The organism is Thermostichus lividus PCC 6715 (assembly GCF_002754935.1).
Taxonomy (GTDB): Bacteria; Cyanobacteriota; Cyanobacteriia; order Thermosynechococcales; family Thermosynechococcaceae; genus Thermosynechococcus; species Thermosynechococcus lividus.
The window spans coordinates 1371125-1601810 of the sequence record NZ_CP018092.1; the positions used below are offsets into that span (position 1 = coordinate 1371125).

Consider the following 230686-nt stretch of genomic DNA (forward strand, 5'->3'; position numbering starts at 1 on the left):
CCCATTACGGCTGGCAACTTCGTTGATCTTGTCAATCGCGGTGTTTACGATGGCACTGTGTTTCACCGCGTGGTGCGCGAGCCACAGCCGTTTGTGGTGCAAGGGGGAGACCCGCAAAGCACTGATCCGACTGTGTCACCCCAACTGTACGGCACTGGCTCATTTATTGATCCAAAGACAAATCGCCCCCGTTACATTCCCCTTGAAATTTTAGGCAAAGGCAGTAGCACTCCTACCTATAGTCAGGCAGGCAAGGTATCACCGCAACTCAATCACACCCGCGGCGCAGTGGCGATGGCGCGATCGCAATTGCCGGATTCCGCCTCGGCGCAATTTTACATTGCGCTGCAACAACTCGATTTTCTGGATGGCAACTATGCTGTCTTTGGTTATGTTACAGAGGGGATGGATGTGGTGGACAGTATCCAAATGGGCGATCGCATCCAGTCTGCTAAAGTCGTGGCGGGGCTGGAGCATCTACAGCAGCCATAAGCGATCGCCGACGAAAGCGTTGGCGGAGGGTGGGCAACAGCCGCAAGCAAAGGCTATAGGTGAGCAAGCCAGCAACAACCCCCACCCAAACACTGCCAAACATCAGAATAGTAGCCATTTGTCCCCCCTGCTCAAGCACTGATGCCCAAGAGTCCACGCCTGTTAACACTAGGGATGGCTGACCCAACAGCCACCAGCCCACTTGAAAGTTGAACCAAAACAGGGGCACATAGGTAAAGGGATTACTGACCCAAGTTGCAAGTGCTGCGAGGGGCTTGTTCCCCCTCAGGAGAAGTGCCAAGCCAACAGCAATAATCATTTGGCCACCAAACAGAGGCAACATACCAGCAAACACACCGGCTGCCAGCCCCCGTGCCACATGTTCAGTACTCCCATGGGAGCGCATCAGACGTAAATAGTAATAACGAACCGACCGTCGTAAGTTTTGCTGCCAGCGGAAGCGGCGTGGATGCTCAAACAAGGGCAACGGCACCATAAGGTTCTCGGTAGAGCTTGAAATGAACTAACTACCCCGCTGTGTAGGCGGTACGGGTTTACGAAACCCCACTTTCCACCATAGCAGAGAATTTCTTTCTCTTCTTGTGCCCTAGGCGCTTGATTGATCCCGTCTGCTTGCACGCCTCTGAAGTAGCGCCAAGACAGCCAAGACTACGTCCAGTTGCTGATTCGTCGCCACTGTACATTACAATCTCGTCAACAATAACCCTTAAGCCCATTTGCCGTACACTTCTGTGCTATGCTCCTAGGTAAGCGGCTTGCCAGCGCAATAGTGACACGTGTCAACGTCTTTTTCGCCCCCCTTAGTCATGACACCAATTCTCCAGCAGCACAAGGGCTGTGTGGAGACTTTTTGCTGTCTGTTATTGACAGCGTTACCACAAATGTCTTAGGATGCAAGATCCGCGTTTTAGCGATACCCTCTAGAGGATATACATGGCTAGTAACCAGACTTACACGCCACCCGCTTTTACCTTGCCAGACCTTGTCGAGATTCAGCGGGCCAGCTTCCGATGGTTTCTTGAAGAAGGGCTAATTGAAGAACTAGAGAGTTTCTCACCTATTACGGATTATACGGGCAAAATTGAGCTGCACTTCTTAGCCAAAGACTACAAACTGAAGCAGCCCAAGTATGAAGTAGATGAGGCCAAACGTCGGGATGCCACCTATTCAATGCAAATGTACGTCCCGACCCGTTTGATTAACAAAGAAAACGGCAACATTATTGATCAGGATGTCTTCATTGGGGATCTGCCCCTGATGACCGACCGTGGCACATTTATTATCAATGGTGCTGAGCGGGTCATTGTCAACCAAATTGTGCGCAGCCCCGGTGTCTATTACAAGTCTGAAACGGACAAAAATGGGCGCCGCACCTATAATGCCAGCCTTATTCCTAACCGCGGAGCATGGCTAAAATTTGAGACCGATAAAAATGACCTCCTGTGGGTGCGCATTGACAAAACCCGTAAACTATCGGCTCACGTGCTTCTCAAAGCCTTGGGCTTAAGTGACAGCGAAATTAGCGAACGGCTACGTCACCCTGAGTACTACCAAAAAACCGTTGAAAAAGAGGGTAAATTCACCGAAGAAGATGCCCTCATTGAGCTATACAAAAAACTGCGCCCCGGGGAGCCACCCACCGTTTCTGGCGGTCAGCAGTTACTTGAGTCCCGTTTCTTTGACCCCAAGCGCTACGATCTTGGCCGTGTGGGTCGCTATAAGCTCAACCGCAAGCTGCAACTGAATATCCCTGACTCGGTGCGGATTCTCACCCCAGAGGATATTTTGGCGGCCATTGACTATCTCATTAACTTGGAATTTGACCTTGGTAGTATTGACGACATTGACCACTTAGGGAACCGTCGGGTTCGCTCGGTGGGAGAACTGCTCCAGAACCAAGTGCGAGTGGGCTTGAACCGCCTCGAGCGGATTATTCGCGAACGGATGACGGTTTCCGATACCGATTCCTTGACCCCTGCTTCGTTGGTGAATCCCAAGCCCCTAGTGGCGGCAATTAAGGAGTTCTTTGGCTCCAGTCAACTGTCGCAGTTCATGGATCAAACCAATCCCCTAGCAGAGCTAACCCACAAACGGCGCTTGAGTGCCCTAGGTCCAGGTGGGCTGACACGGGAGCGCGCTGGTTTTGCGGTACGGGATATTCACCCCAGCCACTATGGTCGCATCTGCCCGATCGAAACCCCGGAAGGCCCTAACGCCGGTCTAATTGGCTCCTTGGCCACCCATGCCCGGGTCAATGAGTACGGGTTTATTGAAACGCCCTTCTATCCGGTGAAAGAGGGACGAGTCCTCAAAGATCAGCCCCCCATTTACATGACGGCAGACGAAGAGGATGATAAGCGGGTGGCACCCGGAGATGTCTCCACCGACGAAAACGGCTACATCCTTGGGGATGTGGTACCTGTGCGCTATCGCCAAGACTTTACCACCACCACACCCGATCAGGTGGACTATGTGGCAGTCTCGCCAGTGCAAATTATTTCAGTGGCCACTTCCCTGATTCCCTTCCTTGAGCACGATGACGCCAACCGCGCTCTGATGGGGTCTAACATGCAGCGGCAAGCGGTTCCCCTGCTGCGATCGCACCGTCCCTTGGTGGGTACCGGCTTGGAGGCGCAAGCTGCCCGTGACTCGGGGATGGTCATCCTCAGTCAAACGGATGGGGTCGTGACCTATGTGGATGCCAACCAAATCCGCATCAAAACCGACAACGGCGGCGAGCTAACCTACACCTTGCAAAAATACCAACGCTCCAACCAAGACACCTGTTTGAATCAACGCCCCATTGTCTTCATGGGCGATCGCGTCCGTGCAGGTCAAGTCATTGCCGATGGATCAGCCACCGAGGGAGGCGAGCTGGCCTTGGGGCAAAACATTCTTGTGGCCTACATGCCATGGGAAGGCTACAACTACGAAGATGCCATCCTCATCAGCGAGCGGTTGGTGCAGGAGGATGTCTATACCTCCATTCACATTGAAAAATACGAAATCGAGGCGCGGCAAACCAAACTTGGCCCCGAAGAAATTACCCGCGAAGTCCCCAATGTCTCAGAAGATGCCCTGCGGCAACTGGACGAAAACGGCATTATCCGCGTCGGCGCGTTTGTTGAAGCGGGGGATATTCTGGTGGGCAAAGTTACCCCCAAAGGCGAGTCGGATCAACCACCGGAGGAAAAACTGCTGCGAGCCATTTTTGGTGAAAAAGCACGGGATGTCCGGGATAACTCCCTACGGGTACCCAACGGTGAAAAAGGCCGTGTCGTTGATGTGCGCGTCTTTACCCGCGAGCAGGGAGATGAACTGCCCCCGGGCGCCAATATGGTGGTGCGGGTCTATGTGGCTCAAAAACGCAAAATCCAAGTCGGCGATAAGATGGCGGGTCGCCACGGTAACAAAGGGATTATTTCTCGAATTCTACCGGTGCAAGATATGCCCTTTTTACCAGATGGTCGCCCGGTAGATATTGTCCTCAATCCCTTGGGGGTGCCCTCGCGGATGAACGTCGGCCAAGTTTATGAGTGCTTGCTGGGCTGGGCGGGTGAATGTTTAGGGCGGCGCTTTAAGATCACCCCCTTTGACGAAATGCACGGCAAGGAAAAATCTCGCGAAACCGTGCATGCCAAACTGCAAGAAGCCAAAGAAAAAGTAGGTCAAGATTGGGTCTTTAATCCTGCGGATCCGGGCAAAATGGTGGTCTATGATGGCCGCACCGGTGAACCCTTCGATCGCCCCGTCACGGTGGGGATGGCCTACATGCTCAAGCTAGTGCACTTAGTCGATGACAAGATTCATGCCCGCTCAACTGGCCCCTACTCCCTCGTGACCCAGCAACCCCTTGGTGGCAAAGCACAGCAGGGAGGGCAACGCTTTGGCGAAATGGAAGTATGGGCACTGGAAGCCTACGGCGCCGCCTATATTCTGCAAGAACTGCTCACCGTTAAATCTGACGATATGCAGGGGCGCAATGAAGCCCTCAACGCCATCGTCAAAGGTCAATCCATTCCGCGACCGGGCACCCCAGAGTCCTTTAAGGTGCTGATGCGGGAGTTGCAATCCCTGTGTCTGGATATTTCTGTGCGTAAGTCCAGTATTCCCAGCTTTGATGACGATGGCGAGACCAAGCCAGACCCCGAAGTGGATCTGATGGTGGATGTCAGTCCACGGCGTACCCCTGTGCGTCCCACAATCGAATTTGAGTCCTTGCAAGGGGATGACTTTGAAGAAAAAGACAGTGTCACCACTCCCTAGATCAACAGCTACGTGGGGGGAGTTTTTGCCTCTCCCTTTAACCTATTTATTGCCAGAGGATTCGTGAGTTTATGCCCAGAATCGAGCAACGCTTTGACTATGTAAAAGTGTCTCTCGCCTCACCGGAACGCATTATCCAGTGGGGAGAGCGCACCTTGCCCAACGGTCAAGTCGTGGGTGAAGTCACAAAGCCAGAAACCATTAACTACCGCACCCTCAAGCCAGAAATGGACGGTCTCTTTTGTGAGCGCATTTTTGGGCCAGCAAAAGATTGGGAGTGTCACTGCGGTAAATACAAGCGCGTGCGGCATCGCGGCATTGTCTGCGAACGCTGTGGTGTGGAAGTCACGGAATCTCGGGTACGGCGGCACCGCATGGGCTACATTAAGCTGGCCGCCCCTGTGACCCATGTTTGGTATCTCAAGGGAATTCCCAGTTACATGGCCATTCTCCTTGACATTCCGCTGCGGGATGTAGAGCAAATTGTTTATTTCAACTCCTATGTGGTGCTTAACCCCGGCAATCATCCCAACTTGACCTATAAGCAACTGCTCAGCGAAGACCAGTGGCAAGAGATCGAAGAGCAGATCTACAGCGAAGATTCCGAACTTGAAGATATTGAGGTCGGTATTGGTGCTGAGGCCATTCAACGTCTTTTACAGGATTTGGATCTGCCCGCAGAAGCAGAGCAATTGCGGGAAGAAATTCTTAACTGTAAAGGCCAGAAACGCGCCAAGCTCATTAAGCGCCTGCGGGTGATTGACAACTTTATTGCCACAGGAGCTAAGCCGGAGTGGATGGTGCTCACGGTCATTCCAGTGATTCCGCCGGATTTGCGCCCCATGGTGCAGTTAGATGGTGGACGCTTTGCCACCTCTGACCTCAATGATCTCTACCGGCGTGTGATTAACCGTAATAATCGCCTTGCCCGCTTGCAGGAAATTCTGGCACCAGAAATTATTGTCCGGAATGAAAAGCGGATGCTCCAGGAAGCCGTGGATGCACTGATTGACAATGGCCGCCGGGGTCGCACGGTGGTGGGTGCCAATAATCGCCCCCTCAAGTCCCTCTCCGATATTATTGAGGGCAAACAGGGACGCTTTCGTCAAAACCTGCTTGGAAAACGGGTGGACTACTCTGGTCGCTCGGTGATTGTGGTGGGGCCAAATCTGCAAATGCACCAGTGTGGCTTGCCCCGGGAAATGGCCATTGAATTATTCCAGCCCTTCGTGATTCATCGGCTGATTCGCCAGCAGATTGTCAATAACATTAAGGCCGCCAAGCGCATGATCCAGCGCAATGATCCGGTGATTTGGGATGTGCTCGAAGAAGTCATTGATGGGCATCCGGTGCTGCTGAACCGCGCCCCAACACTTCACCGCTTAGGGATTCAAGCCTTTGAGCCGATTCTGGTGGAGGGTCGGGCGATTCAACTGCATCCACTGGTGTGTCCGGCCTTTAACGCTGACTTTGACGGCGACCAGATGGCGGTTCACGTTCCCCTCTCCATTGAAGCCCAAGCGGAAGCACGGATGCTGATGTTGGCGTCTAACAATATCCTCTCGCCAGCAACGGGTAAGCCCATTATTACGCCTAGCCAAGATATGGTGCTCGGCTGCTATTACTTGACGGCGGAAAATCCAAAGCTACCGGACTATGGCGATCGCTACTATGCCAACTTTCAAGACGTTGTCATGGCCTACGAACAAGGCAAGTTACCGCTACACGCCTTTGTCTGGGTTCGCTACGACGGCGCTGTGGATGATGGCGATACCAGTGAGCCAACGGTGACCACCCACAGTGACGGCTCACGATTACTGGAGTATGCCCTGCGGCGGGTCAAGGAAGATGCCAATGGTCAACTCATTTCTCAGTACATCCGCACCACCCCCGGTCGTATTATCTACAACCAAACCATTCAAGAAGCCCTAGCCAGTTAATTTGGGAGACCCCATCACCATGACTGAGACGACCCCTGTTTTCTTTAACCGCATCATTGACAAAAAAGGATTGCGGAATTTAATTTCGTGGTCTTTCAGCCACTTTGGCACTGCCCGCACAGCGGAAATGGCCGACAAGGTCAAGGATTTGGGTTTTCGCTATGCCACCCGCGCAGGTGTCTCCATCAGCGTTGATGACCTCTTGGTGCCGCCGAAAAAACAAGAGTTGCTCCAAGCTGCCGAAAAAGAAATCAAAACCGCTCAGGATCGCTACTCTCGCGGGGAAATTACCGAAGTAGAGCGCTTCCAAAAAGTCATTGACACTTGGAATACCACCAATGAAGAACTCAAAAACGAGGTGGTGCGTCACTTCCGGAATACAGATGTGCTCAATTCCGTCTATATGATGGCCTTTTCGGGAGCACGGGGAAATCTTTCCCAAGTCCGACAGTTGGTGGGGATGCGTGGTCTAATGGCTAACCCTCAAGGGGAAATCATTGACTTGCCGATTAAAACGAACTTTCGAGAAGGGTTGACGGTTACGGAGTACATTATCTCCTCCTACGGTGCCCGTAAGGGGCTGGTGGATACGGCTCTGCGCACGGCAGACTCAGGTTACCTGACGCGGCGACTGGTGGATGTTTCTCAGGATGTCATTATCCGTGAAGAGGACTGCGAGACTGAGCGCGGTATTACCCTGCGCAGTATGACTGTAGGCGACAAGGTGCTGGCTCTTGAAGATCGCTTGCTGGGGCGAGTGGCTCTTAAGGATGTGTGCCATCCAGAAACCGGTGAGGTTCTTGTAGCTAAAAATCAACCCATTTCTGCTGAATTAGCCAAAATTATTGTCAAAGCAGGCATTGAAGAGGTTGCGGTGCGATCGCCCCTGACCTGTGAAGCCACCGGCTCCGTCTGCCGTCTGTGCTACGGTTGGAGCCTCGCCCACGCGCAACTGGTGGATATGGGGGAAGCCGTCGGGATTATTGCCGCTCAGTCGATTGGGGAGCCTGGCACGCAGTTAACGATGCGCACGTTCCACACCGGCGGTGTATTTACTGGCGAAGTGGCGCGGCAAGAGCGGTCTCCCTTTGCCGGAACGGTAGAGTATGGCAAAAAACTCCGTGTGCGTCCCTTCCGCACCCGCCATGGAGAGGATGCCTTCTTAGTGGAAACCTCCGGCAAGTTGAGTGTCAAAGCTGGACAGCGCAGCCAAGAGTTTGACGTTTCGCAAGGGTCAGTTCTCTTAGTCAAAGATGGCGAACAGGTGACAGCGGGGCAATTGCTAGCGGAAGTTGCCCAGACCTCCCGCAGTGTGCGCAAGTCCACCGAAAAAGTCACCAAGGACGTGGCCTCTGACCTCGCAGGTCAAGTGAAGTTTGTCAATCTTGAGGCAGAAGAGAAGCGCGATCGCCAAGGCACCACCACCCGGGTTGCCCCCAAAGGAGGATTAATCTGGGTATTGTCCGGCGAAGTGTATAACCTTCCTCCCGGAGCCGAGCCTGTCGTCAAAAATGGCGACTCTATTCAGGCGGGGGCGGTGCTTGCGGAAACTACTGTTAAAACTGAACACGGTGGGGTTGTCCGCCTGCCAGAGCAGCAGGAAAGTAAAAGTGGCCGTGAAGTTGAAATTATTACCGCCTCGGTGATGCTGGACAAAGCCAAAGTGCTTAAAGAAACGCATCAAGGCCGCGAGCACTACATCATTGAAACGGCTGCGGGTCAACGCTTTTCCCTAAAGGCGGCTCCGGGTACAAAGGTGGCCAATGGCCAAGTTGTCGCGGAACTCATTGACGATCGCTACCATACGCCGACTGGCGGTATTCTCAAGTACGCCGGCATTGAAGTGGCGAAAAAAGGGAAAGCCAAACAAGGCTACGAAGTGCTCAAGGGCGGCACACTCCTGTGGGTGCCCGAGGAAACCCACGAAGTGAACAAGGATATTTCCCTGCTGTTAGTGGAGGACAGCCAGTACGTAGAAGCGGGCACCGAAGTCGTCAAGGACATCTTCTGCCAAAACAGCGGCGTTGTGGAAGTCATCCAAAAAAATGACATTTTACGGGAAATTATCATTAAGCCCGGAGACCTCCACTTGGTGGATGATCCTGAAGCAGCACGACTGAAGCACGGCACCCTTGCCTATCCGGGAACTGAAATTTTGCCGGGGTTGGTTGCCGAGTCCCTCTGTCAAGTGGACTACCTTGAAGATAGCCCTGAAGGACCGGCAGTGCTCCTGCGCCCTGTGCAAGAGTTTAGCGTGCCTGATGAGCCATCGGTGCCTAGCCAAGATTCCAGTGATGCCTCTGGTCAATCTATTCGCCTGCGGGCAGTCCAACGCCTTCCCTATAAGCATGATGAGCGGGTCAAATCCGTCGACGGGGTCGATCTGCTGCGGACACAACTCGTCCTTGAAATTGGCAGCGAAGCACCACAGTTGGCGGCAGATATTGAAATTGTTGCTGACGAGTCCGACAGTGGGGCACAACGGCTACAACTGGTTATTTTGGAATCCTTGGTAATTCGGCGGGATGTCTCTGCTGACCAAACCCAAGGCAGCACCCTCACCTCCCTGCTAGTAAAAGACGGCGATCATATCGAGCCGGGGGCTGTCATTGCCCGTACGGCCATCAACGCCAAGCAGGCGGGGCAGGTACAGGGAATTCTCCGCAGTGGTGAGTCAGTCCGCCGTATTTTAGTCATTACCGAGGACGATCTCCTCCGCATTGATACCAACGGGAACCCCGTCAGCGTGCAGGTTGGCGATCTCTTACGTCCGGGAGATGAAATTGCCAAAGGGGTTGAGTGTCCTGAAACCGCTGCCGTCATGGAGGTTGCCAGCGATCACGTTGTGCTGCGGTTAGCACGCCCCTACCTTGTTTCACCGGGGGCAGTCTTGCAGATCGAAGACGGTGACTTGGTGCAGCGGGGAGATAACCTTGCCCTCTTGGTCTTTGAGCGGGCGAAAACCGGCGATATTATCCAGGGTCTGCCACGGATTGAGGAACTGTTGGAGGCTCGCCATCCCAAGGAAAAATGCATTCTAGCCATCCGCCCAGGCACCTGCCAAGTGACCTACAGCAACGATGACACCGTTGATCTCAAGGTTATCGAAGAAGATGGTGCTATCCAAGAGTACCCGATGCTGCCGGGGCAAAACCCAATTGTCGTGGATGGGCAAAAAGTCAATGTTGGCGATCCGCTCACCGATGGCCCAATTGATCCCCATGACATCCTCTCTATTTACTTTGAATACTACAAACCCGAAGGCCTATTGAAAGCAGCCCAAATTAGCTTGGAAAAAGTTCAAGCCTTCTTAGTCAACGAAGTGCAGTCGGTGTACCTTACCCAAGGGATTGAAATTTCCGACAAACACATCGAAGTGGTGGTGCGGCAAATGACCGCCAAGGTGCGCATCGATGATGCCGGAGATACCATCCTCATTGCTGGGGAAATGATGAGCCTGCGTCAAGCCGAGCAGGCCAATGAACCCATGGCGCTAACCGGCGGTGCCCCTGCCCAATACACCCCTGTTCTATTGGGCATTACCAAAGCCTCGCTGAATACCGATAGCTTCATTTCCGCCGCCAGTTTCCAAGAAACAACGCGGGTACTGACTGAAGCTGCCATTGAGGGTAAATCGGATTGGCTACGGGGTCTCAAGGAAAATGTGATTATTGGTCGTCTTATTCCGGCTGGCACGGGCTTCAATAGCTATGAAGACACTGCCAATGGCGAGGAAGAAGGGTTTGAGGAGAGTGAAGATCGCTCTGGTCGCACCCACATCGTAACCTTTGAGCCTGAACCTGAACCAGTGCCGCGCCCTAGCGCAGACTTGAGCGAAGATGTGTTAATCGACGATGAAACGGCATCTCACGTTGTCCAGCAATTTACTGGCTCCCGTTCCAGTCGTGTGGCATCTAGCTACGACCTCGATGATGAGGATGAGCTGATCGGGGATGACCTCGATGACGATGACTTTGAGGATGATTATGAGGATGACGAAGACGACGATTGATGCTCATTCAGCCAAGCCGCCACGTCCCATCGGAGTAGGAAGCAATTCACGTGCGATCATTGGGGCTGGCAGGGTGGCGCTGATTCCAACGGCGCAAAAAACGCCCAAGCAGTGGCAGCGCTTGTAAACCGCCCTAGCAGTTCTTGCTTGTTCAAGTAATGGAGACTCCTTGCGGTGCAGGGAGTCTCAACATATTAGTAACTTCCCTAGCCGAGAGTTATAAACGAGAGTTCAGGACAAGGACGCGCAGGTAGGCTAGCCCTGCGTTGCTCAAACTGGCAATCAACACCCCCTGATTGCAACCACAAAAGAGTACACTAGGGACGATATTACTAATTTGTAAAACTTTACAATTTGTCACGCTTTCGCCATTGACAGGCGATCTTCAGGAGGTTCTATGGCACGAACAGAATCCACAATGCTGGCCTTGGGTACCCCAGCACCCGACTTTCAACTCCCCGATGTGGTGACCGGACAAACCATTTCCCTGGGTACCTTTGCCGAGAAAAAGGCGCTCTTGGTGATGTTTATCTGCCGCCATTGCCCCTATGTCAAACATGTCGAAAAGGAACTGGCTCGACTGGGACAGGACTACAAAGACAGTGACTTGGGTATTGTGGCGATCAGCGCCAATGATGCAGCCGCTTACCCAGATGATGCCCCCGACTCCCTCAAGGCCATGGCAATGGAATTGGGGTTTACCTTTCCCCTGTGCTACGACGAGAGTCAAGAAACTGCTAAGGCCTATACCGCGGCGTGCACCCCAGACTTCTTCCTCTTCGATGGCGATCGCAAACTGGTTTACCGTGGGCAATTAGACGATAGCCGCCCCCGCAACGATGCACCAGTGACCGGCAAAGACCTGCGGCAGGCAATTGACACTGTTTTAAGCGGTGGCACCCCCAGCGAGGATCAAAAACCAAGTCTGGGCTGTAATATCAAGTGGAAACCGGGGAACGAACCAGCCTACTACGGTTAACAATGGCGTTAGTTGATTGATGCTGGTTTGGGCATGATGAAATAGACAACGGTGGCACTTTTACACCAGCTTGTCAGTCATCACCCTACTGGTATTATCAATGCCAAGGGTTCTGCTGTGTTGACGCGACTAATTTTTGGGTGTGTGTAGTGAAAAAGCAACCTTCTCCCCTTTTGCCAATGCTGCCTGTGGCGGCTGCTCTCAAAACCGTGACCATGGCCATCACGGCGGGGGCAATTGCCCTTGGCACCGTTGGTCTAGCGGCTGTACACGCCCAAGATACGCCCGCGCCACCAGCAGTCACCCCACCACCTGAGCCAACCCCTACCCCAGAAGCAGAGCCTCCCGCCACTACGTCCACACCGGCAGTGCCACCGCCCTCTGTCAGCCAACCTGCCGCTGACGAACCCCAAGTTCTCATTGCTGAAGTGGTGGTGGAAGGGGCAACCCCCGAACTCGAGCAACTGGTCTATCAGGTGATCACCACCCGTCCGGGAGGCACTGCCACTCGCAGTCAACTCCAGCAGGACACCAACGCCATTTTTGCAACCGGTTTCTTTGCGGATGTCAATGCCCAGCCCAGCGACACACCTCTTGGGGTACGCATTACATTTGTGGTGCGCCCCTATCCTATTTTGCGTGCTGTTCAGGTAGCCGGGAACCAAGTCCTCAGCCAAGAGCGCGTCAGTGAAATTTTTGCCCCCCAAGTGGGTCGCAATATTAACCTGAAGCAATTGCAAGAAGGCATTGAGCAAATTAATGCCTTTTACAAAGACAATGGCTACATTTTGGGTCAGGTCGTGGGTACCCCCCAAGTGGATCCCGATGGCGTCGTCACGCTACAGGTGGCCGAAGGGGTGGTCGAAGCAGTAACCTACCGCTTTCTGAATAAAGATGGCGAACCCACACGCCAGCACACCCGAGATTTTGTCATCAGCCGCGAAATGGACACCCAGCCCGGTGTGGTTTTGAACCAAAATGTTGTCCAAGGGGATTTGCGCCGTTTATTTGAACTCGGCTTGTTTGAAGATGTACAGGTTGCTCTCGAGCCTGGTCAAGACCCGCGCAAAGTTAATCTGATCCTCAACTTCAAAGAACGCAACACCGGTAGCATTTCTGCTGGGGCAGGCTATAGTTCAGCAGCAGGGCTGTTTGGTACTGTAGCGTTCCAGCAAAATAACCTCTTTGGCCGCAACTGGAAGTTTGGTGTTGAGGCACAGGGGGGTACCGAAGGGGAATTCCTGTTTGATGTGAATTTTACCGATCCTTGGATTAAAGGGGATCCCTATCGCACCTCCTATACCGTGAGTGCCTTCAACCGCTTAAACGTTCCCTATACCTTTAGTAATGGCCCAATTAATGTCCCTCTGCCCAACGGTGACCTTCCCCGAATTAACCGTTTGGGGTCAGCGATCTTCTTTACACGCCCCTTTACTAAAGATCGGGATTTAGTGCGCACCGCTTGGACTGGCTCGGTGGGGCTACAGTACCAGCGGGTTACCTCGATGGATGGGGGCTTCGTTCGCTTTGACACAGATAAGTTGGGAAATTGCTTAACCTTTCCGGATAATGGGGTTTGCCGCGGCTTTAACGACCTCTTTACAGTGCAAGCAGCCATTTTGCGAGATTTACGCAATGACGTGCTGCGACCCACCAGTGGCCAAGTCATTCGCTTGGGGGTAGATCAGTCGCTGCCGCTGGGGGCAGGCAATATTTTGATGAGCCCTGTCCGTGGTAGCTACAGCTTTTATATTCCTGTGAATTTCTTGAGAATTGAGGGGCCGCAAACCCTCGCATTTAACATCCAAGCAGGGAATATCTTCGGTGATTTACCCCCCTACGAGTCCTTTACGATTGGTGGGGCAAACTCGGTGCGTGGTTGGGAAGAGGGAGCCATTGGATCGGGGCGTGCCTTTGTGCAGGGCACCGTGGAGTATCGCTTTCCCATTTTCAATATTGTGGGTGGTGCCCTATTTTTTGATGGTGCCAGTTTGCTAGGCACCCAGTCCAGTGTGCCCGGTCAACCCGGCATTGTGCGGGGCAAACCCGGTGAAGGCTTAGGCTATGGTGCAGGTCTGCGGGTCAACACTCCCTTGGGGAATGTGCGGGTGGACTTCGGCTGGAACAATGAAGGGGGAAATGCCTTTAGTTTCGGCATTGGTGAACGCTTCTAGGAGGAATGAAGATGCACACTGCACCATTGCCAACTGCGGTTGACTCGTCGTGCCAACACACCTTGGCGGCACCCCAGCACTGGTCAGGGGTTGGCTTGCACTCTGGGTGTGAGGTTAGCGTCACCCTGCAGCCAGCCCCAGCCAACAGCGGTCGCTGCTTTGTACGGGTAGATTTACCTCAGCACCCCAAAATTCCTGCCCGGATTGACCACGTACAATCGACACAATTGGCCACAGAGCTGGTAGGCGCTGGCGCAAGTGTTCGCACGGTGGAGCACTTACTCGCAGCACTGGCGATCGCCGGTGTGGACAACGTCGTCATTGAAGTGTCAGGGGCGGAAGTTCCTGTCCTCGATGGCTCAGCGCAACCATGGCTGGATGGCATACTCGCTGTGGGGCTGGCGGCACAGGAGGCACAGCGTCCCTGTGGTGCGCTCAGAGAACCCATTACCCTTTACGAGGGCGACGCCTTTGTCAGTGCTGTGCCTGCTCCCGCAACCCGGGTAAGCTACGGGATTGACTTTGCCTATGTAGCCATTGGTCGTCAGTGGTGTAGCTTTAGCCCTGCCGAGCTAGCAACAGAGATTGCCCCCGCGCGTACCTTTGGCTTTGCTGAGCAGGTGGAGTATTTGCGTGCCCAAGGCTTGATTCAAGGCGGGAGTTTAGACAATGCCCTTGTGTGCAGTGCAACAGGATGGCTCAATCCACCACTACGGTTTGCCGATGAGCCAGTGCGTCACAAGCTACTAGACTTCTGGGGAGATTTGGCTCTTTTGGGGGTTCCCCCCACTGCCCATTACGTGGCCTACAAAGCCAGCCATCACCTGCATACTCAACTGGCAAGGGCGATCGCCCCCCGTCTGTCCCCAGCTAGCACCCATTCTCGCCTATGATTTGTTTATCCCTCATTGCCAATCCGACTGTCTATGGCCACCTTGACCGAATTGCCTCCCACCTCGCCCGTCCTGAGTGTTACCGACCTGCAACAGTTACTCCCCCACCGTTATCCCTTTCTCCTTGTGGATCGGGTGATTGACTATGTCCCCCAAAAGTATGCCGTGGGGCTGAAGAACGTAACCATCAACGAACCATTTTTTCAGGGGCATTTTCCGGGTCGCCCTATTATGCCGGGGGTGTTAATTGTCGAAGCCCTTGCCCAAGTGGGGGGGGTGGTGCTGATGCAAATGGACTGGGCGAAAGATAAGCTCTCAGTCTTCGCGGGAATTGATAAGGTGCGTTTTCGGCGACCGGTTGTGCCGGGGGATCAGTTAATTCTGCGCGCAGACTTGCTCGTGGTGAAGCAGCAGCGTATCGGCAAAATGCAAGGCCGTGCTGAAGTCAATGGCCAATTGGTATGTGAAGGCGAGATGATGTTCTCCCTTGTGGACTAGTCAGAACAAATGATGCAAACGCTGATCCATCCTACTGCCGTTATTCACCCCAACGCTGAACTGGATCCTACCGTCCAAGTGGGTCCCTATGCGGTTATTGGCGAGCAGGTGCGAGTGGGGGCGCATACGCAAATTGGCGCGCACGTGATTATTGAAGGCCCAACGGATGTAGGGGTGGGAAACCGCATCTTTCCGGGGGCAGTGATTGGCACTATCTCGCAGGATCAAAAATATACTGGCGCAAACAGTGCCCTGCGGATTGGGGATTACAACACGATTCGCGAGTATGTGACCATTAACCGTGCCAATGGCGAGGGGGATGCAACGATCATTGGCAATCATAACTTGCTGTTGGCCTACGTTCATGTCGCCCACGACTGCGTCATTGAAGATCAGGTCGTGATTACCAACGCAGCCTCTATCGCTGGTCACGTCTGCATTGAATCCAAAGCCCGCATTGGTGGCATGGTGGGGATTCATCAGTTTGTCCACATTGGCCGGTTGGCGATGGTGGGAGCAATGGCACGGGTAGATCGGGATGTCCCCCCCTATATGCTTGTGGAGGGTCACCCTGCCCGGGTGCGTGCCCTCAACCAAGTGGGACTGCGGCGGTCTGGGGTGAGTGACAGTGAGATGCGAGATCTCAAAGAGGCGTTTCGTATTCTTTACCGTCGGGATTTACCCTTGACAGAGGCGATCGCCCAGTTAGGGATGCTCCCACCCTCTGAACACTTAGATCATTTGCAGCGGTTTTTAACCTATGCCCGCGAAGAAGGGCGGCGCGGCTTAACCCCCAGTGGGCGCTCCACCCTAGACTAGCTGGATGCTGTTTGCTGATCCCATGCCCGCTGTTGTCCTTATCCATCCGCAAATTCCACCAAATACAGGTAATATTGCCCGCACCTGCGCAGCAACTCAGACCCCCTTGCACCTGATTGAGCCGTTGGGGTTTGAACTGAGCGATCGCTACCTCAAGCGTGCCGGTCTCGACTATTGGCCCTACGTGGAACTCTATTGCCACACGGGTTGGGACACCTTTTTGCAAACACATCAATCCTCCATGGGCGGGCGACTCATCGCCTTTGAACCGGCGGCGGAAACCCTCTACTGGGATTTTCGGTTTGCTCCCACCGATTGGCTGGTGTTTGGCAGCGAACCCGATGGCATTCCTGAAGCCGTCTTGCAGACCTGCGATGCCTATCTCACGATTCCCATGTGGCAATCTGCCGTGCGGAGCTTAAACCTCTCTGCCTCGGTGGCGATCGCCTTGATGGAAGCCTACCGCCAACTCCATCAGCACCACGCAGGGAATTTCCCCCCCAAGTCGCTACACTAATCCTTGAGTCCTCATATCTATAGAAAATACCCCATGACCAACTCTCCTACCCCAGATGCCAAGCCGAGCTACGTCAAATTAGCCATGCGCAATATGGTACGCAAGGGCGGTAAATCTCTGACCCACTTTGCCCTTACGAGCTTGGGGTTACTGGCAGTGCTCGTCAGCTTATCCTATCTCACCCGCTAAGCATGAGCGTAACCGTCTATGTAGAAGTGCATCAGCCCCTGCCGGGGATTGATCTGGCGGCATTGCCTTGGCAGCAGTGGCTACAGATATGGCTACACATGGTGGAACCCGCGAGTGCCCGCAGCTATGAACTAACACTGCGCTTTACATCGGATCAAGCAATTCAACGCCTCAACCACCAGTTTCGCCATCGCGACCAACCCACCGATGTTCTGGCCTTTGCCACAAGGGATGAGGGGGTATCCCTCGCCCCTGGGGAACCTGAGTACCTCGGAGATGTCATTATTTCTGTGGAGACTGCTATCCAACAGGCTCAGGTAGGTCAGCACCCGCCACTTAGCGAAGTGGCATGGTTGGCCTCTCATGGTTTGTTACACCTCTTAGGCTGGGATCACCCAGATGCAACACAGTTAGCAGCCATGCTGGCACAACAAGCGCAGTGCTTGCAGGCAGTGGGTTTAGCGCCTCCACCCTTGATCTTCTCTGGAGATTACGTTCATGATGATCAAACGAAAGGGGGATGAGTGTGCTTAAATAGTTAGCGTTTACATAGCAGGTTTTTAACTTTTTTTTGTTAGGGTGTGTGAACTATGGCCTGTTTCCCTGTTGTCCTAGAGAGCATCCTAGAGTGAGAGGGGTATGGTGAGTACCTCTGTCAGCTTCTGTTCTTGCTGCCATAGGCTGTGGGGTTGGTTTCTTTAGCACCGGTGTGATGGATAAGGGTATGACACAAAAATTACTTGCGGCCTACGCAGAAAAAACGAGTGGAACACTACACCTGCGACAGCGCTCCTATCGGATGGCTACGTCTTTAATGAGTAGTTTCCGCTATGCGTGGGCAGGGGTGCAGTATGCATTCCAAACTCAGCGGAATTTCCGGATTCACACCGCTATTGCCGTGACGGCGATCGCCCTTGGTAGCCTTCTAAGGTTGTCACCGGTGGAACTGGCAGTCATTATCCTCACAATTGCCGTTGTGATGGGCTTAGAACTCATCAATACCGCCCTAGAGGCAGTGGTGGATCTCACGGTTGGCAAGGAGTACCATGACCTCGCCCGTATTGCCAAAGACTGTGCTGCAGGTGCTGTCCTTGTGGGCGCTACCGCCGCACTAGCGGTTGCCGCCGCCTTAATTTTACCGCCCTTGGTCTATCCTGTTTTGAGAACGCTGTTTTAGGGTTGAACTCTCGTTGACATCCTCCCCGACGCAAGCAGCGGGGATTCCCAAGCCTCACGACTTAGGTTTCTGCTTCTTTCCATTGCTGGACTTGCGCAACTGCCCTTTGAGCGTGTGCTCATCAGGTCTTACGTTAGCTCCACAGACTGACACCGTGTGTCCCACGGCCAAAATGGTTATCGCTGCATTCATATCTCGGTCATGGTGGACTCCACAGTTGGGACAATCCCACTCCCGCACAGGCAACGGCAATCGTTTGGTTTTCACGGATGAGCCGCGTCGTTACCCTGTGCAGATGGTCTTGTCTGGCGTTGGCAATCTGTTGGTGGATTCGAGCAAGGTTAAGTCGTGCTTTTTCTCGATTGCGAGACCCCTTTTGCTTGCGACTCAATGCCTTTTGTGCCCGTCGCAGTTGTTTGTCTCGCTGGTCAAGATGCTTGGGATTGGCAACCTTTTCGCCTGTACTCAGGGTGACAAGACTGCTAATCCCTACATCCAAGCCTACAGCGTTGGTGGAAGGTGGCAAGGTCAAATCGCGTGGATCGTCAAACGGCAGGCTGGTGTACCACTGCCCCGCAGGATTCAGGCGAACAGTAACGGTGGATGGCTCAACACCATCTGGCAATTGCCTAGACCATCGGATAGTCAATGGCTCGGAGCACTTTGCCAGAAACACTTTACCGTCCTTCCACTTAAAGGCAGACCCAGTAAATTCTGCACTACCGCCGTTGCGCTTCTTTTTGAAGTTGGGATATTTCGCCCGACCTGCAAAGAAGTTACTGAAAGCGGATTGCAGATGCCTCAATCCTTGCTGCAAAGGAACGCTGCTGACCTCGTTGAGAAATTGCAGGTCATCCTACTGTTTCCACGCCGTCAACAAAGCAGAGCTTTGAACATAATCAATTCGCTGTCTTAACATTGTGTCTTAACATTGTATTGTAAAAAATTGTAAATTCTGTGAGACTAGTACCCCTGTACGGCAACTTCGGAGGCGTCGAGCCTCGCTCAGTTGCCGCTCCTGTCCCTCCCTGCCCTAAAACGGTAGGGTTTCTCGGAAGTAGCGATGAAACAGACACTGATAGCACTGCTGGGGGAGGCAGCAATTACAGCGGTGAGCGACCTAGGCGATCGCCATCCCCACTTACGCGGTTACCTTCCGGAAGCAGCCTTTATTGTCACCCCTCCTACCCCTGAGCAAGGGGCAGCGGTAGTGGCCTGCGCCCATCGTGAGGGCTGGCGGGTGTTAGCCCTCGGAGCCGGCACGAAACTCAATTGGCTAGGGGGACACCCCAAGGTTGATCTTTTTTTGCGGACAACGGCGTGGCAACAGGTCATTGATCATGCTGCTGCCGACATGACGGTTACCACCCAAGTGGGAATTCGCTTTCAGCACCTTCAGCACCAGTTAGCCAGAGCCGGTCAATGGATTGCGGCGGATCCGCTTTACCAAGACACTGCAACCCTTGGCGGGTGTTTGGCCACCCAAGCTAACGGGACGCTGCGCCACCGCTATGGTTCTTGGCGCGATCAATGTCTTGGGGTGCAGTTTATTCGTAGTGATGGTCAACTGGTGAAAGCGGGCGGGCGGGTGGTTAAAAATGTGGCGGGCTATGACCTGATGAAGTTGCTGGTGGGTAGCTATGGCAGCTTGGGGATTCTCACAGAGGTAACCTTACGGGTCTATCCATTGCCAGATGCGGTTCAGCGGTGGCAGTTACACGGGGATCCTGCCGCATTGGCCACTGGGCTAGACGCCCTCTTGGCAAGTTCGCTGACCCCGGTGCGATTTGATCTAGTTTTGGAGCCCAGTGGTCGGCTGTTGCTGGATCTAGAATTCCATACCCTGCGGGAGGTTATAGCCAGCGGCACCTTGGGCGATCGCCTCGCTGACATTGCCACTGCCAGCCAACTGAGCCTACACCTACAAGAACCAGCTGGAATTCTTCTCAACCCAACCCCAGAGCAGGTGATCCTCAAGGTAGGCCTGTGCCCTAGGGATGCCCTCAAGGGGCTGATCTATCTCCACCAAGAGGCCAGCCGCTTGCATTGTGAGTGTCGCGCCACGGTGGCGATCGCCCAAGGGATCGGCTATGCCTATCTCCATGGTGATACCGCAGCCTTAGAGCAACTCATTCGCAGTCTGCGCCAGTGGGTGCAGCGGGGCTATGTCACCCTTTTGGCCGCGCCGCTGTCCTTAAAGCAGCAGCTTGACCCTTGGGACTATCGCGGCAATGCCCTTGAATTGATGCGGACTCTTAAGCAACAATTGGATGCAACGGGTGTCTTTGGTGCTGGCGCTTTTGTTGGTGGTCTCTAAGCAACGTTGTATCGACATCCCCCTGTCCGAAGGGCAAGGGTCTTACGGAGGTTTGCATGACAGCCATTGATCCCGTTGCGGGGTTTGACCGCCATTCTCCGCCCGATCCAACCCTTATTGATGCCTGTGTGCACTGTGGGTTTTGCCTCGCAACCTGCCCCAGCTATCGCATCCTTGGCACGGAAGCCGACTCCCCCCGTGGGCGCATCTATCTCATGGATGCCATTAATAACGGTGAAGCCCCCTTGGCAGCGGTGGCCAACCACTTTGACACCTGCTTGGGGTGCCTCGCCTGTGTAACTACATGCCCGTCGGGGGTGCAGTACGACAAGCTGATTAGTGCCACCCGCGCCCAAGTGCAGCGCAATTACCCCCGGGCGCCTGTGGCTCGCCTCTTCCGGCAGTTTATTTTCCAAACCTTGCCCTATCCAAATCGGCTGCGCCCCCTTTTACTGCCCCTATGGCTTTACCAGCGCCTAGGATTAGCGGCACTGGAGCGGCGAGTGGGGGGACTGACGCGCCTGTTACCAAAGCCGTTGGCGGCGATGTATGCCATGCTACCGCCGCTCTCAGCGGCGAGCTTTCGGGATACTTACCCGACGGTAATTCCTGCCCAAGGGAAACGGCGGGGGCGTGTGGGGGTGATTCTGGGCTGTGTGCAGCGACTCTTTTTACCAGAGGTGAACGATGCGACGATCGCCGTTCTGAGTGCCAATGGCTTTGACGTGGTCGTGCCGCCGCAGCAGGGCTGTTGTGGGGCGCTGCCGCACCACCAAGGGGAAGAAGCGCAAGCCCAAGCCCTTGCCCGACGCATGATTGATTGTTTTGCAGCGGCAGCGGTGGATAACGTCCTCATCAATGCCTCGGGGTGTGGACACACCCTCAAGGAGTATCATCACCTGCTGGCTCAGGATCCCGACTATGGCGATCGCGCCCGGCACTTTGTTGCCAAGGTGGACGATGTCCAAGTCTTTTTAGCAACCAAGGGACTGGTGACCCCCCTCCATCCCCTCAGCGATCGCCCCTTGACCTTGGTGTATCAAGATGCCTGCCACATGATCCACGGCCAAAAAATTCGCCTAGAACCGCGCCAACTCCTGCGGCAGATTCCCCAAGTGCAGTTGCGCGAACCCATTGATGCAGCACTGTGCTGTGGCAGTGCCGGGGTCTATAACATTTTTCAGCCTGAGGTGGCCGCAGAACTGGGGCGGCAAAAGGTGCGCAACCTCCTCAACACCCGTCCCGATGTCATTGTCTCTGCCAATGTGGGCTGTAGTGTGCAACTGAAGCGGCACCTGCAGGATCAGGGGAGCCGGGTTCCCGTCTATCACCCCATGCAGTTACTAGAGAGGTCAATTCGTGGCCAACCGCTGCCCCTAGGAGAGGTCTAGCATCCGTTGAATGGGCTGAAGCGCCGCACGGCGAATATCTTCGGGCAGGTCGATCTGGGGTTGGCGATCGCGCATACATAGATACAGCTTTTCGAGGGTATTTAGCCGCATAAAGGGACACTCATTGCAGTTACAGGTTTGATCGCGAGGCGGAGCAGGGATAAAGGTTTTGTGGGGATGCCGTCGCTGCATTTGGTGCAAAATCCCCGGTTCGGTAACGACGATAAAGGTATCTTGGTCGTGGGTGTCGGTGTACGTCAGGAGCGCCGTGGTCGAGCCAATAAAATCGGCATGACGCAGCACCCCCTCTTCGCACTCCGGATGGGCAATAACCTGTGCCGTTGGGTGCTGGGCTTTTAATTCGAGAATTCGCCGCTCTGAAAACGTTTCATGGACAATACAACTGCCCTCCCACAGCACCATCTGCCGTCCGGTTTGCGCCATCACATAGCGCCCCAAATTGCGATCGGGGGCAAAAATGAGGGGTTGATCCGCTGGCAGTTGCTGGACAATCTTCACCGCATTGGAACTGGTGCAAATAATATCGCTGAGGGCTTTAATCTCGGCTGTGCAGTTAATGTAGGAGATCACCAAATGGTTGGGGTGGCGTGCCTTAAAGGCGGCAAAAGCATCTGGGGGGCAGCTATCGGCCAAGGAGCAGCCAGCAGCCAAATCCGGCAGTAGCACCAGCTTCGTGGGGTTGAGAATTTTGGCCGTTTCCGCCATGAAGTGAACCCCAGCAAAGACAATGACATCCGCCGTCGTCTGCGCCGCTTGCCGCGACAAACCCAAGGAGTCACCAATATAATCAGCGACATCTTGAATGGCCGGATCTTGGTAGTAATGCGCCAAAATAACAGCGTTCAGCTCTTGCTTGAGCGCCTGAATGGCTGCAACTAAATCTGTTGGTAGGGGGGGGCGGGCAAGGGTGGCAAACACAGTCGCTCAACGTCCTCTGAATGAAACGGGTGTTTTCTATTATAGTGATTTTTACCAAAATCTAGCGATCGCCCGCGAGTAATTGCTGCACCAGCGATCGCGCCCCATAGCTCACCCCTGCTGTGCCCTCCCCCGGATGCACCGAGTCGCCCACCAGCCAAAGGTGAGGAATAGGGGTACGGGTCGCCAGACTAAAAGAGCCAAAGGTGCTCAGGCGCTGACTAATGCCACCGACAATGCCATCTAGGCGGGCGGTGTAGCGCGCAAAGGTGCGGGGGGTGGCCGCTTCGCAGTGGATAATGTGCTCTGGCCGCAGATCAAAGAACTGCCCCAACCGCGCCAGTGCCTGTTGGGTATAGGCTGCTTTTGTGCGCCCATAGTCTAAATCGGGCTGTCGCCAAAAATTTGGCTCCGTAAAACTAGAGGCAATGAGGGTGCGATAGCCCTCAGGGGCACGGCCATCCGCCGGCTGACTCACCGAGACAAACAGCGAATTATTTTCACCAATGGGGCCGGTGCCATCGTAGAGAAATTGCAAGTGGGGAGGGCAGTTCTCAGGAATGGCGGCGTCTTTCACCCCTAAGTAGAGCACAAACGCACCAGAGGCAGGGGGCAGGGTTTTCAGGCGGTGCAGATAGCCCCTAGGAATTGCCTTCCCAAGTAGCTGGGGCAAATTTTGGGCCGGGACGTTGGCAATAACATGATCCGCGTCAACCCGAGTGGTGGTTTTGGTTTTTAAGTTCTGTACCTCTACCCCCACAGCACGGCCGTGATCAACCAGAATTTGCGTGACCCAATGGCGGGTGTGAATTTGGCCGCCATCGCGCCGGATAGCTGTGGCCAACCGATCACTGAGGACTTGCATACTGCCGTGCAGATGATAAAGCCCATGGGGTGCCTGAGACAAACACAGAGCTGTAGCCGCATACAGGAGTGCGGTTTCTGAGGCATCGACTTGGGAGTAGAGCTTAAGTTGCAGATCTAAAAACTGCCGCAGGCGGCGATCGCCCCCTAAGCCCCACAGATGCAGCCAATCCGTCACCGTCATCAGGCTCAGCGGCAGTGTCAGCACGGTATCGGGGCGCAGCGCCTGCACCAACTGCCAGAGATCAAAGGGGGTGCGCGGTGGCAAAATGGGCTGGCGCTGTTGAAACCGCCAACTAATGGCAAAGAGCTGTTCTAAGCTTTGCCAAAAGCCTGCACTGCCCGGAAAGTGTTGTTGTCGTTCCTGTTGCCAGCGCTGGCGATCTCGCCAGACCTGAATGGGCGTTGTCTCGTTCGGCAAGTAAACTGCACAGGCTGGATCGCAGGGAGTTGCGGTGGGTAGGGGAACCTCCAGTTCAGAGAAAATTTGCTCGTGGATTCCCCCGGTTCCAAGCCAGCGACTTGGGTGGCACCGACATCAAAGGTAAAGCCACGCCGCCAAAATGTTGACGCACATCCTCCCAGTTGCTGCGCTTGCTCAAAAACGGTTACCCCGTAGCCGTGCCGCGCTAACAAGGCTGCCGCCGTTAAGCCACCGATACCAGCCCCGACAACCACAACTTGACGGGTCATGCCTCATCCTCAAAAACCCTACCTAGTTCCTAGGATGGCACTTTTTTAAGTTTTGTAACAAGTCTTAGTTAGGCAAGATGCGCATTAAGGGTTGGCCGTATTCAATGGGGGCGGCGTTCTGCACCAGAATCTCAACCACTTGGCCGTTGACTTCTGACTCAATCTCGTTCATTAGCTTCATCGCTTCGATAATACAGACCACCTGTCCTTTGGTGACCCTATCGCCCACTTCCACAAAGGGCGGCTCATCGGGGGCCGGAGCGCGGTAAAACGTACCCACCATGGGGGCAGCAATATCCACGGTTTTGCGGTTGGCCGGGGGTGGGGTGGGTTCTGAGTCTGCCGCTAGCACCGGGGGAGCCGGGGGTGAGGCTGCTGTAACCACTGGCGGGCTAGAGCTACTGAGGTGCTCACCCTTGCGCAGTTGCAGTTCCAGTTCACCGCTTTTGAGGTTGAGTTCGGTGACACTGGTTTGATCAAACATCAACAACAGTTCGCGTACTTGGTTGAGATCAAGCTCCACACCCGTTACTCCTATTCGCGGCCAAGGTAAGAATCGGTGCGGGTATCAATGCGAATCCGCTCACCCACTGAGATAAATAACGGCACCATGACTTGGGCGCCGGTCTCGACGATGGCTGGCTTTGTGCCGCCGGTGGCGGTATCCCCTTTGACCCCAGGATCGGTCTGCGTGACTTCTAAGACGACGGAGTTGGGCAACTCAACCTCAAGGACTTGCTCGCCCCATTTGATAATATTCACTTCCATGCCTTCTTTGAGGTACTTGGCGCGATCGCCCATCTGACTCGGCGACAGCCGTGCCTCTTCGTAGCTTTCCATATCCATAAAGACGAAATCTTCGCCATCTTTATAGGTATGTTGCATGGTGCGTTTTTCTAGGGTGGCTTGGGGAACCGTTTCCCCAGCACGAAAGGTGCGCTCAATTACATTCCCCGTCTGCACGTTTTTTAATTTGGTGCGCACAAAGGCCGAGCCTTTACCGGGCTTGACGTGTAAAAACTCAACAACCCGCCAGACGGAACCATCTAGCTCAATACTCACACCCGGGCGAAAATCATTACTGGAAATCATGTCCTACCGTGCAGTTCACCAAGCTACCATTGTACCGTTGTGAGGTTCCGATTCCGGCGATCGCCCCTAGGATTTCCCTAGACTTGGATCCATTAGCACCCCAAGGAATTGTTACGTTTGGCTTACCACCGTGTAGTGATAGAATTACCCTAGATGTAATGTACTTCGGCTAACGACAGGCTAAGGACAGTAACTATGGCAGCAACCCTTGAACTGTGCAATGAAAATGTTGAAAAAGTTCTTGATGAACTGCGCCCTTACCTGATGGCGGACGGCGGCAATGTTGAGCTTGTCGAAATTGAAGGTCCAGTGGTGCGGCTGCGGTTGCAGGGAGCCTGTGGGTCGTGCCCCAGTTCAACGATGACCCTGCGTATGGGGATTGAACGCAAGTTAAAAGAGTCGATTCCCGAAATTGCTGAAGTGCAGCAAGTGCTATAGGGTGCTTGTAAATTGGTAAAAATGCGAGGGGAGCGTTCCTGTGGCGATCGCCATTGCGCTTAAGCCAGACACGATTGATCGCCTTGATCTGACGCCCCTCAGTGCTGCCTTGGAGCCACTGATGGCCGCAGGTACCCTGCTTGAGCACCATCAGTCCCTAAGCTTTACCATTGAGTATCCTCGCCCTGACGAGGACCCCGATTTAGAGTTATCAGAGCTTGCCCCGGTGCGTCTCTGGTTTATTCGTGCCGATGTTTGCTATCCGTGGCTGCCCTACCTGCTCAACTGGTCAGAGGGGGAACTGGTTCGCTATGCCGCTATGCTGATTCCCCACGAGTTTCATCCGCAGCAGGGCATTGTGTTTAACCCCCAAGCCCTTGATATTTTTGTTATGGCCAAGGTCTTTACCCTGTGGCAATGGTTGCAAGCCCACGGCTACGCCGCCCCCGAAAAGGTGAAGGCCATGGCCGCTATCTTTGGCTACGACCTAGATAGCGATCTGTTTGCCCTGCTGTAACCTAGCGAGGCGAGTTGCTGCGGGTCGTAGTTCCTTTGATACACTAAGCAAAAGACTACTCCCTACGTACTATGCCGCGATCGCAACGGAACGATAACTTCATTGACAAAACCTTTACGGTCATGGCCGATCTCATTCTCAAGGTTTTGCCCACCAGCTCCCAAGCCAAAACCGCCTTTGCCTACTATCGCGACGGGATGTCAGCGCAGGCGGATGGTGAGTACGCCGAGGCACTGGAAAATTATGAAGCAGCTCTTGAACTGGAAGAAGACCCCAACGATCGCAGTTATATCCTGTACAACATTGGCCTGATCCACGCCAGTAACGGTGAGCACGAGAAGGCATTGGCCTACTATCACCAAGCCCTTGATCTAAATCCGCGGATGCCCCAAGCCCTCAATAACGTGGCGGTTATCTATCACTATCTCGGGACACTGGCTGAGGAGCAACAGAACTCCGAGGAGGCAGAGCAGTTATTTGATCGGGCAGCGGACTACTGGAAACGGGCGATTCAGCTTGCCCCTAATAACTACATTGAGGCACAGAACTGGCTGAAAACCACCGGGCGATCCAGCATGGATGTGTATTTCTAGGTAGCAACCCATGGGAACTAAAGTGATTACCGCAGAGGATGTGCGCAAGGTGGCTCACTTAGCGCGCTTAGCCATTGAGGAAAGCGAAATTGCCGCCCTGACTGCTCAGCTAGATAGCATTCTTGACTACGTGAACCAGCTTAGTGAACTGGAGGTTAGCACTGTGGCACCCACCACCCGTGCCATTGAAGTGAGTAATGTAACCCGTCCCGACACCTTGAGCACCGACGCAAACCGCGAAGACCTGCTGGCGATCGCCCCTGATCGCGAAGATGACTTTTTCCGTGTGCCCAAAATTATTTAACCCTGTTTGTGCGCCGTCAACCCCTGCAACTGGATCTGTTTCCCTTTCTGTCGATTTTGGCCTGTACGATTGGCACCCTGATCCTACTGGTGGTGGTCATTAGCGTCAGCAGCCTCACTCGCGAGCGCACTACCGTCCAAATTTTGGCGCGGGAAACAGCCCAAAATGATGGTCGCGCCCCCCGCTATTTAGAATGCCGCCGCGATGGGGTCGTCATCCATCCCCAACGGCAACTGGTTCTCCAATCGCAGTTAGCCAGCAACACGTCATTGCTGGCGATTTACCTTGCCAACCTGCGCAACCGGGGCGATCGCGAATACGTGATCATTGCCGTGCGTCCCGATGGCTTCCCCTGCTTTGAGCAGGTACGCGAACAGGTTGAGCGTGCTGGTCTGGCCATTGGCTACGAACCCTTTAATGCTGAGTGGGAGTTGTGCGTCCCCGCCCCGGGGCGCTCTAACTGCCCTTAGTTACGTTGGTGCATTGCCTCTTTGACCTTGGTCTCCCCCTGAGGATTGTTTTGTTCTCGGTAGAGTTTTAGTGCCGTTTGGTAGGCACTACGCGCCTCTGAGCGACGACCTTGCACTGCCAAGGCGCGTCCGAGCTTATAGAACCCTTCAGGGTTGGTGGGGCTAATGCGGGTAATTTGGCGGTAGGTGGCAGCCGCCTCCAGAGGGTTATTTTGCTGCATCAGCAGATCTCCTAACTGGATATAGGTGAGAAGGCGCTCTGGATTCAGGGAAATCATCCGGCGATAGGCTTGTACAGCGCGCTGGGGTTCATTCGCCGCTGCGGCTAGCTCAGCAATTTGCTCTAGTAGGTCTAGATCTCGCTGACCCATTGCCATCGCTTGGTCAATGGCCTGCCAACCGCTGGCTGGGTCTCCAGCCGCCAACAGTGCCATCCCCAAATTCAGTTGCACCGAGGCATTATTGGGGGCTAAACGTGCAGCTTGCCGGAGCGTGGTAAGAGCCTCCGCCACGTTGCGCTGCTGGAGCAAGAGCACGCCTAATCCCTTATGGGCAGACCAACTGCGTGGCTCTAAGCTAATCACAGAGCGGTAGGCCTGGATCGCCCCTTGGGGATCGCCAAGGCGCGCCAAAATCACCGCCAGCCCTTCGTAGGCTTGAGCATTGCGATTATTGAGGCGAATGGCTTGGCGATAGGCAGCCGCAGCCCCATGGTTTTCCCCCATCATCCCTAGGCTGTAGCCCAAGGCATAGTAAAAGTCTGGGTTTTGGCGATCGAGTTCAATGGCTTGCTGGTAAGCACGGGCAGCCTCCGCAAATTGCCCCCGCTGGGCATAAATAAACCCAAGGGCAGAATGAACACGAGGATTGCGACTATCGCTTTGCAGGAGTTGCTGATAGACCGCAAGGGCTTGATCGTAGCTGCCCGCCTCCACCAAACGACGACCTTCCTGCATGAGCACGGCCAATTGACTATTAGCAACCGCAGGGGTGGCAACCCCTAAGGTCACAGCGATCGCCCCTAGGGCGCACATCTGTCGTAATTTCATCGTGAGTGAGTTCTCCTCGCAACAATTAACCGACGCTTAATGGTTGTTTACGCATCCCTTAAGAGATGCTGCAAATTTCCCCGGTGGCGATCGCCACAGCGTGAGAATTTATATAAACAAGAAACTAAGGGTCTATTCTGGACAATTTTGACCCGAATGGCAAATCAAAAGGCAGGTGTCCGATGGCAAGACAATGCAACATTGCCCTGATAGGCAGCTACAACAGCGGTAAGACGACCCTTCTCGACAGTATTTTACGCCTCACCCAAACCATCAATGGCAAGGCCAGCAGCCTCCTCGATAGCAGCCCTGAAGCCCGCGATCGCCACATGGGCACAGAAATCAACGTGGCCTATGCCCACTGGGGGGAGCTAGAGGTGACTTTGCTAGACTGCCCCGGCTCAGTAGAGTTGCTCCAAGAAACCCTCAATGCCCTTATCGGAGTTGATATGGCCATTGTGGTGTGCGAACCCCTCAGCGATCGCGCCTTTACCCTCACCCCCCTATTTAAATGTCTTGACGACTGGCAGATCCCTCATATTCTCTTTGTGAATAAGATGGAGCGCTCTCACGATTCCTTTATGGACATTCTGGCTGCCTATCGTCAGGTCTCCACGCGGCCACTGGTGCCCCACCAATACCCCATCTGGAACGGTGATGATTTGCTAGGCTACATCGACCTTGTCAGTGAAGACGCCTACCACTACCACGCGGGTGCTGCCGCCGATCTAGTGCCCTTCCCCAATGCCCTGCGAACTGTGGAGCAAGCAGCGCGGGCTGAACTCCTTGAAGCCCTAGCCAACTACGATGATCACCTACTAGAAGAGCTACTGGAGGACATTGCCCCACCCACGAGCGAAATTATGGCAGATTTGCGCTGGGAGCTAGGAGCCGACCTCATTGTCCCCGTCTTCTTTGGCAGCGCCCAAACAGATTACGGCGTGCGCCCCCTCCTAGCCGCCCTAGAGCGGGAAGCACCCGCCGCGCAGGAGACGGCGGCTCGTCGTCAGCTCGCTGGGGATGCCCCCTTGGCACAGGTCTTGAAAACCTTTTATTTACCCCAAGGGGGCGGCAAGCTCTCCTTGGTACGCGTGTGGCAGGGCACCCTCACCGATGGCATGAGCCTTAACGGTGTGCGTATTGGCGGGATGTATCGCGCCCTTGGGCACCAACTACAATCCCAAAATCAAGCCACCGCTGGCGACATTGTCCTCTTGGCACGCCTAGAGGGAATTGCCACCGGTGACACCCTTAGTCTGGATGGTCAAGCAGCGGCTCTCCCGCGCGCCGAACAGCTTAAGCCGGTCTATGCCCTAGCCATTACCCCCACCAAACGCAGTGATGAAGTCAAGCTAACCACGGCGCTGCAAAAGCTCCTAGAAGAAGATCCGGCTCTACGCTGGGAACACCACGGCGACACCCACGAAATTATCCTTTGGGGACAAGGGGAAATTCACCTGCACATCGCCCTCGATCGCCTGCGGCGGAAGTACAACCTGCCCATGCAAACCCATCTGCCGCGTGTGCCCTACAAAGAAACCATCCGGCGTAGCACCCACAACAGCCATGGGCGCTATAAGCATCAAACCGGCGGCCATGGTCAATTTGGGGATGTCTATCTAGACATTGCCCCCCTCAGTCGCGGCAGCGGTTTCCAGTTTGCTGAAACCATTGTGGGGGGTGTGGTGCCCAAGCAATATATTCCGGGGGTTGAGCAGGGAGTGCGGGAATTTCTCAACCATGGCCCGCTGGGCTTTCCGATGGTGGATTTGGCGGTGACCCTCACCAATGGCTCCTATCATTCTGTGGATAGCTCCGAGCAAGCGTTCCGCCAAGCAGCCCGCCTCGCCATGCAAGCGGGGATTCCTCAGTGCGAACCGCAACTGCTAGAGCCAATTATGAGGGTGCACGTGTGGGTGCCCAAAGCCTTTACTGCTAAAGTCATGCAAGCCCTCACGGGTCGCCGGGGGCAAGTGCTGGGTTACGACCAAAAGGCAGACTGGCCGGGGTGGGAGCAAATTGAGGCTTACCTGCCACAGTCAGAAATGCATGACTTCGTTGTGGAGCTGCGCTCAATCACCATGGGGGCTGGGGGTTTTCACTGGGAGTTTGACCATTTGCAAGAAGTACCCGAAAAACTAGCGGCAGCCATTCTTGCCGCCCACAGTAGCTAGAGGATCCGCCAGTGACATCCTCCCAACGCTGCTGATCCACGGGTACAGCGCAGGCTTCCTTCGCCCCGCCAAAGGCGTATGGATATTCCTGCCCCACGCCACTGCATGCGCCAAAGCAACGTGGCGAGGGAAGGGTCGCCAACCATCCCTTTGAGAATACCAGCGGCGCTTGAAGCCATAAAAACCGCAGTAGCAGGCAGAGAACAGATACGGAAAACCGCCCCTCCAGCGAGAGACGGTTAGAGATAGAGATTTAGTAATCTTCTAGGCTCTTGAGCAATTAGCTGTTGATGCTCGGGGCAATCATGGCCACAGGGGCAGATTCAGCACTGGCTAAGTCAAGCGGGAAGTTATGCGCATTGCGCTCGTGCATCACTTCCATCCCCAAGTTGGCACGGTTGATGATGTCGGCCCAAGTGTTGATCACATTCCCTTTGGAATCAATCACCGAGTGGTTGAAGTTGAAACCGTTCAGGTTGAAGGCCATGGTGCTGATCCCCAAAGCGGCGAACCAAATCCCCACCACTGGCCAAGCGGCTAAGAAGAAGTGCAGCGCCCGACTGTTGTTGAAGCTGGCGTATTGGAAGATCAAACGACCAAAGTAACCGTGGGCAGCCACGATGTTGTAGGTCTCTTCTTCTTGGCCAAATTTGTAACCGTAGTTTTGCGACTCGGTTTCGGTGGTTTCACGAATCAAGCTGGAGGTCACCAAGGACCCGTGCATGGCGGAGAACAGAGCGCCACCAAAGACACCGGCCACACCCAACTGGTGGAAGGGGTGCATCAGGATGTTGTGCTCCGCTTGGAACACAATCATGAAGTTGAAGGTACCGGAAATACCGAGGGGCATACCATCGGAAAAGCTACCTTGACCAATGGGGTAGATCAAGAACACGGCAAAGGCCGACGCCAAGGGAGCAGAGTAGGCAACGCAAATCCAAGGACGCATCCCCAGACGGTAGCTGAGTTCCCATTGCCGACCCATGTAGCAGGAGGCACCCAGCAAGAAGTGGAAGATGATCAACTGGTAAGGACCACCGTTGTAAAGCCACTCATCGAGAGAGGCGGCTTCCCAGATGGGGTAGAAGTGCAAGCCAATGGCGTTGCTGGAGGGCACCACAGCACCCGTGATGATGTTGTTGCCGTAGATAAGCGACCCGGACACAGGTTCACGGATGCCATCGATGTCCACCGGAGGAGCAGCAATGAAGGCAATCACAAAGCAAATGGTTGCGGCTAGCAGCGTTGGGATCATGATCACCCCAAACCAGCCCACATAGAGCCGGTTATCGGTGCTGGTGACCCAATTACAAAACCGCTCCCACAGATTTGCGCCTTCGCGGCGCTGGAGAGTCGTAGTCATAGTCGTAATGAATCTAATGTATATAGATGACAAAACCCTTAACAATTGAAATAAAATGCAAGGGCTTAAGCATTAATCTATAGTTTTTGACTAGGAAGAGGGAGTGATCTAAATTCTTGTTTTCAAAACTAAATGATTGGTAAACTGTATTTATTTTTCTTTACTAATTTATTTGAGGGCGATCGCCCCAGCTTCGAAATTACGACAATAGTGAGGTTGTACATTACATATTGCATGGTGAACTCAGGACAATCCCCTATTCCAAGCATTGGTGTCATTGGTGGTGGCCAGTTGGCATGGATGTTGGGGTTAGCGGCCAAGGAGATGGGGATCAGCCTTTGGGTGCAAACCCCCGACCCTAAGGATCCAGCCGTAGCGGTTGCGGCGGGGGTAATTTACGGTGCGGTCAGTGATGTGATGGCCACCCAGCGGTTGGCTGCCCACACAGAGGTCATCACTTTTGAAAACGAATTTGTCGATCTGGGCGCGCTACACGCCCTTGCAACGCAAGGAGTCTGTTTTTATCCGACCTTGTCTTCCTTGGCACCCCTGCTAGATAAGTATCAGCAACGACGCTTTCTGCAAGAGTTGGGGATTCCGATCCCGGCCTTCACCTACTTAGAAGAGTGGCCAACCGTGCTACCCTGCGTGATTAAGGCCTGCCGCCATGGGTACGATGGTCAGGGCACGTTTTTAATCCGCACGGAGGCGGCGTGGCAAGAGTTTCGGCAGCGATGGCTAGAGATCCCAGCGCAGCACTTTCTTGCAGAGGCGTTTGTTCCCTATACCCATGAGCTGGCGATTATGGCGGCGCGATCGCCCCGGGGGGAGATTGCCCTCTATCCAGTGGTAGAAACCCAGCAGGTCAACGCAATTTGTCGGCGCGTGATTGCCCCAGCCGCGGTTACGCCAGCCATTGTCCAGCAGGTGGAGCGCATGGCAACGGAGATTTTGAATGCCCTAGAGGCAGTCGGGATCTTTGGCATAGAGTTCTTTTTAAGCGCCACCGGGCAGGTGCTCGTGAATGAAATTGCCCCCCGCACCCATAATTCGGGTCACTATACGATTGATGCCTGTGCCACCAGCCAGTTTGCCCAACATCTGCGGGCAGTGAGTGGGCAGCCCCTTGGCAGCACGGCGATGCATACTCCGGCAGCAGTCATGGTGAATTTGCTGGGGTTAGCAGCGGCGGAGGTAGATTACACTGCTAAATGTATGGCTCTAGCGGCTCTTCCCCACGCACATTTGCACTGGTACAGCAAGAAAGAGGCCTACGCGGGGCGTAAGCTGGGGCACCTGACTGTGTTGCTCGATACCCCTGAGGCAGCAGCAGCCATGATTCAGCAAGTCGAAGCAATCTGGTATGGTGCTAGTGTGTCTGCCTCGCTGTGCTAATGCGTCCCTCGCGTCTGCCCTTCCCGCAACCGCTAGATAAAGCTGCCCTAGGAGTCATGTTGGTGGCGGCGCTATTCACGCTGCTTCTGCTTTGGGGGGGAGATCGCACCCATGCCCAAGTGCGCTACTTTACTTGGCAAAACCGCGATATTGGTGCTGACGATCGTGCCTTTATCTTGGCGTTTAATCGTCTCATGGATTGGTCGTCGGTGACGCAACACTTAAGGATTGAACCGCCCCTCGCAGGTAAAGCTAGTTGGTCAGGGCGGCGCTTTGCCTACACGCTGACCCAGCCTATTCCCTACGGCCAAACCTTTCAGCTCTCCCTTGATGAAGCGGTTTCAGTTCCCCAAGGTAAACCCATGCAAGCCTTTCAGGGCCAGTTCCGCAGTCGCGATCGCGTCCTTGTATATCTTGGCTCAGGGGTGGAGGAAGGACGACTCATTCTCTATAACCTGACCCTGCAACAAAAAACCTTTTTGAGCCCCCCTAATTTACGGGTGTTTGATTTTCAGCCCTATCCCGCTGGCGATCGCATTCTCTTTAGTGCTAGTGAGCGGGGCGAACAAATGAGCTTTGACCCCCAACTTTATACGGTTACCACGGGTCTGCATTTCAATGCCCCAGACCGTCCGCGCCGTCAACCGCGCCCTATTGGCGAGCTCTCCTTAATTCTCGACAATAGCGACTACCAAAATCTACGCTTTCAGTTGGCAAACGACGGCAGCAAAATTATTGTGCAGCGGGTTAATCGTCTGCAACCAATGGAGAGTTCCCTGTGGCTGCTGGATCGCAACTTTCAGCCCCGCCGTCTAAACCAAGCGGCGGCGGGAGATTTCCGCATTGCCCCTGATAACCAGCATCTTATTATTGCCCAAGGTCAGGGGTTGGCGATCGTGCCGTTGGTGCCTGAGAGTAAGGAAACCGCCTTTGACTTTCTCCCGCAGTACGGCATGGTTCTCGATTTTAGCCGCGATGGTCGCAAGGTTGCGGTGGTGAAGTTTAATCCGAATTTCTCGCGATCGCTATACGTGGTGAACATTTTTGGTACCCATGAAGAGTTGTTGACCGTGAATGGCTCCATCCTTGCAGCGCAGTTTGACCCTAGAGCAGAGCACCTTTATGTGATTCTGACGCGGATTGAAGGGGACGAAACATACCGTGAGGTACCCTATTTAGGACTCTTTGACCTGAAAACTAAGCAGTTATACAAGCTCAAGGACTTTGCTCCACAGCAGGACTTATACCTGAGCTTGTCTCCCGATGGGCGCACCTTGGCCGTGGACTATGCCGAGGGTCACTCAACTCCCGATACCATTGACAATAGCGATCTGTATGGGGATACTGCCCCCCTAGAGGGTTCCCCCGATCTCCTAGGGGAGCTACCCACCCCTGACACTGGCGAGGCACCCCCACGCTCTGAGCAACCCCAGCCCCAACAGCACCAAATTTGGCTTTTCCCCCTAGAATTAAATCAGGATAAGATTACAGTTGGGATGCCAGAACCGTTGGCACCCGGTCTGCAAGCACGGTGGTTACCCTAATGGCAGCGGCAACTGGTCGAGTTGTTCTGAATCACTCTACCCATATTGAGGGGCTGATTCCCGTCCTAGAAAAGTTGGCCAAGGTAGCGGGCATTACCACCCTCACTCCGGGGGTGATTGCCCCGGTCAAAGGCAAGTCTCCCCACCTGCACCTGCGAGTGTCAGTGCCCATTAAGGGAGGCTTCAAGGTCATTGCACGCCGTGGCAAAACGGTGCAAGAGGTCTTTGTTGTTACCCACCTGAGCGAGGCGGAACTAAAAGGCGCGATCGCCACTGTTTTAACGACATGTAGCAAGAAGTCCCCGATGCTACAGCAGGCGAATCGTGGGATGAATTGCGACCAATAACAACAACCAACGAACAGAGATTAGCCCTAGCCAAAAGCTTTGGCTGCTGTCGCTGGTACTGGAATTATTCGCTCAACTTGTGCCAAGAAACCTACCAATCAACTGGGAAAGGGTTATCACGCTCAGCTATTCAGGGAGTACTCCCTAGCCTAAAGAAGCAGCACCCTTGGCTGAAGGAAGCTTACTCGCAGTGCTTGCAAGTTGTGGCTCTAAATTTATCCACGGCTTACAAGAACTTTTTTGAGGGAAGAGCGAAGCTACCAAGATTCAAATCCAAAAAAGGTCGTCAATCGATGACCTACCCTCAAAACGTCAAAGTAGAAGGGGATGACGTTAAACTCCCTGGAAACGTTGGGACGTTGTACTGCTGTCAACATCGAGAGTTTGAGGGAAAAATCAAATCGGCTACGGTTTCGCTCAATCCAGATGGGAAGTACTATGTGTCCCTCCTCGTTGAGGATGGCCGAGAGCAACCTCCTCCTAGTCCTGAGGGGAAAGCAATAGGCATAGATTTAGGGCTGACTCACTTCGCAATTACGAGTGACGGCTCAAAGTTTGATCATCCTCGACACTTAGCCAAACATGCTCGTAACCTAAAGCGCAAATAGAAGAAGCTTTCTCGCAAAAAGCAGGGAAGCAACAATCGCGATAAAGCTCGACAGCGAGTCGCTCGCGTTCACAGTAAAATAGCTCGCTGTCGTGAAGATTTTCTACACAAGCTATCCCGCAAGATAGTCAACGACAACCAAGTGATTGCTGTAGAGAATCTTTATGTGAAGGGGATGGTGCGAAATCCCAACCTCGCTAAAGCGATTAGTGACGGTGGTTGGGGGATGTTTTGCACCATGCTCAAGTACAATGAAGCCTTGCGGATATTGGAGTTAGGAACTCGCTCTACTGCCTTTGGGAGGGAACGTAAGTCATCTGGTAAAACGTCGGTTTTGTTAGATGCTGTCCCCGTTGAACAAGGAAGCCGCTTATCTAGCCCGTAGCGATGAGGAGCGGTAGTTCACCTTAACTCACGGTAAGCTTGGAGAGCCGCTTGTTTAGTGTCTTCGGGCACTAGGGGAAAAGTGCTGAGAATATGGACAAATTCGGTTTCGGTGAGACCATACAAATGGGCAATGATGCCATCCAGTTCCGCCCGCAATTTTGCCCGTTCAGCTTCGTCGGTAACGCCACGCCCCTCGTTAGCCCTCACCCTACATTCCTCTCCCAAAGAGGGAGAGAGTGGATGGTCTTGTCCCCCTTCTCCAGCTCCAGAACGGGAGAGGGGAGCAAGAGTACTGTCCGGTTCCCCTTCTCCCCCCTTGAGAGAAGGGGTTAGGGGATGAGGGAAAACCGCCGCCCACAAATCCTCAAACTCCGGCGTAGTGCAAATCAGCTTCGCCGCCCGCTCCACAATTTCAGCAAACCATTTATCCCCTTCTTGAAGCCGAGGAACAGGCATTGAGTAAACATAAAACATATTGCAATGAGCTGTTACTTTCTGACGAATCATAAAGTCAAATAAAAAACTATTTAAGATAGAAGCTGCTACCAATAATTCCGGCTCTATCGTCCGAGTTATGCTTAATCAATAGCTAAATGCCAGCAAATTAAGCAGGGGTCAAATCAGTGGGAAAGTTAGGGTCAAAGAGTTGTTCGGGTGTATAGGGACAACTTTGGGGTAAATCCTCATAGTCTAAAGGGGTTTCACCCACAACTAAATCCTTACCAGATTCATAAGCATCGGCAATTATCTCTGTCAGATAGGGTTTGAGGCTAGGGTTTTGACCGATTAGTTTTTGTGCTGCTCGCCGTTGCTCGCGAATTGTGGCTCGCCAACTTTTACTACGCTGTTCCGGTTGGTAGTGCCACTTCAACAGGTGCCCAATTAAAATTCCTAAGCGACTTTCCAGTTCTCGACGTTCCTGCTTTCCCAATGACTCAATTTCCTCCACCAAATTTGGGATGTCCAGATGCTTGAAATCGCCTTCCTTAAGCAACTTTGACTGCTCCAGTGTCCAGGCATAGAAATCCGTTTCGTAGAGATTGGATGGCATATATTCAAGTCCTAACTCAGATCATTGAATTCAAATCAGCGGGAAAATTTGGATCGAACAGTTGCTCGCATGTATAAGGACAAGTCTTCGGCAAATCCTCATAATCCAAGGGAGTCTCTAGCCGTACTAGATCGACTCCAGCTTTATATCCCTTAGCGATCGCCTCTAACAAATAGGGCTTGAGGCTAGGGTTTTCGTCCAACAGATCTTCGATTTCACGACGTTGGATTTGAATGGTCACGCGCCAGCTTTTGCTGCGCTTGTCGGGCTGATAATCCCACTTCAAAAGATGCCCAATTAAAACACCGAGTCGGTTTCTCAGTTCCTGACGCTGTTGCTTCCCCAATGACTCAATTTCCTCCACCAAATTTGGGATGTCCAGATGCTTAAAATCGCCTTCCTTAAGCAACTTTGACTGCTCCAGTGTCCAGGCGTAAAAATCAGTTTCATAGAGATTGGATGGCATACTAATTCTCCTCAGTGGATTGCAGCCAAAAGTCATTATTCAATAATTGCTCGATGGCGCGATCGTAACTCCATGCATCCGGAAAAGAGACTTGAGGATATTCCTTCCGTACATTTTTAAGCGCAATTTGCCAAGCCTTATCAAAACTGAGTTCCCATCGATTGCTTAAGCTCGGTGCGGTATCTAATAAAACTTCTAGTTCCGAACGCTGAGTCCGAATTGTTCGCTCCCATCCATTGTAGTCACCGGGCAAGTTCACATATAACCGTTTTAATAAATGTTCTAGTAAAACAATTAAACGACTAATCAATTCCTTTTTCTGAGAGATCCCCAATGCCTCTACCTCTTCGATCAAATGCTCAATATCCAGATGGTCAAAGTCCCGTGCTTTCAGCTTGGCAACCGTATCTTCTGACCACAACAAAATATCTTGGTCATAGAGGGAGCTTAGATTTGGGGTTTGAGACATTAGAGAATCTCCTTAACGATCTATGGCGGTTGTCTATTCGGTTAGGACAAATTTTGGCTTCTACACTGCGGCAGTTCTCCCTCACATCGGGTAGGGCTGGAAGCCCCGTACTTCAGTGCGGGGAGGAAAGCTCCTTTAGCAACTTCAGTTGTTTTAGGTTATAATTGTACTGCGGACACCAGAAACGGTTGTTCAAGGCACTGGTAACGGTCGATTGGGGGTGTTGTAAACCACCCCAGGGGCTCGCGGTTGGCTTGCTAACTGCAGGGCTACTAAAAGCTCCCTGCTTTAGCTGGGAGTAGTTTACAACTATCATTCATTGTCAATAGCGGCTGTCGCATGCTAAGGCTGCACAATTACCCGTGTACCCACTTCAATTTTCTCGAATAGGGCACGAATATCACTGTTACGCATCCGCACGCAACCATGGGACACTGCTTGGCCAATAGCAGACTCGTTGGGAGTTCCGTGGAACCCCGCATAGTTGTTATTCCCCATCGGGGCAAACACAATGAGGCGATCGCCCAAGGGATTGCGTGGCCCCGGCGGAATCACTGACCCAGTAAAGGGGCTTTCCCAGCGGGGGTTGACCACTTTATGGAGGACTTTAAATTGACCTTGGGGCGTTTCCCAGCCCGGCTTACCCACCGCAACTGGGTAGCTAACCAGCACCTGATCACCCTCGTACAAGAAAACACGGCGCTCCCGTAACCGCAGGACAATCTTACGCTCTAAGGCGGGTAAAAAATTAGCAGCATCCCCCAGAGGAGGTAATGCCATTGTGGGGGGAGCAATCGTCAATGGTAAATACGGCTCTGTGTCAGGGGCACGACTCAGGGTTGCCTCAGCAGGGACAGCACCAGCACTGCTGTAGCCAGTAGCGATCGCCCCGATAGCGCCTATCAACAAACCCCAAAAATGTGTTTTTCCCCACCGTGACATGATGACGACTCCTAGCTTAATCTTTTTTGTCAATATGGGGTTACTTATGAGCTTGACTACCACTGAAGCTATGCTCTTGTACCCCACATTGTGCATTTGCTAAATAGCAAAAAGCGGCGTTGCCGAATGGAAGTATGATGTTCGGGTGTGAGTCTTTTGCCACCCTCACCCTAGCCCTTTCCCAAAGGAGAGGGAACAAGACTCTTAGCGCCCTTCTCCTTGGGGAGAAGGGTTGGGGATGAGGGCAGCCACACTCAGCAACACCCAAAAAGCTACCGTTGGTTACACGCCTAGTACAGAATCCGAGCAGGTGGCATAGCAGGCGGTGGAGCAGCAGCAGGGATGCGAGCTGGAGGTGGAGCGGTGACCTAGGGGACTTGAATCGGGGTCACGGCTACGTAGGGAGGGGCAGGAACAATAGCAGCACAAATGATTTTGGCCGTTGGGACGCTGGCCTTAGGCTTGAGAATCACGGCAATATCCATCCCCTCAACAATTTCAGCCCGGAAAGGGCGCTGGCGATGTTTGCGATCAAACACCACCACAATTTCTTCTCCCCACGGCTGGCGTAGAGTGACATTATCGCCATCAATATTGGTAACAATTCCCCGCACAGCCTTGACCTCACGGGCTTCGGCGGGAGCTAACATCACAGTTGCACAAGTTGCTGTTGCAGCAAGGGCAACCACAGCGGCACGACGCATATTAAACACAGCTTTACTCCTGTTTAATCAATCCAAACCACGGTATTTAGGCGTGTTGAACAATTTCTTGACGCCCCACAAAAAAGCAATCCCAGTCATTCAAACCAAGTGTCCTTAGAACGAACTCAGGATTCTAGAACTTGAATACTGAAAATTGCATGAACGAAAAGTGAATAATTACCCGCATTGTACGAACGAGTTCCCGAGAGCGTCAAGGTTTATCGATGAATCTTGATACTTCCTTAAGGACATCAACATTGACCTATTGCTGTCCTAGGACAGTCGTCCATGCCATCAATGGGCGGTGCTACCGCTCAGCAGACTGGTTGCTGGCGTAGCTGACAACGTGCCTAGGGGTGTTTGACTTCTCCCCTCCTTGAAAGAGAGGGGATTCCCAAAGGATGCTACGCAACGGGCTGAAGCCGCGTTGCTTCGCTTTTCCCTTGAGCTGTCACCCACAACTTAATGCGGGTGGGGGCAGTCAAAGACCCCCTACTCACCTCAAGCATTTCTGCTATTGGGACTACGTTTATGTTTCGGTTCGTGGTTTCGCACTTTTCAACACTAGCCAGTTCGATACGCTCAACATCCTGCCATTGCTTGCAGTGGTTTAGGCTTGCCGCCAAAGCGGTAGTGACTTACTTGCCGGGATCTCTCCGTACTAGGATGTTTCTTCGCGTAGTTGATACGCCTACTTTCCACGTCTCTAGTTTAACACATAGAGAGGGCTAAAGCCCCCTGAGTTGGCTGTATCCCCTCGCTAAAGCGGAGGGGTTTTAGCCCGCCCACATCACTACTATAACGATAGGCTGCCCAACCTCAAGCACTCAATAGACAGGTGTTTGCTGGTTACGGCATACGTGACCTGCTAAAGGTGTCGTTAAGCGGCTAAGACTTTTAGGCAGGCACGGGCGATCGCCCAATCTTCCTGGGTCTGTAGGACAAGCACTCGAACCCTAGAGGTAGCGCTGGCAATGTCGCGATCGCCATGGTGTTGTTCATTCGCCACAGGGTTGAGGTGCACCCCTAGCCACCCCAGACCGTGGCACACATCAGCCCGCACCGATGGCGCGTTTTCACCAATTCCCGCTGTAAACACCAGTGCATCCACCCCTCCCAAAGGCGGGATTAAGCTAGCAATGCCCCGCTGTAGCGAATAGATAAAGCAATCGTAGGCAAGCTGTGCTGCTGCTACTCCCTGATCGATGGCTGCCAAAATTTGACGTAAATCATTACTAATGCCGGAAACCCCCAACAGTCCCGACTGCCGATTGACCAGTTGATCTAACTGATCCACGCTGTAGCCACGGCGCAGCAAATACAGCAAAATCCCCGGATCAATATCACCACAGCGAGTGCCCATCATCACCCCCGCAGCAGGAGTAAAGCCCATGGTCGTCTCAACACACTGGCCTCCTTTAACCGCTGCCAACGAGCAGCCATTGCCCAAGTGACAGGTAATTAACCGTAATGCTGTCGGGGGCAGCTCTAGCAGTGGAGCGGCACGTTCACTGACGTACTGATGGCTAATGCCATGGAAGCCATAGCGTTGAATACCTGCTGCGCTCAATTCTTGGGGGATAGGATAGGTTCGCGCCACCCTTGGCAGGTGAGCATGGAACGCTGTATCGAACACGGCCACTTGCGGAATCTGTGGGCAGAGTTGCTCCATCACCTCGATGCCTGCCAGATTTGCGGGATTGTGCAAAGGAGCATACTCACTAAATTCAGCGATCGCCGCTTTAACAGCAGCATCAACCTGTACAGGAGCCTGATAGCGCAAACCGCCATGTACCACTCGATGCCCAATCATGCAAATATCATCTAGGGTCTGCACAACAGCGGTCTGTCCCTCGGTGAGAGTCGCTAGGAGAGCCTTTATCCAAGCAGGCAACCCAGTGATCGCCCCTTGAGGATGGGTGAGGATGCTCTGGTACTGTTGGTGCGAAGTCTTGACCTTGAGCTTTGCTGTTGTTGGGTCTTCTCCCCAATCCAACAGAGCGTGCCAACAGGGCGGGGGCACAGTGTCTGGCTCAGCCTCCAGTTGATACAAGCAAACCTTCAGGCTACTGGAGCCAGCATTTAGTACCAGTATCGTCGTTGGAAAACGTGTCACCGGAGGTGCCTTAATTACTGCTGCGTTTGAATTTGCTGGTTATCGAGGGCATCCAACAGCTCAGCTAAGGCAATGATATCCTCACCATCGTATTCCCGCTTCCAGAGCAGTTGGGAAATTTGGTTTTCAATAGCTGAGGTCAACACCTGCGTTTCCAGCACACGGCGGACTAACCGTTGAATCATCATAGGCTTCGAACTCTTAGGGCACGTGCTCAGTTGCCTTCTAGGTTAGCCTACCGGATTGGCAGACAACGACTTGTAGCCACTTTGTGAAGTGTCACAATTTCCTATAGTTTAGGGAGTGGGATCATAAAGTCTGGTGACCCTAGCATAGGGGATCATCGTATTTAAAGTAAATCGTGTTTCGATAAATTAAGGAAAGTTGAAATTCTAAAATATACCGGATATACTAAAGGGCGACTTTTGTAAACCCGGCAACAGTCCTTATAGCAAAAAGGAGGTAGGGCAACTTGGCCAGAAGACGGAAGCGGAAGAGTCGGCGTCGTCTTGAAGGGCGCAGGATCCTTGAGTGCGTACCTCAATATAGCATTGAGAGTGGCGAAGATAAACCAGTGACCGCGGCTCGGAAATTCATTCAGGCTAAGGGGATCGCGCCACCTGCCTTACTCCTTGTCAAGCGTAATGAGCATACAACCGATCGCTATTTCTGGGCAGAAAAAGGGTTGTTTGGTGCGCAGTACGTTGAAGAGAATCATTTTTTATTTCCCAGCTTGCGGGAATTAGCTGAAGAAAAAATGGCAGCCACAGCACGCTAGCGGCTGTAGTTTTTAACAAAAGATTATTTCTGAGAACAACGAGCTAGGGCACCTCTCTGGCTCGTTCTTTTTTAAGGGATTCCCAACCACGTTCAGCAGGCAATGTTCAACGTAGTTTTTTTAAGTCGGGGGATCGGCCAACGTGTTCATAGCATCAGCGGTGGCAGGCGATCGGAACCCCCAAGCTCCCTAGGTACTGACGCCGCTAGGTATTAATTTCTTTTTAACCTTTTTGATTCCTAGGGCAACCATCGTTAACTTTCGTTGCAATTCATAGGATTCTGTAGCGTGGATCGCATGGATAAATGGAGTCTAAAGGCTATGATGAACTCAAATTGCTTCTGAGTTCGGGTTATGACACTGTACATTGGCAACCTCTCCTATGACGCGACCGAGGAAAATCTGCGCGAAGTGTTTGAAAAGTATGGCGAAATTCGCCGGATTGTGTTGCCGGTGGATCGTGAAACAGGCAAACGTCGTGGTTTTGCCTTCGTAGAGCTAGTGGATGAAAGTCAGGAAACGGCAGCAATTGATGATCTCGATGGCGCAACATGGCTAGGACGCGTGCTCAAAGTGAATAAGGCGAAGCCAAAGCAGTAAGACGCCATCCAAATCTCTCATCCCAAGGGCATACTGGTAGAGAAGTGCTGTTGAGTTTCGCTTGTTTTGCTATGCCCCGACGTTCTCCCCCGCCGCGATCGCCCTCCCGTGCTCGCCCTCAGCCCAGTCGAGTATCGGAAACGGAGTCCAAATTTAACTCCCGTACCCTCGCGGTCTTGGGAGGAGTGTTTATTATTGGTGTTGGTGTTGGTGTCACCTTTAGTAAAACCACCACCCTCAACCCCGATAATGTAGCCTCTACCCAGTTTATTGATCAGGCAGCACCTAACCCCGATATTTGCGTTCAGTTTGGCGCGAGTGCCATTGCCGTTGACACCCGTATTTTTGTTACCTTTAACCCCTTCTCTGTGTTTGTGTCCCAGCCTCTGATGCAGCCGGGCTGCGTGATCCGAGCCAACAACGTTGCACTGCTGGAGCAACGCAAACTCATTACGGGCGAGCAGTTACGCACCTGTCGGCAGCGACTCAATACCTTTGGCTATGTCGGTAACCTCGAAGGTAACCCCGACATTAGCTGTGTCTATCAAAGTAATACCGATAAGAATCTCTTCTTGAAATTATCGGGGCTCAGTAGTGGCTCAGCAGACACCAATAATTTTTAGAGGAGAGGTATGCGGAAACGGCCTCGCTGGCGGCTTAATCAGGGGACTCAACGCTTTGGCTCTGCTTTTATGTTGGCGGGGAAAGTTACCTTCCATCTGCTGAAAGGTCGCATTTCCTTTCGTAATTGCATGAATCAAATGGCGTTGGTGGGGCCAGAATCGGTGGGGGTTGCCCTCATTACCGCAGCCTTTGTGGGGATGGTGTTCACCATTCAGGTGGCGCGGGAGTTTATTACCTTTGGCGCTACCTCAGCGGTTGGTGGGGTGCTGGCGATCGCCCTCACCCGCGAACTGGGGCCTGTATTAACAGCGGTTGTGTTGGCGGGTCGGGTAGGGTCTGCCTTTGCTGCCGAAATTGGCACCATGAAGGTGACGGAACAAATCGATGCCCTCCATATGCTGGGCACTGATCCGGTGGACTACCTCGTGGTTCCGCGTTTTATTGCCTGCCTGCTGATGTTGCCGATTTTGAATATTCTTTCCTTGGTAACTGGCTTGTGGGGCGGGATGATCATTGCCGATTATCTCTACGGCATTCCCCGCACCATTTACATCGAGTCTATTCAAAACTTTCTACAATCGTGGGATATTTGGAGTTCTATTATTAAATCCGGAATTTTTGGCGCTGTTGTGGCCATCATTGGCTGTAACTGGGGGCTGACCACCACAGGGGGGGCAAAAGGGGTGGGACAATCCACCACCGCAGCAGTGGTGATGTCGTTGCTCGCAATCTTTATTCTGAATTTCTTTCTCTCGTGGGCGCTATTTGGCGGGGAGAGTAATTTGATTCCGACGTTCTAGGATGACGCAAGACTTACGGACGGGTCAGGGCTGGCGTGTTGGCTGGCGCAGCGCGTCTGATGCATTCCCCGCGCTGGTGGGGAGTGACGACTGGGCAATTGAACTTACCGCCGCCGAATTCCAAGCCTTTACTGCACTACTGGCCCAACTGACGCAGCAGTTACAGGGGATGAGCAGTGAACTGATGCCCGACGAGGCGATCGCCCTCACCGCTAGCAATGACCAGATCTATCTAGAGCTTGACGGCTACCCCCATGCCTACGGCTTACACCTGATTGTGCTTCAGGGGCGGCGGGCTGAAGGGAAATGGCCTGCGCCGGTATCAGCGGATTTCCTGCTGGCGTGCGCTGAGTTGGCTGCGACCCTCAAGTGCCCCAACGCTGAAAGCTAGAATAAAATCAATTGTTTTAGTTGCTGTCGCCCCTATGACCTCTGCCAAGCCTCCCAAGGTGACACCTGCCCTTGCTGCGTTGGTGAACACCACAAAGCAACTGCAACAGCAGGAGCAACTGGTGGGACTATTGCCCCCCCTCATTAGCTATAGCACTGACGCTCTGGGGATGGCCTTTGTCTGGTTGGCGATCTACAACGAACGTGGCAAACAATTGATTGGACAGGGGGGCATCACCCCTGTGGGCGAGGTAGGGCTGCTCAAGCAAAAAATACCGCTAGTCCCGGGTAGCCTTTTAGACCAAGTCCTCATGCAACGTAAGCCCATTAGCTTACCCAGCCTCAAAGAGGAACCCCGCCTTGGCGAGTGGCGCGATGCGGCAGTGCGGCTGGGGATTCAAGGTGCTGTGATTTATCCGATTGTGCGGCATCGCCACCCCCTTGGGGTACTGATGCTAGGCTCAACTACGTGGGGCGAAACGCTACGGGGAGATGACCTTGCCCACATGACCCTCTTGATGAGCGTCCTTGGGGCTGAAGTTGAACGGCTAACGGCCACCAAGCCCAGCAGTGACCCCCCTCAGGCCAGCGTACCCGTAGTGGGTCACGATGACCCCATCCACCATTTACTACAGGAGGCCAGCCGTGCCAACACCCTTGGCCAGCGTATTGAAGCACTGCTGTTGGCCTTGCATCAGTTCTGCCAACCCCAGCGCACGAGTTTGTTTTGGCGTGACTTAGAGCAGCCCCTCTACCGTCGCCGCAGTTACACCCTCGGTAAGCCTATGGGGCGCGAGAGCCAGCGTCAACCCTTGGCGATTACCCAGCAAGAATTGGGGGGATGTTATGCTGCCTTGGCGGGGGGGCAAACCGTAAGTGTCAGTGACATGCAAAGCGTGGTCAGCAGTACGGCTCCGCTGCGCCTGATGCAGATGCTGAACTGCCGTGCCTTAGTGGCTACTCCATTCTCATGGGCACCGAGGTGATGGGATTCCTGACCCTTGAGAAAGCGGAACCCTATCCATGGAATGACAACGAAAGGAGACTATTGCGAGTCGCAGCAGATCTATTGGCCTTGGCCGCCCCCGTAGAGCGTGCCGAGCAGATGCTGGGGCAAACGCAGCAAGCGCAAAGCCTACTGAGCGATCTCACCCAAGCAATCTGTGATGAACAGGACTGGAAACGAGTGCTACAACAGGCGGGGGAGAGGCTGGCAGCAGAATTTGCAGCCCAGTGGGTATTTTTACTCAGCTACAATTCCCTCAGTCAAACCTTTGATGTGCTGCTTCAGCATCCGGCACCGCGAGGGCGCGATCGCCATCCACCCTTGCCACCCCTGCAAAAAATGGATTGGCAATTACTGGAAACCGCAACCACCGCGATCGCCCTCGAGGACTATACCCACGAACTGCGATTGTTCTCGTGGAAAGATGCCCTCAGCAAACTGAATATCAAATCCTTGATGGTGGCCACCACCACTCCGGGGCATTCCCTAGAAGCCGTGCTCTTGGTGGGTCGCAGCGAGCCAACCCTATGGGGGCGATCGCAACAAACCCTTTTGCAAGACGTTGCCCGTGCCCTTGGCCTCCTCAGTCATCAATGGCAACTGCAAACAACCAACAGCCAGCAAGAGCAGGTGCGCTCGGCAATGTTGGCAGGACTAGCGGCACTACAGCGCACCCAAAATCTGGAGCGTGCAGAATTAGCGGGTCTGCAACACATCATGAACCTAATGCAGGTGCCCCTAGTGGCCTTGGTTACGTGGCCTCCGGGTCAGACAACTGGCTGGATTGTTGCGCCACCTCCGGGTCACCCGAAGTTTGCCATCCGGAATGAGGCGGAAGTTGCCATCTACGAAGACCCCCTCATCCACAGCGCCCTCATGGCCTCCCAAGCCGATCTGAGTACCAATCCCCACGCGTGGTTAATTCAAACCACCGCAGCAGCACTTGACCCCCGTACCCGCGAATGGCTTTGTGGGCCAGATATTGGCCAAGTGTTGGCGATCGCCCTGCGAACAGATCCTGAGTACGAGCCTTCAGGAGTATTAATCATTGCCGATCGCCCCCAGCGTCTCTGGTCAACCCTACACCTAGAGTCATTGATTACCCTAGTAAACCACATGGCTTGGGCACACCGCAGCATTTGCTTAGTGCAGGTGCTCACCCAGGGTTGGCAAACCCTAGAAAACCTAAACTGGTACAAACATCGGCGAGTCGAGCACGCCTACGGCCAACTGGCCAGTACCTGCAACCAATTTAACCAGTGGTTGCAACAGCACCCCGAGCAGGCAGATCCGCAGCTGCGCCGCCTCGGGAGTTTACTCCAGAGTCAACTGGAATCCCTGCATCCCCTACTGACGAAGGAAATATGGCAACTTGAAAAGTCCGTTGACAGTGCTGGTTTGGCAGTCATTCTCAAGCGCACCCTCGACCGCATTGAACACTGGAAACAAAAGAAAGACCTCTGGATTCAGGTGCACAACCAACCTGTGCTCACCCTCAACGGCGATATTAGCAAGCTAGAGCTAATCCTTTACGAGTTACTTTTATTTGCCTGCCAGCGATCGCCCTCCCAAGGACGGGTGGATCTCTGGTGTCAGCAACTCGAAGGAATAGGGCAGGGAGGCAAAGCCCTTGCATGGCTCGAGCTGTCGATTACCGATAATGGCGACATCGACCCACGCTTGCTCATTGATCTGCACCACCTCGATCATTTAGATTGGCTGGCACCGTCCAGCTTAGATCACCCCCCCGGTCGCCACCTCAAAGTCTGCTTTGCCCTCTGCCAGCGACTTGGCTATACCCTCGATATGTACAAACTAGAGGATGGCCGTGTCCTCAGCCGCTTAGTGATTCCCCTCAACAATGGCGATAGTGGCACCTTCGAACTGCAACAATTGTCCCAACCGCGCTCCCCCCAATGACCCCGAGCACCATTGCCTTACTGGGGCTACCCAATACCGGTAAATCCACCTTCTTTAACCGCATTGCTGCGGCTCGTACTCGGGTGGGCAACTGGCCGGGCATCACCGTAGATATGGCTCAGGCCACCGTGACCCTCAACGGCGAAAGCGTCACCCTCGTGGATTTACCCGGCATCTACGATCTGGCGGGAACCGCTGCCGATGAAACCATTGTGCGGCAGTTTCTTTCCCAGGTGCCGGTGCGGTTAATTCTGGTGATTCTCAATGCCAGCCAAATTCAGCATCAGTTACGGTTGGTGCTGCAAGTCAAAGCGTGGGGAATTCCAACGGTCGTTTTGTTGAATATGGTGGATGAAGCGCGACGATTGAGAATTGAGATAAACACCCAAGCGTTGGGCGATCGCCTCGGTGTACCCGTGGTTGCCCTGAGTGCCAAGTATGGCGGTGGCTATCTAGAGGCCTACCACACCCTCAGCCATGCCCTGCAGCACGCCCCCATCCCCTCACAGCCTCTGCAAGAGCCTGTGCTACCCGATATTCCCCCTGAGGCAGTCGCACCGTTCCTCAAAGGAGTTGTCACCTGGCCCAGTTTGCCCCAACAAACCCTGACGCAGCGGCTGGATCGCTGGCTGTTGCACCCCCTGTGGGGGCTGCCCCTGTTTTTCGTGGGACTGTACCTTGTCTTTCAAGGGGTGTGGAGTCTTGGGCTAGGGGTACAGGGTTGGCTCAGCGATGGTTTTGAGCAGTTACAAGCCACCGTGCTCAGCCCCCTCGTAGCGCCGTGGCCACCCTTGTGGCAGAGCATGGTGGTCGAGGGGCTGTATGGGGGCATCACCACCGTTGCGTCCTTTGTGCCTTTAGTAACAATTTTTTTTATTGCCATGGCCATCATTGAGGACAGTGGCTACCTAGCGCGAGCCGCGTACTTAATGGATGGTCTCATGGCGCGATTAGGACTAGATGGCCGCAGTTTTGTGCTCAGCCTCATGGGGTTTTGGCTGCAACGTCCCCGCCTTGATGGCCACGCGCGTCATCCGCTCACCGGGGCTGCGGCTGCTGACGATGCTGGTGATTCCCTTCTCCCTGTGCTCGGCACGGCTACAGGTGTTTGTCTTTCTCATTGCCTGTTTATTTCCCCCCCACTGGGGAGCGGTGGTGCTCCTGTCTCTGTACGGTTGGAGTGTTGTGGTTGCCCTGCTCACTGCCCTGTGCGCCCAAGGGTATTTTCCCAATACAGATCCATTTCTTTTGGAGTTGCCCCCCTATCGTTGGCCAACCTTGGCACAGGTGGGGTGGCGGGCATGGGGGGAGGTGCAGCATTTCTTGGCGCGCGCCAGTGGATTTATTATGGCGGGGGTACTGGTGGTGTGGGCACTCACCCATTTGCCCCTCAGTGCTGCTCCTGCCAGTGCCGAAACTTGGGCAGGTCAATTGGGTCTGGCTCTACAACCGCTGTTAGCTCCCGTGGGTATTACGCCACCGTTGACCATTGCCTTGATCGTGGGGTTCGTGGCCAAGGAGATTGTCATTGGTGCGTTGGCCGTCATTTACCAGTTACCTGGCAGTGAGCTACAGCAGGCGATCGCCCGAGATCTCACGCCCCTACAGGCCTATAGTTTTATGGTGTTTACGTTGCTTTATACCCCCTGCTTAAGTACGCTGGCGACCCTGTGGAGCGAGTCGAAGCAGTGGCGATTTACCGTGTTTGCGACCGTCTATGCCCTTGGCATCGCGTGGCTGGTCAGCGGTAGTGTGTATCAACTGGGACATTGGTGGGGGTGGGGATAGTGACCACTCTGTGGGGCGTTGGCGTAGGCCCTGGCGATCCGGAGTTAATTACCCTCAAAGGCTGGCGGCGGCTGCAAGCAGCACCGGTGGTGGCCTTTCCGGCAGGGGTGCAAGGGCGTATGGGGGTGGCAGAGCAGATTATTGCCCCCCATCTGAAGCCACAGCAGGTACGGCTCCCCCTTGAGTTTCCCTACGTCTTGGACGAGAACCAGTTGCAGCAAGCATGGCACATTGCGGCTGAGTGTGTCTATGACTACCTGCAGCAAGGACTGGATGTGGTGTTTGTCTCGGAAGGGGATGTGAGCTTCTATAGTACCTTCACCTACCTTGGCAGCGCTGTCCAGCAGCTTGACCCCACGGTACCCCTAGGAATTATTCCGGGAATTTGCTCGCCCTTAGCGGCAGCGGCGGTCTTGGGGCTGCCCTTGACGTGCGGCGGCGATCGCCTCGCTATTTTACCTGCTATGTACCATGCAGATGAACTCACCCAAGCATGGGGATGGGCCGATGTTCTTGTCTTAATGAAAGTACGGGCGGTCTATCCCCAAGTGTGGCAGTGGTTGCAGACCCATAATCTGCTGGCGCAAGCGGCGGTGGTGATCTGGGCAACAACCCCCCAGCAACAGGTGTATTACCCTCTGACTCGCTGGCCTGCCTTAGAGCTACCCTACTTTTCACTGTTGCTGGTGTGGAAATATGCCTCCCCATTTCGGTCTGACAAAAAAATGGGGCATTTCACAATATAGAATAGATATGAGTTAGAGAAGAAACGAATGCAGTGTCCCAAATGTCAATCGACCCACATCCGTAAGAATGGACAGAACAGACAAGGGAAACAGAATCATATTTGCGTCACCCGTGGACGGCAATTCATTAAAAATTATGACAGACCAAACAGAACTGCCTGAGCGCTCAGCAATGCCGTTTCGTCTTTGGGGGCGGCTCAAGTCTATCTTACAGAAATTGAATTAATTATATTAAATTATACTAACTTATAAGGTCGTGCTGGGCGGTGACCACGATTCCTCGGTAATTATGGTAGCACTGGGGCGCAACTGGGCTGACTCCATGCTGCCATGGACTTGTAATGCTTGGATAAGGTTAGCCATTTCTAGGGCATTGAGGGCATACTCCCACCCTTTGTTGCTTTTAATGCCTGCTCGCTCTAGCGCCTGCTGCATCGTATCGGTCGTGAGGATGCCATAGACAATGGGAACGCCGGTTTGCATCGCAGCCGTGGCAATCCCTTTGGTAACTTCGGCGGCCACATAGTCAAAGTGCGGGGTTTGACCACGAATGACCGCACCGAGGCAGATTACAGCCGCATAACGACGGCTCGCCGCCATTTGGGCAGCCACAAGGGGAATTTCAAAGCTGCCGGGTACCCAAGCATAGTCCACTTGAACTCCCTTGGGGTTTGGGTCAACCCCATGGCGACGTAAGCAATCTTGGCAGCCTTCCAGCAGCTTAGTGGTAATCAAGTCATTAAACCGGGAAATGACTATGGCAAACCGTGGTGAGCCAAGAACTTGATAGGTGCCTTCAAAAACAGCCATAGGGGAGGTTGCAGCCGATAAAGCATTAGGGCAGTTGCCCCTTCTCAGTATAACGTGCCCTTGGGCACTCCTAGGTTGCAATCCTCAACTGAGGGAGGCGGTTTACAGCCGAAGGGTGAGTGTTGTTCCCCCTCTGGTAAGACGAACTCTTGGCTAGCGGTTTTGCCTTTGGCGGTTACTGTTAAGCGATAGCGCCCGAGGTATCCTCGCCCTTGCCAGTGTCCTGCTTGGTTGGTTTTACCGCTGAGCGTTGTCCACCAGTCCTGAAAGAGGAGTTGGCGGTAGGTACGGGCGGCGCTTTTGGGCGAAAAATCACGGCGGTAGAGTGCGGCTTGGGGTCGCCAGTGGTTGCCTTCCCAAAACCCCCAGAGCAGAATTTCTTTGACGGCGGGGTGGGCAAAGGCAATACGATAGATCTGCCGTAGGGTCTGCGCCTGCTGCTCCTCGTCCGCAAGGCTAACGCTAACTTCAGTAATTTTTAGGGGTAAGTTAAATTGCGCTAAGGTATCGAGGGCACGCTGCATTTTAGCCGCATCGAGCGGGTATTCTAAATGGGCTTGAATGCCAATGCCACCAATGGGTACCCCTTGGTTAAGTAGTGTACGAATCTGCTGAACATAATCGTCGAGGCGATCGCCTTCGATAATGCCGTAGTCGTTCACGTAGAGCACGGCTTTGGGGTTGCCTTCGTGGCACCACTCAAACATCTCCTTAACGATGCCATCTCCTAAGCGGCTGCGGAAAAAATTACCGTGAAGCATTTCGTTATTAACATCAAACTCATTGATGCGCCCACGGTAGTGACGACAAACAGCGATGGCATGGGTCTTGACTGCGGAGCGCAATTGCTCGGGAGTTAGGGTTTTGAGCCATGCTGGATTGAACTGTTCTACTTCCCAAAAGAGGGTGTGCCCCCGCATGGGCCAACCTTGCGCCTCACTCCAAGCTAGGATGCGATCCGCCATCGTAAAGTCTAGCTTGCCCTGCTCTGGCTCAAGGTCATACCACTTCAGGGCATTTTCATGAACAGCGGCATTAAAATTCTGACGGGCGGTATCTCGGTACCAGTTGGCTGCTGCCGGTGGCGATGGTGCAAACATCGCTGTATCTAAGGCAACACCAAAGGCAAAGGTGTGGGTTTGCTGACTCAGCATGATACTGGCATTGGCAATCCCCCGTCCTTGAGCATCTTCCACAACCACGGTGAGGGGAGCTTGCCGCAGTTGTTCGATGCGTGCTGTTAGAGCATCGGTGGCAGAAGTGGCTGATTGCCGGGCACAGGCCAGCACCAATCCAGCACTCAAGCACAGCAACAGCAGATAGCGCAGGAGCTTTAACATTGCTGCTCGAAAAAAACGTTTCCCTTCAACGGTAGCAATTTCTATATAACAACAGCTATGAGCAGCAGGACGGGTGATCCTGTATAGACAACTCCTTCAATGGTTCCGCTTTTTTCAGGGGAGGCATCGCCCTGTAGCAACGATCGCCATAGCCTAGCAGGGAACCTGAAGGAGTTGATCTTAACAGCCGCTTACCGGGGGACTTACGATGTGGCTAAGGCAGCCGTAGCATCCTGGCGTTGGAAGACAAGTCGCTCGTTATCCCCCACCTCAACGATCACTGTATCCCCATCATAGAAATCGCCACGGAGAATGCCTTTGGCTATAGGGGTTTCCAGTTGTTTTTGCACTGCCCGCTTCAGCGGACGGGCACCATAGACGGGATCGTAGCCTACCTCGACTAGGAAGTCGATAGCTTTGTCCGAAAGGGCGAGGGTAATGTGGCGATCGCTCAGGCGATCTTGCAGCCGCTGCACTTGCAGTTTCACAATCTGCCGCAACTGCTCTTTGCGCAGGCTATGGAAGATAATAAACTCATCCACGCGGTTGAGAAATTCTGGGCGGAAGTGGTTGCGCATGGCCTCCATAACGCGGTTGTACATTTCACTGTAGCGGCTGTCATCCCCGGCCACATCCAGAATGTATTGCGAGCCGATATTGCTGGTCATGATAATGATCGTGTTTTTGAAATCGACGGTGCGCCCTTGGGCATCGGTGACCCGCCCATCATCAAGAATTTGCAGGAAAACATTAAACACATCGGGATGGGCTTTTTCAATTTCATCAAAGAGAACAACAGCGTAGGGACGACGGCGAATGGCCTCGGTCAGTTGCCCGCCTTCGTCATAGCCAACATAGCCCGGCGGGGCACCAATGAGGCGAGATACGGCGTGTTTTTCCATGTACTCGGACATGTCAATGCGTACCATGGCCTCTTCGGTGTCAAACATGAAGGCCGCCAGCGTCTTAGCGAGTTCGGTTTTACCCACACCCGTTGGGCCGAGGAAAATAAAGCTAGCAATGGGACGGTTGGGGTCGGCTAAACCCGCCCGGGAGCGCTGAATGGCTTCAGCCACAGCGGTAACGGCCTCGTCTTGGCCAATGACTCGCTTGTGGAGTTCGTCTTCTAGGTGCAGCAGTTTTTGCGCTTCTGATTCCACCAGCTTGCTGATGGGAATGCCGGTCCACTTGGAGATGATTTCAGCAATGTCTGCCTCGGTGACTTCATCCCGCAGCAGCGATCGCCCACCGACTTGGGTCTGCTGTAGCTTGGCTTCGGTATCGGCCAGTTGTTTTTGCAGATCCGTGAGTTTGCCGTACTTCAGCTCTGCAGCGCGGTTGAGGTCATAGTTGCGCTCGGCCTGCTGAATCTCAATGTTGACTTTTTCAATATCTTCCTTAATGGCTTGCAGTCGATCAATGACTTCTTTTTCCGCTTGCCACTGGGCATTGAGGCGACTTTGCTCTTCCTTGAGATCGGCGAGTTCTTTCTCCAGTTTTTCGAGGCGATCGCGAGAAGCGGCAGAGGTTTCTTTTTGCAGCGAGAGCCGCTCCATTTCTAGCTGCAAAATTTTGCGGTCAATTTCATCCAGCTCCTCAGGTTTAGAGGTAATCTCCATTTTCAGCTTGGCGGCTGCCTCATCCACAAGGTCGATGGCTTTGTCCGGCAAGAAGCGATCGCTAATGTAGCGGGTTGACAGTGTGGCCGCAGCCACCAGAGCCGTATCGGAAATTTTCACCCCATGGTGAATTTCGTAGCGCTCTTTCAGACCCCGCAAAATCGAGATCGTATCTTCAACGCTGGGCTGATCCACATAGACCTGTTGAAAGCGCCGCTCTAAGGCTGCATCTTTCTCGATATATTTGCGGTATTCATCAAGGGTGGTGGCACCAATACAGCGCAGTTCCCCCCGCGCCAGCATGGGCTTGAGCAGGTTGCCCGCATCCATCGCCCCTTGGGTTGCCCCTGCCCCCACAACGGTATGGATTTCATCAATAAAAAGAATAATCTGGCCGTTGGACTCGGTTACCTCTTTGAGCACTGCTTTGAGGCGCTCTTCAAACTCACCGCGGTACTTGGCACCGGCAATCAGCGCCCCCATATCCAAGGCAATGAGTTGGCGATCGCGCAGGGAATCGGGAACATCCCCCGCCACAATACGCTGAGCCAAGCCCTCGGCAATGGCAGTTTTACCCACCCCCGGCTCGCCAATTAAAACCGGATTATTTTTAGTCCGCCGCGAGAGAATTTGAATCACCCGCCGAATTTCATCATCACGCCCAATCACCGGATCCAGCTTGCCTTGGCGGGCAAGGAGCGTCAGATCACGGCCATACTTTTCAAGGGAGGCGTATTTTCCTTCTGGGTTTTGATCCGTCACTTTTTGAGTACCGCGAATTTGCTGAATGGTTTCTCGTAGCCCTCGTTCTGTGAGGCCAACATCCTGGTAGAGCTTTTTGCCGAAGCGATCGTCGTGAGTAAACCCCAAGACTAAATGCTCAATCGAGATAAAGTCATCCCCAAATTGTTTACGCACCTCGTCAGCGCGATCTAGGAGCTTATCCAGACTTTGCCCCAAATAGACGCCACTGGGATTCGCAATCTTGGGCTGACGATTGATAAACTCATCGGTGAGATCCCGCAGCCGCTGTACAGAGCAACCAGCTTTCTGAAAAATTTGCGTTGCCAAGCCATCCTGCTCCAGCAACGATTTCATCAAGTGTTCACTTTCAAGATTTTGCTGTTGAGCCTGTTTGGCTAAATCTGGTGTGCGGGCGATCGCCGCCCATGCCTTCTCGGTAAATAGATTTGGATTGGATGGTTGCATGGCTAGACCCCCTGACCCGTGCTGGTCTGGTAATGTTTTTAACTATTTGTATTGTAGATGTGACCAAGCTACAGACAGTTTCGGACTTCCCTACTGCCAAGGTAGGATTAACGCCCACCTTCAAGGGTAGTTTATAGAAAATGGAGGGCACGGGAACCAGATAAACCCCCTTGCTTCAGGTCGGGGATACAGAATGGTTCCCGCGCCGCTGCAAAGTGGCAGAGTTGATCAACCCTGGCACTCCTCGATATAGCGCTTAACGGTTTGAGCCGACACATTGCCACAGGTTCCCCAATAAAACGACCTGGCCCAAAGCGGATCTTTTTGGTAGAGCTGCTTCAGCCAGGGAAACTCCATCCTAAGATGCCGTGAACTGTAGCCTTTCAGGATGTTCACGACTTGAGACGCTGACATTCTAGGCGGGAATGATGCAAAAACGTGAACGTGGTCTATCAGGGTGCGGTCAATCTCGATGGCCTCAATCTCAATGTCATTGTTCGCCGCCGCCTCTCGGATATACCGCTTCGTGGCCTCAATGATAGCCTCATCTCGAAAGATTTTGCGCCGCTTAAAGGGTATCCAGACAAAGTGGTGCCCTGATTGATACTTGGCGTGGCGCGTTGACTTGACCTGTATACCATCTTGCCTCATAGCGGTTAAACCGTTGCCCTGCATATTGCCGGTAACTGCACACCTATAGTATAGTTTTTAGGACGGACGCACTACAGTCATGCTGATTAACAAAGCCTACAAATTTCGCATCTACCCGAATCAGGAACAGGAGCAATGCTTTGCTCACCACTTTGGCTGTGTGCGGTTTGTCTACAACCGGATGTTGGCGCTGTTCAAGGAAACGCGCCAGTTCAATAAGAAAGGGTTCGTCAAGTACCAGGTCACGGCACCCCGCTACTTTCGCAAGGCGGAGGCACGGATTTCGCGGTTACAACAGGTTTTGGCGGCTAAGCAAAAAGGGAGTAACAACTGGCGGAAGGTAAAGAAAAAGCTGGCCATCGCCTATGAGCGGGTGGCCTTTAAGCGGGCTGACCTAGCCCACAAAATCAGTTACCAACTCACCCAGGAAAACCAACTGGTGGGGCTGGAAACGCTGAATATTCAAGGCATGTTGAGGAATCACTGCCTGGCCAAGTCTGTTTCGGATGCTGCTATCCGAGTGCTGCACGTCTACACCACCTATAAGGGCAAGTGGTACGGAGCTGCCGTTCAATTCATTGAGCGCTGGTTCCCGTCCACCAAGCTTTGCTGGGATTGCGGGTCACTGAACGACAATTTGACGCTCAGTGACCGAGAGTGGACGTGCCCATCGTGTGGAAGGCAGCATGTTCGCGACGTGACCGCTGCATGGAATATCCTGCAAGAGGCGGTTCGTCTTTTACCGGGGAACCCGGAATTAAGCCCCTAACCGGGGTAGAAGCCTCGCCCTTCTAGGGCGGGGTTCAGTTCACCACCTCAAGCCTTAGAGGCATCACGCAGCTGCTGCTGGAACCGGGCAAGACTCTCAGAACTGAAACCGCAGAGCATTGAGCGTCCCGACTAGACTAAAAGCAGGAAATTTGATTTAGGCGTTAGCTACCACTTGCGGCTGTAATGATCTATGCCCAATCCAAAACTATTGACGGTCGTGGCGCTGGGAAGCCTTGGTGTGGGAACCGCTGTTTTGGTGGATCTCCTGCTTGCACTCTATGAGAACCGCTTACCCTCGTTATCTATTTCTGATGGTTTGAGTGCTGTCGCTGTTTGGCTGATCGGACTCAATATTCTTTTAGTCGTGTGGTGGCCACCACTGCTGCAGCCGAATCGACTACAACTGGTGCAGCGGTCAACGGGGCTGGTGTTACTAGTGATAACACTACTGGCTAGCCTACATGTCGTGTCACTCTGGCCGCAGCCTTGGCTGGTGGAACTCCGGATGCTCCAAGTCAATACACCTATCTTGCGCCCTTTGGCCTTGTTGGGGTTGGGTCTGAGTGTGTGGGGGCTGGGGGGAACGCCGCAATGGCAAATTATCTTAAGCCAAGGGGGGGCGATCGCTGGCGGCAGCCTACTGCTGCTGGAACTGTTGGACGTCACCTATCGCTTGCCTCAAGAGGTCGGTACCTTAGGCTCCCTGATTAGTGGGAGTTTGCTGTGGCTCCTCAGTGTTCACTTGCTCCAGTTACGCCCCCATCGCGGCTTAATGCGCTACCTGATGTCACCAACGGCGGGTGGCATCCTCCTGCGCCAATTTTTACCATGGGTCATTGTGGGGCCTATTGTCATTGGTTGGACGGTGGAGTACCTCCACCATGATTCGCAGCTTATTAATGGCACCGTTGCGCAAGACATCCAAGTTCTGAGTACGATCCTGTTTTTCATTAGCTTGTTGGCAGTGGGTGCCCACCGCCTCAACCAGCTAGAGCAAGAACGGCAGTCCTTTTACCGTGCCTATACAGAAATTGAGCAGATCTTCCGCAGCAGTATTTTTCTGTCTCCCTTTCCCATGGCGCTGGTGGCTGAGGATGGGCAACTGTGGTTAGTGAACCGCGCCTGGCAAGAGGAAACTGGCTATAGGCCGAGTGAGATTACGACATGGCAGCAGTGGCTGAGTGTCACGTTCCCACAGCCAGAGGTGCATCGCTGGGCTGACGCAGAATTTCGTCGCCCTTTTGTCACGGCAGAGCGGGTGGAGCATGGGGATGTTCAGGTTCACACCAACTGGCGAGAGGTGCGGATATGGAATATGGTGTCTATTCCGCTGAAGCTCAGCACCAGCAATCAACTATTGGCACTGATCACAGCGGTCGATGTCACCGAGAATCGCCAAATGACCCAAGAGCTAGAAACTCATAAATCGGAACTGGAAGCCCAAGTAGCTGCCCGTACGCTTGATTTGGTGGCGGTGAATGCCGAACTGCAAGCCTCTGAAGAAAAGCTTAATCAATTGCTAGACCGAGCCGATGCCTTTGTGAGTCAGATTTCTATTGCGGCGGATGGCTCATGGCACTATGAGTATCTCTCTCAAGGGCACCTGCGCATTTTGGGCTATAGTCCCCACGAGTTTCAGCAAAATAAAGACCTGTGGCGATCGCGCATTCCTGACGATGACTGGGAAGCGTATCACCGTCCTTTTCATGAAACACTGCTTGCCCATGGTAGCGCCCATACGGAGTACCGCTTCCGTCACCGCGAGGGGCACATTATCTGGATCTCGCTGAACGCTAGTAGTGATCCCCAAGCAGATGGCAGCCATTTGATCACCTACGTTGGCGTTGACATTAGCCAGCGCAAAAAAGCCATTCTAGCCTTGGCGGAAAGTGAGGCCCGCTTTCGGCAGATGGCAGATTCCTCAACCTTAATGATTTGGCTCTCGGATGAATTGGGCAACATCACCTTTGCCAATCAGACAATTCTTAGTTTTTTGCAGGTATCCTTTGAGAGCGTAGAGGGTTGGCAATGGCTTGAGTTTGTGCATCCCGATGACCAACAGCGGGTTGAAGTCGCTATCCGGGACGCAATGCAACAGCAGCACAGCTATGAAATAGAGTATCGGGTGCACTCTCCTAAGGAGGGGTATCGCTGGATTTTGGAGCAGGCTAAGCCTCGCTATGACGATGATGGCAACTTTATTGGCTATGTTGGCTCGGCGATTGACATTACAACTCTAAAGCTGGGAGAAGCTAAGCTCCGCAGTGCGGCATGGCAAGATAGCTTGACGGGACTACCCAACCGAACCTTTCTCACGGATAAAATTGAGGGTTTGTTGGAGGCCTATCATCGGGGAGCCATCCCACCGTTTGCGGTCATGTTTCTTGATCTCGATCGCTTTAAGGTGGTGAACGACAGTTTAGGCCACGCAGCGGGGGATGAACTACTGCTAGAAATTGCCCATCGCTTACGCTCGGTGTTACGCCAGCAGGATACCCTAGGGCGACTGGGGGGCGATGAATTTATTGCTATTATTGAAAACATTGAAGGCGTAGACGAGCTTTACGAGTGTGGCGATCGCCTGCGGTTTCGGGTCAGCGAGCCTTACCTCCTCAAGCATACGGAGGTGAGTGTCGGGGTCAGTATTGGCATTGCCATTGTTACTCCCAGCTACCATAGTGCTGGTGAACTCTTGCGGGATGCGGATATTGCCATGTATGCCGCCAAGAGTCGGGGACGTAACTGTATGCAATTATTTCAACCCGATCGCCACCAGATGGCCCATACCCTACTTCAACGGGAACAGGAATTTCGGCGGGCACTGCAACAGAATCAACTGGAGGTGTTTTATCAGCCGATTGTCGAGCTAGCCACTCAAAAACTACTCGGGTTTGAGGTACTGCTGCGTTGGCGCCACCCAGAAGCGGGGTGGATCACACCCGCAGAGTTTTTACCCCTAGCAACGGCCTTGGGCTTGGCTCAGAAGGTAGATGAATGGGTATTACTAAAAGCAGTAGCAACATTACATCAATGGCACAAAGAACTGGGGGCGGCTGCAACAAGCCTAACCTTGAGTATCAACATCTCCGATGCTTTTTTTGCCTCTGGTCAGATGGCAGACCGCCTCAAGCAGCTACTGCAGACCTACGGTATCTGTGGCCACCAAATTATCCTTGAAATTACTGAGCAAGTCATTATGGAGAATGCTGACTTTGCGCGACGGCAACTCGAAGACCTCAGCGCCATTCAGGTTCGCTGTAGCATTGATGATTTTGGGACTGGTTATTCTTCCCTGAGTCGCCTCAGCCAGCTCCCGCTCTATGCCCTCAAAATTGATCAATCCTTTGTGCGGGCAATGAGTGCTGGCTCACAACATCTGGAGATTATTCGTGCCATCCTCAGTTTGGCTCAGGCCATTGACATTGAAGTCATTGCCGAAGGTATTGAGCACCACGAGCAACAAGAGCAGCTATTGCAGTTGGGCTGCCGCCGTGGGCAAGGATTTCTCTTTAGCCCGCCGGTCACTGCTCAAATGGCTCAGAGCTTCATAAGCCGTAAATACTGCGCACCTGAGGTGTCGGTAAATACCACTGACGCTCGACCGGCCATGTATTGGGATCAAAGCGGCTCTGTTGGCCACGACGATACGCCGCGGTAAGACGTTGCTCCAACGCTGTTGCCGAGAGCAGGTTAAGCTGACGAATGCGCCGACAGGCTTGCCGCTTGAGCAAGGCATTGAGGGGCGTAAAGCCAATCCCCAAAAGAAAGGCTTGCAACTCGGCTTCACCCACTAAGTCGGTGTCATAGCCCGTTAAGACATGGCTGGCATCGTGGAGTTGCTTGCGGCGGGAGCCAGTGGTGAAGGGGGTCAGTCCTTCGTGCTGGTAAAAGGTGGCAAGGTCATGGCCAAAGGTATGCTCGGGCAACGACTGCAAGAAATCGAGGTGAATTATTTGGGCTTCGCTCATACCGAACCACGTGCCCAAGGTATCAATCACCCCTAGGAAGGCGTCAAATCGCTGTTGGTTAATGGCTGGTTCAGCAGTTATCATCAAGGAGTCATCACGTTTAGGCATAGTCGTTCCCGCCAGATTGACACTCATGGAAAAACAGTGGAATGCATCTGAAGACATGGCAGAGGGGCTACCAAGACAGAACACTATCAATCGTGGCTGAGGAAGATGACAGCGACTTGACAACGGTATGAAACTGCTGCAACAACAACTCGAACCAATTCCCTGCGCTGCTATTCGCTGGTTTCGGTGGGGGCGATCGCCAACAGTTCCTTAAGGGGTTTTTCGCTATCGGAGAGCGGATTTTTTAGAGGTTCCAACTCATTGCCTAGGGTAAACGTGGCAAACTGGGTGAGAATTTCGCGGCAGAAGACCTCCGCTGCTCGCGATCGATAACGGTTTGGGTTGGTAATGAGGGATAGCGTGCGCTTCACCACCACATTCTCGATTTTGACCCGCTGTAAACTACCCAGTTGTAGTTCCTTCTCAATGGCGGAAACAGACACAAACGCAGCCCCCAAACCAGATTGGACAGCGTTTTTTATCGCTTCAATCGAGTTCAGCTCCATTTCCACCTTGAGGCGGCGCGGATCAATGTTGGCTCGTTGCAGCACTTGGTCAATGACCTTGCGAATGGTGGATTGGGCATCTAGGGTAATAAAACTTAGTTTGTAGAGATCCTCCTTGGAGAGCATGTCGATTCCCGACAGCGGATGCTCTACGGGCAATACTAAGGCAAGTTCATCTTCGGCGTAGGGGGTAACGGTAATTTGCTCGCTCAGTTCCGAGGGCACTTCCCCACCAATAATCGCCAGATCAATCTGGCCGTTGACAAGGCTCCAACAGGTGCGGCGGGTGGAGTGAACATGGAGTTGCACGGCCACCTCTGGATATTTGCTGCGAAATAAACCAATCATCCGGGGCATAAGGTAGGTGCCGGTGGTTTGGCTGGCCCCAATAATCAGGGTGCCCCCTTGGAGCTGTTGCAGGTCTTCAATGGCACGGCAGGCTTCCTGACATAGCGAAAGAATCTGATCGCCGTAGGAGAGCAAAAGCTGTCCTGCTTCGGTGAGTTGGGCGCGCCGCCCGCCCCGATCAAACAGCGGTACGTTCAGTTGGCGCTCAAGGTTCTGAACCTGTAAGCTAACGGCAGGCTGCGAGACGTAAAGACTATCTGCGGCTCGCTTAAAGCTCCCTTCGAGGGCGATCGCCTTGAGAATCCGTAATTGATCAAGGGAAAATGGCAGATCCGACATGGGCGTTAAGCCATAACGAGGCTGATAAGAGGCGTTCTTCTGAACTTATCAGGAATCCTAACCAATTGGTACGGGTCAAGACGCTTGCAGGCTAGCCCTTCGGCACCTCAACCCCGCAATATGCCTCCCAGAATTGATTCTACAGGGTTGGATATTTCTCAAATGATAGTTACATTTTGCAACATATACTTTGCAACATATTGCCACAGGGGTAGCAGGGGCGAGTTAGGCAGCACCAATCCCCCGCGCAAGATCCGCAGGCGCAAACACCCCCAGTTCAGTAATAATGCCGGTAATGAGGTGGGCTGGGGTGACATCAAAGGCGGGGTTATAGAAATCAACGCCAGCGGGCGCAATACGAGTAAACCCCACTTGGTAAATTTCTTGGGGATGGCGCTCTTCAATCGGGATCTCTGCACCAGTATGAATCTTGGTATCAATCGTGGAGAGAGGGGCAGCCACAAAAAAGGGAATGTCATGGGCTTGGGCCGCCAGCGCCACGCTGTAGGTACCAATTTTATTGGCGGTATCACCGTTCAGAGCGATGCGATCGGCACCGACCACAACGGCATCAATCATGCCGCGTTGCATACAGTGGGCAGCCATCGTATCTGCTAAGAGGGTCACCGGAATCCCTTCTTGCACACATTCCCATGCTGTGAGCTTAGCACCTTGGAGGCGCGGGCGGGTTTCATCGGCATAGACCCGCTCTAGACGGTTGGCACGCCAAGCAGATCGCACAACACCGAGAGCCGTACCATAGCCTGCTGTGGCCAACGCTCCTGCATTGCAATGGGTCAGCAGCCGCAGTTTTTCAGGGGTGCTGGGTAGGGCAGCCAACCCATGCTGACCAATGGCTTGACAGGTGGCCACATCCTCGCTGGCAATGGCTTGGGCGGTTGCCAATAAATGGTCTTTTAGCGCCTCGATGGTGGCAGTTTCAGCCTGAGCTGCACTCAGCATGCGATCAATTGCCCAAAACAGATTCACCGCAGTAGGACGGGTTTGCCGGAGGTCAGTAGCCACTGCTTCCAAATGTGCCAAAAAGCTAGCGCGATCGCTACCGCTATACTCCTGCGCTCCCAATACCATGCCGAAGGCAGCAGCCACTCCAATGGCCGGGGCACCGCGAACAATCATGGTGCGAATAGCCGTCGCCATCTCGGCAGACGTCCTGATCTCTTTCAATTCATAGGCGGCGGGTAAGCGGGTCTGATCAATTAAATGGACGCGATCGCCGTGCCAAATGACCGGAAAAATAGCCCCCATACTCTCAGAACCCGCCACGACTGTCTCCTTACCTCTGCCTGTACTTGCAGCACCTAAACAACTTGTTATCATAGCCCAGCCCATCCACAAAATCGCCTCAAAAGGTAGGTGTGCCCCTCCCGGCGATTGACAATTTTGAGCCGGTGGCTGCCATCAAGAGTCCACAGGTCACACAAACAAGCCCAGCTCCTAGGCAAAGTCTAGGTCTTTTGCTAGAACGTTCTTCTTAGGGATTGCCTAGCTATTGTTCCTGAATGCCAAAGGCCAATACCCAGCCCTCTAGGTCATTTTGGGTGCGTACTTTGACCCACTCGCCATCGCCACTGCGCTCAAGGATGGTAACAACTTCTTCAAAGTCGATGCTTCCTAGGGCTTCGGCCTCGCGATCAGGGCGATCGCGCACCCGTAATCCTTCAGCATAGGTTACTCGTCCGTGTTTGACTGGTGCTGGGGAGGTGCTGGCGGGAGAGGTCGCGGTCTGAGCAGTGGGTAGCGGTTGCTCTACTTCGACGTTGGGGCGTGGGGGTGCCCACAGTAAGCCAAAAATTAATGGTGTAATAATGACTGCCACAGTAGTGGCAATGAGTCCTAGCCCCAGCAGGGTACCCAACAACCATTGCAGTAAGCGCAGGAGTTTCATGGGTTAACGGCTATTGGGGGAAGGCAGCAGGCGAGACGCAAACCGTGCCCGACCCGAGGCGGCCCACTCTTGCAGTTGGTGAACCTGTTCGCGAGCGGTGCGCGCCAAGGGAATGATTTCACTGGCAGCGTGGAGTAAATCTTCGGTGGTGAAGTCGCGATCTTGACTAAAGGCAAGATGCATGGCTTCAATAATACACTGCTCAATTTCAGCACCAGAAAAGTCAATGGTTTCGTAGGCGAGCCGATCCAAATCATAATGCCCGAGGCGATCGCCCCGTACCCGGCTGAGGTGCACTTCAAAAATTGCCCGCCGCTCATCGACGCTGGGTAAGCCCACAAAAAAGATTTCATCAAAGCGGCCTTTGCGCAATAGCTCTGGCGGCAATACTTGGATATTATTGGCAGTGGCAACGACAAAGACGGCGGAGGTTTTCTCTGCAAGCCATGTAATAATTGTGCCAAAGACACGGCTACTGGCTCCGCCATCACCGCGGCTATCAATGCCTGCAAAGGCTTTGTCCAGTTCATCAATCCACAGCACGCAGGGGGCAAGCGCCTCAGTAATTTGGATCATGTCACGGGTGCGGGCTTCGGATTCGCCAACAATGCCGCCAAATAACCGCCCTACATCTAGCCGCAGTAAAGGCAAGTGCCATTGGTGGGCGATCGCCTTCGCGGTTAGGGATTTACCGGTTCCCTGAATCCCTGCTAAGAGCACGCCCCGCGGATAGGGCAAGCCATAGCGACGGGCACGCTCTGAAAAGGCACCTCCCCGGCGCAGCAACCATTCTTTGAGGTTGTCGAGGCCACCAATATCCGCAATGGTTTCCTGAGCGGGATAAAAGTCAAGAATTTGGGTTTGCCGCAGGATTTGACGCTTTTCTTCAAGGACTAAATCGACATGGCTAGCGTCAAGGGTACCATTAAGGGCGATCGCCCGGCCAATGACCCGGCGAATGCGATCAAGGCTTAGCCCCTGACAGGCGCGAATCAACTGATCCAGCACTGCTTCTGAGGGAGTTGTCCCTAAACTTTGGCATAGCTTCAGTAATTCGGCATGAATGTCATCGCGACGGGGCAGCGGAAACTCCACCACCGTAACCACATCGCGGAGTTCAGGGGGTAACTGTACCGTTGGTGCTAGCAAAATCAGGTTCTTGGGTTGGGACTTTAACAGCCGTGCTAAATTCCGCAGCTTCCGGGAAATTGCAATATCGTCAAGAAACCGATGAAAATCCCGCAGCAAAATAATCGCCGCGGCAGGGGCAGGCAATTTTTCAATGAACTCTAACGCTTGCAGAGGATTACGCTTAGCGGTACCAGTATCGTTGGCGGTTCCCTGATACCCGTCTACAAAGTCCCAGATGTAGAGAGGACGCTGGTTAAACCGCTGGCTAATGCTGTGCAGTACCGCCTCCAGACGCTCTTCTTCTGTTGTGGGGATATACAACAGCGGGTAGCGGGCACGCAGTAGCAGTTCCAGATCGGAATGGGCACTCACGATGGTGGGTCAGAACGCTCTAAGGCAGATTGCAGTTGCGCTAAGGCCGCCCAGCGATGATCCGTGATCGCCTCTCCCGTTGCGGGTGGCATAATCCCACCACACTGAGGATCACAGTACTGTGGGTGGGGCAGGGCTAAGCATAACTGCTGATACAACCAATCTACTAAATCGATACGCCCTGTGGCGGGCAGGCTTTCCACAAGGTCATCCACAACATTTGCATCAGGCACAGCCGCAGTGTCCGCCAGCCAGATCAATTCCGTTGTCGTGCACACGAGCCGATGATTGTAGTACTGTAAACAGCGATCGCAACAAAGAGTGATAATTGTTACCACATTCGCGGACACCTCCAGATAGGTCTGGCGATGACTCACGCTGACAACGCCCTGCACTGGGGTTAAGGTGGCGAACTCTGGCCATTGCGCACTGACCTGCCATTCGTAGGTATGATCTGGCAGCCTGAGAAGATCAGGGATAAAGAGCCAGTGATGCTCGGCCACGCTAGGTTCCTTGGGTCATCCGATAAAGCTCTTGCAGGAAGCTAAAACACTGCTGGGGGTTCATGGAGGCAGGCTGAAAAGTAACTGCAGGGGAGTATTTTAGGCGCAGCAACCGGATGGTGTCGCTGTCCATATCTCCCAATTGCACCAGCCGCATTGACCAATTAATAAAGGTGCGCTCATCAATTTCCTTAAATTCAATGATTTCGGCACTGTGGTGGCGGGGGTCTTTGAGAATGCGAGCGTAGGTTTCGCTAATTTTGCGGCGATCGCCCTCAAGAGTCTGCAAAAACATCCCATTGCCAAAGCAGAGCATCCCCGTAATCCCATCGCGGACATTGTTCACTTCTGACTTAGCCATGATGTCTCGCAAATCGGGGTAGGCTAGGCCATCAGTCGCCGAACTGAGGTAGAGGAGGCGGTGAAGTCTCATCAACAATCCGTTGCAAATCCAACACAATTCCACTATGCCATGAAAGGGATCATCCTCAGACCCTCTGAAAGACCCCTCCCTATAAGGCAGCTACTGTGTATGCACATCTTGGACATGAGCTAGAATCCAGCCTTGAATACCCTGCCACTAGTACGAGTGCGGCACAACACAAAAGAAAACACAACACAAAGGAAAATAATTTGCGCCTTATATCCCCATCGCTAAAGCTAGGGACTTTACGGCGTTCTTCGGTCACGTCCGATGCACTAGCAGGAGTTACTGAGAACCCCGCCCTCTATGCGCCAACATGAATACCGGGGGTAGGTCACCTGTTGAGTACCGTACCAGTTGTTTGAGCGCTACTGTGGCTGACAGTTGCTCGGTCAAACCACGGCTCTCCCTGTTTGAGGCAAGGGAGTGTCAGAATAAACAAGGTAAACTTCCCCGCCCTAGAAGGGCGAGGCTTTCTGTAGCCCTCCGGCTATCTCGCAAGCTAGCCAGGAGCCTCCAGGCAGCGTTACGGACTGCCCCAAAAGCGCAATATTGATTGCTCCATTTAGGTCTGCATCACCAATCCATCCGCAATGCCCACACTTGAACTTTTTTTCAGTCCTCAGCCCAATATGCAAGCAACAATGGCAGGTTTGACTGGTATAGGCAGGTGGTACAGCAACCACCTCAACTCCTTCCTTGATACCCTTGTATTCCAGGAATTGTCGCAACTGATAGAACGCCCAACTGTTAGACCGTCTCCGCTCGGTCGTGTTTCTCGGTTGCTGGTTGATTCTATCTCGAATGCCTGTCAAATCCTCGATAGCAACAATGGCATGGAGTTGTTTTGCTTCACGAATGATGGATGCACTGATGGAATGATTGAGCCATCGCTGAAAACGTCTCTCCCTCCCCGACAGCCGTTGCAGGACTTGTCGGCATCTACGCCGACTCGACCGTGTGCCCTTCGAGGCTTTTTGCTGGAGCGATGCTCTCACTTTGGCGAAATGATCTCGGACTTGATTCAACTGCTTAGCATCCCAACCTTGATCGGTACTAGTTTTAGCGATTTCACGCCGACCGAAATCAACGCCAATCCCCTTGTCCGACTGAATGGGTTCAGGAGCTTCGTCGCTCAGTTGAATGTGGATGTAGTATCTTCCATCTCTGTGCTTGCACAGTTGAGCCGAAGTGGGTTTACACCCCTTCAGCTGGCCGCGCTGGTAGTGTCCTATTTCCAGTTTGATGTGTTCTCTACATCCCAGCAGGGTCAGGCTGACTGTCCAATCCTTCTCCCGAAAAGAGAAGATTCGGGCATCGTAGTCTGCCGAAGTTGGACGAAACGCTTTGACAGGTTTGCCCTTCACTTTGGCTGTTTTTCGATTCGCCCCAACCCTGGCGCAAACCCTGACTGCCTGATTAGCACTCAACCCAAACTGTTCTCGCAGGTCGTTATAGACCAACGACTGAATCGTTGTTTTGCTGGTTGTTTTGGGTTTGACTCGCTCATTGGCATAGTTGCAAGCAGCAGCAAACGCCTGAAGCACTGCCTCAATCTTGGCATTTTGTTCGGGTGTGGTTGCAAGTTTGCAAACTAGTGTCAGAGTTTGTTTCATCCTTTTATATTCTCACCTGTGACTATGAAAAACAAGCGTACTAAACCTGGCAATTTCGGGGGTATTGAACCCCTCTCAATTGCCGCTCCTGTCCCTCCCCGACCTGAAGGTGCGGGGCTTCTCGGAGGTTTTCTGCGATCGCCCCTAGTGATGTCCTTCGGTTTGGCCACACTCCTCAGTGGTGGCCTGACGCTGTGGCTGCTCCGTACTTTACTGCCCTCAACCGCAGCTTTGCCTGAACCACTCGCCGCCCCCCAGCGTCCATTGCCTCGCCCCCTTCTTGATGGTCGCAGTCCTCTACTTGGGACACCAAACATACCCAATAAAGCGCCGACAACAGCCCCTCCAGCAACCCCACACGCGAAAACCATTGTACCGGCGGTTCCACCGGTTGCCCTCCAGCCCGTGCCCCCCAGCCAAGACCCAGCACCGCAAGTGCGCGTGGCGATCGCCCGGGATCACGCCCACCTAACCGTTGGCACTGCCGTTGCCACCCCTGTTACGAACGATCAACAGCAGGTGATGACGCAATTGATCCCCTCCCAAGGGGCAACAGTGACCGCTCGCGAGGGGATTTTATTCTGGAATGGTCAACCCCTTGCTGCCTCGCTGTGGATTCGCCCCAGTAATCAACTCACCTTTGTGGGTAGTAAATGGTATCGCGGGGTTGTTCGCCTCATTGCCCAAGGCAATACCGTCACCGCAGTGAATCAGGTGGATCTAGAGCAATACCTTGTCAGTGTTGTGGGGTCGGAAGTGTATCCTGACTGGCCGATGGCAACCCTGAAAGCGCAGGCGATCGCTGCTCGTTCCTACGCCTTGGCACAGATGTTTCAGCCCGCCAGTCGCTTTTTTGACCTCGGCAACGATGAGCGCTGGCAAGTCTATCGCGGTATTGAAACAGAGTGGACAACAGGGCACGCCGCCGTTCAAGCTACCCGGGGGATTGTCCTTACCAAGAGTGGTCGGGTGATGGTGTCGATGTATGCTGCAACCGATGACATTGTGCGGGAGGTCTTTGGCGGACGGGGCATGAGCCAAACCGGCGCCTACGAACTGGGCAAACGCGGCTATAACCACCTGCAAATTTTGGGCACTTACTATCCGGGGGCGGGTCTATCGCAAATTCAAACCCAGTGAACGTGATATTAAGGCACTCAGTAACCCTTGCACACTATGGTCTTGAGCCTCGCAGTCCACTCGCCCGAGCAACTGGCGGCAGGTCTCAGAGGTTTGCGGACCAATGCTGGCAATCTGTACCGATGCAAGAAGCGTTGCCGCCTGAGCGCCAACCAATTGACAAAAGTGCTTAACGGTCTTGGAACTGGTAAAGGTTACCGTAGTTACCCGTCCCTCTTGCAACGCAGCTAGGATGGTGGGGTCAGCCTGCTGAGGGCAGCGCGATTCGTAGGCGGGCACTTCACTCACCGTCGCACCAGCGGCAGTAAATGCATCGGCTAAAAGGGGACGGCCACCGCTTTCAACCCGTGGAAACAGGAGACGCAGCCCAGCCACAGGCACTGGGAACTCAGCCACCAGCGCATCGGCCACAAATTCACTGGGGATAAAATCTGCCACAAGACCGTAGGTTTGCAGCGTCTGAGCCGTTTTTTCACCGACAACTGCAATCTTGAGGGTGGCTAAGGCACGGCTATCGTTGCCCTGCTGTTGCAGCCGCTGCATAAAAAAGTTCACGGCATTGTGGGACGTGAGAATCAGCCAGTCAAACTGGGGCAGTTGACTTAAGGCTGTATCGAGAGGCTGCCAAGAGCTAGGGGGAACAATTTCTAGGGTGGGCAATTCCAGAACCGTTGCCCCTGCAGCCCTTAACTGTTGGCTAAAGGGACTGGCTTGGCCAGCAGCACGGGTCACAAGAACGGTTTGACCAGATAAGGGGAAATCGGGCATGGGCGATGTTAAGGCGGGCAGTGCTAGATCTAGCCTAGCGAAAGGGTACCGCTTTTGCGCAACGGCACCGATCACCACAACGGCGGGAGCCATATCGGGGTGGTCGGCTATGTTTAGGTACTCCTCAAGGGTGCCAAACCACTCTTGCTGCTGGGGTTGTCCCGCCCATTGCACAATAGCTAGGCCATCGTGGGGCGATCGCCCCACAGCAATCAGTTGCTCTAGGATATAGCGCAGCGAGCGAGTGGCCATCAGGAGGATTAGGGTTTCGATTTGCACAAGGCTCGACCACGGCAGGGTTTCAGGGGCATGGCCCGACACAATGGCCACAGATTGGCTCACGTCCTTGGCTGTCACACACAAGCCTGCCAGTAAAGGGGCAGCGAGGGCGGAGGTCACCCCCGGCACCACTTCTATTGCCAGCCCCGCACTTAAGACGGCCTCTACCTCCTGCTGGAGGCGGCCAAACAGTCCGGGGTCACCACTTTTGAGCCGTACTATGCGACGATAGCGGTGGCCGTAGTCACACAGAAGCTGGTTGATCGCTGCTTGGGGTAGGGCTGCCCCACCCGCGCGTTTGCCGACAGGAACCCTGAGGCAATGGGCAGGAGCTAAATCTAGCAAGGAGGGGTGGATCAGCGCATCGTAGAGGATGACCTCCGCTTCTTTCAGACAAGCGATCGCCCGTAGCGTCAGATCAGCCACCGTTCCTAACCCAGCACCCACAAAAAAAATAGTCACTGAATTCTATCCTTGGGAAATATAGTGTTTGGCTAGGTGGGTCTATCGGACTTGGTATGCTAATGTAACATGCTATACGAAATCTGAGATATGCAGCTACTTCTAACTGATCTACTCAACCTACCTGGAATTGAGGTTGAAGATTATACCGATGTTGCGGGAGAATTGATTCTTATAGTGGAAGCAAAGACAACCGAGGCGATTTGCCCACGTTGCCAACAAAAAAGTTGTCATTTACACCAGAATCATTGGTATCTAGTGCGAGATTTAAGCATCAGTGGACGAACCGTATTTCTTAAGATCAATCGTCGCCAGTTTAAGTGTCGAACTTGTGGTAAGCCATTCAGTGAAACGCTCGATTTCATCGGCAATCGTCGCAAGCAAACGGATCGATTTGCTCAGTCAATCGTGCAACAGGTTTTGCACAGCAACATTCATAATGTTGCAATTTCAAATGGTCTCACTGATGAAGAAGTATGGTCAATGGTACAGTATGTCAGTAAAAAAAACTCCACGTCGATGTGAGTTCAGTAAAACGATTAGGTATAGATGAGATTTCCTTAGGTAAAGGATAAGGAGATTACATAGTTGTTTTGGTCGATTTAGAGCGGCGAATTCCCCTTGCCTTTGCGCCTTCTCGCAAGCAGGAAGATGTGAGGCAAGTGCTTGAGGCATGGGGAGCAGCAGTACTCAATCAAATTATTGAGGTGAGCATTGACCTGTCTGGAAACTATAAAAGTTTGGTTCATAAACTCCTACCGAATGCTACGGTGGTTGCCGACCGATTTCATGTTATAAACATTGTGAATCAGGAATTGGATAAGGCTCGACAAAGTATTTGTAAAGCGAATGAGCAGACGGTAAATGAAGTCCAGAAAGCCCAGATTGCAGCCGCGCTCAAACAAAGTAAATATGCGTTACTGAAGCCGGAGGAAAATCTAACTCAGAAGCAAAAAGCAAAACTGGAAGAAATTCGAGAAGTAGTGCCAAGTCTGGCTCGAATGCATCAGGAGAAGGAATCGTTTAGAGCCATCTTTGAGCCAGCAAAAGATTGGAAAGATGGAACCTTTCAATTGCTCGATTGGTTAGCTCAAGCTCAGGATTCTTTTCAAGAGAGTGTAAGAACAATTTGTCGGTGGTTTGGTGAAGTCACCGCCTATTTTGATAATCACACAAATAGTGGTGTTGTCGAAGGTATTAACAATAAATTGAAGCTGATCAAGCGGTCAGGTTATGGGTTCAGGAACTTTGACAATTTTCAGTTACGTTGCTTAATTTGCTGGCATTTAGCTATTGATTAAGCATAACTCGGACGATAGAGCCAGAGTGATTTGAAGCTTTTGAACGCCTCATTCACAGATTTCAACACTTGCTGTGCAGCCTGAGAATGTAACAGCTTCCCGTTTTCACTCTCCTTCAGTTTTGCGTAGAGGTTGACATACTTCAGAACCTTGAACGGTTTCCGTCCTTGTTCAAAGAAGTATTGCCGAGACTCATACACGCCTTGGTTGTAGAGATTGTTGGCAAGACGCGCTAACTCAGTAAGCAACTGAGCAAGCTGCTTGTCAGGTTGAAAAACATCTTTTTGGACGGCTAAAAACATCATTAGGTTAAGATGGTATGCAGTTATTATAGATGCCGATTTACGTGAATAGCAACCGTATGAGAGAAGATGGCATACAGCTAAAATCGACTCGTCATTGCAAGTATCAGTCAGGACATCACTTTGTCTGGATTCCGTTCAAGCGCCGCAAAATATTTACCAAGGAAGCAATCATTGAAGCAACCAAAAGGTATGTGACTGAAGCGATTGAAAACAAAAACAACGATATGGGACTAATCGCCATTGAGGTAGACCGAACCTTGATGGATCATGTTCATGTGTTTGTGTCGTTTCCTCCTAGAATGTTAGCTTCTCAGGCGGTGACCATCATGAAAGGGTACAGTTCAAGACGGCTCAGAATGGAATTTCCACATCTCAAAAACCTGCATGAAAAATCCCAACTCTGGGCACACAGTTATTATTGGGGTACTACCGGGAACGTTTCAGCCCAGACAGTGAAACGGTATATCGAAGAATGTCAAGGCTGACTCTCCCTACTGCCGTAGGCGCGGGAACCGTTCTGTATCCCCGTCGGGAACGAGCGAGGTTTTATCCGGTTCCCGAACCCTCCGGTTTCTATAACCCACCAACAGCATGGGCACACACGCCTCATACTAGACGGATCTGCTGTCACGCTCAGTGCAGTTGTTTTCCGTCCCCAGTCATATCCAAGCTCAACCCCTATCGACACAGGTGAATACTGCCTTGGTGCGGATGCTACAGAGCTTGTCTGTGGGCTTTCGAGTTTGCCCACTGCCGCAAACTTCACCGCTAAGATAAGGGTGGCATCGCCCCTCTAGGAGTGTGGCAGTGGAGCAATTGATTGGGCTAGTTCTGAAAGATCGCTACGAGTTGGTTCGAGAGCTAGGGCGCAATCCAGGACGACGCACCTACTTAGCCTTAGATCGGCACCGGTACGAGCAAGTCATTCTCAAATTATTACTGTTTGGCCTAGATATGACGTGGGATGACTTCAAGCTGTTTGAGCGGGAGGCAGCGGTTTTACAAACCCTTGACCATCCGGGCATTCCACGATACCTAGATTTTTTCGACGTGGAGACCCCAGTCCTACGGGGCTTTGCACTGGTGCAAACCTATATCGAAGCCCAGTCCCTTGCTGCATGGCTGGCAGCGGGGCGGGTTTTTAGTGAAGCGGATCTCGAAACCTTGGCCGATCGCCTGCTGGATATTTTGGTGTATCTGCACACCCGTCAACCGCCGGTGATTCACCGGGATATTAAGCCAACCAATATTCTCTTGGGCGATCGCTCGGGCCACGAGTTGGGAAACGTTTACCTCATTGATTTTGGTGCTGTTCAGACAGCGATCTCTGGGGCGACCCGCACCGTTGTTGGCACCTACGGCTACATGCCACCGGAACAATTTGGCGGTAAAACTGTTCCAGCAACGGATCTTTACGCGTTGGGGATGACCCTCATTTATCTGGCCAGTGGTATCCCCCCGATCAACTCCCCCAACACAATCTGCACCTTGAGTTTCAACGGGTTGTTGCCCTGAGTCCTCCCTTGATTCGGTGGCTAGAGCAACTGGTAGAACCCTCCCTTGAGCATCGATTCAGCTCGGCTACGGCAGCACGTTCTGCCCTACAGCGACTGAGCGAGGTGAGCATCCCCGCCACCCTACGAGAGCCGCCCTACGGCAGCCGCTTACGGGTGCAGGAGACCGCCCAAGGTGTGGTTGTTCAGGTGCCACCCATAGGGTTTAACATCAGTCTGTTATTTCTCATCCCCTTTGCCGTGGCATGGAATGGGTTTTTAGTGGTGTGGTACACCTTGGCGCTCTCTGCTGGTAACTGGTTCATGGCCATTTTTGCCACGGGGCACTTGGCGGTAGGGCTGGGACTCATTGGCACTATTTTCTATATCCTGTTTGGCTCCCAAGTGCTCGCCATTACCCCAACAGAGGTGCGATTTCACCAGCATATTTTAGGGCTGCGCTGGCAGCGGTCTAAAGTCCTTCCCGTAGCTGCCATCGAACAGGTGGAAGTGCAGCCCAAGGGGTTCTATCGCAACCGCGATGGCGAGCGGGAACAAGTGACTGCCAAGATGATCATTCGAGCCGGAACGCAAACCATCGAACTAGAGGAAGCCCAGTCTCACTTAACACCGCAAGACCTAGAGTGGCTGGGCTATGGCATTGGCCGTTATTTAGCCTGCCGTGTCATTAAAACTCCTTAGCCTCTGAGCTGCTAAGACACCTGCAAAGCAACCGCCGCATGTTTAGCAAGGGTGTTCGCCGGCAACCCACTTTGGAGATGTTGCCACGGTAAAACCTTATCCTGCGGCCAATCAGCCCAGATATAGTCATCCAGCTCAGGAAGCTGCCCCTGCAACTCCTTAAAGCTGCGTCGATAGCTGCCCAAAGACGTGCCATAATGGCGAACGCGCTCTAGCAACGGTGCCAAGCGGCGATCGCCCCGGGAGAGCAAGGCTTGAATGAGGGAATCATTATAGGACTCTGGACGAAACTCCACCCCTAGCTTCCCCAGTTCTTTTTTGAGAAACTTAAGACGTTTCTCCGCCAAGGGTTGTACCCCGTACCACTGGAACGGTGTTTGCGCTTTGGGAACAAAGGTACTACAGCCAAGGGTGAAGCGTAAGCGCGGCGCTGTTTTCTTGAGGGTTTGAAATAAAGCCACCGTGGCCTCAACATCGGCAGTGGTTTCTGTGGGTAACCCCACCATGCCGTAGAATTTGAGCGCCCTGAGTCCTCCCGCTTGAGCGTGGGTGGCAGCTGCGAGGATTTCCTCAGTCTCGAGTTTCTTGTTAATCACGTGCCGCAGACGGGCAGACCCCGTTTCAATCGCAATGGTCAGGGAATGGGTACCCCGCTGGCTCAGCAGTTGCGCCAATGCTTCTGTTACCGTATTTGTGCGTACCGATGCAATACTCAGACGCACCTGTGCAAATTGGGGCTGGCTTAGGTAGTCCATCAAGGCAACAAATTCTGGATGTTGGGTCACAGAGGCACCCAGCAGGCCAATGCGATCGGTCACTGCCAAGCCGCGCTCAATCGCCGGAATCAGCGTCTCGATACTGGGGGTGCGAAAGGGTAAGGTGAGATAGCTTGCCAAGCAAAAGCGACACAGTTCTGGGCAACTGCGCACCACCTCCACCATGTAAATGCTCTCCCACGCTGCAAGAGGGGTCACCACAGTCGAAGCGGCTAAGGTGTGTCCCCGATGGACTTGTTTTTGCACCACTCTCGGCACAGAGGGCTGGGTGGGTTCAATCCCGTTGATGTCACCACTGGGGCTGGTATAGGTAACGGTGTAAAGGCTGGGAACATAGAGGCCGGGAACCTGAGCAAGACGGTGTAACTGCGTCTGGCGAGGTGCGCTTCGTTCGTGGGCAACGGTGGTCAAAAACGGCTCTAACAGGGGTTCGGCATCCCCTAGGAGAATCACATCAAAAAAGTCGGCAAAGGGTTCAGGATTTGCCGTTAGCACTGGCCCGCCGCCAAAGATAAGGGGATGCCCCTCGTGGCGATCGCGCTGCCAAATAGGAATGTTTAACTGCTCTAGAAGCGCCAACAGATTTGCATAATCCAGTTCCCACGAGAGAGAAAACCCCACCAACTCTGGATGCCGGGGGAGGGGTTCGTGCACATCGGTAAATAGGCGGCTGACGGCAACATCTCGGCGGCGGGCTAAGGTGGCCCACACCAGCTGATAGCCCAAGCTAGTAATGCCAACACTGTAGGTGTTGGGAAAGCCATAAATCACCTGTAATGCATCACTGTTGGGGTGTGCTGGCTCAAAAAGGTACGTTTCCGCAGTGAAGGGATGGTTCACAGGCGCTAGGCAGACCCCCGCTTACGCGAGGCCGTTTTTGTTGTTTTTGTTGTTTTAGGTGCACTTTTAGTTTTTCGGGTTTTCCCGGCTGCGCCAGTTGCACTCCCCCTTTGCCGCGAGGTCTTTTGCGGTGCCTTAGCGGCAAGCAGTGGCAGGGCTTGCTCAAGGGTTATGGTCTCAACACTCACACCATCGGGCAACGCGGCATTGACTTTACCGTGGTTGACGTAAGGGCCGTAGGGACCATCAAAAATTTGCACGGGCTCATCGGTTTCAGGGTGGTTGCCTAACACCGCAAGAACTTGCTTTTTGGCGCGGCCACGGGTTGACTTTGGCATCGCCAGTAGTTCCAGCGCCCGCTCAAGGGTAATGGTATAGACGCTATCTTCGGCTTTGAGGGAGCGGTACTCTTTCTCGCCATCGGGGTCTAGCACAATGTAAGGGCCAAATCGCCCCTGATTCGCTTGAATAAGCTTGCCGGAGTCTGGATGTACCCCAAGGGTGCGCGGTAATGATAAAAGGGTCACTGCCAAATCGAGGGTCACTTCATCGGGGCTAACCCCTTTAGGCAATGAGGCGCGCTTGGGCTTGGGGTTCTCGGCGGTAGCTTCCCCCAGTTGTACGTAGGGGCCAAATCGCCCTGTGAGCAAAAAGATGGGTTCGCCTGTCTCTGGGTGTACCCCCAGCTTATCGGGGCCTTCGAGCTTTTGGCGGATCAGTTGCTCGATTTGTTCACGATTCAGACTTCCGGGGGTTGCATCTTGGGGAAGGGAGGCTTTGATGGGTTCGCTACCATTGCCATTTTGGTAAACAATAAACGGTCCAAACCGACCCACCACCACCTCAGCGTTCAGTTCCGGCAGGGCGATCGCTCGGGCTTCTGTCGCTTCAATGGTGCGCTCGCGCTCTTTGACCTGCTGCTCTAGACCCTGCTCCCCCAAATAGAACGATTCTAGGTAGGGCAGCCACTCTACCTCGCCGGTAGAAATATCGTCAAGGGTTTGCTCCATCCGGGCAGTAAAGTTTATATCCACTAAGTCGGGGAAGTATTTTTCAAGGAGGCTGGTAACCGCAAAAGCCGTAAAGGTTGGCTCAAGTGCATTGCCCCGACGCAGGGCATACTCTCGGTCTTGGATGGTGCTAATGATGGTCGCATAGGTGCTGGGGCGGCCAATTCCTGCTTGTTCTAGAGCTTTGACTAAGCTGGCCTCGGTGTAGCGTGGCGGAGGCTGCGTTTCGTGCCCCACACTTTCGAGGGTTTGACAGCGCAGAATCTCTCCCACCTGCATCAGCGGCAGAACCACTTCTTGGCTTTCGAGGGCAGCATCGGGGTCATCGGAGCCTTCGACGTAGGCACGGAAAAAGCCCGCAAAATCAATCCGTTTGCCGTGGGCCCGGAAGAGGGCATCGCCAGCAGTAATGGACACCGTTAAGAGAGTGAGGCGGGCATCGGCCATTTGGGTGGCAACGGTGCGCTTCCAAATCAGTTCGTAGAGGTCTAGTTCGCGATCCCGCAGGTTTGTTTCTTGGGGGGTGCGGAACTGGCTGCCAGCAGGGCGAATGGCTTCGTGGGCTTCTTGGGCACCCTTGGTTTTGGTGGTGTACTGCCTGGGCTGGGGGGAAAGAAAGGCTTTACCGTACATGGTTTCAACACAACTGCGGGCAGCGGCGATCGCCTGCTCCGACAGATGCACCGAGTCGGTACGCATATAGGTGATATAGCCCTCCTCGTAAAGCTTTTGGGCAATCCGCATTGTCTCGCGCGCTGAAAGGTGCAGCTTGCGGTTGGCCTCCTGTTGCAGCGTAGAGGTGGTAAAAGGGGGAGCAGGTTTGCGGACTTGTTGGCGCTCTTCCTGTTCGCTAACCGTCCAGGTTTCCGTCAAGAGGCGATCGCGCAGGGCATTAGCCGCAGCCTCATCCAGCAGCAGGACAGCGTTGGGATGACGCAGTTGCCCAGTGGCCGGATCAAAATCATTGCCCGCAGCCACCCGCTGCCCACCCACACTCACAAGCCGCGCTGGAAATAGGGTTCCCCGCTGATCAAGAACCGCCTTGAGATCCCAAAACTGACCTTTACGAAAGGCTAGGCGCTCCCGCTCCCGCTGCACGAGTAGGCGCACCGCCACAGACTGTACCCGCCCCGCCGACAGATGGGGGGCAATTTTGCGCCACAGCAGGGGGGATAGGGTGTACCCCACTAGGCGATCTAGAATTCGCCGCGTTTCTTGGGCGCGCACGAGTTGCTGGTTCACCTCGCGGCAATTGCGGAGGGCAGCTTGAATCGCCTCATCGGTAATCTCGTGAAAGACCATGCGCCGTACGGGCACCTTAGGGTTGAGAAGTTGCAGTAGGTGCCAACTAATACTTTCCCCTTCGCGGTCTTCATCAGTTGCTAGGAGTAACTCATCGGCGTTCTCAAGGGCTGTTTTTAGTTCCTTAACAACTTTTTGCTTATCCTTAGGGACAATGTACAGTGGCTCAAAGCCTGCGGCCACATTCACGCCCAAGGTCGCCCACTCTTCCCCCTTAAATTCTGCGGGTACATCGGCAGCACTGCGGGGAAGATCCCGAACGTGTCCCATGGAGGCTTCAACGCGATAGTCCGCGGGCAAGAACTTGCGAATAGTACGGGCTTTGGTGGGCGATTCAACAATAACAAGGGTGGACATGGCAAACGCTGCGGAATAGGCTCTCAAGCACACTCAAGTATAGGACAGGGCATTATATTTGAGTGATGTTATCTCACCCTATCATGGGGAGCAAAGGGGCAAGACCTTGATCCATAACTTAGCGTACCCTAGCTGTCTATTGTTGTCTTTTGTTGTCTGTACGGCTGGAATTAAGGCACTAGAAATGGCAGGCAACCTAGCAGGACTACCTAACCACGGGGTTGGAGTTGCCGATGGGGAGTTAGCCCCAGGTCAGTTGGCTGGCATCTAACATGGAACATAGAGGTTGTCCTAAGGATAATGCCATGGCCACAACACGACAATTTAGCAGCTTCAATGATCTGATCTCCCATACCTCCCAGCCACTCCTCATTGATTTTTATGCAGACTGGTGTGGCCCCTGCCGGATGATGGTGCCAATTCTTGATCAGGTGAAGCAGCATCTTAAAACAGCGGTTGAGATCGTTAAGATAGATTCTGAACGTTACCCACAACTAGCAAGCCAGTACCGGATTCAGTCCTTACCTACGCTCCTACTCTTTTACCATGGTCAGGAAGTGCAGCGGTGGGAAGGGGTTCAGCCACCTGAAGTATTGATTGATGCCATTCGGCGACTGTAGGCTGCTTGAGAGCATCAGCCTGCGTGAGGGGGCTACCATGTGGCGTGCTCTCGCAGCCGCTCTATGAGTTTAGGTCCAATCCCCGGAACGGCGTCCACCTCTGCCCAAGATGTAAAGGGTTTTTTCTGCCGTGCCTTCAGGATCTCTGCCGCCAGTTTGGGGCCAATCCCCGGTAGGGTTTGTAGCTCAGCCGCGGTGGCGGTATTCAAATTTATCTTGGGGGTACTGCTGCCAGTGGTTCTCGATGGGGAGCGCGTTTCAATGACCCCGCCGCACTTGGCCAGTTGTTGGGCGATGCGATCGCGCACTTGGGGGGCAATCCTAAACGGCTGTTGGCGTAGAGCCGCTCAAACTCTCGCTCGTAGTGAGCCGCAACGGTCGGGTGCTCAATCACCAGCAGGAATTCATCATTGCCGCGATTGGCCGCCTCAGACCAGTTATGGGAGCCAACAATGACGGTCTGACGATCAATCAGTCCATACTTGTGGTGCAGCTTATCCCCTTGGGGAAGGGTTGGGGTTCCCACGGTCGTAAGGGGAGTCTGCCAAGGTCGATTCCCCGCTTCGTAGTAGCATTGGCTGCGCCCCGCTTGAGCCGTGTTCGCCATGGCCACCCCCAGCATATCTAGCGCCTCACTAAAATCGCGGTAGATAAAATCCTCATCGATCAGGGCACGGATGGTGACTCCCCGCTGGTGTTGTGCCTCAAGCACGTCGGACAACTCTTGATCCGAAAAGACAAATAAAGCCAGATCAATGGCGTGCCGTGCTCTGGCCAGCCATCGGCCAACCAGACCATTGGTGGACTCTGCCCACGGGCGCGATCGCGAGGTCGGAGAAAAGCGCACCGCCACAATCGCATCCCCCACCTGTACCTGTCGCGTTGGCCGGAGGGGCTTTTGCACGCCGAAGCGGCTATCCAGCTTGCCCCCTGGCCCATCCCCCCACATGATGTTAAATTCTTCGGTAAATAGTTGCGCCACCGCTGGACTGTCAATGACCAGTAGCGAGTTGGCATTGCCACGGGTTTCCGGTCGGCCTAGATCGCCGTGAATATCGCTGAGGGTAAAGTTTGCCGTTGTGGCCACCACCCGCTGATGATCAATCACCATAAACTTGTGGTGCATGAGCATACTGCCCTTTGAGCCATCGGCAGTATCATCGAGCCACGGCACGTGAGCCTGATCAAAAATCGTCAAAACATCGCGTTCCGCTAGCTCTTGGGGGCTAAGATGGCGATCGCCATTGGTATCCACTAAGGCGTGCCAGTCATCATAGCGCTGCCGCATTCGCGGATCCAGCCGATTCACCATCGCTGGGCTATAGGTTGCCCACGGCTCGGTATAGGTGTTTTCCATAATCACTCGCACCGGCACTCCCGCTTGCTGTTTAGCTGCCAGTGCCTTGGCTAAATGAGGTAGCCGAAACTCTTGGATAGCTACATCAATACGGGTACGCGCTGCCTTAACCGCTTCGATAAGAATGGCCTCGAGATCTTCGCCGTCGCGGGTGTAGGGGCGATAGGGTTCCCGATAGCGATGGGCTTGGGAGTGATTCATATGCACCGCAATCTGGGGGTGTTGCGGCAGCGGCTCTAGGGACGTGGTTACCAACGGACTGGAGCGCAACTGGCTCAGCACCACGAGGGCAAGGAGCACCCCTATACAAAACAGCGCCAGATAACGCCAGTAGCGGCGCAGAGCATTCCCCAAGAGCATCAACCCCATTACCCATTATTCCTGCCGTGGCTAAACCCGCATTTTACCTAGCTTCTCACTTGCTGATAAGATAGCAGGCAATAGTTCGCTATCGATAAAGGCAACCATATGGCACAGGGACAAGGATTTGGCTTTGGTCTGGGCAAAATGAAAGAGTTGGCCGCGGCCATCCAAAAAGCACAGCAGGTTCAAGAAGGCGCCAAAAAACTCCAAGAAGACCTTGAACAAATGGATATTGAGGGTCAAGCTGCGGGGGGAGCAGTCAAGGTGATTATGAGCGGCACCCAAGAGCCGCGTCGGGTGGAAATCAACCCCGAACTGCTCAGCGAAGGGGCAGAGGTTCTCTCTGATCTGGTGACTGCGGCGATGAAAGATGCCTACCAGAAGTCCACCGCCACCATGCGAGAACGGATGGAAGAATTGACTGGTGGCTTGAATGTGTCTGGTTTAGGTTGAGTTAGCCCGTTCCTGCCCGCCATCTCACTGTGGAGGCTATCGTGCTGCGTATTCTGATTGTGGAAGACGACCCCATGATGCAGTTGGGGCTAGAGCAGTCTCTAGCAGGGCAGTTTACGGTGGTGGGCTTTGCTGAGGATGGCTATCGCGGTGTGGGCTTGGCACGAGAGCTGCGACCGGATGTTGTGGTCATGGATATTGGCCTACCTGGCTTAGATGGGATTGCGGCAACGCAGCGCATTAAGCAAGAGTTACCAGAGATTCATGTGGTGATGCTCACGTCCCATCAGTCCGCCCTTGAAGCAGTTGCTGCCCTTTCTAGTGGCGCTGATGCCTATTGTATTAAGGGGGTTACAGTGGAGCGATTAGTGACGGCGATCGCCGCTGCCTGCGAGGGAGCCACCTACCTAGATCCGCAAATTGCCCGCCACGTGATTCAGCACTTGCGACCAGTTCATCCCCAACTTGAGCATTCCCTCTCTCCGCGGGAGTTGGATGTATTGCGGTTAATGGTGGAGGGCTATAGCAACCCAGAAATTGCGGGCAAGCTGTTCCTCAGCCCCAATACGATTAAAACCCATGTCCGGGGTATCTTAAATAAACTGGCTGTGGACGATCGCGTTCAAGCGGCGGTTGTTGCACTTCGTAACGGCTTGGTATAACTACCCACACGCTTATCGGAGCAGTTGCTACCGTAAAGGAGACCTGTTTATCCGTGCGTTGAGCGTGTGTCCCATGACATCTCAGAGCGATGCAGCAACAATTTTAGCCCCCGATGAAGAGTGGCCAGTTTTACAAATTACAACGCCAGCGTCAGTCCAAGAGATTCGCCTAAGTCAACCGCGAATGCGAGCGGGGCGATCGCCCCACAATGAAATTGTCATTTCCTATCCCACCATTTCGCGGCACCATTTTGAAATCAGTAAAACTGATACAGGCTACACCATTCAGGATTTAGGAAGTAAATTAGGGTTGCTTTTTGGCGATCGCCCCGTCAACCATAAACATCTCGAGGATGGCGACACATTTTTTATTGGCGCTAACGTCAAATTAGTGTTTCGCCAATCCCCCGTTAAGATTCTGCAAAAAACGATTCACTTCCAAGGGAAAACGGTTCTGCGCATTGGCCGGAGTGAGGATAACGATATTCAAATCGACCACCCCCAAATTTCGCGGCACCATGCCAAAATTGAGCGCCAAGGCACCGCCATTGTCCTTAGCGATCTGGGGTCATCTAATGGAGTCTTTTGTAACGGTAAGCGGCTCACCAAACCCCAATCCCTACGGGTTGGCGATAAAGTGCGCATTGGTCCCTACCTATTGCAAATCAACATTGACGAAACCATTACCGTTGACAACGAAGCGGGTAGCATTCGCCTCGATGCCTTTGGCCTTGAAAAAGTTGTTAAAGGTAACAAGAAACTGCTGCACGATATTTCCCTATCGATTTTGCCCCGCGAGTTTGTGGTCATTGCTGGGGTCAGTGGTTGTGGTAAGTCCACCCTTCTCAAAGCCCTGACAGGCTTTACCCCCGCCTCCAGTGGTACGGTTCTCATTAACGGCAACGACCTTTACCGCCATTTTGATGCCTACCGGTCTGAGTTTGCCTACGTCCCCCAAGAAGATATTGTCCACAAAGAATTAACCGTGGCAGAAGCCTTGAACTTTGCCGCTCAGTTGCGGATGCCTGCCGATGTAACTCCCCGTGAGCGTGAGCAGCGGGTTGTAGAGGTCATGGCCATTTTGGGCTTGAGCGATCGCCGCGATGTCCCTATCAAAAACTTGAGTGGCGGTCAGCTAAAGCGGGTCTCTATTGGTGTGGAATTGCTGACCAAACCCAGCTTATTCTTTCTAGATGAGGCCACCTCCGGTTTGGATCCGGGCACCGAAGCAGAGGTCATGTGCTTACTGCGGGGTCTAGCCAATGATGGCTGCACCGTTGTTCTCATTGACACCCTGCACTAAGGGAGGTACCCCGTGGCCGCCTTAACCCTGTTGGGGCAGACCCAACTTCAGGACTACGTTACCGCCGTGGCGTGGGGCGATCGCTATCTTTTGGCAACCTCTGCCGCAGGGGATGTGTATCAGATTGATCCGCTGTTAGGGGAACAGGTGATCCTGCAACCAGCAACCGAGCAAAGCCTTGATGTGCTTGCGGTCGCAGGCGATCGCTGGGCGGCGGCTGGCCAGCAAGGACGGCTAATCATCGGCTCTTGGCACGAAGGAGACGATCGCCGTCACCTTCTGAATTATGGTTCAGTGTGGATCGATCAGCTCGCATGGCACCCGCACCACCCATGGGTGGCCTTTAGCTTGGGGCACTACGTCCAAGTATGGGATGCGGCTGCCGCAGAGGTGATCACAACCCTCGACTTTGGCGAGTCCTCCGTTTTAGCACTTGCTTGGCAACCCACGGGAGAGACCTTGGCTGTGGCAGGCTACCGCGGGATTCAGGTGTGGGCGGTGGCAGATTGGGATGCCGATCCCCTCGCCCTTGGGTTTATGTCCGCCGCTGTGGGTCTCGCATGGTCGCCCCAAGGCGACTACCTAGCCGCCAGCAACATGGATCACATCGGGTATGGCTGGAAGCCCCGTACTTCAGTGCGGGGAGGAAAGCTCCTTTAGCAACTTTAGTTGCCTTAGGTTATAATTGTACTGCGGACACCAGAAACGGTTGTTTAAGGCACTGGTAACGGTCGATTGGGGGTGTTGTAAACCACCCCAGAGGCTCGTGGTTGGCTTGCTAACTGCAGGGCTACTAAAAGCTCCCTGCTTTAGCTGGGAGTAGTTTACGAGCTCCCAAGAGGGGATCATCCTCTGGCAGTTCAGCCCAGAACAGGACAGTTGGCAACCCAATGTCTTGGAATTACATCGTGGCACCGTGCGAGCGCTGAGCCTACATCCCAATGGCCAAGGCTTTGCCTCCAGCGGGGATGAAGGGTGGCTCTGTCTTTGGCAGCAGTTGCAACCCCGCCAACTCCTAGATGCTGGGGATGTGAGTGCGCTGGCATGGCATCCCTTAGGGCACTATCTTGCCGCTGGTGGCTGCCAAGGGGAGGTCTGGGTGTGGAGCGCTCAAGCGGGGTAATGCCTGTGGTAGGATGTTGCTGCTCAGGTATGGGGCAACGTGGATGCAGTTGATCGATCGCTATGGCCGCCTTTTTGGCAAACTCAGTCTGCTAGACATTGGTGCCGGAGTTGTGCTGCTGTGCGTACTTGTGGGCTTGTTTGTGTTGCCGGGGCGATCGGGCACCTCCCTTGCCCAAATCACCACCGCCAAGCCCATAGAAGTCGATATCCTTGTGTTGGGCTTAAGTACACCAACGCCCCAAGACTTAATTCCCAACGGCAGTACGGCAAACTTTATTATCCGCAACCAGCCCTACGGCCAAATTACAGTCAAAAATGTCCAAGTGCTACCCCGCACCGTCACCGTCTCGCAGCCCGACGGCTCGGTAAAAGCCCTACCCGACCCGCGCCCCGAAATGGCCTTTAGCAGCAATCTTCTAGTCACCCTCGAAGGCAAAGGTCAAGTGACTAACAGTGGCCCTGTCCTTGGGAACAGTGCCATCAAAGTAGGTACCCCTGTCGAACTAGAGGGCAAAGAGTATAACTTTCGCGCATCCGTCATTGCCGTGAGGACATTTTAGGAACCATTGCCACACAGTCAATTTCCACCTTCACCCCCTTGGGCAGACGTGAAACCTCAACACACGCCCGTGCGGGAGCTGTGTCGGGGTCAACATATTCACCATAGACGCTATTCATGGCAGCAAAATCATTTAAGTCCGCTAAATATACTGTTGTTTTCACCACCTGCGACCAGTCACTCCCCGCTGCCCTGAGCACCGCACTCAGGTTCTGCATCACCTGACGGGTTTGGGCAACAACATCTTCGCCACCAACCACCTCCCCCGTCTGCGGATCAAGGGCAATTTGCCCCGCCAAAAAGACCCACTCCCCCACCTGTACCGCTTGACTGTAAGGCCCAACGGGGGCTGGGGCATCCGGTGTATAAATAATTACTTTCGTCATAAAACTTAAAATAGTTTACAAAGCGGGGCGATCGCCCTAAAAGCTGATGATATAGGGCATTGTCAAACCCATACCAGCAACAAATCAATGGGTATCATAGCGCAAAGATATGCATTTATACCCCCATAAACATGTCAAGAATTCAAGCATCTTAAATAATGTTAATTATCGGCAAAGCCTGTACTACCCTTCTATAATGCTGAATTGAGCATTCGCCTCCAGAACGGGCTTTATCGTTCCATTCGGTGTCATTAGAGTAAAGATTCTTCATAATCTTTATCCTAACGACCAGTCTATTAAATGAAGCGAATGCCCTCGTTCCTTCCTTGCCTAAGAGAGAGGAGAGACTCGATGACCATCAGTCCACCGGAGCGAGAGCCAAAAGTCAGAGTCGTGGTTGACAATGACCCGGTACCTACGTCCTTTGAGAAATGGGCAAAACCTGGGCATTTTGATCGCACTTTGGCCAGAGGTCCCCAAACCACCACATGGATTTGGAACCTTCACGCTCTTGCCCACGATTTCGATACACACACTAGCGACCTCGAAGATATTTCCCGCAAAATCTTCAGTGCACACTTCGGCCATCTGGCAGTGGTGTTCATCTGGCTGAGTGGGATGTACTTCCACGGTGCAAAATTCTCTAACTATGAGGCTTGGCTGGCCGATCCTACCGGCATCAAGCCCAGTGCTCAAGTTGTCTGGCCCATTGTCGGTCAAGGCATCCTCAACGGTGATGTCGGCGGTGGTTTCCACGGCATCCAAATCACCTCGGGGCTATTCCAACTCTGGCGAGCCTCTGGGATCACCAATGAGTTCCAGCTTTACTGCACCGCGATCGGTGGCTTGGTCATGGCTGGCTTAATGCTCTTTGCAGGCTGGTTCCACTATCACAAGCGCGCTCCCAAGCTGGAATGGTTCCAAAACGTGGAGTCCATGCTCAACCATCACTTGGCTGGTTTACTCGGCCTCGGTTCCTTGGGATGGGCGGGTCACCAAATTCACGTTTCGCTCCCCATCAATCAGCTCTTGGATGCGGGTGTGGCGGCGAAGGATATTCCGCTGCCCCATGAGTTCATTCTCAACCCCAGCTTGATGGCAGAGCTTTACCCCAACATCAATTGGGGGGTGTTCAGCGGTGTGATTCCGTTCTTCACGTTTAACTGGGCCGCTTACTCAGATTTCTTGACCTTCAAAGGTGGTTTAAACCCCGTTACCGGTGGCCTTTGGCTGTCGGATACGGCACACCACCACGTGGCGATCGCCGTCCTCTTTATCATTGCCGGTCACATGTACCGCACCAACTGGGGAATTGGCCATAGCCTCAAAGAAATTCTTGAAGCTCACAAAGGCCCCTTCACTGGGACTGGGCACAAAGGTCTCTACGAAGTGCTGACCACGTCTTGGCATGCCCAACTGGCGATCAACTTGGCCATGATGGGGTCGCTTAGCATCATCGTGGCGCAGCACATGTACGCGATGCCGCCCTATCCCTACCTTGCCACCGACTATCCAACCCAGCTATCGCTATTCACCCACCATATGTGGATTGGCGGCTTCCTGATTGTTGGCGGTGCCGCTCATGGGGCAATTTTCTTTGTGCGGGACTACGACCCAGCCGTCAACCAAAACAACGTGTTGGATCGCGTTCTGCGGCATCGGGATGCCATTATTTCTCACCTGAACTGGGTCTGTATTTTCTTGGGCTTCCACAGCTTCGGACTGTACGTCCACAACGACACCATGCGAGCCTTTGGTCGTCCCCAAGATATGTTCTCTGACACTGGCATTCAATTGCAGCCGGTCTTTGCCCAGTGGGTGCAGCACCTGCATACCCTTGCGCCGGGCGGTACTGCTCCCAACGCCGCAGCCACTGCTAGCGTGGCGTTTGGGGGTGATGTTGTGGCAGTGGGTGGCAAAGTCGCCATGATGCCGATCGCCCTTGGCACCGCTGACTTCTTGGTGCACCACATCCATGCCTTCACCATTCACGTGACGGTATTGATTCTGCTCAAGGGTGTGCTGTTTGCCCGTAGCTCTCGCTTAATTCCCGATAAAGCCAATTTGGGCTTCCGGTTCCCCTGCGACGGCCCCGGTCGGGGTGGCACGTGCCAAGTCTCCGGTTGGGATCACGTCTTTCTTGGCTTGTTCTGGATGTACAACTGCATTTCCGTGGTTATTTTCCACTTTAGTTGGAAGATGCAATCGGATGTGTGGGGGACGGTTGCCCCCGATGGCACCGTGTCTCATATTACGGGCGGTAACTTTGCCCAAAGTGCCATCACCATTAACGGCTGGCTACGGGACTTTCTGTGGGCACAAGCCTCCCAGGTGATTGGCTCCTATGGTTCAGCCCTATCCGCTTACGGCTTGCTCTTCTTGGGTGCTCACTTTGTTTGGGCCTTCAGTCTGATGTTCCTGTTCAGTGGCCGTGGCTACTGGCAAGAGCTGATTGAGTCCATTGTTTGGGCACACAACAAGCTAAAAGTTGCGCCAGCAATTCAACCCCGTGCCCTGAGTATTATTCAAGGTCGGGCGGTCGGTGTGGCGCATTACCTCCTAGGGGGGATTGCCACCACATGGGCATTCTTCCTAGCTCGAATTATTTCTGTAGGATAGGGGCGAGGAGGATACTACCGACTATGGCAACTAAATTTCCTAAGTTTAGCCAAGACCTCGCACAGGATCCGACCACACGCCGGATTTGGTATGCCATCGCTACGGCACATGACTTTGAAAGCCATGATGGTATGACCGAGGAAAATCTTTACCAAAAGATTTTTGCCTCCCACTTTGGGCATCTGGCCATTATCTTCCTGTGGGTGTCTGGTAGCCTATTCCACGTTGCGTGGCAAGGCAACTTTGAGCAGTGGATTCAAGATCCCCTGAACACCCGTCCCATCGCCCATGCGATCTGGGATCCCCAATTTGGCAAAGCAGCGGTTGATGCGTTTACCCAAGCGGGTGCGTCCAGCCCTGTGGATATTGCCTACTCCGGTGTGTATCACTGGTGGTACACCATCGGTATGCGCACCAACGGCGACCTCTACCAAGGCGCTATCTTCCTACTGGTGTTGGCCTCCTTGGCACTGTTTGCTGGTTGGCTGCACCTGCAACCCAAGTTCCGTCCTAGCCTCTCTTGGTTCAAAAATGCTGAATCGCGCTTGAACCACCACTTGGCGGGGCTGTTTGGGGTAAGCTCCTTGGCGTGGGCTGGCCACCTGATTCACGTTGCTATTCCCGAATCCCGGGGGCAGCATGTCGGCTGGGATAACTTCCTGAGCACCATGCCTCACCCAGCGGGGTTGGCACCCTTCTTTACCGGTAACTGGGGGGTATATGCCCAGAATCCCGATACCGCGAGCCATGTCTTTGGCACCTCGCAAGGAGCAGGTAGCGCAATTCTGACCTTCTTGGGTGGCTTCCATCCCCAAACCGAGTCTTTGTGGCTCACCGATATGGCGCATCACCATTTGGCGATCGCCGTCCTCTTCATTGTTGCCGGTCACATGTATCGAACCCAGTTCGGTATTGGCCACAGCATCAAAGAAATGATGGATGCCAAAGACTTCTTTGGAACGAAGGTAGAGGGGCCGTTTAACATGCCCCACCAAGGCATCTACGAAACCTACAACAACTCATTGCACTTCCAACTGGGGTGGCACTTGGCTTGTTTAGGGGTTATCACCTCCTTGGTGGCACAGCACATGTATTCTTTGCCGCCCTATGCCTTTATTGCCCAAGATCACACCACCATGGCGGCTCTTTATACCCATCACCAGTACATTGCTGGCTTCTTGATGGTGGGTGCCTTTGCCCATGGTGCCATCTTCCTCGTACGGGATTATGATCCGGTACAAAATAAAGGCAACGTGTTGGATCGGGTGTTGCAGCACAAAGAGGCGATTATTTCCCACCTTAGCTGGGTCTCCCTCTTCTTGGGTTTCCACACCTTAGGCCTGTACGTTCACAATGATGTCGTGGTGGCCTTTGGCACCCCTGAAAAGCAAATTCTTATTGAGCCAGTCTTTGCCCAGTTTATCCAAGCGGCGCACGGTAAATTGCTCTACGGTTTTGACACGCTGCTGTCGAATCCCGATAGTATTGCTGCAACTGCTTGGCCCAACTACGGTAACGTCTGGCTGCCCGGCTGGTTAGATGCCATCAACAGTGGCAACAACTCGCTCTTCTTAACCATTGGCCCCGGTGACTTCTTGGTTCACCACGCCATTGCCTTGGGGCTGCACACCACCACCCTGATTTTGGTGAAAGGTGCGCTGGATGCCCGTGGCTCCAAACTGATGCCCGATAAAAAAGACTTCGGCTATGCCTTCCCCTGCGATGGCCCTGGCCGGGGCGGTACCTGCGATATTTCTGCGTGGGATGCCTTCTATCTGGCGATGTTCTGGATGCTGAACACCATTGGCTGGGTCACCTTCTACTGGCACTGGAAACACCTTGGTGTCTGGGAAGGCAACGTGGCACAGTTCAATGAAAACTCGACCTACCTTATGGGTTGGCTGCGGGATTACCTCTGGTTGAACTCGTCTCAACTCATCAACGGTTACAATCCCTTTGGCACCAATAACCTCTCCGTGTGGGCATGGATGTTCCTGTTTGGTCACCTCGTGTGGGCCACTGGCTTCATGTTCCTGATTAGCTGGCGCGGTTACTGGCAAGAGTTGATTGAAACCTTGGTGTGGGCGCACGAGCGGACACCATTAGCGAACTTAGTGCGTTGGAAAGATAAGCCAGTGGCGCTTTCTATCGTGCAAGCTCGTTTGGTTGGCTTAGCTCACTTTAGCGTCGGGTATGTCTTGACCTACGCCGCCTTCCTGATTGCTTCAACCGCCTCGAAGTACGGTTGATCTAGCTAGGTTAGGTTAACGTCTACAAAATCCCCTGCTGCTCTGGTGGGGGATTTTTTATAGAAATTTCTTAAGATGCACTTAAATCTGGACAAATTGATTACCAAAAACAGAAACGGTGTAACGATACAAATCTAGGCTGCGGGATATTGGCAACAATCCAGAAGATGATCTGACGGAGCCGGAGAAAATTGCCGCCGCGATCGCCACCCATTTAGCCAATACCTTGCAAGAAATGGAGACACTGATAGAGGAGTTCGCCCCCAATGGAGGTCCGTCATGATTGCCAACCCTCAAGCTAGCGGTTTAACACCTGATGAATATCTGGCATGGGAAAGGGAGCAACCCATCAAACACGAATACATGGATGGGGAAGTCTATGCGATGACGGGTGGGACATTGACCCACAATGACATTACCCTGAATCTTTATAGCCAATTACGACCACACCTACGGAAACGGGGCTGTCGCATTAATGTAGCAGATGTGAAGGTACAGGTTAGCCAAAGAGGACCATATTTTTATCCCGATGTGGTGGTGAGTTGTGATGAGCGCGATCGCCGAGCCACAGAAGCTATCCAATATCCTAAGCTCATTGTTGAAGTTCTCTCGCCCAGCACGGCTGGTTTTGACCGGGGGGATAAGTTTAGGTTTTACCGCCGCATCTCTACTCTACAGGAATATGTGTTGATTGATGCCGAGAAAGTGGGGATAGACTGCTATCGCAAAACCAGTGGGGGCAAGTGGGAACTGACGGCCTATCCAGATGATGTAGCGGATGAGGAAAACCCCATTTTAGAACTGGTGAGTTTGGATTTTCAGTGTCCCTTGGCGTTGGTCTATGAAGAGGTGGAATTACCTGAGCCGTCTCACAGATGGCATGAGTAATCAGAAAAGGATCAAATGCAATGAAAACTAGAGACAAAGTATTAAAGATATTAAGAGATCGTAAATCGCTACTACTACAGAACTATCAAATTTGTGAGGCTCTCCCATTAGTACGGTGATAACTTTTACTAATTAGAGAAGCAAGCTAACAACCTTTACCGAAAATTGTTGAAATTTACAAAGCCGTACGCTTGTCGTTGAGTGCATCCCAGTTATGCAATGAGTTTGACATCCTCCCCCTCCTGAGCGCAGCGAAGGGAGGGGATTTCATCGTCGCCGATGAAGGTTTCTGCTTCAACGAGGTGACGTGCTCAACCTCTGTCTCCAGAAGATGAGTAGCGGCCTCCTCTCCACCGGCGTAAGAGCCTGTGTGCCCCACAGTACGTCAACCTAGCTCCACAATGTTGATAGCTACGTTGGGGTCTCTGTCCAGCACAGTTCCGCACTGGCACAAATGCGTACGAGTGCTGAGGGATGTCTTGACCAAATGGCCGCAACACGAGGATGTCTGGGAGGTGTACTGAGGTGGGACAGCGACAGTTACCACCCCAAATACGGTCCCGAAATAGTCCAGCCACTGGCGGAATTGATACCACGCTGCATCAACAATCGACTTGGCTACCTGATGGGTCTTCACCACGTTTCTGATTTGCACGTCCTCATACGCCACGACAAAGCGCTCCGCGCCGCCAAAGGCGAACGTTACATCGGGTAGGGCTGGAAGCCCCGTACTTCAGTGCGGGGAGGAAAGCTCCTTTAGCAACTTCAGTTGTTTTAGGTTATAATTGTACTGCGGACACCAGAAACGGTTGTTCAAGGCACTGGTAACGGTCGATTGGGGGTGTTGTAAACCACCCCAGAGGCTCGCGGTTGGCTTGCTAACTGCAGGGCTACTAAAAGCTCCCTGCTTTAGCTGGGAGTAGTTTACAGCTCAGTCCTTACGCTGGCGTTGGACTGTTAGGTGTTTTCTTCCCAGTTTAAGCCTTGCTTTGGCGCGATTTTTTGACCCCTCTTGTTTGCGAGATAGACGGCGTTGTTCCCGTTTTGCCCTTCACTTTTTGTTTGCAGTTGTTATAGAAGCGAGAAATCGCTGACCACGCTCGTTCTGCCATCGTTGGTCGTGCCAGCGAGTTGAGTTTTTTCGCCCAAGGATACTCTTTGGCTAAAACTCGGCAGTATTTGTTGAGGTCAGCCGTGCGTTTGCCTTGCCCGTCCATCCAGTAGCGAAGCGCTTTGTTGCGAACAAAAAGACCCGTCCGCAGCGCTTGATCGAGCCGCTGATCCTAGTCTTGAGTTCCTTGCAACTTGGCTTCATAGACGAGAATTTTATCTACCAAATCTGAGATAATTGTACCAAAAGTTGATTCTTGACTCCCCTCGACTCGCGCGGGGAGTCCATGTATCCCCACCCTTCACTATCGTTCATGACGGGGTTTTATCGCGCTCCCGAACCCCCACATGCTGATAAGTTCTGTTGGTGTTAGCTAGAATAAGCCCTAGGGCGTTGTTGATGAGCAGCTATGGCCTTCTTTGGATTCAAAAAATTAACCCTTCCCAGTCCGCAGACTGCCTTGCCTGGGCGCAGTGAGCCAATGCCTATTCCCAAGGCGCATCTAGTCAACGGTCATCCCTTGGCTCCTCCCTATCCCGCAGGCTTAGAACTAGCGTTGTTTGGCATGGGGTGCTTTTGGGGGGCAGAGCGCAAATTCTGGCAAGTGCCCGGTGTGTATGTTACTGCGGTGGGCTATGCTGGTGGTTATACGCCAAACCCCACCTACGAAGAGGTGTGCACTGGGATGACTGGCCACAATGAAGTGGTGCGTGTTGTCTATGACCCGCAACAGGTTAGCTACGAAGCGTTACTAAAGGTGTTTTGGGAGAACCACGACCCCACCCAAGGCATGCGCCAAGGCAATGATGTGGGTACGCAGTATCGCTCTGGGATTTATTACTATTCCCCGGAGCAAAAGGCTCTTGCTGAAGCCAGCCGAGATCGCTACCAAGCTGCTCTGAAAGAAGCGGGTTATGGCCAGATTACGACGGAAATTTTACCCGCCCCTGACTTCTATTTTGCTGAAGCGTATCATCAACAGTATCTCCACCGTCATGTCAATGGCTATTGTGGCTTAGGAGGTACCAACGTGCGCTATGAGCCCAGCACCGGGGCTAGCTCCGTCTGCTAGTCAATCACTTCACTTGCCTTAGGGATGCTAAGAGGGTTTGAGCGGTTTGGCTGGTTGCCACGATTTGGCGATCGCGCCGAAATAGAACTGCTCCCACCTGCAATGATCGCGCTACCGAGGTAGAGCAGTGGGTACGCAGGTAGGCAAGGGTGCGCTCCTCAATGCGGTTAGCAATCTGGCTTAAAATGGGTGCTAACTGGTCTGGAGCTTTGGCTGCAAGTAATTGGCACGCCGCTTCTATGGTTGGCGATCGCCAAATTTGCTGGAGTAAGCTGTCTGTAATGCCCGCAAGGGCACAAAATGCTGTGAAGACTTCTTGGCGAGCATCCGCTAAGTGATGATGGGTGTGAAAAATACCCGCCGCTAACTTGATCAGTTTGCCATGGTAGCCTAAGAGCAACAACTGCTGAATATTGTGCTCTGCCGCCGCCACTAACATCGGGCCCAACCAATTGGCAGTCTTGACGCACAATTGCCGGGGAATGTGAAGGGTTTGCGCCACCTGCAGGCCATTTTCGCCAATGCAAAATACAAGGGTTGAGGATTGGGCTGCTTTTGTCGCCAGTTCGGCGAGGTACTGCTCAAGTTGCTCTGGGGCTGTCAAGGGCTGGGCGATCGCCCCGGTACCCAGCAGCGATAAGCCCTCAACAATCCCAAAGGCTGCATTGGAGGTTCGCTGTGCCAATTGCGCCCCCTCCGGCAAAATAATTCTGACCCGAATGGCGCGATCGCTGGGGCAGTAGAATTCTAGATTTGTGGTTAACAGCAACTTGGCGTAACGGTAGATTGCTGCTTCTCCTGTGGCTTGGTGGCGGCCAATGCCGACCCCCCCCTCAAGGTGAATCCGTGGCTGAGTCGTGGCATCTGCCCAAGTCACCCATGCCCAAACAGGAGTCTGCCGCGTAATATCTAGGGGATCACTGGGTTCGCTGTAGGTAATGGCAAGAGCCTGTTGAGGGTCTAGGCAAGCTCCTTGGGCAATGGTAAACGTTTCGCAGCGATTGGGGTTCAGCAAGGCTAAGGTGACTGCTGACGGGCAAGTACCCTCGGTTAAACACCGCAGAGCAGCAACAGCGGCCGCTGCTGCAAACACAGGTAAGGTATAGCCCACAGCGGTTGCCAAATAGCCCTACGACGTCAACTGTGCCAAACTTGTCTGGACGGCTTCAACCACCGCTTGGGCACTATCGGTTTGCATTTGCTCTAGTATCTGTTTGGCGTCGGCGGTGCCAATCTGGCCGAGGGCGATCGCCAACCGATGCCGCACCTGCCAGTCAGGATAATCCACAAAGGGGCGCAGTACGTCCAAGATGTCTGGTTGCCTAAGTTCGCCAAGGGAACCAATCGCCGCCAACATCACCAGTTCTTGCGAGCTATTCAAGGCTTCTTTGAGCAAGGTAACCGCGGCTGGATTAGCCAAGGCCCCTAGGGCAGCAACAATACTAAACTGTAACAGCCAGTCATCCGTACTGTGGTAAGCCGTTTCTAAGTCCTCGAGGGCAAAGGGAAGTTGCAGCGCCGCCATAGCGTCTGCGGCAGCAGCCCGCACATCCGTTTCACTGTCATGGAGCAGGCGATCGCGCAGCAACTCTTGAGTTTGGGTAGGGTTGACGTGACCTAGAGTGGCTAACTGACTCACCGCTGCGTAGCGAATCCGGGCGTTAGCATCTTGGATGAGGGGTTGGACCAAGGGAAAGGCAACCTCCGGCTCTAGGGAGCGCAACTGGTTCAGTCCCTGTAGGCGATCGCCCACATCTGCTGATGCTAAGAGTTGCTGAATCGTGGTTGTGTCCACCCCAATTACCTCAACCTATTCCCTTGATCCTACTGCGGTTAGTGACCCGCGCCAAGAGAGCCACTCGGCACCATTCGCCTGTTTGAGGTTTAGGCAAAGAACGATGCGCATCCAACTTGACCCCGACATCAACGTTGAAGACCTGATGAGGGGTAGGTTTTATCAATTTGAATGGCGGTGATGCTAGGGTTTGTGGACAGGTAAGTGAGCACATCCTCAGCGCTCATCAGTCGCTTGAGCGTGACTTGACCAATGGTGGATTCTGGATTAGGGTGGCTGGGTTTGACCTCAACCATCACCACAATTTCTTCCACTTGGTACAGCCACAACTTTTCAGACCCTTCGAGAATATACAGACAGGTGTGGGTAATCACGGGTGAGCGCCGCCATGCCTGCACATCCCATAGCCCTTGGGGTTCCCAAACACGACCAATTTGCCAGCCATCGGTGAGGAAAAAATACTTCATGCCATGGGTTGTGCTGACTCAGTCCCTTGGGCGTTACGGGTTGCCGCTGGTGGCTCTTCGGGTTCCATCGAGTTAAAGCAGGCCGCAGCAATTAGTAAAAAAGGAGTGCCCGGCACAAGGGGCAGGATAAACCCTACCACGCCAATCATGCTAAACAAGACGCCTAAAATCATCCGAGCGGTATTACGAATACGTTTAGTCACAGGCCAACCTTTGAAAACAGTGCAGGAGTTATGTCGTTCACCCCTCTATATTGCCGCAACTTAAGCACAACTGTGACGATGCTGATGCCACTGCCACGCATGAGCGATGATCTCTTCGATGTCGGCATACTGGGGCTGCCACCCGAGAATACGCCGGGCGCGATCGGCATTGGCCACAAGACGAGCCGGATCCCCAGCGCGGCGATCGCTGTGCTGGACTGGAATATGACAGCCAGTAACTCGTGCTGCCGTGTCAATCACTTGCCGCACCGAAAACCCCTGACCATTCCCAAGATTCAATACGTTTGACTCCCCCCCTGCCAGCAAATACTTCAACCCCAACACATGGGCATAGGCAAGATCGCTGACGTGGATATAGTCGCGGATGCAGGTACCATCGGGGGTAGGATAATCAGTGCCATAAATGTTAATGTGGGGGCGCCGTCCCAGAGCAGTCTGTAGCACCAAGGGAATGAGATGGGTTTCGGGATGGTGATCTTCGCCAAGGCGGCCGTGGGGATCTGCACCCGCTGCATTAAAGTAGCGGAAAATCACATATTTAAGGCCATAGGCACGCTCCATATCCGCCAAGATCTGCTCCACCATCCACTTCGAGCGACCGTAGGGGTTAATGGGGGCACAAGGATCGGTTTCCTCAAGGGGGAGGCGCTGCGGCAACCCATAGACCGCAGCGGTGGAGGAAAAGACGATGGAGGGAACTTGAGCCGCCACCATCGCCTGCAACAGGGTCAGTGTACCGTTCACATTATTTTTGTAGAAGCGATCGGGAAAGCGTACCGACTCCCCCACTTCGATATAGGCAGCAAAGTGCAGGACTGCGGCAATCGAACGGCTGTGAAATACCTGATCTAACAGGGGGCGATCGCCAATATCCCCCACAATGAGTTGAGCGTTTAGAACTGTTTCCACCAGATCCCGATGGCCGCGCTCTAAATTATCTAGAATCAGAACTTCAAAGCCGGCCTGTTGCAGGGCGAGAACAGCATGAGCGCCGATGAAACCGGCGCCACCGGTCACGAGAACTAAGGGTTGTGCCATAGAGGGTCTGTTAGACTAGGAAAGCAGTGACGTATCTTGCCATGACCAGCGACTTGCAAACTGAAATTGCTTACGAAGTCAGGCGGCGGCGTAATTTTGCAATCATATCTCACCCTGATGCGGGGAAAACCACCCTCACCGAAAAACTGCTCCTCTACGGTGGCGCAATCCACGAAGCGGGAGCGGTCAAAGCCCGGCGAGCACAGCGTCAAGCCACCTCCGACTGGATGGCGATGGAGCAGCAGCGGGGGATTTCCATCACCTCAACGGTGCTCCAATTTGACTACCAAGGCTATCAAATTAACCTACTGGATACCCCGGGTCACCAGGATTTTAGTGAAGATACCTATCGCACCTTGGCGGCTGCCGATAACGCAGTGATGCTGGTGGATGCGGCCAAGGGACTCGAACCCCAAACTCGCAAGCTCTTTGAAGTATGCCAGTTGCGCGGCCTGCCCATTTTTACGTTTATTAACAAGCTGGATCGCCCAGGGCGTGAACCGCTGGAACTCATCGACGAAATTGAGCAGGAATTGGGGTTAATTCCCTATCCAGTGAATTGGCCACTGGGAATGGGCGATCGCTTTCGCGGTGTCTATGACCGCCTCAAACGCAACATTCACTTTTTCGAGCGCAGCAGCCATGGCTCTCGGGCAGCAATCGAGACCATTCTTGCTTTGGGAGAGTCTGCCATTGATGCCTACATTGAATCCTATCGCCTAGAGTACAACCACCTCAAAGACGAGCTAGAACTACTCGATGGCGTAGGAGCCGAACTGGACTTAGGGTTAGTCCATCAGGGGAAAATGACCCCCGTGTTTTTTGGCAGTGCGATGACGAACTTTGGGGTGCGCCTCTTTCTGGAGCACTTTTTGACCTATGCGCTCCCCCTGCGGCCTACCGCAGCGATCGCGGCCTCATTGACCCCAACCATGAACAGTTCAGTGGCTTTGTCTTTAAGCTCCAAGCCAACATGGATCCCAAACATCGCGATCGCGTTGCCTTTGTGCGCGTGTGCAGCGGCAAATTTGAGAAAGACATGACTGTCTGCCATGCCCGTACTGGTAAAACTATTCGCCTCTCTCGCCCCCAAAAACTCTTTGCCCAAGGCCGTGAGTCATTGGAAACCGCCTATGCTGGCGACGTGATTGGCCTGAATAATCCGGGGATGTTTGCCATTGGCGACACCCTCTACACGGGCACCAAGTTGGAATACGAGGGGATTCCCTGTTTTTCACCGGAACTGTTTGCCTACCTGCGCAATCCCAATCCCTCTAAATTCAAATCCTTTCAAAAAGGGGTCAGTGAATTACGGGAGGAAGGTGCAGTGCAGATTATGTACTCCACGGATGAATCTAAGCGGGATCCCATTCTAGCTGCCGTCGGCCAACTCCAGTTTGAGGTAGTACAGTTTCGGCTTCTGAACGAGTACGGTGTTGAAACCCGCCTTGACCCTCTGCCCTACACCGTCGCGCGTTGGGTACTTGACGGTTGGAACGCTCTAGAGGCCGCAGGACGCATCTTTAATGCGGTGACAGTTAAGGACAGTTGGGGTCGCCCAGTGCTACTGTTCAAAAACGAGTGGAACCTACAGCAGGCGATCGCCGATCATCCAAAGCTGCGCCTAAGCGCGATCGCCCCCCTAGCCAGTGCGGTTTCCGTCTAGCCTACTTATGAGTAGCGTCTATACCCGTCCCCTAGCACGGTTGATCGAACAGTTGCAGCGCCTACCGGGCATTGGCCCTAAAACAGCCCAACGCTTGGCACTCTACCTTGTTAAACGACCGGAAGCAGACATCCAAGCCCTCGCCCAAGCTCTCTTGGAGGCCAAACAGCAGGTGGGACTGTGTTCTGTGTGCTTTCATCTGTCTGCAGAACCCGTGTGCGATATTTGTGCTTCCCCCCAGCGTGATGATCAAACCATCTGTGTGGTGGCCGACTCGCGAGATGTCATCGCCATTGAAAAAACCCGCGAATATCATGGGAAATACCACGTTTTAGGGGGATTGATTTCCCCCATGGAGGGCATCACCCCCCAACAGTTGCACCTGCAACCTCTCATTCAGCGCGCCAGCCAAGCCAACGTCAAAGAAGTCATCTTGGCGATTAACCCCAGCATTGAGGGTGAAACGACGACCCTCTATATTGCCCAGCTGCTGCGACCCTTTGTCACCGTCACCCGTATTGCCTTTGGCCTACCAGTGGGGGGCGACCTCGACTACGCCGATGAAATGACGCTGGCTCGTGCCCTCGCCGGTCGGCGCGAAATTGAATGGCACTAGCAAACCTTAGTGCGCTCCCTGTAATCGTCGCAATGCAGCCACAATTTGGTGTACCGCCCGCTTGAGCTGTTCCACTTCGGCATGGAGTCTCTGATTTTCAGCCTCTAGGGCAGCCAAACGAGCCTCATCACCATCCCGCGGCGGAGTTGCTTGCAGTTGTGCCACCGCCGCTTGGAGTTGCGCAACGGTGTCTGCATCCCCCACAGGCTTGGCTTTGAACTCCTCGAAGGCCGTTTCTAGCGCTGCGAGTTTTGCGTAGATAGGGGATAGATCGACACTCCCGCTGGCTACCGTCTCAGAAGCCGGAGCAGCAGCTTTGACCGGCCTAGCTTTGCGTGCCTTGCGAAACGCTTCTTGAATGGCAGCTTCTAATTCTTCACGCTCAAACGGCTTTTCAATGAACTCAAACCACTCAAAGGGTTCCTGTAACTTTTCCGTAACCTCCTCTTTACGACCCGACATAATCACAAGGGGAATGGCTCCCAGCAGACCCGTCTTCGCCAGTTCTTGATAGACTTCCCAGCCGCTGACTCTTGGCAGCAGAAAGTCCAGCATAATGAGGGTCGGGTCAGACTGTTCAATGAGTTGCAAACCCTCACGGCCATCCTTCGCTTCCAAAATTTCGTAGTCGCCCTCCGGTAACATGTCGCGGACGCGCAACCGAATAACTTTACTGTCGTCAATGACAAGGACTTTTTTGCTGGTCACGGAAACACTCCATCCTTAGACGAGACGTTGTGAATAGAGGGCAGCAAGGTGGAATGTTTGCCCACCATGATGTGATTCCAACCTTAGCATAGCCTTGGGACAACCTGAGACAGTGTTAACTGTCATACTAATATGGGCATAGCACTTATTTTATCTGTTTTTATTTTTAGCCGTAACAACGACCTATGCGCCATCTCTCTGCAATCAGTTGCTTGCAACTATCTTTGCGTATCCTATCAAACGAAAACACCGCTAAGGATGCTTAACAACAATTAACGATAGTGCCTCGTCGTGTCATAGAAGCAGTCGTTGTCAGTTTTCTAGAAGTTTTCAGGCATGGGGGCGGGTTGTACCCTAAAGGTTTGACTTGTATTGCCGCGTTGCACCTCAAGGGTAATGGTTTGACCCGCTTGAGTTTGCTCAACAATGGTTTGAACTTGCTGGGGGGTGGGCTGATTCACATCGTTGATTTTGGCGATCCAATCCCCTGCCTGCAGTCCTGCTTGGGCGGCGGGAGAGTTAGCCATCACATCCGTAATCAGCGTGCCTTGGGTTGTCTCAAGGTTCCAGTCTGGGCGTTCTTGGCGAATGCGCAGGGCTAGTTCAGGGCTGAGGCGCACCATGCGAATTCCAAGGTAAAGATGCTGGGCGCGCCCTGTGGTGATTAACTGCTCGGCAATTCGATAGGCGGTGTTGATGGGGATGGCAAACCCCAGCCCTTGGGCTTGGGAGATCACGGCAGTGTTGACACCAATGACTTGGCCAGCGGCATTGAGCAGTGGCCCACCGGAGTTGCCCGGATTAATAGCGGCATCGGTTTGAATGAAACTAACGCGCTTGTCGGCAGCGCCAATTTCGTTACTGCCGCGACCAGTGGCACTGATAATCCCTGCGGTAACCGTATTACTCAGACCTAAGGGATTGCCGATGGCGATCGCCCACTCCCCCGGGACTAGATTATCGGAGTTACCTAGGGGAACCGTGGGTAAATTCTCTGCCGGAATTTCCACCACCGCCACATCCGTGAGGCGATCGGTGCCGAGCACCTTGCCATCAAATTCACGGCCATCGGGCAAGGTGACGCGCACAATACTGGCATTTTCAACGACATGGGCATTGGTCATGACCTTGCCACTGGCATCGAAGATAAAGCCAGAGCCTTGCCCTTGGCGCACAGGAGCGTCCGGTTCAGGCATTGGGTTAAAAAAACTATCTTGTTTATTACTCGGGAGTTCTAAGGTGTCGATACTCACCACAGCCGCTCCTGCATCGCTCACGACCTTGGCAATGAAGTTTTGGGTGCTGTTATTCCCCTCGCCCACACTGACGAAGGGGCTGGAGCCATGACCTGTGGAGCCAAGAGGCTCTGGCACCGCCTGCCGCAGCGGGCAACCTGTCAAATTCAGCAGGGCGATCGCCCCTAAACCTAACCAAAAGAAACGTTGCATCGTCAAAACTAGAGTAGGATTATCTCCACTCTAATTCTCTCCTTAGACACCTGCTAGAGATGGGAGGACGTTGGCAGTCACTCCGCTGCTGTGTGCACCATCACCGCAGCGGCTGGGGATACTGCTTACTTTAGATTCCTTGCCAGAGCCGCGGGCGAGATTGGCCTTGCAGTTGGCTATGGGCTTGCCGCAGGAGCCTAGGAATCTCTAGCCTACTGGGACAGCGCGGCAGGCACTCCCCACAATCAGTGCAGCGATCCGCTGGTTGCCCCGGAAACCAATGCCCCGCCCGCCCAAACATGCCATAGCGATACTTGCCAAACTCCTCCATGTTGTAAGCTAGGGTCAAATTCCGCAGCCGCAGGACTTCGGGAATATGGATGTCTTCTGGACAGGGTAAGCATTCATAGCACTGGCGACAGTACTCAGCCCCGAGAGCCTGCTCCATGGCGCTTGCCAGGCGATCGGCCACTGCCTGTTCTTCCGGACTCAGGGGTTCCACCTGATCGGCCACTGCCAAGGGAAACGCCAGCTCGTCTGCGGTAGCAGCTCCCACACTAAGGGTCGTAATACCCGGCTGACTCAAGAGCCAGCGATAGTTCCAATGCAGGGGATGGAGGGGGGCACAGAGGTCTTGTAAGTCGCGTGGGGGCCGATAGAGTTGCCCCCCCTTATCGGCAGGGGAAATAATGAACACGCCCATATCCAAGGCAGCAGCCCGTGCCACCGCTGGCGCATTCCGTTGCTGGAAGTAGGTGTAGTGTAAATTCACAAAGTCAAACAGCCCTGTTTCGATCGCAGCTAACAGGACAGGCAGGGAACCATGACTGGAAAACCCCAATGCACCGATGATGCCTTGTTGTTGATACTGCTGCAGGGTGGCCATCCCCGCAGTGTTGAGCCATGCCAAGTGCTCCGGCGTATTTAAGCCATGAAGGGCAACGCAGTCAAGCCGATCGACCCCCAAGCGCTGCCGGGATTGCTCGATTTGCTGTTGCACATGACGTGCATCCCCAGCGGGCAAAATTTTTGTGGTTAGCCAAAGGTTGGGATACCCCAAGGCTCGCAGGGCACGGCCAATATAGGCTTCACTGGCACCATAAGCAGCGGCAGTTTCGATATGATTAATGCCGTGGGCGATCGCCCGCTCCAGCACCGCTTGCAGGGTTGTCGCATCTGCTAAGCAGCGCATGGTTCCTAGGGAAAACACTGAGAGATTTAGGCCAGTGCGACCAAAGCGACGGTAGCGCATGGAGAGCTAGCTTGCAGAGGAATCCTCAATACCCCGTCCCTGTTGGCTAAAGTCTTGGGGACGAATGGAATCAAGAAACTGCCGAAACGCTATCCGCTCTTGTTCATCGGCATCGCGATCCACAGGAATTGAGGCATCAGCCACCACCGCTTCCATCACCCAGATGGGGCTATCACAGCGCAGCGCAAGGGCGATCGCATCACTAGGCCGAGCATCAATTTCTTTGCACAGGTCGCCTTGGCGTATCGTTAAAACTGCATAGTAGGTGTTATCTTGCAGCGAGTGGATCACAATGCGCTCAAGGGTCATCTCCCAAGCAGCCAAGATGTTGGCCATTAGATCATGGGTCATGGGGCGAGCAGCACGCTGGTGTTCTAAGGCCATTAGAATCGCTCGCGCCTCATTATCACCAATCCAAATGGGCAAGGCACGCCGCCCAGAACCGTCTTTTAACAGCACGATTGGAGTGCGACGGTTAGTGGCATCAAGGGCAATCCCAGCAACAGTCATTTCAATCATAGCCACCTCAACGGGCGCAATGGCGATCAATCCCTTTTCTATTATTAACCATACCTGCAACGGCATTACGAAAGCCTGCTGCGGCTGCCTTAGATGGCACAGGTCACCTCATCGCGGCAGAGGGTCGGATCCACGTAGGGTAGCATCGGCTTGTCACCCACGTAGATGCCGAGTCCTTGAGCTGTGCGAATTAAAAAGCTATCGGGATCCACATGGCGCGGACATTTGGCCACAACATCGCTAATGGGAACGGTCACAACTTGCCCCCCCTGCCAAGCCACCATGCGGCCAAAGGTTCCTTGAGCGGCCAAATCGACGGCTGTATTACCCATGCCAGCAGCCAAGAGGCGATCCATGGCCATAGGGGCACCGCCGCGCTGAATATGCCCCAACACAGAGACTCGCAACTCGATGGGAATAGGGCTTTGCTTCACTACTTGATCAGCAATGTACTGCCCAATACTGTGGTGTGGCGGATAGGGCTGGGAGGGATCATGGCCAATTTCGTGGGCACCTTCAGCCACCACAATCAAGGCAAATTTGCGTCCCCAGCGTTCGCGTAGTTTTTGCAGATGCTGGCAAATCCCTTCAATGGAGTAGGGAATCTCTGGGATCAGGATGACATCTGCTCCCCCCGCAATGCCGGAGTAAAGTGCCAAGTGGCCGGCAGTGCGACCCATAACTTCGACTACAAAGACCCGATCGTGGCTGGCAGCGGTTGACGTAATGCGACTCAGCGCATCCACAACAATATTTACGGCGGTATCAAAGCCAATGGCGCGATCGGTGAGGGCAACATCATTATCAATGGTTTTAGGAATGGCCAGAAAATTCCAGTTCCCCTGTTGTGCTAATTGTTGCAAAATTTTGAGACTACCATCACCACAGATCGCAATCAGGGCATCTAGTCCTAGTTCGTGATAACCCGCAATAACGTCATCGGCTTGAGCAAGGGTGTCCCCCTTGTTGATTGCCCCTAAAATTGTGCCTCCCATATTCAGCAGAACATCCATCCCTCCTAGACCTTCAGCATTTAAGGGGATGGCTTTGCGCTCTAGCAATCCTTGGGTGGCGTGTAAAATGCCTAGCACTTCCCAGCCGTAACTCAGGGTGGCATGCGCTACAATTGCCCGAATGGCCGTGTTCAACCCCGGACAGTCACCTCCACTGGTGAAAACGCCAAGTCGCTTGCGGCTAGTGCTCATGGGTGTTGGTTCTCCTTGGTGATAGCCTGCGTTAGGGACGTAACGTGTACCGCTAACATCCTAACGAAGAGACTGCTGACTTGACTGTTAAGGCAGCATTACATTTTGATGCGGGCAATCCTCAACTGCTTATCCAGCCCAGATGTGTTAGGCACTCGGGCGGTAGGTGGGTTTACGCAAACCCAAGATTAAAAAGATGAAGGCGATCGCCATGATCAACCCGCTTTGGAATGCCGGAGCTTGCCCTCCCCACCGATCAAACACCCACCCAGCCCACGCAGGGCCGGCAATCCCCGCAATACTTTGCAATGACTGACTAGCACCAATAATTTTGCCTTGATCTTCGTCCCGCACGTGGTTAGAAATCACACCCCGCAACGAGGGCAGCATAATACCCACGCCAAAGGCTAAGCCCACAACACACAGATAAATCGATGTTGCACTCCAAGCTCCTGTGGCCGGAATGGCGGCAATCCCCAGTAGGGCAGTGCCAATGAGTGCCATGCCCGCCACACTCAAGCGGTTTTCACCAAACCGGGGAATCAGGGAGCGAATTAAGCCCGCTTGCACCACTGTACTCACTACGCCAATAATGACAAAAACAATCCCCGCCTCCGCAGGCCCCCAATTAAACTGGCGCTTCAAAAAGAGCACAAAAATGCTGGTAAAGCCAGCAAAGGCAAAGTTAAAGATAAAAAAGGAGGCCATCAATGACTGGAGCGATCGCGTCTTAAATAGCTCCAACCACTGCTGTTGTACACCGAAATTCTTTAAACTAAAGGGCGATCGCTGCGCTGCGGGCAACGATTCCGGCAAAATGAAATAGGCCATGACCACATTGATCAAGGCAAGGCTCCCCGCAAAGAGGATGGGCAGCTTGAGGTTCACCGCCGCCAAACTACCACCAATCGCCGGCCCAAAAATAAAACCAATGCCAAAGGCTGCTCCCGTCAGACCAAAATTCTTGGCACGATCCGCTGGCGCAGACGTATCGGCAATATAGGCCTGTGCGGTTGACACCACCCCACCGGTAATCCCATCAATAATCCGTGAGACAAAGAGCAGCCATGGCGTTGTGGCTGCTGCAAATAAAAAGTAGGACACCGCCGTTCCGGCAATACACACGAGCAACACGGGTCTGCGTCCCCAATGGTCGGACAGTGCTCCCAACAGTGGCGCAGCAATAAACTGAGCACCGGCAAACGACGAAAACAATAGAGTTAGGGTCAAGGCATCAAAATGAAACTGCTCAACCAAAAAGGGCAAAATCGGAAAAATTAAACTCTCACCTAAGCGGTCAATGACAATTGTGAGCAGGACAACAAATAATGGTGAGCGTAGGTAGCGGATCCCCATGTAGTACACATTCCTCAACAAACTTAAGAATAGCTGACCGCCAGTTGGTTAAGGACAATATAAAAACTGGGGGTTCGACTAGCTTACCGTCTCTGCCTCTTACTGCAAAGGCACGCCGTCTCACCAGACAAGCGCCGTGATTCTTCCTCGGGCAAATTAGTTTTGGTGAGAGTTCCCCCATCCTTAGGCAGTACAGTAGTTCATGGGGTTAGCGTGAGGTTCGAGGGGGTGTCTAGGGATGCTGGCACCGATGGCTCCTGCCACCAACCGAGGCCGTAGCATTTTTTCAGCAGTCGTCGATAGGCAATCACGGTGCCATCGGAGGCTTGGAGTAGATCGGTGCTGTTGTTCAAAAAGGGGCACACTTGTTCATAGACGGGGTGGGTTGGGGGTCAAGGGTAGAAACCAGAGCCATCGGTGACATGAACTTGCCAGTTATCGAACAACGATCCACTAGAAACTACTCTAATGAGGCAAGTTAACAAAACTATGTCATAGAGATGACGGAACTGCAACAAGTTGCCCGATCAACATCCTAGGTACCACAGTGTACCGTCTTCACCCACTTGAGGCGTTTTGCCCGCACCGCCATTCGCACTGTTGTACTACTAACCACCGGCAGCCAATGGAACATGTAGAGAGTGCCCCAGAGACTCGTCCACAAAATTGTCCACCGAGCTAGCGGCTGCGGCTGAGCCTTGGGAATAGCTCGCGCCATACCAATAAACGAAATCAAGATGCTCAAGGTGGTTAGGGGAAGTAGCACCGGCAGGCGATGCTGAACCGCAGACATCAGGGCATCAGGAACCGTCGCCGTAGGAATAGCGTACTTAATCAGAAACCAACAGAACACATCCCAGCTTTTTTGCCACCCCAAGCGATTACTGAGCAAGGGCTGCCAGTAGTCAAGGTAGCTTTGGTAGCCCCCTTCCCCCCAGCGATTCCGCTGATGCCAAAGCGCTACTAGGGAGGTCACCCCCTCTTCCTGTACTGCTGGCATCATCAGCACCTGAATCTCCCACCCATGAAGATGCAGCTTTAAGCTCAGATCAAGATCATCGGTGATGGTTTCTTCATTCCAGCCACCGCAGCGCTCAAGGGCTTGCCGCCGCACAAATTGACCGTTCCCCCGCAGTTCTCCCATCCCACCGCAGGCCACTCGCTGTTGTTGGTAGTAGGCATCAAGCATCATTTCTGCTGCCTGCCCTTGGGTGATTAAGTTAATCTCAGCATTACTGATGGCTTTGCGAACTTGAACCGCACCCACCCGCGGCGAGTAAAATTCGCTCACCACGCGCTGCAATAGGTCTGGTGTAACAGTGGCATCGGCATCAAACACACCAATAATTTCTCCGCGGGTGAGGGGCAACACCTGATTTAAGGCACCGGATTTCCCCCCGCCTGCACCGGGGAGCCGCCGCAGCACTTTGAGTTGGGGATAGGTTTGCTGGAGGCTGGCCAAAATATCGGGGGTGCGATCGCTACTGTTATCGTCAATGACCCAGACTTCATAGCGGGGGTAATCTAACTGACAGAGGTTTTCCACCAAGCGACCAATCACCGCTTCTTCATTTTTGGCCGCCACCATGAGGGAGACCAGAGGAGTCAGCCGAGAGCTAGGCGGTACTAAATCACTCTCCGATGCTGTTCCTTGTGGTAGAGGCTGCACCTCGGCTCGCCAGTAGCGCAGTGCTTGCCAACTCATTAAGAGAGTGAGGCCATAAATTAGATAGACCGCCCCTAGAACAAGATGTAGCGCAATGGTTACCCCCCAAATTAAGGAAAGAGCAACAAACGCCTTGCGTCGTCGCCCTTCAGAACGGGGTTGCAGCGGCGGACTGTCAGCGGAATCAACCCACTCCGACAGGAGTTCGTCGAGTGGATCGGCTTCGCTGTAAAAACTGTTTTCGGGCCAGGAATTCTCCGGCATAGGTCACCTGATTAAGAAACCAGTACTTATCTATCCCCTTAAAGAAACTGGGAATGAGATAACACCACACCGTGCACCCCTCACACACCGCAAGTCGTCCTTGCGAACGCCGATATTGGTCAACTATCTCAGACTCTTTATAGAGGTCGTACAGGCGACCATTAATGGGTACTCCCGTCTGCGCAAAGTGATAGCACGGTAACAGCAGCTCATCATTAGGAGAAATGGCAATCACCGCATCCACCGCTTTACAGCGCGGAGTTTGTGTGCTATTGCCACCCGCCCGAATGAGTGCGAGTGCTGCCTTATTGTAACCAACATTGTTATACTTCTTCGCATTTTGTTCAATACTGTCGGCAACTTCTGGGGTCGGGTTCTTTTTGTCGTTGTAGTTTTCGTGCGCCGTAAAGGCTGGATTCAGCCAGACTCGAACCCCCAGTTGTTGCGCCAGTTCTGCCACCTCGCCAATCCGCTCATAGTTCTGGGCGGTAACGGTGTGGTTAAGCACTGGGTATTCCCCCAGCTCAAGGGCTATCTTCACGGACTCCACCAGCGTATCGAAGATTTTGACCCCCCGGGATTGATCATGGGTGGCGGCATCCGGACCATCAAGAGAAAAGTTCAGAAAATCCACTAATCCTTGGATTTCCTTAGCTCGCCGTGGATACAGAATCGTGTTTGTGGTCATACTGGTGACAAAGCCCAGCCGCTTCGCTTCACGATAAATCTCTGGGGCATCGGCGCGCAGCAGCGGTTCGCCCCCCGTAAAGTCCACGTACTTGACCCCCAACCGCTTGAGGTCTCGCAAGTTCGTTTGAATCGCACTAAATTCGGCCTCTTTCCCTGGCTCAAGTGCCCAAATGTCACAAAAATGACAGCGGGCATTACAACGGTAGGTGAGGTAATAGTTGGCAACTAATGGACTCATTGAACCTTTTCCTTCTGGTACAAACCCAAGCTCCAATAGCGGAAGCTAAGGCAAACAATTGAAACGTATCTAGGCAAAATACAAACATTTAGGTAAGTTGCTCAACAGTGTAAACCAGATTGTTAACCATGGTGCTCCTTAGCTGCTGCGAGCTTTAGCTTGACTTATTAAATATAAAATTTTTTTATATAATTAAGGGATTGATATTTGCTGAGATTATCTTTACCGTAAAAGTGTGGTGAGTATTCAGCGGTAACTACAGCAATGAATCAAGAGATGACCCAATCCCTTCCAATAATGGCTACCCTGCGGCAATGGCTCTTGACCTTACCGGTGGACACCCCGGCGATCGCCCACCGTATTTGTCGATGGATTCCTGCCCAGTGCCCCTTTGCCCGCCGCATTTCTTTATGGGGACGTCCCGTGATCACCATTCCGCCCTTGTGTAAACTCAATCCTTTTTACGAAGAGATTATTCTGTTGCGGTTTCGCGCCCTAACGTACCTCAGTGACGTTTGTGGTGAGGACATTAGCCAGTATGTCTAGGGGCAGCGGTTGGGGAGCTGGTACTTGCTATAGGATGTAGAATATATAGCTTTGTATCATGGTGCCCGTCACATGCTGAAAGCCCTATTTGGCGATCCCAATCAGCGCAAGGTTAAAAAATATCAACCCTACGTGGTCGAGATCAACCTGCTGGAGGAGCAGATTCAGGCTCTAAGCGATAGTGAGTTACAGGCCAAAACCGGTGAATTCAAGCAACGGTTGGAGAACGGCGAAGCCCTTGATGACCTCTTGCCCGAAGCCTTTGCGGTGGTGCGCGAAGCGTCACGGCGGGTCTTGGGAATGCGGCACTTTGATGTGCAGCTCATCGGCGGCATGATTCTGCACGATGGTCAAATTGCCGAAATGAAAACGGGCGAAGGAAAAACCCTTGTGGCCACCCTGCCCGCCTACCTCAATGCCTTAACTGGCAAAGGGGTGCACATTGTTACGGTGAACGATTACTTGGCGCGGCGCGATGCAGAGTGGATGGGGCAAGTACATCGATTTTTAGGGTTAAGCGTTGGGCTAATTCAGCAGCAGATGGCTCCCCAAGAGCGCCAAAAAAGCTATGCGTGCGACATTACCTATGCCACCAACAGTGAAATTGGCTTTGACTACCTGCGGGATAATATGGCCACCTCCATGGCTGAGGTGGTGCAGCGGCCGTTTAACTACTGCGTGATTGACGAAGTGGACTCGGTGCTCATTGACGAAGCCCGCACCCCGCTGATTATTTCTGGGCAAGTGGAGCGGCCTACCGAAAAATACCTGAAGGCGGCAGCCATTGCCCGTAGCCTCAAAAATGAGGAGCACTACGAGGTGGATGAAAAGGCACGCAACGTCTTAATGACGGATGAAGGCTTTATCGAGGCAGAAAAGTTGCTGGGGGTAGAGGATCTCTACGATCCGCAGGATCCGTGGGCGCACTACATCTTTAATGCCATTAAGGCCAAGGAACTTTTCCACAAGGATGTGCACTACATTGTCCGCAATGGTGAGGTTGTCATTGTGGATGAGTTTACGGGGCGAGTGATGGTGGGTCGCCGCTGGAGTGATGGCCTTCACCAAGCCATTGAGGCAAAAGAGGGGCTGGATATTCAAAACGAGTCGCAGACCCTTGCAACCATCACCTATCAAAACCTATTTTTGCTCTATCCCAAGTTGGCGGGGATGACCGGAACAGCCAAGACCGAGGAAGCAGAGTTTGAAAAAATCTACAAGCTAGAGGTGACTGTAGTACCCACCAATCGCCCCAGCCGGCGGCGGGATCTGTCTGATGTGGTCTATAAAACAGAGCGGGGGAAATGGCTTGCAGTGGCCAGCGAGTGTGCGGAAATTCATGCCCAAGGGCGACCGGTTCTGGTGGGAACCACCAGCGTTGAAAAGTCTGAGATTTTGTCCCAGTTGTTGCGGGAACTGGAAATTCCCCATAACCTTCTGAATGCCAAGCCAGAGAATGTGGAGCGGGAGTCGGAAATTATTGCTCAGGCTGGGCGCAAGGGGGCGGTGACCATCTCGACCAATATGGCCGGTCGGGGTACAGACATTATCCTTGGCGGTAACGCTGATTATATGGCACGGCTGAAGGTGCGGGAATATTTTATGCCCCGAATTGTCATGCCTCCCAGTGATGATCCAATGATGCTGTTGGGGTTGATGCAAAGCCGCCAAGGGGGGCAGGGCTTTGGTCAAGCTGCACCTAAGAACTGGAAGGTTTCAACGAGCTTGTTTCCCTGCGAGATCAGCAAGGATGCTGAAAAGTTGCTGCGCCATGCGGTGGAGGTTGCAGTTAAAACCTACGGTGAGCGCAGTATTCCTGAACTGCAAGCCGAGGATATGCTGGCGATCGCCTCGGAAAAAGCCCCTACCGATGATCCCGTCATTCAAGCGCTGCGGGCTGCGTTTAATCGCATTCGGGAAGAGTACGAAGTCGTCACTAAAAAAGAACACGAGGAGGTGGTGGAGCTAGGCGGTCTGCACGTTATTGGCACGGAGCGGCATGAGTCACGCCGAATTGATAACCAATTGCGGGGGCGTGCCGGTCGCCAAGGGGATCCAGGCTCAACCCGCTTTTTCCTGAGCTTAGAAGATAATCTGCTGCGTATTTTTGGGGGCGATCGCGTCGCAGCGATTATGAATGCCCTGCGGGTTGATGAAGATATGCCCATTGAATCAGGGTTGCTGACCCGTAGCCTCGAAAATGCCCAGCGCAAGGTTGAAACCTACTACTACGACATCCGCAAGCAGGTGTTTGAGTACGACGAAGTGATGAACAACCAGCGGCGGGCAATCTATGCAGAGCGGCGGCGGGTGCTCGAGGGGGAAGACCTGAAGGATCGGGTGCTTGAGTACGCCGAAAAAACGATGGATGATATTATCGCCGCCTACGTCAACCCAGATCTACCCTCTGAGGAATGGGATTTAGAGGGGCTGGTGAGTAAGGTACAGGAATTTGTTTATTTACTGGCAGATTTGCGCCCGGAACACATTGCCCACCTCAGCGTGCCGGAAATGCAAGCCTTTTTGCACGAGCAAGTGCGCACCGCCTATGAACAAAAAGAAGCAGAGATTGATCGTCTCCAAGCAGGATTAATGCGGCAGGCAGAGCGGTTCTTTATTTTGCAGCAAATTGATATGCTCTGGCGTGAGCACCTACAGCAGATGGATGCCCTGCGCGAATCCGTGGGGTTGCGGGGCTATGGCCAAGAGGATCCCCTCGTCGAGTATAAGCGCGAAGGCTACGAGCTATTCCTCGACATGATGGTTATGATCCGCCGCAATGTGGTTTACTCCCTGTTCCAGTTTCAGCCTCAGGTGGCACCACCACCGGAAGTTTCCTCCTCGGAGTCGGTGTAGGGGAGTAGCCGGTGACCCTGCGCGTCCGGCTCCCTGACTCGCCCTGAGCTTGATCTGGCGATTCCGTGGGAGGCAGCAGCGGGGTGGCGACCTAGCTGGGCGGATGGTGACGAGTTGAGAGCTAGGATAAAATAAAAAAAATAAATCTTAAAAACTTCACTCCTAACGCGCTAAGAGACTAGCTTGAACGATTCATTTACTTTTGACTCAATTGATGCTGCCCTTGAAGCATTGCGTCGCGGTGAAGTGATTGTCGTGGTAGATGATGAGCACCGTGAGAATGAGGGGGACTTAATTGGAGCAGCGGCGCGGGTGACCCCTGCCATGATTAACTTTATGGCCGTCAATGCTCGCGGGTTAATTTGTTTGGCGATGGAGGGCGATCGCCTCGATCAGCTAGACTTGCCCCTGATGGTGACCACTAATACCGACAGCAACCAAACGGCCTTTACAGTCAGTGTGGATGCCGGTTCCCGCTGGGGGGTCACCACGGGGATTTCCGCAGAGGATCGGGCACGCACCATCCAAGCGTTGATTGATCCGAGCACCCAACCGCAAGACTTGCGCCGACCTGGGCATATATTCCCCTTGCGATCGCGCCCTGGAGGGGTGCTAAAGCGCGCCGGCCACACCGAAGCGGCAGTGGATTTAACTCGCTTGGCGGGACTGTATCCCGCTGGCATCATTTGTGAAATCCAGAATCCGGATGGCTCCATGTCGCGGCTGCCGGAGTTGATGGCCTATGCCCGCACCCATCACCTCAAAATTATTAGCATTGCGGATCTCATTAGCTATCGCCTACAGCACGAGCGGTTTATCCGCCGCGAAGCCGTCGCTGCTTTACCCACTGAGTTTGGAGAGTTTCAAATTTATGGCTATCGCAACTCCCTCGACCACTCTGAGCATGTGGCCATTGTCAAAGGGGATCCGGCCAGCTTTAGCCACCACCCCGTTCTTGTGCGGGTACATTCAGAATGTCTGACAGGAGATGCCTTGGGGTCGTTGCGCTGCGACTGCCGTATGCAATTGCAGGCTGCCCTGAAAATGATTAATGCCGCGGGGGAAGGTGTGGTTGTGTATCTGCGCCAAGAAGGGCGGGGAATTGGTTTAGTGAATAAACTCCGCGCCTACTCGCTTCAAGATATGGGGATGGATACCGTTGAGGCCAATGAGCATTTAGGGTTTCCGGCAGATCTGCGCAACTACGGCGTTGGTGCCCAAATGCTCAATGATTTAGGGGTGCGTCAAATTCGCCTCATTACGAACAACCCGCGCAAAATTGCTGGCCTCAAGGGCTATGGCCTAGAAGTGGTGGATCGCGTGCCGCTCCTGATTGAGGCCACCCCCTACAACACTAGCTACTTAACGACCAAAGCTGAGAAACTCGGGCACTTGCTGCTGCAAACCTATCTGTTAACGGTGGCCTTTCGTTGGCAAGAGGTCAATCTGAGCATGGGCGATCGCTACGAACGCTTAGAAAAACTGCGCCATCTGGCAGCGGGGATGGACTTATTGGTACGGGAAGACGCCCGACCTGTTGCCCAAGCTATTTTTAGCCACCCCGACTTAATTGTCCATTTTGGCTTTGATCAACCGGATCTCGCCGATCGCCACTGGATGCAGCAGCCGGAGCATCCCTACGTGCTTGCGGTGCAGCAGTTGTTAGAGACCTTTTGCCAGTGGCCGAACCTAGCAAGTTTTGAGTTCTTGGTAGCCACCGGCAGCGATCCTATGCTGAACCTCCCGATGCACCTTGATCGCCAGCCCTACCACCAACAACTGCCCGCCCAGTGGCAACCCCATCTGATCTATACCTATGCCTGCTCAAAGACGCTCGACGTGAACTAGGTTAACAACAAGGCAAATAGGCCGCACAGCGCAATCCCATCAAAGACGCCGGCACCGCCGATGCTGAGCACCCCAGGGGTCATGCGCTCAATTTCTGGCAGATGTAGCAAGTCCGCGCCAATCAACGTTCCTAATACCCCGCCAGCAAAGGCGATCGGTGCTGCTCCATAGCCCCCTGTCAGCAGCACAGATGCAAGTGCGGCGGTGAGGGGGGCAACCAGTGCATTCATCTGAATCCCAATCCCAGGAACGACTTGGGCTGAATAATAGCTCACGAAGGTGACAATTGCTGTCACCACTATGATCAGCAAGGGGTTGGAGCGCGTCAATTCGTAGAGGGCAAGCAGCGTTGGAATCAGCCCGCCGCCCACATTCAAGGCCACAATTGTCTTTTGCTCAACCTTCCGTAGGGGAATGCCCCAAAATCGAGCGACCCAAAGCTCTGTGAAATCCGGCACGATCGCGACCCGCGAGACTCGCTCGTAGAGGGGAATGTTAATCGTGCTGCCCAAAATCACCGCAGCAAATAACAGCAGGGCAACGCCTGGCGAAAAGCCCAGTTTGGCCACCGCCACTTCAACCACATCGATGGCGATCGCCAGCCAAATAAAGGGAAAGAGCAGCAAAAAAAGTATAAAGAGCAGTAAGGTGACAGGCAGGTAAATCATGGTGGGGTGAGTCAAACGACCGATTACTTAGTAGAGGGCACAACAATGGGACTGAATCTTTTAATCTTAACGGATGACGGGTTTGCAGAAAGATCGATCCCGCAGTCCGTAGCGTCAAGCAGCAATTCGGGCACGATCTCCATCGGTGAAATATAGGATACTGGTAGGGTATCGGCCTATGGCTCCTGCAACCCCCATCCCGATGCTGAGAGTACCTTCCTTAGACAATCTACTGAGTGGTAACGGTTTGGAGGCGAGCACTGCCCTCACGCTCTTAGCGTCTGCCATGCCTGTTGCCGAGACTGTCTCCCCGTCCGCCACAGATCTGCCCCCGCTGTTAAGAGACATTCAAGCCAGTGCAAATCAATGCCGACAACAGCAGGTCGGCGAAATTGTCACCTACGTGATTAACCGGAATATTAATTTCACCAATATCTGCGAGCAACACTGTGCTTTTTGTGCCTTTCGTCGGGAGGCGATCGCTCCGGATGCCTACTGGTTGACGACGGAGGCGATCCTCCGGAAAACTGCTGAGGCCGTCGCCCAAGGTGCCACAGAACTTTGTATGCAGGGGGGGCTGAATCCCGCTGCCAAGGTGCGGGGGTCGAGCCTGCGGTACTATCAGCAGCTTGTCCGCGAGATTAAAACAGCCTTTCCGCAGGTGCACCTGCACGCATTTTCCCCCCAAGAAATTCAGTTTATTGCCCGCGAAGATGGCCACTCCTACGCTGAGGTGATTGCGACCCTCCATGAAACGGGGGTGGACTCAATGCCAGGCACCGCCGCAGAAGTGCTGGTGGATGCTGTCCGCGCTAAAATTTGCCCTGAGAAACTTGATACGGCAACTTGGATAGAGATTGTTGGTACAGCCCACCGGCTAGGGGTGTGGACAACCAGTACCATGCTCTGCGGCCATATTGAAACACCCCAAGATCAAATCGCCCATTTGCAGCACCTAAAAGAGCTACAGCGCACCGCCTTAGACAAGGGCTACCCTGGCCGCATCAGCGAATTTATTCTACTGCCCTACGTTGGGGAACACGCCCCCAGAGCCATGCGACAATGGGTGGGGCACCCACAACCACGGTTATGGCCAACGTTGGTACTGACCGCCGTGGCACGCTTATTTCTGGGGCAGTGGATTCCTAACCATCAACCCAGTTGGGTCAAGTTAGGCTTAGCAGGAGCAACCATGGCGCTACATTGGGGCTGTAATGACTTGGGGGGCACCCTCATGGAGGAGCACATTACCTCCGTCGCGGGGGCGCGGGGCGGCACAGCTCTGGGGGTGGCCGATCTTGAAGCTGCGATTCGCTCTGTTGGGCGCACTCCCTGTCAGCGGACTACTCTTTACCATCACCTTGGCGAGGTTCACTATGACAACGCAGTCTAAACCGTCAGTACCGCGGCTTCAACGGCATCGCTCTTGGGTATGGGGGGGGGTGGCGGTTGTTGTCGTTGGTGCGGGGGTGGCAGCGGCGATATTTCTTTGGCAACAGTTGAGTCGTCGTCCTGTCGCAGCGGGAATGGCGATCGCCCCTCAAAATGCCTTGTTTACTCTATCGCTCCCCACCGATCCTAGCCCATGGCAAGCCGTTGCTCAAAGCAACCTGCTCCAGCGTCAGCCTTGGTTAGCACCAGACTATGGGCCGGTATCTCCTAGGGGTGTTGAGTTGGCAGGGGCTGACTATCTTAAAGAGGTGCGTCCCTTCATTGGCAAGCAGGCCACCTTAGTGATGTTGCCGATGACCCCAGAGACGGTGCAAGAGTTGCCTGAACCGCCGTTTGTGTGGATTGTGCCCACCCTTAACCTGCCGATGGGGGAGCAACTGCTGCAACGCTTTATGGGATCGCCCCTCACTGAGGTGAACGGCATCAAGATCTTTAGCGCGAAAGGAGTTTTACCGACGGCTGAACAGGGGGCGATCGCCCTCGTCAACCATGCTGATCAGTCTTATATTGTCTGGAGTCGGCACCAGAGCGCCCTTAAAGAGGTCATTACCACCGCTCAGGCAAATAACGGTATTGCCACCAAATCCGATTATCAGCACGCCATCAAGGACTTACCCCCCCGCCGTCCCCTCGTGGAACTCTACGTCAATTTACCTGCCTTTGTTGCCAGCCAGTCTGCGGCTCCCGATGGCGCACTACCGAACCCCCCCCGAGACATTGAAGGGCTAGTGGCTGCTGTCGATATGACTCCGCAGGACATTGACCTGCAAGCCGTGACGTGGATCCCCCAAGACCGACAGCGCCTTATCCAAGAAGGGCAAAGTCGGGAGCTGAGTCGTCTGGTGCCCGATACAACATTAGCGTTTTACGGTGCTGGCTCCTTTCAAGCCCTCTGGCAAAATACGCCCCAGGGTGTGCAAAAGGCGATTAGCGACACTGTTGAGGACTTGACAGGCCTAGACTGGCAGAGCACCTTTGTGCCTTGGATGACCGGTGAATTTGCCGCTGCATTTGTGCCAGTGCCCTCGCTGCGCAATGCTCCCAGCCTCCTATTTTTGAGCCAAACCAACGATCGCCCCCGTGCGGAAGCAGCATTTCAAGAACTGGATCAGCAAATTCGCGATCGGCTGAAGTGGCGGATCCAGCAAACCAGCCCAGCGCCGCAGCCCATGACCACGTGGAGTATTCCCCCTGGCTTACCGGTTGCCCAGCACGGCTGGCTCAGCAATAACACCCTGTTTTTAGGTCTAGGGCCGTCCCTCTTGGCGGATATTACCCCCCGGCCACCTCGCCCCCTTGCCGATAGCCCACTGTACCGTGCCGTTATTCCCCATCCGCGCGGGGCGCAGTTGTATATTAACCTTAGCGATCTGAGTCTGTTTGAAAATAGCCTGCTGCTGCCGCAATTGGCACCAGATGTGGCGCGATCGCTGCAACCCTTTGCCGCCTTGGGTGTGACCACCCAAGTTCGGAATCCGCAACAAACGCTTTACACTGTCCGAATTCGCTTAAAAGACTCATAGGTGACGTAGGATGTTGTGATCTATGGAGGGGGACAGCAGTACGCACTGTGGATGCTGACGTTTTACTCAAACGCTATAACCTTGGCGATCGCGACTTTAGCGGCACTCATTTGCGCCGCGCCAACCTCAGTCGCTGCATTCTCACAGGGATTGACCTGTCTCGCGCCGATCTCACCGATGCCGCACTGCAGGGAGCGAACCTGCAAGGGGCAGATCTGCAAGGCGCCATTCTCAGCGACGTGAACCTGAGCCAAGCGGATTTGCGCGGCGCCGACCTCCGAGGGGTGATTCTTGTGAGTGCGGATCTACGCTGGGTATCGCTACGGAAAGCTAACTTAACGGGGGCTGATTTGAGTCGTGCCAACTTGGCCAATGCCGATCTCAGTGAAGCCAACCTCACCGGTGCCCAACTCAGTGAAGCCATCTTGCGGGATGCAAACCTGACCTTAGCGGATTTGACCCTAGCGGAACTGGAGCGCGCCAACCTGAGTCGTGCCAACTTGACCGAGGCTTACCTGCGCGGTGCTGACTTAGCAGATGCCATCCTGCGGGAAAGCCAACTGGTACAAGCCAACCTGCGGGGTGCCAACCTAGGAGCCACCAATTTGCAGCAAGCCAACCTTGAGCGAGCCGTGCTGATTGGGGCAAACCTGCGCCGCGCTCGCTTAGAAGAAGCCAATTTGCGGGAGGTGTCGTTTAAGGAAGCCAATTTACGCCATGCCTGCCTTGACAAAGCCAAGTTGGTGGGGGCTGACCTGCGGGGGGTAAGCTTGGCACGGGCACTCTTGCGCGGGGCGGATCTAAATTCGGCGATTTTAATCGGTGCTAACCTCATGGGGGCAAACCTCAGCGGTGCTGATCTACGGGGGGCAAACCTCATTGAAGCGATTTTGACCGGTGCCAGTCTCAGCGGTGTGGATCTCAGTGTGGTGGATATGACCCAAGCGATTCTTCCCGATGGTGAACTATCGGCTTAGTAGATACGTTCTAGAGATGGAGTCCACGGTGTTTCTGGGGTAGTGACGATCGAGACTAAGCTGCCAATGCCTTCAACCTCAACCCGGACGCGATCGCCCACCTTAAGCGAGCCAATTCCCTCCGGCGTACCAGTTAAGATCACATCGCCAGGCAGCAGCGTCATCACATAGCTAATAAAGCTCACCAGCTTGGCGGGGGAAAAAACCATTTGATCAATGGTGGCCGACTGCATTGGTTGTGGTGCATCGTTCACAAAGGTTTGCAAGCGGGCATCGCTAGCCACATGGCGAACAATCCACGGACCAAGGGGACAAAAGGTATCAAATCCTTTTGAACGAGTCCACTGCTGCTCTCGCTGTTGAATATCTCGAGCGGTGACATCATTGGCCACAGTATAGCCCCAGATATGGCTGAGCGCCTCGGTTGGGGTGCAGGCGCGGGTGCGTTCCCCTATCACTACCGCCAGCTCCCCTTCATAGTCTAGTTGGCTAATCTGGGGAGGATACCAGATGGGAGCACCAGGGGCTTGCACAGTGGTGGGGGGCTTGAGAAAAATAAGCGGCTCTGTTGGCACTGTGCTTCCCATTTCCGCCGCATGCTTGGGGTAGTTGCGGCCAACGGCAACAATTTTTGATGGCGAACAGGGTGCTAATAGTTGATAAGCGTCGGGGCGCAGCACTTGGGGGGTGGGTTGCCCGTGCAGCCACGGTGCAGCATCCCAAACGATGACCTCACGGTTCAATTGCAGTGTGCCATAGCACACTTGCCCCGCCGTGGTTTGTACTCGCACAAAGCGATCGACCATGCCCCCCGACCTCCTGTAAAGGATTGCAAACTACGGTGTTAGAATTATAGGAGTGATGTGGGCGGGCTAAAACCCCTCCGCTTTAGCGAGGGGATACAGCCAACTCAGGGGGCTTTAGCCCTCTCTATGTGTTAAACTAGAGACGTGGAAAGTAGGCGTATCAACTACGCGAAGAAACATCCTAGTACGGAGAAATCCCGGCAAGTAAGTCACTACCGCTTTGGCGGCAAGCCTAAACCACTGCAAGCAATGGCAGGATGTTGAGCGTATCGAATTGGCTAGTGTTGAAAAGCGCGAAACCACGAACCGAAACATAAACGTAGTCCCAATAGCAGAAATGCTTGAGGTGAGTAGGGGGTCTTTGACTGCCCCCACCCGCATTAAGTTGTGGGTGACAGCTCAAGGGAAAAGCGAAGCAACGCGGCTTCAGCCCGTTGCGTAGCATCCTTTGGGAATCCCCTCTCTTTCAAGGAGGGGAGAAGTCAAAAAGCCTTACTTTTTGATGCAAATTCAAAAGGTCTTCAGTCCATAAGGAGCTTGCGTGTGATTAATCGTACTTACGAAACCCTCTACATTATTCGCCCGGATGTTGGTGAGGAGCAACTGGAGCAAATTATTAGCCAATTTCGCACGTTGTTAGAGGAACAGGGTGCCACCAAACTAAAACTGCAAAATCGTGGCAAGCGCCGTTTTGCCTATCCTATTAAGAAACTACGGGAAGGGTACTATGTGCTCATGACCTATACAGCACCCGGCACGGCGATCGCTCCGATGGAAAAAGCCATGCGTCTGAATGAGGCAATTCTGCGGTTTATGACCATTACCACCGAGGCAGAGAGTGACCAGGATGAGGTTGAAAGTGATAATCCAGTCCTAGCACGGGCTTAAGCTGCTGCCGTCGTTACAGGAAGAGGCATCATGGCACAACCCTCAGGGTCATGGATTTGCGATGGCACCCCTAAAAATGGTCAGAGCTACCCAAATGCCAGTGGTGCCCACCCCCCCTACGAAAATTTTGGGCCAGACTGTGTTATCTGTGGCCTGCCCCGCGAGGCAATGGCCGCAGCAAATCCTAAGGCAACAGGGAGAACCTTTCCGGTTGCGTTAGTGGCGCTGTTAATTGCTGCTGCTGGGTTAGTGGGGGGGATTGGCTATTTAGGCTATCGCTTGCTATTGGGGGATAGAAACCCCACAGGACAGCCCACTGTTAATGCCAATGCAGACAGCCGCCAATTGATCAGCCAAACCAGTACTCGCAACAGTGCCTATATCAGTCAAGGGGAAAAAATCCTGATCAATGAGCCGAATCCTCAGCGAGCCGCCCTCAAGCAGGAGGCTGCCCTTGCCTTTGATCAGGGGAACTGGGCCGCGGCGATCGCCAAGTACCAGGCTCTAGTCGATGCCGATCCCAATGACCCGGAAGCTCGCATTTACCTCAATAATGCCCGGGCACGCCAAACAGGACAGCCCATGACCATGGCTGCCGTTGTCCCTATTGGCAGCAGCCCAGACACGGCCAAGGAAATTTTACGCGGTGTGGCTCAGCACCAAACAAACTTTAACGCTAGCGCGCCCAATCGTGCCCTTGAAGTGGCCATTGTCAATGAAAACAGCCCCAACGGTGTGACCAGTTTGGCCGAGGATTTAATTAACAGTTCTGTGCAGGGGGTACTAGGTCATGGTGCCGATGCCAACAGTCGTGCGGCATTGCAACGGTACGAACAAGCAGGCATGGCGGCACTGTCGCCCTTGACAACCAGTGTAACCACTGGCGCAGGCACAACAGTCAAGGTGCAAACCCTCTCCCTGAGCCAGAAGGGGCAGCAACTGCTCGAAACATACCTTGACAATGCGGCCAATACCCTTGCTAAGATGGCGGCCAAAACTGTGCCCAACCCCAAAGTTGCCCTCATTTACAACAGCGATAGCCCCTACAGCAACGACCTCAAAACCAAGCTAGCTGTTACCCTCCCTAGCTTCGGTGCCTCAGTCGTTCAGGAGATCAATGCAGCAGCAGCGGGCTTTAATGCAAGCCAAGCGATGACGACTGCGCGGCAAGCGGGTGCTAACACAACCATTTTGGCCATGAGTCGTGCCCGGGTCAATGATGCCGTTGCCTTGGCGATCGCCAACCAAACCCAACCCCCCCCTATTCAACTCTTTGGCAGTGATCAGCTCTATACGCCCGATCTCCTCATTAAAGGAGATAGTGCCATCAACGGCATGATTTTGGCAGTTCCCTGGAGCACTAGCCCCAACGATCCCTTTGCCCAACAGGCGGCTCAAGCATGGCGGGGGCAAATTAGCTGGCGAACCACAACCGCCTACGATGCCACCCAAGCCTTAGCCCGAGCGATGGCTCAGGGGGGCGATCGCGCCGCCACCCAGCAATTACTGCGTCAAGGGGTTCAAATTCAAGGGCAAACCGCCAGCAATAGCTTTGATCAAGTACCACTGGTACAGGCAGTACCGGGAACAGGCGGCCCGCGTGGGTCAAACTACCAGTTCAATTCGTTGACAGGAATCTGATACTGCCTGTGGAAAACCATGATCTAGCCTCTTTGTCGCAATTCCTGTCGGCTCTACCCGCGAACCTGAGCCTCGTGCTATATTAAGCCTAGTCTGGCTGCGGCGTTGGTGACTGCCAATATTGTTTTGTGATCTACAATTACAAAACATATGGGAATCATCACCGTGGGTGGCAGTAAACTGACCCTAGAGTTAGAAACTTTTAAGCCTGCGGTTAAAATTCCCCCCTAGTTTCTACTAGGTCATAAACTGAGGTAAAACGGCGCTGCGGTTAGGCGTTTTCTCTGAACCAAATGACTAATCGCCCGCAAAAATGTAATCGTAAAGCTCCTCCGGTTGCGGTTCGGGGCTATTTTCCGCAAATTCCACCGCTTCATCAACGCTAGCTTGTACCTTTTTCTCGATATTTTGTAGGTCTTCCGTAGTCGCTAGAGCTTGCTCTACCAAGTACGCCCCCAACTTTTTAATTGGGTCACGCTTTAGCCAAAATTCCTTTTCTTCCTTAGAGCGCAACTCGTCCGGATCAGCCAGCGAGTGCCCTCGGAATCGATAGGTCAGGGCTTCAATGAGGGTTGGGCCTTCCCCAGCACGGGCACGGGCGATCGCCGCCTCAGCAACCGTGCGAACTGCCAGCACATCCATGCCATCCACTTCTTCGCCGACCATGCCAAATGCTTTGGCTTTCTGGTAAATCTCAGTTTCCGAGCTAGCGCGATCGTGCGCCATCCCAATGGCCCACTTATTATTTTCAACCACAAAGAGGATAGGCAATTTCCAGAGGGCAGCCATATTCAAACATTCAAAAAACTGGCCATTATTGCTTGCCCCATCACCAAAGAAGCACGCCGTCACTTGATCGGCATTGGTATCCCCCATAACGTGACGGCGGTACATCGACTGAAATGCTGCCCCCGTCGCTACAGGAATGCCTTCAGCAACAAAGGCAAAGCCCCCTAAAAAGTTATGCTCCGCCGAAAACAGGTGCATAGAACCACCCCGTCCTTTACTGCATCCTGTTGCTTTGCCAAATAATTCTGCCATAACCTGCCGCGCGGGCACTCCTGCACTCAACGCATGCACATGATCGCGGTAGGTGCTACACACATAGTCATCTGGGCGCATGGCCTTAATCACACCGGTGGACACCGCCTCTTGGCCGTTATAGAGATGAACAAACCCAAACATCCGCCCACGGTAGTACATTTCCGCACACTTATCCTCAAAGGTACGCCCCAAAACCATATCCTCATAAAGGGCTAACCCCTGTTCGCGAGTAATAGTGGTTTGGGGAACGGATAACGAGGGGAGACTACGCTCTTGAACCATAGAAGACAACCACAAGATCAGAGGTGGACGATAAGGATAAGGTTATGTCCGTAGTATTGACATCACATTATCGTAACAAACTATGGGGCAGCAAATCCGTTAAAGTCTAGATGGCAATATGCTGTCCTAGCCTTGACTTCTCCCCTCTTTGAAAGAGAGGGGATTCCCAAAGGATGCTACGCAACGGGCTGAAGCCACATTGCTTCGCTTTTCCCTTGAGCTGTCACCCACAACTTAATGCGGGTGGGAGCAGTCAAAGACCCCCTACTCACCTCAAGCATTCCTGCTATTGGGACTACGTTTATGTTTCGGTTTGTGGTTTCGCGCTTTTCAACACTAGCCAATTCGATACGCTCAACATCCTGCCATTGCTTGCAGTGGTTTAGGCTTGCCGCCAAAGCGGTAGTGACTTACTTGCCGGGATCTCTCCGTACTAGGATGTTTCTTCGCGTAGTTGATACGCCTACTTTCCACGTCTCTAGTTTAACGCATAGAGAGGGCTAAAGCCCCCTGAGTTGGCTGTATCCCCTCGCTAAAGCGGAGGGGTTTTAGCCCGCCCACATCACTACTATAAAAAGACCCGCATCGATAATTCGCTATGATCAAGCCTGAGCCATTCCTCACAAGATCCCATGGAACGCCTCCCCGGTAACGCCCCCTCTCATCGCAGTACAACGCAACCACTGCACCGCCTTGGCCAAGAACTGCAGCGGTTTGGTTGGATTGGCTTTTGGACTCAGGTGGTCTTGGGGTTTGTCTCACTGCTAATTGTGATTATTGTCATCTTTAGCCGCAGTTTCAACCTCAATCGATCCCAAGGCAGTCCCACCTTAGGCTTGGTACTGGCCATTATTGGCTTAGTCTTTTTGGGGGTGAGTATTTACTGCTGCTATCGCTATCCGCAACTGGGGCGCCGCTTAGATCGCCCAGAAAACCGACCCACCAAGGAGCACGTTATTCGCAGCTTAAATATTGGGTTGTGGGTGAATGTGGCGGGGATGATCTTTACGGTGGCAGCGGCTGAATGGAATGTGGGGATGTTGCTGCTGAAGGTTTTGTCGATTCCCCAAGGGGCTGCGGTCTATGCAACGAATGTGCTCATTGAACCCTTGGAAATTTTCATTATTCAGGCCAAGGTGAATACCATTGCGGCGCAACTGACGGGTATTATTGTGGCTCTGTGGCTCTTACGTTGTGTGCGCCGTCCTCTCTAAACCTGTTTTCTCTAAATGCCTGTGTTTGAGTCCCCTACTGCTGTTGCTGCAAAAATTATTGTTGCTCTGGATGTGCCCACCCTCTCCGAGGCGATCGCCACCCTGAAGGCGCTACCGCAGGTGCAATTCTGGAAAGTTGGGCTGGAGCTCTTTTGTGCTACTGGCCCAGCCATTCTTGAGGTGCTCAAAGCCGAGGAAAAACGTATTTTCTTAGATCTCAAACTCCACGACATTCCCAATACCGTTGCTGCGGCAGCCCGGGCGATCGCCCCCTTTGGGGTTGACTTCCTAACTATTCACACCGCTACGGGGCTGGCGGGGTTACAGGCGGCTCAGGCGGCGCTGGCGCATACCCCCACCCAACTCCTTGGGGTTACCCTCCTCACCAGCATTGATGCAGTTACCTTGCGAACCCAATTGCAGTGTGACCTAGAGGTGCCCACCTACGTCAAGCGTATGGCCAGCCTTGCCTACGAAGCAGGCCTAGGGGGAATTGTCTGCTCTGCCCAGGAAGCTGCTCAGATCAAAACCCTGTGGGGGGAATCCTTTTTACGGGTGTGTCCGGGGATTCGGCCAACGGGAACGGCAACCGCTGATCAGGCGCGATCGCTAACGCCAGAGGCAGCCTTTGCTGCTGGCGCCTCCTACTTGGTGATAGGTCGCCCGATTCTCACGGCTCCAGATCCTGCCCAAGCCTTTGCGGACATTTGCCAGCGTTGCCTGACCGAAAAACGAGACGCAAACCCCTAGCTTTAGCTATGGAGATAAATCGATAGTGGCTTTAGCCACGAGCCGCCTCACGTTTGTAGTGCTCGCAAAAATCGTCTCAACCGACTAACAAAACCTTCACCGGAGCGGCCACGTTGAGCAGCTAGGGCACGTTCAATGGCCTCGCCACTAGGACGTTGGTCAAATTCAGCTAGGCAGGTGGAGCCTAGGGGGCTGTACTGCCAAATCTGCCATGGTTGGGGGTAACACCGCCACAGAATTATTTCTTCTGCTAGGGGGCGCAGATAGTAGCAAAGTTCCAGTGTATTCAAAAACCGCTCTCGCAGTTGTCGTCCCGCATAGCCAATCCCCACGACTGCCACATCCTGTAACTTTGGATTCAGCAAAATAAAGGGGCGATCGCCCGCAGTTAAACACATTTGCTCGATCGTGGTCACTTCCACCGGGGTAGGCGCAACAATGATCACGGCGCGATCGCTCGCCGCAACAGGCGTTATCAACTCATTGACCCCCCGAACACTATAGCTAGGATTCCCCCATTCACGACGTGCTAAGGCAGCCGCCCCAGCATCCGCAAAAAAAACCTTGAGATCCGCGCCTAACTCGCTAAAGAGAGGTAGGTAATCGTGCGCAAGAGCCATTGGGCTGAGATCTGGTAACACCACCTCAATTTGAAGACGCGTCTTACCGTCTGCCAAGGCATGGGTGGTGGCTTGCTGTGCTTGGGCGATCGCTGTGGCCAAACTATCGGGTGGGGTCCAGTTCATGGATACTAAGCCGCTACTTCGCTCACAACAGCCTGATAGAGTTGCTGGAGTTCATCTACAAGGGGTTGTGCCGCCGCTAAGGTCGTCTGTTGCTCCAGTTGAGCGGCAATGTTTTGGATGGCGGTCACACCAACATTTCCGCTTGATCCTTTGAGGTGGTGGGCATCCCGCTTTATTTGATCTAAATTGCCGCTAGCCACTGCGGCCGCTAGGGAGGCTAGGCGGAGTTGGGCATCTTCAACAAAAGCTTGTAAGAGTTCTTGCTCAAAGTTGCGATCGCCCCCTGATAGTGCTGCTAAATAGTCCCAATCAATGAGTGATGCCATCCATCCACATTCCAAACAGGGTCATTCGTGATTATTTTAACCCTTTGGCGCGATGGGGACACAGCGCTCTAAGTGTGCGCCCAACCCACGGAGCTTAGCCTCGAGTTGCCAGTAGCCGCGATCTAGATGCTGCAACCCATAGACTTGGGATTCGCCGTGAGCCGCCAAACCAGCAATCACTAAAGCTGCTGTGGCGCGTAAATCTGTACCCGTTACTGGTGCCCCCGACAGAAAGGGAACGCCCCGCACTGCTGCATGGTTACCCTTGACACGAATATCGGCACCCATCCGGTTTAGCTCAGCAACATGGCCAAAACGATTTTCAAACACCGTTTCGCTGACTAAACTGTTCCCTTCACTGATGGCCAGCAAACTCATAAAAAGAGCCTGCATATCCGTTGGGAATCCGGGGTAAGGTAGGGTTTCAATATCTGTAGCCCGATAGCGATGAGCCGGTGAGAAGTGAACCCGAGTGGGATCGGGAAACGTAATCACGCCCCCCATGTCTTCAAGTTTGGCCACTACTGCGGTCAGGTGAGCAGGAATAACCGGTGCCAAGGTAATGGCAGAGTGTGTCACTGCCGCCGCAAGCAAGAAGGTACCCGCTTCAATGCGATCGGGAATGATTTGATACTCGGTACCATGGAGGCGATCGACACCAACAATAGTAATTGAATTTGTGCCAGCGCCATAAATTTTTGCACCCATGGCATTGCAGAAGTTAGCTAGATCAACTACTTCCGGCTCTTGGGCTGCATTCTCAATGGTGGTTTCCCCGTCTGCAAGGGTGGCAGCCATCATTAATGTCTCGGTGGCACCCACACTCGGATAGTCAAGATAAATCCGTGCTCCCTTGAGTTTGCTTGCACTGGCGGTGACCACACCATGATCAATGGTGACCTCTGCACCCAACGCTTGCAAACCGCGCACGTGCAACTCCACAGGACGCGCCCCAATAGCGCAGCCACCGGGCAGAGGCACTCGTGCAATTCCTAGTCGTGCCACCAACGCACCAATAGCAAAAAAGCTAGCACGGAGCTGGCTCACAAGGCGATAGGGGGGATCGTTCGTATTCAGGTCTGTGGCATCAATGGCAATTGTTTCTGCCCCTAGCCGTTGTACCTTAACCCCGAGGGCTTGTAAAATTTCCTCAAGGCGGCGAATATCTGCCAAGTCGGGGACAGCGTGCAAAATGGTTGTATCCGCAGCCAGTAAAGCCCCCGCCATCAGTACCAAGGCAGAGTTTTTGGCACCACTAATTTTTACCTCGCCCGATAGCCGATACCCTCCTTGAATCTTTAGGTACGCTTGATCTGTTGTCTGATCTGTTGTCGGCAGTGTTGCGGTCGAGGTTCGCATAATTCACTCTCACAGCCAAAAGAATTCCCAAGGATTATAGCGTATAGGTGCGGATTTTATTCACAAGTGGGTGCATGTTTATCCAAGGCACCCCTATTATCCTAAAAACTACTACTATACTTGCAGGCGACTTGTAGGCGCGGCGCTGCCCGCTTAGGTGTTGCTGACTGTGGCTATGAATTCCCTCATCCCCAACCCTTCTTCTTGGGGAGAAGGGAGCTAAGAGTCTTGTTCCCTCTCCTTTGGGAGAGGGCTAGGGTGAGGGCGGCAAAAGACTCAAACCCGAAAAGCAACGCCCCCGCTTGATAGCTAACTAAGGTGTGACCGCGATTGCGGCAACTTGCACAAAATGCTTCGATCACGCCTGAGGGTGAGATGCTCCATAATAGAGAAAAACTTAAGGAACAGGAGGAATAGATTGGTTCAATGTGCAGACGTTCCTAATTCCTAAAAGTGATTAAAAGTGATCAAGGTCACAGTCAATCGGTGGTTCAGATCACTAGCGGTACTAGTCTCAGCCCCTATTATGCTTAGGTAAGTCAATAAGTATGCCGCCCGTGTTCCTGCACTGTCTTGGTACTGCTGCTTAGGAGCGCGTCACCATCATGAATACGTCGGTTAAAGCAAACGACTATCAACTAATCTACGATCATCTGTTGGCGTGTGTACAACAGGAACAGCCGCAGCAGGTGATTGAGCGGTTTCGTGCACTTTTTATCATGGGTTACACCTACCCCGATCGCCACGTTCAGGAGGCAATGGATCGCATTGTCACGAGCAGTAATGCCTCCCAGAATTTTCGCCCTTTTGTCAATCGTTGCTGCCACATCTTAATTAACCGCTGGCAATCGCGACCCTTGTTACAAGGTGCCGTGCCCGATTTTCTGGCGATTCTCGAAACCCAAGTCTCGATGCCTGCGGGCGGCCTCAGCCGTGCCCCCATTGTGCGCAAACTGCGTCTGCTGCTCAAAGACTACTTAAACAGCGAAGCCTTTCAGAAACTCCAACGAATGGTTCAGTTTCTGCGCGAAGATGCTCAGGATACTTCCCAAATTCTCAAAAATAGCGATCGCCCCCTTTCAACACTGATTCGTCGCTATCCCTACCTATATAATCACTGCTTGATTGGGGATGAAACCACACCGGAAGAACTAAAGTACATCGAGCACTATCAACGCCAAGCAGTACAGCAATTTGAGGTTAATCTCAGTCAGTACCTTACTAGCGAGTTTCGGCGTGCCCAAGGTCATGTCAATACGCCAACAGTTAAGAACCCAACCCTACTTACCCCTGAAGAGGTGAAAGCCTCTGTACAGCACTTTGTTGGCAAAATTGATCAGCGGCATACCTATCGCGACTTAGCCAATCACTTTGAGCACCGGCTACAGCGGTTAAAATCGACCCGTGATTTTCGGGATGCATTTTTTCACTACTTGACGGATACTATCCCTGATGTCGGGCGCGGTCGCTTTCGCCAAAAATTTCACCAATATCTCGATACGTTACCAGCGTTTCAGCAGCCACAGCCCGTTAATGAGTTCACGATTGTGCGTACCTGTAGCCAAACATTGAACTATTTGGTGGTGGATAGTGCCCAAAACCCAAATCATTTGGTCTTTATTGACCTGTTGAATAATATTGGTACCGCGGCCACTATTGGCTTACTGCTGAAAGTGGTTCTTGTGAGCAAAAAGGTCAAGCCTTACCTCGAGAAACGCTTTGCCATTTTATTTAATCACTACCAATCCTTTAGCCGTGGCAAGGTGCGCTGGCTTGTAAATTGTCTTGAGCACTTTAATATTGCCAATGTAACCCACTTTGGTAAGCAGGATTTTTCCTTTTTTGGTCGCTACTAGGACACGCGCCATCCCCCCGGCCGGTGGTAGCAAGCGTTAGTCTAGGTCTTCTGCCAAGACGCTGGCGATCGCCCGTTGAGACTGCTGTTGAAATTGGCTGACATCCACCCGTTGCAGCAAGCAAATGGCTAGAACCATGCCCACCATTGGCAAGCAAAATACAAGGCTATAGGCCAAAATGGGGACCCCAAATAGCTGCCGCCCGATATCCAGAGCCGCACCACCCAGCACTGTTGCCGATCCCCGCGCAATCGCTTGAGCGAGCCCCCATGCACCAATAAAGGTTCCTGCTGTTTCCGCAACCGTTAAATCCAACATCAAGCTTAGAGCGCCTGTGGTGGTAATTCCTGCGGTAATGCCAAAGAGAAATAACTCCAGCTTAAAGAGCCATGCCTGCTGGGTTACCCCCGCCACAATCAAGAGTAAAAACATCACAGCCACCCCTAAGCAGCCGTATTTCGTAGTTGCAATTTTGCCCAAACGAGGCACAATCAAAAAGCCGGTCAAACTGAGACCAACGAGGGTTCCCACCCCCCAATAGGCATTGAGGCGCGTTGTTTCGGCAATGGTCATGCCAAACACTTCACCCCCAAACGGTTCCAAAACAGGCTCTTGGATAAATAAACTCAAGGTCATCAGAACCAAGAATATAAAAAAGAGCCACGTTTGCGAGTTGGCAGTCAGAATTTTAAGGGCGCGCCCCAAGGTAATATGTTCAGTGCGTTGTGGGTGGGTTGTGCGCACAGCATAGCGGGAGTACTTGGCTTCTACCCCCCACGTGCCGGCGATCGCCAAGAGTAACACCACCCCCAGCACCGTCAAAAAAAGCTGATTCACACTGCTGCGCAACAGTGCGATCGGGGTGTCGATCTCCAACTGCTGCAAGAGCACACCACTGAGGATGGCACCCACAACAATCCCCACCGTTAACATCGACCAGACAATCCCCACCAGCTTGCCTCGGTTGTCTTCCTCAGAGACATCCACAAGCAGTGCTGCAAACGGTGTAGAGCTACTGCTGACGCAAATGCCGTAGGCGGCAAACAGCACTCCCAAGAGTGCAATCCATGCCTGCGTGACCCCATTCCAGCCCGACCGGCTAAGGCTTTCCCCCACCTGCCAAATGACCTGCACAATGGTGTAGGCCACCAAGGTAAAGGCAACAGCACCGCCCCAAATATACCCTGTGCGATGCTGCCCGCCAATGGGGTGGGCATCCGAGAGTTGACCAAACCATACCCGCACCGGAGACACAAATTGATGCATCGCGATCGTAAGCGTCACCAAGGTCGCTGGCACGGCCAGCTCTTTAATCATGATGCGGTTGAGCACCCCCAAAACCAAGATAGACATCATCCCCAGTCCCAGCTGAAATAAACCGAGGCGGAACATCACCCAAAGGGGCAAGGGGGGTGGCGCAGTCGTTACAGAACGGGCAACCATGGCTCACTCAACTCACATGAATAGATGATTATAAATGGATTAGGGTTTTATTCTAGATTGCCACCAAGAAAGAAATGGTCAATGATACAATGAGCGCAAGGATTGTCAGAAAAAGAGAGCGTTTGAGGGATTCAGTATAAGCAGACATTGATGGAGCTACCTTTTATCAACCAGCACAAACTCAACTCTTAAGGCTTAGCCAGTCTTTCAACGACCTTGTCGTTTCTCATTTTACAATGTCTGCTAGTGCTGTGACCGAGGCTTTATGATTGGGGGGATTGTGCAACCCCGCGTGCACTGAGTTCGCTGATACGGTGCAACACACCATTGATAAATCGATGACTGCCTTCGTCGCTGTAGCGTTTGGCCATTTCAACGGCTTCGTTAATCGCAACTTGTTTGGCCACACCTAAGTAGGCCATTTCAGTCATGGCAATTTCAATAATGTAACGGTCTAACTGTGTCAGCCGATCCACGTGCCAATCGACCATGGCTGCGCCTAGGTGTTGTTCAATTTCTGCTTGGTGGCGATGGAGGTGCTGCAAAATGCCTATGGCGTAGGCTTGCACCTCTTCTTGGTGGGCAAAGTAGAGAATTTCCGGTAAATCTAAGGCGGCACCTACACGATTAATACAGCGTTCTGCCTGTTGTAAGGCCTCTTGCAGCAGGGACTGTGCCTTTTCAAGGTGGGGAAGTTGTAATTCACTGTGGTGTAACAGCCGTTGACTGTCACTTAGCTCACTCCCCGCCTGCTCTAAGGTATCGCGCACATCGCTGGCGAGGGTACGCACGGCCATTAAAATCAAGCTACGGCAGTCAGTATCGCTAAGTTGCTTGGGTTGGCGCAGGAGCTGCGCTGCACTGAGCAAGGCTAATTCACGGGCAACACGGCGAGCAGTTATCATTAGTTGTTCCTCAGCATTGATGTTGGCTTAATTGACGGTAGCTCTGCGCTCGAGTACTTAGCGATGCGGGTCGAGCTGTTCATGATAGGGGCAATGATGCAGGGGTCAAGGACTGCGGCAGGGGTGTCTCCGGCGTAACAATGCCGCCGGAGATGATCAGCTTAAAGGCATCTTCAATGGAAATGTTTAAGTCCTGCACCTCGCGCTCACTGGCAATGACGTACCAGCCTGTTGTGGGGTTGGGGGAGGAGGGCACAAATAGACTGAGCATTGGCTCTGAAAAGGGTGTTTCTAAGGATTCATTAATGGTACCAGTGACAAAGGCTACTGCCCATAGACCCCTACGGGGATACTCGACCAGGACAACGCGACGAAAGCGATTGCGTGAATCCCGCAGAATGGTTTCTAGCAGTTGTTGCAAAACCTTTTGACATACTCCCCATGCCTAAAGGCAGGGGATTCTTGTTCTTGGTTCTGCGACAGCACTTATCGCATCAGGTTGCCCTGCTACGACAGCGGTGCTTATCTCCCCAAGCGTTCCCCCTTGCGGGGCAGTTCCCTTTTGCCCAAAGGTACTGTTAAACCAACCAAAAAAACTTAGGTTGTTTTCTAGCCGTTAGGCTATTGGGTTTTTAGAGAGGTTGATTACCCTTACCTCTGGTTTTAGTTTAAACTAAAATCACTCTAAAAGACGAGTTTTTAGGCCTAAAATTTTCGATAACACAACATGCGCCTTATATCCCCATGCCTGAAGGCAGGGGCTTTACAGCGTTTTCGGTAAGGGGTGCCATGTTTTGAAGGGGTTGATGTGCTTGGGAATCCGTGTGAGTAGCTAACACCCAACTGGATACTGAAATTGACAACCAGATTGTAGTTGCTAGGGGAATAACCACTAGCAGGCCAGCAATTAAGTCATTTTTAATCGCTTGTTTGAGTCGATGGAGCACAACAAACTCAGAACGGGGAGTGTACTTATAGCTTAACGGTTGTGGGGACGGCTGATTAGGGAGGCGGGCGGTGAAAGGCTAAACTACTATACAGCATGAAAGCAGCATCCCAAGGGCTATCTTCACGGCGAAAGAGGTTGAGATGGGGGGAATTTTACTGAGCAACTCGCTAAATTCGAGAGCTGTTTCAGCAAAGCTACTAAAGTCGTTCCAGACGGGGCGATCGCCACAGTTATGCTGCCATAGACTAGACAACTGCCGCCATTTTGCCCAAGATGTATGGTGATCCAGTTCGATTTCTGGTGCTGTCGCAATATCAAGGGTTCCTAGATCAAGCCCCTGATTAAACTGATAGCCGCCGCGATAAAAGCGCAGAATCTGGTTTTTTTCGGTTAAGTGTAGGTCACAGCACTGGGCGTGATCTTGGATTTGCTGTTTGCGGCTGACTTTGCCTTGGCGATCGCGATCAAACACCAGCTCAAAAATTGGCAGTAGCCCCTCCACCCGCTGCGTGACCTCTGCCCACTGAAAGGTCAGTGTAAAGGGCTGGGGATGCAGGGCACTGGTACACACCACCTGAGGCTGGGGGGAAAGTGCTTGAAAATAGCGAACTTCAAGGACAGGGGTCTGGGTTAATGCCGCCATGGGGACACAAAACAACGGCAAGCCCACGGCCTGTAGCTCTTGCCGATATACCATCAGCTCTGCAAAATTACCGCAGCGGATCAACCGCCATCCGCGGGTGGGAATTAACAAGCGGGCGGCATAGGGATCAATTTTTAGAATGCTTGCCAGATGACGCGCTAGGGGAGCCTTCGCCTCTGGATTGGCAACGCCTTCCAGTACCAGTACCCCCTGTTCTTCAACGCCGACTACTGCATGGGCTTGGGCGATCGCCTGCTGTCGCTGCTGCTGCCGCACCTGCTCAATCGTCTGCAACCCTTGCCGTGCGGCTTGGGTGAGCTTAGGGCCACAATTCAGTCGCAGCAGGTTCCGAAACGTTGTTTCTGCTTCGGCGAGGCGATCGGTCTTGAGGTACAACCGTCCTTGACAGAGCAACACCCGCGGATCCTCCGCAGGAAGTTGCCCTAGGAGCTGCTCTGCCTGCTGATAGTTACCCCGATCCAGTGCTGCCAATATCTCAGTAATCATGCATAGACTACCCCGCTGCTCTGGGTCTATTTTAGGCATCTATTTTAGCACTCATCTCCAAGCCCTCAATTGTTTATGAAAATAGCTCTCCCGTTAGTATGGTGATAACTATTACTAACTTAGAGAAGCAAACTAATAACCTTTCTCGAAAATTGTTGAAGTTTACAAAGCTATGCGCTTGTCGTTTAATCAACTTAATACGATTATTGATTCCCGCCGTTAATCCGCTCGTAGTGCGGTTTCTAAAGTAGTTTATAATTCCATCTAAAGGGTTCCCAATCATTATGATTGCTGGATTACAAACGGCTCCTGTCTGATATAGCCATTCTTGAATTCGATGCTTCCCTTCCTCAATTATCAACAACTTCTCATCAATTCCACACAATTCTTGTTTCCATCGGTACGCTTTTTCTAATCGCTTTGAGCGTTGCAAAAGCTGCTCTAATTTGACCGTTTCTTCTAGCATTAAATCTGGATCATTCCTCAATAAAATAAACTTGCTGCCTCGATCTAATACACCCGCTTGCTTGCGAATTTTATTTAATTCTTCATTAGATGTGCAGCGACAGTAATGCCGTCAATAATTGGTCAATGTGCTGCGGTGTGTGATCGGCACGCAGGGTAATCCGCAGCCGACTGTAGGGCACGGTGGGCGGACGGACAGCAGCCACCCAACAGCCCTGAGCCTGTAACTGCTGTCCCCATGCTTGGACGGTGGCCACATCAGGGGCAGGGAGGCAAAAAATGGGGGTCGGCACGGAACGAGGCAGTACCTGCACTCCCCCCTTAGCCAGTCCTATGGCCAACTGCTGAATGCGATCGTGTAGAGCTTGGCGGTGTTGGGGTTCAGATTGCACCATCTGAATCGCAGCTAAGGCAGCGGCGGTATCAGCGGGGGAGAGGCCAGTACTATAAACCCACGTACTGGCGCGGTGGCGGAGGTAGGTAATGAGGGACTGATCGCCTGCGATATACCCCCCTAAGCTCCCCAGCGCTTTACTGAGGGTTCCCATCTGAATCACCCCAGTGTTGGACTGGCCTAGGGCTTCTAGGGTGCCTGCCCCCGTTGCCCCTAATACGCCTGTGCCGTGGGCATCATCCACCAACACCATGGCAGTAAATTCTGCCCCAAGCTGACGGATGTCTGGCAGTGGGGCAACATCCCCATCCATACTGAACACTCCGTCGCTGAGAATCAGGCAACGGCGGTACTGGTGACGGTATTTTTTTAAGTAATGCCGCAACTGTTCTACATCATTGTGGCGGTACTCGTAGTAGGTTGCCCGGCTTAGGCGTGCTCCTTTTTTAAGACAAGCGTGATTATAGCTATCTGCAAGAATGAGATCCCGTGGATCCACTAGAGCGGCAATGGTACCGATATTGGCGGCGGTGCCGGAGCTAAAGACAAGGGCGGCTTCGGTGCCTTTCCAATGGGCGATCGCGCTTTCAAGCTCTGCGTGCAAAGGGCGCTCACCACTGAGTAAGCGGGAGCCTGTTGCACCAGTGCCCCACTCCTGAATAGCTTGAATGGCAGCAGCTTTGACGGCTGGATGAGTGGCTAAGCCGAGGTAATCATTACTGCAAAAGTTAATTAGTGGCTGCCCCCCATCTTCGAGGGTCACAAGGGCAGCCGGTGCACTACTGGCTCTTGGCTGCCGCCACCAGTGGGCTCGCTGAAGTGCACCTAAGGCGGGTTCTAACCATGCAAAAGCTTGAGACATTGTGGCTAGGAAATCAGAATCGGTTCACAGCTGGGGTCTGCTTGTAAGGTGGGGTGGTGGGCAATGAGGTAGGCGATCGCCCTCAGCATTAATGTAGGTGACGGCAAAATTCATGTGGTGAAAATTCACCAAGGTATCGAGGCGATCGTCAAAGGCTGCCATGTGTGATTGCAAGTGACGGTAGGCAACATCGTTGGCGCACAGGGAATAGTAGCTGTTAAAAAAGTGACAATACCACTGGCTAGCAATAGCTGGAGAGATGTCAAATAATGCTTTGACGCTATATCGTGGTGAATTGCGAGCAGAGTAAAGCGTTAGCAGCTTCACGAAATTATTTTTTTGCTGCTCGAGCAGGGCAAGGTAGGGATCCGTTGTTTTGAAGTGGGAGATGGCCACAAGATTGGAAATTAACCCTGCTGCTGCCAAAAATGGCTCCACATAGCGATCGCCAATAATGTAATCCTCTTGGCTAAAGAGATAAAGAAAGTGTTTCACTGCAGGGCTACTAAAAGCTCCCTGCTTTAGCTGGGAGTAGTTTACAAAGGCATCAATGGCATACTGCTGCTGCGGATCTAGGCTTAGATAGGTTGTCTGCCTAAAAAAATCCAGCAACTGCAAAAACTCCTCTGAGAGGGCATCCCACTGCTGCTGGCGATACAGATCGAGCAACCCGTTTGGCTGGAGTATCCAAGACGAGGCGGCCGGGGATGGCGGTGCAGTTGTCATGAAATCTTGCTCGTGCTCCACTCAATCCCCAATCCTAGCAAACCCTCTAGACCAACACATGGGAGGAACGGGACTGTGCTGGACGTTGGTGGGGTTTCACCCCATTGTGCCTGTGGCGACCGTTCACGGGTTCGAGGTGCAGACGATAGCCCACATTGCGTACCGTTTGAATGAGACGCGGTTGCTGGGGATCAAGCTCTATTTTTTTGCGTAAAGATAGAATATGCGTATCGACAGTGCGTGGGTTATCAATACTTTCGGGCCATGCCCTGCGCAGGAGTTCTTGACGACTGAGGGGTGTGCCTCCCATTTGCGTGAGCACATAGAGCAAACTAAACTCTTGGGGTGTTAGATCGACCGGCATATTCCGGACAACAACTCGTCGTTGCACCAAATCCACTTGCAACTCACCTAGATTCAGAACGCTAGGTAAAAACGGACGGCTACGGCGCGTGAGGACTTCGACCCGGGCTAAAAACTCCTGCATCCCAAACGGCTTGGCAAGATAGTCATCGGCACCTGAGCGCAAGGCGGCCACAACATCTGTTTCATCGCCGTGAGCCGAAAGTACTAAGATAATGGCCTGCTGCTGATAGTGAAGCCAGCGGCACAGATCAAGGCCATTCCCTTCATTTAAGTCGAGGTCTAGGACAACAAGATCGGGATGGCGCTGTTGAAAGACCTCTTGCCCCTGCTGACACCCACTGGCCAAGTGAACGGTATGGCCAACCTGCTGTAAATGCCAGCCTAGGAGAGATCGGAGGTGGGGGTTGCTCTCAATAATTTCGATATGCACAAACATAAGCCATTGCCCCACATTAGGAGAGGAGTAAACAGTAACAAGCAACAGGTAACTTTCTTGTGAATGTTTACCGCCCATGAGACGAACTGTTCATCAGCGGTGTCCCAATCCCATCATAAAGAGAGGGTTAAGTGTCCTCTCCCAAGGGTATTTCACTGGAATTGGATGCTAATTTAGCAAATTTATCCCTAACTGTTTCGTAACCCCAGCAACAGATTTAAGGCTTTTCAGCGAGATCTTAAGGTTCCATCTGTACCGCAGGGTCAAGAGCATCGCCAAACCATACCACTGCATAGCCTCTGTAAATGCCAATGCCAATCGCTTGCCATGTCATGGATTGGCATATCCCTTAATTGAGGAGAACACTGCGATGGGCAGAGCTACGCTGCCATGAGTTAAACGCAGCAGCAGTAGTGGCACGATAGGGGTGAGCTTGGCCAACAGCGTTTTCGTAGGCGTTAGTGGGGTAGGGCGTACCAAGACGTTGCGGAGCCGTCCACATGCAGGGATAGGTACTGGGTGTTGAGTCTTGGGTGAAACAGATTGACCGGCGGGTTCAGATATCAGGAGCCAGTTGGCATCCACGCCATGCACCCTAAGTGCTAGCCCAATGCAGGTATGGTGCTTTGTTTTGGAGTTGGCATCCTTGGGATACTTTACGCTGTGTTTAACATATTGCCCGTAGCTAAGGCTAGGAGATTCCCCTAAGGTTGTCCTTTAGGATTACTGGTTCAGTGGCCGCACTTACAAACTCAACTTGCTTTGCATTAGCAGAGGTGCTTGTCTCTCTAGTCGTTTACTCTTTATTGGAGATGTTTCCGTATGTCCTACGATACACCCTAGATTTTACAACATTTCAGCACCTTATATCCCCATGTCTCAAGGCAGGGGCTTTAGGGCGCTTTGTCGGTGAAAACGTTATTAGATGCGTCATGCTTTGCTGTAGAGGCACAGCATTAACCTCATTGGGACCCTAGAGGTCATCTTCTTTTTTCAGCCAGTAAGGAAGTTAGGGTGTAAACATGGTCAAGCCGCTCTTGTTGTTAATACCAAGCATCATGTTAGGCTCGTTCTCGTTGCTACCTCAAGAGCACGGGAGATTCTCGCTCGTCAGATAAAGGAGGATGCCACGACCCGCCGCTGGGATCGATACTACTCCCTGCTTTTTGTTCACGGAACTGTGCTATAACCCCGGTCGTTTAAGCTAACTATTAAAAATTAACCTGCGCTGTCTTGTTGGCTACTACGGAACATGGTATAGAGATAGGATTACTATGACTTCATTGAGGAAACGGCTGGCCTAGGTTAAGGCCATATATCTTTTAGGCAGAAAATATGCCAAACATTTCTGAAATAGTATCACAACCTAAAAGGTGATAAAATGTCGTTACTCTACGTAAGAACTTGAATTTTTAAAGCAGTTATGGTTATCTAAATAATAGGCTCACTATTATTGAGTTGGCTGTCATCTGATCGACAATCAACTATCTAAGTCGTCAATGAGGGACAGCATTTAACGGTTGATAAGGTAGGTTAAAATGGGACGAAAACGAGTAGAACCTCTCACGGGTGCTGCTTTACTAGACAAAGTCAAAGAACTCGAACATCTTTCTAAGGCAGAAAAGGCAAAAGCCTGTGGCTACTACACGGTTACTCAAAGTGGTGCTGAGCGGATCAGCAAGATGAAATTTACTAATGCCTTGCTCGAAGCGTTGGGGATGAATCTTGACAGTAAGAGCGGGCGGAGTGGTAGTCGGGGTGGCCGTAGTGCCAGCTATCGGATTACGGTACAAGCCAATGGCAACTTGCTGATTGGTTCTGCCTATACGAAGCAAATGAATCTGAAACCTGGGGATGAGTTTGAAATTAGCCTTGGGCGTAAGCATATTCATCTCAAGCAGGTCAGCAGTAATGGTCAGCCCACAGATCCCGACTAGATCCCGAAGCCACCACCACCGGGGGTAGCCACTCGCAGGCGATCGCCCGGCTGCACTTGAATAGTCACTGTTCCTGGCAACGTTTGAGGAGGCTGGTTGAGGGGCAGTAACTGATTTTGCCCCGTTGCCCCGGCTTCCCCACCAGCTAAGCCGAAGGGTGGAATGCGGCGTGACTGGCTCAGAAGGCTAACGGTCATGGCTTCGCGAAACTCGAGAACTCGCACTGCGCCATCGCCCCCCCGGTGCCTCCCCTTCCCACCACTCCCCGAGCGACGACGAAATTCCCAAATGATGACTGGATAGCGGCTTTCAAGAACTTCAACATCCGTCAGCCGTGAGTTGGTCATGTGGGTTTGCACGGTGCTAGCCCCCTCAAAGGTGGCTCCTGCCCCTGCACCACCACAGAGGGTTTCGTAGTATTGATAGCGGTCATTGCCAAAACTCAGGTTGTTCATGGTGCCCTGAGAGGCTGCCATGACCCCCAGTGCGCCATAGAGAAGGTTGGCAAGGGCTTGGGAGGTTTCGACGTTCCCAGCTACAACCGCAGCAGGGTAGGTGGGGTTAAGCAGGCACCCGGTTGGAATACGCAGGGTAATGGGTCGTAAACACCCTTCATTAAGGGGAATATCCTCTTGGACAAGGGTACGAAAGACGTAGAGCGCCACCGCCTTAGTGATGGCGAGGGGGGCGTTAAAGTTGTCGCTGCGTTGGGGTGAGGTGCCGCTGAAGTCGAGAAGCGCAGTTCCTTGCTCAGGGTCAATGGTGATCTGTACCTGAAGGCAACTACCGTTGTCCATGTCTGTCCGAAACGTTCCGCTGGCCAGCGATCGCAAACACTGGCGCACGCACTCAGCAGCATTGTCTTGGGTGAATTGCATATAAGCAACCACCACCTCCCGGCCATAGCGATCGCAGAGGCTGCGTAGCTCCTGCATGCCGCGCTGATTGGCGGCAACTTGTGCTTGTAAATCTGCTAGGTTTTGCTGGAGATGTCGGACAGGGTAGGGTGTTGCCGTTAAACATTGGCTGATGGCCAGCGTCTGAAACACCCCTTGATCTACAAGGAGGACGTTATCCAGCAGTGCCCCTTCTTCAGCAATCGTCGTGCTGTTGGCGGGCATTGACCCCGGACTAATACCACCAATATCCGCATGGTGCCCCCGCGAGGCCACAAAGAATGCGGGGCGTGTTTCCCTAGGCAAAAAGACAGGGGTGATTACGGTAATATCAGGGAGGTGAGTGCCGCCGCGGTAGGGATTGTTCGTGGCAAACACCTGACCTGGGCGCAGGGTATCGCCCTTCTCTGCCAGCAGTGCCTTGACACTTTCCCCCATGGAGCCAAGGTGAACAGGGATGTGGGGAGCATTGGCCACGAGGTTGCCCTGATGGTCAAAAAGGGCACAGGAAAAGTCTAAGCGTTCTTTGATGTTGACCGAGACACTGGTGTGTTGCAGGGTGACCCCCATCTGCTCGGCAATGGCGCGAAAAAGCTGCTGAAAGATGGCTAGCTGTACCGGATCGGCAACGGTTGGCCGCTGCCGTGGTTGGGGTACTGTTGGGGCGGCCATAGGAGATAACCAGAGGCCGCCTTGGGGGTCAACTTTAGCCTGCCACCCTGCCTCTACTACATTTGTGCCTGTCCCATCCAGAATGAGGGCTACCCCTTGGATGACTGTATTGCTAGGGAGTGCCTGCCGCTGGTACACTGGCGCCAGATGCCACTGCCCCTGACTATAGACACGCACGGTGGCCAAGGGCTGTGAGCTGACGTAGGGTCGGGAGTCCGTTACCGCTGGGGGTGGCTGACACGCTACGGCTTCAACGGCAATTTGGCCTATCCGAAGCGATCGCCCCGCTAACACAAAGCCATAGCGATCCTGATGTGCCTGAGTAAAGGCTGCCGTCATGGTGGTGACATCGTCCCACGGAATCCACAGGGTCGAGTCCGTGCCCTCATACCCTAGCCCCGCGCGAACATGGGTTTGCACACTTTGTGCACTCACCCCTTGAGTCACTAAATCCCCTAGTGCCTGTTGCCGGAGTTGTTCAATCGTTGCTGCAAGGTGGGACACCGTCTCTGGGGTTAAAGGGCGTTCAATGGTTTGCTCTTTGAGTACCCGTAGCTCTGCTTGGCCAATGCCGTAAGCGGAAAGCACCCCCGCATACGGGTGGATATAGACTTGTGGCATCCCCAAAACCTCGGCAATGAGGCAGGCATGTTGGCCGCCAGCACCACCAAAACAGCAGAGGGTGTATTCCCGTACATCGTGCCCCTGCTCTAAGGAAATTTTTTTGATTGCCTGCGCCATGGTATGAACGGCAACCGCAATAAAGCCAGTGGCCACTGCTTCCGGTGGTACCTGCTCTCCCGTGGCCTTGGCGATCGTGGTGGCAAGCTCGCCAAATTTGTGGATCACCGTCTTGTGATCAAGGGGTTGTTGACCATCCACGCCAAACACTGACGGAAAATAGTCAGGTTGAATCTTCCCTAGCAAAACATTGGCATCGGTGATGGTTAGTGGTCCACCGCGGCGATAGGCAGCAGGCCCGGGGTTTGCCCCCGCAGAGGCTGGCCCCACTTGGTAGCGTCCCCCGTGAAAGCGCAGAATCGACCCTCCCCCTGCTGCGACAGTATGCACCGCTAACAGGGGCGATCGCACCCGTACACCAGCGATACTGGCTTCTTCCCAGCGTTCATACTCTGGCCAAGGGGTCGTCTGGCTGTGGCGGTAGTGACATACATCGGTAGATGTCCCCCCCATATCCAGACCAATCAACCGCTCAATACCGGCGGCCAAGGCGGTTTGCACCACACCCACCATCCCGCCCGCAGGCCCTGAGAGTAAGCTATCTTTACCGCGAAAAAAGGAGGCCGCCACCACGCCGCCATTGGACTGCATACAGTAGAGGGGAATCTCCCCTAATTCAGCCTGAACCCCTGCAAGGTAGCGGTGGAGTACAGGGGACAAATAGGCATCGACAACGGTGGTATCCCCACGGCTGACCAGTTTGATTAAGCCACTGACTTCGTGGGACACCGATACCTGAGTGAAACCAATGGCGCGAGCCAGCTCAGCAATTTGCATCTCATGGCGGGGGTAGCGATAGCCATGCACCAAGACAATGGCACAACTGCGGATGCCTTTGGCATAGCAAGATCGCAATTGCGGCTCCAATGCGGCCACATCAAGGGGGACTAATACCTCGCCGCTGGCACTCAGGCGCTCTCTGACTTCAATGACCTCAGCATAGAGTGGCTCAGGCTGTTGAATCGCAAGGGCAAAGAGATCCGGACGCTGTTGGTAGCCAATAGCTAAGGCATCGCCAAACCCTTCGGTAATTACAAGTACTGTTGGCTCTCCGGTGCGCTCCAGCAGGGCATTGGTGGCAACCGTGGTGCCCAGTTTAACGATCTCAACCGTCTCTGCCGGTATGGGGTCACTGGCCTGTAGCCCCATCAAAGAGCGAATGCCGGCCACCGCTGCATCCCGGTAGTGCTCTGGATTGTCTGATAGGAGCTTATGAACCAGAATTTGGCCGTTGGGGTGCCGCGCTACAATATCGGTAAATGTGCCCCCGCGATCAATCCAGAATTGCCATTTCATTCCTACTTCGCCTGAACCCAGCGCTCTTTCAGTATCCTACGGTGAGGGCTAGCTGTTTTGTCTTCTGCCCTTAGAATCCCCAAAGGCTCAAGGCTATTGGTGGGCATTGACAATTCAAGATAAGTTGAAATAACGTAGGAATGACCTGCTGGAGCAGCCACAATGGGTATTGGCATCGGCATTAACGGCTTTGGACGTATTGGCCGCTTAGTGTTGCGAGCCGCATGGGCTTGGCCTGAACTGGAGTTCCGCCACATTAATGAGATTCAGGGGGGCACAACGGCAGCCGCACATTTGCTGGAATTTGATTCGGTTCATGGTCGTTGGCCACAGGCGATTCATCCCACGGAGGGGGCGATCGCCATTGCGGATCAATCGATCACCTTTTCTGAGGCGAAGCATCCAGAGGATGTTCCTTGGGGCGATTACGGTGTAGAGATTGTGCTGGAGTGTTCTGGTAAGTTTCGCACCCCCAAGCAGTTAGCCCCCTATTTTGCCGCAGGGGTGAAAAAAGTCATTGTGGCCGCGCCCGTTAAAGAGGAAGCGCTCAACATTGTCATGGGGGTCAACGATCATCTTTATGATCCGCATACCCATCATTTACTCACGGCGGCCTCCTGCACCACCAACTGTCTCGCGCCTGTGGTCAAGGTCATTCACGAAGCCTTGGGGATTCGTCACGGCTTAATTACCACAATTCATAATGTCACGAATACGCAAACCGTTGTCGATGCCCCCCACAAAGACTTACGTCGCGCTCGCTCTAGCCTGATGTCCTTGGTGCCCACCACCACTGGCTCCGCCACCGCCATTGGCCTGATTTATCCTGAGTTGCAAGGGAAGCTGAACGGTTTGGCGGTACGGGTTCCCTTGTTGAACGCCTCCCTAACCGACTGTGTGTTTGAAGTCAGCCGTGCCACGACGGTTGCTGAGGTGAACACATTCCTAAAGACGGCAGCAGCCGGTGACCTGAAGGGTATCCTCGGCTACGAAGAGCGCCCCCTTGTATCTATTGACTACTGCAACGATCCCCGCTCCAGTATTATTGATGCCCCCTCAACCCTTGTCGTCGATGACACACAGGTGAAAATTCTGGCGTGGTACGACAATGAGTGGGGCTACAGTAACCGCATGGCTGAACTCGCTCGCTTAGTGGCGACAACCCTTCCCTAAGGATCAGGAGAACTGGCATGGCCGCTTCCACCAGTGTGCGCAATTACATGATTGTTACCCTTGCCTACTGGGGGTTCACGATCACCGATGGCGCACTACGGATGCTTGTGTTGCTCTACTTTAACCAGATTGGCTACACCCCACTGGAAATTGCCTTTCTGTTTTTGTTTTATGAAATCTTCGGCATTGTCACGAATTTTTTGGGGGGCTGGATTGGCTCTCGCTTAGGCTTAAATGTAACCCTGTACGCGGGGATTGGCCTACAGGTGGTGGCGCTGGTCTTGCTGACCCCCCTGACCCAAGCCTGGCCGCTATGGTTTGCTATTCCTTACGTTATGGCGGCTCAAGCTCTTTCAGGGGTTGCCAAGGATTTAACAAAGATGAGTTCCAAGAGCGCGATTCGCTTGGTGGTGCCCCAAGAGGCGGAGTCGCGGCTGTTTAAGTGGGTTGCGGTTTTAACGGGATCCAAAAATGCCCTTAAAGGGGTGGGCTTTTTTGTGGGTAGTGTGCTGTTGACAGTGGTGGGCTTTGCCCCTGCCCTGTGGATTATGGCGATCGCCTTGATGTTCATTCTCCTAAGCGGGTTGCTGCTACCGCGGGGGATGGGACAAATCAAAAAGAAAATCAAATTTCGGCAACTGTTTTCTAAAAGTAGAGCCATCAATATTTTGTCGGCGGCACGCTTTTTTCTGTTTGGGGCGCGGGATGTCTGGTTTGTGGTGGGTTTGCCCGTGTTCCTGCAAAGTGAACTGGGGTGGTCTTTTTATCAGGTGGGGGGGTTTTTGGCGCTGTGGGTCATTGGTTATGGTGCCGTTCAGTCTTCGGCACCCATCTTACTGCGCTACCTGAATCGGGGGCGATCGCCCCAAGCCTCAACCATTCAATTTTGGACGTTTGCCCTAACACTTGTCCCTGGAGTCATTGCCCTTGGACTTCTGAGTGGCTGGGATCCGAACGCCGTCATTATTGGTGGGCTATTGCTGTTTGGCCTTATTTTTGCCATAAACTCCGCCGTACACTCCTATCTGGTGTTGGCTTACACCGACGATGAAAAAGTTGCGTTGAACGTGGGCTTTTACTATATGGCCAACTCAGGGGGGCGGCTAGCGGGCACAGTCCTCTCCGGTTGGGTGTATCAAGTATGGGGGTTAGTGGGGTGCCTATGGGTGTCGATGGTGTTTGTCCTTTGTGCAGGGCTAATTTCCCTGAAGCTAGAGGATCCCAAGGGGCAGCCACCGCCTTTATCCTTTGCCGTAGGAGACGGGGAGTAAGGTAGGATGGGAAGCCAAAGAGGCTGAACAAGGAGGCACCGATGGGTGAGGCAAAACGGCGTAAGGACACCCTAGGAGAAAATTACGGTAAGGAAAAAAGTCGTTGGTTCCAGAAAGAGCAACTGGTGCTGCTACAAACGTGGCTGACTCGCGGCACATGGGTGGGGATTGGCCTGTTGGTGGTTATTTGGTTAACCGTTCGCTTCATTGGTCCGAGTTTTGGCTGGTGGCAGTTAGCGGCAAACTAGGGAACCGATGTTAGATTTACTGGCCATAATTGCTTGGTACGCCGGGGGCGTGGGGGTTGAGCACATCCGTCCTGTGCTGTTTCCGACGGAAGTGGCACTGCAACAGTATAGCGATCGCTACTTGCAAGGAATTGCTCAGCAGGGCTTTCCGATAACGGATCAGGGAGTCTGGGTGCAAACCGCTCATCAGTTGCTTATTGATCACCAAGGCGATCGCCCCTTACCGGCGGCCTCCATTACCAAAGTTGCCACCAGCTTAGCAGTGCTAGCAAATCATCCCGCTGACTATCAATTTGTAACCCGTATTGGCACCACAGGCACCCTGAGCAATGGCACCCTCAATGGCGATCTAGTGGTTATCGGGGGCAATGATCCTCTATTTGTCTGGGAAGAGGCGATGGCGATCGCTCAAGGGTTGAATCGCCTAGGCATTCGCAGAATCAACGGAAATCTGGTGATCGTGCCCCCCTTCAGCATGAACTTTTACCCAGAGCCAAGCACTGCGGCTGATCTGTTCAAGATTGCCCTTGATCACCAGCGTTGGCCTGCTGACGCCCAAGCCGCTTACAGGGCGCATCTACACGGTCAACCTCGCCCCCAGTTAGCGATTGCTGGCACAACCCGCATTCAAGCTAGTCCGCCCGCCAACGTGACCCTTCGTCTTGAGCACCGCTCCCTGCCGCTGCTAGAAATTGTGCGCCAGATGAATATTTACAGCAATAATGACATTGCGGACACTCTTGCTAAACTTGCCGGAGGGGCAGCCACCGTTGCCCAGATTGCTGCTGCCAAGGCTCAGGTGCCGCCCCAAGAAATTCAACTCATCAATGGCTCTGGCTTAGGGGTAGAAAATCGTATCTCGCCCCGCGCCGCCTGCGGAATGCTTTTTAGCTTGCAACAGGAACTGGCCGCCAAAAACTACAGCCTTGCCGATATTTTACCCATGGCGGGACGGGATGGCGGCACCCTAGAGAATCGCCAACTCCCTGCAGCAACGCTGATTAAGACAGGGTCTCTATGGAACGTTAGCGCCCTTGCTGGCGTGTTACCCACCGCGAAGTACGGCACGGTTTGTTTTGCCCTCTTCAATGGCGGTGGTAATTTGTGGGGGTTCCGCCACGGTCAAGATCGCTACGTTCAACACCTTAGCCAAACCCTGCAACCTAGCCAAGAACGAGGCGCAGAGTTTCAAGGCCATGCCGCACCCCCTCGGTTTGGGGATCCACAGCGAATACAGGTGATCGCTGCGCCATAGCTAGGCAACCGTCCTAGAGACTGCTAAAATAAACTCATAACGAGTTTGATTAAGCCAATGCAAATTTTAGACTTGCCCCTGAATGCCATTCGTCGTCCGCTGATCCGCCAGACGGATCCTGCCAAAGTGGAAGCTCTGATGGCCTCCATTGCCGAGATTGGCCAGCAGGAGCCAATTGATGTTTTGGAAGTGGAAGGGCAGTACTATGGGTTTTCTGGTTGCCACCGCTATGAAGCCTGCCAACGCTTGGGGTTAGCCACCATTCGGGCGCGGGTACGGCGTGCGCCTCGCTCCGTCTTACAATTACACCTTGCCTGAGCGGCGATCGCCCCATCGAGTCTTAGAACAGCTCTCCAAAAGGTGGTTAGCCTTGACTTCTCCCCTCTTTGAAAGAGAGGGGATTCCCAAAGGATGCTACGCAACGGGCTGAAGCCGCGTTGCTTCGCTTTTCCCTTGAGCTGTCACCCACAACTTAATGCGGGTGGGGGCAGTCAAAGACCCCCTACTCACCTCAAGCATTTCTGCTATTGGGACTACGTTTATGTTTCGGTTCGTGGTTTCGCGCTTTTCAACACTAGCCAATTCGATACGCTCAACATCCTGCCATTGCTTGCAGTGGTTTAGGCTTGCCGCCAAAGCGGTAGTGACTTACTTGCCGGGATTTCTCCGTACTAGGATGTTTCTTCGCGTAGTTGATACGCCTACTTTCCACGTCTCTAGTTTAACACATAGAGAGGGCTAAAGCCCCCTGAGTTGGCTGTATCCCCTCGCTAAAGCGGAGGGGTTTTAGCCCGCCCACATCACTCCTATAAGAGATCACCAGCGATGATGAAAGCGGAATTCGAGAATGCCTTGAAAGAGTTTGCGAATACTCTCACAGGGCACGTGAGCACAGAGGATGGGCAGTGGTCAGTCAAGGGATTTATCGACGCCTTTAGGAACGTTTATACAATCTCGTCCGACACCAAAATTGTTTCCAAAATCCTCGAGATCCACCTTTTCCCGAGAATTATTGCTTTTGCTGATGAGCATGACTTTGCCATCGTTCTCGCTGAGCAGCAGAATTACTACCCGGATATATCATTTGTCTCAAAGCATGATGAAGCCGTTCGCTTTGCCGTTGACTTCAAGACTACCTACCGTATTCCCGGCAAACCTTGGCTCTGTAATGGATTCACTCTTGGTTCACATGGTGAATACTTTCAGAACCGAACAAGCACGAAGAACATTCAATTCCCTTATGGAAGCTATTCCGGCCATTTTTGCTTGGGCATTATCTATGATCGCGCTGATGGAGCCATTATTGACGAAACACAGCCAATATCGATAGCATCCAGCCCATTGAGGACATCCTTTCAGGCAACGGCATGTTCGCTAAGCTCGGTGAGGAGTGGTTTGACGATTACTGGATGAATTTTGGAAAGATTATCGTCAAAGGCCCAGATGGGAAAACCAAGAGGATCACGTCGCTTGTTGATTTTGTGAAATATCGTGGCGGCGATCCATCACTTATCGTCCCAAGGAACAATCAACCATGAGCATTCATCGAGTGCTAGTGCCCCCGATAAAGTGTCAAGGAATCAAGACTAAACTCGTTCCTTGGATAAAGGCCATCATCCCTGCCGATTTTGACGGTCGCTGGATTGAACCATTCATGGGATCAGGCGTCGTGGTCTTTAATGTGCGGCCTAGGAAGGCGTTGCTTGCGGACTCAAATCCGCACCTCATTAACTTTTACCAAGCAGTCGCCAAGGGCGAGATCACCGCCTATTTTGATAATCACACAAATAGTGGTGTTGTTGAAGGTATTAACAATAAATTGAAGCTGATCAAGCGGTCAGGTTATGGGTTCAGGAACTTTGACAATTTTCAGTTACGTTGCTTAATTTGCTGGCATTTAGCTATTGATTAAGCATAACTCGGACGATAGAGCCACCTGGCCATGAAACCTCAATACCCATCCGCAACTAGCCTGAGTATAACCCCAGATTAACGCCACAGCGAAGCCTGACCCTTTGGCTTGAGGGGTTTGTGCTGAATGCATCGATTGTTAACAATTTCAGCGCTAAATCTGGAGCATCAACGTTTTATAGCGATTTGGCAATTTTGAACTACCCGTCATACCCCAAACCCAAAAGGGTACTTGCCATTGTGGTCGTGGATTCAAGCACCTACTGCAACATGTTGCAGATCCCTTACCCTGAGTGTAGGATCAAACCCAAAAACTAAGCTGTTAGCGTGACCAACAGCAGGATGACATCTCGATGGCCAATTGCCCTCAAATTGTTGGAATTGTCAAAGGTCCGGGGGAGTCCGGCAACGAATACGTGTTTATTACGGCAGATGCTCGTCCGGTGCGCATCGGTGAATTCGTTTTTTACAGTATTGACGATGGCAATGCAGCCGTGCCTGTGGTGCGGCAAGTCCTAGGCAAAATTAGTACCTGTTGCCTCATTGAGCATTTACCGGATCGGATGTTTGCTGACTACGAGCTTGACCCTGGGGCGATCGCCGCCTTAATTGGCTTTACCTGCGAACCCGCCGAACTCTACGAAATCACCGTAGAAGTGATGGGCTACTTTGACCCAATTTTGGGCTTTAGTAACCTGCGCCGCCTCCCTCCCCCGGGGGCAAAGGTCTATCGTGCTGAGGATGAATGGCTCCAGCAGGTGCTCAACAAAAAACCCATGCATGCCCCTGGATCGGCTCATATCGGCTCGCTGCTGCTGCGGGATGAAGGCGCGGTGCCCATCAGCTTGGATGTTAAGGAACTGGTGAGCACTCACATGGCTATTTTGGCAGGCACAGGGTCTGGTAAATCCTACACCGCAGGCGTACTCCTTGAAGAGTTACTCCTGCCGAAAAATCGGGCGGCAGTGCTCATTTTTGACCCCCACGGTGAATACCATACCCTCAGCGCTATTCAGGGGCACTCAGCATTTCGGGGGAGGATGGCTACCAGCCCAAGGTAGAAATTATTACCCCAGAAAACATTAAAATTCGTGTCTCCTCCCTCGAGTTTTACGATATTTTGACCCTGCTGCCCCAGATGAGCGATCGCCAGCAAGCTATCCTTAGACGCGCCTACGATGAGGTGCGCAGACGCTTTACTAATGATCGGTGGGGTATCGCTGACTTAATTGAGGCAGTCTATAGCGTAGATCGCAGCGTTGATGAGGACGGGAACACCCAGCAAGGCTCCTCCGCGCCAGCACTGGCATGGAAACTAGAGAAAATGGAGCGCTCTGACTATTTCCATGCCTACGAACACCTGCCACCGCAACGCCTTTTTGTGCCGGGGCAAATTACGGTTCTGCAGATGAATGAAATTCCCCTCGAAGAGCAACAGGTGATTGCCACTGCTATTCTGCGGCAAACCAACCATGCCCGCATCAATACCCACAAAGGGCGCTCGTCCAAAGGCGATGAGCAATACCTGCCGTACCCTGTATTCATCCTGATCGAAGAAGCCCATCGCTTTGCTCCTGCCCATGAGCCTTCGCAGTGCAAACAGGTACTGCGCACTATCCTGAGTGAAGGCCGTAAGTTTGGGGTTGGGGTTGGGCTCATTACCCAGCGTCCGGGCAAGTTGGATAGCGATGTTCTCTCGCAGTGCATGAGCCAATTTATTTTGCGAATTATTAACCCCGTGGATCAAGAGAGCCTGAAGCATGGCGTTGAAGCCGCAGGCAGAGACCTCCTCAAGGAGTTACCCGCCCTCAGCAAAGGACAAGTGATTATTTCCGGTGCCTGCGTCAATACACCCGTGCTGTGTCGGGTGCGTCAGCGCCTCACCTGCCATGGGGGCGACACGCTTGATGCTCCAGCCCTGTGGCAGGCGTACTTTGAACCAAAAAAACAACTGGAACGCCAGTTAGAGGTTGCTCCACCAGTACCGCGCCCGAAGGCGAAAACAGTTGGCCGGCGATCAATTGAATAGGAATTGAGAATGTCCCCTGTCGTCAATTCCAAAAAAATAAGCTAGATTAGTGGTAAGTGTAATCATGGGGCTGAAACGGCTTCGACGTTCTAGTGAAAGTTAGGCTGTGATACAGGTCGAGAGTGGACTATCTCTCGTTAATCCAGAGTCCAAACCAAAAAGTAACTGCGAACAACATCGTTCCTTTCGCTCGTAAAGCTGCTGCGGTAGCCTAAGACCTCTAAAACGGTTCGAGCACTCGTTGTCTGACTCCGTTAAGGACAGCGGGTTAACCCCAACGGATGCGCTAAGCAGTTCTCTCTGGTGGCCTGTTTAGCAAAGACTCTACCAGAGCATCCTACTGTTCGGGATAAGGAACAGTTCCTGCCTGAGGGTCAGAAAGGCTAAGCCTGTGAATGAGCAGTCGGTGAGTAGCTAGGGCGGACACGGGTTCGACTCCCGTCAGCTCCATCAATATGTTTTAGCGGGTATCATCACTGATAAGTACCGTGTTGAGAAAAAAGTTACCCGTTTATGCTGGGTGATGTGAAACCACGCAGACTGAAGCCTAGTGATAAAGTCTTGAGCTTGCCTGTTGGCATGGGTCTGTTTAGCTTAAAAAATATCGAAATCCAGATGGGCTTGGTGATATATCCCCTAACCTGCACCAAAATCTGACAAGGAGACTGGTGATGTCACAGCTACTCCGAAACAGCTAGGGTGCAAAGCTGAGGGAGATAACCATGAGTGAGCCGATACCAGCATCAGAAGCCAAGCAAATCATGGATATTCTTAAAGAATTGCAAGGCGATATGAAAAGGGTTCAGTCTGAACTCCAAGCATTGACCTTAGAAGTTAGGGTGAACCAGTCCAAGAGTAATGAGCAATTTAATACGGTAAGGGCTGAAATCAAGGTAATTAATGATAAGGTTGATGGCTTACGCTCTGAACTGCGGGATGACATCAATGAGCTTCGTACTCAGCAACGTGCTACAGATGCAAGGCTATGGGCGTTTATTGTCGGACTCGTAACTCTAGTCGGTAGCGGCGTGATTAAGGTTCTCTGGTTTGACCGTGCTTAAATACTAGGCTGGCTTTTAAGGTCCATACCAGTTCCGGGGCTGGTAAATAAGATGCCATTGACAGGAATTTACCCCCAGTGATACCTCAAATATATTCGTCAAGCGCCGTACCACCACTGGCGATCGCGTCCTTCTAGGTGGATCCAGTACAGGGTGATCATCATGACGGTGTTTGTTTCTCGATGGTAAACGGCGTAGCTAGGGTGGCGCTTTGTTGCCCCATCCACCACTAATCGACGGCCAATCCGCCGCCAACTCGGTTCTTTGCTGCGCCACGCAATGCGGCAGCAGGGCCAAGGTAGCTGCTCGCGATCAAACAGGCGACAACACGGACCAATGACCTCATAGCTAAAGGAGTAGCCCGGACTGTAAAAATGATAGCCCGTTGGCCATGGTGGCAGGGGTGTTGTTGGCGCAGCAGTAATTGTGTTTAGCATAGAGGCTTTCTCTCCCCAATGTTGCTGAGTGTGGCTATGAATTCCCTCATCCCCAACCCTTCTTCCTAAGGAGAAGCGATTATCTTAAAAGTCAAGCAAATGATGATGCTGGAACAGCCGATTGACTCCCATCTGAGTTGGACGGCTGCCAGTCCGTACCATGGTTGAGCATGGCATTGAGAATTGTTAATAGCTTATGCATACAAGCCACTAACGCTACTTTGGTAGCCTTGCCCTTCGCTAATAAGCGGTGATAGAAGACGCGAATCACTGAATTATGGCGCACCGCCACCCAAGCTGCCATGTACAACAGTTGACGCACAGCAGCACGACCACCAAAGATAGCGCGTTTGCCTTGCTTCTGCCCACTATCTCGGTTGAATGGGGCAACGCCCACCAGCGTACTGATTTTTCGAGTGGACAACTGTCCCAGGTCTGGCAACAGGGCTAACAAGGTAGCGGCGACGACCTTGCCCACCCCTGGAACCGTCATCAGCCGCGTCTGTTTTGCCTGCCAGGGCTGACATGGATGGATTTGGGTGTCGATCTGCTCGTCTAGTTGCTGAATGCGGTCTTTGCGCCATGCAATGTGAGCTGCTATATCTGCTTGGGCTGTTCCGCGTAAGCCTGACAAGCGGTTTTGTTCAGCAGTCAGGAGGTCTACCAGTTGCCGCCTGCGGGTCACCAAGTCCTGAAGTTCTGCGTCCGCTTCGCTGGCCAATGAGCGAATCGGTGGTTTCATCGCTTCGCCAAACCAGGCTAAAATCGCGGCATCGACCGGATCGGTTTTAGCCAGTTGATTGGCAGCTTTGGCAACGTTTCGCGCTTGCCGAGCATTAATCACGACCACGGGATAGGCTAGCGTGGACAGCACCAACGCCACTGACCGCTCATAGCCGCCAGTGGATTCTAGAATCACCCGAGCGACCGCCTCAGGCGGACACAGGTGAGTCAGAAGTTCGCGAATCCCACTCGCGGTGTTGCTCACGCGAAAACTCTGCTTCTGGGGACGTAGATGTACATCTAGCCACCGCTTACACACATCAATGCCAATCCATTGTTCTTGATCCTGCATATCACTTTTGCGCCTGTCTGGGGGTAAATCAGGTGTTTACTCAACCTTGCGTCATGCGGGTTCTACTGTCCCAACCGATGATTCGAGTTTGACCTGTTGCATCAGAGAGATGACCCTAGCTTCTCCATGATGTCTCGCATCTAAGGGGTGACGGTCTATCTCTCTAGTTTTAAGATACAAGGGAGCTAAGAGTCTTGTTTCCTCTCCTTTGGGAAAGGGCTAGGGTGAAGGCGACAAAAGAGTCAAACCCGAAAGTCATACTTCTATTCAGCAACGCCCTAGTGTTCTCCATGCATTCCCTGTTTTGGGTAAGATAGATTTGGCGTGCTGCCCTAGGGCATCGCGCTACCGCTGTTTGTTATCTGCAGCGCAAATGGGCAAACAAATCAATGCATCATTAGGGTAAACGAACTGTGGCCGAACCCCATCATCAACGTAAAAAGACTACTGGGATGACCTACAGTTGGCCGCTGGCAGGAACCTATCAAGCCCTGAGTTCAGCGTCGGTCGATTTAATTTGGCGCAAAATCGTCAATTTAGCTGATGTCTCATGGCACCCGCTGATTTTACGTACCAATGTGCCCTACGGGTTCGTGCCTAAACCCGGCTTTATCTTTCAGGCGGTGACGCGCTGGATTCCATGGCCAATTCAGATTTTTGTGGAGCGGGTGTCGCCGGGGAAGCTTTTGAGTATTCGCATTTTAGTGCTGCCGGGGGTGGAAGAGCGGGTGACCTATCGCATTGAGTCAACCCTCTGTGGGAGTCATATTTCGTGCTCGGTGATGTTGCGGGGGTGGCTAGCGCCGCTCCTGTGGTCTCTTATTCGTGACTATGCGGCCGGCGTGGCGGCGCAGTTGGCGATCGCCGCTGAAAAAGATCCGCCAAAGGCATCGCCGCCGCCCATTGATCCGTGTCTAGGGTTCTAGGACTCACAAGCGATGCTGACGGATAACGATCGCGTACAGGTTTTAAGCGAAGCCCTACCCTACCTACAGTCTTTTGCGGGGCGCACCTTCGTGGTGAAGTATGGCGGAGCGGCGATGAAAGAGGGACACCTCAAGGATTCGGTGATTCGCGATATTGTCTTTTTGTCCTATGTGGGCATTCGTCCTGTGGTGGTGCATGGGGGTGGGCCTGAAATCAATACTTGGTTAGCAAAGCTAAATATTGAACCGCAATTCAAAAATGGTTTGCGGGTCACCGATGCGGCCACGATGGATGTGGTGGAAATGGTATTGGTGGGGCGAGTCAATAAAGAAATTGTAACGTTGATTAACACAGCGGGTGGTCAAGCCGTGGGATTGTGCGGCAAAGATGGTAACTTGATCCGTGCCCGCGCCCAAGGGGAGGACAGTATTGGCTTTGTGGGTGAAGTGCAGGGGGTGGATATCCGTGTTGTCTCCACTCTCGTGGAAAAGGGCTATATTCCCGTCATTTCCAGTGTGGCGGCGGACGAAACAGGGCAGGCCTACAATATTAATGCCGACACGGTAGCCGGCGAAATTGCGGCTGCTTTAGGGGCTGAAAAGTTAATTTTGCTGACGGACACCGCTGGAATCTTACGCGATTACCATGACCCCAGTACCCTGATTTATCGGATGGATATTGCTGAGGCGCGGCAACTCATCAAAGAGGGAGTTGTGTCTGGTGGGATGATTCCCAAGGTGACCTGTTGTGTGCGATCGCTAGCGCAGGGGGTAAAAGCAGCCCATATCATTGATGGCCGCGTTCCCCACGCCCTACTGCTGGAAATTTTTACGGACTCGGGAATTGGCTCGATGCTGGTTGGCTCCAGTTCCGCCTACGATCGCGCCTTTGGCGGCTAAGGTGGCGCTGTAGGATGGGCGGCCACACGAGCGTTTTGAGCAACAGCCCCAAGGTCTTCAATTCAGAGGGAGCCTGTGGCCACTGCCAGCGATTTGGCTCACAGAACAAGAACCGGATTAACTGCCGGTAGGTGTCGAGGCTGAGGGGGGCAAACTGGATCGTGATCAGCGTCGTTGGGGGTGTGCTGGCGCTAGGTTGCGGGGTAATGTCAACAATCGTGCCCGCAAGATTGATACCCACTTCGAGGAGGCGAAGGGTGACCTCAACGTTCACCGCCGAACTGGGGAGAGCTTGATGGAGCTGAACAACCGCCCCCCCCTTCCGAGAGGTGGGTGGTGGTACCCCAGACTGCTGCCGACTGATCCCAAGCTAGGTGCAATTCAACGGTTTGCTGCACCCTTAGCCAGTCGTACGGATCGGGACGGGGGCGCTCAATCAGGCTGTAAATGGCCAGAGCCAAGATAACTAAATTGTAAAGATTCCAGACCCATGCCAAGATCAGCCCCCGCGCTTGCAGATGGTGCCAGTTGAGCACAGCCGCCACCAGTGATGCGCCAAATAAGACCAGTAATGGCCACCCCAAGCTCCACTGAAAACGGTAGCGATCGCCACGGGTTCCCTTGGGGGTGACCCAAAATCCACGTCCAAAGGGGCGAATTAACGTTTGAACCACCGTGAGGGTGAGGGGAATACACTGCACGACCGCATATACATCTGAGATCAGCGCAGAACGACTCCGGCCATTGAGCCAGGCAAAGGTACTTAGAAGTAGCCAGTAGTAGGGCAAGAAATAGTACACCCACTCCCGCAGGGTGGTTTCCAAGGGCACAATGCCCAAAAACGCCGAGGCAAGGGGTAACACTAGTAGCAACAGTCGTAGCGGACTGTGGAACCACTGGCTCATTCCCTCAAGGTGAGCCAAGCGCTGTAAAAGGGTGAGATTTTTGGCACGAAGAGGGCCTGCGGCTATAAAAAATCCTTGTAGAGTACCCCGCGCCCAACGCAACCGCTGCCCAATGTGGCCGCCCATGTCGTCAGCACACAGACCGGCACTGAGGCTCTCGTTGAGATACACCACCCGATAGTGGGCTGCCGCCAGTTGAATGCCAGTGTAGTAATCTTCACTGAGGGAGTCGGTGACAAAGCCCCCCACCGCCTCAAGGGCAGACCGCCGCACCACAAAGGAACTGCCGTAGCACAGGGCGGTTTCAATGCTATCGCGCAACACCTGGTAATGGCGAGAAAAGATTTCCACTTCTTGGGGCAGTTGGGTTTCAAGCCCCAGATTACGGGCTACTGGATCGGGGTTGTAGAAGCTTTGGTAGGTCTGCACCAAGCCAATATCGGCGGTTTGAAATAGGCCAACGGTACGGGTGAGAAAATTGCGCGTTGGCACAAAATCGGCGTCAAACACAGCAATCAGCTCGCTGTGGGTGTGGCCAAGGGCATGGTTCAAATTGCCCGCCTTGGCATGGTGATTATCTGGGCGAGCAAGGTAGTGGCATCCCAGCTCTGCTGCCAAGTCCTGCAAGGCAGGGCGGCGGGTGTCATCCAAGACATAGATGCGCTTGTAGGGATAGTCCAGCGCCTGACACCCCACAATGGTGCGGCGCAGAATCGTGAGTGGCTCGTTATAGGTGGGGATGAGAATATCGACCCACGGTTGATAGCGCCCGGCTTTAACGGCCATCGCCGCTGCATCTGCCTGGGGCCGGCGATCGTTAACCTTCAGTAGCAGGTACAGTTGCAGGGCGTAGCCACTCATGATGAAACCTTCAATCCCTAGTAGGAGAAGACTGACAGCTGCTTCTGTTGGGGTTCGTAAATTTAGGGTGACGAGCGATCGCCACAGCAGGTAACGCAGCATCAGTGCCAATAGACTAGACACAATGACGAGACGCCCCCATTGCTGCCGTACTGTACAACAGCGCAGGACAACCCCACTCAACCCCACCATTAGCACTAATGGCCAAAATAGCCATGGCTTCTCAAGATGCTCAATCCCTAACAAGGGAACAGTGCGCACCGTCAGTAAGCCATCACAGAGTGCCTTCAAGGCGCGATCGCCCCAAGCGCGGTGTTGCCAGAACAGATAAGCGAGTGCTGGCACAAGCAGAATCAGCCCTAAGATGCGGGGAACCCGTCGCAGTTGCGTGGCAGACCACTGTGTCAAGGCTGTCAGCATGGGGAGGTATCCTAACGTCTTGCTAGGCGTGCGCCAAATGTAAAAAAATGTAAACCCAAGGATTTGACGCGCCATGGTTACCGCTGGTTCCATAGCAGATCTGCTATGGAAAAATACTCCACGTAAGAGCAATCCTATGGCTGCAAGAATATGCCACGATCAATGGTAATTGCCATTTCTTGAGTGCCCAGAGCCTATGACGACGTCCAGCGGTGATACTGAACCGGCTGCCCTTTCAACCCTAACAGTCGATCGCCCCCCCTTCATCTTTCACAATCAATTTCAAGGGTGGATGGAGGTTTACGCACCCGTACAGCAGTATGAGCAGTATCTCAATAACCATCAGGAATGGTTTTACCGCTGCGCTCAACCTATGCAGGCGACCCCCGTTGGCCAGCATGGTTATATTCTTACCATTGGGCGTTATGGCTCCCATGGTTACGAAGTAGAGCCGAAAATTGGCTTGCATCTGCTCCCCCAAGATCAGGGTGTATATCGGATTGAAACGATTCCAGTGCCCGATCAGCCCTTTTTGAACTACAACGTGAAGTTTGCAGCGGCGATGGATCTGGTACCGCTCAAAGCTCAGCCAGAAACCGATCCTGAGCTGCTTGATCGCAATATTTATGACTACACGCGGGTGAATTGGCAGCTTGACCTGCGGGTGGAAATGTATTTTCCGAGGTTTATCTATCGCTTGCCCCATGGCCTAGTTCAGGGGACAGGAAATCGTGTTCTTGCCCAAATTGTGCGCCAAGTCTCCTACCGCCTGACGGCTAAAGTGCAAGATGACTTTCACGCCACCATTGGCTTAGAGTTGGGAAAACGCTGGCGACGACAACGCTTTCATACCGAGCGGGTTAGAACCCTATCCCCAGTTGTTGGCAATCATGGCGAATCTGATGCACCTGCGTCGTGAGTTCGCTGGGGGTTAGCCCTTGGCTTAGTTGACTGCCCATACCAATGGCGATCGCCCCTGCCCTCAGGAGGGGGATCACCTCTGACCAAGGAATGCCCCCACAGGGAATCAGGGGAATGTCTGGAAATGGCTGCCGCAGCATCCGCACATAGGCTGCTCCCCCCAAGGCCATCACCGGAAACACCTTCACCGCATCTGCCCCTGCTTGCCATGCCTGCACAATTTCTGTCGGCGTTAGGGCACCCAAAATCAGCGGGACGTGAGCGGCTTGGGCGTGGGGAATGAAATCAACAGCGGTGTGGGGGCTAACCAAGAACTGTGCGCCAGCAACAAGGGCAGCGTCTAGCATCGCTGTGGTGCGTAACGTCGCAGCACCGATTGTGCAGTGGGGGTACTGCTGCTGCAGATGGCGAATAATTGCCGCCGCGTCAGGCGTGCTCCAGGTTACCTCTAAACAGGTGAGGCCAGCACTGACATAACGATCCGCTTGGGCGATCGCCACCATGGGGTCTGCTGAGCGAACCACAGCAATCAGAGGTAAAGGCCGCAGAAACCGCAGCCGTTGTTGCCACCCTGCCTTCACGTAGGTGCCCTAGGTAGTCATGCGGTGACTGCGTTTGCGCAGATAGCTAGCCTGCTGCCGCAGTTGTTGAAAATATTCTGTCTCAGTAATTTCTGCTACCTGTTGCCGCCGTTTTTCGTGGTCAATTTCAACCTTTAACTCTTCAATCTGTTGTTGCATCGCCTGTTCGCGATACTTACGCTCGGTGATGTCCTGCACTAAGCCCTCATAATAAGCAATGCTCCCGTCAGCATTGAGGACAGCTCGCATATCCACCTCTACCCAAATGATCTGGCGATCGCGCCGATAGGCTTTGAACTCAAAATGCCCCGTGGTATTACCGCTGTCAAAGTGGTTCGTAATTTCATCCCGGGTGGACTCCTCCACATACACTTGATCGCGAATACTGCTGATTGATGCCACCATCTGCTCAGGGGAGTCAAAGCCAAAAATACTGGCCATCGCTGCATTCACACGGATAAAGCGACTGTCAGCACTCGCCTGAAAGATGCCTTCAAGGGCATTTTCAAAAATACTGCGATAATTTTCCTCCGCAATCCGCAGCGCCTCCTCCGCCCGGATGCGATCGGTAATATCAATCCCCACAGAAACGGTGTGGGTACCCTTCATATATTTTTGTAAGGCCACTAGGTAGAAAATGATCGTGCCATTTCGCCTAACAGAAATGACCCGCGAAGCAAAGAGGTCAGGAGAGTTGACAAATTCATGCATAAACTCTGCCAGTTCACCATCTTCGCGCAAAAAGCCAAGGGGGCGGCCAATAAATGCTTCTGGTGGTAAATTTAGGGTTTCAGCTAACTTGCGATTGACCCCTTTATAAATCCCTTCAGCGTTAATCCAAGAAATCGTCCCCGGAACAGCATTTAAGACCGCCTCAAACTGTTCATTGGCCTCAATGAGTTCATCGCGAATTTGCTCAAGAGAACGATTTTTCTGCTCTAGCTCCTGAAACGACCGCCGCAGTTGCACAAGCATCGCATTAAAGGATTCCGCCAGATCGCCAACCTCGTCAAAGGATTCCACGCGTACCTGTGCATCCAAGTTACCTTCTCGGACACGCCGGGTTGAATTGGCCAGAGCTTGGATGGGTTTCACAATCGCATTTGCACTCACGTATGCCCAGCCCGTTGCCACCGCAAGGGTAATCAGGGTAATTACAAAGGCTGCTAGTCGCTTTTGGGTAATCATGGCGGAAATCCACGCCTGCGACTTACCCACAAAGGCCATCCCAATGGGGGAGGATGGGGCAGCCCAAGGGTTTTGCGAAAGTCGTACAGCGGCTGGTACAGAGTCGCGTAGGGGGAGCCAATGATATTCGTTTTGCCTTGAAATATACGATCTTGATCCAGCACAGTGCTCGCAACTTGCCGCGAGACTCGAGTGCCAATGGCACGGGTTTGACCGTCAAGATACGGGACATTAGTTGCAATTCGTAAATCTTGGGCGAAGATGGTTGCCACCGTCTCAACCGTAGACCACTGTTGGGTGCGATCCACTAAATCCGGCATCTTGTTCAGTAGCACACCGGTCAAAATCATCCCTTGAAATTGATTACCCTCATAGAGGGGTTTGGCGGCAAAGGCAAAAAGCCCAATATTGCCATCTTCAATGGGGTAAGTACCCGCTGGGGCAGGTTGCTCCTGTACCGGTAGGTTAGTGATGGGCTGGGGACGCAGGGTTATTTTCCCTTGGCGCTCTAACCCCAGTAACTTCAATTCAGCGCCATTGAGCAGCACTAAACCACTGATCATCTCTTGGCGATCGCGCCCCACCCGGAAGGGAGCCAAGGCTGCAATACTCGTTGTTTGGCTGGGTGCCAACCGGTATGGGGAGGTAATTTGTTCCTGCAAGTTTAGGAGTTGAGCCTTACTGGCCGCTAGCAGCATGGTACGTTGCGCAAGAACAGTCCCTGTTGCATCCACGATCATCATAATGTTCATGGGTTGCTCAGAGACATCCACCCGTTCCAGCACTAGAGCCAGTCGCTCAGGCTGCATCATTTCTCGTACCCTGAGATTGCCGTTCTCAGCGCGCAGAGCGTTAGCAATCAGGAGGGCTTGAATGCGGGCTTCGTAGCTGAGGTTATTAATCTCCCAGTCCAAATCATCAAGGCTAGAACGCAACTGCTCTTGGAGCTGCCGCTCAAAGTTCAAGGTGCTCAACTGAATTAAAGACTCGGTGACGATCGCCGCCGGAAAAATAGCAGCAGCGGCCAAGGCAACCGTTAGCTTCCAGCGTAGGCCAAGGCGTTGCCACGAAACCGAGAGTTGAGAGAAAAAGGGTGACGAAAATTGTTTCATTGTAGAGATCATTGTAGAGACGCGCCCATTGCAGCAAGCGGTAACAATGGCAGGCGATCAGTCAAAAGAACCGGGAGTTTCCGTTTGCAGTGTCTAACCTGTTGCCATCATACACTTGGAATTTGGACAAAACCGCTGCGCATCATACGGGCACCATCACTCAACGGTCATGGCTGATGCCCTCGAGAGGGTCAGTCAAGGTTATGGCGGTGTAGTTGACAGGACTGTGTTGAGTAAACACAATTCACAAATACGGTGCGGGGTGTCCCGCCGATTTCGCTAATTATCGGCGCTGAAGGCTGCGTCCACCCGTAGCTCATCTAAGTTCCACAGGGCACCGCCAAGTGCCGTTGGGTTTGCACCAATGACGTGGTTGCGAAAGGCAGTGAGCGACAGTGGGTTAATCAGGTAAATAAAGGGCAAGTATTCCTGGGCGAGTCGCTGGGCTTCGGCATAGATTGGCTTGCGCCGCTCTTCGTCCAGTTCCTGTGCCCCTTGGATATAAAGATCACTAATACGCTGCTCCCAATCAGCAATGACTCGGCCAGTCAACGGTGGCTGGTTGGGGCTGGGTTGTTGGTTAAAACTATGCAAGAGGCCGTCCACTCGCCAAATATTAGCACTGCCATTTGGCTCACTGCCACCACCGGTAAATCCCAAGAGATGGCACTCCCACTCAAGGGAATTGGAGAGGCGATCCACGAGGGTGCCAAAGGCTAGAAATTGCAAGTCCACCTGCATGCCAATGGCTCCTAAGTCCTGCTGAATTTGGGTAGCAAGGGCTTCGCGGATTTTATTGCCAGCGTTGGTGATCAGTGAAAAGCGGACACGGTTCCCCTTGGCATCAAAGAGTTGGCCTTGGGCGTTGTAACGAAAGCCTGCGGCCTGGAGCAGTTCCTTGGCTTTTTCTGGTTGATAGGTATAGGTGGGTAACCCCGCCTCTGGCGAAAAGTAAAAGGGGCTTTGGGTGGCAATGGTGGAGTGCTGCGGTTCCCCTAACCCCTGATAGATGGTGTTGATCATGCGCTGGCGATCTAGGGCGTAGGCCACTGCTTGGCGAAAGCGTACCTCGTTAAACCAGTCGGACTTCACTGGATCCACAAGGGGTTTGCCATTGCGTTTCCCTCGGTTCAGGTTAAAGGCGATATATACAGTGCCTGTGCTAGGCCCACTGTTATAGATGCGGAATTGTCCGGGTGTTTCCTCGCGCTTCAGCAGCGAAAACATATCGGCAGTGACAGCAAATACATCTAACCCACCAGAGCGAAATTGCAGCATGGCGGTGTCGGTGGATTCAACAATCTGCCAGATGTACCGTTCAATGCGGGGCAACGGCGATCGCCAGTAGTAGGGGTTGCGGCGAAAGATCAGCCGTTGATTGTTAATGTAGCGATCCATAACAAACGGGCCGTTACCCACAATCTCGCGAGGATCGGTGTCGGTGCCCCAAAGGGAGAGAAATTTGAGGCGACCATTGCGATCGCGCTCCTGCACTGCTGATCGCAATTTGTGCGCCGGTAAAATTGGTAAGCCCGTATTGCGCAAGAGGGGGGCAAAGGGTTCGGGCAGCTTGAACGTGACTTGGCGATCGCCTTGGGCAGTTACCGTGGGCAGCAACCCCTGTGGGCCAATGCGGAGAATATCACGGCTACTCGTGGGAATCTCAGGATTAAAGTACACCTCGTTGTAGGTGAAGACCACATCCTCACTGGTCAGGGGTTCCCCGTCAGACCATTTCAGATTAGGGCGCAGTTGAAAGATAATTTCAAGGGTTTCTGGCTTGACCTGCCAAGATTCTGCCAAGGCTGGCTCTAGTTCCCCCGTGAGGCCATTTTCTTGCACTAGACCGCTGTAGAGGTACCCAAATACGTTAGGGGACTCTTGGCTGAGGGCGTAGTTAAAGGTTTTGGGGTCGGCAGTAACAGCACTCACCAGTTGATTGGCGCGAGGGGCAACAGAGACACGACAACTGCCCACAATAAGGGTGCAACACCACACTAGCAGCACAAGCAGCCACCAGGGCCGTCGCCCCATTAACCGCCCCCCACAATGGTGACAATCTCGAGGCGATCGCCGCTATTGACCTGAGTTGCCTGCCAAAACTGGCGATGCAAAATCTCGCCATTATATTCAATAGCCACCAAGCGAGGATGGATCCCTAAAACCTGACAAAGCTCCAGAATCGAGAGCGATCGCTCAAGGCTGTGAGGGTTTCCATTCACATAAATCACAATCGGTTGCTGTATCGTCACCATCGGGTTAAGGTGCGTCACGCAATTGATTGAAGCAAAAAATTCTAAAGGAATTGCTCAAGAGTCGCTTCAATTTTTGTTTTGGGAACTGCGCCAACTAAAATATCAACTTTTTGGCCACCTTTAAAAATCATAAGGGTAGGGATGCTACGAATACCGTAGTCAGTGGCTACCTTGGAGTTTTCATCGGTATTGACCTTAACCACCTTGACCTTGCCCGCATACTGGTTGGCGATTTCATCAACCACAGGGGCAACCATCCGGCACGGTCCACACCACGGCGCCCAAAAGTCAACAAGGACAGGAAGTTCACTGTCTAAAACTTCTTCTTTGAAGGTGGCATCAGTGACGGACAATGCACTGGACATAGGTCAAACCCTTATAATGAATCAGCGGCTATAAATTATACAGTAGCCTTTTGTAGGCACGTTAGATCGAGCAGAGTACTAGACTTCGGCGTTTAAGTCATCATCATCATCCTCAGAGCTATTGACCACCCGCCTGAAGCTGGTGAATAACTAAGGTGATCACGACTTTATTAGGCAATTTTAGCATATAACTGCAAGAATCCTCCGCTTCAAATCGTTGATTGAGGCGTGAGATGAATTGCGGTATTGACTTCTCCCCTCCTTGAAAGAGAGGGGATTCCCAAAGGATGCTACGCAACGGGCTGAAGCCGCGTTGCTTCGCTTTTCCCTTGAGCTGTCACCCATAACTTAATGCGGGTGGGGGCAGTCAAAGACCCCCTACTCACCTCAAGCATTTCTGCTATTGGGACTACGTTTACGTTTCGGTTCGTGGTTTCGCGCTTTTCAACACTAGCCAATTCGATACGCTCAACATCCTGCCATTGCTTGCAGTGGTTTAGGCTTGCCGCCAAAGCGGTAGTGACTTACTTGCCGGGATTTCTCCGTACTAGGATGTTTCTTCGCGTAGTTGATACGCCTACTTTCCACATCTCTAGTTTAACACATAGAGAGGGCTAAAGCCCCCTGAGTTGGCTGTATCCCCTCGCTAAAGCGGAGGGGTTTTAGCCCGCCCACATCACTCCTATAAACGGTGCTATACAAGATGATCCCTGTTAAGAGGGTTAAGAGGCGCTCCTGTTGGTCACGAAAAATTTTGGGGATGTCAGCCAGAATAGCTGACTATTTGCTACAGGATCTGTCTGCGGTACCTTGAGGCCAATAATGCCCGCCTTTTTGAGTTGCAAATGTCCCAAGGCTTTCCCCCACAGAAGAAACTCAGCCCAGTGACTGAGATTCGGTTCATGACCGACAAGGATTAATGTTCCATCGTGATCGTGTCGCCAATGCGCTAACCAAGTTAGCCACGTATTAAAACTACCGACAGGGGTCAACAGATCTGAGATCATCAGCTCAGTGGCCACCCCCGCCTCAAGTAAAATTTCAGCGGTTTGGCGTGCTCGCAGCAGGGGTGAACTGAGGATGAGTTCTCCTTCTACGCCAACTTCGAGTAAGCGTTGAGCCACGTGGAGCGTTTTCCGTTCCCCTTTAGCAGTGAGGGGGCGATCGCCATCGGTGCCTGTAAAAACATCACGCTCTACCGCAATGCCGTGGCGAACCAGCAAAAGAGTTAGCTCTGACATATAGCCTATTGATAGTATTGTTGAGGGTCTCCTAGCACGAAGTTACTCTGTACCATGGAGAACGTTATTTTTGGGATTCACTAAGTGGAGCAGTTTCTGCTTGATTTGGGTGTCATAAACATTCCACTTGAGCTTAGCGTATTCAGCATTCTCATTGAGACCCGATAAGAACCCTACCGGAATTTCAAACCCTCCCGCTTGGGAACGTCCCCCCCCAAAGAAACGCCCTTGGCGATCTTTACCAAAGGCTTCCTTGATAAACTCATCCGGATCAAGGGTAATTTTCGTGGTTCGCAAGGATCCAATAATCAGTTCAACCTCTTCATCTTCATCGTGAACGAGGCCATACACGACGGCAGTATGGACATTCTCTTCCGTAACGAGGAAATCTGCTGCTTGGGGAATCGCATCGCGGTCTTCGTAGCGAATATATCCCACCCCAGAAATAGAAAAGTTATTGTGAATGGAGCGATTTTTCAGAGAACGCTCAATCACGTCCATCACTTGCTTCGAGCGATGGGATTGCAGGATGGTATTGAGGAGCTGATAGTCGATGTAGCGGCTCAAAAAGGCCGCCGCTAGGAAATCTTCCTCTTTTGCTTGCTTCAGGCAGTCTGTATCGGATCGCAACCCATGCATCAGGGCAGTGGCGCACTTGACGTGAATAGGGTTACTGCTGTCTAGGGGGAGGAGTCCCGATTGGAGGTACTGGGTCAGAATTGTGGCGGTTGCACGGGTGGTGGGGCGAATATCGGTAAATTCGGCTTGAATCGTTTCTTGGAGGTTGTGGTGATCAATGATCGCGATCGCCGGTAGCCCGGCCTCTTGCACAATGGGTAATAACTGGCTGGTGGTTCCTTGGTTATCGACCAAAACGTAGCCCTGATAGCAGGAGCAGTCTCGCTGATCTTTATTTTTTGCCCCCTGAACATTCCAACGCACCAAGGGCATACCAGTCAGGCGCACAAGGGTAATATTTTCTTGGTGACTGAGGGCACCGGCGTAGGCAATGTCACACTGAATGTCAAATTTCTCGGCGATAAGCTTATAGGTCCAAGCGGAGGAGAGTGCATCTGGATCCGGAAAATCTTGCAAAATCACAAGCTGGCGGTTGCCACGATGACGCTCCAACATCTGTCTAAGCGCCTCAGCCCGAGGATCGCTTAAGCGAGGATCTGGCTTCACCAGTTCTGACGGAGCAGCCTCAGTTTTGACAAGTGCGTTACCATTCACTTCAGGGTGATGGCTGCCGGTCTCAACAGTGACGGGATCCGTCAGTTCAAGTGGATGGGGAGATTGCATAGTTGCTTCAGCGTTTTTTTGCAGGTGATAATCCAGAGAGGAACACGGAACGTAAAATAGCTGTCTTAGTGTCGGCAGCGATTCTACTTCGATCTTGGCAGATATTCTACCGTTTGACATCCCCCTTGAGACAGTCTATCCAAGCACAGTGCCACTTGCTCCGGTGGCGGCGCTTAATGGTACCCTTTGCTCTGACCTTATTCCTAGGAGTGCCAGCTTTGGCCACAGCCCAACAGGTCTGGCAGGGTGCTGCTGTTGTGCAACCAGAAGCAGCGTTGAGAGAGTGGCAGCACAGCCACATTCTCTACCTTGGCGAAACCCACGATAGCTCTGCGGATCATGATGCTCAGTTAGCGATCTTGCAAGCAGTACACCGCTGTGGCCGCCCGTTGGCGATCGCCCTTGAAATGATTCAGCGTCCCTATCAAGCAGCCCTAGATGCCTATATTGCTGGTGAAATAACCGAAATGGAATTGCTTGCTCAAACGGAGTACGCGCAGCGCTGGGGGTTTCCATGGTCACTGTACGCGCCTATGTTTCGCTTTGCTAAGGAGCACCGCATTCCCCTGATTGCCCTCAACACCCCTACGGAAATTACCCGCCAAGTGGCACGCTCAGGGTTGCAGAGTTTAGAGCATGGCAATTTGCACTATATTCCCCCCTTGAAGAGATTGATCTAAGCAACACGCGCTACCGCGATCGCCTTGCCAAGATTTTTCGCACAGCCCACGAAGGTCGCAGCCACAGCGTGAATATAGAGTTTTTTTATCAAGCACAGGTGTTATGGGATGAAACCATGGCCGCAGCCATTGCCGACTATCATCAGCAGCACCCTGAGCGCTTAATCGTTGTGCTGGCTGGACGGGGGCACCTCTACTACGGTGATGGCATTCCCCAGCGGGTGCAACGGCGGCTGTCGTCTCAACCCCTGCACCAAGCAATTATCCTATTGAACCCTACCACCGCCGAAACAGCAGACCCCACGATCGCCGATTGGTTTTGGCAGCATCCCCCCTAGGGGCCAGCAAAAATAGCGTCTTCAACATCAGAGCGGGCAAGGGAGTACTTAAACGATCGCTGAATGGTCGTCCCTTCGAGGCGATCGTGGTACACCACTTGCAGTTCTTCAATATCCAAACAAATTTGTGCCGACCATTGCGGATAATCAATATCCCAGCAATGAATATCGGTGTCATTCTGCACACATCCCTTTTGCCGTAGCCACTCTTCAAGCTGAGGCAACGCATGATTGTATAAAGGCGTATTTGCACTGGGAAGAGTCGTCATGTTACGCTGCTACGTTGTTAACAATCTGTAAAATCCACTCTTGCCCCTGCTGCGAGAACCCAACTATCACCGCAAGGAGCAAGCAGCCAACAAACGTCACCCCCAAAATGAATAGGGCAAACAGCTCTCCGGCGGAGAGGGGGCGATCGTCTTGGGGGCGCGCTGCCCTATAGAGCGGTGGACTGAGCTGACTAGGTGAGCTAGGAACACCACCGCTACGGCTAGACCGTAACTGTAATTGCAGGTCATACCACTGCCGCTGCTCAGCATTGGTGAGCACCGCATAGGCTTCATTCAAACGGTGGAATTCTTCCCGAGCGATCGCCACCGGCAGTGTGGTGGTATCCGGGTGGTAGAGCTTGCTCTTTTCCCGATAGGCACGACGAATATCCGCCAGCGACGCACTTGGCGGCACATCCAACACCTCGTAGTGAGATTGCCCAAGATGCCCCATGAGTCGCAGACTATTTGACCAAATCAAAGATTTTGAACATGGGTAGATACATCGCTACCAGAATTGAGCCTACCATACCCCCTAACACCGCAATCATCAAGGGTTCCATCACACTAGTTAAGGATTTTACCGCCTGCTCGACCTCATCCTCGTAAAAGTCAGCCACCTTCATGAGCATCTTATCCAGTTCACCGGTTTCTTCGCCCACATTGATCATCTGGGTGGCTAACACCGGAAAGACCCGCTCCTGTTGCAGAGCAATACTCAGCATCCCCCCCGTTTGTACTTCCTTGGCTGCCCGATCAATCGCATTGGAAATCACTTGATTGCCAGCCGTGGCACTAACAATCTCAAGGGAGCGCAAAATGGGAACCCCCGACCGCGAGAGCGACCCAAACGTCCGACAAAACCGAGCCACTGCCGTTTTTTCCACCAAGTCCCCAAACAGAGGCAGCTTCAGCAGCAAGGCATCTATGGTTAAACGCCCATTAGGCGTTTTGTAATAAAACCGAATACCAAAGACAATTGCTACCACTGTCACAATTAAGAGCGCCATGTATTGGGGCGTGCGCAGAAATTCACTCAACGCCACCATGGCAGCCGTAAAGGGCGGCAGTTCCCCTCCCAACTGGGTAAAAATTCCCTGAAAGACTGGAATCAAAAAGATGACCATCCCCAAGAAAATGCCTATCGCTAGCACGCCCACCACCACTGGATAGGTCAAGGCAGACTTAATTTGGTTATTCAGCCGAGCTTGATCCTCAAGGAGCTTAGAGAGACGATTCAACACTTCGTCGAGCACCCCCCCTGTTTCCCCCGCTTGGATCATCGCCACAAACAAACTATCAAAGGCAGCGGGATGAGGTCGCATCGCATCCGCAAGGGTACTCCCCTGTTGAATATCGTTATTGACCGCCATCAAAATCTTCTTCATTTTCGGGTTGGTTGCCTGATCCGCCAGCACACCAATCCCCCGCACTAAGGCTACCCCTGCATTCACCAAAGCTGCAAACTGGCGGGCGAAAATAGCGCGGTCTTTCACCGTAATCTTAGACAGAAAGCTCAGGTCTAGATCGGACTTAAGGGAGAGTTTTTTGGCCTCCTTTACTTCGAGAACCTGAACCCCCTGTAGCTGCAAGGCCATGCGAGCTTCGCGCGGCGTTGTTGCTTCTTCCCGTACGGTTTTATATTTACCTTGGGCATCCCGTACCCGAACTTCATAGGTTGCCATAACCCAGTTCCCTATTGACCCTACGTGTACTTACCAACTAACGAACAGCAGCAGCAGGAGTGCCAGTGCCAATGAGACGTTGCAACTCATCCTGCCGTGACGACTTCGACATTGCCGCTTCATAACTAATGATCCCAGCACGGTAATAGTCGGCTAAGACCTTCTCTAGGGTTTGCATTCCTAGCTTACCCCCCGTTTGAATGGCGGAATAAATTTGTGAGGTTTTACCTTCACGAATAAGGTTAGAAATGGCTGGAGTGACCACCATAATCTCCTGCGCCATAATGCGGCCAAATTCACCGGGCTTGGGATTCTTTTTCGGCACCAAGGTCTGACTAAAGACCGCCACTAAGGAGTTCGAGAGCTGCACCCGAATTTGTTGCTGTTGCTCTGGTGGGAACACATCCACCATCCGGTCAACGGTTTGCGAGGCCGAACTGGTGTGCAAGGTACCAAAAACTAAGTGACCAGTTTCTGCGGCTGAAATGGCAAGCTGAATTGTTTCCAAGTCCCGCATCTCACCCACCAGAATAATATCGGGGTCTTCCCGGAGAGCCGCCCGCAACGCATTGGAGAAGCTCTTGGTGTCTTCGCCCACTTGACGCTGGTGGATCAGGCTCTTGATCGGCTCATAGACAAATTCAATGGGGTCTTCAATCGTGAGAATATGCTCAGCACGGGTTTTATTGATCAGGTCAATCATGGCCGCTAGGGTGGTGGTTTTCCCTGAGCCTGTAGGACCGGTCACCAAAATTAGTCCCCGGGGTCGCTCACTCATTTCGCGGACAATGTTGGGTAGGCCGAGCTGCTCAAAGGTAGGAATTTTAGAGCTCAGGGCGCGCAAGCAGGCGGCGTAGGTACCGCGATCTTTATAGACATTGACCCGGAAACGGGCTAAGCCGCGCACACCATAGGAGCAGTCCAACTCCCAGTTCTGTTCTAGGTTTTTGCGCTGGGTGTTATTGAGCATACTGAAGATCAGCCGTTGGCACTGCTCCGGTGTGAGGGGTTCATAGTCCGTGGGGGTTAACTTACCACTGATGCGAATGTAAGGGGGCAGCCCTGCCGAAATGTGCAAGTCTGAGCCACCATTGGCGACCACTTGCTCCATTAAGTCTTCAATCATTAAATCCATAACACCATTCCTCGTTTTAGGTCACTGGGGTAAGAATAGGGTTGCAATTTCAGGGGCAACTAATCGATAAAGCGGGGCGTCAGGCAATAGGGGCATTCTAACCATTCGGGCTGAGCCTCGGCACCACAGGTACGGCAAGTTAATGAACTTTTACGTTTTGCTTTGAGTTCTGATTCGAGACCGGTATCTGTAAAGGTTACCCGCTCCACTTCTTCAAGGGTGGTTACCCCCTCTTTGACAAGGTTTAGGCTATAGGCCAAGAGGGTTTTCATCCCCTCTTCGACAGCCACTTCTTTAATGCGCTCGGTAGGGGCACCTTCGGTAATTAGGGTCTGTAGGCGTTCGGTAACCCGCATAATTTCATAGACCCCGCAGCGGCCTTTGTAACCAACTCCACCACACTTGCTGCAGACTGGCTGGCCACTGGCTTTGGCGGCTTGGAGTTGCTCGGGAGTGAGTTTATTGGCTTTATAGAGTGTCAGATTCACTCCTTTGGAGGCCGATAGACCAAACCGCGCTAGCTCTTCGGGAGTAGGGGTGTAGGGAATACGGCATTCTGAGCACACCCGCCGCATCAGCCGCTGGGCGACCACGCCAATCAAGGACGCTGAAACCATAAAAGGCTCTACACCCATTTCCGAGAGGCGCGCCACTGCACTGGCTGCATCATTGGTGTGCAGCGTTGTCAAGACTAAGTGACCAGTCAAGGCTGCTTCAATGGCGGTTTTAGCGGTTTCTTTGTCGCGGGTTTCCCCCACCAGAATGACATCCGGATCCTGACGGAGGAAGGCACGCAGAATGGAGGCAAAGTCCATCCCTTTTTCACGGATGACCTGTACCTGCGTTAGGCCGGGCAGGGAGTATTCAATGGGGTCTTCAGCGGTGCTGATGTTTACCCCCGGACTATTACACTCCGCTAGGGCAGAGTAGAGGGTGGTGGTTTTCCCAGACCCTGTGGGCCCCGTCACCAAGATCAAGCCGAAGGGTCGCTTCGTCATTTCGCGGACAATTGCTAGGCTTTCAGGATCGGTAATGAGTTTGTCAAGCCCCAATTGGGTGGCTGAGTTATCCAGAATCCGCAGGACGACCTTTTCACCCCAGCGGCTGGGCAGGGTGTTGACCCGAAAGTCCACGCGGCGACCTTGGAACATTTTGCGGATGCGGCCATCTTGGGGGGCACGACGCTCGGCAATGTCGAGATCCGCCAAAATCTTGAAGCGCGAGACGACCGCAGGCACAATTTTTTTAGGAAGAGGGTCAAAGGCCTGATGGAGAACGCCATCTTTACGGAAGCGCACCCGCAGGTACTCTTCTTGGGGTTCGATGTGAATATCGGAAATCCCGTCGTTGAGGGCTTTAGCCAGAATTTTATTGACAAGGGCAATGATTGGCGCATCCTCAGCACCCCGTAGGGCATCGGCAAGGTCAACTTCTTGACCCTCTTGAACGTCATCTAAGCCGCCAATGGCCTCAATGTCTTCTTCGATGTTAATATCACCTAGGGCGGCTGGAGCATGTTTGCTGGCAGCAGTTTCTGCTACTTGCTTGTTGAGAATTGGATCAATGAGTCGCTGGTAGTCTTCAAGGGTAATCACCATCCGCTTCAAGGTAAAGTTATGGCCGCGGAGAATACGACTGATGTTATCGATGGCTTGTAGGTTGTCGGGATCGACCATTGCCACGAGTACATAGGGGGGATCGGCGTTGGGGTACTTGGCAATGGGAATAGCTTGATAGGTTCGGCAGGTATCTACCGGCAAAATTGTATTCACTAACTCTTCAATTTGCTCAGTGGGAAAGCGGTTGAGTTCCGGATCAAGACAGTCAACGCCGTAGATGACCTTGAGTTCAAAGAGTTGTTGTTTGTGGTACTGACGCAACACATCGGGTGGCATGGTGGTGCCAGTAATCTCTTGCAAGGCAACCACAAGGGATTTGCCCGTTTTGCGGGCGGTATTCATGGCTTCGCGTACTTGCTCAAGGCTGGCATAGCCAGAGGCAACAAGGGAACGCTCAGTAGGGTTACCGGCTTTCCGCAGGGCGATCGCCTTGCGGGCAGAAGAAGATGATGTGTTGACCATAGGTTTTGTCTGGGGGCTGGATGGCTTGCCTACTATAGTAGCAATAACTTTCACAAGGATTGTATGCGTATTTTCACGGTTCTTCATAACCGCAGTTCGCGTATGGTTGCATCGGATTTGAGTCTTTTGCCGCCCTCACCCTAGCCCTCTCCCAGAGGAGAGGGAACAAGACTCTTAGCTCCCTTCTCCCCAAGGAGAAGGGTTGGGGATGAGGGTCTCCCTAGGGAGAAAGGTTGAGGATGAGGGGAATTCATGGCCACATTCAGCAACACCTTAGCTCGGACGTTCACTTAGCGCGGCACGTTCTGATAGTTTTCATTGACGTCACTCTGGAGTCAAGGTTCTGACACTCCCACAAACTGTCTAGCGCACTTACGGCACTTACAGGTCTGCTTCCCATTGTGGATGTTGCGGTTCTTGACGATATGAGTGGAGTGACAGCGAGGGCGGGTCGGCGGAGTCGTTGCTAGGATGTAATTGAGGTAACGTCGTCTTCCCTATCCTTACATCTTTAGGACTACCCTCTAATCAAACCAACCGATTTCTGCATCCCCTAGCCGCGCAGCCTCGGGATTGGGGGTGGGGATTTCGTTCACAAGGGGCTTAAAGCCAACATCTTCAAACCGGTAGGGGTGCGGTGCCGTTAGCTCGCGAATAACCTGTTTGGCTTCCTCAAACTCTGCCTGTAGCTCCCGATGGGTGGCCTGTAGCTGCTCGAGTTCCGCCTGTAATTGGGCATAGCGATCGCGCCAGTCGTGTACCTCTTGCCGTAACTGGTCACGTTCTGCCCCGTAGCTTGCCGCTTCGGCTTGAGCCGCGTTTAATGCCTCCGCCATCGTCGCCAATTGAGCGGTCAACTCTGCCTTGGTGGGCTGGCTACTGCGCTTGGGGCGAGGGCGGGGTTGCTTGGCTGCTTCTGCCCGCAGCAAATCGCTGAGGTTGTGGTGTTCCAAGGAGTCTATCTCCAATCTCGCTGTAGTTCTTCGGCAACGCGGCGGTAGTCTGCTTGCGCTTCCTTAGCTTGCTTTCCCTTCCACTGGGTAATGGGAACCCCATCAAGAGCTGCCCGCTCGTGGGCTTTGTAGGCGCGAATAAAGGAGTGGCAGGCCGCAACCCCCAACTGCAACAGCGTATTTTGAGCTTCAAGTGCCTCGGCCACACAGCGGGGATCGACCCGGGTGAGGAGGACGCGGTGGGGCACGTTGGCGGGCTGAACCACTTGTTTCACCGTTTCAATGAGGGCAGCTAAATCAATGGGGGCAGGGGGGGTCGGCAGCACGACATAGTCGGCGATCGGCACCACCGCCGCCAAGGCACTAGAGGCTAAAGCAGGGGGAGTATCCACCACAATTAACTCGTAGCCTGACAGCTTGCGCACATTACTGAGGAGCTTGGGGTTAACTTCTTGTGCCAGATCAAACCCCATTCCTTGACCATGGCGCTGAAACCACCAAGTTGCCGAGGCTTGGGGGTCGGTATCGACTAGTAGCACCTTGTACTGCTCGGCGTAGGTGGCGGCCAAATTAATGGCCGTGGTGGTTTTGCCTACGCCACCTTTGCCATTGAGAACTGCTAATAGGCGTGGTTCCGTCAAGGCTCCCCCCTAAAACTGACGCAGAAAGCGCAGATCGCTGGTGTAAAAGCGGCGAATATCATCAATTTGGTGTAACACCATCGCAAACCGCTCGACACCAAAACCTGCCGCAAAGCCGGTGTAAATTTCCGGATCGTAGCCGACATTTTTGAGCACGGCTGGATCTACCATGCCACAGCCCATGACTTCCAGCCAACGTCCTTGCCACTGCACATCCACCTCTGCTGAGGGTTCGGTGAAGGGGAAATAGCTAGCGCGAAAGCGAATCGGCACATCGCCAAAGAGCTCCGCCAAAAAGGTACTGACAGTGCCCTTAAGGTCAGTAAACGTGAGTCCCTCGTCAATGGCTAAAATTTCAATTTGATGGAAGACGGCGGCATGGGTGGCATCTTCGGTATCGCGGCGGTAGCAACGGCCGGGGGCAACAATGCGAATGGGCGGATCGTTCAGCTCCATGTGGCGAATTTGCACCGAAGAGGTATGGGTTCGCAGGAGATTGCCATCCGGTAAGTAGAATGTGTCTTGCATATCCCGTGCGGGGTGATCGGCAGGGGTGTTCAGCGCCTCAAAATTGTAGTAGTCGCTCTCCATTTCAGGCCCATCGTCCACGGTGTAGCCCAAGCCCACGAAAATATCAATAATGCGGTCTATGGTGCTGTTGAGGGGATGAATGTGCCCTTGGGGGCGAAAGACCGCTGGCATTGTCACATCAAGGCTTTCTGCAGCAAGCTGGGCAGCAATGTTAGCAGTGTGGAGGGTGTGGCGGCGCTCCTCAAGGGTGTGCAGCAGTTTTTCTTTGAGGGTGTTCGCTAAGCTGCCAATGTGGGGGCGATCGCTAGCGGGAAGTTTCCCCATTAAGGCTAGAATTTGGGACAGTTCTCCTTTTTTGCCTAGGTAAGCAACCCGTAGTTGCTCAAGGCTGTCGAGGTCGGCAGCGTGGGCGATCGCCTCTAATGCCTTGGTTTCAAGGTCAGTGAGCTGGGCGGTCAACACAGTACGGTCGAGAGTGGGGGTGGTCATGGTAAACACCAGCCAATACAGTGTCAAGAAAGAATAAAGATCAACGGTTGCGCTTAGGGCAAAGAAATTGAGTGATTTTTTGATGAGCCTTGATTATAACTCTACTCCAGTCGTCATCGGTTACTGTAGTCTTTCATGACCCCCAATCCTCTCCTTCAGTTCTACCATTGGCTCTACAGAGCACCCCAGTCCTTTTTAGCGTTAGCGCGCTTCAATGGCACGCGAGAGCAATACACGGCTCTGTTAGCTGGTCTCCTTTGGTTTTGGGCGCAATTTCTCTACCTCCATTACTGGGCACAGCAGCCCTGGCCATGGCTGGAAAGCCTCGTTGAAGCAGCCGCAGTGGTTGTCATTGGTGGCGTTCCGGTACTGTGGTGGGCCACTCCCAAAGGCGATCGCTGGCGATCCTTGACCGCTATGGCGAGTCGCTGGCAGTGGCAGTTCGTCTTAGGTTTGAGCCTCTACGTGGCGGTGGCTTACCATTTACCCCATGCGTCACTATTTCCGTGGCGACGCGTGCTAAGCCATCTCATTGTGGCTGATCCTTGGTGGTTGAATTTTATTTTCTTTCTCGTGGGTTCTGTTGCGGCACTGCGGGTGCCTTTTTTACTGCGCGATCGCACCCTTTCTGGTCTTGAGCGCTGGGGATGGGTGAGTACTGCCGCCGTGTATTTGCTATTGAGCCATAGTTCGCTGATTTCACCGGCTTTTGCCACGTACCGAACCGAAGGGTTCATCATCACACCGCTCTATTTACTGCTGTGCGCGTGGTGCGATTGGCAACACGGGCGATCGCCGACCTCACCCCGCCCTGTGGGACTACAGGGTAAGGATGCCCTCCTAGCGGCAGTATGCATCTTTACTCTCTACTGGTTTTCTACACCTCACTTTCGCTTTGGTTCATTTATTGCCCTGCAACTCTTTATTCTGGCTGTTATTTTTGGCAGCGGCTTAGGGCGGCAGCACTTTGGCTATAGCTTTGAACCTCGCTGGGGAGACGCTCGCTTGCTAGGGATCATGGTTATTGTTGCCTTGGCCACCCTAGTGCCCCTCGGTAGCCTGTTAGGTTTTCTTCCCCTTGAAGAATTTAACCTTGCGCCCCCCTTCTCTAAGTTGCTCGTGTATATTGTTCTTTTTTCAATGCGCGTTGGCATTTTTGAGGAAGTCCTGTTTCGCAGTGGCTTAATGATTCTAATCCGCGATACCCTACAGCAGCGGGGGGGCGATCGCCACGACCCGTTTTGGATCGCTTGGGGAGCGATTCTCATCTGTGCCCTTCTGTTCGGAGTGGCGCACATGGGTAATACCCCCGGCAGTGGCGTTGAGTTGCCGGTGGTGGCCTATCGCCTGATCTACATTGCCTTGGCAACCCTTGCCTCCTTGTTTTACTGTCTTATGTTTGCCTGTACTCAGCGCCTGTGGGGTGGAGTCGTCCTCCACGGCTTAGTGGATGCCCTTGCAGTGGTCTCCTTCGGTGCCACCCTGACCGCACCGTTCTAACGCACCACAATCACTGGCATTCCGGGGCGAACTTTTTCAAACAGTTCTTCAATATCGCGGTTGTGCATGCGCACACAGCCATGGGAAATTGCCTGCCCAATAGAGTCAGGATTAGGGGTGCCGTGCAACCCGATCCAATTTTTGCCATCGCTCCAAAAACCAATCCAGCGCCGCCCCAAGGGATTACGAGGATGGCCACCAGGAATCACTGAGCCATTGAAGGGGTTTTTCCATGCCGGATCCCGAATCATCTCCTGAATTTGAAACTGCCCCAGCGGCGTTTCCCAGCCCGGTCGGCCAACCGCCACTGGGTAGGTACGCAGGCGAGTTTGCCCCTGATATAGCACCATTTGTCGCCGCGATAAGCTAATCTCTAGGCGCAGGGGGGCAACTATTGGGTCTGTTATCAAGGGGGTTGGGTTGGCCACAAGCGGCCTAAGGTACCCGCACAGTAGGCTCACCACCGTGGCAGTAACGAATACCAACCGCTGTTTTTGCCAAGGGTATCGTTGCTCCATAGCACACTGTTCCCAACCTATCCTGAAACACTGTACTGTTTTTAGGAAACTAAAATATGCAATTTGCGTCTAAGGAGGCAAACCCTACAACCCTAGTTGACTGACCAAATCCTGTCCCCTCATCCCTCAACAAAACCTCCGAGAATCCCCGCGCTTCGACAAGCCGCGGAGGGATAGGAGCGGCGGCTGAGGGGTACACCTTCGGTGGGCTTTGCCTACGACACCCCGAAAAGCCGCCAATAGCGTATAATTACAGCAGTGAACCTCACCATCAGTTATCGACTCATCCAGCAGGCTAAAGCTACAAATCAGGCCATCGCGATTGACGATCTCACCGGCATCAGAGAACGCACTAACAAATTGCCCCGTTCCAAGACTGAACGGCGATGCAGTAATAGCGAGGCCTTCTATCAGCTTCGCCAATTCCTTATAGTAGTGATGTGGGCGGGCTAAAACCCCTCCGCTTTAGCGAGGGGATACAGCCAACTCAGGGGGCTTTAGCCCTCTCTATGCGTTAAACTAGAGACGTGGAAAGTAGGCGTATCAACTACGCGAAGAAACATCCTAGTACGGAGAGATCCCGGCAAGTAAGTCACTACCGCTTTGGCGGCAAGCCTAAACCACTGCAAGCAATGGCAGGATGTTGAGCGTATCGAATTGGCTAGTGTTGAAAAGCGCGAAACCACAAACCGAAACATAAACGTAGTCCCAATAGCAGGAATGCTTGAGGTGAGTAGGGGGTCTTTGACTGCTCCCACCCGCATTAAGTTGTGGGTGACAGCTCAAGGGAAAAGCGAAGCAATGTGGCTTCAGCCCGTTGCGTAGCATCCTTTGGGAATCCCCTCTCTTTCAAAGAGGGGAGAAGTCAAAATTCCTTATCATTGCAGGATGTTGTCTTGAGGGCTGCTGAAAGCCCCGTCCTCTATCGGGCGGGGTCGTTTACGGTTCAGTTCTGTTTTGAGAACGGAGGTATCTTCTTTCTGGGGTATCGTCGAGGAGCCACTGGGCAAAGGCCGTGGGATATTGTCAAGGTATTTGCAGAGGTTATCTCGCATTCCCCCAGTGTATCGGGAGCATACCCCGCTGCCATCTGAAAAAGAGAGCCGTCAGATCCATTGCTACCAGTTGGTTGCCAAGGAAAGTTGTGACGGCGATCGCTCCAAATCAACACTAAACAACACTAAAACCAAGCTTTTTTGCCCACCATATAGGTGTTATAGAATTCCTCATCACTTTTGGTAAGGTAAATGATCCCCTCGATCAAACCAATAATTCCCATCACCGGGGCCACAAGGCCACAGGTTAAAATGCTTACCAGCAGCATGATCAGCCCTTCAGTAGAGTAACCAAGAACAAATTTATGAATGCCTAGAGCACCGAGTAAAATGCCGCAAATTCCCGCTGCAATCTTTTTGCCCGACACATCTGAGTTAGAAGTCATAGCTGTTTCCTAAAATTTGTAATTTGTGATCTCTGGTATCCCCGTCTCTATCCTTGAGGGTTTACTCAGTGCTGTCAAGGGGAGGGCGGACAGTACAAAAAGAGGGCGCGATCGCCCCCATTTTTACCATGCAAATAGATCGACAATGTAACAGCGGCTAAGCAGCGGCCAGCAAATTCGTTAAGGGTTCCCAGCGGACGACGCGATCGCCCCCCACCTCAATCACCACTTTGAACTTAGGCAAGGTCTGCGTCAACTGCGCCAAATAGGCGAATTCTTGCTTAGAGAGCTTCTTGCCATCAATCAACCACAGCACCAAGCCCTTAGAATTGGGAGGCAAATGCTCAAGGTGATAGGTCACCAATGGTGGCTGGAAGTACACGCGAATAGCTTCCTTGCCGGTATGGGCGGGGCGAATGCCATGCTCTTGCATCAGGTAGGCGCTGAGATCTCCTAGCCCTGGCGCACTCAAATGTAGCGTTGTATAACCCTTTGATCGCAGACGACGTTGATAGCGCCCCTCAAACCCACCCTCCGGCGGCGCGAAGAGGGCTAAGGCACCTGCTGTTTCAAGGTCATTGACAAATTGATAGCCAGCCAGCAAACCCATAGTTTTTTACTCAAGTCTTGCACCTTCTTGAAGCACTTTAGCACGCCTGCTCGTCTGCAAGATGGCCTTCAAGCTATTGCGAAAGCTAATAGAACCTATGAGAGGTGTGGTGTATCTAGATAAATCTGGCACTCCCCTTTGATAAGCTAGGGAAATGCAGTTGAGGCACAACTGCCGTCAACAAGTGTGCTGGGAGAATCATCCTTGAGCTTTGACTACGATTTGGTCATTTTAGGTGCGGGTGTGGGCGGTCATGGTGCTGCCCTTCATGCCGTCAGCGTTGGCTTAAAAACTGCCATTGTGGAAGCCTCAGACATGGGGGGCACCTGTGTCAATCGCGGCTGTATTCCCTCAAAAGCATTGCTGGCTGCCGCTGGACGGGTGCGAGAACTGCGCCAAGCTAGTCATTGGCAAGCGCTAGGCATTCAATTAGGGGCAGTTAACGTGGATCGCGCCGGTGTTGCCGCCCATGCCGATCAACTGGTGCAAAAAATCCGTGGCGACCTCACCAACAGCCTGAAGCGGCTAGGGGTAGATATCCTCATAGGCCGTGGCAAAGTTGCTGGCTCGCAAAAGGTCAGTATTCACACCCCAAACGGGGAAAAGACGGTTACCGCAAAAGACATTATCATTGCCACCGGATCAGTGCCGTGGGTACCGCCTGGCATTGAGGTGGATGGCAAAACCGTCTATACCAGTGATGAGGCCATTAAGCTCGATTGGTTACCGCAGTGGGTAGCCATTATTGGCAGCGGTTATATTGGCCTAGAATTTGCTGATATTTACACGGCACTGGGCTGCGAAGTCACGATGATCGAAGCCCTCGATCAGTTGATGCCCACGTTTGATCCTGATATCGCCAAGCAGGCGCAGCGGGTTTTGATTGCCCCCCGCGATATTGAAACCTACAGCGGGAAGCTCGCCAAGCGAGTGATTCCGGGCACGCCGGTGGTTATTGAGTTAGCCGATACCCAAACTAAAGAGGTGGTTGAGGTTCTGGAAGTCGATGCCTGTTTAGTTGCCACAGGCCGTATTCCTGCGACCGAGGATCTGGGTCTGGACTCTGTGGGGGTGAGCTTAGATCGCCGTGGCTTTATCCCCGTCGATGACTACCTTGCCGTGACCCGTGAGGGTGAACCCGTGCCTCACCTTTGGGCCATTGGTGATGCTACGGGTAAAATGATGCTTGCCCATGCGGCTTCGGCTCAAGGCATTGCTGTGGTGGAGAGCATTGTTGGCCGTCCCTACTCTGTGGATTATCGCAGTATTCCCGCTGCGGCCTTTACCCATCCGGAGATGAGCTTTGTTGGCCTCACCGAACCCCAAGCCCGTGACCTTGGGGAAAAAGAAGGGTTTGAGGTGAAGGTGGTTCGCACTTACTTTAAGGGGAACTCTAAGGCATTAGCGGAAGGGGAGACCGATGGCTTAGCGAAGGTGATCTTCCGGGCGGATACGGGCGAGCTGTTGGGGGCGCATATTTTTGGTCTTCACGCCTCAGATCTCATTCAGGAAGCGGCTAATGCTATTCGCGATCGCCAAAGCGTGAGCCATCTTGCCTTTAATGTGCACACTCACCCCACCCTGTCTGAGGTACTGGATGAAGCCTTTAAGCGTGCCCACGAAATGATGTCCCATCCCTGAGCTTTGCTACCATAAAAGCGGTACCCTAACATGATCCGTAACCGGAGGAGTGGGTGATGACTCAAGCAACACAGCCTGCCAAAGGAATTTTGATGACGGATGCTGCGCTACAGCACGTTTTAGAACTGCGGCAAAAACACGGTCAAGACCTGTGTCTGCGGGTCGGTGTCAAGGGGGGCGGGTGCTCAGGGATGTCCTACACGATGGATTTTGAAGACCCTGCCAATATTCGTCCTGATGATCACGTATTTGACTACGATGGCTTTAAGGTGGTCTCGGATCCCAAGAGTATGCTCTACATCTACGGCTTAGTCCTAGACTATAGCAATGCCCTCATTGGTGGTGGCTTTAAGTTTACAAACCCGAATGCAACCCAGACCTGTGGCTGTGGCACATCCTTTTCTGCCTAAGGAGTAACTCCCTTGACCACTGAAACGTCGCAACCCCTGAGTGAAGTTGAGCGTCAATTTGAAGCAGCGATCGCCCGCTATAAAGACGGTGCCCCTGCGTCGGAGCTAATTCCCACGTTTAAGGAGATTTGCCAGCGTGCCCAAAAAAGCAGTGCGGCATGGACATGCTTGTCGTGGCTGTACCTCTTAGATGACAACCCCCCATCGGCCTACAAAGCAGCTCAAAAAGCGGTCAAACTCAACCCTGAAGATCCACAAGCCCGTATTAATCTGGCGATCGCCATGCTAGAGATGGGGAAAAAAGGGGTGCGCCCCCACATTGAACTGGCTCAAACCATTGTGGCAGCAGTTGCCGAGCTACGCCAAGAAGTCCTAGAGAATTTTGCCGATGGCCACCAACGCAAGCCAGAATGGCCAACCCTTAAGCGGGTTCAGCAGTGGGTGCTCGGAGGCTAGGGTATGGGTCGCCTGCGGGAGATTGTGAATTGGCTATTGGTGGCTGATACCTTCTTTGTGCTGGCTAGCTTTGGTTGGTTTGTCTTAGCATTGCTAGGGCGATCGCTAGAGATTCCCTTGGGCTTTGACCTATGGTTGCGCCTGTGGAACCCCCTTTTTATGCCTGCCATTGGCCTATTGATGGCTGCTGCCTTGATCAATGGTGGCATTAGTTACGTCCAGAACCGCTGGCACCTACGCTCGGTGGGGACTGATCTGCGCCCTCGCGATTGAGCGCGGTAAAGGTCAATTGATCGTTGGCAACATCGACTAAAATTGTGTCTCCCGATGTAAAGGTTTCCTCCAATAGCTTGATGGCGAGGGGATTTTCAATTTCCCGCTGAATTGCCCGTTTGAGGGGTCGGGCACCATAGACCGGATCAAACCCAGCCGCCACCAAGTACTCCAGCGCGGCAGCAGTTAACTCTAGGTGGATTTTTTGATCTGCCAATAAACGCTCCACCCGTCGCAGTTGAATTTGGGCGATCTGCATGAGTTCCTGTCGCCCTAAGCCATGGAACAAAATCAGATCATCAATGCGGTTGAGAAATTCTGGGCGGAAGTACTTTTGCACGCTTTGCAGCACCCGTTGCCGCATGTGTTCGTAGCGGCTTTCATCGCTAGCCAAATCTAAAATATGCTCACTACCTAGGTTGCTGGTCATAATAATTACCGTGTTGCGAAAATCCACGGTGCGACCTTGGGAATCCGTGATACGGCCATCATCGAGGACTTGCAACAGGATGTTAAAGACTTCCGGGTGCGCTTTTTCCACTTCGTCAAAGAGAACAACCGCATAGGGTCGGCGGCGAATTGCTTCGGTGAGTTGGCCGCCGCTATCAAACCCCACGTAGCCGGGGGGGGCACCAATCATCCGCGAGACGGCGTGCTTTTCCATGTACTCCGACATGTCAATGCGCACTAGGGCACTCTCATCATCAAAAAGCGCATCCGCAAGGGTACGTGCTAGTTCCGTTTTACCCACCCCCGTTGGCCCTAGGAATAAAAACGACCCAATAGGACGGGCGGGGTCTTTCATCCCGGCGCGGGCGCGGCGAATGGCTGCAGCAACAGCCGCAACGGCCTCTTGTTGACCAATAACCCGCTGATGCAATACCGCTTCCAGTTGCAGGAGTTTTTGCCGCTCTGAGGCTAAGAGCTTCTGTAGCGGAATCCCCGTCCACTTGGCAACAATTTCGGCAATATCGGCATCGGTGACCTGATCTCGCAAGAAGGTGGTGCCTGCCGCTTGCAATTCTAGAAGTTGAGTCTCAGTGGCTTCGAGTTCCCGTTGTAGGGTTTCTAGGCGACCGTATTTCAGTTGAGCTGCCTTATTCAGGTTGTAGTCACGCTCCGCTTGATCAATTTGCAGCTTGACGTGATCTTCTTCCTCTTTCAGACTGTTGATGCGCTCCAAGAGTGTTTTCTCAGCTTGCCAACGCTCCTGCATGGCTTTTTGGCGGGATTGCAGTTCAGCAATTTCCGCTTCAATGCGCTGGCGGCGATCGCGAGTGGCCTGTAGGGGAGCCTTACTGAGGCTGAGATTTTCTTCCTGCTGCAGGGAGAGCTTCTCCATTTCCAGTTGCATCAGGCGGCGCTCAATACTTTCCAACTCAGCAGGCTTGGAGGTGATTTCCATCTTGAGCTTGGCCGCTGCTTCATCCACCAAGTCAATGGCCTTATCCGGCAAAAAGCGATCGCTAATGTAGCGATCCGAGAGCACGGCCGCAGCAACAAGGGCAGAATCAGTGATCTTAACGTTATGGTGAATTTCGTAGCGATCTTTGAGACCCCGCAGAATGGAAATGGTGTCTTCCACGGAAGGCTGACCGATATACACCTGTTGAAACCGCCGCTCTAGAGCCGCATCCTTCTCAATGTGTTTACGGTACTCATCGAGGGTACTAGCACCAATACAACGCAGTTCACCGCGCGCCAGCATTGGCTTGAGTAAATTACTGGCATCCATCGAGGAGTTTTGATTGGCACCTGCGCCCACGACGGTGTGCAGCTCATCGATAAACAGGACGACGTGGCCGTCGGAGTGAGTGACTTCGTGCAAGACAGCCTTGAGGCGATCTTCAAAATCTCCGCGAAACTTAGCACCCGCCACTAAACTCCCCAGATCAAGGGAAATCAGGCGGCGATTTTTGAGGGATTCTGGCACATCCCCGTTGATAATGCGCTGGGCGAGTCCTTCCGCAATGGCGGTTTTTACCCACTCCTGGCTCCCCAATGAGGACAGGGTTATTTTTTGTACGACGGGAGAGAACTTGAATGACGCGGCGAATTTCTTCATCCCGGCCAATCACCGGGTCAAGCTTGCCTTGGCGGGCTGCTTCTGTGAGGTCGCGACCGTATTTTTCAAGGGCGGCATACTTGCTCTCGGGGTTTTGGTCGGCTACTTTTTGGGCACCGCGAATGGCTTTGACACTGGCGGCTAACTGGTCGCGATCGCAGTTGAGAGCACGGAATAGCCGTTGACCAATGCGGCGATCGCCCACAAAGGCCAGCAAAATATGCTCAATGGAAATAAACTGATCCTCCTGTTCTTGGCGGAGGCGATTTGCCTCATCCAGCAGGGTATCTAAACTACGACCACAGTAGAGTTCTCCGCCTGCTGGGATGCGCGGCTGCTGCTTCGCAAAATCTATCAACCGCTTCAGCACCCAGTCGGTGTCAATATCTGCCCGCTCCAGAATCAGTTGACCCAGCCCTTCCTCTTGGAGAATGACAATGAGTAAGTGCTCTGTTTCAAGGTATTGGCTGCGGTACTCCCGCGCCACATCCTGCGATTTGACGATCGCCTCCCATGCTTTGTCAGTAAACTTCGTTGGGTCAGTGGGTTGCATAGAGATGTTTGCCGATCCTTGGGAAAGAGGTTGAGCAGCAGAATAAAGAATTATTACGCTTCCTAGGATACCTGTTCTACGGCAATGGTGGCGGCATCCTTGGCACGGATGGCAACCTCAGTGAGGGTGCCCACCCGCACAGCGAAGGTATCACTAAAGGGCGCACGTCGCAGTAGCGTCACGGGTTGGTTCACAGCAATGCCAAGGGCAGCTAAGCGGCGCTGCCAAGCAGCATCCCCTTCAATAGCCGTAATGCGACCGGTGCTGCCCAGTGGGAGTTGGTGTAGGTACATAAGGCTCCTGCGGATGATCCTCTCAGGGTACTAGCGGCGCGATCGCCGGTAAATCACTTATAATAAGAAATTGCTTTGCGGCGGCATAGCCAAGTGGTAAGGCAGAGGTCTGCAAAACCTTTATCCCCCAGTTCGAATCTGGGTGCCGCCTTAAACAGATAGAAAAGTAATCCTACACCTAAGTCAAGATTGGTTTACGACTGTGCCATAACGTAATAGGGGAGAGGACTAGGATGAGGGCGGCAAAAGACTCAAACCCGAACATCATACGTCTATTCAGCAACGCCGCATTATGGTATTGAAGGCAGACAGGCGGATCTTGCCTTGGGGAGTGCGAGGCAAGGTCGTGCACGATAGCCATCGCTTGGGGCATTTGTAGGCACTACACCGCTGGCGTAACCATTCCTCTAATTGCTCAGGGGTTACCTCCCCAACAGGGACATAGGCTGCCACAACCTGCTCGCCCCACGTTGGATGCGGCTCACCGTAGATGTAAATATCCTTGACCCAGCCACTGCTCAGAAGTAGGGACTCTAATTCTTCAGGGTAAATGTTTTCGCCGCCACTAATAATTTTGCGGCTGGCGCGTCCCCAAATGTAGAGGCGATCGCCGTGCCACTCGCCGCGATCGTCGGTGCGGAACACAGGCGAGCCAAAGGGATTGGGGTAGTAACCGCGAGCCAAAGAGGTGGCTTGCACGTCTATGGTGCCATCGGTGCTAATGGTTAGGTGGGCGTGGGGTAAGCTGGAGCCACAGGAGCGATCGCCCCGCAGGAAGTCACCCGCCTTTTGCGCGCAGACCATCCCCGCCGTTTCCGTCATCCCATAGCTTAAACACAGCGGTAACCGATGGCGCTCAGCAGTGTCTAACAGAGAGTTCCACGTTGCTCCGCCGCCAATAAAAATGCCGGCTAAGCTCTGAAGCCAGGGGATTGGGGCGTCACACACTTGGTGCAACTGTCGGGGCACAAGGGATAGCCAAAGGTCTGAGTTCGGCGGCATTGGAGCGTGTTGAAGGTCTCGTAGATGGCGGGCAACGTATAGCTGCCCTCCGGTCCACAGCGATCGCAACACGGGCATGAGGCCACTGACATGGTACAGCGGCAAAATACTCAGGCAGTGGAGGGTTGACACCTGTAAATGCTGCTGCACCCCCTGCACAGCACTGTAGAGCGTCCCAAGGGTATGCATTGCCCAGCGTAATCGGCCTTGGCTGCCGCCGGTGGGAATTAAAATCATCGGTGCCCTGAAGTCTTGTGGTGTTCCCTGCGCCTCTAAAGGAGGAACCGCTCCCCATGCCTGATAGCCCCTAGGAACAACGGTGGCCACCTGCTGCCACTCGTGTGCTTGCCACAGCGGATTGGCCAAGAGGAGGGGGGTGTCTGTACTCAGCGCTGCCAAAATGCCGCTGATAAAGTCCAGTGGCTCTGTTTCCGCCAACACCAAAAGCGATGGACGCGAGGCCAGTAACAGCGCTTGGCGATGCTCGAGGGGAAGTGCTACGGCGTGCCATGCGCCTGAATGCCCGTACCACAGCCAATCCGACGGCGGCGACGCGAGGGGGATGGGGTCAAGCGTAAGGGTTTGTAACACACTTTGCCTAATTTAACAGAACTAAATCGTTAAAATCAAAGGATAGGGAGTGACTATTAGGAGAGTGCAGACTGACTATTCCACAGATACAACAGGTGGCCGCGATCGCTGACCCTAGCCTCAAGCTAGCATGGACTGCTGCCTACGCCGCAGACGATCGCAAGGCGGTGGACATTTGTCTTCTTGATGTAACTGGGGTGTCGTACCTCACTGACTATTTTGTCATTGTTACGGGACTGTCTAAAACGCAGGTGCGAGCCATTTACCAAGCGGTGGAGGAGGCTGCTCAAACCCACTGCCAACGACAACCGCAGCATACGGAAGGCCAAGACAACTGTTCATGGGTGCTGATGGACTACGGGGATGTGATTGTCCATATCCAACTCCCGAAGGAACGCCAATACTATAACTTAGAAGCGTTTTGGGGACATGCCCGGCGCATCCCCTTTGAGCCGCTGGTCACCACCTAGGGACACATGCCATGACGCAACTGCCATGGTGGAAGTGGTTTCTTTTGGCACTACCACTGGTGGCGATCGCCTTGCTGGTTCTCATTGCCGCCTCGATCCAAATTCATGCGTGGGGACTAAGTTGGCTGTGGGCGGTGGTGGTGGTGGTTCTCATTCTCTGGCGGTGGGGGGTAGCCCATTGGCTGGTGGAAACCCAAGCAACGCCAGCGCTACCAGAATTGCTCAACGGTGGCGATCGCACCGCCCAAGATCAACAGGCGCTGCAAATTCTACAGGATATTTTGGCCAAGAGTCGTGACGATGTTCCCCCGTGGGAAAATTGGCTCCTGTTTTGGCAGCGGGCACACACCCTTGTCAATGGCATTGCTCATGTGTATTACCCCAATAGTCAACGCCCATTGCTGCACATCTATGTGCCCCAAGCCTATCGCCTCCTGCGGGATACGGTGGAGGATGTGGATCGCTGGCTGCAAACCCTCGACCCCATTTTGTCACGGGTGACGGTGGGGCAAGCGGTACGCGCCTACGAACTCTCTCGCCAATGGGCACCCGCTGCCCGCTGGGGGGTCACCGCATGGCAACTCTCCCAGTGGCTGCTGAACCCCAGCGTTGCCCTGACCAACACCCTCACTCAAGGGCAACAGCAAAAAGCCAACCAAGCCCTAATTGCCAATTTAGGCTTAACCCTGCGCGAACAAACCCTCAAAGCCCTCGGCTTACGGGCGATCGCCCTGTACAGTGGCGCGGTTCCCTCCCTTGACCTCCCATCTCCCAGTCTTCAGACTGGCACTCTCCAAGATATCCTCGAAGAAACCCTGCCCCTCACCCGGGCTGAGACCGATCCGGTGAATGTGTTTTTGGTGGGGCGCACAGGAGCCGGCAAAAGTAGCCTCATTAATAGCTTGTTTGCGGCTCCCACTGCCGATGTTTCCCCCCTGCCCAATACCGCAGAGATTCGCCAGTATCGTTGGCAAGCGGATTTGATGTTGTGGGACACCCCCGGCTACGAAGACATTCAGGGTGCGGATATTCAAGCTCGTCTGCGGCAACTCCTGCCACGGATGGATGTGGTGCTCCTGCTCACGCCGGCACTGGATCCTGCCCTTGCCCCAGATTTAGTGGCCTTAGACATTATTCGTCAGCAGGTTGCGGATCTGCCGATTGTGGTGGTGGTCACTCAAGTTGATCGGTTGCGCCCTTTGCGGGAGTGGGATCCGCCCTACGATTGGCAGCGGGGTAGCCGTGCAAAAGAAGTAAGTATCCGTGAGGCTGTGGCCTATCGTCAGCAGCAATTTGCCCCCTATACCCCCCATCTCTTCCCTATCGTTAATGTCACGGATGAGCGCAGGGCATGGGGGCTACCCGAGTTGAGCGATACCGTACTCCGTCTGGTCAACCCAGCAAAACAGATCCGTATGGCACGGTGGCTCAAGGATCGCCAGACCCGCCTCCATGCAGCGTCGCGATTGATCGACACCTACTGTAGCCGTATCACCACCAGCCAAGGGGTGGCAGACTTACTCAAACGACCTGTCCTGCAGTTTCTATCGACAATGCTGACGGGGTCGCCCGCTGCGGCGTGGCTGTTGGCGGAAAAGCTGCCCCTTGAGCAGTTGCCGGTGATTCTGTGCAAGCTGCAGCTGGCCTACGAGCTTTATACCCTGCTGCAAACGCCGGGCGATCGCCTCGAAGTGACTCCCCGCTCCTTTGACCTGAGAGAGATTGCCCCCCTTGTGCTGCATACCCGTGCGCCCCTTGAGCAGGATACGTGGGCAACAGGGCACACCCTCGTTGAATACTGGAGCCAAGCCCAACCCTCGCAGTCTCTAATGGCTCGTTACAATGATTACTGGCAGCGATTTCGTGCCTAACGCCTGGGAAGCCCCTGCAACATTAATCCCAGAAAATAGGTAAAGATGGGAGAAGTCAGTCTCGTTCTTTGCCATGGAATCATCCTCTGTGAGTCCTGCTCCCCCTTGGCACCACCTCAGTGCCGATGCTGTGATCGCTCAGTTAGGGAGCGATCGCCACCAAGGACTAAGCCATGAGGCCATTCAACAGCGACAGGCGCAGTACGGTCGTAATGAACTCATTGAAAGTGGCCGGCGACCTAAGTGGCAGATTTTGCTGGATCAGTTTCGCAATATTATGCTGATCATGCTCCTTGTGGTGGCGGTCATTTCTGGGGTGTTAGATATTGTTGAAGCCCTCGAAGAGCAGACAATCCCGTTTCCTAAAGATGCGATCGCCATTTTAGTGGTCGTTATCCTCAACGGCATTCTTGGGTATGTTCAGGAAGCCCGCGCCGAGGACGCCTTAGCCGCCCTCAAAAGTATGGCTGCCCCCAAAGTGCGGGTGCTCCGCGAAGGAAAAATTACTGAAATTGACTCGCCAGAACTGGTGGTGGGGGATATTTTCTTTCTGGAAGCAGGGGTGAAGGTGGCTGCCGATGGCCGCCTGATCGAGGCTGTTAACCTACAAATTCGCGAAGCGGCTCTCACCGGTGAGGCAGAAGCCGCCAGTAAAAATGCTGACAAACTCTTACCAGAGGATACAGAACTGGGCGATCGCGACAACTTGGTGTTTGCGGGTACTGAAGTCAACCAAGGGCGCGGGGTCGCTGTGGTTACCGCCATTGGCATGAACACTGAACTGGGTAAAATTGCCGCTGCCTTAGACGCCGTTGAGCAGGAACCCACCCCCCTACAAAAACGGATGACAGAACTGGGGAATCGGCTGGTGTGGATCGCCCTTGTTCTTGTGGCTGTCGTGGTTGTGGGGGGCACTCTTTACGATAGAGCCTTGTTCGGGCACCTTGTTGAAGTCTCCCTGAGTATGGCCGTCGCAGTGATTCCCGAAGGCTTGCCTGCGGTGATTACCGTCACCCTTGCCCTAGGCACCCAGCGAATGGTGAAACGCCATGCCCTCATCCGCCGCTTGCCAACCGTGGAAACCCTTGGGAGCGTCACCACGATCTGCTCCGATAAAACCGGCACCCTGACCCAAAATAAAATGGTGGTGCAGGCGATCGCCACCCCATCCTACCGCGCTAAGGTCAGCGGCCATGGCTATGATCCCACAGGCGAATTTTACGATATAAGCGCCACGAGTGCCGATGCGCTGTACGAACGCCAACTGCTGCTGCTGGCCGGTGCCTTGTGTAACGATGCGCTGCTGAAGCAGCACGCTGCCGAGTGGGTTATTTTAGGAGACCCCACTGAAGGGGCGCTGTTGCCCCTTGCCCTCAAAGGAGGGCTAGACCCCAGTGCTCTGCGGCACAATGCTGAGCGCGTGGTTGAATTTCCCTTTGATGCCGATCGCAAGCGCATGAGCGTCGTGTATCGCACCAGTTCTATCCCCCACTTGCCAACCGATGCCCCCTATTGGATGGCCACAAAAGGTTCTCCCGAGCTAACCCTAGAGCGATGCCAATGGCAACAGGTTGGAACGGCGGTGACACCGCTGACCCCCGAGAACCGCCAACACGTTCTTGCAGCAAACAACGACTTAGCGGCGCAAGGGCTACGGGTGTTAGGACTGGCCTACCGCTACTGGGCAGAGCCACCGGCGGCTGATGCCGTTGAGTCCAGCGAACAAGATCTGGTCTGGTTGGGTTTAGTGGGCATCTTGGATCCACCGCGCCCGGAAGTCCTAGAGGCCGTGGCCACCTGCCGCACCGCAGGCATTCGCCCGATCATGATTACCGGCGATCATCAACTCACTGCCAAAGCCATTGCCAGTCAAATTGGCATCTGTAACTGGGGCGATCGCGCCCTCACCGGTCGGGACATTGAAAAATTCACCCCCGCAGAGCTGGATGCTGCCACCCTAGAGGTCAACGTCTATGCGCGGGTCTCCCCCGAACACAAGCTGCGGATTGTTAAATCCCTACAGCACCACGGTGATATTGTGGCCATGACCGGCGACGGGGTCAACGATGCCCCTGCCCTCAAGCAAGCGGATATTGGGGTTGCCATGGGCATTACAGGCACCGATGTGACCAAGGAAGCCAGCGATATGGTGCTCTTGGACGATAACTTTGCCACCATCGTTGCGGCCACAGAAGAAGGTCGAATTATTTACAGCAACATTCGCCGCTTCATTAAGTACATCCTTGGCTCGAATATTGGCGAGGTTATTACCATTGCCTCCTCACCCCTGTTGGGCTTAGGGGGAGTGCCCTTAACTCCTTTGCAAATTCTCTGGATGAACCTTGTAACCGATGGCTTGCCTGCCCTTGCCTTGGCGGTTGAACCCGGAGATCCCGATGTGATGAAACGCCCCCCTATCCCCCCAATGAAAGTATTTTTGGCCGCGGCTTGGGATCCTACATGGTGCGGGTTGGGCTGATTTTAGCCATCGTCAGTATTACCCTCATGGTCTGGGCCTACGGCTATACCGCCACCCATCCAGTAGAGGGGCTGGAACCCGACCGCTGGGCCACCATGGTCTTTACGACCCTCTGCCTTGCCCAGATGGGTCATGCCCTTGCCGTGCGCTCCACAAGCCGCCTCACCCTAGAAATAAGCCCAAGGTCTAACCCCTACATTTGGGCATCAGTCATCTTGACCACCTGTTTACAACTTTTACTGATCTATGTGCCAGCCCTGCGACGGTTTTTTGGCACTCACCTACTGTCCGCCACCGAGTTAGCGGTTTGTATTGGCTTTAGCTCCCTTGTATTTGTGTGGGTCGAGCTAGAAAAACTACTGCTACGCTTCCTGAGGAAGCGCGCCCCCCTTGAGTTGTAATGCTTTAATCGCCTGTGAACCCACACTAGGTGTTGAGCACCTCTAGAATCTGGTGGCTGAGGTGGCGTAATTGCTGTTGTAGCTCTAGCAAGGGCAAGTTATTGCCACTGAAGATGCCGCCGCCAATGCTGCTAAAGCGCCACTGCTCACTCATATAACTAAAGCCAACGATGTCTAGCCCAATGGCGCGGCGCTGGGGCATCTCGGAATCGCTATAGAGGCGAATCTGCAGCAGCAGACTACGGGCTTGCCAGCGGCGGCTCCACCCAGGCAGATGGAAGCCAATGTCAATGGAGTCCGGATCCATGAGATCGCGGGTGTGGGGATCATCTGCCCATGGCTGTAAGTCTGCACGCAAATCGCCATTGCACTGCTTAAACAGGTGGACGATCGCCCCCAGTTTACTGGCCATTTGCAGGGTAACGGCTTGCTCCGCTGCATTCACCTTTGTGTTCTCCACAACACCTTTGCTTCCCAAGGTTAGCGAGGAGATACGGCTTGATCAACTGCTGGGGGGGTGGCAGGAGCGGTTGCGGGCGTTAGGGGACGGTCTAGGCGCGGTTGCCCCACCGAGTAGGTAAGGGCATAGCTTTGCACTAACAACCAGAACCAAAGGGAGGGGGCAAGGGGTTCTAACCATGGCTGAGCGTGCCGGACAAGGGGCGGCAACCAAGGGGCAAACAGCGCATGGTACACCGCATCGAGGGTGAAATTCAGGTAAATGAACAGCCAGCGCAGCAAGTCCGCGGTGCCCGCCATTTGCCAAATCCACCACAGTAGCCCCGGATTCTGCCAAGCAGCGCGCAGTGCCATCCGGTTAAAGGGCAGCCAGCCGGCGCGATCTTTAATAAAGCGATCCACCAGTTCAGGAGATTCTTGGCCGAGAATGCCAAAAAAGGTGTTGAGCATTGCATTCACGCGCTCCGGCGGCAGGGGGCGATCGCTGGGCACCATCATCCCCCGCGAAAATAGCCATGTAACCGCGGTATTACTTTGATAGGCGCGAATTTGGTTGAGGAATGGCTGTTGCACTAGATCATGGCGCAGGGCGGTATCCAGTAAGTCCGTGAGGCGCGGCAAGTTGCGCACTAGGGAGCCAAAGCCCGTAAAGACTAGAGGCGACTGCAACGAGGCGGCATCGCCAATGGCCAGCACCCGATCAACGGCAACGGCGCGATCGCCGCGATGGTGACTAAAATGGCCCGGAATGTAGCCAAAGGTGGGCTTGACCCAGGTGAGTTCCTCAAGGTTACAGCGACGATACTCTGGCAAAATGCTAAAAAAGTCTTCGTAAAGCTCTAGCAGCGACCCCGGAAACTGCGGCTCAATACGGTGGTAGTGAAACAGGTAAATGGTGCGCTCCTCCCCTGCCCCGGGAAACAACTCCCAGATTAACTGCCGCCCCCGCGAACTATCGCCATGGCTGTGGAGCACATCCCCGTAGCGGCCATCCCACACCTCTGGGGAGATCCCCTTCACAATCGCGCCAACGGTGGGGCACACACTGTCAAAGGCACGGCCACCATTCAACTGCCGGGCAATGGGGGAGGCCGTGCCCATCGCATCAATCAGGACGCGGGCGATCGCCTGCTGCGGCGTCCCCGTGTGGCGCTGCTGTGCCTGTACCACCACGCTATTGGGGTGCACCGTTGCCCCCACAAAGTCGGTGTAGTCCCAAATTTCGCCCCCTGCTTGGCAGAGTTTTTGGCCGCACAACCGCAAAAATTTCGCCGAGTCAAGGGCAATATTCAATACCGTAGGCGTATGGAGAACAGGGGCGCGGCAATGGGCAGGGCTGGTGGCATCAAAAAATTTGTTGAATCCATCTAAATATTCGCAGGCAATCACGCTTTCAAATTCAGCGGCGGTAAACAAGCCCAAATCAATCAGGTTCTGAAACTCCGCTCGCGAAATATTCCACTCCCGATTCATCCGGCCAAAGGGGAGCCGCTCAATCAGCAACACCCGATAGCCCAGACGGGCCATCACCGCTGCATGAACAACCCCCAGGGCACCCCCCACGTACACCAAGTCGTAGGTGGGCGCTTCAGAGGGACTAGTCACTCGTTGCAGCACTGGCACCGGCGGGGTGGGACGCTGCACCCCGTCGCGCCAACGTTGCTCCCACCAGTAAACCCGCTCCAAGTCGGCTTCCCCGTGGGGCATCTGTTGAAAGTACTTAACCGTCAGCGGATAGCGATCGCCCAAGGCGGCAAAAATTGAGGTGCCCTGCGGCCATGGGGGCGGTACGACCGGCTGCAACGGAAATGCAGATCGGATTGCGGTGCTCAACTGTTTGACACAGGCGGCCTCTTGCGGCCATGGCTGCGTGCCCCATCGCACGACCTTGAGGTAGGTTGTCCGCTGCAAATTCCAGAAAAACACCGCCAGTTGCGTCCCATGGGGGGGCAGTTGCCAACATCCACCGCTCGGCTTCGGGGCGATCGCCCCCACCATAGGCTGAAACGTCTGCTGTAACCATGTAATGACTGCCTTGGTATCTGGTGTTGGAATCTCAGCGTAGAACAGTTCTTGCATTTTGTTTCAAATGTGCGGTAAGGGGCTTGACAGAGCCAAAATTTAACGTAAACTGCACTGTACTCACTTAATAGTTTAAGAGAGTTTACAGTTTCTCAGAATTGCCCTGTTGCCCTATGTATTATCCCATCCCACGGAGTTTCGAAGAAATGGCCGCCCTCAGCCACTACCCCGTTAGTGAAGAGCTGGTCGCTGCAGCGATCGCCGGTATGATTACCATCTGCCGTGCCCAAGGCCACACCCTTGCCGATGTGCAGGCATGGGTTCTAGATGACGATGACCTACTGGATGCCAAAACTCGCCAATGGTTGAGTGATGTGGTAGAGGCGGCATGGTCGAGTGTGGGTTAAGGGGTGGCAGACTCTAGGGCGCCGCCAAATGGGTAGGGATGCTAAGCCATACAAACATACAAAACATACAATACGTACAATAAGGCGTGAGCCTAGTGTTGATCTCTACCCTAGCCTATGCAACTCTCCCCCCAAGAAAAAGATAAGCTCCTGATTTTTACAGCGGCTCTTGTGGCAGAGCGGCGCAAAGAACGCGGCCTCAAACTCAACTATCCCGAAGCGGTAGCCTACATTTCAGCCGCAATCCTAGAAGGAGCACGGGAAGGGCGCACAGTCGCCGACCTCATGAACTACGGTACCACCCTGCTGAGGCGCGATGAGGTCATGGCAGGGGTGCCAGAAATGCTCTCAGAAGTGCAAGTAGAAGCAACATTCCCCGATGGGACGAAACTGGTGACGGTTCACACCCCCATTCGCTAGCTCCCTTGAGCCTCCAGATAGGCCGCAGCCCCGATGGCCTGCAGGCGGGTATTTTTAGCCGTCACGGTATTCCGCAGCTGCTCGCGATAGGCGATCACTTGGGCTAATAGCTCGGCATTATGACTTGCCAGCAGTTGCACCGCGAGTAGCCCGGCATTCTGGGCATTCCCGATCGCCACGGTGGCCACTGGGATGCCAGCGGGCATTTGCACAATCGAGTAGAGCGAATCAACGCCCTGTAAATGACGACTGGGCACCGGCACGCCAATGACGGGCAAGGGGGTCAACGCCGCAATCATCCCCGGCAAGTGAGCCGCGCCACCCGCCCCCGCAATAATGACCTTAATTCCCCGTTGGTGGGCACCTTGGGCAAACTCCACCATCGCCAATGGGGTACGGTGAGCTGAAAGAATGGCCACATCGTAGGGAATGGCAAACTGCTCACAAATGGCGATCGCACCGTGCATCGTCGGCAGGTCAGAATCACTGCCCATCACAATGGCAACAACAGCGTGGGACATGAAGATACCGTGAAGTTAAGCTGCAAATTCGACACAGTTTGTCATACTACACCGCTAAAGTTAGGATTGGTTCCCGGAAATTTGTATATTTATTGCAAAGGCTTTAATCTTCAGGGCAGTTTTCCTAAAATTCGAGTACCTTGCTGTCCCAGCTTACTCTGGAACGGCACCCCCAACCACAAAGATTCGCTTACTGCCTACCCAAGCCGCGAGGATAGCCCCCATGCCTAACGAGTTGCAAAAGTACCGTTTCGTCTGCACCCTCACCTTTGGGGATATTTACGGTCAGGTGATTGTTTGGCTCATTGTGATTTTTATTGGTCTAGCGGCCTCCGTCACCCTCTACAATAATCCAGTTCAAGCCTTTTTAGTTGGTGGCTTAATCCTAGTGCTAACCCTCCCCTTTTTACTGTTTGCGTTTGTCACCACCTTACTTAACCATATTGAAATGCGCCCAGTGGCGGTCGGCGAAAAGAAAAAGCGTAAGGATGCTGCAGTTGCCTCCTCTGCAGGAGTGGCCCCTGCCAACTAGGCGATCGCCCCCATGCCACCCCCTGAGCCATCCCTATGCTGTATTGGTTAACGTTTTTAGAGACCTTACCTAGGCCAACCCTGCCAGATCCCCCCCGTCCTAGGGTTGAGACCCCTACCGCTACTGCACTGGTGGCCGAGGCACCCCCCCTCATCGTTGGCAATCTGGGTGGGGTAGGTAGCCTGCTGGTTTTTCCGGGGTTGATTGCGGGTATTGTCATCCTTCTGTTGATGAGCATTTGGGCCTATACCCGCGTTTACGTTATTACCCCTAACAACGAAGCCTTTGTGCGCACAGGCGGTATTTTTGTTAAAAAGAAAACCGTCATTCTCAATGGTGGCTGTATTGTCTTGCCGGGGTTTCACGAGCTAACCCGGGTGCCGCTGCGGGAAATTTCCATTGATGTCGAGCGCACTGGCAAGTTAGCCGTACGCACCCAAGACTACCTGCGGGCGGATATGCGAGTGACCTTTTACGTCTGTATTAACGCCACCGAAGAGGATGTGCTAACGGCAGCGGCGCGCCTCTCCCAAAATAATCGGATTACCCCCGAAGATATTAAGAACGCCCTAGAAAAACGGGCCGATGATGCGATTCGGGCAGCAGCAAAGCATAAGTCTCTGGCGGAAATTGATTCGGATAAATTAGGTTTTGCCCAGGAAGTCCTAAATTTGGTGCAACAGGATCTACAAAAAGTTGGCCTAACCCTGAACAACATTGCTATCTCGGAAGTGCAAGAGAGCGACACCTACGACGAAAATAATTTCTTTGATGCCCAAGGTGTTCGCCTGCGCACGGAAACCATTCAACGCTCGATTCAACAAAAGCGGGAGGTCGAGCTTTCGACGCGGGTGGCCATTGAGCAAAAAGAACTGGATGCGCAAAAACGCTCCCTACAAATTCAGGAAGAGCAAGAAGCGGCACTGTTGAGTCAGCGGTTGAAAATAGAAGCCCTCAAAGCCCAGCGAGAGCGGGAAATTGAAGAAGCGAAAGCCGCAGAGGCCGCCGCAACCCAGCGAGCAAAGTTGCTACAAGCACAATTGGTTGAGGAAGAAGAAATTCGCAAAAAGCTAGCGATTCGGCAGAAGGAAATTGAAGCCAGTATCGAGCTTGAGGAAAAAAATAAGCTCCTTAAGGTAACGCAAGCGCAGCAATTGCAAGAAGCAGAAATTGCCGAGATCAATCGGCAGCAACAGGTGGAGGCTAATCGTCTCCAAGCCCAAGTGATGGTGGCCGAGTCTGAACGCTTGGCACGGCTGGCGCAGGAAGATGTGGCGATCGCCGTGGCCACCAAGAAAAAAGAAAGCCTTATGGCCGAAGCGGAGCGGGCGCGGGCAGAATCTGCGGTCACAACGGCCATCGAAGTGGAAAAAGCTGATCGCGAGAAGCATTTGGCCATTATTGCCGCAGAGCGCGAAGCGGCTGAAAAGCGCGTCCTTGATCAGAACGTGGTGGAAATTGATGTGTTCCGCCGTCGTCGCCAAGCCGAAATTGCTCAGCAGGCAGCAGAACTGGAAGCTGAAGCGATTCGCACCCTTGCCGCAGCTAACCGCGATAAAGCCATGGCCGAAGCTGCGGGGCTCGAAGCATTGCTTGCCGCCAAAAATGTCATTAGCACTGCCAACCTAACGGCGCAGGTCATTACTAGCCTGTGGCCGGAGTTAGCAAGCCAGTTACCAGAGGTGCTCAAAGCCCTTTCCCCTCAGCCTGGGGTCATTGGGGATGCTAAGATCTACGCCTTCCCAGGGGCAAACGGTGCGGGTGCGCCAGAGATTAATAAACTGTTACTCTCCACCAGTGGGCTGGCCTTGATCAATGCTCTCTTTGAAGAGGGTAAGCTGGGGGTTTTACTGGCGCAAATTAAACGTCTATTGCAGGATGAAGCATAGTTAGAGCCATGCGGCCAGAGCAGTCAGCACCCCTAACCCCAGCAAAGCAAGCCAAATAAAGGCATTGGGTAAGGGGGTTGCCGGGGGTGGTGGCTCTTGGGGCTTTGGGGATGCCGCGGCGGTCGGTTTAGGGATGCCAGCGTAGGGGGACTCATAGGGGCGATCGCCCACCTGGGAAAGATCGGGAATTTGACTGTACCACTCAGGGCGGCGCTTGAGCTGGGGTGCCTGCAAAATAGCGAGCAATCGCCGACCTTCCTGCCGAGTGTAGCGATCGGGATGGCGCTGTAGCTGCCGACATAGGGCTAAGGCCGCAGCCTGATCTCCTAGGGCACTGTAGGCCATCACGAGCCAAAGATGGATTTCGCCAGTGCAAACAACATTGCCCTCCGCAAGGGTTGCCGCCTGCTCCAAGAGGGTCACCGCTTTAGAATACTCCCCTTTTTCCAATGCTTGCTGCCCCCGCTGCAATAGGGCTGACACTTGATGCTCCATCAAAACAAAAAGTAGCGCTGGGCAAGGGGTAACACGGTGGCGGGTTCACAGGTGAGCAGTTCACCATCGGCGCGCACCTCGTAGGTTTCTGGATCTACCTCAATGTGGGGCAGATAATCGTTTAGTTTCAGGTCAGCTTTCCGGAGCTGGCGAATATGGCGCACCGGCAGTACTGGCTTTTGCATAGAGAGTTGTGTGGGGATATTGTTGGCAATACCCGCCTGAGACATAAAGGTCACTGAAGTGGCCGTACAACAGCCGCCGTAGGCAGCAAACATGGGCTGCATATGCACGGGCTGGGGGGTAGGAATACTGGCGTTGGCATCCCCCATTTGGGCGTAGGCAATCAGCCCTCCCTTAAGCACCAGTTCTGGTTTGACTCCGAAAAAGGCCGGTCGCCACAGGCACAGATCGGCAATCTTACCCACCTCCACCGACCCCACGTACTCCGCAATGCCGTGGGTGATGGCGGGGTTAATCGTATATTTGGCAACGTAGCGGCGAGCACGAAAGTTATCGTGGCTGGCAGCAGCATGGCTGGGGTCGCTGAGGTGCCCTCGCTGTACCTTCATTTTGTGGGCAGTTTGCCACGTGCGGATAATGCTTTCCCCGACCCGTCCCATGGCTTGGGAGTCGGAGGAGATAATACTAAAGGCACCCATATCGTGCAAAATATCTTCGGCGGCAATGGTTTCGCGGCGAATCCGAGACTCTGCAAAGGCTACATCTTCGGGAATGCTCGGGTCAAGGTGGTGGCACACCATTAACATATCGAGGTGTTCATCTAAGGTGTTGATGGTGTAGGGTCGGGTGGGGTTCGTGGAGGAGGGCAGCACATTAGCCTGACCGCAAACCTTGATAATGTCGGGCGCATGCCCTCCCCCAGCACCTTCGGTGTGGTAGGCATGGATGGTGCGGTTTTTGAAGGCGGCGATGGTATCTTCCACAAACCCTGACTCGTTGAGGGTGTCGGTGTGGATGGCAACTTGGATGTCGTAGGCTTCAGCCACACTCAGGCACGTATCAATGGCTGCTGGGGTGGTGCCCCAGTCTTCATGGAGTTTGAGGCCAATGGCTCCTGCTTCCACTTGCTCGTTCAGTCCTTGGGGCTGGCTGCTATTGCCTTTGCCCAAAAAGCCGAGATTGACCGGGAAGGCATCGGCAGCCTGTAGCATCCGATAGAGGTTCCACGGCCCAGGCGTGCAGGTGGTGGCGTTGGTGCCGGTGGCAGGGCCTGTACCGCCGCCAATCATGGTGGTGATACCACATGCGATCGCCGTAACAATTTGCTGGGGACAAATAAAGTGAATGTGGGCATCAATACCGCCAGCGGTGAGGATCATGCCTTCGCCAGCGATCGCCTCGGTGCCAGGTCCAATGATAATATCCACCCCTTCTTGGGTATAGGGATTGCCCGCTTTGCCAATCTTGGCAATTTTGCCGTCCTTAATGCCGACATCGGCCTTGACCACCCCCCACCAATCGAGAATCACCGCATTGGTAATGACCACATCCACAGCACCCTCGGCATTAGGGATAGGGGACTGCCCCATGCCATCGCGGATCACCTTGCCACCGCCAAACTTCACCTCATCGCCATAACAGGTATAATCCTGCTCGACTTCAATGAAGAGTTCGGTATCCGCTAAGCGCAGGCGATCGCCCACGGTAGGACCATAGGTTTCCGCATAGGCTTGGCGATCCATCCGATAGCTCACGGGTGTTACTCCACAGTAAAGGCATCTTCTAAATACTGGTGTACTCGATAGCATCCCCCCACCGGAGAGGGCTGGTACAGCACCAATGCTACATCAAAGCGACAAGGACTGTCGTGCCATTGGGGATGGGCCTGCAGAAACTCCTGAGCGGTGCCAATGAGTTTTTGTTGCTTGCGGTGGGCGATCGCCTCGAGACCGTCAGCATCCCAATTCTGGGGGCGGCGGGTTTTTACCTCCACAAAGGCCAGCACCCCACCGGGACTGTAAGCCACAATATCTAGCTCGCCCCGACGACAGCCCCAATTGCGGGCTACGATCTGCCACTGTTGCGCCCGCAACCACCTCACCACCGCTTCCTCGCCCCCATTGCCAATCCGACGCATAAACCTCTCTCCCCTTGCTTGCTCCTAGGAATCAGGCTACAATCAGATAACTCATAGTCGTTTCGAGTTTACTTTAGTCATGACATCGCCACGGATTGAAAACGTTGTAATTATTGGTTCTGGGCCGGCGGGCTATACTGCGGCCATCTATGCTGCCCGTGCCAACCTCAAGCCTTTTATGTTTGAAGGCTATCAGGTGGGAGGGCTACCTGGCGGCCAACTGATGACCACCACCGAGGTGGAGAACTTCCCCGGCTTTCCCGAGGGGATTCAAGGACCAGAGTTAATGGCGCGGATGAAAGCGCAAGCCCAGCGCTGGGGCACAGAACTTGTCACTGAAGATGTGATCCAAGTTGATTTTAACCAACGTCCCTTCCTCATTAGCTCCGCCGAGCGGCAGGTCTATGCCCATGCGGTCATCATTTGTACAGGGGCAACGGCCAAGCGGCTGCACCTGCCCGGCGAAGAGCAGTACTGGACGAAGGGGGTGTCTGCCTGTGCCATTTGCGACGGTGCCACGCCCATTTTCAAGGAGGCTGAGTTGGCAGTGATTGGCGGTGGCGACAGTGCTGCGGAAGAAGCGGTTTACCTGACCAAGTATGGCTCCCATGTCCATTTGCTGGTTCGCAGTGACAAAATGCGCGCCAGTAAGGCGATGCAAGACCGGGTGCTGGCCAATCCCAAAATTACCGTTCACTGGCATACCGAAGCCCAAGAAATTCTGGGGGATGGCCACCTGATGACGGGGCTACGGATTCTCAACAAGGCCACGGGAGAAGAGTCTCAACTGGCGGTGCGGGGGCTATTCTATGCCATTGGCCACACCCCCAATACCCAATTATTTAAGGAGTTTCTGGAACTGGATAGTGTTGGCTATATCCTGACCCACCATGGCACCCAGACCAATGTTGCTGGGGTATTTGCCGCTGGGGATGTTCAGGATCATGAGTATCGTCAGGCGATTACGGCGGCGGGAACGGGGTGTATGGCGGCGCTGGAGGCCGAGCGGTGGCTTTCGGCACAGGGGTTGATTCAGGAGTTTCACCAGACGGTTGAGGAGGCCACGGTAACCGCACCCCCCACGCCATCCGCCTCAGCCACCGTAGAGTTTGATCCGACGGCCACAAAGCACCGCGGCAGCTATGCCCTGCGCAAGCTCTTCCACGAGAGCGATCGCCTGCTGCTGGTGAAGTACGTCTCCCCCACCTGTGGCCCGTGCCATACCCTCAAACCCATTCTGGATCGTTTGGTGGATGAATTTGAGGGAAATGTCCAACTCGTTGAAATTGACATCACTGAGGACAGCGCCATTGCCGAGCAAGCGGGGGTCACCAGCACCCCCACCATTCAGCTGTTCAAAAATAAGGAACTGCTGGAGGTGATCGTTGGCATGAAGCCCAAAAGCCAATACCGCGAGACGCTGCAACGGTATCTGAGTGCCTGATGAGCAGCCTTGAGATACTGCTGATTGCCCTAGCGGGGATAGGGGCAGGGTTCATCAATGCCATTGCCGGTGGGGGCACCCTCATTAGCTTTCCGATCCTGATGGCGGCGGGGGTGCCGCCGATGGCAGCCAACATCACCAGCACGGTGGCATTGGTGCCGGGCTACTTGGGGGCAACGCTTGCCCAGCGGCAGGATCTGCAAGGTCAAGGGGCACGGCTGGGGTTCCTGGTTCCCGCTAGTGTGCTGGGGGGGATCAGTGGGGGTGTTTTACTCCTGAGCACCAGTGAGCGGCTGTTTGGTTTTTTGGTTCCCTACCTCATTCTGTTGGCGGCACTCCTGTTGGCACTGCAAGACCCAGTGCGGCGCTGGCTCTTGCAACGGAGACCGCACGGGGGCGGCGGCAGGCTGGCGTGGGCGATCGCCCCGGTATTTCTGGCAGCGCTCTACGGCGGCTACTTTGGCGCAGGGCTGAGTGTGATTCTCCTAGCCACGCTGGGGATGGTACTGGAGGATACCTTGACCCGGCTCAATGGCCTCAAACAACTCCTCGCCTTTGCGGTCAATGGGGCAGCCGCTGCATTTTTCCTCTTCTCGGGACAGGTGCTGTGGCCAGTGGTGCTAGGGATGGCGATCGCCGCTGTCACTGGGGGGCTACTGGGCGGTAAGGTAGCTCGCTTTGTTGAGCCTAGGGTGCTGCGCCTGATCGTGATTGCCGTAAGCGTCATCGTCGCTATCCTCTACCTTGTGGCCTAGGGAGACCTCCCGCCCTTAAGACTGACGCCGCTGGAGATCCCGCTCAAGAGCCTGCTGTAAACTACGGGTTTGATCGAGGACGGTTTCAATCCCCTCACTGTGGGTTTGGCGGACAAAGGTAATTTTCAGTTCCTCTAGCCATGTTACCAGTAACTCCTGAATGGCTTTACCCACCTGTTCGCGCTGCATTTCTTGGATGAGGGTTTGACCAAATTTCTGCGCCAGTTGACTGACCAGCAGGGTGCCTTCGCGCGGAAGGCTGGCTTGGCTGTGGGCACTGCGCTCTATTAACCCTAGCAGGCGATCGGTAAGCTGTTTGGCAATGTCGTGCCGCCACTGAGCCGGTAGTTGCTGGAGGGCAGGAATTTCCGTCAGGCGGCGATAGGGCGGAGCTTGGCGAAACACTTGATCGACGCTGTAAGCCACCAGTGCCTCGATGTCTGGCCGCAGTTCCGGGATCACTCGGTACAGCACCACCTGAACCATCAGGGCAGCCACCTCCCCCAGTTCATCCACATCATTGCTGGCCGCCAGATCCCGGGCATGGGGGAGCCAACGGCCAAATTGTCCCCGCTGGATGGCTTTTTGAAGCTGAGTGAGCACCTGCAGAACCACCACTTCAGAAACGTCCGTGGCGATCGCCGCCACCACCCCCTGAGACGCTTGCTCTTCGAGGCTATCTAGACAGATCACGTCCGCTTGGTCAAGGCGAATAACAACTGGGATAATCCGCAGCCATCCCCATGTCGGCGCTAACCACCAAAAGGGGAAAAAGAGCAGGACATCGTACCAGCGCCACAGCATGGCATCCCGCCAATGGTACGCCCGATACTGGCGACTCAACCAAAAGGTACGCGCCAAAAACTCCACAAAAAACAGCAGGTTAAAGGGAATATCAATGGCATCAAAGTGGTTGATAAAATTGCCATCCTCACCGTAGGCGCGCCAATAATTGCTGGCCATCAGGGGCACAATGTGCTGCTCAAACCATCCTAGATTCTGCTGCCAGTCGTTGGCGTTGATGTAGGCCGGACTCCAAAAGCGTGAAAACGCCTGTCGAGACGAGGCCTCACGATTCCCAAATACCTTAAGCCGCATCAGGTTCTTAATGCGCTCAAGGGTGCCCGTTTTGTTGGCAAGGGCAAAGGGATCGGTGTCCACTATAACTTCGCTGTGCCGCCGCAACTGTGCCAGTAAGGCTGCGGTGGCTGGGGCATCTACCCCCTGGGTTTCAATGGTTTGCCGCAGTTGGGCAACCATGGCGATATACTGCTCGGTTTCGCGGTGGGGTTCAATGCCTTTAATGGGATCGTACAGTGGGGCGATCGCAAAGGGCTGAGGAACGTAAATGATGCGCTGAATCAGCGGAATGCGAACTTTCCCCAATAGCCAAAAGTCCCGTAGCGGAATATAGGTGAGGTCAAAGAGCACTAAGAGCAAGTTCACGCTGGCGATCGCCACCATGATGCGTTCGTACGTCCGGTTGAGAGGCTTATCAAACATCAGCACAACTCCATCACACCGCAGCTATTCCAGTCTCTCCTATCGCGCTGATCTTGGGCTGGCGTTACTGCCCAAAAAAATGAGGAGCGCATGGAAGTACGACCATCTGTGGCAAGATGGGGGCGATGTAGAGTTTGATCACCAATGCACATCCTCATTCCTGCGGCTGGAATGGGCAAGCGGATGGGAGCTGCCCAGAACAAATTACGCTTGAGCGTGCTAGGGCAACCGCTGCTGGCATGGACCCTACAGGCGGTTGCCGCTGTACCGGCCATTGAATGGATTGGCATCATTGGCCAGCCCGAGGATTTCCCGGTTTGGCAGACCCTCATTACCGATTTAGCCATTCCCCAACCTATCCTGCTGATCGAAGGGGGTGATACACGCCAAGCATCTGTATATAACGGCTTGCGCGCCCTGCCTACCCATGCCAGCCACGTCCTGATCCATGATGGTGCCCGCTGCTTGGCTACACCCGCCTTAATTGAGCGGTGCGTTCAGGCACTGGAGACCTATGACGGATTTGTGGCAGCGATACCTGTAAAAGACACGATTAAAATCGTGGATGCGGCTGGTGTCGTGAGCCAAACACCGGATCGCAGTACGCTGTGGGCAGCACAAACGCCGCAAGGGTTTCGGGTCGATTACCTCCTCAACGGTCATGCCACGGCGGTAGAGCAGGGCTGGGAGGTGACCGATGATGCCGCCTTATTTGAGCGACTCGGGCACCCCGTCCACATTGTCATGGGTGAAGACACCAACCTTAAAATTACAACTCCCAGCGATCTCCCCCTTGCAGAGCGCATCCTACAGCATCGCTGGGAGCATGGCTTGGGTTCCCCTTATGCCAAGGTTTCAGGGCAGTAGCCCAAGCCCTGAATAAACTGTTTGCGAAACGCCTCAATGTCATCGTAGTTGGGAGTCCCGTGGGAGACCACAGCCACTTGGTAGCGGCGCATCACATCTACCATGGGTTGTCCTGTCTCGAGTGCCCATAGTGCCATTTTCAACGAAATCCCCGGCGTGTAGGGAAACCCCAACTCGTTTAAGAAGGCGCGAAAGTTTCCTGCTTGCTCATCAGATAGGGGTGTGTGCATTTTAACCCGCACCACCCAGCCATCCACCTGATGAATTACTGTGACAAACTGAACCGGCAACTTAGCATATTCGTGTAAGAATTGCACAACCCGCAGGGTAAGGCTGGCGTTGCTCAGGTGGTAGATGAAATCCATAGTGTGACCCTCTTACCCTTACACTTTCATTGTCGGTGACCCACCTGCCGCCGCCTAGGGGAATTCTCCGCGATCGCGTGGGGGAAACTCCCCAATCTCCCATGAGGGCTGTTCACGCTTGTGACAGTCGTTTTTGCGCCGCCCCCGCAAACAGTTGGTGGGCGCTCTTGAGAATGGCAGGAATGGCTTGGCGATGGGGACTCTTGGCTAAACAGGCGCTGAGGTCTAACTGATCAACGTGAGCTGCATTAGCTCCCGGAAACCAGTGACCGCCGTTCCCGAGTAGGTTATAGCGCATACGGGCATAGTCCACCAAGTCGTAGGCTTGGGCTAAGTTCCACAGCCAAAGAATCGTAGGAATATTCACCTCGCCGGGCGTGTGGTGATAGGGGGGCAGCCCGTGGTGCCATGTATGGTACCAATCAGCGCCAAGGCGTTCAATGGCAGCCTGCTCTAGCCGCGCTACAATCGGCGGCAGCAGCATCTCGGCTTGGTTCAGTAGGCTTAAGACCTCGAGATGGGCCTCAAAGTCACTGGGGCGAGCTGCCCCCACACTGAGGGTATGCACCTGAGGATGCGAAAGACAAAAGAGATCATTAAAGACCATTGGACTCAACGGAGCGCATAGCTGGGAAAGGCGAGGGGGTGGGTTGTACAGCATTCCCCCTTTGTCCGCAGGGCTAATGATAAAGACCCCCATATCCCGGGCGTGAGCGTCTAGAATGGCAGGCCAATTTTGTTGGTTGATGTAGTACCAGTGCAAGTTCACGTAGTCAAACACATCACTGGCGATCGCTTGGCGAATCACCTCAAGACTGCCGTGGGTAGAAAACCCCACAAAGCGGATACGGCCTTGGGCTTGGAACTGGCGCACCACCTCCAAGCATCCCCCCGGTCGCAGTACCTGTTCAAGGTGTTCCGGTAAGTTAATGCCGTGGATGCCCAGCAAATCAATGTAATCCAGCCCCAGATTCTGCAATGAGGTTTCTAAATTCTCACGAAAGTCTCTGGCATTGGCTCGCGGCCCAACCTTGGTTTGCACAATTAGTTTTTCTCGGGGCAAGCGCGGCAAAATTTTGCCCAACTGCACTTCCGAGGTACCATAGCCACGAGCCGTTTCGATATGGTTAATGCCGAGGTCTAAAGCTCGCTGGATAGTCGCTTCTAAATTCCGCTGATTCTCTGCCGGAATGGTGCTAGGGGGCACGTCCTGCCATGAAAATTGATAGCGCATCCCCCCACAGGAGAACACTGGCATGGCTAAATTAGTGCGACCAAAACGACGATAGAGCATTGGACTCCCCCTTCAGAAATTCAGGCGGCAACAAGTTCAGCAAAGACGAGTGTGGCCTCCTGTGCGAGCGCCGAGTGGCATCGGTCGCGGTGGTACAAACGGAGAGCCGTGGCCATTGAGTGCCTGCTGGCTCAAAGGGAACTGTCTCGCTTTTTCTTGGTGACCTGTCGCCATAGGGTTGGCACAAAGAAAATAAGAAAGGCCACCTGAGCGGTAAAGGTCCAGCCGTAGTACCGCAGTACAGGATGGAGATCAAGCTGCCCCATCACCCCCAGACTGGCCATTGTCCAAAACAGAATAAGCGCCGGCACCAGCAGGCGACGATTGCGAGAGGTAGCCATCGGGGGTTACTGCGGTAAGGTGTCAGTTTGCAGGTTTTGCATCCGGGCTTTGGCTTTGGCGGCACTTTTTTTCAGCGCCTGTAGGCGTAGCTCATAGCGTTTGCGTTGGCGACGGTTGGGGCTTTGCTCAATGAGTAGTTTGAGGGCACTGCCCAAACTTTTGTAGGCATTGGGCAGCTCGTAGCCGAACCGCGTGGCGAGGGCGATCGCCCGTTCATCTGCTGCGATCGCCTCCTTAAGAACTTTTTCACCGTTATTACGTTGATACAGTCGCCAGCCAGAAAAGCCACACAGTCCCAGTGCCAGCAACAGGAGTAAACCATCCTGTACCCAGAGTTCACCCACGGCGCCACCCAAGCCAATGGCTAAGGCCGCCATTTCCCAACCGTCGCGAGGAATAGTGTCATTTTGAATCCGCGCCACCTCATGCCAAAAGAGTAAATTACGTTGATCCTTTGCCAGTTGATCCCACCGCGCTAGGTCGATCTGAATTTCCACCTCATCCTTGCCAATTTCTTCGCAGGTAATCAGAGGCGGGTTCACGCCACTGGCCGGCTCAATCATTACCCAGCTTTGCAGTTCAGGCGGTAGCAGTGCCTTGAGGCGGCGCAATTCTGCTAAGTCAGAGCGAGCCACTGAGGAAGCAGCAGAGGTCATAGCACAGTCCTAAGATATAACGTTATTTTACAGCTTGAGAGTATCTATGAAGCTCACACCACCCGCTGACGCGAGGTAGTGGTGTCGGTGCTAACCTGAGAATTGAGAGTCCACAGATCACTAGCCGAGAAATCAGGAAGGAATTTCGTGCTTTCCTAAACTCCTACTACTGGAAGCCTTTCTTCTGGAAAAGGGGTTATGGATTTGTTTCCGCTGGTGGGGCATCTCTGGAAATCCTGAAAGAGTACATTGAGAACCAGGGCTACAAGGACTAGATCTATTGGCAATTCCGCTTTGCTCCATTGCCGCAACCTAACCCCACCCTGCTAAAGCGAGGATGGGGAGTGCGGTCTAACTTTGTTCAACCACTCAAAAAACCGAGTTATTGCCATTTGGAATTGGTATGTTCTAAGAATATGGCGCTAACCTCCGATCTGATACATGGCATGGTGAACTTCAGCAGCCCGAATCGCCGGTTTCATGCCAAGAACTTGTTGATAGGCCTCTTGTCGTGCCTGAGCATCCAGCCCTCGCAGAGCGACCCCCGCTTCTTTGAATAAACATGCCCGCAGAACCCCATCCGCCGAGAGTCGCCAGCGTGAACAGTGATGACAAAAAGGCTGCGACTCTGAGGCAATGAACCCAATCTGGGCACCACAGGCGGTGACAAAGTTAAAGGACGTGGCATCTTGGGGACGGGGCACAGGTTGCAGATCGTAGTGACCTTGGAGTTGGCGAATCATCGCTGCCGCACTGATAAATTGACTATGGGGTAGATGACAGGCATAACCAATGCGCATTAGCTCCAAAAACCGTACCTCAATCCCTAGGGATTTTGCGTATTCCACCATCGAAACTAGCTCGTGATCGTTGACCCCCTGCATCACCACCATGTTGAGCTTGACCTGAAACCCTTCGTTCACCGCACGGGCGATCGCCCCTTTCACCACCTCCAACTGTTGTCCATGGGTAATGGTTGCAAAGGTGTGCGAATCAAGGCTATCTAAACTGATGTTCAGCCGCCGTACTCCATACTCTGCCAACACACCTAAATAACTAGATAAACGCAGGCCATTGGTGGTCAAGCTCAAGTCTGGCACCCCCACCGCTGCTAACGCCGCGAGAATTTCAGGAAATTCTGAACGCAGCAGTGGCTCTCCCCCCGTCAGCCGCACCGCCTCCACCCCTAGGGCAACCAGTTCTGCCACAATGGTCGCGTATTCCGCCACCGTCAGGTAATGCTGTGGCGGCATAAAGGTTGCGTCTGTTGGCATACAGTACGTACAGCGCAAATTGCAGCGATCGGTAATCGAGAGACGGAGCTTGCGAATGCGCCGCTGGTGAGTATCTACAAGGTGTTGGCTTGGGGGACTGGCAACCATAACCATCCTGCGTGACATCCTCCCGACACTACCCCTACGGGTACAGGGCGGGACGTATTGCTTCCCGAACCCCTCATTAGTTAAACCCAAGGGCAGGTTCCATTCACCTACTCTTGAGAGCAACGGGACTGACGGGGCTCGAACCCGCAACTTCCGCCGTGACAGGGCGGTGCTCTAACCGATTGAACTACAGTCCCAATTTTTGAGCGATCTTTAACCTAGCAAAACCCTACAGCGCTGTCAATACACCATTGCGGTGAACCCCTAGCACAACCGCAATGAGATAGAGGGAGCCACACACAACCGCATGGGGAGGAGATGCCGCTAACGCCTCTAGTATGCTGCCAAAACACCGACACTCTGCCACCTCAGGACAGCATTGGCGTGCCAGCGCAGCTAAGGTATCGAGGTCGGCGCTCTGGTGCGCAGGCACAGGCACCAGCCAGAGGCGATCGCCCCGTCGCAGAAGTTGCTGGAGAATCCCGGCGTGATCTTTGTTGGCCAGCATCCCCACCACCCAAGTCACTGTCGGCCACCCCAGTTGATCCACGTACTGCCGCAGATAGGCGGCTGCTGGCGCGTTGTGGGCACCGTCAATCAAAAGGCCTTGCCCCTGCCAAGATAACCATTGCAGTCGCCCTGGCCAGCGGGTTTGCCCCATCCCCATTTCAATAGCCTCAGGCGCAATGGACCAACCCTGCTGTTGGAGTTCTTGCACCGTGGCGATCGCCAACGCTGAATTCACCAGTTGCATCTCCCCAGCAAGGGGCAATGGATAGTCAATCCCCCGCCAGGTTGCCCACCCGGGGCGCGCCGACCACTGAGCCGGCTCAGGCCACACCGCAGGGCACTGTAGCTGCTCGAGGCGAGTTTGGATAACCGCTTGCGCTTCTGGTGGCACTGGTCCAATGATTGCGGGTCGGTGGGATTTGAGAATCCCCGCCTTTTCACCGGCGATCGCCCCGAGGGTATTGCCGAGGCGCTGCCAATGATCCCAGCCAATGGAGGTAATCACACTCACCAAGGGGGGTGGGCAGACGTTGGTGGCATCGAGCCGTCCCCCCAGCCCCACTTCGATAACCGCAATGTCCACCCGCTGCTCAGCAAAATACAGCCATGCTGCAGCAGTGACCAATTCAAACTGGCTGGGCTGGTAGGTCAGTTGGGGTAGCACCCCCTCGATCCGGCGAATCAGCGCTAAGAAATCGTCCACGGCAATTGCCGTACCATCAACGCAAATGCGCTCACACCAACTCAACAGGTGCGGCGAGGTGTAGCGACCAGTGCGATAGCCCGCCGCCCGCAGGACACTGTCAAGGTAGGCGCAGACTGAGCCTTTACCATTGGTGCCTGCCACATGGATCAAAGGAACCCGCTCCTGCGGTGCTCCGAGGGCACTTAAGAGTTCTTGGATAGGCTCTAGCCCCAAACGCACCCCAAAACGACTGTAGGGTGCGAGGGCTGATGTAATGGCATCTGTTGACGTTAAAGGCACAGAATGAGAGCATCCCCCAAACGAATGTTAGCGGGGTTCGCGGCGACCGTTCCGCCATGTTGCTACCAAGCGGGAGCCGTCGGGCAGTGTAAACACCCCTTGCCCATCGAACAGGCCATTGCGAAAATTCCCCGTATAGCTGGTGCCATCCCCAAAGGATAGCGTCCCCATTCCATGGTACTGACCCGCTTCAAATTTGCCTTCGTAGCGGGTACCATCGGCAAAAGTTAAAACGCCATTGCCATGAAACTGGCCATTTTGGAAGTTGCCTTCGTACCGTTGACCATTGGCCAGCTCTAAAATCCCTTTGCCATTGAAGACCCCATCCACAAACCCGCCTTCGTAGCGACCCCCATCCGCATAGGTCAGCACTCCTTGGCCATGGTAACGACCATTGCGAAACTCCCCCTCGTAGCGGTTGCCGTTAGCCATCGAGAGAATCCCTTGACCGTTAAAACGACCATTCAGGAGTTCTCCTTGGTAAGTGCTGCCATCGGGAAGGGTCATTGTCACATCCCCCGTAACCCGCTGACCTTCATAAACAGCAATTTGCGCCATCGCTGGGAGCAAAGGAAGCGTTAACACCCCCAACCCCAGCAGGGCAAGAACAAGGCTGTTGGGGGCGATCGCCCGAGGGCGGACGAGGGCAAGGCTAGGGCAACGCAAATTAGTCAGCACTGGATACTCCGAACACTTGCGGGCAATTGCAACTTTCTTAACTGGCACATGCAGCAACCTATGCAGAATTTGGGCAGTGATTCCGGTATTTTGTAATTGCTGATACATTTGGCCGCGCTCCCCTTCAGGGATGATCAAGCAAGGAATTGCCTATATTGCTAGTTTGCGGCTCAACCCTTGGTATCCCTTAAGAGTTGAGGCTGGTGGGGGTATCTGTAAATTGTCTTCGCGTGACTGGAAAACTAAACCTATGAAGCTGCGCTCTGTGTCCCGTCGTTGGTTGCGTTTGAACCATCCCTTGAGTTGTTTGCTGTACCTACCCCTGCGCCGTACCCTGCTGGTGTTTGCTGGGATGATTGGGGTGCTCTCGGCAACGGCTGCCCTTGGCCAAGATACTGCCGCCTCGAGCGATATTCCCGAAGCCGTGGCGGTGGTGCTCAATACGCTCTGGGTTCTTTTTGCAGGGGTGTTGGTATTCTTCATGAACGCGGGCTTCGGTATGCTGGAGACCGGCTTTTGTCGAGCTAAGAACGCAGTCAACCTCCTCTCAAAAAATCTCATCGTCTTTGCCCTCTCCAGCATTTCCTTTTGGTCCATTGGGTTTGCCCTCATGTTTGGGGATGGCAACGCCTTCATGGGTTTGAGTGGTTTCTTTTTGCTAGGCTCCGATAACAGCCCCGCCACGGAAAACTACAGCGGAGTTTACGACGCTCTGAGTTGGGCAGCAGTCCCCTTGTACGCCAAGTTCTTTTTCCAACTGGTGTTTGCCGGTACAGCCGCCACCATCGTCTCAGGGGCAGTTGCTGAGCGCATTAAGTTCTATGCTTTTTTTGTCTTTAGCTTGTTGTTGGTGGGGATCTCCTACCCAATTACCGGTCACTGGATTTGGGGTGGGGGTTGGTTGCAGAAGATGGGAATGTGGGACTTTGCGGGTTCAACGGTGGTTCACTCCGTCGGTGGTTGGGCGGCCTTGATGGGGGCAGCACTGCTTGGGCCGCGCTTAGGCCGCTATATGGAAGACGGCTCAGTGGCGGCGATCCCTGGCCATAATTTTGCCATTGCTACCCTTGGTTGCTTAATTTTGTGGTTAGGGTGGTTTGGCTTTAACCCGGGCTCGACCATGACCGCAGATCCACTGGCGATCGCCCACATTACGGTCGCAACCAATATGGCCGCCGCCTTTGGTGGGGTTACGGCAACGGTAGTCTCCACCTTGTACTTTGGTAAGCCGGATCTCTCAATGATCATTAACGGCATTCTGGCAGGCTTAGTCGCCATTACTGCCCCCTGTGCCTTTGTTACCCTTGAGAGTGCCATTCTCATCGGGATCATCGCGGGTATCATCATTGTGTTTTCAGTGGTTATTGTGGATCGTCTCAAAATCGATGATCCGGTCGGTGCCATTTCCGTCCATTTGGTCAATGGTATTTGGGGCACCTTGGCGGTGGGTCTATTTGCCGATGGCCCAGGGAAGCTCTACGAAGACGGTCCCCTTAAGGGGTTACTGTGGAGCGGGGATGTGACCCAACTGTGGCATCAGTTAGTGGGAGTGCTAGCAGTAGGGGGCTTTACAGTACTCTTTAGTACGGCAGCTTGGCTATTACTGAAGGTAACGATGGGGATTCGCGTGTCTCCAGAGGAAGAAATCGAGGGGTTGGATATTGGCGAGCACGGGATGGAAGCCTACGCCGGGTTCCTATTCCGCGAAGAGGTCAAGGGCTTTGTGGATCTGCTGAAACGGATGTCTGGGAGTGGCCGCTAGGTTCCGCACTGTTGGGTTATCACTGCTGTTGGGGCTAGGCGCCGTGCTGCTGCTGAGTCCCTTAATCGTTGTGGTGTGTACCTCCGGCTGGCCTGCGGGTGCACTTCCTAGCCAACTGCTGCCGCCTCAGGGGTGGACATGGCAGAGCTACCAAAGCGCTTGGGCGCAGGGGCATTTTATCCGTGCCTTTGCTAACTCTACCCTAGTGGCATTGGCGGTAACGGCCTGCCAGCTATTTACGTCCGCGTTGGCGGGCTACGCCTTAGCGCGCTTACAGTTTCGCGGCCAGCAGTTGATTCTGGTGCTGATGCTGGCAACGCTGGTTATTCCCTTTCAACTGCTGGTGATCCCAATCTTTTTGATCTTGAAGGCAGGCCATCTGATTAATACCTACGGCGCGTTAATTCTACCAACGGCTGCCAATGGCTTCGGGGTCTTTCTGATGCGGCAATTCTTCTTGACCTTGCCCGTGGCACTTGAGGAAGCAGCGTTCTTGGATGGCGCTAGCCGCTGGCAGGTGCTGTGGCATATTTTGCTGCCCCTGAGTCGGCCTGCCCTCGTCACGCTATTTATCTTTACTTTCATTGGCGAGTGGAATGACCTGTTTAAGCCCTTGGTGTTTACGACGAAACCGGAACTGGTGACGGTGCAGCTTGCCTTGGCGAACTTTCAGGAACAGTTTACAAATGACTGGCCGCTGATGATGGCCGCAGCCGTGATTGCTACGGTGCCGGTGATTGTGTTGTTTGCCCTTGGCCAGCGACAGTTGATTCGCGGCATTGCCACGACTGGCCTGAAGTCCTAGGGTGCCGTTCGGAAAACCGTACTGCAACCCGAGTTGCGATCGCCAACACCCTCTCGCTACATTAGCACTCGGAGGTAGAGAGTGCTAACACCAACGTCTCGACTCCTTGACTGCTGCGCGATCGGACAGAGCCGTGCAGCATGACGTTTACCCTTACTCTTACGATTGGGAGATCAGTACGCTATGGCAGCCGTATCTCTAAGTGTTTCAACTGTAAAGCCTTTGGGCGATCGCATTTTTGTCAAAGTCAGCGAAAGTGAAGAACGCACGGCTGGGGGCATCTTGCTGCCCGACAACGCCCGCGAAAAACCCCAAGTGGGTGAAGTCACCGCCGTTGGCCCTGGCAAACTAAACGACGACGGCAAACGCCAGCCAATGGATGTGAAAGTGGGCGACAAAGTGCTGTACTCCAAGTATGCCGGTACCGAAGTCAAGCTAGCCGGTGAAGACTACGTTCTGCTTTCGGAAAAAGACATTCTGGCAGTGGTTGCCTAATCACTTGCCTTGCAACATCTCATTACTGTTGAACAACTGAGGTAGGAAACACCTATGGCAAAACGTATCATCTACAACGAAAATGCTCGTCGCGCCCTTGAAAAAGGCATGGACATCTTGGCTGAGTCCGTGGCTGTCACCCTTGGCCCCAAAGGTCGTAACGTCGTCTTGGAAAAGAAATTTGGTGCCCCGCAAATTATTAACGACGGCGTCACCATTGCCAAAGAAATTGAACTAGAAGACCACATTGAAAATACGGGTGTTGCCCTGATTCGCCAAGCTGCCTCTAAAACCAACGATGCCGCTGGCGATGGTACTACCACCGCTACCGTGCTAGCTCACGCCATGGTCAAAGAAGGGCTACGCAACGTTGCAGCCGGAGCGAACCCCATCTCCCTAAAACGCGGCATTGACAAAGCTACCCAATTCTTAGTGGATAAAATTGCTGCCCACGCTCGCTCCGTCGAAGACTCAAAAGCCATTGCCCAAGTGGCAGCCATCTCTGCCGGTAACGATGAAGAAGTGGGTCGGATGATTGCCGATGCCATGGACAAAGTAGGTAAGGAAGGGGTAATTTCCCTTGAAGAAGGCAAATCCATGACCACGGAATTGGAGGTCACCGAAGGGATGCGCTTTGACAAAGGCTACATCTCTCCCTACTTTGCCACTGATACCGAGCGGATGGAAGCCGTTCTCGATGAGCCGTTTGTTCTCATCACCGATAAAAAAATCACTCTGGTTCAAGACCTCGTGCCCATCCTAGAGCAAGTGGCGCGTGCTGGCAAACCCTTAGTGATTATTGCTGAGGACATTGAGAAAGAAGCGCTGGCCACCCTAGTGGTGAACCGCCTGCGTGGGGTGCTCAATGTGGCTGCCGTTAAAGCTCCTGGCTTTGGCGATCGCCGTAAAGCCATGCTGGAAGACATTGCGGTGCTCACTGCCGGTCAGGTGATTACCGAAGATGCGGGTCTGAAACTCGACAACACCAAATTGGATATGTTGGGTAAAGCTCGCCGCATCACCATTACTAAGGACACCACCACGATTGTGGCCGAAGGTAACGAAAAAGCCGTGAAAGCCCGTTGTGAGCAAATCCGTCGGCAAATTGAGGAAACCGATTCCAGCTACGACAAAGAGAAGCTGCAAGAGCGGTTAGCCAAGCTGGCGGGTGGCGTAGCCGTGATTAAAGTGGGTGCCGCCACCGAAACTGAAATGAAAGATCGCAAGCTGCGTCTCGAAGATGCCATCAACGCGACCAAAGCAGCCGTTGAAGAAGGCATTGTCCCCGGCGGTGGCACAACCCTTGCCCACCTAGCACCCGAACTGAGCAACTGGGCTGCGGAACACTTAACCGGTGAGGAGCTCATTGGAGCTAACATCGTTGAGCGTGCCCTCAGTGCTCCGCTGCGCCGCATCGCTGAAAATGCTGGTCAAAATGGAGCCATCATTTTTGAGCGGGTCAAAGAAAAAGACTTTAATGTAGGTTACGATGCAGCCAAAGACGAGTACGTCGATATGTTTGCAGCTGGCATTGTTGACCCTGCTAAAGTCACCCGTTCGGCGCTGCAAAACGCAGCCTCTATTGCTGGCATGGTGCTGACCACCGAGTGCATTATCGTCGATAAACCCGAGCCAAAAGATAATGCTCCCGCAGGGGCAGGCGCTGGCATGGGGGGTGACTTCGACTACTAGTTTCTTAACGAACTAGCATCACCCATGATTCATTGCCAGTGGCAACGTAACCTGTTCCAAAGTTAGACAACTCACAACGGAATCAGGAATTAGGTAAAGCGGGGAGTGACTCTCCGCTTTTTTATTGGGCTAAAAGGGAGCATTGACACTCCCACCGACTAACGTCGGGGGATTCTTACGTAGTCCACAAACGAACTCGTAAAGGCGTGAGCAAACCGCCCCTACACAGTTCCTTGAGGCAAAGCCCCAAAGTTCTGCTTACTTTTCTGAGTAGGTTAGCTGAGGCATTAGCGTCCGCATTGACCAGCCATCCTTTGGCTGTTTGGTACAAGCCCCGTTTCACTCGTTTCCCAGATGCCTGCCACCCGTCGGGTTTTTCACCATAATTAGGTAGCTCATCCCCATCCGAGAAACTAGCTTGGGAACTATACGCTTCATCAACCTCAATAAACTCAATACCGTAATGTTGACATAGTTCTGCTATACGCTGCTTCAACCGACCTGTGGGAATAGACACAAAGTTTTGGTTGTTGACTCTGCCTAGATTAGATTCCTGTTTCTGCCCCTTATTCCAGCCAAAGATAACTTTGCCGATAGAGTGGTCTAGGCAGTAGTTGATTACCAAACGGGCGGCTTTGTTGATAGCATCTCGCATCCTGCGATTTCTTTTCTCAGTGATAGAATCTAATTGCCGAGACCAAAACCCTTGCGGTTTACCAGTTTTGAGCCTAGCCACTTGCTTGTTGTACCGCTGATTGAAAGATTTGACCTTGCGCCCATCAATGATAAAGCTATGTCCTAGATTGGTGACACAAGTAAGCCAGTTATTGACTCCATGATCAATTGCTAGAGCCTTTGCTGGGTCAAGGGGTTTGGGTTCAGGAGGCTTGACATATACCCACTCCAAGTAAAATGCTCCATTACGAGATAGGATGCGCAATTCTTTAATGTCCTCCCACTGCAAATTGGTGGGAAATTGCACCCACAACGTATCTATTCCAAACCACGCCTTGACTTGGAGTCCAAGAGGTACTCTAACCTGCCCCTCGTGAATTTTTAGCCACTTTTTAGGATAGGCTACAGTAAACAATCCAGCCTTACGGTAAGCTGGCAGTCTTGGTTTTGCTCCTAGTCGGAGATTTGCCTTAAAACTACTTAGTGCCTCTGCTACTGATTTACAGGTCTGTTGCGCAGAAGAAACATACATTGCCATAAAGTGCTTGTTTTTGGTTCTTGTCATCTCTGCACAAAGGTTAGCGTAACTTACAAGTCGTTTCGTCTTGAAATAGACCTGTCTTGCATAGTACAGAGCGCAGTTATACACCTTGTTAGACTGCTGACATAGGTACTCTAGAATAGGCATTAGCCCTTTGTCGTTGATGAAAACCTGTTGACATCCATATTCCATATTTGTTGATAGGTGGTATGATAACTACAGTCATAGCATAGCGACAATGAGAAAGGAAAGCCAAAAATATAATCATTACAATCATGGGGTGGGGTTAGCGATTGTCCATCTAGTCTTTTGTCCTAAGAGAAGGAAAAAGTTCTGGTGGGAGAAATAAGGGATAGACTGTTTGAGCTATGGCAGGCGTTATCCAGCGAAAAAGGTTGGCATATTAGGGCGCTTGAGATAGCCCCAGACCATGTTCACCTCTTTCTTGAAATCAAGCCTACTGACCCGATTCACTTAGTAGTAAAAGCATTTAAGGGTAGGGCATCCAGATACTTGCGACAGGAATTTCCTAGCCTGCGAAAACTTCCTAGCCTTTGGAGTAGGAGTTATTTCTTCTGCACTGCGGGAAATGCTAGCGCTGAGGTAATCCAGAACTATATCAATGATCCACATCATTGGTGAGCAACTAAAGTTGCTAGGTAGCTTTTCCTCCCCGTACTAAAGTACGGGGCTACCAAGCTATCCCTCTGTGTCGATTCCCTTTGTGCATACTCCACTCAAAATTCTGCTACCGCTGAAGCCTAGGCCACTAGCTCCGTCGGATTTCATTGCTGAGACGAGTTCGATCCAGTTTCTTCGTGGGGTAAAAAAGGTAGGCTCTCCCACCATGTTTGATAATTTTTGGTCATTTCGTGCCACCAATCTGGGGGTTGGTTCAGGGCGTGTTGAAGGCGATCGCGTTCCTGTTCAAGGCGATGCAGGTTTTGCTCTAGTTGTTGATAGGTCGCTTCTAAGGTTGTCAACTGTTGGCTAAGGGCTTGGTGTTGCTGTTGCCAGTGGTCGCGATCGCGCAATAGGTTTTGGTTGTCGGTGCTTATTTGTTGCAGTTGTTGCCGCAGTTGAGCGCACTCAGCTTGGCATTGACTAAGTTCCCTTTGATAGCGATCGCGCTCTTTCTCAATGCGGGAGGGGTGTTGCGCCCACCGCAGGAGGGTGAATAGCAGTATTGCGGTTATCCCTATGCCGTAAAGGGTCAGGGCGAAGGAACCTTGATCAGAGAGCGTCGCCAGTAGCATAGGTGTGCCTTTAGCTGAGAGACATGGGAACCGCAGGCGCGATCGCGTCGGCCAGATACTGCCGCAGTACCATAACCAACCAATCGATGTCCTCGGCAGTGGTCTGGTGCCCCAACGTAATGCGGATCCCCGCTTTGGCTGTGTCCGGATCATACCCCATGGCCAATAGGGTGCTGCTGGGCTGGGTTTGACCGCTGTGACACGCCGAGCCAGCACTAACGGCTATCCCCGCCAGATTCAGTTGGCGGACAAAGGTTTTGCCATTGAGGGGCTGACCGTGGCGATCGCGCAGGATCACACTTACATGATGGGGCAAACGCTGCCACGGATGACCAGTGAGTTCTACTTGGGGATGCATCTGCAATTGTTGCCAGAGGCGATCGCGCAGTTGAATCAGCCGTGGGTGCTCTGTCTCTAATTCCGCAGCAGCACGTTCCGCCGCAACCCCAAATCCCACCAATGTCGGCACCGCCGGTGTGCCCGAGCGCAGCCCCAGTTCTTGGCCGCCACCGCGCAACAGAGGCTCTAGCGCTAGCCCCGAGCGCACATAGAGGGCACCGGCTCCTTGGGGGCCATAGATCTTATGGCTAGACAACGATAGTAAATCGACCCCTAAGCGCCGCACATCGAGGGGACATCGCCCAGCCACTTGCACCGCATCGGTGTGAAAGCGTACCCCCGCCTCCTGACAAATAGCCGCCAACTCAGCAATGGGTTGCAGCGTCCCCACTTCACTTTGGCCATAGATCACTGAAACAAGTACGGTATTATCCCGTAGAGCTTGGCGCAGTTGAGCCGGTTCCACCTGCCCCCAACGATTGACCCCAAGATAGGTCACCTGCCACCCTTGGGCAGCGAGGGCAGCGGCTGGCTTAGCGATAGCCGAATGCTCAACGGCAGAAATAATCAGATGTTGTGGCGTGGAGTACTGCTGGGTGATCCCCGCCAAGGCCAAATTATCGGCTTCCGTGCCCCCCGAGGTAAAAATAATTTCGTCAGCATGGGCGTTGATTAAGGCTGCCACTTGCATCCGTGCCTGCTCTAGGGCGATCGCCGCCCGTTGACCCCACGCGTGAATACTAGCGGGGTTTCCCCACTGCTGCTCATAGGCCGCCAGCATTGCCGCTAAGACCTCGGCACGACAGGGCGTGGTGGCACCATAGTCAAAATAAAGTTGCATCGGTGGGCACGAATCACGGCAGATCGGGGCTGCTCGTTTGGAGTTCCCACAATGACATCCTCGGTATGCTGAGGCAGTGGCTGGCAAGTCCCCTACGCTAATTCTACCGGATCAGTTTCGGGGTCACGGGGGCTGCCAAAGCGTTCAATTTGCGAGAGCACCCGAATCTGACCGGTAATAATCCCCATGGTCAGTTCCTGCATCGCCTCGTACTCAGGCGTTCCTACAGCGGTCTGCCACAGCAATTGGTTGATTTGTCGCTCTTGGCTGGGAGTGACAATGCGCGTAGCTTTGATGCGTTGGATAATGTTGACAAGGGTCATAAGCAACTGCACTGAATTCAACTGCGCTGGCTCTACTATGGCACTGGCTGACCAAATGTAACTGTGATGGCAGCCACACGCAGGAGTGATTCCCGTCACACAGACCGTGCCATTTGGAGAGGGGAAACCGCTAAAAACCGCTAAAATAGTAAGGCTTTAGCGACTGGCCATTAGATTATCACTTGGGGTTTATGCGAACGCACTACTGCGGCAATGTCCGCGTCAGCGATGTTGAGTCCACCGTTACGCTCTACGGCTGGGTCGATCGGCGTCGGGATCACGGCGGGGTGATTTTTATCGACTTGCGCGATCGCTCCGGCATTGTCCAGATTGTCAGCGATCCTCAGCGTACCCCTGAGTCGTATCAACAGGCCGATCGCCTACGCAGTGAGTACGTCATTAAGGTGGTGGGTCGCGTCAGTCAACGGCCTGCCGATTCGTTGAACCCTAAACTGGCAACGGGCGACATCGAAGTGTATGCCGATCACATCGAACTCCTCAATCCGGTGCGGCAACAATTGCCCTTTAGCATCTCCGCCGCTGAACAGGAGCAGGTGCGCGAAGAGGTGCGGCTGCGCTATCGCTACCTCGATTTGCGACGGGAGCGTATGGCCCACAACCTACAGTTACGCCATCGCGTGGTGCAGGCAATGCGCCGTTTCCTTGAAGACGAGGCAGGCTTTATTGAAGTTGAAACCCCCATCCTGACCCGCTCAACCCCAGAGGGTGCCCGCGATTATTTAGTGCCCAGCCGTGTCAACCCCGGGGAATGGTTTGCCCTACCCCAATCGCCACAGTTATTTAAGCAATTGCTGATGGTGGCAGGGTGCGATCGCTACTACCAGATTGCCCGCTGCTTCCGGGATGAAGATCTCAGAGCCGATCGCCAGCCAGAATTTACCCAACTGGACATGGAAATGAGCTTCATGGGGCAAGATGAGATCCTCGCCCTTAACGAAGCCTTAGTGTGCCACATCTTCAAGACCGTCAAAGGCATTGAGCTGCCCCGGCCGTTTCCCCGCCTCAGCTACCATGAAGCCATGGATCGCTATGGCACCGACAAACCGGACACCCGCTACGGCTTGGAACTTGTCGATGTCTCAGATTTACTCAAAGACTGTGGCTTCAAGGTCTTTAGTGGGGCGATCGCCCAAGGGGGGATTGTCAAAATTCTGCCCATTCCCAACGGCAACGATCGCATCTCCAACGTGCGGATTAAACCCGGCGGCGATCTGTTCCAAGAGGCAACCGCCGCAGGAGCTAAGGGCTTAGCCTATATCCGTGTGCGCGACAACGGCGACATCGATACCATTGGTGCCATTAAAGACAATCTTTCGCCAGAGCAAAAGGCTGAATTACTGAAGCGCACCGGCGCACAGCCAGGCCACCTGTTGTTATTTGGGGCAGGGGAAGTAGCCACGGTCAACAAAACCTTAGATCGCTTGCGGCAGACCATTGCCCGCGAGTTTGCCCTGATTGACCCAGCGGCCATCAACCTCCTTTGGATTGTGGACTTCCCAATGTTTGAGTGGAACGCCGAGGAAAAGCGCCTCGAAGCACTGCACCATCCCTTCACCGCGCCCCATCCCCACGATTTAGACAACCTGAAAACCGCCCGTGCCCAGGCCTACGATCTGATCTACAACGGCTACGAAGTAGGGGGAGGAAGCCTGCGCATTCACCAGCCCGAACTACAACGCCAAGTATTTGAAACCATTGGCTTGGATGAGACTGCGGCACAGGAAAAATTTGGCTTCTTACTAGAAGCGTTTGAGTTTGGCACGCCTCCCCACGGCGGCATTGCCTACGGCCTCGATCGCTTGGTGATGCTCTTGGCAGGGGAAGACTCTATTCGCGACACGATCGCCTTCCCCAAAACCCAGCAGGCTCGCTGTCTGCTCACGGGGGCACCCAGTGGTGTGGAGCCACAACAACTCAAGGAACTGCATGTCGTGCCTGCGAAGCCACCGCGGCGTAACCCCTAAGCTCGCAGATCCGTTTGCCGATTCCATACCCCTTCCGGCAACCATTCGCCACGCACCTGTTGTACCATGGCCACCGACATAATGTAGCCCCACGCTGTGGTCAAGGGGGTTCGATCCAGATCATAAACAGGGATACGCTGCCGCTGGTACGCGCTACGATCCGGTGGCAACTGAGGGTAATATCCTTCAAAGTTATCCAAGCGCTCTAATAGGGTGTCGGGTGGGTTCCTAAAGATGAGGAGTTCACCATGTACCCATCCTTCCTCTAGGGTCATAGCGGGGTAGCCCATGGGTAAATGGTAAAGACGACCTTGAGCTAAGGCAGGCTGGTGGGAGTGTAACCATGGTTGGCAGAGTTTCGTATGGGGATCATAGCCGGTCTTGAGGGTGCCATAGACAAAGAGGTAGAGAATGTCCGGTGGTGTCATCTTGTGCCCCTAGAAAACTCGTCTGACATACCGCGCTCCGGCAAAGACACCTCGGCTAGATCGCAGATACCAGTTGCGAAACGCAGATCGTTTGAGTAACGGTTGAGTGCACTCACTACCCCCCTTGAGAACGTAATGCTCCCCATCAAAATAGGGTGTGGAATAGCCTCGGTAGGGATAGCTTTGAAATCCGGCATAGGGTGCAAAGGGGGTTTGAACCCACTCCCAAACCAAGCCAGTGTAGGGTAAACCGTGTTGGCAGGCAATTTCCCATTCCTGTTCGCTGGGTAAACGCTTCCCTTGCGAGTAACCGTAAGCTTCAGCTTCGTAAAAACTCAAGCCCCACACCGGAGCGTGCAAATGATCATCGGGAATGGGGTAGAAGGGGGCTGTGATGCCATGGCTTTCGCGCCACTGCCACCCCGCTGCTGACCACCATTCTGGCCGCTGGTAGCCGCCATTCTCAACAAAGTTGCGGTATTGCCCCCACGTCACGGGTGCCGCATCTATGACAAAGGGGGACTCAGCACCAGATGAGAGGGCTGTTCATTATCTAAGGCCAGCAGATCATCTCGGCCAAGACGATACTCGCCTGCAGGTACAGCAAAGGGTGTCGTGACATCACCGATAGGCGGTGGATACCTGTTCAGCCGCCCCTGCATAGCCAAGACCATTTGCAGGGTTTCCGTGTGCTGGGCTTCGTGCTGCAATATCCACCACCACAGACGAGCCTCTTCCTGCCATTGGGACTCCGATAGCCGCCACAGGCGATCGCCCACCTCTTGGCGAATGTCTGCCAGATAGCTGAGTAACTCTGCCCGATCCGGTAGTTGCTGCCGCTCTGCTTTCGGACGACCATCCGCCGCAAACCAGTAGCGATGGCGATCGCTCACAGCGGGATGCGTGGGCTGATCCAAAAGCCACAGGGCTTCAGTAAAGCCAATATGCCCTAGATGCCAGCCCACCGGACTGTACAGGGGGTGAGGTTGGGTTCGCAGGGCTGAGTCTGGTAGATCCGCGATGAGCGCTAGGGTCTGTTGCCGCTGGTGTTGCCAAGCCTGCCAAAAGATCTCTCGCTGGTGCACGGCTAGGACTGTGCTAGAAGCAGAAATGTTGAATCCAGACATAAAACTTTACGTTTCAAGGTACATGACTCATACCCGTGTCTCCAGCCGCAAATCGCAACTCCAAGGCACGATTGAGCAACGATGACTCAGTTCCAGTTGTAAATACCGCTGTCTTCATCCGCCCTCAGACTGTAGGGTCGCTTCCACTTGGTATTGCTCCCACAGCGATTGGTACAGTCCGGAGACAGCCACTAACTCACTATGGGTGCCCTGCTGCACAATCCGCCCCCGATCCATGACAAGAATGCGATCGCAGGTGGCGGCAGCCGCCAGTTGGTGGGAGATAAACAGTACGGTTTGGCGGCGATCGTGCAATGCCCGCAGAATTTGACTGGCGGTTTGGTTATCGACACTGGCAAGGGCATCATCCAGCACTAAAATTGGGGCATTGACGAGTAGGGCACGGGCAAGGGCAGTGCGTTGTCGCTGTCCTCCAGAGAGGGTAATCCCCCGCTCCCCCACAAGGGTCTCGTACTGTTTGGGGAAGTTCAAGATTTCGTGGTGAATTTGTGCTTGGCTGGCGGCAGCAATTACTTTCAGTTCACTGGCCTCTGGTTCCCCATAGCGAATGTTGTTCTTGATGGTGGTGCTAAATAAAAAGCTTTCCTGAGGAACGTAGGCGATCGCCCCGCGCAGATCCGCTAGGCGTAGTCGGGTAATATCAATACCATCCAGGAAAATTTGGTTAGGGGCAATGTCCAACAAACGGGGTAAGGCACTGGCCAAGGTCGATTTGCCACAGCCAATGGGGCCAACAATGGCTACCATCTCGCCGGGCTGCACCTCAAAGGTCAGCCGATCTAAAACAGGGGTGCGGCGATTGGGATAGGTGTAGCTAAACTCCTGAAAGCGCAGATGCCCCTTCACCTGGGGCAATGACAGAGCATCGGGAGCATCCTTAATCCGTGGCTCTACACTCAAGATGGCCTCCACCCGATCGATGCTGACTTCTCCTCGCTGGTAGGTGGTAATCGTAAAGCCCAGCAGTGCCGTCGGAAAAATGAGGCGCTCTATATACAGCAGTAACGCTACAAAATCCCCGACCTGAATGGTGTTGTCGGCAATCATACGGCTGCCAAACCACAGCAAAATCAGCAGGCTAAAGCTGACCATGCCCCCTAACAGCGGAAATAAAATATTACGGGTTTTGGCGAGGACTAGGTTATTGGCTAGCAGTTCTGCGTTTAGGCGATCAAATTGGCGTTGTTCATTGGCTTCTTGGCCATAAATTTTAATTAGGGCAATGCCGCTCATGTCCTCTTGGATCAGATCACTGAGATCCGACAGGCTTTGCTGTACCTCCAGTTGCTCTGAGCGCAGGCGATCGCTAAAGGTTTGGACAATGAACAATACCGCCGGATAGACGGCGATCGCCCCTAAACTCAACCCCGGATGAATCGCCAGCATCATGGGTAGGGTGAAACCATAGGCAAAGAGAGTATTGACCGCACTCAGGAGGGCAAACCCCACTAAGCGGCGGATATTATCCACATCACTAGTGGCGCGGTTAATGAGGTCTCCAGCGGTATTTTCAGCAAAATAACTCGGCTCTAGCCGCAGTAGGTGCTCAAAGATGCGCTGCTTGAGGTCAAACTCAACCAAGCGACCCGCCCCAAAGATCCACAGCCGCGAAGCCATGCGAATCAACCACATCAACGAGGCCAAGCCAATCAATAGCAGGGCATAGAACACCACCCGCTGAAATTGAAATTGAGCCTGCAGCTCATCAATTGCTGTGCCAATCAGCAGCGGCAGGTACGTACCAAGCAGGTTCACCACCAATAGGGCAACCACCCCCGCCCAGATTTTAGTTTGATGGGGGCGCAGGTAATGCAGGAGACGGCGGAAGCGACTGGAACGGCCAGACTTAGGGGCAGCAATCATCACACGTGGCTCAGTGCCCTAGGGGGCGTCGATAAAGGCATTGAGGTCTTCAATCAACCGGCTGAGTTCCGCCTCCGTTGTCAGGCGAATAGACTCATCCCGCACCGTTAAAAGCACCTTGGCGGCGTAGGGATTGGGCCAAATATTGGGGTTACAAAACACTTCCAAAAACACCTCGCCAACGTGTTGGTATTCCATAACGGCTTGGGGGCTGATTTGACTACCGCTGGCCTTGGCGGTGGCGATCGCCCGCATGCCTTCCATGAGATCGTCAATTGCTGTCCGTAGGGACTGAGCCGCATCGCGGGAAAAACAGAATGCAACCGACCCCTCTACCAGATTAATGCGAATGCGATCGCTCATAGGTGTTGCCTTTTCACAGGGAGTTGACAGCAAAAGCACCAAGTAAAATTGACGCGCCCTAATATTGGGGGGACACTCCTCCAGCGGTGACTGCAAGGAAGACAGGGCAAGCGCTGTAGGTATCACCTCGCGGTTGGACATCCCTGCAATCTGGCCAGTCGTTCGTGCACATAGCTATTCTGCCATAGGTTGAACCTGAGGTTTTGGGAACAGCAGTGGCCTACTGCCTGTGGCGCATCGGGTGTAAACAAAGAGTAAAAAAAAGCTAAAGCTTTCCTGCAGATAGGGTGTTTGGCTTGTCAAAGCGGAATTGGTCTTGCTACAAGGTAGCTAGTCAAGCCTAGGGTACATCCAGAATGCTAGAGAGCTTAAATACAGTTGTGTTATCCCGCTGGCAGTTTGCCCTGACGGCAATTTTTCATATGCTCTGGCCAGTCCTCACCACGGGTATGGGCATTTACCTAGTAGTGATAGAAGGACTCTGGCTGAAAACGAAGAACCTCACCTACTACCACCATGCCCGCTTTTGGTCAAAGCTCTACATCCTGAACTTTGGCATTGGCGTGGCCTCTGGGTTGCCGATGGCGTTCCAGTTTGGCCTGAACTGGGCACCTTTTTCCCTAGCCGTGGGGGATTTTTTTGGGACGGTTCTCGGCTTTGAAGGCACGATGGCCTTTATGCTCGAAGCCAGTTTCTTAGGCATTATGGTCTTTGGCTGGCAGCGGGTTCCGCCCCTGATGCACTGGGTGGCCACCATTTGCGTTGCCTTTGGTGCCAACCTCTCAACGTTTTGGATTCTCTCGGCCAATTCTTGGCTGCAAACGCCTGCTGGGGGTGTTTTTGTCGATGGTAAGTTCCAGGTGCAAGACTATTTCCAAGCGATCGCCAACCCTTTCATGGTCAATAGCTTTTTGCACATGTTCTTTGCCACCCTAGAAACCTCCTTATTTGTGATTGGCGGCATTAGTGCTTGGTACCTACTGCAAAATCGCCTGCCTAACTTCTTTACCAAATCCTTGAAGGTGGTTCTGGTGATGGCCTTGATTGTTGCGCCGCTGCAAATTTTTGTGGGTCACCTGAGTGCCGAGCAAGTCTATCGCTATCAACCCGCTAAGCTGGCCGCCATGGAAGCCCAATGGGAGACCATTCCCGCCGGAACGTCCGCCAGTTGGAGTTTAATTGCCATCCCTGATGAAGCAACCCAAACCAATAAGGTGGACGTAAAAATTCCTGGCCTGCTCGGTTATTTACTGGAGCTAAAACCCACTCTGGATAGCCCTGTGCTGGGGTTGAAGGAGTGGGCACCGAGCGATCGCCCCCACCTGATTGGTCTGATCTACTATTCCTTCCGCACCATGATAGCCATTGGCCTGTATCTTGCTGCCTTAGTGAGCGTGACGGTATTTATTTGGTGGCGCACTGGCCTTGCTGGCGATCGCCTTGGCAACTACAAATGGCTGTGGTGGGGCTGGATTTTTGCCGGACCGCTGGGCTACATTGCGGTAGAAGCGGGTTGGATTGTGCGTTGCGTCGGACGGCAGCCGTGGATTGTCTATGGCCAAATGCGCACCGCAGAGGCTGCCTCGGCCTTACCGCCTCAAGTCGTCCTGTTTTCCCTCAGCGGCCTTGTTGCACTTTACACCATCTTTTTCTTTGCCGCCCTCTTTTTTGGTAGCCGCATCATCCAGAAAGGCCCCAACGTGGCCTTGCCCGTTCCCGGCCTACGTAATGCCGAAGAACTCGAAATTCGTATCAAAATGGCAGAGCATCAGCCCGATAGTCGCCCTCTAGAAACCCAGCAGTAACGGCAAACTCCTATGGACACCAATCCTCTAGCCCCCCTCCAGCATTTCCTGCCCCAGGTGTGGTTTTGCATTCTGGGTTTATTTCTGTTCCTCTACATTCTCCTCGATGGCTTTGATTTGGGCATTGGCATTCTGTCGCTGACCGCTAGCAGCGAGCAACGGCGGAATATCCTCATGACCAGCCTCGGCAATGTCTGGGATGCAAACGAAACATGGCTCGTGCTGATGGGGGGCTCCCTCTTTGGTGCCTTTCCCTTGGCCTACGCCACCATCCTCAATGCCCTTTACCTGCCCGCCGTCATCATGGTCGTAGGACTGATTTTGCGAGCCGTTTCCTTTGAATTTCGCGAAAACGCCAACAACAAGCGGGTATGGAACCTGACCTTTGGCGTTGGCAGTTTCTTGGCCGCCTTGGGGCAAGGGTTTGCCGTAGGCACTGTATTTGAAGGCATTAACGTCGATGCCGCGGGGAATTTTGCGGGCAGCATGTGGGACTGGCTGACATGGCACTCGGTTTTAGTGGCGCTGACCCTCATTCAAGGCTATGTTCTCATTGGCTCCACCTACTTAATCTACAAAACCAGCGGCGAGTTGCAGAACACCCACTATAAAACCGCCACCATTGCCACATGGACAACCTTGATCGGTGCCATTTTGATTACGATTACGGCTCCGATTTTCCATGTACAGGTGCGCGAACAACTGTTTCAGCCACCGCTGTTCTACGTTTTTGCTGCGATTCCCCTGTTGGGAGTGTTCCTCATTGCCATGCTACTGCGGAGCCTGAAGCGTCGCGAGGAATCTATGCCACTGGTCTGGACATTTCTGATTTTTCTTATGTCCTTTATTGGGCTGGGGTTTGTGATTTTTCCCAACATCATTCCCCCCAGTGTCACGATCTATGAGGCCTCGGCAGCCCCTAGCTCCCAAGTTTTTATGCTGATCTTTGTGGCCTTTTTAATTCCGATTATGCTGGCCTACAACCTCTATAACTATTTGGTATTCCGTGGCAAGGTGGTTGCCTAGAGACCCACCAACTGTTATGGCTACCTCCACTAGCGTTGATCTCGATGCCCTCAAGAGAGATTGCACCCTGTGCTGCTGTTGTGAATCCGTTGAGCAAAGCTGTTTGGTATAATCAGGGTGCCGTTTTCCATCAAAGAGGATGTCAACTATGGCAACAAAGTCTGCAAAGCCCACCTACACGTTTCGCACATTTTGGGCAGTGCTCCTGCTGGCGATTAACTTCTTGGTTGCCGCATACTACTTTGGCATCCTTAAGTAATCGGTAGTCATTGTTCGTTACCTAAGCGGCTAGGGGGGGGTTGCTCGAGGGCGATCGCCCCTAGTTGGCCGCGGCGATAGTCCTGTAGCAGTTGCCGGGCAGCGCGCTCAAGGTTACCGTGATAGCGCTGCTGTGCAAGATCGTAAAGATAACTCTCCCCAGAGCGATCGCCCACCGCCAGATCGTAGCGATCCTTGAGCCGGTGCTCCTGTTTCAGGTCTTTGAGCAACGCCACCAGCTCCGGCGCAATGCGGCACGGATCGTAAGCTGCTTCGCCAATATCGTCACAGATGGCCAGTTTAATAGCCGCCTGCTGATCCTGCAAGTTAGCAGGCAATATCCCCGGCGCATCAAGCAACTCCAAAATGGGAGAAATACGAATCCAGCGCAGTTGTCGCGTCACTCCGGGTCGCGCCGCACTTTCAGCAACGCGCTGCTGAAGGAGTCGATTAATCAGTGCCGACTTCCCAACATTGGGAAATCCCAACACCACAGCGCGTACCGCTCGTGCTTGCATCCCTCGCTGCTGCCGTCGTTGGTTAATAGTAGTTCCTGCTTTGAGGGCAGCATTTTGGAGCATGCGAATCCCTTGCCCCCGCTGCGCATTGGTAAAAAAAGGCACCTCGTCTTGACGACTGAACCACTGACTCCACCGTTGGCGATCGCCCTCCTGAATCATATCGACCCGATTTAGAACCAATAACCGCTGCTTCCCCCTTGCCCACTGGGCCATTTGAGGATGATGGCTGGCAAGGGGAATGCGGGCATCGCGCACCTCCAAAATGAGATCCACCTGCTTGAGCTGCTCTCGCAACGCCCGCTCCGCCTTGGCAATGTGGCCAGGATACCACTGAATTAACGAACCCATAGAAATTGCACTCCCTTTCTTGACATAACAATAGAGCGATCGCCCATAAGTACTAGTTTTGATTGACTATTGGCAATACTTCGATACAATTAAATAGATATAGGGCTATGCAAGTAAGCATTTGATTAGAAACCTATAAACAACTCTAAAGATTGATAACTCAAACCTATAGAATAATTAAGAATCTTCAAAGCAAAAGTTATTGCATTGGGTATCAACTAAGCTGATGCTTAAGCATAAGACCTACGACGACACAACAGACTTGCGGATGTTTGCACCATCTCGCTGAGTTTCGTATTGCTAAATTTTGCCCCAGCAGTGGGGTCAATCGTAGCGTTGCACACATATTCCATTGCAAAGGTTGCCAAGTGTAGAGGCTGCTCTCAACGGCACATTAACTGTTAAAAAGGAAAAACGTCTATGGCCTATACGCAATCAAAATCCCAGAAAACTGGGTATCAGGCTGGGGTAAAAGATTACCGCCTCACCTACTACACACCGGACTACACCCCCAAAGATACCGACATTCTAGCGGCATTTCGGGTCACCCCTCAGCCGGGTGTGCCCTTTGAAGAAGCGGCTGCTGCGGTGGCTGCGGAATCCTCCACCGGCA

Annotated in this window: 209 protein-coding genes, 2 tRNA genes, 2 other RNA genes and 19 pseudogenes (2 of these 232 cut by a window edge); 113 read left to right on the forward strand and 119 right to left on the reverse strand. The window is 53.4% G+C overall.

All coding sequences use genetic code 11. From position 1 onward, the window contains the following. A protein-coding gene (locus BRW62_RS06950; RefSeq protein ID WP_099798845.1) for a peptidylprolyl isomerase crosses the window boundary here: on the forward strand, window positions 1-492 show its 3' portion. Its footprint begins 228 nt before the window's first position; 492 of the gene's 720 nt are visible here — the last part of the coding sequence; its start codon lies beyond the left edge, outside the window; the stop codon is at window positions 490-492. Here BRW62_RS06950 and BRW62_RS06955 read toward each other — a convergent pair. Continuing rightward, window positions 452-988, reverse strand: coding sequence for a DUF2062 domain-containing protein (locus tag BRW62_RS06955; protein WP_099798846.1), 537 nt, complete (start codon window positions 986-988; stop codon window positions 452-454). The genes BRW62_RS06950 and BRW62_RS06955 overlap by 41 nt on opposite strands. 458 nt (window positions 989-1446) lie before the next feature. On the opposite strand from BRW62_RS06955, the gene rpoB reads away from it, so the two are divergent. The 12 genes from rpoB to BRW62_RS07020 all read left to right on the forward strand — a co-directional run bounded on the left by rpoB (window position 1447) and on the right by BRW62_RS07020 (window position 17977). After that, window positions 1447-4779 carry a DNA-directed RNA polymerase subunit beta gene (gene rpoB / locus BRW62_RS06965; RefSeq protein ID WP_099798848.1) on the forward strand — a complete coding sequence of 1111 codons (3333 nt, stop codon included), beginning with the start codon at window positions 1447-1449 and terminating at the stop codon, window positions 4777-4779. 71 nt (window positions 4780-4850) lie between these two features. Continuing rightward, the gene (locus tag BRW62_RS14625) at window positions 4851-6719 is read left to right on the forward strand and encodes a DNA-directed RNA polymerase subunit gamma (protein WP_099798849.1); all 1869 of its coding nucleotides are present in this window, start codon (window positions 4851-4853) and stop codon (window positions 6717-6719) included. A gap of 19 nt (window positions 6720-6738) precedes the next feature. Then, entirely contained in the window at window positions 6739-10731 is a 3993-nt protein-coding gene (locus BRW62_RS06975) for a DNA-directed RNA polymerase subunit beta'' (protein ID WP_099798850.1), read from the forward strand. Between the two features lie 397 nt (window positions 10732-11128). Continuing rightward, window positions 11129-11710 carry a thioredoxin family protein gene (locus BRW62_RS06980; protein ID WP_099798851.1) on the forward strand — a complete coding sequence of 194 codons (582 nt, stop codon included), beginning with the start codon at window positions 11129-11131 and terminating at the stop codon, window positions 11708-11710. A gap of 149 nt (window positions 11711-11859) precedes the next feature. Continuing rightward, window positions 11860-13884, forward strand: a complete 2025-nt coding sequence (locus BRW62_RS06985; protein WP_227517290.1) for a BamA/TamA family outer membrane protein — start codon at window positions 11860-11862, stop codon at window positions 13882-13884. Window positions 13885-13895: 11 nt separating this feature from the next. Next, entirely contained in the window at window positions 13896-14777 is an 882-nt protein-coding gene (gene lpxC, locus BRW62_RS06990; protein WP_099798852.1) for a UDP-3-O-acyl-N-acetylglucosamine deacetylase, read from the forward strand. 33 nt (window positions 14778-14810) lie between these two features. Then, on the forward strand, window positions 14811-15275 hold the full coding sequence (gene fabZ / locus BRW62_RS06995; RefSeq protein WP_099798853.1) for a 3-hydroxyacyl-ACP dehydratase FabZ: 465 nt from the start codon (window positions 14811-14813) through the stop codon (window positions 15273-15275). Between the two features lie 12 nt (window positions 15276-15287). Further along, window positions 15288-16094 (forward strand): acyl-ACP--UDP-N-acetylglucosamine O-acyltransferase, encoded by an 807-nt coding sequence (gene lpxA / locus BRW62_RS07000; RefSeq protein WP_198406237.1) that lies wholly within the window; start codon window positions 15288-15290, stop codon window positions 16092-16094. A gap of 22 nt (window positions 16095-16116) precedes the next feature. After that, window positions 16117-16611, forward strand: a complete 495-nt coding sequence (locus tag BRW62_RS07005) for a tRNA (cytidine(34)-2'-O)-methyltransferase (protein WP_099799872.1) — start codon at window positions 16117-16119, stop codon at window positions 16609-16611. A 33-nt stretch (window positions 16612-16644) separates the two neighbouring features. Further along, the gene (locus BRW62_RS07010; protein WP_099798855.1) at window positions 16645-16800 is read left to right on the forward strand and encodes a DUF3285 domain-containing protein; all 156 of its coding nucleotides are present in this window, start codon (window positions 16645-16647) and stop codon (window positions 16798-16800) included. 2 nt (window positions 16801-16802) lie between these two features. Beyond that, window positions 16803-17324 (forward strand): rRNA maturation RNase YbeY, encoded by a 522-nt coding sequence (gene ybeY / locus BRW62_RS07015; RefSeq protein ID WP_099798856.1) that lies wholly within the window; start codon window positions 16803-16805, stop codon window positions 17322-17324. Window positions 17325-17524: 200 nt separating this feature from the next. Next, the gene (locus BRW62_RS07020; protein ID WP_099799873.1) at window positions 17525-17977 is read left to right on the forward strand and encodes a diacylglycerol kinase family protein; all 453 of its coding nucleotides are present in this window, start codon (window positions 17525-17527) and stop codon (window positions 17975-17977) included. Between the two features lie 54 nt (window positions 17978-18031). Here BRW62_RS07020 and BRW62_RS07025 read toward each other — a convergent pair. Continuing rightward, window positions 18032-18890 (reverse strand): annotated as a pseudogene (locus BRW62_RS07025) (RNA-guided endonuclease InsQ/TnpB family protein); the annotation flags it as partial. 150 nt (window positions 18891-19040) lie between these two features. Between BRW62_RS07025 and BRW62_RS07030 the strand changes: the two are divergent. Both BRW62_RS07030 and BRW62_RS07035 read left to right on the forward strand, forming a co-directional pair. Further along, window positions 19041-20294, forward strand: a complete 1254-nt coding sequence (locus BRW62_RS07030; protein WP_099798857.1) for an FAD-binding oxidoreductase — start codon at window positions 19041-19043, stop codon at window positions 20292-20294. A gap of 56 nt (window positions 20295-20350) precedes the next feature. Next, entirely contained in the window at window positions 20351-21685 is a 1335-nt protein-coding gene (locus tag BRW62_RS07035) for a (Fe-S)-binding protein (RefSeq protein ID WP_099798858.1), read from the forward strand. Here the strand turns inward: BRW62_RS07035 and nadA are convergent. The 4 genes and pseudogenes from nadA to efp form a co-directional block, all read right to left on the reverse strand. Further along, window positions 21671-22624 carry a quinolinate synthase NadA gene (gene nadA / locus BRW62_RS07040; protein ID WP_099798859.1) on the reverse strand — a complete coding sequence of 318 codons (954 nt, stop codon included), beginning with the start codon at window positions 22622-22624 and terminating at the stop codon, window positions 21671-21673. The two genes, BRW62_RS07035 and nadA, sit on opposite strands and share 15 nt — an antisense overlap. 61 nt (window positions 22625-22685) lie before the next feature. Then, window positions 22686-24181, reverse strand: a pseudogene (crtD, locus tag BRW62_RS07045) (C-3',4' desaturase CrtD). A 64-nt stretch (window positions 24182-24245) separates the two neighbouring features. Continuing rightward, the gene (gene accB, locus BRW62_RS07050; RefSeq protein WP_099798860.1) at window positions 24246-24704 is read right to left on the reverse strand and encodes an acetyl-CoA carboxylase biotin carboxyl carrier protein; all 459 of its coding nucleotides are present in this window, start codon (window positions 24702-24704) and stop codon (window positions 24246-24248) included. An 11-nt stretch (window positions 24705-24715) separates the two neighbouring features. Further along, complete coding sequence (gene efp / locus BRW62_RS07055) at window positions 24716-25273, reverse strand: elongation factor P (RefSeq protein WP_099798861.1); 558 nt, start codon at window positions 25271-25273, stop codon at window positions 24716-24718. Between the two features lie 195 nt (window positions 25274-25468). On the opposite strand from efp, the gene BRW62_RS07060 reads away from it, so the two are divergent. From BRW62_RS07060 to BRW62_RS07080, 5 genes are all read left to right on the forward strand, one after another. Continuing rightward, the gene (locus BRW62_RS07060) at window positions 25469-25711 is read left to right on the forward strand and encodes a NifU family protein (RefSeq protein WP_099798862.1); all 243 of its coding nucleotides are present in this window, start codon (window positions 25469-25471) and stop codon (window positions 25709-25711) included. Between the two features lie 40 nt (window positions 25712-25751). Then, entirely contained in the window at window positions 25752-26228 is a 477-nt protein-coding gene (locus BRW62_RS07065; RefSeq protein WP_099798863.1) for a CRR6 family NdhI maturation factor, read from the forward strand. A gap of 71 nt (window positions 26229-26299) precedes the next feature. After that, on the forward strand, window positions 26300-26821 hold the full coding sequence (locus BRW62_RS07070; protein WP_099798864.1) for a photosystem I assembly protein Ycf3: 522 nt from the start codon (window positions 26300-26302) through the stop codon (window positions 26819-26821). Between the two features lie 10 nt (window positions 26822-26831). Continuing rightward, the gene (gene gatC / locus BRW62_RS07075) at window positions 26832-27125 is read left to right on the forward strand and encodes an Asp-tRNA(Asn)/Glu-tRNA(Gln) amidotransferase subunit GatC (protein WP_099798865.1); all 294 of its coding nucleotides are present in this window, start codon (window positions 26832-26834) and stop codon (window positions 27123-27125) included. 8 nt (window positions 27126-27133) lie between these two features. Next, entirely contained in the window at window positions 27134-27595 is a 462-nt protein-coding gene (locus BRW62_RS07080) for a hypothetical protein (protein ID WP_099798866.1), read from the forward strand. On the opposite strand, the gene BRW62_RS07085 is transcribed toward BRW62_RS07080, so the two are convergent. Beyond that, window positions 27592-28644, reverse strand: a complete 1053-nt coding sequence (locus tag BRW62_RS07085; protein WP_099798867.1) for a tetratricopeptide repeat protein — start codon at window positions 28642-28644, stop codon at window positions 27592-27594. The two genes, BRW62_RS07080 and BRW62_RS07085, sit on opposite strands and share 4 nt — an antisense overlap. A gap of 182 nt (window positions 28645-28826) precedes the next feature. Here BRW62_RS07085 and BRW62_RS07090 point away from each other — a divergent pair, with 182 nt between their 5' ends. After that, on the forward strand, window positions 28827-30818 hold the full coding sequence (locus BRW62_RS07090; protein WP_099798868.1) for an elongation factor G: 1992 nt from the start codon (window positions 28827-28829) through the stop codon (window positions 30816-30818). 280 nt (window positions 30819-31098) lie between these two features. On the opposite strand, the gene psbA is transcribed toward BRW62_RS07090, so the two are convergent. Next, window positions 31099-32181 carry a photosystem II q(b) protein gene (psbA, locus tag BRW62_RS07095; protein WP_099798869.1) on the reverse strand — a complete coding sequence of 361 codons (1083 nt, stop codon included), beginning with the start codon at window positions 32179-32181 and terminating at the stop codon, window positions 31099-31101. A gap of 234 nt (window positions 32182-32415) precedes the next feature. On the opposite strand from psbA, the gene BRW62_RS07100 reads away from it, so the two are divergent. From BRW62_RS07100 to BRW62_RS15185, 4 genes and pseudogenes are all read left to right on the forward strand, one after another. Then, window positions 32416-33576 (forward strand): 5-(carboxyamino)imidazole ribonucleotide synthase, encoded by a 1161-nt coding sequence (locus tag BRW62_RS07100; RefSeq protein ID WP_099799874.1) that lies wholly within the window; start codon window positions 32416-32418, stop codon window positions 33574-33576. Beyond that, window positions 33576-35120 (forward strand): hypothetical protein, encoded by a 1545-nt coding sequence (locus BRW62_RS07105; RefSeq protein WP_099798870.1) that lies wholly within the window; start codon window positions 33576-33578, stop codon window positions 35118-35120. The genes BRW62_RS07100 and BRW62_RS07105 overlap by 1 nt, the downstream gene beginning before the upstream one ends. Then, window positions 35120-35467, forward strand: a complete 348-nt coding sequence (locus tag BRW62_RS07110; protein WP_227517294.1) for a DUF2103 domain-containing protein — start codon at window positions 35120-35122, stop codon at window positions 35465-35467. Before BRW62_RS07105 ends, BRW62_RS07110 begins: the two co-directional genes overlap by 1 nt. After that, window positions 35455-36459: pseudogene (locus BRW62_RS15185) on the forward strand (RNA-guided endonuclease InsQ/TnpB family protein). Before BRW62_RS07110 ends, BRW62_RS15185 begins: the two are co-directional and overlap by 13 nt. A gap of 17 nt (window positions 36460-36476) precedes the next feature. Here the strand turns inward: BRW62_RS15185 and BRW62_RS07120 are convergent. The 8 genes from BRW62_RS07120 to BRW62_RS07155 form a co-directional block, all read right to left on the reverse strand. Continuing rightward, a complete protein-coding gene (locus tag BRW62_RS07120; RefSeq protein ID WP_198405919.1) occupies window positions 36477-36917 on the reverse strand; it encodes a hypothetical protein in 441 nt (146 codons plus the stop codon). A gap of 148 nt (window positions 36918-37065) precedes the next feature. Continuing rightward, on the reverse strand, window positions 37066-37512 hold the full coding sequence (locus BRW62_RS07125; RefSeq protein WP_099798871.1) for a DUF29 domain-containing protein: 447 nt from the start codon (window positions 37510-37512) through the stop codon (window positions 37066-37068). Window positions 37513-37528: 16 nt separating this feature from the next. After that, window positions 37529-37978 (reverse strand): DUF29 domain-containing protein, encoded by a 450-nt coding sequence (locus tag BRW62_RS07130; RefSeq protein ID WP_099798872.1) that lies wholly within the window; start codon window positions 37976-37978, stop codon window positions 37529-37531. Window position 37979: 1 nt separating this feature from the next. Further along, the gene (locus BRW62_RS07135; protein WP_099798873.1) at window positions 37980-38447 is read right to left on the reverse strand and encodes a DUF29 domain-containing protein; all 468 of its coding nucleotides are present in this window, start codon (window positions 38445-38447) and stop codon (window positions 37980-37982) included. Window positions 38448-38789: 342 nt separating this feature from the next. Then, on the reverse strand, window positions 38790-39389 hold the full coding sequence (locus tag BRW62_RS07140) for a L,D-transpeptidase (RefSeq protein ID WP_099798874.1): 600 nt from the start codon (window positions 39387-39389) through the stop codon (window positions 38790-38792). A gap of 368 nt (window positions 39390-39757) precedes the next feature. Then, entirely contained in the window at window positions 39758-40102 is a 345-nt protein-coding gene (locus BRW62_RS07145) for a hypothetical protein (RefSeq protein WP_157768334.1), read from the reverse strand. 871 nt (window positions 40103-40973) lie between these two features. Next, a complete protein-coding gene (locus BRW62_RS07150) occupies window positions 40974-42209 on the reverse strand; it encodes an acetate/propionate family kinase (RefSeq protein WP_099798876.1) in 1236 nt (411 codons plus the stop codon). A gap of 14 nt (window positions 42210-42223) precedes the next feature. After that, a complete protein-coding gene (locus BRW62_RS07155) occupies window positions 42224-42397 on the reverse strand; it encodes a hypothetical protein (protein ID WP_099798877.1) in 174 nt (57 codons plus the stop codon). Window positions 42398-42681: 284 nt separating this feature from the next. On the opposite strand from BRW62_RS07155, the gene BRW62_RS07160 reads away from it, so the two are divergent. From BRW62_RS07160 to BRW62_RS13355, 11 genes and pseudogenes are all read left to right on the forward strand, one after another. Further along, window positions 42682-42987, forward strand: coding sequence for a DUF3155 domain-containing protein (locus BRW62_RS07160; protein ID WP_099798878.1), 306 nt, complete (start codon window positions 42682-42684; stop codon window positions 42985-42987). 354 nt (window positions 42988-43341) lie between these two features. Beyond that, entirely contained in the window at window positions 43342-43587 is a 246-nt protein-coding gene (locus tag BRW62_RS07165) for an RNA recognition motif domain-containing protein (RefSeq protein WP_099798879.1), read from the forward strand. Between the two features lie 71 nt (window positions 43588-43658). Continuing rightward, window positions 43659-44210, forward strand: coding sequence for a DUF3172 domain-containing protein (locus BRW62_RS07170; RefSeq protein ID WP_099798880.1), 552 nt, complete (start codon window positions 43659-43661; stop codon window positions 44208-44210). A gap of 9 nt (window positions 44211-44219) precedes the next feature. Continuing rightward, window positions 44220-45011 carry an MlaE family lipid ABC transporter permease subunit gene (locus BRW62_RS07175; protein ID WP_099798881.1) on the forward strand — a complete coding sequence of 264 codons (792 nt, stop codon included), beginning with the start codon at window positions 44220-44222 and terminating at the stop codon, window positions 45009-45011. A 1-nt stretch (window position 45012) separates the two neighbouring features. Further along, window positions 45013-45402: a DUF1818 family protein gene (locus BRW62_RS07180; RefSeq protein ID WP_099798882.1), complete on the forward strand. Its 390-nt coding sequence runs from the start codon at window positions 45013-45015 to the stop codon at window positions 45400-45402. Window positions 45403-45436: 34 nt separating this feature from the next. Continuing rightward, entirely contained in the window at window positions 45437-46387 is a 951-nt protein-coding gene (locus BRW62_RS13350) for a GAF domain-containing protein (RefSeq protein WP_198405920.1), read from the forward strand. Further along, on the forward strand, window positions 46372-48327 hold the full coding sequence (locus tag BRW62_RS07185) for a GAF domain-containing protein (protein WP_198405921.1): 1956 nt from the start codon (window positions 46372-46374) through the stop codon (window positions 48325-48327). Before BRW62_RS13350 ends, BRW62_RS07185 begins: the two co-directional genes overlap by 16 nt. Continuing rightward, window positions 48324-49265: pseudogene (locus tag BRW62_RS15490) on the forward strand (FeoB small GTPase domain-containing protein); the annotation flags it as partial. The gene BRW62_RS07185 and the pseudogene BRW62_RS15490, both read left to right, overlap by 4 nt. A gap of 124 nt (window positions 49266-49389) precedes the next feature. Further along, entirely contained in the window at window positions 49390-50115 is a 726-nt protein-coding gene (locus tag BRW62_RS15495; protein WP_227517660.1) for a nucleoside recognition domain-containing protein, read from the forward strand. After that, on the forward strand, window positions 50115-50861 hold the full coding sequence (locus BRW62_RS07195) for a precorrin-2 C(20)-methyltransferase (protein WP_198405922.1): 747 nt from the start codon (window positions 50115-50117) through the stop codon (window positions 50859-50861). Before BRW62_RS15495 ends, BRW62_RS07195 begins: the two co-directional genes overlap by 1 nt. Before the next feature lie 27 nt (window positions 50862-50888). After that, window positions 50889-51005 (forward strand): annotated as a pseudogene (locus tag BRW62_RS13355) (IS1/IS1595 family N-terminal zinc-binding domain-containing protein); the annotation flags it as partial. A 102-nt stretch (window positions 51006-51107) separates the two neighbouring features. On the opposite strand, the gene ribH reads toward BRW62_RS13355, so the two are convergent. The 4 genes from ribH to tnpA (BRW62_RS07220) all read right to left on the reverse strand — a co-directional run bounded on the left by ribH (window position 51108) and on the right by tnpA (BRW62_RS07220) (window position 56490). Then, the gene (gene ribH / locus BRW62_RS07205; RefSeq protein WP_099798883.1) at window positions 51108-51671 is read right to left on the reverse strand and encodes a 6,7-dimethyl-8-ribityllumazine synthase; all 564 of its coding nucleotides are present in this window, start codon (window positions 51669-51671) and stop codon (window positions 51108-51110) included. A gap of 44 nt (window positions 51672-51715) precedes the next feature. After that, complete coding sequence (locus BRW62_RS07210) at window positions 51716-53011, reverse strand: endo-1,4-beta-xylanase (protein ID WP_198405923.1); 1296 nt, start codon at window positions 53009-53011, stop codon at window positions 51716-51718. Between the two features lie 203 nt (window positions 53012-53214). Then, the gene (gene clpB, locus BRW62_RS07215) at window positions 53215-55839 is read right to left on the reverse strand and encodes an ATP-dependent chaperone ClpB (protein WP_099798884.1); all 2625 of its coding nucleotides are present in this window, start codon (window positions 55837-55839) and stop codon (window positions 53215-53217) included. A 228-nt stretch (window positions 55840-56067) separates the two neighbouring features. After that, window positions 56068-56490, reverse strand: a complete 423-nt coding sequence (tnpA, locus tag BRW62_RS07220) for an IS200/IS605 family transposase (RefSeq protein WP_198405924.1) — start codon at window positions 56488-56490, stop codon at window positions 56068-56070. Window positions 56491-56569: 79 nt separating this feature from the next. Here tnpA (BRW62_RS07220) and BRW62_RS07225 point away from each other — a divergent pair, with 79 nt between their 5' ends. Further along, a complete protein-coding gene (locus tag BRW62_RS07225) occupies window positions 56570-57259 on the forward strand; it encodes an RNA-guided endonuclease TnpB family protein (RefSeq protein ID WP_099798885.1) in 690 nt (229 codons plus the stop codon). 192 nt (window positions 57260-57451) lie between these two features. Next, the gene (locus BRW62_RS07230) at window positions 57452-60919 is read left to right on the forward strand and encodes a bifunctional diguanylate cyclase/phosphodiesterase (protein WP_099798886.1); all 3468 of its coding nucleotides are present in this window, start codon (window positions 57452-57454) and stop codon (window positions 60917-60919) included. Here BRW62_RS07230 and BRW62_RS13060 read toward each other — a convergent pair. From BRW62_RS13060 to BRW62_RS07270, 8 genes are all read right to left on the reverse strand, one after another. After that, on the reverse strand, window positions 60807-61337 hold the full coding sequence (locus BRW62_RS13060) for a Coq4 family protein (protein WP_157768335.1): 531 nt from the start codon (window positions 61335-61337) through the stop codon (window positions 60807-60809). The genes BRW62_RS07230 and BRW62_RS13060 overlap by 113 nt on opposite strands. Window positions 61338-61507: 170 nt before the next feature. Further along, window positions 61508-62530, reverse strand: coding sequence for a LysR family transcriptional regulator (locus BRW62_RS07240; protein ID WP_099798888.1), 1023 nt, complete (start codon window positions 62528-62530; stop codon window positions 61508-61510). A 225-nt stretch (window positions 62531-62755) separates the two neighbouring features. After that, the gene (gene mtnA / locus BRW62_RS07245; RefSeq protein ID WP_198406238.1) at window positions 62756-63799 is read right to left on the reverse strand and encodes an S-methyl-5-thioribose-1-phosphate isomerase; all 1044 of its coding nucleotides are present in this window, start codon (window positions 63797-63799) and stop codon (window positions 62756-62758) included. 241 nt (window positions 63800-64040) lie between these two features. Further along, on the reverse strand, window positions 64041-64439 hold the full coding sequence (locus BRW62_RS07250) for an SH3 domain-containing protein (protein ID WP_099798890.1): 399 nt from the start codon (window positions 64437-64439) through the stop codon (window positions 64041-64043). A 3-nt stretch (window positions 64440-64442) separates the two neighbouring features. After that, a complete protein-coding gene (locus BRW62_RS07255) occupies window positions 64443-65942 on the reverse strand; it encodes an AAA family ATPase (protein ID WP_099798891.1) in 1500 nt (499 codons plus the stop codon). Further along, window positions 65939-66445 carry a YceD family protein gene (locus BRW62_RS07260; RefSeq protein WP_099798892.1) on the reverse strand — a complete coding sequence of 169 codons (507 nt, stop codon included), beginning with the start codon at window positions 66443-66445 and terminating at the stop codon, window positions 65939-65941. The genes BRW62_RS07255 and BRW62_RS07260 overlap by 4 nt, the downstream gene beginning before the upstream one ends. Window position 66446: 1 nt before the next feature. Continuing rightward, window positions 66447-66878 (reverse strand): BLUF domain-containing protein, encoded by a 432-nt coding sequence (locus BRW62_RS07265; RefSeq protein ID WP_099798893.1) that lies wholly within the window; start codon window positions 66876-66878, stop codon window positions 66447-66449. A 449-nt stretch (window positions 66879-67327) separates the two neighbouring features. Continuing rightward, on the reverse strand, window positions 67328-68485 hold the full coding sequence (locus BRW62_RS07270) for an RNA-guided endonuclease InsQ/TnpB family protein (RefSeq protein WP_099798241.1): 1158 nt from the start codon (window positions 68483-68485) through the stop codon (window positions 67328-67330). 24 nt (window positions 68486-68509) lie between these two features. Here BRW62_RS07270 and BRW62_RS07275 point away from each other — a divergent pair, with 24 nt between their 5' ends. After that, the gene (locus tag BRW62_RS07275; RefSeq protein WP_099798894.1) at window positions 68510-69625 is read left to right on the forward strand and encodes a SpoIID/LytB domain-containing protein; all 1116 of its coding nucleotides are present in this window, start codon (window positions 68510-68512) and stop codon (window positions 69623-69625) included. Here the strand turns inward: BRW62_RS07275 and cobA are convergent. Next, entirely contained in the window at window positions 69602-71134 is a 1533-nt protein-coding gene (cobA, locus tag BRW62_RS07280) for a uroporphyrinogen-III C-methyltransferase (protein WP_227517296.1), read from the reverse strand. The two genes, BRW62_RS07275 and cobA, sit on opposite strands and share 24 nt — an antisense overlap. Window positions 71135-71224: 90 nt before the next feature. On the opposite strand from cobA, the pseudogene BRW62_RS15500 reads away from it, so the two are divergent. After that, a pseudogene (locus BRW62_RS15500) lies at window positions 71225-72435 on the forward strand (ISL3 family transposase). Here the strand turns inward: BRW62_RS15500 and BRW62_RS07290 are convergent. Continuing rightward, window positions 72432-72740 (reverse strand): hypothetical protein, encoded by a 309-nt coding sequence (locus tag BRW62_RS07290; RefSeq protein ID WP_099798895.1) that lies wholly within the window; start codon window positions 72738-72740, stop codon window positions 72432-72434. The pseudogene BRW62_RS15500 and the gene BRW62_RS07290 sit on opposite strands and share 4 nt — an antisense overlap. A 29-nt stretch (window positions 72741-72769) precedes the next feature. On the opposite strand from BRW62_RS07290, the gene tnpA (BRW62_RS07295) reads away from it, so the two are divergent. The 3 genes from tnpA (BRW62_RS07295) (at window position 72770) to BRW62_RS13375 (ending at window position 74935) form a co-directional block, all read left to right on the forward strand. Then, complete coding sequence (gene tnpA, locus BRW62_RS07295) at window positions 72770-73225, forward strand: IS200/IS605 family transposase (RefSeq protein WP_099798896.1); 456 nt, start codon at window positions 72770-72772, stop codon at window positions 73223-73225. Window positions 73226-73547: 322 nt separating this feature from the next. Further along, window positions 73548-74255 carry a serine/threonine protein kinase gene (locus tag BRW62_RS13370; protein ID WP_198405927.1) on the forward strand — a complete coding sequence of 236 codons (708 nt, stop codon included), beginning with the start codon at window positions 73548-73550 and terminating at the stop codon, window positions 74253-74255. 8 nt (window positions 74256-74263) lie between these two features. After that, complete coding sequence (locus BRW62_RS13375; protein WP_198405928.1) at window positions 74264-74935, forward strand: hypothetical protein; 672 nt, start codon at window positions 74264-74266, stop codon at window positions 74933-74935. 11 nt (window positions 74936-74946) lie between these two features. Here BRW62_RS13375 and BRW62_RS07305 read toward each other — a convergent pair whose 3' ends face one another. Both BRW62_RS07305 and topA read right to left on the reverse strand, forming a co-directional pair. After that, a complete protein-coding gene (locus BRW62_RS07305; protein ID WP_099798897.1) occupies window positions 74947-76551 on the reverse strand; it encodes a B12-binding domain-containing radical SAM protein in 1605 nt (534 codons plus the stop codon). Between the two features lie 5 nt (window positions 76552-76556). Beyond that, the gene (topA, locus tag BRW62_RS07310; RefSeq protein ID WP_099798898.1) at window positions 76557-79220 is read right to left on the reverse strand and encodes a type I DNA topoisomerase; all 2664 of its coding nucleotides are present in this window, start codon (window positions 79218-79220) and stop codon (window positions 76557-76559) included. Between the two features lie 305 nt (window positions 79221-79525). Here topA and trxA (BRW62_RS07315) point away from each other — a divergent pair, with 305 nt between their 5' ends. Then, window positions 79526-79840, forward strand: coding sequence for a thioredoxin (trxA, locus tag BRW62_RS07315; protein ID WP_099798899.1), 315 nt, complete (start codon window positions 79526-79528; stop codon window positions 79838-79840). A 32-nt stretch (window positions 79841-79872) separates the two neighbouring features. Here trxA (BRW62_RS07315) and BRW62_RS14425 read toward each other — a convergent pair whose 3' ends face one another. Together BRW62_RS14425 and BRW62_RS07320 are read right to left on the reverse strand one after the other, a co-directional pair. Continuing rightward, window positions 79873-80049, reverse strand: a complete 177-nt coding sequence (locus BRW62_RS14425; protein WP_237269073.1) for a ComEA family DNA-binding protein — start codon at window positions 80047-80049, stop codon at window positions 79873-79875. Window positions 80050-80051: 2 nt separating this feature from the next. Continuing rightward, the gene (locus tag BRW62_RS07320; RefSeq protein WP_227517298.1) at window positions 80052-81566 is read right to left on the reverse strand and encodes a phospholipase D-like domain-containing protein; all 1515 of its coding nucleotides are present in this window, start codon (window positions 81564-81566) and stop codon (window positions 80052-80054) included. Between the two features lie 99 nt (window positions 81567-81665). Here BRW62_RS07320 and BRW62_RS07325 point away from each other — a divergent pair, with 99 nt between their 5' ends. From BRW62_RS07325 to BRW62_RS07350, 6 genes are all read left to right on the forward strand, one after another. Continuing rightward, window positions 81666-82013, forward strand: a complete 348-nt coding sequence (locus BRW62_RS07325) for a YbaB/EbfC family nucleoid-associated protein (RefSeq protein WP_099798900.1) — start codon at window positions 81666-81668, stop codon at window positions 82011-82013. A gap of 38 nt (window positions 82014-82051) precedes the next feature. Beyond that, entirely contained in the window at window positions 82052-82675 is a 624-nt protein-coding gene (locus BRW62_RS07330; RefSeq protein WP_198406239.1) for a response regulator, read from the forward strand. 73 nt (window positions 82676-82748) lie between these two features. Continuing rightward, entirely contained in the window at window positions 82749-83978 is a 1230-nt protein-coding gene (locus BRW62_RS07335) for an FHA domain-containing protein (protein WP_099798901.1), read from the forward strand. A 12-nt stretch (window positions 83979-83990) separates the two neighbouring features. Further along, a complete protein-coding gene (locus tag BRW62_RS07340; protein ID WP_099798902.1) occupies window positions 83991-84638 on the forward strand; it encodes a WD40 repeat domain-containing protein in 648 nt (215 codons plus the stop codon). A gap of 235 nt (window positions 84639-84873) precedes the next feature. Further along, window positions 84874-85101, forward strand: a complete 228-nt coding sequence (locus tag BRW62_RS07345) for a hypothetical protein (protein ID WP_099798903.1) — start codon at window positions 84874-84876, stop codon at window positions 85099-85101. 43 nt (window positions 85102-85144) lie between these two features. Continuing rightward, window positions 85145-85663, forward strand: a complete 519-nt coding sequence (locus BRW62_RS07350; protein WP_099798904.1) for a DUF4330 domain-containing protein — start codon at window positions 85145-85147, stop codon at window positions 85661-85663. On the opposite strand, the gene BRW62_RS07355 is transcribed toward BRW62_RS07350, so the two are convergent. After that, the gene (locus tag BRW62_RS07355) at window positions 85641-86048 is read right to left on the reverse strand and encodes a RidA family protein (RefSeq protein WP_099798905.1); all 408 of its coding nucleotides are present in this window, start codon (window positions 86046-86048) and stop codon (window positions 85641-85643) included. The two genes, BRW62_RS07350 and BRW62_RS07355, sit on opposite strands and share 23 nt — an antisense overlap. Before the next feature lie 351 nt (window positions 86049-86399). Here BRW62_RS07355 and psaA point away from each other — a divergent pair, with 351 nt between their 5' ends. The 3 genes from psaA to BRW62_RS07370 all read left to right on the forward strand — a co-directional run bounded on the left by psaA (window position 86400) and on the right by BRW62_RS07370 (window position 91804). Continuing rightward, a complete protein-coding gene (gene psaA, locus BRW62_RS07360; protein ID WP_198405929.1) occupies window positions 86400-88667 on the forward strand; it encodes a photosystem I core protein PsaA in 2268 nt (755 codons plus the stop codon). Between the two features lie 23 nt (window positions 88668-88690). Further along, complete coding sequence (gene psaB / locus BRW62_RS07365; protein ID WP_099798907.1) at window positions 88691-90916, forward strand: photosystem I core protein PsaB; 2226 nt, start codon at window positions 88691-88693, stop codon at window positions 90914-90916. A gap of 279 nt (window positions 90917-91195) precedes the next feature. Then, window positions 91196-91804, forward strand: coding sequence for a Uma2 family endonuclease (locus BRW62_RS07370; protein ID WP_099798908.1), 609 nt, complete (start codon window positions 91196-91198; stop codon window positions 91802-91804). Window positions 91805-91979: 175 nt separating this feature from the next. Here BRW62_RS07370 and BRW62_RS15445 read toward each other — a convergent pair. Then, window positions 91980-92477: pseudogene (locus BRW62_RS15445) on the reverse strand (RNA-guided endonuclease InsQ/TnpB family protein); the annotation flags it as partial. A 304-nt stretch (window positions 92478-92781) separates the two neighbouring features. Continuing rightward, the gene (locus BRW62_RS13065; protein ID WP_157768336.1) at window positions 92782-93021 is read right to left on the reverse strand and encodes a hypothetical protein; all 240 of its coding nucleotides are present in this window, start codon (window positions 93019-93021) and stop codon (window positions 92782-92784) included. A 303-nt stretch (window positions 93022-93324) separates the two neighbouring features. On the opposite strand from BRW62_RS13065, the gene msrA reads away from it, so the two are divergent. Further along, window positions 93325-93987, forward strand: a complete 663-nt coding sequence (msrA, locus tag BRW62_RS07380; protein ID WP_099798910.1) for a peptide-methionine (S)-S-oxide reductase MsrA — start codon at window positions 93325-93327, stop codon at window positions 93985-93987. 4 nt (window positions 93988-93991) lie between these two features. On the opposite strand, the gene cbiD is transcribed toward msrA, so the two are convergent. The 5 genes from cbiD to galE form a co-directional block, all read right to left on the reverse strand. Beyond that, window positions 93992-95110: a cobalt-precorrin-5B (C(1))-methyltransferase CbiD gene (gene cbiD, locus BRW62_RS07385; RefSeq protein ID WP_198405930.1), complete on the reverse strand. Its 1119-nt coding sequence runs from the start codon at window positions 95108-95110 to the stop codon at window positions 93992-93994. A gap of 6 nt (window positions 95111-95116) precedes the next feature. Beyond that, complete coding sequence (gene nblB, locus BRW62_RS07390) at window positions 95117-95782, reverse strand: phycobilisome degradation protein NblB (protein WP_198405931.1); 666 nt, start codon at window positions 95780-95782, stop codon at window positions 95117-95119. 128 nt (window positions 95783-95910) lie between these two features. Continuing rightward, a complete protein-coding gene (locus BRW62_RS07395; protein ID WP_099798912.1) occupies window positions 95911-96249 on the reverse strand; it encodes a hypothetical protein in 339 nt (112 codons plus the stop codon). Next, on the reverse strand, window positions 96246-96452 hold the full coding sequence (locus tag BRW62_RS07400) for a DUF454 family protein (RefSeq protein ID WP_227517301.1): 207 nt from the start codon (window positions 96450-96452) through the stop codon (window positions 96246-96248). The genes BRW62_RS07395 and BRW62_RS07400 overlap by 4 nt, the downstream gene beginning before the upstream one ends. 60 nt (window positions 96453-96512) lie before the next feature. Then, a complete protein-coding gene (gene galE / locus BRW62_RS07405) occupies window positions 96513-97511 on the reverse strand; it encodes a UDP-glucose 4-epimerase GalE (protein WP_099798914.1) in 999 nt (332 codons plus the stop codon). 41 nt (window positions 97512-97552) lie between these two features. Here galE and prfC point away from each other — a divergent pair. Then, window positions 97553-99177: pseudogene (gene prfC, locus BRW62_RS15200) on the forward strand (peptide chain release factor 3). Window positions 99178-99184: 7 nt separating this feature from the next. Next, the gene (recR, locus tag BRW62_RS07415) at window positions 99185-99793 is read left to right on the forward strand and encodes a recombination mediator RecR (protein WP_099798915.1); all 609 of its coding nucleotides are present in this window, start codon (window positions 99185-99187) and stop codon (window positions 99791-99793) included. A gap of 6 nt (window positions 99794-99799) precedes the next feature. Here recR and BRW62_RS07420 read toward each other — a convergent pair whose 3' ends face one another. The 9 genes from BRW62_RS07420 to BRW62_RS07455 all read right to left on the reverse strand — a co-directional run bounded on the left by BRW62_RS07420 (window position 99800) and on the right by BRW62_RS07455 (window position 109139). After that, entirely contained in the window at window positions 99800-100501 is a 702-nt protein-coding gene (locus tag BRW62_RS07420) for a response regulator (protein ID WP_099798916.1), read from the reverse strand. 320 nt (window positions 100502-100821) lie between these two features. After that, on the reverse strand, window positions 100822-101949 hold the full coding sequence (locus tag BRW62_RS07425; RefSeq protein ID WP_099798917.1) for a trypsin-like peptidase domain-containing protein: 1128 nt from the start codon (window positions 101947-101949) through the stop codon (window positions 100822-100824). Window positions 101950-102079: 130 nt separating this feature from the next. Further along, the gene (locus tag BRW62_RS07430; RefSeq protein WP_099798918.1) at window positions 102080-103201 is read right to left on the reverse strand and encodes an aldo/keto reductase; all 1122 of its coding nucleotides are present in this window, start codon (window positions 103199-103201) and stop codon (window positions 102080-102082) included. Window positions 103202-103207: 6 nt separating this feature from the next. Beyond that, a complete protein-coding gene (locus BRW62_RS07435; protein ID WP_198406240.1) occupies window positions 103208-103720 on the reverse strand; it encodes a bifunctional nuclease family protein in 513 nt (170 codons plus the stop codon). Between the two features lie 89 nt (window positions 103721-103809). Then, window positions 103810-104925 carry an ATP-dependent 6-phosphofructokinase gene (locus BRW62_RS07440; protein WP_099798919.1) on the reverse strand — a complete coding sequence of 372 codons (1116 nt, stop codon included), beginning with the start codon at window positions 104923-104925 and terminating at the stop codon, window positions 103810-103812. 147 nt (window positions 104926-105072) lie between these two features. Beyond that, window positions 105073-106281: an MFS transporter gene (locus BRW62_RS07445; RefSeq protein WP_099798920.1), complete on the reverse strand. Its 1209-nt coding sequence runs from the start codon at window positions 106279-106281 to the stop codon at window positions 105073-105075. Between the two features lie 200 nt (window positions 106282-106481). Continuing rightward, the gene (locus BRW62_RS13070; RefSeq protein WP_157768337.1) at window positions 106482-106634 is read right to left on the reverse strand and encodes a hypothetical protein; all 153 of its coding nucleotides are present in this window, start codon (window positions 106632-106634) and stop codon (window positions 106482-106484) included. A 182-nt stretch (window positions 106635-106816) separates the two neighbouring features. Next, window positions 106817-108211 (reverse strand): glycosyltransferase, encoded by a 1395-nt coding sequence (locus BRW62_RS07450; protein ID WP_099798921.1) that lies wholly within the window; start codon window positions 108209-108211, stop codon window positions 106817-106819. Beyond that, the gene (locus BRW62_RS07455) at window positions 108132-109139 is read right to left on the reverse strand and encodes a radical SAM protein (protein WP_099798922.1); all 1008 of its coding nucleotides are present in this window, start codon (window positions 109137-109139) and stop codon (window positions 108132-108134) included. The genes BRW62_RS07450 and BRW62_RS07455 overlap by 80 nt, the downstream gene beginning before the upstream one ends. Before the next feature lie 264 nt (window positions 109140-109403). On the opposite strand from BRW62_RS07455, the gene BRW62_RS07460 reads away from it, so the two are divergent. The 3 genes from BRW62_RS07460 to ribBA all read left to right on the forward strand — a co-directional run bounded on the left by BRW62_RS07460 (window position 109404) and on the right by ribBA (window position 114389). Next, window positions 109404-109685 (forward strand): Mo-dependent nitrogenase C-terminal domain-containing protein, encoded by a 282-nt coding sequence (locus BRW62_RS07460; protein ID WP_099798923.1) that lies wholly within the window; start codon window positions 109404-109406, stop codon window positions 109683-109685. Between the two features lie 72 nt (window positions 109686-109757). Continuing rightward, a complete protein-coding gene (gene secA / locus BRW62_RS07465; RefSeq protein WP_099798924.1) occupies window positions 109758-112541 on the forward strand; it encodes a preprotein translocase subunit SecA in 2784 nt (927 codons plus the stop codon). A 183-nt stretch (window positions 112542-112724) separates the two neighbouring features. Next, window positions 112725-114389 carry a bifunctional 3,4-dihydroxy-2-butanone-4-phosphate synthase/GTP cyclohydrolase II gene (gene ribBA, locus BRW62_RS07470; protein ID WP_099798925.1) on the forward strand — a complete coding sequence of 555 codons (1665 nt, stop codon included), beginning with the start codon at window positions 112725-112727 and terminating at the stop codon, window positions 114387-114389. Here ribBA and BRW62_RS07475 read toward each other — a convergent pair. Beyond that, window positions 114386-115057 carry a DUF1614 domain-containing protein gene (locus tag BRW62_RS07475; protein WP_099798926.1) on the reverse strand — a complete coding sequence of 224 codons (672 nt, stop codon included), beginning with the start codon at window positions 115055-115057 and terminating at the stop codon, window positions 114386-114388. The two genes, ribBA and BRW62_RS07475, sit on opposite strands and share 4 nt — an antisense overlap. 178 nt (window positions 115058-115235) lie before the next feature. On the opposite strand from BRW62_RS07475, the gene cofH reads away from it, so the two are divergent. Genes cofH through BRW62_RS07490 form a run of 3 tightly spaced genes read left to right on the forward strand, consistent with a single transcriptional unit; the run spans window position 115236 to window position 119009 of the window. Further along, window positions 115236-116450 carry a 7,8-didemethyl-8-hydroxy-5-deazariboflavin synthase subunit CofH gene (gene cofH / locus BRW62_RS07480; protein WP_227517306.1) on the forward strand — a complete coding sequence of 405 codons (1215 nt, stop codon included), beginning with the start codon at window positions 115236-115238 and terminating at the stop codon, window positions 116448-116450. After that, complete coding sequence (locus tag BRW62_RS07485; RefSeq protein ID WP_099798927.1) at window positions 116434-118032, forward strand: DUF3352 domain-containing protein; 1599 nt, start codon at window positions 116434-116436, stop codon at window positions 118030-118032. Before cofH ends, BRW62_RS07485 begins: the two co-directional genes overlap by 17 nt. A 47-nt stretch (window positions 118033-118079) precedes the next feature. Next, complete coding sequence (locus tag BRW62_RS07490) at window positions 118080-119009, forward strand: pentapeptide repeat-containing protein (RefSeq protein ID WP_099798928.1); 930 nt, start codon at window positions 118080-118082, stop codon at window positions 119007-119009. Here BRW62_RS07490 and BRW62_RS07495 read toward each other — a convergent pair. Continuing rightward, complete coding sequence (locus BRW62_RS07495; protein ID WP_099798929.1) at window positions 119006-119815, reverse strand: fumarylacetoacetate hydrolase family protein; 810 nt, start codon at window positions 119813-119815, stop codon at window positions 119006-119008. The genes BRW62_RS07490 and BRW62_RS07495 overlap by 4 nt on opposite strands. A 543-nt stretch (window positions 119816-120358) precedes the next feature. On the opposite strand from BRW62_RS07495, the gene rpsF reads away from it, so the two are divergent. From rpsF to ssrS, 3 genes are all read left to right on the forward strand, one after another. Continuing rightward, complete coding sequence (rpsF, locus tag BRW62_RS07500) at window positions 120359-120703, forward strand: 30S ribosomal protein S6 (protein WP_099798930.1); 345 nt, start codon at window positions 120359-120361, stop codon at window positions 120701-120703. Between the two features lie 30 nt (window positions 120704-120733). Next, window positions 120734-122344 carry an amino acid ABC transporter substrate-binding protein gene (locus BRW62_RS07505; protein ID WP_099798931.1) on the forward strand — a complete coding sequence of 537 codons (1611 nt, stop codon included), beginning with the start codon at window positions 120734-120736 and terminating at the stop codon, window positions 122342-122344. Between the two features lie 91 nt (window positions 122345-122435). Further along, a non-coding RNA gene (gene ssrS / locus BRW62_RS07510) (6S RNA) lies at window positions 122436-122622 on the forward strand. Window positions 122623-122641: 19 nt separating this feature from the next. Here the strand turns inward: ssrS and pdhA are convergent. Then, window positions 122642-123670, reverse strand: coding sequence for a pyruvate dehydrogenase (acetyl-transferring) E1 component subunit alpha (gene pdhA / locus BRW62_RS07515; protein WP_099798932.1), 1029 nt, complete (start codon window positions 123668-123670; stop codon window positions 122642-122644). Between the two features lie 632 nt (window positions 123671-124302). Between pdhA and BRW62_RS07520 the strand changes: the two genes are divergently transcribed. Then, complete coding sequence (locus tag BRW62_RS07520) at window positions 124303-124884, forward strand: DUF3611 family protein (RefSeq protein ID WP_099798933.1); 582 nt, start codon at window positions 124303-124305, stop codon at window positions 124882-124884. Between the two features lie 15 nt (window positions 124885-124899). Further along, window positions 124900-125634 carry an orotidine-5'-phosphate decarboxylase gene (gene pyrF / locus BRW62_RS07525; RefSeq protein WP_099798934.1) on the forward strand — a complete coding sequence of 245 codons (735 nt, stop codon included), beginning with the start codon at window positions 124900-124902 and terminating at the stop codon, window positions 125632-125634. A 47-nt stretch (window positions 125635-125681) separates the two neighbouring features. On the opposite strand, the gene BRW62_RS07530 is transcribed toward pyrF, so the two are convergent. Genes BRW62_RS07530 through murA form a run of 3 tightly spaced genes read right to left on the reverse strand, consistent with a single transcriptional unit; the run spans window position 125682 to window position 128065 of the window. Next, complete coding sequence (locus BRW62_RS07530; RefSeq protein ID WP_099798935.1) at window positions 125682-126380, reverse strand: DUF1995 family protein; 699 nt, start codon at window positions 126378-126380, stop codon at window positions 125682-125684. Window positions 126381-126385: 5 nt separating this feature from the next. After that, complete coding sequence (locus BRW62_RS07535) at window positions 126386-126706, reverse strand: Hpt domain-containing protein (RefSeq protein ID WP_099798936.1); 321 nt, start codon at window positions 126704-126706, stop codon at window positions 126386-126388. A 36-nt stretch (window positions 126707-126742) separates the two neighbouring features. Next, the gene (murA, locus tag BRW62_RS07540; RefSeq protein ID WP_099798937.1) at window positions 126743-128065 is read right to left on the reverse strand and encodes a UDP-N-acetylglucosamine 1-carboxyvinyltransferase; all 1323 of its coding nucleotides are present in this window, start codon (window positions 128063-128065) and stop codon (window positions 126743-126745) included. Window positions 128066-128670: 605 nt separating this feature from the next. Between murA and BRW62_RS07545 the strand changes: the two genes are divergently transcribed. Next, complete coding sequence (locus tag BRW62_RS07545; protein ID WP_099798938.1) at window positions 128671-129921, forward strand: hypothetical protein; 1251 nt, start codon at window positions 128671-128673, stop codon at window positions 129919-129921. 36 nt (window positions 129922-129957) lie between these two features. Here the strand turns inward: BRW62_RS07545 and BRW62_RS07550 are convergent, their stop codons facing one another. From BRW62_RS07550 to BRW62_RS13075, 10 genes and pseudogenes are all read right to left on the reverse strand, one after another. Then, the gene (locus BRW62_RS07550) at window positions 129958-131364 is read right to left on the reverse strand and encodes a BCD family MFS transporter (RefSeq protein WP_099798939.1); all 1407 of its coding nucleotides are present in this window, start codon (window positions 131362-131364) and stop codon (window positions 129958-129960) included. A 263-nt stretch (window positions 131365-131627) separates the two neighbouring features. Beyond that, complete coding sequence (gene nusB / locus BRW62_RS07555) at window positions 131628-132269, reverse strand: transcription antitermination factor NusB (RefSeq protein ID WP_099798940.1); 642 nt, start codon at window positions 132267-132269, stop codon at window positions 131628-131630. A gap of 79 nt (window positions 132270-132348) precedes the next feature. Then, a pseudogene (locus BRW62_RS07560) lies at window positions 132349-132708 on the reverse strand (DUF502 domain-containing protein); the annotation flags it as partial. Window positions 132709-133047: 339 nt separating this feature from the next. After that, a pseudogene (locus BRW62_RS15505) lies at window positions 133048-133216 on the reverse strand (DUF502 domain-containing protein); the annotation flags it as partial. 78 nt (window positions 133217-133294) lie between these two features. Beyond that, window positions 133295-134368 carry a tetratricopeptide repeat protein gene (locus tag BRW62_RS07575; RefSeq protein WP_198405932.1) on the reverse strand — a complete coding sequence of 358 codons (1074 nt, stop codon included), beginning with the start codon at window positions 134366-134368 and terminating at the stop codon, window positions 133295-133297. 73 nt (window positions 134369-134441) lie between these two features. Further along, a complete protein-coding gene (locus BRW62_RS07580) occupies window positions 134442-134903 on the reverse strand; it encodes a transposase (protein WP_099798942.1) in 462 nt (153 codons plus the stop codon). Between the two features lie 16 nt (window positions 134904-134919). Further along, window positions 134920-136089, reverse strand: a complete 1170-nt coding sequence (bioF, locus tag BRW62_RS07585) for an 8-amino-7-oxononanoate synthase (RefSeq protein WP_099798943.1) — start codon at window positions 136087-136089, stop codon at window positions 134920-134922. A gap of 24 nt (window positions 136090-136113) precedes the next feature. After that, entirely contained in the window at window positions 136114-136815 is a 702-nt protein-coding gene (locus tag BRW62_RS07590; RefSeq protein ID WP_157768338.1) for a hypothetical protein, read from the reverse strand. 46 nt (window positions 136816-136861) lie between these two features. Beyond that, a complete protein-coding gene (locus BRW62_RS07595; RefSeq protein ID WP_099799881.1) occupies window positions 136862-137617 on the reverse strand; it encodes a response regulator transcription factor in 756 nt (251 codons plus the stop codon). Between the two features lie 349 nt (window positions 137618-137966). Continuing rightward, the gene (locus tag BRW62_RS13075; protein WP_157768339.1) at window positions 137967-138119 is read right to left on the reverse strand and encodes a hypothetical protein; all 153 of its coding nucleotides are present in this window, start codon (window positions 138117-138119) and stop codon (window positions 137967-137969) included. Between the two features lie 1036 nt (window positions 138120-139155). Between BRW62_RS13075 and BRW62_RS07600 the strand changes: the two genes are divergently transcribed. Further along, the gene (locus tag BRW62_RS07600; protein WP_099798945.1) at window positions 139156-139554 is read left to right on the forward strand and encodes an AbrB family transcriptional regulator; all 399 of its coding nucleotides are present in this window, start codon (window positions 139156-139158) and stop codon (window positions 139552-139554) included. Here the strand turns inward: BRW62_RS07600 and BRW62_RS07605 are convergent. Then, window positions 139551-143159 (reverse strand): hydantoinase B/oxoprolinase family protein, encoded by a 3609-nt coding sequence (locus BRW62_RS07605; protein ID WP_198405933.1) that lies wholly within the window; start codon window positions 143157-143159, stop codon window positions 139551-139553. The genes BRW62_RS07600 and BRW62_RS07605 overlap by 4 nt on opposite strands. Window positions 143160-143321: 162 nt before the next feature. Here BRW62_RS07605 and BRW62_RS07610 point away from each other — a divergent pair, with 162 nt between their 5' ends. The 11 genes and pseudogenes from BRW62_RS07610 to BRW62_RS07655 all read left to right on the forward strand — a co-directional run bounded on the left by BRW62_RS07610 (window position 143322) and on the right by BRW62_RS07655 (window position 152107). Then, the gene (locus BRW62_RS07610; RefSeq protein WP_099798947.1) at window positions 143322-144332 is read left to right on the forward strand and encodes an ArsJ-associated glyceraldehyde-3-phosphate dehydrogenase; all 1011 of its coding nucleotides are present in this window, start codon (window positions 143322-143324) and stop codon (window positions 144330-144332) included. A 17-nt stretch (window positions 144333-144349) separates the two neighbouring features. After that, window positions 144350-145603 carry an organoarsenical effux MFS transporter ArsJ gene (gene arsJ, locus BRW62_RS07615; protein WP_099798948.1) on the forward strand — a complete coding sequence of 418 codons (1254 nt, stop codon included), beginning with the start codon at window positions 144350-144352 and terminating at the stop codon, window positions 145601-145603. A gap of 41 nt (window positions 145604-145644) precedes the next feature. Next, window positions 145645-145851: a DUF2839 domain-containing protein gene (locus BRW62_RS07620; protein ID WP_099798949.1), complete on the forward strand. Its 207-nt coding sequence runs from the start codon at window positions 145645-145647 to the stop codon at window positions 145849-145851. 7 nt (window positions 145852-145858) lie between these two features. Beyond that, on the forward strand, window positions 145859-147106 hold the full coding sequence (locus tag BRW62_RS07625) for a D-alanyl-D-alanine carboxypeptidase (RefSeq protein ID WP_099798950.1): 1248 nt from the start codon (window positions 145859-145861) through the stop codon (window positions 147104-147106). A gap of 57 nt (window positions 147107-147163) precedes the next feature. Further along, window positions 147164-147424 (forward strand): ParB N-terminal domain-containing protein, encoded by a 261-nt coding sequence (locus BRW62_RS07630; protein ID WP_099799882.1) that lies wholly within the window; start codon window positions 147164-147166, stop codon window positions 147422-147424. Between the two features lie 507 nt (window positions 147425-147931). After that, window positions 147932-148644 (forward strand): annotated as a pseudogene (locus tag BRW62_RS07635) (type II restriction endonuclease). Next, window positions 148641-148835: pseudogene (locus BRW62_RS15205) on the forward strand (DNA adenine methylase); the annotation flags it as partial. The pseudogenes BRW62_RS07635 and BRW62_RS15205, both read left to right, overlap by 4 nt. Window positions 148836-148859: 24 nt before the next feature. Further along, window positions 148860-149018, forward strand: a pseudogene (locus tag BRW62_RS15210) (transposase); the annotation flags it as partial. 352 nt (window positions 149019-149370) lie between these two features. Further along, window positions 149371-151046, forward strand: a pseudogene (locus BRW62_RS15215) (ATP-binding protein). A gap of 66 nt (window positions 151047-151112) precedes the next feature. After that, window positions 151113-151499: a transfer-messenger RNA gene (ssrA, locus tag BRW62_RS07650) on the forward strand. Window positions 151500-151768: 269 nt separating this feature from the next. Further along, a complete protein-coding gene (locus BRW62_RS07655) occupies window positions 151769-152107 on the forward strand; it encodes a hemagglutinin (protein WP_099798952.1) in 339 nt (112 codons plus the stop codon). A gap of 98 nt (window positions 152108-152205) precedes the next feature. On the opposite strand, the gene BRW62_RS07660 is transcribed toward BRW62_RS07655, so the two are convergent. Continuing rightward, window positions 152206-152544, reverse strand: a complete 339-nt coding sequence (locus BRW62_RS07660) for a hypothetical protein (protein WP_198405935.1) — start codon at window positions 152542-152544, stop codon at window positions 152206-152208. A 91-nt stretch (window positions 152545-152635) separates the two neighbouring features. Continuing rightward, window positions 152636-153619, reverse strand: a complete 984-nt coding sequence (locus BRW62_RS07665; RefSeq protein ID WP_099798953.1) for an IS110 family RNA-guided transposase — start codon at window positions 153617-153619, stop codon at window positions 152636-152638. Window positions 153620-154071: 452 nt separating this feature from the next. On the opposite strand from BRW62_RS07665, the gene BRW62_RS07670 reads away from it, so the two are divergent. After that, window positions 154072-154545, forward strand: coding sequence for a polyketide cyclase / dehydrase and lipid transport (locus BRW62_RS07670; RefSeq protein ID WP_099798954.1), 474 nt, complete (start codon window positions 154072-154074; stop codon window positions 154543-154545). 12 nt (window positions 154546-154557) lie between these two features. Further along, window positions 154558-155445 (forward strand): acetylglutamate kinase, encoded by an 888-nt coding sequence (gene argB, locus BRW62_RS07675; RefSeq protein ID WP_099798955.1) that lies wholly within the window; start codon window positions 154558-154560, stop codon window positions 155443-155445. Between the two features lie 263 nt (window positions 155446-155708). Here the strand turns inward: argB and BRW62_RS07680 are convergent, their stop codons facing one another. Beyond that, window positions 155709-157724 carry a glycosyltransferase family 2 protein gene (locus BRW62_RS07680; RefSeq protein ID WP_157768340.1) on the reverse strand — a complete coding sequence of 672 codons (2016 nt, stop codon included), beginning with the start codon at window positions 157722-157724 and terminating at the stop codon, window positions 155709-155711. Between the two features lie 103 nt (window positions 157725-157827). Between BRW62_RS07680 and BRW62_RS07685 the strand changes: the two genes are divergently transcribed. Continuing rightward, window positions 157828-158550 carry a DUF1997 domain-containing protein gene (locus tag BRW62_RS07685; RefSeq protein WP_099798956.1) on the forward strand — a complete coding sequence of 241 codons (723 nt, stop codon included), beginning with the start codon at window positions 157828-157830 and terminating at the stop codon, window positions 158548-158550. Here BRW62_RS07685 and BRW62_RS07690 read toward each other — a convergent pair. From BRW62_RS07690 to BRW62_RS07720, 8 genes are all read right to left on the reverse strand, one after another. Continuing rightward, entirely contained in the window at window positions 158492-159133 is a 642-nt protein-coding gene (locus tag BRW62_RS07690) for a bifunctional 4-hydroxy-2-oxoglutarate aldolase/2-dehydro-3-deoxy-phosphogluconate aldolase (protein WP_198405936.1), read from the reverse strand. The two genes, BRW62_RS07685 and BRW62_RS07690, sit on opposite strands and share 59 nt — an antisense overlap. 9 nt (window positions 159134-159142) lie before the next feature. After that, the gene (locus BRW62_RS13380; RefSeq protein WP_198405937.1) at window positions 159143-160351 is read right to left on the reverse strand and encodes a PAS domain S-box protein; all 1209 of its coding nucleotides are present in this window, start codon (window positions 160349-160351) and stop codon (window positions 159143-159145) included. Then, window positions 160318-161433 (reverse strand): cache domain-containing protein, encoded by a 1116-nt coding sequence (locus BRW62_RS13385; protein WP_198405938.1) that lies wholly within the window; start codon window positions 161431-161433, stop codon window positions 160318-160320. Before BRW62_RS13385 ends, BRW62_RS13380 begins: the two co-directional genes overlap by 34 nt. A 279-nt stretch (window positions 161434-161712) precedes the next feature. Beyond that, entirely contained in the window at window positions 161713-163467 is a 1755-nt protein-coding gene (locus BRW62_RS07700; protein ID WP_099798957.1) for an ABC transporter substrate-binding protein, read from the reverse strand. Continuing rightward, complete coding sequence (thiS, locus tag BRW62_RS07705) at window positions 163467-163679, reverse strand: sulfur carrier protein ThiS (protein WP_376787936.1); 213 nt, start codon at window positions 163677-163679, stop codon at window positions 163467-163469. The genes BRW62_RS07700 and thiS overlap by 1 nt, the downstream gene beginning before the upstream one ends. Before the next feature lie 50 nt (window positions 163680-163729). Further along, window positions 163730-164053 (reverse strand): thioredoxin, encoded by a 324-nt coding sequence (gene trxA / locus BRW62_RS07710; RefSeq protein WP_099798959.1) that lies wholly within the window; start codon window positions 164051-164053, stop codon window positions 163730-163732. A 722-nt stretch (window positions 164054-164775) separates the two neighbouring features. Beyond that, window positions 164776-165294 carry a phosphohistidine phosphatase SixA gene (sixA, locus tag BRW62_RS07715; RefSeq protein WP_099798960.1) on the reverse strand — a complete coding sequence of 173 codons (519 nt, stop codon included), beginning with the start codon at window positions 165292-165294 and terminating at the stop codon, window positions 164776-164778. 42 nt (window positions 165295-165336) lie between these two features. Next, window positions 165337-166596 carry a DHH family phosphoesterase gene (locus BRW62_RS07720; RefSeq protein ID WP_099798961.1) on the reverse strand — a complete coding sequence of 420 codons (1260 nt, stop codon included), beginning with the start codon at window positions 166594-166596 and terminating at the stop codon, window positions 165337-165339. Window positions 166597-166721: 125 nt separating this feature from the next. On the opposite strand from BRW62_RS07720, the gene BRW62_RS14635 reads away from it, so the two are divergent. Then, entirely contained in the window at window positions 166722-167276 is a 555-nt protein-coding gene (locus BRW62_RS14635) for a ChaN family lipoprotein (protein ID WP_250644928.1), read from the forward strand. Between the two features lie 32 nt (window positions 167277-167308). Then, a complete protein-coding gene (locus BRW62_RS14640) occupies window positions 167309-167614 on the forward strand; it encodes a ChaN family lipoprotein (RefSeq protein WP_338064277.1) in 306 nt (101 codons plus the stop codon). Here the strand turns inward: BRW62_RS14640 and BRW62_RS07730 are convergent. From BRW62_RS07730 to pheS, 9 genes are all read right to left on the reverse strand, one after another. Beyond that, complete coding sequence (locus tag BRW62_RS07730) at window positions 167611-167883, reverse strand: DUF3143 domain-containing protein (RefSeq protein WP_099798962.1); 273 nt, start codon at window positions 167881-167883, stop codon at window positions 167611-167613. The two genes, BRW62_RS14640 and BRW62_RS07730, sit on opposite strands and share 4 nt — an antisense overlap. Before the next feature lies 1 nt (window position 167884). Continuing rightward, window positions 167885-168364, reverse strand: a complete 480-nt coding sequence (locus BRW62_RS07735; protein WP_227517309.1) for a J domain-containing protein — start codon at window positions 168362-168364, stop codon at window positions 167885-167887. Next, window positions 168348-169568 carry a type II secretion system F family protein gene (locus BRW62_RS07740; protein WP_099798964.1) on the reverse strand — a complete coding sequence of 407 codons (1221 nt, stop codon included), beginning with the start codon at window positions 169566-169568 and terminating at the stop codon, window positions 168348-168350. The genes BRW62_RS07735 and BRW62_RS07740 overlap by 17 nt, the downstream gene beginning before the upstream one ends. A 37-nt stretch (window positions 169569-169605) precedes the next feature. Continuing rightward, window positions 169606-170703: a type IV pilus twitching motility protein PilT gene (locus BRW62_RS07745; protein ID WP_099798965.1), complete on the reverse strand. Its 1098-nt coding sequence runs from the start codon at window positions 170701-170703 to the stop codon at window positions 169606-169608. 59 nt (window positions 170704-170762) lie between these two features. Continuing rightward, window positions 170763-172784, reverse strand: a complete 2022-nt coding sequence (locus BRW62_RS07750; protein ID WP_099798966.1) for a GspE/PulE family protein — start codon at window positions 172782-172784, stop codon at window positions 170763-170765. Between the two features lie 335 nt (window positions 172785-173119). Further along, the gene (locus BRW62_RS15510) at window positions 173120-173257 is read right to left on the reverse strand and encodes an IS1/IS1595 family N-terminal zinc-binding domain-containing protein (RefSeq protein ID WP_455650735.1); all 138 of its coding nucleotides are present in this window, start codon (window positions 173255-173257) and stop codon (window positions 173120-173122) included. Window positions 173258-173308: 51 nt separating this feature from the next. Next, entirely contained in the window at window positions 173309-173737 is a 429-nt protein-coding gene (locus BRW62_RS07755) for a hypothetical protein (protein ID WP_099798967.1), read from the reverse strand. 5 nt (window positions 173738-173742) lie between these two features. Beyond that, window positions 173743-174378: a ParA family protein gene (locus tag BRW62_RS07760; protein ID WP_099798968.1), complete on the reverse strand. Its 636-nt coding sequence runs from the start codon at window positions 174376-174378 to the stop codon at window positions 173743-173745. A 9-nt stretch (window positions 174379-174387) separates the two neighbouring features. After that, entirely contained in the window at window positions 174388-175398 is a 1011-nt protein-coding gene (gene pheS, locus BRW62_RS07765) for a phenylalanine--tRNA ligase subunit alpha (RefSeq protein WP_099798969.1), read from the reverse strand. Between the two features lie 135 nt (window positions 175399-175533). Between pheS and BRW62_RS07770 the strand changes: the two genes are divergently transcribed. Then, window positions 175534-176898, forward strand: coding sequence for a CPBP family intramembrane glutamic endopeptidase (locus BRW62_RS07770; RefSeq protein WP_099798970.1), 1365 nt, complete (start codon window positions 175534-175536; stop codon window positions 176896-176898). Here the strand turns inward: BRW62_RS07770 and BRW62_RS07775 are convergent. Further along, window positions 176895-177416, reverse strand: coding sequence for a L,D-transpeptidase (locus tag BRW62_RS07775; RefSeq protein WP_099798971.1), 522 nt, complete (start codon window positions 177414-177416; stop codon window positions 176895-176897). The genes BRW62_RS07770 and BRW62_RS07775 overlap by 4 nt on opposite strands. Window positions 177417-177674: 258 nt before the next feature. Between BRW62_RS07775 and BRW62_RS15220 the strand changes: the two are divergent. After that, window positions 177675-177845 (forward strand): annotated as a pseudogene (locus tag BRW62_RS15220) (RNA-guided endonuclease TnpB family protein); the annotation flags it as partial. Between the two features lie 751 nt (window positions 177846-178596). On the opposite strand, the gene BRW62_RS07785 reads toward BRW62_RS15220, so the two are convergent. Together BRW62_RS07785 and ndhN are read right to left on the reverse strand one after the other, a co-directional pair. After that, complete coding sequence (locus tag BRW62_RS07785; RefSeq protein ID WP_099798972.1) at window positions 178597-178857, reverse strand: TM2 domain-containing protein; 261 nt, start codon at window positions 178855-178857, stop codon at window positions 178597-178599. Window positions 178858-179014: 157 nt separating this feature from the next. After that, on the reverse strand, window positions 179015-179467 hold the full coding sequence (ndhN, locus tag BRW62_RS07790) for a photosynthetic/respiratory NAD(P)H-quinone oxidoreductase subunit N (protein WP_099798973.1): 453 nt from the start codon (window positions 179465-179467) through the stop codon (window positions 179015-179017). Window positions 179468-179671: 204 nt separating this feature from the next. Here ndhN and lpdA point away from each other — a divergent pair, with 204 nt between their 5' ends. From lpdA to BRW62_RS07810, 4 genes are read left to right on the forward strand one after another with little or no spacing between them, the layout of a single operon-like run. Continuing rightward, a complete protein-coding gene (gene lpdA, locus BRW62_RS07795; RefSeq protein ID WP_198405940.1) occupies window positions 179672-181108 on the forward strand; it encodes a dihydrolipoyl dehydrogenase in 1437 nt (478 codons plus the stop codon). A gap of 56 nt (window positions 181109-181164) precedes the next feature. Beyond that, window positions 181165-181518, forward strand: coding sequence for a HesB/IscA family protein (locus tag BRW62_RS07800; protein WP_198405941.1), 354 nt, complete (start codon window positions 181165-181167; stop codon window positions 181516-181518). Window positions 181519-181530: 12 nt separating this feature from the next. Then, complete coding sequence (locus BRW62_RS07805) at window positions 181531-181974, forward strand: tetratricopeptide repeat protein (RefSeq protein ID WP_227517310.1); 444 nt, start codon at window positions 181531-181533, stop codon at window positions 181972-181974. A 3-nt stretch (window positions 181975-181977) separates the two neighbouring features. Further along, window positions 181978-182247 (forward strand): hypothetical protein, encoded by a 270-nt coding sequence (locus BRW62_RS07810; protein WP_099798975.1) that lies wholly within the window; start codon window positions 181978-181980, stop codon window positions 182245-182247. Here BRW62_RS07810 and clpB (BRW62_RS14795) read toward each other — a convergent pair. Together clpB (BRW62_RS14795) and BRW62_RS07820 are read right to left on the reverse strand one after the other, a co-directional pair. Then, window positions 182183-184865: pseudogene (clpB, locus tag BRW62_RS14795) on the reverse strand (ATP-dependent chaperone ClpB). The gene BRW62_RS07810 and the pseudogene clpB (BRW62_RS14795) overlap by 65 nt on opposite strands. 62 nt (window positions 184866-184927) lie before the next feature. Further along, window positions 184928-185158, reverse strand: coding sequence for a FeoA family protein (locus tag BRW62_RS07820; RefSeq protein WP_099798976.1), 231 nt, complete (start codon window positions 185156-185158; stop codon window positions 184928-184930). A 79-nt stretch (window positions 185159-185237) separates the two neighbouring features. Between BRW62_RS07820 and BRW62_RS07825 the strand changes: the two genes are divergently transcribed. After that, window positions 185238-185309 (forward strand) — tRNA-Cys (locus BRW62_RS07825). Between the two features lie 125 nt (window positions 185310-185434). Here the strand turns inward: BRW62_RS07825 and BRW62_RS07830 are convergent. Then, a complete protein-coding gene (locus BRW62_RS07830; protein ID WP_198405942.1) occupies window positions 185435-186751 on the reverse strand; it encodes an AMP-binding protein in 1317 nt (438 codons plus the stop codon). A gap of 95 nt (window positions 186752-186846) precedes the next feature. Between BRW62_RS07830 and rsfS the strand changes: the two genes are divergently transcribed. The 3 genes and pseudogenes from rsfS (at window position 186847) to BRW62_RS07845 (ending at window position 191972) form a co-directional block, all read left to right on the forward strand. Next, window positions 186847-187221: a ribosome silencing factor gene (rsfS, locus tag BRW62_RS07835; protein ID WP_227517311.1), complete on the forward strand. Its 375-nt coding sequence runs from the start codon at window positions 186847-186849 to the stop codon at window positions 187219-187221. Window positions 187222-187232: 11 nt separating this feature from the next. Continuing rightward, complete coding sequence (locus tag BRW62_RS07840; protein ID WP_099798978.1) at window positions 187233-189092, forward strand: GTPase family protein; 1860 nt, start codon at window positions 187233-187235, stop codon at window positions 189090-189092. Window positions 189093-189165: 73 nt separating this feature from the next. Next, window positions 189166-191972, forward strand: a pseudogene (locus tag BRW62_RS07845) (cation-translocating P-type ATPase). A 25-nt stretch (window positions 191973-191997) separates the two neighbouring features. On the opposite strand, the gene BRW62_RS07850 reads toward BRW62_RS07845, so the two are convergent. Then, a complete protein-coding gene (locus tag BRW62_RS07850; protein WP_227517312.1) occupies window positions 191998-192432 on the reverse strand; it encodes a hypothetical protein in 435 nt (144 codons plus the stop codon). Window positions 192433-192452: 20 nt separating this feature from the next. Beyond that, on the reverse strand, window positions 192453-194510 hold the full coding sequence (locus tag BRW62_RS07855; protein ID WP_099798979.1) for an NAD(P)/FAD-dependent oxidoreductase: 2058 nt from the start codon (window positions 194508-194510) through the stop codon (window positions 192453-192455). Between the two features lie 116 nt (window positions 194511-194626). Here BRW62_RS07855 and BRW62_RS07860 point away from each other — a divergent pair, with 116 nt between their 5' ends. Both BRW62_RS07860 and ureA read left to right on the forward strand, forming a co-directional pair. Then, window positions 194627-194860: a hypothetical protein gene (locus tag BRW62_RS07860; protein ID WP_099798980.1), complete on the forward strand. Its 234-nt coding sequence runs from the start codon at window positions 194627-194629 to the stop codon at window positions 194858-194860. Between the two features lie 117 nt (window positions 194861-194977). Continuing rightward, window positions 194978-195280: an urease subunit gamma gene (ureA, locus tag BRW62_RS07865; protein WP_099798981.1), complete on the forward strand. Its 303-nt coding sequence runs from the start codon at window positions 194978-194980 to the stop codon at window positions 195278-195280. Here the strand turns inward: ureA and purE are convergent. Beyond that, window positions 195277-195801: a 5-(carboxyamino)imidazole ribonucleotide mutase gene (gene purE, locus BRW62_RS07870; RefSeq protein WP_099798982.1), complete on the reverse strand. Its 525-nt coding sequence runs from the start codon at window positions 195799-195801 to the stop codon at window positions 195277-195279. The two genes, ureA and purE, sit on opposite strands and share 4 nt — an antisense overlap. Before the next feature lie 223 nt (window positions 195802-196024). Here purE and BRW62_RS07875 point away from each other — a divergent pair, with 223 nt between their 5' ends. Then, window positions 196025-196333: a hypothetical protein gene (locus BRW62_RS07875; protein ID WP_099798983.1), complete on the forward strand. Its 309-nt coding sequence runs from the start codon at window positions 196025-196027 to the stop codon at window positions 196331-196333. A 35-nt stretch (window positions 196334-196368) separates the two neighbouring features. Continuing rightward, window positions 196369-198222 (forward strand): SPFH domain-containing protein, encoded by a 1854-nt coding sequence (locus BRW62_RS07880; protein WP_099798984.1) that lies wholly within the window; start codon window positions 196369-196371, stop codon window positions 198220-198222. Here the strand turns inward: BRW62_RS07880 and BRW62_RS07885 are convergent, their stop codons facing one another. The 3 genes from BRW62_RS07885 to BRW62_RS07895 are packed head-to-tail and all read right to left on the reverse strand — an operon-like array spanning window position 198223 to window position 200818. Further along, window positions 198223-198705 carry a hypothetical protein gene (locus BRW62_RS07885; protein ID WP_198405943.1) on the reverse strand — a complete coding sequence of 161 codons (483 nt, stop codon included), beginning with the start codon at window positions 198703-198705 and terminating at the stop codon, window positions 198223-198225. An 11-nt stretch (window positions 198706-198716) separates the two neighbouring features. Then, the gene (gene ureC, locus BRW62_RS07890) at window positions 198717-200435 is read right to left on the reverse strand and encodes an urease subunit alpha (protein WP_099798986.1); all 1719 of its coding nucleotides are present in this window, start codon (window positions 200433-200435) and stop codon (window positions 198717-198719) included. 5 nt (window positions 200436-200440) lie between these two features. Continuing rightward, the gene (locus tag BRW62_RS07895; protein WP_099798987.1) at window positions 200441-200818 is read right to left on the reverse strand and encodes a YraN family protein; all 378 of its coding nucleotides are present in this window, start codon (window positions 200816-200818) and stop codon (window positions 200441-200443) included. A 79-nt stretch (window positions 200819-200897) separates the two neighbouring features. Between BRW62_RS07895 and trxB the strand changes: the two genes are divergently transcribed. Together trxB and BRW62_RS07905 are read left to right on the forward strand one after the other, a co-directional pair. After that, window positions 200898-202262, forward strand: coding sequence for a thioredoxin-disulfide reductase (gene trxB, locus BRW62_RS07900; protein WP_099798988.1), 1365 nt, complete (start codon window positions 200898-200900; stop codon window positions 202260-202262). Continuing rightward, window positions 202259-203017 (forward strand): sulfite exporter TauE/SafE family protein, encoded by a 759-nt coding sequence (locus tag BRW62_RS07905; protein WP_376787937.1) that lies wholly within the window; start codon window positions 202259-202261, stop codon window positions 203015-203017. Before trxB ends, BRW62_RS07905 begins: the two co-directional genes overlap by 4 nt. Before the next feature lie 15 nt (window positions 203018-203032). Here the strand turns inward: BRW62_RS07905 and BRW62_RS07910 are convergent, their stop codons facing one another. Further along, window positions 203033-204520 (reverse strand): hypothetical protein, encoded by a 1488-nt coding sequence (locus BRW62_RS07910; RefSeq protein ID WP_227517313.1) that lies wholly within the window; start codon window positions 204518-204520, stop codon window positions 203033-203035. Window positions 204521-204664: 144 nt separating this feature from the next. Between BRW62_RS07910 and ispD the strand changes: the two genes are divergently transcribed. Next, complete coding sequence (gene ispD / locus BRW62_RS07915) at window positions 204665-205387, forward strand: 2-C-methyl-D-erythritol 4-phosphate cytidylyltransferase (protein WP_099798990.1); 723 nt, start codon at window positions 204665-204667, stop codon at window positions 205385-205387. Here ispD and BRW62_RS07920 read toward each other — a convergent pair. The 4 genes from BRW62_RS07920 to BRW62_RS07935 all read right to left on the reverse strand — a co-directional run bounded on the left by BRW62_RS07920 (window position 205363) and on the right by BRW62_RS07935 (window position 208044). After that, entirely contained in the window at window positions 205363-205752 is a 390-nt protein-coding gene (locus BRW62_RS07920) for a hypothetical protein (RefSeq protein WP_099798991.1), read from the reverse strand. The genes ispD and BRW62_RS07920 overlap by 25 nt on opposite strands. Before the next feature lie 112 nt (window positions 205753-205864). Beyond that, window positions 205865-207046 carry an aldo/keto reductase gene (locus tag BRW62_RS07925; RefSeq protein WP_099798992.1) on the reverse strand — a complete coding sequence of 394 codons (1182 nt, stop codon included), beginning with the start codon at window positions 207044-207046 and terminating at the stop codon, window positions 205865-205867. 131 nt (window positions 207047-207177) lie between these two features. Then, a complete protein-coding gene (locus BRW62_RS07930; RefSeq protein ID WP_099798993.1) occupies window positions 207178-207387 on the reverse strand; it encodes a hypothetical protein in 210 nt (69 codons plus the stop codon). Window positions 207388-207393: 6 nt separating this feature from the next. Continuing rightward, on the reverse strand, window positions 207394-208044 hold the full coding sequence (locus tag BRW62_RS07935; protein WP_099798994.1) for a DUF3318 domain-containing protein: 651 nt from the start codon (window positions 208042-208044) through the stop codon (window positions 207394-207396). 116 nt (window positions 208045-208160) lie between these two features. Between BRW62_RS07935 and BRW62_RS15225 the strand changes: the two are divergent. Further along, window positions 208161-208319: pseudogene (locus BRW62_RS15225) on the forward strand (transposase); the annotation flags it as partial. A 147-nt stretch (window positions 208320-208466) separates the two neighbouring features. Here the strand turns inward: BRW62_RS15225 and moaA are convergent. From moaA to BRW62_RS07960, 4 genes are all read right to left on the reverse strand, one after another. Beyond that, window positions 208467-209432 (reverse strand): GTP 3',8-cyclase MoaA, encoded by a 966-nt coding sequence (moaA, locus tag BRW62_RS07945; protein WP_376787917.1) that lies wholly within the window; start codon window positions 209430-209432, stop codon window positions 208467-208469. Window positions 209433-209549: 117 nt separating this feature from the next. Continuing rightward, a tRNA-Asp gene (locus BRW62_RS07950) sits at window positions 209550-209623 on the reverse strand. A 32-nt stretch (window positions 209624-209655) separates the two neighbouring features. Further along, on the reverse strand, window positions 209656-210921 hold the full coding sequence (locus BRW62_RS07955) for a bifunctional folylpolyglutamate synthase/dihydrofolate synthase (RefSeq protein ID WP_099798996.1): 1266 nt from the start codon (window positions 210919-210921) through the stop codon (window positions 209656-209658). A gap of 27 nt (window positions 210922-210948) precedes the next feature. Further along, complete coding sequence (locus tag BRW62_RS07960) at window positions 210949-211707, reverse strand: MORN repeat-containing protein (RefSeq protein ID WP_198405944.1); 759 nt, start codon at window positions 211705-211707, stop codon at window positions 210949-210951. A 142-nt stretch (window positions 211708-211849) separates the two neighbouring features. On the opposite strand from BRW62_RS07960, the gene BRW62_RS07965 reads away from it, so the two are divergent. From BRW62_RS07965 to groL, 4 genes are all read left to right on the forward strand, one after another. Continuing rightward, on the forward strand, window positions 211850-213361 hold the full coding sequence (locus BRW62_RS07965; RefSeq protein WP_099798997.1) for an ammonium transporter: 1512 nt from the start codon (window positions 211850-211852) through the stop codon (window positions 213359-213361). After that, the gene (locus BRW62_RS07970) at window positions 213351-214166 is read left to right on the forward strand and encodes a carbohydrate ABC transporter permease (RefSeq protein ID WP_198405945.1); all 816 of its coding nucleotides are present in this window, start codon (window positions 213351-213353) and stop codon (window positions 214164-214166) included. The genes BRW62_RS07965 and BRW62_RS07970 overlap by 11 nt, the downstream gene beginning before the upstream one ends. Window positions 214167-214349: 183 nt before the next feature. Continuing rightward, window positions 214350-214661, forward strand: a complete 312-nt coding sequence (gene groES, locus BRW62_RS07975; RefSeq protein ID WP_099798999.1) for a co-chaperone GroES — start codon at window positions 214350-214352, stop codon at window positions 214659-214661. A 54-nt stretch (window positions 214662-214715) separates the two neighbouring features. Continuing rightward, a complete protein-coding gene (gene groL / locus BRW62_RS07980; RefSeq protein WP_099799000.1) occupies window positions 214716-216353 on the forward strand; it encodes a chaperonin GroEL in 1638 nt (545 codons plus the stop codon). Window positions 216354-216528: 175 nt separating this feature from the next. On the opposite strand, the gene BRW62_RS07985 is transcribed toward groL, so the two are convergent. Continuing rightward, a complete protein-coding gene (locus BRW62_RS07985; RefSeq protein ID WP_099799001.1) occupies window positions 216529-217761 on the reverse strand; it encodes an RNA-guided endonuclease InsQ/TnpB family protein in 1233 nt (410 codons plus the stop codon). Between the two features lie 46 nt (window positions 217762-217807). Between BRW62_RS07985 and tnpA (BRW62_RS07990) the strand changes: the two are divergent. Next, window positions 217808-218211: pseudogene (gene tnpA, locus BRW62_RS07990) on the forward strand (IS200/IS605 family transposase). 143 nt (window positions 218212-218354) lie between these two features. On the opposite strand, the gene BRW62_RS07995 reads toward tnpA (BRW62_RS07990), so the two are convergent. The 3 genes from BRW62_RS07995 to BRW62_RS08005 all read right to left on the reverse strand — a co-directional run bounded on the left by BRW62_RS07995 (window position 218355) and on the right by BRW62_RS08005 (window position 220328). After that, entirely contained in the window at window positions 218355-218825 is a 471-nt protein-coding gene (locus BRW62_RS07995; protein ID WP_099799002.1) for a coiled-coil domain-containing protein, read from the reverse strand. 10 nt (window positions 218826-218835) lie between these two features. After that, entirely contained in the window at window positions 218836-220005 is a 1170-nt protein-coding gene (locus tag BRW62_RS08000; protein ID WP_099799003.1) for a cysteine desulfurase family protein, read from the reverse strand. A gap of 92 nt (window positions 220006-220097) precedes the next feature. Next, window positions 220098-220328 (reverse strand): hypothetical protein, encoded by a 231-nt coding sequence (locus BRW62_RS08005; RefSeq protein ID WP_099799004.1) that lies wholly within the window; start codon window positions 220326-220328, stop codon window positions 220098-220100. A gap of 191 nt (window positions 220329-220519) precedes the next feature. On the opposite strand from BRW62_RS08005, the gene aspS reads away from it, so the two are divergent. After that, window positions 220520-222313, forward strand: coding sequence for an aspartate--tRNA ligase (gene aspS, locus BRW62_RS08010; RefSeq protein WP_099799005.1), 1794 nt, complete (start codon window positions 220520-220522; stop codon window positions 222311-222313). Here the strand turns inward: aspS and BRW62_RS08015 are convergent. From BRW62_RS08015 to BRW62_RS08030, 5 genes are all read right to left on the reverse strand, one after another. Further along, window positions 222310-222741: a gamma-glutamylcyclotransferase family protein gene (locus BRW62_RS08015; protein ID WP_099799006.1), complete on the reverse strand. Its 432-nt coding sequence runs from the start codon at window positions 222739-222741 to the stop codon at window positions 222310-222312. The two genes, aspS and BRW62_RS08015, sit on opposite strands and share 4 nt — an antisense overlap. Before the next feature lie 9 nt (window positions 222742-222750). Continuing rightward, the gene (locus BRW62_RS13400) at window positions 222751-223236 is read right to left on the reverse strand and encodes an SUMF1/EgtB/PvdO family nonheme iron enzyme (protein WP_198405946.1); all 486 of its coding nucleotides are present in this window, start codon (window positions 223234-223236) and stop codon (window positions 222751-222753) included. A gap of 11 nt (window positions 223237-223247) precedes the next feature. Then, the gene (locus BRW62_RS13405; RefSeq protein WP_198405947.1) at window positions 223248-223868 is read right to left on the reverse strand and encodes a DinB family protein; all 621 of its coding nucleotides are present in this window, start codon (window positions 223866-223868) and stop codon (window positions 223248-223250) included. 114 nt (window positions 223869-223982) lie between these two features. After that, window positions 223983-225752: an ABC transporter ATP-binding protein gene (locus tag BRW62_RS08025; RefSeq protein WP_099799007.1), complete on the reverse strand. Its 1770-nt coding sequence runs from the start codon at window positions 225750-225752 to the stop codon at window positions 223983-223985. Window positions 225753-225770: 18 nt separating this feature from the next. After that, entirely contained in the window at window positions 225771-226115 is a 345-nt protein-coding gene (locus BRW62_RS08030; protein WP_099799008.1) for a hypothetical protein, read from the reverse strand. Between the two features lie 356 nt (window positions 226116-226471). On the opposite strand from BRW62_RS08030, the gene BRW62_RS08035 reads away from it, so the two are divergent. The 3 genes from BRW62_RS08035 (at window position 226472) to psaX (ending at window position 229205) form a co-directional block, all read left to right on the forward strand. After that, window positions 226472-227920: a cytochrome ubiquinol oxidase subunit I gene (locus tag BRW62_RS08035; RefSeq protein WP_099799009.1), complete on the forward strand. Its 1449-nt coding sequence runs from the start codon at window positions 226472-226474 to the stop codon at window positions 227918-227920. A gap of 12 nt (window positions 227921-227932) precedes the next feature. Then, complete coding sequence (gene cydB / locus BRW62_RS08040; RefSeq protein ID WP_099799010.1) at window positions 227933-228946, forward strand: cytochrome d ubiquinol oxidase subunit II; 1014 nt, start codon at window positions 227933-227935, stop codon at window positions 228944-228946. 139 nt (window positions 228947-229085) lie between these two features. After that, window positions 229086-229205: a photosystem I protein PsaX gene (gene psaX / locus BRW62_RS08045; RefSeq protein ID WP_099799011.1), complete on the forward strand. Its 120-nt coding sequence runs from the start codon at window positions 229086-229088 to the stop codon at window positions 229203-229205. 7 nt (window positions 229206-229212) lie between these two features. Here psaX and ylqF read toward each other — a convergent pair whose 3' ends face one another. Then, window positions 229213-230073, reverse strand: coding sequence for a ribosome biogenesis GTPase YlqF (ylqF, locus tag BRW62_RS08050; protein WP_099799012.1), 861 nt, complete (start codon window positions 230071-230073; stop codon window positions 229213-229215). A 420-nt stretch (window positions 230074-230493) separates the two neighbouring features. Here ylqF and BRW62_RS08055 point away from each other — a divergent pair, with 420 nt between their 5' ends. Beyond that, window positions 230494-230686, forward strand: the 5' portion of a protein-coding gene (locus BRW62_RS08055; RefSeq protein WP_099799013.1) for a form I ribulose bisphosphate carboxylase large subunit. The gene runs 1235 nt beyond the window's last position; 193 of the gene's 1428 nt are visible here — the first part of the coding sequence; its start codon is at window positions 230494-230496; its stop codon lies off the right edge, out of view.

Bases quoted from the DNA above. Each gene is read 5' to 3' on its own strand.
- BRW62_RS06955 (WP_099798846.1), bottom strand. From the start codon at position 988: ATGGTGCCGTTGCCCTTGTTTGAGCATCCACGCCGCTTCCGCTGGCAG.
- rpoB (WP_099798848.1), top strand. From the start codon at position 1,447: ATGGCTAGTAACCAGACTTACACGCCACCCGCTTTTACCTTGCCAGAC.
- BRW62_RS14625 (WP_099798849.1), top strand. From the start codon at position 4,851: ATGCCCAGAATCGAGCAACGCTTTGACTATGTAAAAGTGTCTCTCGCC.
- BRW62_RS06975 (WP_099798850.1), top strand. From the start codon at position 6,739: ATGACTGAGACGACCCCTGTTTTCTTTAACCGCATCATTGACAAAAAA.
- BRW62_RS06980 (WP_099798851.1), top strand. From the start codon at position 11,129: ATGGCACGAACAGAATCCACAATGCTGGCCTTGGGTACCCCAGCACCC.
- lpxC (WP_099798852.1), top strand. From the start codon at position 13,896: ATGCACACTGCACCATTGCCAACTGCGGTTGACTCGTCGTGCCAACAC.
- fabZ (WP_099798853.1), top strand. From the start codon at position 14,811: ATGGCCACCTTGACCGAATTGCCTCCCACCTCGCCCGTCCTGAGTGTT.
- lpxA (WP_198406237.1), top strand. From the start codon at position 15,288: ATGCAAACGCTGATCCATCCTACTGCCGTTATTCACCCCAACGCTGAA.
- BRW62_RS07005 (WP_099799872.1), top strand. From the start codon at position 16,117: ATGCCCGCTGTTGTCCTTATCCATCCGCAAATTCCACCAAATACAGGT.
- BRW62_RS07010 (WP_099798855.1), top strand. From the start codon at position 16,645: ATGACCAACTCTCCTACCCCAGATGCCAAGCCGAGCTACGTCAAATTA.
- ybeY (WP_099798856.1), top strand. From the start codon at position 16,803: ATGAGCGTAACCGTCTATGTAGAAGTGCATCAGCCCCTGCCGGGGATT.
- BRW62_RS07020 (WP_099799873.1), top strand. From the start codon at position 17,525: ATGACACAAAAATTACTTGCGGCCTACGCAGAAAAAACGAGTGGAACA.
- BRW62_RS07030 (WP_099798857.1), top strand. From the start codon at position 19,041: ATGAAACAGACACTGATAGCACTGCTGGGGGAGGCAGCAATTACAGCG.
- BRW62_RS07035 (WP_099798858.1), top strand. From the start codon at position 20,351: ATGACAGCCATTGATCCCGTTGCGGGGTTTGACCGCCATTCTCCGCCC.
- efp (WP_099798861.1), bottom strand. From the start codon at position 25,273: ATGATTTCCAGTAATGATTTTCGCCCGGGTGTGAGTATTGAGCTAGAT.
- BRW62_RS07060 (WP_099798862.1), top strand. From the start codon at position 25,469: ATGGCAGCAACCCTTGAACTGTGCAATGAAAATGTTGAAAAAGTTCTT.
- BRW62_RS07070 (WP_099798864.1), top strand. From the start codon at position 26,300: ATGCCGCGATCGCAACGGAACGATAACTTCATTGACAAAACCTTTACG.
- gatC (WP_099798865.1), top strand. From the start codon at position 26,832: ATGGGAACTAAAGTGATTACCGCAGAGGATGTGCGCAAGGTGGCTCAC.
- BRW62_RS07085 (WP_099798867.1), bottom strand. From the start codon at position 28,644: ATGAAATTACGACAGATGTGCGCCCTAGGGGCGATCGCTGTGACCTTA.
- BRW62_RS07090 (WP_099798868.1), top strand. From the start codon at position 28,827: ATGGCAAGACAATGCAACATTGCCCTGATAGGCAGCTACAACAGCGGT.
- psbA (WP_099798869.1), bottom strand. From the start codon at position 32,181: ATGACTACGACTCTCCAGCGCCGCGAAGGCGCAAATCTGTGGGAGCGG.
- BRW62_RS07100 (WP_099799874.1), top strand. From the start codon at position 32,416: ATGGTGAACTCAGGACAATCCCCTATTCCAAGCATTGGTGTCATTGGT.
- BRW62_RS07105 (WP_099798870.1), top strand. From the start codon at position 33,576: ATGCGTCCCTCGCGTCTGCCCTTCCCGCAACCGCTAGATAAAGCTGCC.
- BRW62_RS07110 (WP_227517294.1), top strand. From the start codon at position 35,120: ATGGCAGCGGCAACTGGTCGAGTTGTTCTGAATCACTCTACCCATATT.
- BRW62_RS07120 (WP_198405919.1), bottom strand. From the start codon at position 36,917: ATGCCTGTTCCTCGGCTTCAAGAAGGGGATAAATGGTTTGCTGAAATT.
- BRW62_RS07125 (WP_099798871.1), bottom strand. From the start codon at position 37,512: ATGCCATCCAATCTCTACGAAACGGATTTCTATGCCTGGACACTGGAG.
- BRW62_RS07130 (WP_099798872.1), bottom strand. From the start codon at position 37,978: ATGCCATCCAATCTCTATGAAACTGATTTTTACGCCTGGACACTGGAG.
- BRW62_RS07135 (WP_099798873.1), bottom strand. From the start codon at position 38,447: ATGTCTCAAACCCCAAATCTAAGCTCCCTCTATGACCAAGATATTTTG.
- BRW62_RS07140 (WP_099798874.1), bottom strand. From the start codon at position 39,389: ATGTCACGGTGGGGAAAAACACATTTTTGGGGTTTGTTGATAGGCGCT.
- BRW62_RS07155 (WP_099798877.1), bottom strand. From the start codon at position 42,397: ATGATGATTCAACGGTTAGTCCGCCGTGTGCTGGAAACGCAGGTGTTG.
- BRW62_RS07165 (WP_099798879.1), top strand. From the start codon at position 43,342: ATGACACTGTACATTGGCAACCTCTCCTATGACGCGACCGAGGAAAAT.
- BRW62_RS07170 (WP_099798880.1), top strand. From the start codon at position 43,659: ATGCCCCGACGTTCTCCCCCGCCGCGATCGCCCTCCCGTGCTCGCCCT.
- BRW62_RS07175 (WP_099798881.1), top strand. From the start codon at position 44,220: ATGCGGAAACGGCCTCGCTGGCGGCTTAATCAGGGGACTCAACGCTTT.
- BRW62_RS07180 (WP_099798882.1), top strand. From the start codon at position 45,013: ATGACGCAAGACTTACGGACGGGTCAGGGCTGGCGTGTTGGCTGGCGC.
- BRW62_RS13350 (WP_198405920.1), top strand. From the start codon at position 45,437: ATGACCTCTGCCAAGCCTCCCAAGGTGACACCTGCCCTTGCTGCGTTG.
- BRW62_RS07185 (WP_198405921.1), top strand. From the start codon at position 46,372: ATGGGCACCGAGGTGATGGGATTCCTGACCCTTGAGAAAGCGGAACCC.
- BRW62_RS15495 (WP_227517660.1), top strand. From the start codon at position 49,390: ATGCTGGTGATTCCCTTCTCCCTGTGCTCGGCACGGCTACAGGTGTTT.
- ribH (WP_099798883.1), bottom strand. From the start codon at position 51,671: ATGGCTGTTTTTGAAGGCACCTATCAAGTTCTTGGCTCACCACGGTTT.
- BRW62_RS07210 (WP_198405923.1), bottom strand. From the start codon at position 53,011: ATGTTAAAGCTCCTGCGCTATCTGCTGTTGCTGTGCTTGAGTGCTGGA.
- clpB (WP_099798884.1), bottom strand. From the start codon at position 55,839: ATGCAACCATCCAATCCAAATCTATTTACCGAGAAGGCATGGGCGGCG.
- tnpA (WP_198405924.1), bottom strand. From the start codon at position 56,490: ATGAGGCAAGATGGTATACAGGTCAAGTCAACGCGCCACGCCAAGTAT.
- BRW62_RS07225 (WP_099798885.1), top strand. From the start codon at position 56,570: ATGCTGATTAACAAAGCCTACAAATTTCGCATCTACCCGAATCAGGAA.
- BRW62_RS07230 (WP_099798886.1), top strand. From the start codon at position 57,452: ATGCCCAATCCAAAACTATTGACGGTCGTGGCGCTGGGAAGCCTTGGT.
- BRW62_RS13060 (WP_157768335.1), bottom strand. From the start codon at position 61,337: ATGCCTAAACGTGATGACTCCTTGATGATAACTGCTGAACCAGCCATT.
- BRW62_RS07240 (WP_099798888.1), bottom strand. From the start codon at position 62,530: ATGTCGGATCTGCCATTTTCCCTTGATCAATTACGGATTCTCAAGGCG.
- mtnA (WP_198406238.1), bottom strand. From the start codon at position 63,799: ATGGGGGCTATTTTTCCGGTCATTTGGCACGGCGATCGCGTCCATTTA.
- BRW62_RS07250 (WP_099798890.1), bottom strand. From the start codon at position 64,439: ATGAAACTCCTGCGCTTACTGCAATGGTTGTTGGGTACCCTGCTGGGG.
- BRW62_RS07265 (WP_099798893.1), bottom strand. From the start codon at position 66,878: ATGAGACTTCACCGCCTCCTCTACCTCAGTTCGGCGACTGATGGCCTA.
- BRW62_RS07270 (WP_099798241.1), bottom strand. From the start codon at position 68,485: ATGAAACAAACTCTGACACTAGTTTGCAAACTTGCAACCACACCCGAA.
- BRW62_RS07275 (WP_099798894.1), top strand. From the start codon at position 68,510: ATGAAAAACAAGCGTACTAAACCTGGCAATTTCGGGGGTATTGAACCC.
- BRW62_RS07290 (WP_099798895.1), bottom strand. From the start codon at position 72,740: ATGATGTTTTTAGCCGTCCAAAAAGATGTTTTTCAACCTGACAAGCAG.
- tnpA (WP_099798896.1), top strand. From the start codon at position 72,770: ATGCCGATTTACGTGAATAGCAACCGTATGAGAGAAGATGGCATACAG.
- topA (WP_099798898.1), bottom strand. From the start codon at position 79,220: ATGTCCACCCTTGTTATTGTTGAATCGCCCACCAAAGCCCGTACTATT.
- trxA (WP_099798899.1), top strand. From the start codon at position 79,526: ATGGCCACAACACGACAATTTAGCAGCTTCAATGATCTGATCTCCCAT.
- BRW62_RS07320 (WP_227517298.1), bottom strand. From the start codon at position 81,566: ATGGGGTTGATGCTCTTGGGGAATGCTCTGCGCCGCTACTGGCGTTAT.
- BRW62_RS07325 (WP_099798900.1), top strand. From the start codon at position 81,666: ATGGCACAGGGACAAGGATTTGGCTTTGGTCTGGGCAAAATGAAAGAG.
- BRW62_RS07335 (WP_099798901.1), top strand. From the start codon at position 82,749: ATGACATCTCAGAGCGATGCAGCAACAATTTTAGCCCCCGATGAAGAG.
- BRW62_RS07350 (WP_099798904.1), top strand. From the start codon at position 85,145: ATGCAGTTGATCGATCGCTATGGCCGCCTTTTTGGCAAACTCAGTCTG.
- BRW62_RS07355 (WP_099798905.1), bottom strand. From the start codon at position 86,048: ATGACGAAAGTAATTATTTATACACCGGATGCCCCAGCCCCCGTTGGG.
- psaA (WP_198405929.1), top strand. From the start codon at position 86,400: ATGACCATCAGTCCACCGGAGCGAGAGCCAAAAGTCAGAGTCGTGGTT.
- psaB (WP_099798907.1), top strand. From the start codon at position 88,691: ATGGCAACTAAATTTCCTAAGTTTAGCCAAGACCTCGCACAGGATCCG.
- BRW62_RS07370 (WP_099798908.1), top strand. From the start codon at position 91,196: ATGATTGCCAACCCTCAAGCTAGCGGTTTAACACCTGATGAATATCTG.
- BRW62_RS13065 (WP_157768336.1), bottom strand. From the start codon at position 93,021: ATGGACGGGCAAGGCAAACGCACGGCTGACCTCAACAAATACTGCCGA.
- msrA (WP_099798910.1), top strand. From the start codon at position 93,325: ATGGCCTTCTTTGGATTCAAAAAATTAACCCTTCCCAGTCCGCAGACT.
- BRW62_RS07395 (WP_099798912.1), bottom strand. From the start codon at position 96,249: ATGAAGTATTTTTTCCTCACCGATGGCTGGCAAATTGGTCGTGTTTGG.
- galE (WP_099798914.1), bottom strand. From the start codon at position 97,511: ATGGCACAACCCTTAGTTCTCGTGACCGGTGGCGCCGGTTTCATCGGC.
- recR (WP_099798915.1), top strand. From the start codon at position 99,185: ATGAGTAGCGTCTATACCCGTCCCCTAGCACGGTTGATCGAACAGTTG.
- BRW62_RS07425 (WP_099798917.1), bottom strand. From the start codon at position 101,949: ATGCAACGTTTCTTTTGGTTAGGTTTAGGGGCGATCGCCCTGCTGAAT.
- BRW62_RS07430 (WP_099798918.1), bottom strand. From the start codon at position 103,201: ATGCGCTACCGTCGCTTTGGTCGCACTGGCCTAAATCTCTCAGTGTTT.
- BRW62_RS07435 (WP_198406240.1), bottom strand. From the start codon at position 103,720: ATGATTGAAATGACTGTTGCTGGGATTGCCCTTGATGCCACTAACCGT.
- BRW62_RS07440 (WP_099798919.1), bottom strand. From the start codon at position 104,925: ATGAGCACTAGCCGCAAGCGACTTGGCGTTTTCACCAGTGGAGGTGAC.
- BRW62_RS07445 (WP_099798920.1), bottom strand. From the start codon at position 106,281: ATGGGGATCCGCTACCTACGCTCACCATTATTTGTTGTCCTGCTCACA.
- BRW62_RS07450 (WP_099798921.1), bottom strand. From the start codon at position 108,211: ATGCCGGAGAATTCCTGGCCCGAAAACAGTTTTTACAGCGAAGCCGAT.
- BRW62_RS07455 (WP_099798922.1), bottom strand. From the start codon at position 109,139: ATGAGTCCATTAGTTGCCAACTATTACCTCACCTACCGTTGTAATGCC.
- BRW62_RS07460 (WP_099798923.1), top strand. From the start codon at position 109,404: ATGAATCAAGAGATGACCCAATCCCTTCCAATAATGGCTACCCTGCGG.
- secA (WP_099798924.1), top strand. From the start codon at position 109,758: ATGCTGAAAGCCCTATTTGGCGATCCCAATCAGCGCAAGGTTAAAAAA.
- BRW62_RS07475 (WP_099798926.1), bottom strand. From the start codon at position 115,057: ATGATTTACCTGCCTGTCACCTTACTGCTCTTTATACTTTTTTTGCTG.
- cofH (WP_227517306.1), top strand. From the start codon at position 115,236: ATGGCTCCTGCAACCCCCATCCCGATGCTGAGAGTACCTTCCTTAGAC.
- BRW62_RS07485 (WP_099798927.1), top strand. From the start codon at position 116,434: ATGACAACGCAGTCTAAACCGTCAGTACCGCGGCTTCAACGGCATCGC.
- BRW62_RS07495 (WP_099798929.1), bottom strand. From the start codon at position 119,815: ATGGTCGATCGCTTTGTGCGAGTACAAACCACGGCGGGGCAAGTGTGC.
- BRW62_RS07505 (WP_099798931.1), top strand. From the start codon at position 120,734: ATGGCACAACCCTCAGGGTCATGGATTTGCGATGGCACCCCTAAAAAT.
- pdhA (WP_099798932.1), bottom strand. From the start codon at position 123,670: ATGGTTCAAGAGCGTAGTCTCCCCTCGTTATCCGTTCCCCAAACCACT.
- BRW62_RS07520 (WP_099798933.1), top strand. From the start codon at position 124,303: ATGGAACGCCTCCCCGGTAACGCCCCCTCTCATCGCAGTACAACGCAA.
- pyrF (WP_099798934.1), top strand. From the start codon at position 124,900: ATGCCTGTGTTTGAGTCCCCTACTGCTGTTGCTGCAAAAATTATTGTT.
- BRW62_RS07530 (WP_099798935.1), bottom strand. From the start codon at position 126,380: ATGAACTGGACCCCACCCGATAGTTTGGCCACAGCGATCGCCCAAGCA.
- BRW62_RS07535 (WP_099798936.1), bottom strand. From the start codon at position 126,706: ATGGCATCACTCATTGATTGGGACTATTTAGCAGCACTATCAGGGGGC.
- murA (WP_099798937.1), bottom strand. From the start codon at position 128,065: ATGCGAACCTCGACCGCAACACTGCCGACAACAGATCAGACAACAGAT.
- BRW62_RS07545 (WP_099798938.1), top strand. From the start codon at position 128,671: ATGAATACGTCGGTTAAAGCAAACGACTATCAACTAATCTACGATCAT.
- BRW62_RS07550 (WP_099798939.1), bottom strand. From the start codon at position 131,364: ATGGTTGCCCGTTCTGTAACGACTGCGCCACCCCCCTTGCCCCTTTGG.
- nusB (WP_099798940.1), bottom strand. From the start codon at position 132,269: ATGATAACTGCTCGCCGTGTTGCCCGTGAATTAGCCTTGCTCAGTGCA.
- BRW62_RS07575 (WP_198405932.1), bottom strand. From the start codon at position 134,368: ATGATTACTGAGATATTGGCAGCACTGGATCGGGGTAACTATCAGCAG.
- bioF (WP_099798943.1), bottom strand. From the start codon at position 136,089: ATGTCTCAAGCTTTTGCATGGTTAGAACCCGCCTTAGGTGCACTTCAG.
- BRW62_RS07590 (WP_157768338.1), bottom strand. From the start codon at position 136,815: ATGACAACTGCACCGCCATCCCCGGCCGCCTCGTCTTGGATACTCCAG.
- BRW62_RS07595 (WP_099799881.1), bottom strand. From the start codon at position 137,617: ATGTTTGTGCATATCGAAATTATTGAGAGCAACCCCCACCTCCGATCT.
- BRW62_RS13075 (WP_157768339.1), bottom strand. From the start codon at position 138,119: ATGTGGACGGCTCCGCAACGTCTTGGTACGCCCTACCCCACTAACGCC.
- BRW62_RS07600 (WP_099798945.1), top strand. From the start codon at position 139,156: ATGGGACGAAAACGAGTAGAACCTCTCACGGGTGCTGCTTTACTAGAC.
- BRW62_RS07605 (WP_198405933.1), bottom strand. From the start codon at position 143,159: ATGAAATGGCAATTCTGGATTGATCGCGGGGGCACATTTACCGATATT.
- BRW62_RS07610 (WP_099798947.1), top strand. From the start codon at position 143,322: ATGGGTATTGGCATCGGCATTAACGGCTTTGGACGTATTGGCCGCTTA.
- arsJ (WP_099798948.1), top strand. From the start codon at position 144,350: ATGGCCGCTTCCACCAGTGTGCGCAATTACATGATTGTTACCCTTGCC.
- BRW62_RS07620 (WP_099798949.1), top strand. From the start codon at position 145,645: ATGGGTGAGGCAAAACGGCGTAAGGACACCCTAGGAGAAAATTACGGT.
- BRW62_RS07625 (WP_099798950.1), top strand. From the start codon at position 145,859: ATGTTAGATTTACTGGCCATAATTGCTTGGTACGCCGGGGGCGTGGGG.
- BRW62_RS07630 (WP_099799882.1), top strand. From the start codon at position 147,164: ATGCAAATTTTAGACTTGCCCCTGAATGCCATTCGTCGTCCGCTGATC.
- BRW62_RS07655 (WP_099798952.1), top strand. From the start codon at position 151,769: ATGAGTGAGCCGATACCAGCATCAGAAGCCAAGCAAATCATGGATATT.
- BRW62_RS07660 (WP_198405935.1), bottom strand. From the start codon at position 152,544: ATGCTAAACACAATTACTGCTGCGCCAACAACACCCCTGCCACCATGG.
- BRW62_RS07665 (WP_099798953.1), bottom strand. From the start codon at position 153,619: ATGCAGGATCAAGAACAATGGATTGGCATTGATGTGTGTAAGCGGTGG.
- BRW62_RS07670 (WP_099798954.1), top strand. From the start codon at position 154,072: ATGACCTACAGTTGGCCGCTGGCAGGAACCTATCAAGCCCTGAGTTCA.
- argB (WP_099798955.1), top strand. From the start codon at position 154,558: ATGCTGACGGATAACGATCGCGTACAGGTTTTAAGCGAAGCCCTACCC.
- BRW62_RS07680 (WP_157768340.1), bottom strand. From the start codon at position 157,724: ATGGAACCAGCGGTAACCATGGCGCGTCAAATCCTTGGGTTTACATTT.
- BRW62_RS07685 (WP_099798956.1), top strand. From the start codon at position 157,828: ATGACGACGTCCAGCGGTGATACTGAACCGGCTGCCCTTTCAACCCTA.
- BRW62_RS13385 (WP_198405938.1), bottom strand. From the start codon at position 161,433: ATGAAACAATTTTCGTCACCCTTTTTCTCTCAACTCTCGGTTTCGTGG.
- BRW62_RS07700 (WP_099798957.1), bottom strand. From the start codon at position 163,467: ATGGGGCGACGGCCCTGGTGGCTGCTTGTGCTGCTAGTGTGGTGTTGC.
- trxA (WP_099798959.1), bottom strand. From the start codon at position 164,053: ATGTCCAGTGCATTGTCCGTCACTGATGCCACCTTCAAAGAAGAAGTT.
- sixA (WP_099798960.1), bottom strand. From the start codon at position 165,294: ATGTCAGAGCTAACTCTTTTGCTGGTTCGCCACGGCATTGCGGTAGAG.
- BRW62_RS07720 (WP_099798961.1), bottom strand. From the start codon at position 166,596: ATGCAATCTCCCCATCCACTTGAACTGACGGATCCCGTCACTGTTGAG.
- BRW62_RS07730 (WP_099798962.1), bottom strand. From the start codon at position 167,883: ATGACGACTCTTCCCAGTGCAAATACGCCTTTATACAATCATGCGTTG.
- BRW62_RS07740 (WP_099798964.1), bottom strand. From the start codon at position 169,568: ATGGCAACCTATGAAGTTCGGGTACGGGATGCCCAAGGTAAATATAAA.
- BRW62_RS07745 (WP_099798965.1), bottom strand. From the start codon at position 170,703: ATGGATTTAATGATTGAAGACTTAATGGAGCAAGTGGTCGCCAATGGT.
- BRW62_RS07750 (WP_099798966.1), bottom strand. From the start codon at position 172,784: ATGGTCAACACATCATCTTCTTCTGCCCGCAAGGCGATCGCCCTGCGG.
- pheS (WP_099798969.1), bottom strand. From the start codon at position 175,398: ATGACCACCCCCACTCTCGACCGTACTGTGTTGACCGCCCAGCTCACT.
- BRW62_RS07770 (WP_099798970.1), top strand. From the start codon at position 175,534: ATGACCCCCAATCCTCTCCTTCAGTTCTACCATTGGCTCTACAGAGCA.
- BRW62_RS07775 (WP_099798971.1), bottom strand. From the start codon at position 177,416: ATGGAGCAACGATACCCTTGGCAAAAACAGCGGTTGGTATTCGTTACT.
- BRW62_RS07785 (WP_099798972.1), bottom strand. From the start codon at position 178,857: ATGACTTCTAACTCAGATGTGTCGGGCAAAAAGATTGCAGCGGGAATT.
- ndhN (WP_099798973.1), bottom strand. From the start codon at position 179,467: ATGGGTTTGCTGGCTGGCTATCAATTTGTCAATGACCTTGAAACAGCA.
- BRW62_RS07800 (WP_198405941.1), top strand. From the start codon at position 181,165: ATGACTCAAGCAACACAGCCTGCCAAAGGAATTTTGATGACGGATGCT.
- BRW62_RS07810 (WP_099798975.1), top strand. From the start codon at position 181,978: ATGGGTCGCCTGCGGGAGATTGTGAATTGGCTATTGGTGGCTGATACC.
- BRW62_RS07820 (WP_099798976.1), bottom strand. From the start codon at position 185,158: ATGTACCTACACCAACTCCCACTGGGCAGCACCGGTCGCATTACGGCT.
- BRW62_RS07840 (WP_099798978.1), top strand. From the start codon at position 187,233: ATGACGCAACTGCCATGGTGGAAGTGGTTTCTTTTGGCACTACCACTG.
- BRW62_RS07855 (WP_099798979.1), bottom strand. From the start codon at position 194,510: ATGCAAGAACTGTTCTACGCTGAGATTCCAACACCAGATACCAAGGCA.
- BRW62_RS07860 (WP_099798980.1), top strand. From the start codon at position 194,627: ATGTATTATCCCATCCCACGGAGTTTCGAAGAAATGGCCGCCCTCAGC.
- ureA (WP_099798981.1), top strand. From the start codon at position 194,978: ATGCAACTCTCCCCCCAAGAAAAAGATAAGCTCCTGATTTTTACAGCG.
- purE (WP_099798982.1), bottom strand. From the start codon at position 195,801: ATGTCCCACGCTGTTGTTGCCATTGTGATGGGCAGTGATTCTGACCTG.
- BRW62_RS07875 (WP_099798983.1), top strand. From the start codon at position 196,025: ATGCCTAACGAGTTGCAAAAGTACCGTTTCGTCTGCACCCTCACCTTT.
- BRW62_RS07880 (WP_099798984.1), top strand. From the start codon at position 196,369: ATGCTGTATTGGTTAACGTTTTTAGAGACCTTACCTAGGCCAACCCTG.
- BRW62_RS07895 (WP_099798987.1), bottom strand. From the start codon at position 200,818: ATGCGTCGGATTGGCAATGGGGGCGAGGAAGCGGTGGTGAGGTGGTTG.
- trxB (WP_099798988.1), top strand. From the start codon at position 200,898: ATGACATCGCCACGGATTGAAAACGTTGTAATTATTGGTTCTGGGCCG.
- BRW62_RS07910 (WP_227517313.1), bottom strand. From the start codon at position 204,520: ATGTTTGATAAGCCTCTCAACCGGACGTACGAACGCATCATGGTGGCG.
- ispD (WP_099798990.1), top strand. From the start codon at position 204,665: ATGCACATCCTCATTCCTGCGGCTGGAATGGGCAAGCGGATGGGAGCT.
- BRW62_RS07920 (WP_099798991.1), bottom strand. From the start codon at position 205,752: ATGGATTTCATCTACCACCTGAGCAACGCCAGCCTTACCCTGCGGGTT.
- BRW62_RS07925 (WP_099798992.1), bottom strand. From the start codon at position 207,046: ATGCTCTATCGTCGTTTTGGTCGCACTAATTTAGCCATGCCAGTGTTC.
- BRW62_RS07930 (WP_099798993.1), bottom strand. From the start codon at position 207,387: ATGGCTACCTCTCGCAATCGTCGCCTGCTGGTGCCGGCGCTTATTCTG.
- BRW62_RS07935 (WP_099798994.1), bottom strand. From the start codon at position 208,044: ATGACCTCTGCTGCTTCCTCAGTGGCTCGCTCTGACTTAGCAGAATTG.
- moaA (WP_376787917.1), bottom strand. From the start codon at position 209,432: ATGGTTATGGTTGCCAGTCCCCCAAGCCAACACCTTGTAGATACTCAC.
- BRW62_RS07960 (WP_198405944.1), bottom strand. From the start codon at position 211,707: ATGTATCAGCAATTACAAAATACCGGAATCACTGCCCAAATTCTGCAT.
- BRW62_RS07965 (WP_099798997.1), top strand. From the start codon at position 211,850: ATGAAGCTGCGCTCTGTGTCCCGTCGTTGGTTGCGTTTGAACCATCCC.
- groES (WP_099798999.1), top strand. From the start codon at position 214,350: ATGGCAGCCGTATCTCTAAGTGTTTCAACTGTAAAGCCTTTGGGCGAT.
- groL (WP_099799000.1), top strand. From the start codon at position 214,716: ATGGCAAAACGTATCATCTACAACGAAAATGCTCGTCGCGCCCTTGAA.
- BRW62_RS07985 (WP_099799001.1), bottom strand. From the start codon at position 217,761: ATGGAATATGGATGTCAACAGGTTTTCATCAACGACAAAGGGCTAATG.
- BRW62_RS07995 (WP_099799002.1), bottom strand. From the start codon at position 218,825: ATGCTACTGGCGACGCTCTCTGATCAAGGTTCCTTCGCCCTGACCCTT.
- BRW62_RS08000 (WP_099799003.1), bottom strand. From the start codon at position 220,005: ATGCAACTTTATTTTGACTATGGTGCCACCACGCCCTGTCGTGCCGAG.
- BRW62_RS08005 (WP_099799004.1), bottom strand. From the start codon at position 220,328: ATGACCCTTGTCAACATTATCCAACGCATCAAAGCTACGCGCATTGTC.
- aspS (WP_099799005.1), top strand. From the start codon at position 220,520: ATGCGAACGCACTACTGCGGCAATGTCCGCGTCAGCGATGTTGAGTCC.
- BRW62_RS08015 (WP_099799006.1), bottom strand. From the start codon at position 222,741: ATGACACCACCGGACATTCTCTACCTCTTTGTCTATGGCACCCTCAAG.
- BRW62_RS13405 (WP_198405947.1), bottom strand. From the start codon at position 223,868: ATGTCTGGATTCAACATTTCTGCTTCTAGCACAGTCCTAGCCGTGCAC.
- BRW62_RS08025 (WP_099799007.1), bottom strand. From the start codon at position 225,752: ATGATTGCTGCCCCTAAGTCTGGCCGTTCCAGTCGCTTCCGCCGTCTC.
- BRW62_RS08030 (WP_099799008.1), bottom strand. From the start codon at position 226,115: ATGAGCGATCGCATTCGCATTAATCTGGTAGAGGGGTCGGTTGCATTC.
- BRW62_RS08035 (WP_099799009.1), top strand. From the start codon at position 226,472: ATGCTAGAGAGCTTAAATACAGTTGTGTTATCCCGCTGGCAGTTTGCC.
- cydB (WP_099799010.1), top strand. From the start codon at position 227,933: ATGGACACCAATCCTCTAGCCCCCCTCCAGCATTTCCTGCCCCAGGTG.
- psaX (WP_099799011.1), top strand. From the start codon at position 229,086: ATGTCAACTATGGCAACAAAGTCTGCAAAGCCCACCTACACGTTTCGC.
- ylqF (WP_099799012.1), bottom strand. From the start codon at position 230,073: ATGGGTTCGTTAATTCAGTGGTATCCTGGCCACATTGCCAAGGCGGAG.